This is a genomic window from Aquincola sp. J276 (assembly GCF_024700035.1).
GTDB classification, from domain to species: domain Bacteria; phylum Pseudomonadota; class Gammaproteobacteria; order Burkholderiales; family Burkholderiaceae_C; genus Aquincola; species Aquincola tertiaricarbonis.
Genome location: NZ_JAJONC010000002.1, coordinates 1,337,844 through 1,568,529, shown reverse-complemented (window position 1 = coordinate 1,568,529; position 230,686 = coordinate 1,337,844). Strand labels below are relative to the sequence as shown.

The window sequence follows — 230,686 nt, the reverse complement described above, 5'->3', positions numbered from 1 at the left end:
GTGCATGAACCTGCTGAGCCACACCGTCACCCGCGTGCGGCCCTTCGAGCCGATGGTGCCGCCGTTGGCCTGCCAGCCCGGCGCCAAGCCGGAAGGCTGCTGCTTGAGCGAGGACGAGCGCACGCTGTACGTCACCAACCGGCTGAGCGACACGCTGTGCGCCATCGATGCCGAGACCATGGCCGTGCAGCGCACCGTGCCCACCCGGCACGACGCCACGCGGCTGTACCGCCTGCCCGGCGGCCTGCTGCTGGCCACCAACTACGGCGACCGCAGCCTGTCGGTCTTCGACGCCGCGACGCTGCAGGAAGTGGCCCACCTGGCGCTGCAGGCGCGGCCCATCGCGGCCTCGCTGCATCCGGTGCGTGCGCAGGCGCAGGTGTCTCTGGACGACGACCGCGTGATCGTGCTCGACCTGAGCCGGCTGCAGGTCCTGCATGAGTTCAAGACCGGGCGCGAGCCCGACGTCAGCAAGGTGGTGCTGCTGTGAGTGCCGCTGGGAGTGCGGCCCAGCGCGGTGCGCCGCTGCTGCAGTTCCAGGCCGTCAGCAAGCGCTTCGGCGGCACGCAGGCGGTGGATGCGGTGAGTTTCGACGTGCATCCCGGCGAGATCGTGGCCCTGCTGGGCGAGAACGGCGCCGGCAAGTCCACGCTCATCAAGCTGCTGGCCGGCATCTACCCGATCGACAGCGGCGAGATGCGCTTCGACGGCCGGCCGGAATCCGAATGGCGCAGCACTGACCGCAGCCACCAGCCGGTGGCCTTCATCCACCAGGACCTGGGCCTGGTGGAGTGGATGACGGTGGCCGAGAACGTGGCGCTGGGCATGGGCTACCGCCGCCGCTTCGGCCTGATCGACTGGCGCGCCGCGGCCGATGCGGCGCGCCGCGTGATGGCGCGTGTGGGCTGCGACATCGACCCCGGCCGTCGTGTGTTCTCGCTCACCCGGGCCGAAAAATCGCTGCTGGCCATCGGCCGCGCGCTGGAGGTGCAGGCCCGGCTGCTGGTGCTGGACGAGCCCTCGGCCAGCCTGCCGATGGCCGACGTGGAGCGCCTGTTCGGCGTGCTGCGCGAGCTGCGCCGCAAGGGCATGGCGATGATGTACGTCTCGCACCGGCTGGACGAGGTGATGGCGCTGAGCGACCGCTGCGCCGTGATGCGCGACGGCAAGCTGGTGGACACGCGCGTGACGGCCAAGACCACCGAGGCCGAGCTGGTGCACCTGATCGTCGGCAAGGCCCTGGGCGCGGCAGTGCCCAAGGTTCGCCCGCCATCCGCAGCGGCCACCGTGCTCGAGCTGCAAGGCGCGGCCAGCGGCAATGCCGGCCCGCTGGACCTGTCGGTGCGCCGCGGCGAGGTGCTGGGCCTGGTGGGCCTGCGGGGCGCGGGGCATGAGGCCATCAGCCGCGCGATGTTCGGGCGAGAGCCGCTGTCTGCCGGTCGCCTGCTGTCGGGCGGCCGGCCGGTGGTGCTGCGCTGCCCGGCCGATGCCATTGCGGCCGGCATTGCCTACGTGGCCGGCGAGCGGCTGGAGGAGAACCTGGCTGGCGGCATGAGCGTGCAGGAGAACCTGTTTCCCAACCCGGTGCTGCAGGGCGATCGCGGCCTGTCGCCCGACCGCCGCCGGCGCGAGGCCGCCAGCGCGATGGCGCTGATTCGCCGCTTCGACGTCAACCCGCCGGCACCTGCCGCGCAGGTGCAGCAGCTGTCCGGCGGCAACCAGCAGAAGGTGGTGCTGGCGCGCTGGTTCCACCTGGACAAGCCGGTGACGGTGCTGGAAGAGCCCACCGCCGGCGTCGACGTGGGCGCCAAGCGGCAGATCTATGCCGTGCTGCGCGAGCGCGCCGAGGCGGGCATGGCCATCGTGGTCGTGTCCACCGACTTCGAGGAAGTGGCCACGGTGTGCACGCGGGTGCTGGTGTTCCGCCATGGCCTGATCGCCGCGGAGTTGAGCGGCGCCGACATCACGGTGGAACGCCTGCTGGCCCTGGCGGCCGGTGGTGCCGCCCACCGCCCACAAGAACTGGAGACCGCATGACCTCGTCCATCCGATCCACCGCGCTGGAGCCCGATGCCGCGCTCGACGGCGACGCACCCACGCTGGCCCAGCGCCTGGGCCGTGCCGTGCCCGTGTATGGCCTCGTGGGCCTCACCGTGGCGCTGGCGCTGCTGTTCGCCCTGCTGCTGCCCGACACCTTTCCCACGCTGTTCAACCTGCGGGCGATCCTGTCGGACAAGTCGGTGATCGCGCTGCTGGCGCTGGCCGCCACCATCCCGATGATCACCGGCAAGATCGACCTGACGGTGGGCTACGGCATCGTGCTGTGGCACATCCTGGCCATCAGCCTGCAGACGCGCTACGGCTTGCCGTGGCCCGCCGCCGTGCTGGTGGTGCTGGCGGGCGCGGCGGCCTTCGGCGTGCTGAACGGGCTGCTGGTCGAGCGGGTGCAGATCGATTCCTTCATCGCCACGCTGGGCACCGGCACCGTGCTGTATGCAGTGGCCATGTGGCACAGCGGCGGCCGCCAGGTGGTGGGCGAGCTGCCCGAGGCCTTCGTCGCGCTGGCCGGCGGCGAACTGCTGGGCCTGCCCATCGGCGCCTTCTACGTTCTGGCGGTGGCGCTGGCGCTGTGGCTGGTCACCGAGTTCACGCCCACCGGGCGTGCGCTGTATGTGATCGGCGCCAACCCGAAGGCGGCAGAGCTCAACGGCATCTCGGTGCGCAAACATGTGCTGGGCGCCTTCGTCGCCTCGGGCCTGCTGTCGGGCTTTGCGGGAGTGCTGCTGGCCTCGCGGCTGCAGATCGGCCAGGCCAGCGTGGGGCTTGAATTCCTGCTGCCGGCGCTGGTGGGGGCCTTCCTGGGCTCCACCACCATCCGCCCCGGCCGGGTGAACGTGTGGGGCACGCTGGTGGGCGTGGCCATCCTGGCCATCGGCATCTCGGGCATCCAGCAGTTCGGCGGTGCCTTCTATGTGGAGCCGCTGTTCAACGGGCTCACGCTGCTGGTGTCCATCGGCATCGCCGGCTGGGCGCAGCAGCGCCGCAACCTCTCGATCAAGCGCCGCATCGCGGCGCGGCAGCTGGCCGACGCCGGCCCGGCCGCCACCCCGGCGCACTAGCCGCCACCGCCGTAAGCATCCACCGAGGAGACAACATGAAGACGATGAACAAGCGCCTGCTGGCGGCGCTGGCTGCCGCATGCCTGCTGCCCGCCAGCCTGGCCCATGCCGATGACTTCCTGGAGCGCGCGCGGCAGAAGGTGGCCGCCGCCATCGCCCCCAAGACGCAGTGGGACGGACCCACCACCGGCCCGAAGGCCGTGGCAGGCAAGACGCTGGTGTTCGTCGCCGCCGACATGAAGAACGGCGGCATCCTGGGTGTGTCCCGCGGCGTTGAAGAGGCGGGCAAGGCCATCGGCTGGTCGGTCCGGGTGATCGATGGCCAGGGCTCGGTCAGCGGCCGCACCGCAGCGATGAACCAGGCGCTGGCGCTCAAGCCAGCCGGCATCGTGGTGGGTGGCTTCGACACCACCGAGCAGAAGGTGGCCTTCGACGCGGCAGCCAAGTCCAAGATTCCGTTGGTGGGCTGGCATTCGGGCGAGAAGCCCGGGCCCAATGCGGCGGCCGGCCTGTTCGCCAACGTCACCACCACGGCCGACGACGTTTCGGAGGCCGCAGCGCTGTGGGCGGTGACCGATTCCGGCGGCAAGGCTGGCGTGGTCATCTTTACCGACAGCCAGTACGCCATCGCCGTCTACAAGGCCAGGGCGATGGAGGCGGTGATCCGCCAATGCGGCGGCTGCACCGTGCTGGGCTACGAGGACAGCCCCATCAGCGAAAGCTCCACCCGCATGCCGCAGCTCACCACCGCGCTGCTGCAGCGCCACGGCGACAAATGGACCCACTCGCTGGCGATCAACGACCTGTACTTCGACTTCATGGGCCCTTCACTGCAGGCCGCGGGCAAGAAAGGTGACGGCGCGCCCAAGGCCGTGTCGGCCGGGGATGGTTCCGAAGCCGCCTACCAGCGCATCCGCGCCAGGCGCTACCAGGCCGGCACCGTGCCCGAGCCGCTGAACATGCAGGGCTGGCAGATCGTTGATGAAGTCAACCGTGCCCTGGCCGGCCAGCCGTGGTCGGGCTATGTGCCGCGGGTGCACCTGGTGGTGGCGGCCAACGTGGGCCAGGACGGCGGGCCGAAGAACCTGTTCGACCCCGACAACGGCTACCGCGACCGCTACAAGGCCATCTGGGGCCGCTGAGCCGCCGCGCCGGCCTCGCCGTCGCCGTGCAGCAGCGCCAGGAAGCGCTGCGCGGCCGGCGTCAGCGGCCGGCCGCGCAGCACCACCGAGCCGTAGGGGTCCAGCTGGTGCGACAGCTGCAGCGGCAGCACCCGCAGCAGCTTCATCGCCGCATAACGCGCCGCCAGCGAGGCCGGCACCACCGCCACCATGGGCGCTTCACCGATGAGGAACAGCGTGGTCAGGATCGAAGAGGTTTCCACCAGGTTGGGCGGCGTGTCCACGCCGTGCAGCCGGAATTCACGCTCCAGCACCTCGCGCATCGGGGATTCACGCGGCTGCAGGATCCACGGCTGCTCCACCAGGCGGGCGATGCTGAGCCTGCGTGCACGTGCCAGCGGATGCTGCGGCCCCACCACGATGCTCAACGCCTCGCTGTCCAGCACGCGGAACTGGTGCTCGGCATGCAGGTGCCCGTCGGCCATGCGGCCGATCACCAGGTCCAGCTTGCCTTCGCCCAGGAGGTCCAGCAGGCGGTCGCTGGTCTCGGTCAGCACGCTCAGGCGCAGCCGCGGCTGCTCCTGTTTGATGCGCGCCACCGTGCGTGTGAGCAGCGTGGGCGAGGGCGCCAGGATGCTGCCCACCGCCAGGCTGCCCGCGCCGCCGGCGCCCAGGTCGGCCAGTTCCCGTGCGAGCGCCTCCATGGAACCGCGCAGGCCGCTGAAATGCGCCATCACCGCCGCGCCGGCCGGCGTGGGCCGCAGGCCGCGGCCCTGGCGCTGGAACAGCTGCACACCCAGGGCCGCCTCCAGCTCGCGCAGCATCACGGTGGCGGCCGGCTGGGTCATGCCCAGTTGCGCCGCCGCGGCGCGCAGCGTGCCCAGCGCCTGCACTTCCAGCAGCAGGGCCACCTGGCGCAGCCGCACCCGGTTGAGCAGGGCCTGCACCGAAGGCGTGGCAGTGTTCATCGATAAAGCCCGTTTATCGGTAGATGATGGATTTTCAGTTTACCGGCAAGCATTGGCTGCCTAGCATGGACCCACATTCCAGAAGTACGGAGACTGCCATGCCATCCACCCGCGCCCGGTTCCGCGCCCTGTCCTGTGTGCTTGCCTGCGCCGCTTCCCTCGGCGCCGCGCAGGCTGAGGACTGGCCCACCCGCCCGCTGCGCATGCTGGTGGGTTCCTCACCCGGCGGCGGCACCGATGCGATGGCCCGCGCCGTGGCCGACAAGCTGGGCCCGGCGCTGTCCACCACCGTGGTGGTGGAGAACAAGCCCGGCGCCAGCAACACCCTGGCCGCCGACGCCACCGCCAAGTCCACCGACGGCCACACGATGGTGATGGGTGTGTCCACCGCGCATGCCATCGCGCCCTACCTGTACAAGCTGGCCTACGACAACGGCCGCGACCTGGTGCCGGTGGCCTACGTGGGTGCGGTGCCCAACGTGCTGGTGGTCAACAACGAACTGGGCGTCAAGACGGTGGCCGAGCTGGTGGCCCTGGCGCGCCAGCAGCCGGGCAAGCTCAACTTCGCCTCCAGCGGCGCAGGGAGCACGCAGCACATCGCGGCGGAGCTGTTCAAGGAGGCCAGCGGCACCTTCATCACCCACATTCCCTACCGCGGCAGCGGCCCCGCGCTGGTGGATCTGATGGCCGGCAACGTGCAGATGAGCTTTGACACCCTGGCCTCGGTGCTGCCGCACATCAGGAGCGGCAAGGTGCGCGCGCTGGCCGTCGCCTCCGCGCGCCGCAGCGCCGCGCTGCCGCAGGTGCCCACGCTGGCGGAGGCCGGCGTCAAGGGCGTGGAGATGAGCGCCTGGTATGGCATCTACATGCCGGCGGCCACGCCACGCAACGTGCAGGAACGGGTGCAGGCCGAGGTGGCCCGGCTGCTGGAGCTGCCCGATTCGCAGGCCCGCCTGGCCGCCATCGGCGCCGAGGTGGCACCGATGAGCCAGGCCCAGTTCGCGGCCTTCCACCAGGCCGAGAACGTCCGTTATGCCGAGCTGATCAAGAAGCGCGGCATCCGCATCGATTGAGCACATGACCTCCTCTTCCATGGACCACACCCCCGGCCCGTCCGAGCCCCCCGTCGTCGCGCTCACGCTGGGCGACCCTGCCGGCATCGGCCCCGAACTCATCGCCCGGCTGCTGGCCCGGCCCGACCTCACCTGCCTAGGCAAGCTGGTGCTGGTGGGCGACGCATGGCTCTGGGCCGAAGGCCAGCGCGTGGCCGGCCTGCAGGTGCGCACCGAGCCGGTGGCTTCGCTGGCCGAGGTGCGCGCGCGGCCGGCCGACGCACCGCCTGCCTTCCTGGCCGTCGACACCGTGCAGCCGGCGCAGGTGCGCGTGGGCCAGGCCGATGCGGCGGGCGGCGCCTCGGTGCTGAAGGTGCTGGACCGCTGCATGGACGCCGCCCTGGCGCGCCAGGTGGACGCCATCTGCTTCGCCCCGTTGAACAAGCATGCGATGAAGCAGGGCGGCCTGCGCCATGACGACGAGCTGCACCACTTCGCGCAGCACCTGGGCGTGACCGGCTACTTCTGCGAGTTCAACACCCTGGGCGGGCTGTGGACCGCGCGCATCTCCTCGCATGTGCCGCTGCGCGAGGTGGCCTCGCTGGTGACGGTGCCGCGCATCGTCGATGCCGCCACGCTGATCTACCGCTCGCTGCAGGCCAACGGCGTGGCCCGGCCGCGGGTGGCGGTGGCCGGCTTCAATCCGCACAACGGCGATGGCGGCACCTGCGGCCGCGAGGAGATCGACGTCATCGAGCCCGCGGTGCGCGAACTGGAGCGCCTGGGCATGCCGGTGCAGGGTCCTTATCCGGCCGACACCATCTTCCTGCGGGCGCGCGACGGCGAGCTGGATGCCATCGTCACCATGTACCACGACCAGGGCCAGATCGCGATCAAGCTGATGGGCTTCAGCCAGGGCGTGACGGTGCAGGGCGGCCTGCCCATCCCCATCACCACGCCCGCCCACGGCACCGCCTACGACATCGCTGGCCAGGGCCGCGCCAACGTCGATGCCACCGCCAATGCCCTGCGCATCGCCTGCCGCATGGGCCGCACCTACCGCGACGGCCGCTCGCTGTTCGGCCAGGCCGCGCACTGAACACCGCACCACCACCCGAGGAGACGACCCGATGAAGATCAAGTCCGTGCGCGCCCGCGTCTATGAATGGAAGGGCAGGACCGTGCCGCCGCAAGGCAACTTCTGCTCCAACGCGATGGACCTGGTGTACGACAACGGCGCCGGCCGCCGTGCCGGCGGCGGCAGCGACACCATGGACACCTTCCGCTTCCACGGCTGGACGGTGGTGGAGGTGGAAACCGACGACGGCATCGTCGGCCTGGGCAACGTGGCCCTGGCGCCGCGCATTGCCAAGCAGGTGATCGACCAGTACCTGACGCCGCTGCTCCTGGGCCAGGACCCGTGGGACTACGAGTACCTCAACCAGCGCATGTACCGTGCCACCCATGCCTGGGGCCGCAAGGGCGTGGGCATGGCGGCCATCTCGGCGGTGGACATCGCGATCTGGGACATCCTAGGCAAGAGCGTGGGCAGGCCGGTGTTCAAGCTGCTGGGCGGCCGCACCAAGGAGAAGATCCCCTGCTACTACAGCAAGCTGTACCGCACCGACCTGCGCGAGATGCAGGAAGAGGCGAAGAAGTACCTGGACCAGGGCTTCAAGGCCTTCAAGATGCGCTTCGGCTACGGGCCGGCGCATGGCCAGCAGGGCGTGACCGAGAACCTGAAAAGCGTGGCCGCGGTGCGCGAGGTGATCGGCTACGAGACCGACCTCATGCTCGAGTGCTACATGGGCTGGAACCTGGAATATGCCAAGCGCATGCTGCCCAAGCTGGAGCAGTACGAACCGCGCTGGCTGGAAGAGCCGGTGATCGCCGACGACATCGACGGCTATGCCGAGCTGAACCAGCTGACCAGCATCCCCATCTCGGGCGGCGAGCATGAGTTCAGCCTGTACGGCTTCAAGCAGCTGCTGGACCGCAAGGCGGTCAGCGTGGTGCAGTACGACACCAACCGCGTGGGCGGCATCACCATGGCGCACAAGATCAATGCGCTGTGCGAGGCCTACAGCGTGCCGGTGATCCCGCATGCCGGCCAGATGCACAACTACCACCTCACGATGAGCAGCCTCAACTGCCCGATGAGCGAGTACTTCCCGATGTTCGACGTGGAGGTGGGCAACGAGCTCTTCTACTACATCTTCGATGGCGAACCGGTGGCCGAGAACGGCTTCCTGCAGTTGCGCGACGACGTGCCGGGCCTGGGCCTGACGCTGAAGACCGACTACCTCGAGCAGTTCAACATCGTCGAGTGATGGGCGCGCGCACCCGCCTGCTGCCCGCGGCGCTGTTGACCCTTGCCGGTGCGGCCGCCCTGGCCGCCAACGACGTGTCGCCGCACCAGGTGGGCGATGCGCTGGACACGGCGGCCGCCCAGGCGCTGCTGGCCCGCTACGAAGCCCGGCCGCGTCAGCCCTGGCGCGAGCCGGACGAAGCGCGCATTCCCCCGGGGCCCGAAGGCGACCGCATCCGCGAAGGCATCGACCTGCTGCGCAACACCTCGCGCCGCGTGGGCCTGCTGGCGCCCGATGCGGGCAAGCGCATGAACTGGAACAGCCTGAACTGCGTCCATTGCCACCAGGCCGGGCCGTCGGGCCTGCCCGGCAGCAAGCCCTACGCGCTGCCGCTGGTGAATGCGGTCAACGACTATCCGAAGTTCGACATCAAGTCGGGCAAGGTGATATCGCTGGAGCAACGCACCATCGGCATGTTCGGTGCGGCCCCCGTGCCCATCAAGGCGGACACGCCGGAGCTGCAAGCCATCATGGCCTATCTGCGCTGGCTGGCTGCCGACACCCGACCGGGCCAGGCGATGGAAGGTGCGGGCCTGCTGACGCTGCCCGCCGTGGCGCAGGCGGCCGACCCGGTGCGTGGCGCCAAGCTGTATGCCGCCAAGTGCCAGCTGTGCCATGGCGCCGACGCACAAGGCCAGCGCCAGCCCGACTTTGCGCAGGGCGGTGGCTACGCCTTCCCGCCGCTGGCGGGCGACGACACCTACGACAACGCCGGCCACATGTTCGCGGTGCCGCTGATGGCACGTTACCTGGTGGCGTCGATGCCGCTGGGTGCCAGCTGGCAGCAGCCTCAGCTCACGCCGCAGCAGGCGCTGGACATTGCGGCCTACGTCAATGCCGACAGCACGCCACGCAGGCAGAACCCCAACCGCATGAAGCTCTACCCCGAAGCCGCGCTGCGGCCGCAGGGTTTTGCCATCCCCGAGCGCTTCGCAGGCCAGCCGCCGGAAGCCTACCTGCGGGCCAAGCATGGCCCGTTCCGCAACATCAACGAGCACTACTGATGACCAGCCCTGCCGTCCGTCGCCGCTTCCGGGGTGTGTTCCCCGTGGTGCCCACCACCTTCACCGACGGCGGCACGCTGGACCTGCCCAGCCAGCGGCGTTGCCTGGACTTCATGATCGATGCCGGCGCCGACGGCCTGTGCATCCTGGCCAACTTCTCCGAGCAGTTCTCGCTGTCGGACGAGGAGCGCGAACTGCTCACCCGCACCGCGCTGGAACACGTGGCCGGCCGGGTGCCGGTGATCGTCACCACCACGCACTTCGGCACCGCGGTGTGCATCGAGCGCAGCCTGCGCGCGCAGGCACAGGGCGCCGCCATGGTGATGGTGATGCCGCCCTACCACGGCGCCACCATCCGCGTGCCCGAGCAGCGCATCGTGGAGTTCTATGCCCGGCTGTCCGACGCCCTGCGCATTCCCATCATGATCCAGGACGCCCCGGTGGCCGGCACGCTGCTCAGCCCCGCGCTGCTGGCCGGCATGGCGCGGCAGATCGAGCAGGTGAAGTACTTCAAGATCGAGACGGCCGGCGCCGCCACCAAGCTGCGCGAGCTGATCCGCCTGGGCGGCGATGCCATCGAGGGCCCCTGGGACGGCGAGGAGGCCATCACGCTGCTGGCCGACCTGGACGCCGGCGCCACCGGCGCGATGACCGGCGGCGCCTACCCTGACGGCATCCGCCGCATCGTGGATGCGCATGCGGCCGGCGACCGCGAGACCGCCGTGGCCGAGTACGCCCGCTGGTTGCCGCTGATCAATGCCGAGAACCGCCAAGGTGGCATCCTGGCCGCCAAGGCGCTGATGAAGGCCGGCGGCATCATCGCCTGCGAGGCCTCGCGCCATCCGTTCCCCGAGATGACGCCCGAGGTGCGCGATGGCCTGCTGGACGCAGCCCGGCGGCTGGATCCGCTGGTGCTGCGCTGGGCACGTTGAGGCGCCTCAGCTGCTCTCGCGCTGCACCACGTGGAATGGCGCGGTGATGGTCTGCGCCGGCAGTCGGTTGCCTTCGCGCGCGGCGTCGATGGCCTGCAGCAGCAGTTCGCCTGCGCTGCGGCCGATGCCCTGGCAGTCCAGCGCCACGGTGGTCAGCCGTGGATGGCAGTGGCGGGCGATCTCGAAGTCGCCGAAGCCGGCGATCGCCAGCCGACCCGGCACCGCCCAGCCGCGGCGCTGGCATTCGGTCAGCGCGCCGAAGGCCAGCAGGTCGGACACGCAGATCACCGCGTCGGTGTCGGGCCACTGCTGCAGCAGCTGCAGCACCGCCTGGCCGCCGTGGCCGATGTGCAGTGGCGGCTCGCCGAAGGCCAGCACCCGCTGCGCGGGCAGGCCCAGCGCCTGCATCGCCTGCACCACGCCTTCGCGCCGCTGGCTGCCGCGGTGGTCGCGCTCGGAGCTGCCGCCGATGAAGCCGATGCGCCGGTAGCCCTGCGCATGCAGGTGACGCAGCAGTGCTGCGCCGGCTTGCGCGTTCGAGAAGCCCACCACGTGCTCGATCGGCTGCGCCGGCAGCTCCCAGGTCTCCACCACCGGAATGCCGGCCGCCTGCAGCATGGCGCGGGTGCCGGCGCTGTGGTGGCCACCGGTGAGGATCACGCCTTCCGGGCGGTGCATCAGCAGCGAGCGCAGCAGGCGTTCCTCGTCCTCCTCGCGGTATTCGTCGTAGGCCAGCAGCAGCTGCAGGCCGCGCGCCGCCAGCGCGCTGGTGATGCCTTGCGCCGTCTCGGAGAAGTTGGAGTTGTTCAGCGAGGGGATCACCGCCGCCACCACGCCCGAGCGCTTGCTGGCGAAGGTGCGGGCGGTCTGGTCGATCACGTAGCCCATCTCGGCGCAGGCGGCGAGGATGCGCTGGCGCAACTGCTCGCTCGGCGCGCGGTCGTTCTCCGTGGTGCGGGCCAGCGCCCGCGACACCGTCATCTTCGACACGCCCACGCGCTGGGCGATGTCGGCCATCGTCACCGGACGGCGCGGTGGGGCGGGCGGTGGACTGCTGGGCACGGCGGCGGAGGGGGGCGGATCAAGAAAAAGCCCGCCGGGGCGGGCGGGCTGGTGGCGGGGCCGGTGGCCGATCAGTTGTTGGTGGTCTCGGCCGCCTCGGCCTTGCGCTCGACCACGCTCTTGCTGACGATCACCGACTTGCCCTTGAGCTGGTTCAGTGCCTGCTCCAGCGGGAAGTCCTCGGCCGAACCGAACTCGGGCAGCGGCTTGGGCGCTTCCTTGCTCTTGGCCAGCTGCTCTTCCAGCTTCTTGCGGGCGTCCTCGCGGGCCTTCTCGCGGGCTTCGTCCTTCTTCTCTTCCGAGCCGCTGAGGTGCTTGTCGAGGTCGGCCTCGCGCATGCGCAGCGCAGCGAACACGTTGCCTTCGGCGGTTTCGTCCAGCCAGATGTCGGGCACGATGCCGCGTGCCTGGATCGACTTGCCGCTGGGCGTGTAGTAGCGCGCGGTGGTGATCTTCAGCGCGGTGTCCGCAGTGAGCGGGCGCACCGTCTGCACAGAGCCCTTGCCGAAGGTCTGCGCGCCCATCACGGTGGCGCGCTTGTGGTCCTGCAGTGCGCCCGCGACGATCTCGCTGGCCGAGGCCGAGCCTTCGTTCACCAGCACCACCAGCGGCACCTTCTTCACGGCCTCGGGCAGGCGGCGCAGCGGATCGGTGCCGCCGCGGCGCATGTAGAAGTCGGGCGAGGCCTTGAAGGTGCTCTTCGACTCAGGCAGCTGGCCATTGGTGCTCACCACCACCGCGTCGTTGGGCAGGAAGGCGGCCGACACCGCCACCGCGCCCTCCAGCAGGCCGCCGGGGTCGTTGCGCAGGTCAAGCACCAGGCCCTTGAGGTTGGGATCCTGCTTGTAGATGTCTTCCAGCTTCTTGGCGAAGTCCTCGACCGTGCGGTCCTGGAACTGGCTCACGCGCAGCCAGGCGTAGCCCGGCTCCACCATCTTGGAGCGCACGCTCTGCACGCGGATTTCCTCGCGCGTGATGCTGACCGGGAAGGTGCGGCCCTCGGCCTTGCGGAACACCGTCAACACCACCTTGGTGCTGGGCTCGCCGCGCATCTTCTTGACCGCCTGGTCCATCGTCAGGCCCTTGACGGCGGTGTCGTCGATCTTGGTGACCAGGTCGCCGGCCTTCAGGCCCGCGCGGAAGGCGGGCGAGCCCTCGATGGGCGACACCACCTTGACCAGGCCGTCTTCCATGCCGATCTCGATGCCGACGCCGACGAACTTGCCGCTGGTGCCTTCGCGGAATTCCTTGAAGGTCTTCTTGTCGAAGTACTGGCTGTGCGGATCGAGGCCCGACACCATGCCGGAGATGGCGTTGCCGATCAGCTTCTTCTCGTCCACCGGCTCGACGTAGTCGCTCTTGACCATGCCGAAGACGGCAGCCAGCTGCTGCAGCTCTTCGAGCGGAAGCGGTGTGTTGCGGGCAAACGCCTGCAACTGCATTGTGGTCAACGCCCCGGCGACGCGCCTACGGCGACCAGACCGGCAACTTTGAGTTTCGACCCCATGAACGGCACCCCGCAGCGAGAAAAAAGCCCCGAATCCAGTATACGGCTGGCCCTTTCGGGGGATTGCGTGAACTAGGGCAAAGTTGCCTGTTCACTCCGGGCATTGGATACAGGCACCGTGCCGGAGTTCGCACCGGGTGTGCGTTCGAATGTGACGATGTGGTCCACCTGCGCCCGGATGCCGATCCACTCGCCCACCGCATGGTCGTGGTGGCTGGGCACGTGGGCCAGCACCTGCTCGCCGGTGGGCAGCCGCAGCGTGTAGAGGAATTCCGAGCCGCGGAAGGCCTTGCGCTCGATGCAGGCCCGGGTGGGCGCATGGTCGTCGTGCACGATGTCGTCGGCCCGCAGCAGCACGTCGCATTCGCCGCCGGGATAGGCGTCGGGCAGCGGGCAGCCGCCGATGTCGGTCAGCTCGCCCAGCGGCGTGCGCACGAACGGCCCGCGCGGCGCCGGCACGATGCGCCCGGGCACGAACACGCCGTGGCCGATGAAATCGGCGACGAAGCGCGTGGCCGGGCGGTGATAGAGGGTGTACGCGTCGTCCCACTGCTCCAGCCGGCCGCCCTGCATCACGCCGATCACGTCGCCCAGCGCGAAGGCTTCCATCTGGTCGTGCGTGACGAACAGCGCGGTGGTGCGGGTGCGCTGCAGGATGGCGCGCACGTCCTGGGCCAGCCGGCCGCGCAGGTCCACGTCCAGGCTGGAAAAGGGTTCGTCCAGCAGCAGCAGCCGCGGATGCGGCGCCAGCGCCCGCGCCAGCGCGATGCGCTGCTGCTGCCCGCCGGAGAGCTGGTGCGGCGCGCGGTCGGCCACGTGGGACAGGCCCACCAGCTCCAGCATCTCCGCCACGCGGGCGTCGCGCTCGGCGCGCGGCAACTCGCGGATGCCGAAGGCCACGTTCCTGGCGATGCTCAGGTGCGGGAACAGCGCATAGTCCTGGAACACCATACCGATGCGGCGCCGCTCCGGCGCCACGTGGGTGCCGTCGCCGGTGGAGAGCAGGTCACGGTCCATCACGATGCGGCCGCCGGACAGCGGCTCCAGCCCGGCCACGGCCCGCAGCGCGGAGGTCTTGCCGCAGCCCGAAGGCCCGATGAGCACGCCGATCTGCCCCGGCCGCAGGCCCAGCGACACCCTGTCCACCGCCGGCCGCTGCGCAGCGGCGCCGGGATAGCGCACACTGATCTGGTCGAGTTGCAGAAACATGCACCTATGATATCGGCTTCATGAGAATGACAAGCGTTCGCAACGAGCGCGCTCGGGTAATGAAGAGGGTGGTGTGCTGATGCGTCGTGCGCTCGCGCTGCTGTGCGCGCTGCTGGCCTTGCCGGTGCTGGGCGTGCTGGGGTCGTGGTTCTCGTTCGACCCCGCCGCGCTGGCCATCCTGAAGCACCAGGCGCAGACGGTGCTGCCGGGTTACGCCGGCCAGTCGCTGGTGCTGGCGGCCAGCGTGGCGGCCGGCGTGGCGGTGGTGGGCGCGGCCACCGCGGCGGCCATCTGCCTGTTCGAGTTTCCCGGCCGGCGCTTCTTCGAATGGGCGCTGCTGCTGCCGCTGGCCATGCCGGCCTACGTGCTGGCCTATGCGTACACCGATTTTTTGCAGTTCAGCGGCCCGCTGCAGATGTTCCTGCGCGAGCTGACGGGCGCCGAGGGCGCGCTGTGGCCCGACGTGCGCAGCCTGTGGGGCGCGGTGATCCTGTTCGTGCTGTGCCTGTATCCCTACGTGTACCTGCTGGTGCGCACCGCGCTGGGCGAGCGCGGCGTGCACATGATGGAAGCGGCCCGGCTGCTGGGCGCGGGGCTGCGCCGGCGGGTGCTGGAAGTGGCCATCCCGCTGGCGCGCCCGGCCATCGCGGCCGGCGTGGCGCTGGCGGTGATGGAGGTGCTGGCGGACTTCGGCGTCGGCTCGTACTTCGGCCTCACCACCCTGTCCACCGGCATCTACAAGGCCTGGCTGGTGATGTTCGACCGCGTGGCCGCGGCGCAGCTGGCGTCCATCCTGCTGCTGCTGGTGGCGCTGCTGCTGTGGTTCGAACGCCGGGCGCAGCAGCGGCTGCGTTTTACCGCCTCGCGCGGCGGCGCGGTGCATGGCGCCGATGCGCGGCCGGTGCAGCTGCAGGGCCGCCGCGCCGCGCTGGCCATCGCGGTGTGCGCACTGCCGGTGCTGCTGGGCTTCGTGCTGCCGGTGGCGGTGCTGGTGGGGCTGCTGTGGCGCGAGGCCACCACCTCGGAGTTCGGCCTGCCCCTGGCGCGGTTTGCGCAATGGAGCTTCACCAGCTTCAAGCTGGCGACGATCGCGGCACTGTGCGCGGCCGCGCTGGCGCTGGCGCTGGGCTTCGTGCTGCGGCTGCATTCGGCCCGTGCGGCGCGTGGCCGGCGCGATGGCCTGGCCCTGGGTGCGCGGGTGGTGTCGCTGGGCTATGCGATGCCCGGCGCGGTGGTGGCGGTGGGCATCCTCCTGCCGGTGAGCTGGGCGCAGGCGCAGTGGCCGGGCTCGGGCATCGGCGCGCTGTTCACCGGCACCGCGCTGGGCCTCATCTATGCGTACCTGGTGCGCTTCTCGGCGGTGGCGCTGCAGTCGGTGGAAGCGGGTTATGCCCGCGTGCCGGTCTCCATCGACGACAGCGCGCGCATGCTGGGCGCCGGCCGCGGCCGGCTGTTCGCCGAGCTGCACCTGCCGCTGCTGCGGCGTTCCGCGCTGGCGGCGGCGCTGCTGGTGTTCGTGGACGTGATGAAGGAGCTGCCGGCCACGCTGGTGCTGCGGCCCTTCAACAGCGACACCCTGGCCGTGGTGGCCTACAACTTCGCGCGTGACGAAAGGCTGGCCGAAGCGGCGCTGCCCTCGCTGGCCATCGTGCTGGTGGGCCTGGTGCCGGTGGTGATGCTCTCGCACGCCCTGCGCCGGCGCTGACGCGCCAGCGCCTCGGCCAGCCCGTCGACGTCGGGCCGGTGAGGGGGTTGCAGCGCTTCGCTGGCGCGCTGCAGCAGCTTGTCGGCGGTGAGCGCATCCAGCGGATACACCGCCATGCCGATGCGCGCGCCCACCTGCACCCGCGGCGCGCCCGGCCCGCGGCCGCGGCCCAGCCGCAGCGGCTCGGCCAGCGCCTCGCGCACGCGGTCGCACACCGCCTGCGCGGCGGCGGCCGATTCCGGCGCCTCCAGCACCACCACGAAGCGGCCGGGCTCGCCCGGGCCGCCGGGCAGGTGGGCCACCACGTCCATCTCGCGCACATGGGCGTGGATGCGGTGCGCGCACACGCGCAGCAGCTCGTCGCCCGCCTCCGGGCCGTGTTCGGCGGCCACGGCGTCGGTGCCGTCCAGCGCCACCGCCAGCACCGCGATGGGCCGGCCGGCACGGTCGGCGGCGCGCAGCATGCGGGGCAGCGTGAAGTCCAGCGCCCGGCGGTTGAGCAACTGCGTCAGGGGGTCGCGCAGCAGCAGCCCGCGGGCCGCGGCCTCGGCCGCCAGGCCGGTGGCCAGCAGCACGCCGTGGCGGTGCCAGCCCAGCACGGCGCCGGCGGCCACCGCCAGCAGCAGGCTGCCCAGCAGCGCCTGCTGCAACGCCAGGTCGCTGCGCTGCACGGCCAGCCGGTGCAGCAGGCGGTCGAGCTGGGCGGCCGTCGCGGCGCTGCCCGCCACGGGCGGCCGCAGCGGCGGGCACAGCTCCATCGGTGCATCGCAGGGCAGGGCGCGCAGCGCCGCGGCGCGGTCCATCGCCAGCCAGTGGGCGGACAGCGTGGTGAGCGAGGCCGTCAGGCTGCCGTCGGCCTCGCGCTGGCGCTGCAGGCCGCCGGTGGATCGCCACAGCTCGGCCATGCCGGCCGCGGCCAGCAGCAGGCAGGCCGCAAGCACCCAGGGCGAGAGGCGGCGGTGGCGACGGGCGGCCAGCTCGAAGGGGCGGCCCGGAGCTTCGGTGAAGTCGGGGGCGGAGGGGAGACGATGCGACCGCATGGCCGCCAGTGTGGCGGGGCATGCGGTTTCATTTCGATCAAAAAGGCGGGTTTGCCCGGTTCACATGATCGTGTCCATGCCGTGCACCGCCACCCGGTTGCGGCCGGCGCGCTTGGCGTCGTAGCAGGCGGCGTCGGCCGCGGCCATCACCGTCTTCAGGTCGGGCAGGTCGCCGGTGAGCTTCACGATGCCGATGCTGGCGCCCACCTGCAGCCAGCGGTCCTGCCAGCGCAGCCGGTAGGCCTCGATGGCCGCGCGCATGTTCTCGGCGATGCGCAGCGCATCTGCGCGGCTGCAGGCCGACAGCAGCACGGCGAATTCGTCGCCGCCCAGGCGGGCCACGGTGTCGGTGGTGCGCACCTGTTCCTGCAGCCGTTGGGCGACGTCGGTGAGCACGCGGTCGCCGGCGGCGTGGCCGGCGGTGTCGTTCACCGTCTTGAAATGGTCCAGGTCGATGAACAGCGCGCACGAAGGCTCGGGCCCGGGCCGGGCCAGCCGTTCGGCCAGCCGCCGCTCGAACTCGCGCCGGTTCACCAGTTCGGTCAGCGCGTCGTGGGTGGACACCCAGGACAGCGCCTCGCGCTGGCCGCGGGCCACGCTCACGTCCTCCAGCGTCCACACGGTGCTGGAGTCGTTCTCGCCCCAGTGCACCGGCGCGCCGAACAGCCGGCCCCAGAACTGGCTGCCGTCGCGGCGCACCATCAGCACCTCCTCGTCGAAGGGCAGGCCGGCGCGGAAGCAGGTCACGATGCGCAGGCTCAGCGCCTCCGCGTCGGCCACCGACGGATACAGCACGGTGGCGCTGCGGCCCTGCAACTCGCCCGGGCCGTAGCCCAGCAGCCGCTCGAAGGCGCCGTTGACCACATCCAGCCGCCGCGCCTGCGAGAAGGCGATGCCCAGGGGTGCATGCGCCATCAGCGCAGTGAGCTTGGACAGCAGCTCCCGGTTGGCCGCCGCGGCGGTGGACCGTTCGCGCAGCGTCTGCCGCAGCACGCGGGAGAGCTGGCCGATCTCGCCCACCGCCCGCGGCCAGCCCTGGCCGTCGGCCAGGTCGCCGTCGCGCATGCGCAGCGCGCGCTGCTGCAGCCGGCGCAGCGGCGCCAGCAGGTAGTGGGTGACCAGCAGCAGCACCAGGCCGCCGCCCAGGGCCACCGCGCTGCCGATGACGAGCGCACGGCGCTGGCCGGCGCGCTGCCCGCCCAGCACCAGGTCGGCCGGCGCGCTGCGCACCACCATCCATTCGGCGTCGGGCACGCCGGCCATCGAGACGATGCGCCCGCCCGCCTGCAGGCTGAAGCCCGCCGGTTCCACCGGCCGGCCGGAACGCACCCAGTGCGCCATGCCGGGCGCCAGCGCGGGGTCCTCGGCGGCATCGCGCATCAGCCAGCGGCGGTCCTCGTGGGACAGCACGCGGCCCAGCGTGTCGGTGATCACCAGCACGCCGGCGTCGTCGGGGTCGGCCGCCGTCACGTCGGGCATCAGGCCGTTGGACCACAGCCGGATGGAGCCGCCCAGCAGCCCCACCACGCGGCCCTGCGCATCGCGCACCGGCATCGTCACCACCATGATGGGCTCGTCCGACATGCGGCCCTGCATCGGCTGCGACACCACCGGCCGGCCCTGCTCCAGCGTCTGGCGGAAGTAGTCGCGGTCGCGGATGTTCAGCTCCGGCGTGCGGGTGCCGCGGCTGTCACGCCAGGCCTGCACGCGGCCCTGGGCGTCGGTCACCATCAGCGTGTCCAGCATGCTGCCCATCACCGACTGGTGCTCCAGCCACTCCCGCATGTCCGCAGGCTCGCCGATGCGGTCGGCGGGCAGGGTGCCGGCGGCCGCACGCAGCGTGAGCTGCAGGCCCACCAGGCGCGAGCCGATCATCTTGGCCAGCTTGCGCGTCTGCGCCAGCGACAGGTCCAGCGCCACCTCCTCGGTGCGGCTGCCCACCTCCTGCAGCACCAGGTGCACGGTGGTGGCCACGCTGAGCGCGATCAGCAGCACGCCGGTGAGCGACAGGCGGAACTTGACCGAGCCGAAGCGGCGACACGCGTAGGAAAGCAGGGAACGGAAGGTGGGCACGGCGGGCCCGCAGACAAATGGGCGGGGCCTGAGTGGCATCGGCCTGCCAGGGGGGTGGCGCGAGTGCGCACTTCGTGAACTGAATCACGCGCCGCACGGGCGTCGCGCGGCACATGGTTTGCCGCCCCGGCAGCACCTCCATGAAAGGCGAGCCATGACCACCGACCCCAGCCAGCAGGCCCAAACCGATGCACAGCAGCCCGGCGCCAGCGACCAGCCGGCCGGCGCCGCGCCCGGCAGCAGCCCCTCCACCGCGCAGCGCCAGATGGCCCCGGGCGACGAAGCGCCCCCCGGCACCCCGGGCACCGGCGAGGACGTGTGCCCGCAGTGCGGCGGCACCGGTCAGGTGGCGGAGCAGGGCCGCTGCCCCAACTGCCAGGGCACCGGCAAGGTGACGGTGGGCATCGGCGGCGCCTGATGCGCGCCGCGGGTCCGCCAGGCCGTCAGGCCAGGCAGGGCTGCGGCGCGCGCGCGCAGAACCAGCGGGCCGCCTCGTCGGAGGGCATCGGCCGGGCGTAGAAGTAGCCCTGGCCCTTGTCGCACTGCAGGGCCTGCAGGATGCCGGCCTGGCCCGCGGTCTCGATGCCTTCGGCCACGGTGCGCATGCCCAGGCTGGCCGCCACCCGCAGCGTGGCCTCGATCAGCACCCGGTGGTGCCCGCTGCTCTCGGCCTGGCTGACGAAGGACCGGTCGATCTTCACCACGTCCACCGGCAGCTGGTGCAGGCTGGCCAGCGATGAATAGCCGGTGCCGAAGTCGTCCAGCGCCAGGCTCAGGCCCAGGGCCTTGAGCTCATGCAGCCGGGCCTGGATGCGGTCGTCCTGCGCGGCCAGGCTTTCGGTCACCTCCAGCTGCAGCTGGTCCGGCGGCAGGCCGCTGACCCGCAGCGCGGTGGCCACCTGCTCGGCGATGCCGCCTTCGAACAGCTGCGCCCGCGACAGGTTGACCGACAGCAGCAGCGGCGCGCACTCGCCCAGCTCGTCGGCCCAGGCCATGAACTGGCGGCACGACTCGCGCAGCACGAACTCGCCCAGGCGGCCGATGAGGCCGGTCTCCTCGGCGATCTCGATGAACTCGATCGGCGGCACGATGCCGCGTTCCGGATGGCGCCAGCGCACCAGCGCCTCGGCGCCCACCGGGCGGCCGCTGCGCAGGTCGACGATGGGCTGGTACACCACGAACAGCTGGCCTTCGGTGAGCGCGCGCCGCAGCTCGCCCTCGATGCTGCCGCGGCGCCAGGCCTGTTCCTTCATCAGCGGCTCGAAGACGCAGTAGCGCGCGCCATGGGCGCGCTTGGCCTCGCGCATGGCCAGGCTGGCGTCCTGCAGCACCGAATCGGCGCTGGCCGCGGTCTCCGGGCACACCACCACGCCCATGCTGGCGGTCAGGTGCACCGGACGGTCGCCCACGGTGTAGGGCTTGCACAGCACCTCGGTCAGGCGCTGGGCCACGATGCGGGCGTCGTCGGCGATGCGCAGGCCTTCCAGCACCACCACGAACTCGTCGCCGCCCAGCCGCGCTGCGGTCTGCACCGGGCCGGTGGCACGGGCCACCGCATCGCCCAGCCGCACCGTGCCGTTGATGCGCGCGGCCACCATGCGCAGCAGCTCGTCGCCGGCGGCGGTGCCCAGCGTGAGGTTGATGCGCTCGAAGCGGTCGCAGTTGATGAACAGCACCGCGAACTGGCGCTGCGCATCCGCGGCGGCCGCGGCCAGCGCACCCTGGATGCGTTCCAGCGCCACCATGCGGTTGGGCATGGCGGTCAGGCTGTCGATGCGGGTTACGTCGCGCAGCTGCTTGGCCAGCCGCTGCTGCTCCTGCAGCACCATGTAGGACACGTCGCTCAGGCTGGCCATCAGCGTGCCGGCGTCCAGCCGCAGCAGGCGCAGCGCCAGCGTCTGCGGCGCGCCCTGCTGCACCGCAGGCAGCGTCAGTCGCAGCGATTCGCAGATGACGCCGCCGGGCGGCACCTCGGGCGCGCCGCCGCCGGACCAGCCGCGCAGCTGCGGCGCCACCGCATGCAGCACGTCGAACAGGTTGCTCAGGTTGCCGTCAGGCACCAGCGGCATCAGCAGCTGCGCGGCCATCGGGTTGATCATCGTGATCTCGCCGTCCAGCGAGGTCTGCACCAGGCCGATGGGCACCTGGTACAGGAACTGGATGAGCGCCTCGTAGGCGGTGGGTGCTGCTTCGGACATGCCAGCGTGCGGGGCCGCGTCAGGCCTGTTGCGCGGCCGCGGCGCGGTGCTGGGCCAGCCCGGCATGCCAGCGCACCACGCGGTTGCGGCCGCTGTGTTTGGCGGCGTACATCGCCGCGTCGGCGCGCTTGACCAGCGCGTCCACGTCGTCCACGCCCGCATCCATCGTGGCCACCCCGGCGCTCACCGTGTAGCGGATGTCCACGCCTTCCACCTCCACCGTGCGCGCCGCGATGTCGCGGCACACGCGGCGCGCCAGGCCCTCGGCGGCCTCCACGCCGGCGCCGGGCAGCAGCACCACGAATTCCTCGCCGCCGAGCCGGGCCACCACGTCGATCTCCCGGAACGAGGCCGCCAGGCCGGCGGCCAGGTGGCGCAGCACCGCGTCGCCGGCGGCATGGCCGTGGGCATCGTTGATGCGCTTGAAGTGGTCGGCGTCGATCAGCACCAGCGACATGGCCCGCGGCGCACGCTTGCAGCGCTGCAGCTCGGCCTCGGCGGCATCGAAGAAGGCGCGGCGGTTGGCCACGCCGGTGAGGTGGTCGGTCAGCACCGAGCGGCGCAGCGCCTCGCTGGCCTCGCGCTGGTCGGACACGTCGCGGATGATGAGGCTGTAGGCGCGCTCGGCGCTGTCGGCCTCCTCCGGCGGGTGCAGCGGCGCCACCAGGCAGCTGCCCCAGAAGCGGCTGCCGTCGGCCCGCAGGCGCCAGCCTTCGTCCAGGCTCCAGCCGGTGCGCTCGGCATCGTCGATGCGGTCCTGCAGCCGCTGGGGCGGCATGGTGTCCGCCGGATAGAAGAGCGAATAGGGCTGGCCCACCGCCGACTCGCCATGGCCGGTCACGCGCTGAACGCTGGGGTTCCAGCAGCGCACCCGGCCCTGCGCGTCGAGCGACATCAGCGCATAGTCGGTCAGGCCGGTCACCAGGGTGTGGATCCAGGCCTGGTTCTGCCGCAGCTCGCGGTCGCGGCGCACCTGCTGGGTCACGTCGGCCAGCACGGCCATCAGCCGCTCGGCATCCAGCTTCAGCAGCGTGAGCGAGAGCACCGCCGCCGCCTGTCGGACGCCGTCGCGCGGCCGCACCTGCAGCTGCATCGCATCGCAGATCACGCCATGCGGCTGCTCGAAGCCACGGGCGCGGTGCGCCAGGTCGGGGGCCAGCTCGCCGAGAGCGGTGAACAGGTTGCACAGCTCGCCGTCGGGCGACAGCGGCATCAGCAGCTGTGCGCACAGCGGATTGACCATGAGGATCTCGCCGTCGAGCCGCGCCTGCACCAGCCCGATGGGGGCCATGTACAGGAACTGCGTCAACGCCTCGAACTCCTCCTCCAGCCCGGGGGCGGGTGCGGCTGCGGCGGCGGACATGTCAGCCGCGTTGCACCAGCACGTAGCGCATGGCGTGCGCGGGCGCGGCCAGCAGGCGCAGCTTGACCTTCACCGGGCGCATGCGCAGGGTGAGCACGTAGTCGATGCTGGCGTCCAGCGTGGTGGCCTCGGCGGCGGCATCCTCGAAGCGCTGGGCCACCATGAAGTTGTTCATGCAGGGCGCCACCACGGTGAACAGCGCGCTGCCCAGCACGCGCTGGGGCGACAGGCCGGCGGCCTTGGATTCGAAGGCGTTGTAGCGCCGGACGACGCCTTCGCCGTCGAAGCCGATGACGCCAAAGTCCAGGCCGTCGATCTCGTCCTGGCTGGACTGCTCCAGCAGGGCATGCAGGGCCGTCTGGTCGAACGGGACGGCGAGGGCGGTGGTGTTCATGGGTACTGCTTTCGGAACGGCATTCACTGCGTTGCGGTGGACTTCGGCGCAGGCCGCCGCAACTTGAGCGGGCCGCCCGCCGGGCATGGGGCTTGCCGGACGGCGGCTCCGGCCCCCGTGCCGCTTGCACCGCATGCACATGGCAACCAAGAAGACCGCAGCCAAGAAGGCGCCCTGGGACAAGGGCAATCCGAAGGCCAGGGATGGCCGGCCCACCCAGCACCTGACACCCGAGCAGAAGGCCGCCGCCAAGCGCAGCGCCAAGAAGGCCGGGCGACCCTATCCCAACCTGGTGGACAACATGCACGCCGCGGCCGACGGCAAGGCACCGGCCAAGAAGGCCGCCGCGAAGAAGGCCGCAGCCAAGAAGACGGCCGCCAAGAAGGCCCCGGCCAAGAAGGCAGTCGCCAGGAAGGCACCGGCCAAGAAGGCACCGGCGAAGAAGGCCACGGCCAGCAAGACCGCCGCCAAGAAGGCCCCTGCCAAGAAGACGCCTGCAAAGAAGACGCCTGCCAGGAAGACGGCCGCCAGGAAGGCACCGGCGAAGAAGGCCGCGGCCAAGAAGGCTGCGTCCAAGAAGCCCCCCGCCGGCCGGGCGCTCACGCGCGATCCCGCGGGCGGCCTCACTGCCGCCGGCCGGGCCGAGTTCGCGCGCACCCAGGGTGCGCACCTGCGACCCGGCGTGACCAAGCCGGAGAGCGAGATGTCGCCCGAGGACATGAAGCGCAAGGGCAGCTGGGCCGTGCGCTTCTACGGCCGCGACCCGCTGCCGCCACTGCTGGACAAGCAGGGCCGGCCCACGCGGCTGGCGCTGTCCGCCCATGCCTGGGGCGAGAACGTGCCGTCCACCGAGGCACAGGCGCGCCGCATCGCCGACAAGGGCCGCCGGCTGCTGGCGCGTTACAAGCGGCTGCAAGGCGGCTGAGCGATGGGCGCGCCGCTTGCCGCACCTGGCGTGGCGCCGGCGCTGGGCCGGCAAGCCCCTGAAGGAGACAGACATGAGCCGCAAGAACCTCTTCGCCGCCGCGCTGCTGCTGTGCGCCACCGGCCTGGCCAGCGCGCAGACGCCAGCCACCCCTGCCACGCCGGCCAAGCCCGCCGCCTCCGGCGCGATGGGCGACAAGGCCGCCAAGCCGCCGGTGGCCGACGAGGCCGCCAAGTCCGGCGTGGCCACCAAGAAGCCGGCCAAGGCCGGTGCGCAGTCGGGTCCGGCCTCCGGCCCCGCCGGCGGCACCGGCAGCAAGTGAGGCCCCGGGCCTGAAGCCTCAGGCCACGGCCAGCGTGCCGCGGAACACGTAGCCCACCCGGGACTGCGACTGCAGCGGCACCACCATCGGCGTGGCCCGCTCGATGCGGCGGCGCAGCCGATAGATGGTGGCGTGCAGCAGGTTGTCGGGATGGTCGGGCGAGTCGCGGCCCAGGCGCTGGCGCAGCGTCTCGCGGGTCACCGCCTCGCCGCCGGCTTCCAGGAAGCACTCCATCACCGCCAGGTCGGTGGCGCTGAGCGACACCTTGGCGCCATCGGGCGCGATCAGCTCGCTGCCGCGGCGGTCCAGGCGCCAGCTCTGCACCTGCTCGCGTGCGGCCACGGCGCGGCGCTGCACTGCGCGCACCGCCAGCGCCACCTGGTCGAAGCCCACCGGCTTGGCCAGGTACATGTCGGCCCCGGCGGTGATCACCGCCTCGAACACGTCCGGCGCCAGGCGCCCGGACACCACCAGCACACCCGCCGGCGTGCGCCGGCGCAGGATGCGGATGAGCTCGACGCCATCGACGCCGGGCAGGGATAGATCGAGCACGTAGAAGTCGAAGCGGAAGCCATCGGGGTCGGCCAGCAGGTCGCTGCTGTCGCCATACACCTTCACATCGATGCCCCGGCTGCGCATGTCCAGCGCCAGGAACTCCGAGAACTCCACATCGTCGTCAACCAGCGCCAGTGTTTGCGGGAGCATTGCGCGTCCTGGTCTAGAGGATGAAAACAGCGCAGAGGGTAACGCACCGCACCGGCTTCATGCACCCGACTCCTGCGCCACCACCAGGCGCATCGTCAGGCCGCGGCCGTCGCCGCCATGGTCCACCAGCGCCACATGGCCGCCGTGCAGTTCCATCACGCGGCGCACGATGTACAGGCCCAGGCCCAGCCCGGCCGGGCCGGCGGGATGCTCGCCGCGGCTGCCGCGCTCGAACAGCCGCTGCGCCAGCGCGGGCGGCACGCCGGGGCCCTGGTCGATGACGTCGATCAGCAGCGCCAGCGGCTCGTCCGAGTCGGACAGCCGCACCGTCACCGAGGCGCCGGCCGGGCTGTACTTCAGCGCGTTGGACAGCAGGTTGCGCAGTGCCAGCCGCATCAGGCTCATGTCCATCGATGCGGTGCGCGTGGTGGTCACGCGGTCCACCACGATGCGCGGGCGCTCGGCCGGCGGCATGTCGCCGATGCACACCGCCACCAGCGTGTCGATGTCGGTGTCCGAGCGCTCGATGGGCCCGGCGCGCGCCAGCAGCGACGCCACCGCCAGCGTGTTGTCGATGCTGGCCAGCACATGGCCCAGCACCGTCTGCGCGCGGGCCAGGCGCTGCGTGGCCACGGTGTCGCCGGCGGCGGCCAGCGCGGTGGCCGCGCCTTGCAGCGCGGCCGAGGCATTGTTCAGCGGCTGGCGCACCTCGTGGGCCATCACGTCCAGCATGCCGCTGCGCTCGCGCAGCAACGCATCCAGCTCGGCGGCACGGCGTTCCAGCTCCGCACGCAGCGCCTGTTCGCGGGCCAGCTCGGTGCGGCGCTGCTCGCTCTCGGTGATGTCCTGCAGCGCGCCCACCAGCCGCACGGTGCTGCCGCCTTCGGTCTCGGCCTCGCCCACCGCGCGCACCCAGGCCTTGCGGCCATCGGCGGTGGTCAGGCCCAGCTGCAGGTCCCAGGGCGTGCCTTCCTTCAGCGCGTTGTCGATGGCGGCCACGATGTGCGGGCGGTGCGCCGCATCGACGAAGTCCATCGCCTGCTGCAGCGTGGGCGTGCTGCCCGGCGGCACGCCGTGGATGCGGCAGGTCTCGTCGGTCCAGGTGAGCTGGCCGCTGCGCAGGTCCAGCTCCCAGCCACCCACGCGGGCCACGCGGCCGGTGCGGTCCAGCAGCGCGCGGCTGGCACGCAGCGCCCGTTCCGCCTGGCTGCGGGCGGTGACGTCGCGGGCCGCGCAGTACAGCAGGTCCTGGCCGTCGATGTGCACGCCCACGCCCGCCACCTCGGCATCGATCAGGCTGCCATCGCGCTTGCGGTGCTGCGTCACGACCTTGAAGCGCTCGCCGACGCGGAAGTGCCGCATCGTGCGCATCACGGCGCCCTGGCTGAAGCGCACATCCCAGGCGCTGACGTGCATGCCCTGCATCGCCTCGCGCGGATGGCCCAGCATCTGCGCGAAGGAGTCGCTCAGCTCCACCACGCACCCCTGGCGGTCCAGCACATGGATGCCGTCGCTGGCGGTGAGCATGAGCGCCCGCTGGCGGTGGGCCTCGCGCTGGGCGCGGCCGGCGCTTTCGGCCGCCCGCCGCCAGGCGCGCCACACGAAGAGCGAGGCGGTGCCCAGCGTCAGCACCACCAGCGAGGCCAGCAGCCCCACCAGGGCCACCTCGCGCTGCCAGCCGAGCAGGAAGTCGTCGGTGGCCACGCCCACGATCACCATCAGCGGATAGGGCGTCACCCGCCGGTAGGCATTGATGCGCTCGATGCGGTCCAGCGCGGTGGCGGCCACGTAGCTGCCGCCTTCGGGCGCGGCCTGCAGCGCCTCCAGCATCTCCGGCGACACGTTGCGCGAGCCGATGGCCGCGGGTGGCTGCGGCGAGCCGGTGCGCCGCGCCACCAGCGCCAGGCGGGCGGTGCGCAGCGTGACGGCATCGCGCGGGCCCAGCGCCACCGTGCCGAGGATGCGTTCGAAGTGGCGCATGTCCAGCCGCGCATGCACCATGCCGTCGAATCGGCCGTCGCCGCTGCGCAGCCGGCGCGCCACCACCACCGTCCAGCGGCCGTCGGGGCCCTGCTGCTCCGGCTCCGACACCACCACCTCGTCGCCGGTGGCATCGCGCACCTGCACGAAGTAGGGCCGCTCGGCCAGGCTGGCGGGCTCGGGCGCTTGCGGCCCGGGGCGCTGGCGCAGCAGGCCGTCGGCACCGGCCACCTGCAGGCTGTCCAGCTCGGGCACCAGGCGCTGCTGCTCCTCCAGCAGGCGGGCCATGGCCTCGTCGTCCAGCGGGCCCTGCGTGGTGGCCCGCGCATGGGCCAGCACGAAGGAGCGCAGCGCGGTGTCGACGCGGTCCAGGTCGGCGGCCAGCGCATGCTGCATGCCGCCGGCCAGGTTCTGCACCGCGTCCACCGCGCGGCTTTGGTAGGCATTGCGGCTGCTGCGCAGCGCCACCAGCGACAGCGTGGATACCAGCACGCTGGTCATCGCGATCACCAGCACCAGCCAGCGCCAGGCTGCGCGCCGCGGGGGCGGAGACCCGCTGGCCGCAACGGGGCCGCGGTCGGCAGGGGAAGGCAGGGCGGCGGACATCGGCCCGGATTGTGGCCCGCCGGGCCGCAGGCCGCCGGCAGAATGATGGACGACATCATCCAGTAAACTGGAAGCATGAGCGACATCGACATCCATGCCCTGATCGCCCGCCGCGTGCATGCGCTGCGCAGCGCCCGCGGCTACTCGCTGGAGGCGCTGGCCGAGCGCAGCGGCGTGGAGCCGCTCCAACATCTCGCTGATCGAGCGGGGCCAGAGCAGCCCCACCGCCGCCGTGCTGGACAAGCTGGCCACCGGCCTGGGCGTCACGCTGGCCTCGCTGTTCGAGCCGGATGCGGCCACTGCGGCGGCCGAGCCGCCTTCCCCGCTGGCCCGCGTGGCCGAGCAGCCGCTGTGGACCGATCCGGCCTCCGGCTACCTGCGGCGCCAGGTGTCGCCCGCGCTGCCCTCGCCGCTGCAGCTGGTGGATGTGGTGTTCCCGGCCGGCCAGCGCGTGGCCTACGAGACCGCAGAGCGCGAGCAGGAGGTGCACCAGCAGGTCTGGATGATCGACGGCCAGATGCAGCTGACGGTGGGCGGCGTGGCCTGGCGGCTGGACAGCGGCGACTGCCTGGCCATGCGGCTGAACCAGCCCATCGTCTACCACAACCCCACGCGCCGGCCGGCGCGCTACCTGGTGGCGCTGGCCACCCTGCCTTTCCACGTTCCAAGGAGAAGTTGATGGATGAACAGGTGACGGTGCGCCGCGTGCAGCCGGCGGACATCGCGGCCCGCGGCGCGGCGCTGGCCGCGCAGTTGGCCGAGGTGCTGATGGACTGCGTGGCCGGTGGCGCCTCGGTGAGCTTCATATCGCCGCTGCCGACCGAACGGGCCCTGGCCTTCTGGCACGGTGTGCTGGAAGGCGCGGCCAGCGGCCGGCGCGCGCTGCTGGTGGCCGAGCGCGCCGGTCGCATCGTGGGCACGGTGCAGCTGGTGCTGGACCTGCCCGACAACCAGCCGCACCGCGCCGATGTGGCGAAGATGCTGGTGCACCGCGGCGCGCGCCGCCAGGGCGTCGCGCAGCGCCTGATGGAAGCGCTGGAGCAGCAGGCGCTGGCCGAGGGCCGCGACGTGCTGGTGCTGGACACGGTGACCGGCGGCGATGCGGAGCGGCTGTACCGGCGCGCCGGCTGGCAGGCCGTGGGCAGCGTGCCGCGTTATGCGCTGATGCCCGACGGCACGCCCTGCGGCACCACCTTCTACTTCAAGCACCTGGCCGCGGCGCGCGGCTGAAGGCCGGCCCGCGCCGACGCGGCCCGGCCAGCCCGGGCGGCGGCACGAACTGCTGCTGGTCCGGCCCCATGCCGGTGGCCACGCCCAGTCGCGCGGCCAGGTGGGCGGCGTCGTAGGGCGCATGCACCTTCACGTCGTTGTCGAAGTAGCAGAACACGTCGCGCCGGGCGCGCCGCGCGGCGGCCCGGGGCGATGCGGTGCGTGCATCCGGCACCTGGGTGCCGTGCCGCCAGGCGTCGATGCGGCGGGCCCAGTCGTCCAGCGCGGCATCGCCGTAGCCGCTGGCATACAGCTCCTGGTCGCCGTGCAGCCGCACATAGACGAAGTCGGCCGTCAGGTCTTCCATCAGGGGCCAGCGGCCGGCGGTGTCGGCCACCACCAGCGCGATGCGGTGCTTGCGCAGCAGCGCCACGAACTCGGCGCAGGCGAAGCTCTCATGCCGGATCTCCACCGCATGGCGCAGCTGCCGGCGCACCGGTGCCTGCAGCAGGCTGCGGCCCTCCAGCCGCTCGTCGTGCTCCTGCGCCAGCAGCGCGGCCTCGTCGGTGCTGCGCGGCAGCAGCTCGAAGAAGGCCTCGAAGCGCTCGGGCTTGAAGATCATCTGCGGCGGAAACTGCCACAGCAACGGCCCCAGCTTGCGACCCAGCGCCAGCAAGCCCGAGGCGAAGAAGTTCGCCAGCGGCACCCGCACCTCCTTCAGCCGGCGCATGTGTGTGATGTAGCGCGGACCCTTGACCGAGAACACGAAGTCCTCCGGTGTCTCGTCATGCCATTCCTGGTACGACTCGGGATGCTGCAGCGAGTAGAACGAGCCGTTCAGCTCGATGGTGGGCAGCATGCGCGAGGCGAAGGCCAGCTCCTGCCGCTGCGGCAGCTTGGGCGGATAAAACAGGCCGCGCCAGGGCTCGTAGCGCCAGCCGGAGATGCCGATGAGTGCCTGGCCCGCGGGGGCGGTGGAGGTGGCCATGGTGACCGGTCGGCAATCGGGGTGCCGGCGCGTGCGCCAAAGAAAAAGCGGGCCAGTGGCCCGCTCCGCTGAAGGCGATACCTGCGCGCTCCTAGTGCTGGCGGCAGCGTGCCAACACGCCCACGGCGGCCAGGCCCGCCAGCGCCATGGCCCAGGTGCCGGGCTCGGGCACCGCGGCCACGGCCGACAGCTCACCCACGTAGGCCGTGCCGGCCACGGCGGAGGTGCCGGCCAGGAACAGGTGGTACGTGGTGCCGGCCGACAGCGCGGCATTGCTCAGCGTCCACTGCTCCGAGCCGGTGGCATCGGTGGAGGTCTGCACGAAGTTGTACAGGGTGGTGCTGCCGTTGGTGACGTAGATCGACGAGAAGTCGATGTCCCGGCTGCCGTTGAGGCTGGTGGTGAAGCTGCCGCTGAAGCCGGATTGCGCGAACGGCACCTCGAAGGTGTATTCGTCGACGAAGCTGCCGGCGGCGGGCTTGCTGAACAGCCAGGCCGTGTTGTCGGCGTCGAAGGCCAGTGCGGTGGGGGCCGCCAGGGCGGCGGCGCCGCTGAAGGCCAGCAGGGCCGCGATCAAGGTTTTTTTCATGAGGTTCCTCGAGATGGATGGGACATGCCGACAAGCCGGAACGGCGCCTGCGGCACGCGGCGGATTCTGGGCAGTGGCCGCCGCGACAGCGCCCCCCGACGAGGGGAGGGCACTGCCATGTGACCCATCTCACGAGGCAACCTGGGCGTGGCGGCGAATATTTGCCGTCAAGTCGGCATGCCCGCCACAGCCCCTCAGCCTGCGCGGCGGCGGCTCAGCCAGCCGATGGCGCCCAGGCCGGCCAGGGCCAGGGCCCAGGTACCGGGTTCCGGCACCGACGACACCACCGACAGCTCGCCGGTGTAGAGCGTGCCGCGCAGCGCGGAGCTGCCTTCCAGGAACAGGTGGTAGCCCACGCCCGAGGTCAGGGTGGCGTTGTTCAGCGTCCATTGCTCCGAGTGGGTGGCGTCGGTGGAGGTCTGCACGAAGTCGAACAGCTTGGCCGCGCCGTCGGTGATGTAGATGCGGCTGAAGTCGATGTCCTTGTTGCCCAGCAGGCTGGTGGTGAAGCTGCCGCTGAAGCCGGTGTGGGCGTAGGGCACTTCGAACACGTACTCGTCGACGAAGCTGCCGGCGGCAGGCTTGTTCCACAGCACGGCGGCGCCGTCGGAATCGAAGGCCAGCGAGATGGGCGCGGCGGTGGCGGCGAAGGTGGCGCCCAGGGCGAGGGCGGCGGCGATCAGGGTCTTCTTCATGGCGGCGTGACTTCCGTGGCGTGCCGCACGACCCGGACATCGGGGTTGGCGGCGAAGGCGCGATGGTGGGACCGCCTCCCTCTTTGGTGGGCCACCGGAAGAGGGGGTGGCCCCCGCCGCACGGCGCCGCGGTGTGACACCGGTCACGCCCGCGGCGCTTGCCTACGGAAAGTTGCGCACCGCGATTGGCGTGGCCGCAACAAAGGCCGGGTCGCTGCTCACCAGCACCGGCGTGGCTTCGCTGGCGCGCTCGGCGGTGTTGCCCGCGAAGGTGAACCACTCGCAGAACACCTGGGCCAGCGCGCGGCGCCCGCGCGGCCGCATGCGGAAGAAGTTGTTGCTGAACTGCGTGGCCGCCGCGCTCACCGAATGGCCCAGCCCGTCGCCGTGCGAGCCGAACCAGTTGCCTTCGATCACCGCATGGCTGAAGGCCTGCCGCTGCGCGCGCGGGTCGGCGCCGTAGTCGGGCACCAGGCACCACAGCCGTTCGATGGCGTTGCCACGGCACTGCAGCCGGCCACCGGTGCCGCCCGGTGCCAGGCTCTGCTTCTGGAACTGGGTGTCGGGATCGACGCCGGTGCGCTCGGGCGTGGCACCGCTGCCGGGCAGCGCCAGCCCGCCCAGCATCACCACGTCGCCCAGGATCTGGTTGTCGCCCAGCGTCACGTCGGTCTGCGTCGAGTGGACCGCCAGCGCGATGTCGGCGCGGATGCGCAGCAGCACGGGCAGCAGGCCCGCCTGCAGCGCCTCGGCCAGCGCGGCACGCGGTGGGGTGTCCTGCTGCTGCAGCAGCTCCTCGAGCGGCGGGCCGCCGCGGCCCAGCCGGGGCGTCGGCAGCTCCGCCACGCGGGCCGAAGATTGCAGGCCGGCCAGCGCGGGCGCGGCGTCTGCCGGCGCAGCGGTGGAAGGCGCGGCGGCGGCGGGCGCGGCGGTGGAGGGCGTTTCCGCCGGCTGCCGCCGGCGGCGCTCGGCCGGGCTGCGCGGGGGCGGCCGGTCCGCGTCGGCTTCGGCGGCCTTCAGCACCTGCTGCAGCCCGGATGCGGCCTGGCGGCGTTCTTCCACCTTCAAGGCCTGCAGCCGGTCCAGCAGCCGCTCCAGCTCCCGCGGGGCGTCGTCCGGCCCGCCCGGCTTGGCGGCCGCGGCCAGCCAGCCTTGCAGCTGGCGGCCCAGCGCGGCATCGCCCAGCAGTGCCGGATCGGCCAGCAGCTCGATGGCCGGCGAACGCTGCAGCCACCAGGCCTGCAAGGTGCTGCCGCTGCAAGCGAGCCGCGCCAGCGGCGCCTCGTCGGTGCCGGCCAGCAGCAGCGGCAGCGGCTGCGGCGCCTGCCCGCCGGTGCGGCCGACCTCGCAACCGCTGGCGCTGGCCTGGCCACCGGCCAGCTGCAGCTGGCCCGCGCCCAGCACCTGCACGCCGACGTCCTTTAGCACCAGCTCGTCGGCGGCCAGCAGCAGCACCACGTCGTCCAGCACCCAGCGGCTGCGCGACGGGCCGGCGCCGTGCAGTCGCAGGCTGCGCTTGCCTTTCAGGCCCAGCGGCTTGCGGAAGCGATGTTCACCCGGCAGCAGGCACAGCGCCAGGTCGGTCTCGGCCTCGTCGGCCGCGAAGCGTTCCAGCCGGTCGGGCAGCTCGCCGGGGCCGATGACTTCCTCGCAGCGCAGCCGGCACAGCAGGTCCAGCGCCTGCTGCACCGTGGTGGCGCCCAGCGCCTGCAGCGGGCTGCACTGCGAAGGCTCGTACGCCACCTCGGCCGCCACCGACAGCCCCGCGTTGAAGCGCACCGGCAGCTGCACCGGCTGGCTGGCCGCATCCAGCAGCCGCGCTTCCACCACCTGGGGCCCGGCCATGCCCGAGAGTGCCCAGCGGCACGAGGCCACGCCGTCCGCGCCGGTGGGCACCGTCACCGTGGGGCCGGTGCTGTCGAGCTGGCCGCCACCGGCGATGACGCTGAAGCGCACCCGCGCGCCGGCCACCGGCGTGGGCCCGCGCGCCACGCCCACCCGCAGCGGCTGCGGCAGCAGGGCCAGGCCGCCGGGCGAAGGCATCACCTCCTGCCCGTCGCCGCTGAGGTAGAAGAAGCTGGCCAGCGCGCACAGCGCATCCAGCGCTTCCTGCACGTTCTTCGCGCCGCTGAGGTGGTCGCAGCCGCCGGGCTCGTAGGCCACCGCGCGGGCGCGGCTGAGGCTGGCGCTGAAGGTCACCGGCAAATGCATGGGCTGGCCGCCGGCATCCAGCAGCGTGGCTGCCACCTGCTGGCTCTGCACCGGCGCGGCGGCGGCCCAGCCCAGCTCCCAGGGCAGGGTGGCGACGCCGGCGGCATCGGTGAGCACCGTCAGGCTGGCGGCGGCGCCATTGAGCCGGCCGCCGCCCGACAGCACCGAGAAGCGCACCGGCGCGCCCGCCACCGGCGTGCTGCCGTTGGCCACGCCCACCTTCAGCGGCTGCAGCAGCGGCACGAAGGCAGCGGCCTGCGCCGGGTCGGCCGGTGCGGCCTCCTGGCCGTCGCCGCTGAGGTAGTAGAAGCTGGTCAGCCGCGTGAGCGGCGGAAAGAGGCGCCGGCAATCGTCGATGCGCGTCCAGGCGGCGCCGTCGAAGTGCATCACCGCCAGCCGCGCATGGCGGTGTTCGATGCCCTGCGGCGGGCGCTCCTGCGGCACGCCGCCGGGGCGCGGCCAGTCGATGTCGGCGGTGGCGACGCGGGCCGGGATCAGCCAGTGGTCGCCGGTGCGGTAGCTGCCGGCGGTCAGGCGCACCTGCACGCCGTCCTCCAGGTCCAGCCACTGGTCGTCGGTGGGCAGCAGCATGCCGTTGCCGTCCCAGCGGCGCACACGCGGCCGGCTGCCGAAGGCCGCCAGCGTGGTGGGCTCGCCATTGGCGGTGGGCAGGTCCAGCGTGAGGCGCAGCCCGTCCACCGCGGCCAGGCGCACCAGCGTGCCGGGCTCGGCGCGCAGCTCGCGTGCATCGTCGATCAGCTCCACCCACTGGCCGGGCGCAAAGGCCAGCATGCGGTCACGGCCCTCGCTGGCCACCGTGATGTCCGGGCCGGCCTGGGCCACCCAGGCACTGGCCACCGCGCCGTTGTCGCGCGACCACTTGAAGGTGGCGGTGCCCCGGTTGCCGCTGCGGTGCACCTCCACCCGGTAGAGCTGGTTCTCCAGCCGGCGGTAGCCGGCATCGGCCGGCACCACGCAGGGGGAATCGGCGCTGGTGCCGGGCTCGGCGCGCGCGGCCAGCCGGCCGGAGGGCGGTGCGATGGCGGCGATCCAGGCGGCCGGCGTGCTGCTGCAGTCCATCGCCGCGCCGCTGTCGGCCACGCGCAGCAGCCGCAGCTGCCACACCGTGCGCAGGCGGGTGGTGGTGTCGGGCCCGCCCAGGGCCACTTCGCGCAGGGCCGGCGCCTCCAGCGCGGTGATGTGGCGCTGCCAGACGTCCAGCCAGGCGATGTAGATGCCGCCACTGGCGGGCAGCGGCGCGCCGGGCAGGTCGGGCTGGTCGGCGTAACGCACGATGCGTTCGTTCTCGGCCAGCCAGCCGCCCACGTAGCCGCGGCCGGCCGTGATGAGGAAATCACCTGCCGCGGCCAGGGCTGGCGGCGAGGCATTGCCGGGCCGGCCCGCCTCGGCCGCGGTGAGCGCGGCGGCCGCGGCCACCGGCCGGAAGCCGTCGTGGTCCATCGGCATGCCGGCCATGCCCACGGTGTCGATGCACTCGGTCTCGGTGCGGTAGGCCTGCAGGTCGGCCTGCTCGTTCCAGTCGGCATCCAGCTGCACGCGGCCCTGCTGCATGCGCACGCTGCTGTAGTGCTGGCGACGGTCGAAGGTCAAGCGGGTGAAGTCGCCCTTCATGGCATCAAGTCCTGGTTGTCAGCTGGCATGGGTGAGGCCGGCTTCCATGCCGAAGCGCAGGTACTGCCCGACCTGCCCCAGGGCATTGGCCGCGCGGTGCGCCTGCAGCAGGAAGTGCCAGGCCCCCATCTCGTTGCCGTCGTCGGCGCCGGTGGTGATCTCGGCCGCGCACTGCGCCGAGAGCTGCGCATGGGCGGCGTCGCCCCAGCGCAGCGTGGTGAAGGTGGGCCGCAGCCGGGCCTCGATGGCGGCCGGGTCGGCGGTGGGGTCGATGGCCACGGCGGCCTCGATGGCCAGCGCCGGCTGGCAGCGGTAGGGCCGCGGCACGCTGGAATCGCGGCTGACGAAGCTGTAGCGCACGCAGCCCTCCTGCAGCCGGGCGGTGTGCACGGTGGCGGTGAACAGGGTGTTCTCGGCGCACAACCGGTCCAGCATGCAGCGGCCGACGATGGTGCAGGCGCTGGCCTCCAGCGGCGCAGCGTCGACGCGGACGGCTTCGGGCTCCGCCTGCACGATGCTGTCGGCCAGCCCAACGCCATCGGCCGCGGCCGTCACCTCGATGCGGCCGAGCAGGCAGCGCTGGGCCTGCAGCCGCAGGTGGCGGTTGTCGCCGCCGGCCACCAGCGCGGTGCCGGCCGAGGGCATCACCGTGCAATGCGACAGCTGCAGCCGCGCCAGGTTGCCGTCGGCGACCGTGATGCTGCCTTCGATCAGCAGGCCGTCCAGCCACAGCTCGCCGGCCGCGGGCTCGTCGGCCGCGGCGGTGCCGGTGACGGTGAAGTGGCCGCGCAGCGCCGCCCGCCGCAGGCCGCCGTCGATGCGGCCGGGCCGGCGCTCCAGCTGCCCCGGCAGGCCACCGGCCACCGGCAGCGCCGGCCAGTCGGCCGCGGCGATGGTGAGCCGGCTGCCGGCGGGCAGGCGCGGTGCGTGCGCGGCACTCCAGTCCTCTTCCCAACGGGCGTTGTCCATCAGCGTGATCAGGCCCACGGTGCCGGCGGGCTGCAGGTTCCAGGCGTCGATGGCCTCGGCCAGCGTGGCCACCAGCTCGCCGCCGATGGCCGCCTGCTGGCGCGACACGCCGAGCTGCCAGCCGACCGGCCGGGCCAGCGCCTCGTCCAGCGTGCGGCGGCGGTCGTAGGGGCCGCCGCCCAGGTCGCCGGCAAAGCCGAAGTTCCAGTCCACCTGCACCGCGGCGCCGGCCCGCGCAGGCGCCAGCACCAGCCGGCCCAGCTGCGGATCGAAGGCCGCGGCAATGGGCCAGGCCACCGGCGTGACGGCGCCGCCCGGCCCGCTGCGCGGCACGTCCACGCTGTCGGGCGGCGCCTGCCAGCTGCCCAGGTGGCACACGCAGAGCTGGTCGGGCGGCACGGCCACGCCGTCCAGCCGCAGCACCAGGGGCGGCTGGCCGGTGGCCTCGTCGAACCAGGCCGGCTGCAGCGGCCGGCCGTTGACCAGCGCCAGCCGGCGCGCCTGCAGCTCGGCATGCAGCGCCAGGCGCGACAAGGGCATCGGCAGATCGGCCTCGGTGGTGGCGTGCTCCACCGCGGCCTCGGTGCGCGGCGGGTTGAACATCGGCAGGTCGCGGCCGGCGGCGTCCAGCCAGTAGCTGCCGGGCTGCGGGCCGGGCCGCGGCTCGGCGCGCAGCAGGCGGTAGCTGCGCAGCCGCCAGGCGAACAGCGCGACGTTGGGCAGGTTCCAGCGTCCGCGCTGCAGCGCGATGCGGCGCACGTCCACGCCGTGCGGCGCCGGGTCGAAGGCGCCGCCCAGGCCTTCCAGCCGCAGCGCGCTGCGCAGGTCCAGCGTGCCCGGCGCCTGCAGCCGCACATGGTTCAGGTGCTGCGTGGTGGCCAGCTGCAGGAAGGCTTCGGCGGCCTTGGCCGGCCAGCCGGCGCTGTCGAGCACCAGCTGCTCCAGCACCGGCACCGTGCCCTTGCGGCGGCGGTAGGCCAGCACGTTGGCCACCAGCGCGCGGCGGCTGTAAGGCAGCTCGCTGCCCAGCTCGCGCAGGCCGCGCACGCCCACCAGCTCGCCGATGTAGGGCACCACCCATTCGGCGCAGGTCTCGATGAAGTGGTCGTCATGCAGCTGCTCGATGTCGTCCTGCACCAGCGCGCCCTGCGCGGCCATCACCTCCAGCAGCGCCCGCAGCGCGCCGCCGCCACGCTCGTCGCGCAGGCGGTGGATGGCGGGCAGCAGCTGCCACAGGCTGTCGGTGTCCAGGGCCATCACCGCATCTCCGTCAGTTGCAAGGCTGCCTCGTCGATCAGCAGCAGCTGCGCCGGCAGCACCGCCGCGCCGGCGGCATTCCAGCGGGCGGGCAGGGCATCCAGGCGCGGCGCGGCCAGCGGATCGCGGCCGTCCAGCCGGCGCAGGGCCACGCCCACCACGCCGGGCACCGCATGCAGCAGCGCGACCAGCTCGGCCACATGGGTGCCCTGCGCGAAGGGCCGCTGCGCGAAGCCGAAGGCCGCCAACAGCGCGGCCCGGCAGGCGGCCAGCACGGTGGCGGCCAGGTGCTCGGGCGCCACCTGCACCGCCGCCTCCAGCGAGAAGCGGCGCAGCTCGTAGCCGCCCACGGCGATCTGCTGGTCGGCTGGCCGCGCGGCATCGATGGCGCTGCGCAGCGCCTGCGCAGTGGGACCGGCCGCATCCAGCGGCGTGCCGTCGGCGGCGGCCAGGCTGAGGTGGATCATGCGGCGCTGCCCGTTCCACAGCACCGCAGCGCGGGCCTTGCCGATGCCGGCATAGGTGCGGGCGAAGTCCTCCGCGTCCTGCATCGAGACCACGCGGTCCAGCGTCAGCACCGTCAGCGGCGCATTGGCACGGGCGCCGTCCAGCGTCTCGGGGTCCTGCGCGCCGGTGGCGGGCAGCGGATTGACGGCGGCCTTCAGGCCCAGGGGCCGGCTCATCAGCAGCGTGAGCTGGCCGGCGCGCACCTGGCCGGCCAGGCCGGTGCCCACGCGGTAGCCGGCGGTGACGTTGTCGCGCCCGGTGGGCAGGCGGGCGCCGTGCACGCCATCGCCGAACTGCACCACCGCCGTGCCGTCGTCGGCATGGCGCAGGCTGTACACCCGCGCATCGGGCGGCTGGCCGTACAGCGCGGGCACCGGCTGCCACAGCAGGCCGTCCACCCGCACCGCCACCGTGCTGCGGGCGCCGCCGGGTGCGGTGGGGTCGCTCACCTGCGTCACCGGCTTCTGCTGCAGCGCGAAGGCCTGCATCGGCACCGCGTGCTGCCCGCTGCCCAGCGGCTCCGCGCCGCCTGCACCCAGCGCCACGCTGCCCGGCACCACCACGGTGGCGCCATGGGTGGCGGGGACCACATTGGCCTGCACGACGAAGCTGCCGCGCTGGTACACACCCGCCATCGGCGCGTGCAGCACCAGCACGGTGGCGCCGTCGGGCGTGGTCTCGGTGCGCAGCAGCTCGGCGGCTTCGGCGGCCAGGGCCAGCGGGTCCGGCGGGCTGAAGCCTTCGGGCGGCGGATCTTCCAGCGGCAGCAGTTCGTCGGCGGCCACGTCCAGGCTGCCGGCAAAACCGTCGGCCTCATCCACCAGCGGCCAGCGGGCGCGGCCGTCGGGCAGCGGCTGCGGTGGGCCCGCCACGGCCAGCACCTGGCCCTCGACCAGCGTGCGGCGGGCGCCCGAGGCGGCCACCAGCACCAGCGGGCGCAGCGTCTGCAGGGTGCGGGTGCTGCCCGAGCGGCTGCTCCATTGCCGCGGCGCCACCTGCAGCTGGCGCAGCGGCCGGCCGCGCAGCAGCAGCTGGCGGCCGGGCATCAGGCCGTCCACCGGGGCTTGCAGCTCGATGCGGTCGCCCCACACCGCATCAGGCACCGGCGCCTCGGCGAGCGCCAGCGGCTGGCTGGCGGCATGCACCACGGTCTCGCGCAGGCCGAACCAGCCCAGGTGCTCGCGCGTGTCGACGAAGACCTGCGTGGTCTTGGCAGTGAGGGTGAAGTCGGTGCGGGCGCCGCTGCGCACGCGCACCACGCGGTACAGCTCCTCGTAGCTGGCCTTCTCGAGCCGCAGCCAGCTGCCTTCGAGGATGTCGGTGTAGGGCGCGTCGAGGTCGATGCGCTGCTCGGCCGTGGTGGTGATCTCGAAGCCTGGCCATTCGGTGGCAGCTTCAGGCACGCCGAAGCCGGCGCGTGTGGTCTCGGGCATGCCGCGCAGGTCGGGCGCGTTGTGGCCGAACAGCGCGGCGCGGCGGCGGAACACGAAGACCTCGGGCTGCGCCTCGGGATTCATTTCCGGCGCCGAATGGCCCAGCGCATCGGCCCACTGCACCTCGGTCACGCCCGCGGCGGCATGTTCGGTCACGGCCTGCAGGCGCCGCGCGTCCCAGCTTTCGCTGCCCGCGAAAGCCAGCCGCCGCGGGCCGACGAACAGCAGCACGTCGCCCGGCTGCAGGTGCAGCCCGGTGCCGGCCAGCCAGGCGCGGGTGCTGCGCCGGCTGAAGACCTGCGGCCGGCGGGTGCGGGCGGGCATGGCATTGAAGGCGATGCGGCCTTCCAGCGCCTCCACGGTCTCGAAGGTCTGCGGCAGCTCGCCGGGGCCGGGTGTGCTCTGCACCTTCAGGCCGGGTGCCAGCAGCACCGGCTCCTGCAGGCCGGGCGCGGCTTCCAGGGTGCAGGCCAGCAGCGTGCCGGCGGCCACGCCGGGCTGCAACTCGTAGCCGATGGCACGGGCCAGCTCCAGCACCGAGCGGCGCTCGTGCGCGGTGCCGAGGTAGGCCTCGTCGTTGATGCGCTCCTGGTAGAAGGTGATCACGTCCAGCGCGGCGGCCCAGGCGTCGATCAGCGCCACGGTGGCATCCGCATCGTCGCGCGCGGCCAGGGCGGCCAGCGCGGGTGTCTGGGCCAGCTGCTCCAGCATCGCCTGCTTGAAGCGGCCCTGGGTGCCGATGCGGCGCGAGAGCGCCTTCAGGCCCGGGCGGTTGTTGATGGGCCGGGGTGTGGGCTCGATGCGGATGCCGCACGGCGCGTCGTCATCGGTAAAGCAACTCATGTCGGCCCCTCGCCCGGCGAGTACGCCGGTCGATCCCCGAGGGGATGGCGGGCCGGCTTGGGGCGGCCCGGCGCTCGGCCCGCAGGCCCGGCGGCCCCTCGCCCGGCGGGTACGCCGGTCGATCCCCCGGGGGATGGCGGGCCGGCTTGGGGCGGCCCGGCGCTCGGCCCGCGCTGGTTGGAGTGGCTGTCGGTTCATGTCGCGGCCCTCATGCCGGGAACTCGAAGTCGATGCGGCCGTTCTCGGGCCGGTTGGCATCGCTGTCGCAGCGCAGGATCTCGCTGGCGGCCACGCGCAGCAGGCCGGCCTGCAGCTCGCCCGCGGGCTGGCGGCCCCAGCGCTGCAGCCGCAGCACGGCCACCGAGCGCACGCCCTGCACCGCCATCGCCGCGGCCTGCAACGCGCTCAGCCACAGCACCGCGCCGAAGCTGAAGGCATCGGGGTGGAAGAAGCCCGGCCGGCCGTCGGGCTGCAGGCCGGCGCTGAACACCTCGCGCAGCCGGCGGTGCACGTCGGCCGCGAAGTAACCCGGCTGCAGGCACACCTGCAGCTCGATGCGCAGCGGCACGTAGCGCGGGTCGCGCAGCGCCACGTCGCCACCCATGGTGCGCAGGCCGTCGAGCAGCGCGGCCAGTGCATCGCGAAAGACCGGATCGGCATTCACCGGCCCGCCGCCGCGGCGGTCGACGGTGACGACGGCGGTGGTCCAGCTGCCGGTCCAGCGGAAGTCGCAGCGGGCGCGCTGCACCTCGGGGTGGCGCATCGCGGCGGCGGCGTAGTCGGCCTCGGTGACGGCACGCTGCTGCACCCGGAACGCCTGCGGCGCATAACGCCGGATGGCCTCGGCCGATTCGGGCTCGGCGGCGCCGGTGGCGGGCAGTGGGTTGCGCACGTCCAGCACCTCGTCCAGCGGCGTGACCAGCTGGCGCAGCACGTCGGCACCCACCTGGCCGGCCATGCCGTTGCCGGTGCGCAGCCGCACGCCGAAGCGGGTGCCGGCGGCCGGCCGGCGGCCCTGCACGGCGTCGCCGAAACGCAGGCGGGCCGTGCGGTCGTGCGCCATCTCCACCACGAACTCGGGCGCCAGCCGGTCGCTGGCCAGCAGGTCGGGCCGCGGCTGCCAGAGGCTGTCGCCGTCGTCCAGCCACACCGCGGGGCGGGCGGCGCGCGGGTCTTGCCGGCCGGCGGTGCTGGCCGGCGCGGCGCGGGCCACGGCATCGTCATAGGGCTGGGCGAAGCTCAGGTCGCGGCGGCGCAGGCGCGGCCGGTAGCGGCCTTCTACAGGCACCGTGGGCGGCTGCAGCGCATCGGGCTCCACCCGCGTCTGGCCCTGGTCGGCCAGCAGCAGGTTGCCGCGGGCCACGGCGGTGCGGCGCAGCGCGGTGCTGCCGCCGGCCACCGGCACCATGGCTTCGAGCGGCAGCGCGAAGGGCAGTGCATCGGCCGCATGCCAGCGCACCTGCACCAGCGGCAGGCCGTCGAGCGGGTCGGCATGGCCGGTGTCGACCGACAGCAGCCGCACCACCCAGCGGCGGGCCGGATCCCGTTCGGCATCGCCGTTGACGGCGTCCAGCGTCTGCTCCAGCAGCAGCGCATCACCCGGCTGCAGGCCCAGCGGCTGCGGCGCCTGCAGCATGGCGGCGGTGCAGCCGCGCGGCAGGCAGGTGAGGGCATGGCTCCAGGTGTGCAGCGTGATCTCGTTCTGCGCTGCATGCAGCGCCTGCGCATGCAGGGTCTCGAACACGGTGGCGCCTTGCTGCACGGCCTCGGCCATGCCATCGGCATCCAGCCGGCGCGGCACGGCGCCGGTGAGCACCGGGGTGTGCGCCGGCAGCGGCGCCACGCCGTCCAGCATGCTGCCGGGCTGCACCGCCACGTGCAGCCAGGTGCGGGCGTTGTTGCCCTGGTGGATGCGGTAGTCCAGCAGCCGCGCATGCCGCTGCAGCGAGGCGCGGTGCCGGGCGGTGCCCAGGTAGGCCTCGGTGGCCACCGCGTCCTGCTGGTAGCTGAGCTGGTCGGCGGCGGCGGCCAGCAGCTCCACCAGCATCACCTGCTGGTCGACCGGGCTGCGCTCGGTCCAGCCGGGCGTGGTGGCGGCCAGGCGGTCGAGCATCAGGCCGCGCAGGCCGGCATAGTCGCGCGCCAGGTAGTCGATGGGCGCGTCGGCCGGCGCGGGCTCGGCGGGGCCGCCATCGGCCTTGCAGTCGAAGGGGTTGGGGCAGCCGACCTTGAAGCTGAAGTCGATGCCCGCCAGCGCGGGGTCGAAGCCGGCGGGTGGCGCCTCGCTGCTGGCCGAGGCCACCAGCCGCAGCCGGTAGGTGCTGAAGTCGCCGGCCGTGGCCACGGTGACCGTCAGGCGCGTACCCGCTGCCGACACCGCCAGCACGGCCGGCGACAGCACCCGCACGCCGCCGTCAATGCGCAGCTGCTCGGCGGTGAGCGGCGGGCCGGCGGGCAGGCCACCCGGTTGGCCGGGCAGCGGCGCCACGAACTCCACCGCCAGCGTGCGCTGGTCGGCCGACACCACCTCCAGCCAGGCGATGCCGTTCAAGCCGCCATGCGCGGCCACGGCCTTGATCCGCTCGTCGCGGCCTTGCAGCACCACTTCCGTCATGGGAGCACCCTCTCGAACGCCTCGACGCGGCTTTCACCGGTCAGCAGCAGCCGGTAGCGCACCTCCACCCGCAGCGTGGCTTCGTCGGCCACGGCGGTCACGTCGTCCACCGTCAGCCGGTCGCCCAGCCACTGCTGCAGCGCCGCCTGGGTGCTGGCGCGCAGCGTGGAGGCGAGTGCATCGCTGGCCGGCGCAAACACCATCTGCAGCAGGCCGCTGCCCAGCGTGGGCCGCATCACCCGCTCGCCGGGCGCGGTGAACAGCAGCTGCTCGATCAGGTCGCGCACATGGCGGGCGTCGTCGGCGGCGGCGGTGCGGCCGCGGGCGTCGAACTGCAGCGGATAGGCGATGTTCATGTGGCGATCACCCGGGCCTGGTTGACGGTGATGGTGGGCGCGCCCTGCGGTATCTGCTCGGCCGACAGGCACAGGCCGGTGCTGGTCTGCAGCAGCGCGGGCTGGCCGCCCACCAGCACCCGCGTGGCCGGCACCAGCCAGCGCACCGTCATGCAGGGCTGCGGCTTGGTGCCCGGGCCCACCGGGATCTGGAAGGGGCAGCCGGCGATGGTGCTCATGTCGCTGAGCACGGCCACCGGCTGGCCGCTGACCAGCACCCGTGCATTGGCCGACACGGTGCTGACCTGCCCGCCGTGCATGCAGATGCCGGTGGCGCCGACGTGGTACAGGGGGCCGGGCATGGCGGGCGGCCCTCAGGTGACGGCGAGCGCGCCGCCGTTGACTGTGACGGTGGGCCCCGTCATCACGATGGTGGCGCCCTGGCCGTTGCTGATGGTGATGCCGGTGGCGTTGATGCTGATCATCGCGCCGGTGGCCGTCTTCAGCAGGATGCCGCCGGTGGGGCCGGGCACGTCGCTGAGCATCAACGTTTGCTGGCCCTGCGTCTGCAGCAGCACGCTGGGCGAGGCCGGCAGGCCGGTGAGCGCCAGCGCCGGCACCTCCGACGCATTGCCGTACCAGCAGCCCGTCCAGATCGGGAAGTCGGGGTCGCCCTGCTCGAACTCCACCCACACGCCGGCGCCGATCTGCGGCAGCGCCCAGAAGCCCATCTGCCGGCCGGTGAAGGGCAGGCAGGGCAGGGCCCAGTTCAGGCTGTTGAGGCCCAGCACGTCGGGCACCTGCACCTGCAGCCGGCCCTGCTGCATCGGGTCGATGTTGTTGATCACCATGCCGCGGAACTTGCCGAGGTAGCGGCGGGTTTCGCCCTCGCTCATGGATGCCTCCTCATACCGGCAGCGCCTGCGTGAACGACTGCAGCGCATTGCGCGTGAGCCGGAAGTTCTGGGTGTAGTCGCCCGGCTTGATGCTGTGGGTCACGCTCTTGACGAAGTACAGGCCGTCATGCGTGAGGCCGGCACCGCGCACGCCCACCAGCTTGCGGGCGCGCAGCACGCGGCCATAGCGTGTGACGCGCAGGCTGCCCGAGCCGCTGATCACGTCGGCCTTCTGCGATGCCCGCGCCAGCCCGCGCATCGCGGCGGTGACGGCATCGAGCCGGGCGGTGGAATCGTCCTCGCCTTCGGGCGAGGCCATGTCCAGCTTGGTGTACGACAGCGGCACCGGCATGCGCGGGCCCAGCGGCGGGTTCAGCGGGCCGATGTCGGGCACCGGGATGGGGATGGGCACGCTGCTGTCGGGCTGCTGGATGAAGAACACGAACAGCGTCTTCTGGATGCCGTCGAAGCCCAGCGTCAGCGCATCGACGTTGCTGTGCTGGTCCATGTTGACGGTGAGCGCGGGCTGCACCTCGCCCACCTTGATCTCCGGCCCCCAGTACGCCAGCGACATGCCCACCTCGGGCCCCGGCGTGACGTGGAAGGTGTAGCCCACCTCCGAGGCCAGGCGCTTGATGTAGGCCAGGTCGGTGCCGCGCTGGCCGTTGATGCGCTCCAGCGGGTTGGGCACCGCCACCAGCACGCTGGGCACCACCAGCGGCACGATGCCGTACATCGCGTACTTGGCGATCATCAGCGCCACCCGGCCTTCCACCGTGAGTGCCGGCCACGGAAAGCCGCTGAAATCGATCAGGTCCATCATCTGGCTGACGTCCAGCCCGGTGACGGTGAGCTGGGTCTTGCCCGGCTCGTTGGAGGCGGTGAGCTCATGCCGCGTGATCACGCCGTCGATCAGGATCTGCCGCTCGCCGTTCAGCGTCACCGCCACGATCACCCGGCGCGGCGCATCGAAGAAGCCCGCCGGCAGCAGCTCGCGCATCAGCGCACCGGTGCCGGCGGCGGTGAACACCAGCTGGAAGCCGCTCTGGCTGCCGGTGGCCTCGGTCACCTGCACCGACACCAGCGCCTCGATCAGCGCCCGCGGCGCGGGTTCGGCGATCACCGCGCCCATGTAGAGCTGCAGCTGCAGGCCCTCAACCACGGTTGCCTCCAGGCAGGGCGATGGCGATGCGGCGGCCCACCTCTTCGACCAGCTCCTGCGGATGCATCACGCCGTTGGCATCGGCGATCTGCCAGCCGGCCTCCGGGTCGGCCAGGTAGCGCGCGGCCAGGGTGTCGGGCCGGTCGCCCTGCACCACGAAGTGCAGCGCCAGCGGCTGCGGCAGCTCGCGCGGCAGGAAGCGGCGGCGCAGGTAGGGCACGGGCGTGCCGTCTTCCCGCAAATGGATAGCCTGGGGCAGGCCGGCGTAGCGGCTGGCCATCACAAGCCCTGCAGCCCGAGGGCGCCAAGTGCGGCCGAACCGGCGCGGCCGGCCAGCGCCTCCAGCCGCCGCTGGTGGGCCAGGTAGAGGCTGCCGCCGCGCGAGCCGAACGGCAGGTCGTTGACGCTGAGCACCCGCAGCCCCAGCGACACCTTGGCCCGCATCGGGTTGAGCGCACTGTCGAAGGCTTCTTCGGTGATGGTGCATTCGGTGATGCGCACCGGCATTACCCGTGCGCCGCCCCACACGAAGAGCGTGAGCGGTGCGGCGGCCGGCAGGATCTCGATGCTGCCGCGGCCGGCCAGGGCATCGTTGGCCAGCAGTTGGTCCGCGGTGGGGTACAGCATCTGCTCCAGCGCGGCCAGCTGCGCGGCCAGGCCCACTTCCACCGCCAGCGGATGGCTGTCGGGAAACTCCAGCTGGTCGGTGGCGTCCAGCTCGGCTTCCAGCCGCAGGGTTTCCACCGGCGGGCCCTTCAGGCGCAGGGCTTCCAGCCGGTCGCCGCCTTCGCTGCCGCCCTGCAGCTGCAGCGACCGGGTCAGCGTGTCGGGGTTGTACTGCAGCGCGATCACCCGCAGCGCCTGGCCGCTGTCGGCATCCATCAGCACGATGCCGCCTTTGAGGGTGCGGGGCGAGCGGGTCAGGCCGGTCATGGTGCGGGTCTCCGGTTGAAGTTCACTTGAACTGCTCGAACAGCCAGCGCATCACCGCATCGTTGAACACCGGCACGATGGTGGGCTCGGTGCCCATGCGGCGGTCCATCAGCTCCTGCTCGGTGGGTGCTTCCAGCGACAGCTGCGTGCGCACGGCCGATTCAGTGCCCTTCTGCGCCAGCCACTGCGCCAGGTCGGGCGACAGGCCCGAGCGCAGGTAGATGCCGAACCACAGCTCGTAATGCGCACTGAAGCCGCGGGCATCGCGGTCGGTGTAGGGCAGGCCGCGGGCGGCGAAGCCGGGCGCCACGGCGCCGACGTCGAAGCCGCCACCCGACAGCGGCGGCAGCGTGGACGTGGGCAGCACGCCCGGCCCGGGCTGCAGGCCGCGCAGCGAGGGCAGCAGGTCCGGATCCAGCCGCAGGTCGGGCACCGGCGGGGTGGCGGGCGTGCCGGGCCCGGCGGCATCCAGCGTCAGCGTGCCCAGGCCGAAGCTGAAGCCGCGGCCGGCGCGGCGCGAGAGGTCGAACTCGGCGCCTTCCAGCACATCCACGCCCACGCGCCGGTTCTGCGCGCCGGCGCCGAAGCTGCGGGTCTCGCCGTAGGCATAGGCGGTGATGCGCGAATCCGCCGGCAGCACGCTTTCCAGATAGGCCTTGACGGCCACCGCGCGGTGGGCCGAGAGGTTCATGTTGTAGTCGTGGTCGCCTTCCGCGCTGGCGTAGCCGTGCACGTGCACGCGGGTGGCCTCGGTGCGGCCGGCCACCAGCTCGTCGAGCGCGGTGCGGCCGGCCGGCGTGAGCGTGGCCTCGTCGCGGCCGAACAGCAGGTGGGTGTCTTCCACCGCGGTGCCGCCGGCTTCGCCTGCGTCCATGCGGATGAAGTCGGCGGTAGGTGCGCTGCGGCCCAGGCCGCTGCCGGGCCGGGTATCGCGCTGGGTGGTGGCCTGCGCGCCGGGTTGCTGCTGCTGCGCGGCATGGGTGGCTTCGTGCGCGATCAGGGCCTGGCCCTCGGACCGGCCGGGCTGCCACTGGCCGGTGCCGAACACCATCGCGGCGCCGCTGGTGAAGGCGCGCGCGCCTTCTTCGTCGGCGGCCCGTGCGGCGGCGCCGTCGTGGTGCACCCGCACCTGCCGCAGGTCGGCGCCCAGCCGGGCCTGCAGTGCCAGGCGCAGGCCGGTGGGCAGCGGCTCGCCCAGGCCGGGCGCGGGGCGGGCCGGGGCGCTGGCTGCGGTGCTGCGGCCGGGCCGCAGGCTGCGGCCGGTGGCCACCTGGCGGGCCTCGGCTTCCAGCATGCCGTCGTGCAGCGTGCGTTCGCTGCGCAACGGGCGCGGCGGCGTTGTGCTGCTGCCGCCAACGCGGCTCCGAGGCGCGGCAGTTGAACGTGCGGTGGCGGTCATGGTGTCTCCGCCTCCACCGTGATGCCCGTCGCCCGTGCGGCGCCGATGCGGCCTTCCAGCGCGCCGGGCGTGAAGCCGCTGAAGTCCAGCGTGGTGTCGTGGATCTGCTCGATCACCAGCGACTCCACGCCGATGCGCTGGCCGGCCAGGCGCAGCGGCGCGGCCGGGTCGGTGGCGGCGTTGATGCGGTCCACCTCGATGGTCAGCTGCGAAGGCAGGTTGCCGCGCACGCGGATGCCGTCGACGGCATTGGGCCCGCCCCGCCCGCCCAGCAGCAGCCGGCCGCCGCCGGTGCCGGGCAGGGTGACGGCGGTGGGCAGCATCCGCAGGTCGGCGTGGATGTTCTGCAGCTGCACCCAGTCGGCCGGGTCGGTGGTGCTGGGCGTGGTGCTGGCCTCGCGCTTGCCGATCAGCGTGGACAGCCGGGCCTGGTCATCGTCGGCCAGCCGCAGCTCCTCGTCGCTGAGGTCGGTCCAGCGCTGGGCCCGGGCATTGAACTGCGGCACCAGCGCCGGCCAGGAGGGCACGACGTTGCCCCAGTCGATGTTGAGCACCAGGTGGCGGTCTTCCACGTCGAAATCGATCACCAGGTCGTTCCAGCCGGTCTGGTCTTCCAGCTCGTCGAGGTCGACCACGCCGTGGCGGATGTGCAGCGTCACTTCCTCCAGGTCGTCCCACCATTCGATGGCCACGACCATCGTGATCGTGCCGTCCAGCGCATCGAGGAAGCCGAGGTCGAAGGGTTCGGTGGACATGTCCGGCTCGGCCTCGCCGCTGCCCGCCAGCAGCGCACCCAGGTCGTCGAGCCGGAACCACGCATCGTCGATGGCCACCTCGGGCAGCGTGATCGGCGCGCCCCGGGCCATGTGGAAGCCGGCCGGCAGCCGCGCGCTGGCCAGCTCCACCGTCAGGCCCAGCTCGCTGTTGCGGTACACCAGGCCGGAGACGGACGCCGAGCGCAGCGATGCACTGCCGGTCGCGCTGTCGTAGTGCGCGCCTTCCAGCGCCAGGCCGGGCAGGGTGCCGGCGGGCAGGTGCGGCGGCACGCCGGTCAGCTCGATGTGGTGGGCGGCGGCGTCCAGCACCAGTTGCGAAAGGTCGACGTGCTCGATGTCGAGCTCGAGCCCGCCCGCGCTCAGCAGGCCCAGCCGCAGCGATTCCACCCGCGCGTCGGTGCGCGCCGTCAGCAGGTTCTGCACCTCGATGCCCAGCTGCGCCGCGTCGATGCCGCCGATGCCCAGGCCGCCTTCAGTGAGGAACTCGGTCTCGCCATCGGCCTTCACGCGCGGCGTGATGACGAAGCCTTCACCCCCGGCTCGCGCGCGCCCACCCGCAGGCCGCTGACCTGCGTGGCCAGCGTGGGCGGGATGGTCAGGGTCAGGTCGCGCGCGCTGCCCATCACGTCCAGGTGCTTGATGACGAAGGTCAGGCCGTTGGCATTGAGTTGCGGCACCTGCAGCTCATGGATGACCACGCGGCTCACGCTGGGTGTGCTGCCGGCCGGCGCGCGGTGGATGGTGACGCTGGCGGTGCTGCCCATCAGCGTGGCCTGGCCGCCGGCTTCGGGCAGGGCCAGCCGGTAGTCGGCGCTGTCGAAGGCCAGGGCTTCGATGTCGATCCACGGCAGGCTGAGCGCGGGCAGCTCCACCCGGTCGTCGTAGAGGCGGATGGGGCCGGTGGCGGCATCGCTCACGGTGACGTGGCCGCTGATGCCGGCCGCGAAAGTGCCGCTCAATTCGGCCGATACGGCTTCGGCCGACAGGTCGACGCCATCGCGCCGGAAGCCCACCTGCAGGCTGCCGGCGTCCAGCAGCGCTCCCAGGTCCAGGTCGGCCTGCAGCGCCTGCAGCGCCGCATGCACGTTGCGGGCGCTGATGCTGCCGCCCTCGATGCCGGCCACCCCGCCGCCCCTTTGCGACCACTGCAGGTCGCGCACCTCGATGTCGGCGGCTTCCACCGGCGGGCGGGCAAAGGCCTCGGCACCGGCGCGTGCGCCGGGCCAGGGCGCCAGCGTCTGCATCTCCACCGTCAGCGGCGGCTCCACGTAGCGGAAGTGCGCGGCCTCCAGCCGGTCCACATGCAGCCGGGTGATGCGCAGCTGCAGGTCGGCCGGCCGGGCGGTGTCCACCACCGCATCCACGCGGATGCCGTGCAGCGTGCCCGGCGCCTCCATCGTGAAGCTGCGGGCGCCGGCCTGCCAGGCCAGGCGCTGCACCGTCAGCGCCTGCAGCGTCACGCCCTGCAGCCGCCATTCGCTGCCCTGGTGTTCGATGCGGCCGGCCAGCTCGCGCGCGGCGATGCGCACATGGCCGTCGGCGGTGCGCACCTCGCCCTGGTCGAGCGACAGGCTGCCGATGTCGATGCGCTCGCCTTCGCTGCCCAGGAAGGTGACGCTCAGCGCGCTGCCGTTGAGCCGGCCGCGGCCGAACTGCAGCGCATCTTCCACGTAACCGGTGACGGCCAGGTCGGTCAGGGTGCCGATGCCGGCCGCGCCGTGCAGGCTCATCGCGCCTTCGGCCGGCAGGTCCACTTCCAGACCGCTGGCCCACACGCCGCCGATCACGCCCGACTCGACCTCGGCGATGGCCTGCAGGCTGGGGTGCCAGTAGCCCAGGTGGTCGCCCCGGATGGCATCGATGGACAGGCTGCCCAGCGACACATGGGCCAGCCGGTATTCGGTGCCGGCCGGCCCGCCCGGGCCCATCGGCTCGAACTGCAGGCTGCCGTCCACCTGCATACCTTCGATCACCGAGCTGCCATGCGACCACAGCTGGTGCCCCGCCGCCTGCACGAACAGGTCGGCCAGCGCCAGGCGTTGCAGCGCCACCGCCTGCAGCTGGATGCGGCGGTGGCTCCAGCTCACCCGGCCGCTGGCTTCGCCGGCATCGACCTGCGCGGCGCTGGCGGGGCCGAAGCGTGCATCGCTGACGTGCGCCGACGAGAACAGCCGGTCGGTTCGCTCGGTGGGCACGCCGTCCACCACCGGCATGCCCAGCGTGCTGCGGCCGGTGCCTTCGATGGTGATGCCGGCCTCCAGCGCGCGGTCGAGCGTGAAGCCGGGATCGGTGATGCGGCCCAGGCCCGCCACCCGCACCGACAGGTCATGCACCTCGGCCGAGCGCGCACCCAGGCTGCGCCGCCATTGCGCGAACAGCGCCATCTCGTCGTGCAGCGCGGCCTGCAGCCGCTCGCGTTCGCGGCCTTCGGCGGCGCCCGCCAGCTCGGCTTCGGTCTGCTCGATCAGCGCGACGAAGCCGAGGAAGGTGGCCAGCGTGGCCTCCACCTCGGCGATGTGGGCGCGCTCGCTGGCGCTGCGCCACTCCTCGGGTTTTTCCAGCAGGCCGGCCAGCTCGGCCCGCAGCGTGGCCTCGGTCATGTCGACCTGCAGGCCGTCGATGCGGGCGAGCACGGCTTGCGCATCGATGCGTCCGGCGCGCGGGTCCACCGCCAGGTCGAAGCCTTCCAGCTGCACGCCGGCCACGGTGGCTTCGCTGGCGCTGTCGCGCAGGCCGCTGGCCTGGAGCGTGGCACCCGACAGGCCGAAGCCGGCGAGCCGCTGCAGCAGCGGCTCGGGCGTGGCCTGCGGGTCGGTGGCTGCGGCCGGGGCCAGCAGGCCGCTGTCCAGCGTGATGCCGGCGCGCACGTCGGTGCCGTGCAGTTCGTCCACCGACAGCGTGCCGGCACGCAGCGCGACGCCGCCTTCGATCGGCCGGCCTGCGTCGTCGGTCGGCCGCAGCGCCGCCAGCCGCTCGGCCGCCAGGCCGATGCGGCGGCCGCCATCGGCCAGCGTCAGCGTGGCGCCTTCGGCATGCAGGTGGTGGGCGGACAGCGCCTCGTGCGCGGTCAGCGCCTGGTGCAGCGCCATCAGCTCGGCCCGCTCGCTCTCGTTCAGGTAGCTGATGCCGATGGCGGCCAGCCGGTGGTAGTTGATGGCATCAAGCAATCGCCGGCCGCTGTCCTCGAAGGCGATGCGGGCGGCGCGGTCCCAGCGGCGGGCGACCCAGCGGGCGCGGGCGTCTTCATGCGCGCGCTCCGCTTCTTCCACCGTGGGCACGCTGCCGGCCACGCGCAGGCCGTGCAGGTCCAGCGTGCCGAGGTCGAGCGACAGCTCGGCGGTGTCGGGCTCATCGTCCGCACGCCCGCCGCGCAGCACCGGCGGCCGGTAGGCCTCGCCGCGCAGCAGGCGCGGCAGGGTGTCCGACGAAGTGAGCGCGCCCAGCAGCGCGGTGGCGCTGCTGCCGCTGCCGTGCACGTTGCGCAGCTCGACGGCGTGCAGGCTCACCGCGCCCTGCAGGCCGCTCAAGTGCAGCCGGCCCAGGTCGAGCACCGTGCCGCCGTGGTCGAAGCGCCGCAGCAGTGCTTCGTCGGCCTGCAGTGCTTCCTGCTCGGCCGCCGGCAGGCGGCCGTCGGCGGCCTGGCGGCGGCGGGCCTCGGCCACGCGGGCTTCGGCGGCTTCGATCTGGTCGGCCAGCGCCTGCACCGCGGCGCGCTGGTGCTGCAGCCGGGTGACCTGCGCGGCCAGGGCTTGGCGTTGCTCGTCGGTGGCGTCGGCCGGCAGGGCCTGCAGCGCGGCCTGGGCTGCGGGCAGCCGTTCGTCGATCACCGCGGCGCTGCGGCGCAGCGCGGCCAGGTAGCCGGCGCGGTCACCGGCGATGTCCAGCGACAGGTTGTCCAGGCTCAGCCGCCCGGCATGCACACCGCCGCTGGTGGTCAAGCCCTCGATGGCGAAGCTGCCGATGGTGACCTGCAGCGCGGTGGCCGCGGTTGGCGTCAGCAGGCCGCGCGACATGTCGGTGCTGGCCGGGCCCACCAGCCGCAGCAGGTTGGGCAGCAGGATCACCGACCAGAAGTCGTAGCCCTCGCGCGGCGGCGCCTGCCGCTGGGCGATCGCGTCTTCGCCCAGGCGTGCGTCCAGCGTAGTGACGGTGGCCGTGTTGACGGCGACCATGCTGTCCTCGAACACCAGCATCACGTCCTGCAGCACCAGCGAGTCCATGTGCAGCGACAGCGATGCCGGCGGCCGGCCCGCGTCGGTCGGGTAGGCCATGTGCAGCCGCAGCCCGCCCACGCGGCCCGCGCCGGCCTGGAACAGCAGGCTGCCCACCGGGTAACGGATGGCGGCGATGGCCAGGTCGGTCGCGTTCATCTCCAGCACGCCCTGGGCGGTGTCCCACGCCACGTGGTCGATGAAGTTCACGCCCTGCTGCGCGGCCTGCGCGGCGCGGCCTTCCTCGCCCAGCGATTCGAAGTCCGCGAAGCGGATGCCCATGAAGCTGTGGCCGAAGATCTGCTGGAAGGCCACCGCATCCAGCCCCTCGCCGCCGATGGAGCGGCTGAGCACCGCCATGTCGCGGCTGGACGCCATAAAACCCGCGGCCTGCACCGCATAACGGTTGACGTAGTGGAACGGGCCTTCGTCGTACCAGGGCACGCCTTCCAGCAGCTCGGGGTCGTACTGCCGCCGGTGCTCGGGGTGGTAGAGGCGGAAGGGCTCGACGATGCGCTGCACGAAGTCGGGCGCCAGGTAGTCGGCCGGGCGCGCGGTGTGCTGCAGCTCGGATTGCTGGAATACGAATTCATGCTGCCGCGCCGCGATGGCCATGCGCACCAGGCCGGCCAGCCGGCCCATCTGCGCGGGCTGCCACAGCGCGGGGTCGAGCAGCTGCCGCTGGATGGAGGCCAGGTCGCTGCCGCCTGCGCCGCCGCCATAGAAGTTGGCGCGCGACGATTCGCGCTGGCTCACGCTCAGGTTGTCGTTGATGGCGGCACCAAGGTCGGCCAGCAGGCGTTCACGCATCGCGCCCGGCAGCACGCCGATGAGCTGCATCGCCAGCCAGGCTTCTTCGTCGTTCACGATGTCGAGGAACCAGCTTTGCGTGGCCAGCTCCCGCGCAAAGCTGGCGTTGCGCCAGGGGTCGCGGTGGCCCAGCAACCGCAGCAGCACCGCCAGCCGGTGTTCACCCGCGACCCGTTGCGCGCCGCCGCCGCCGTACAGCCGGGCGACCGGAAAGCCCTGCAGCCAAGGCTCGAACAGGTCCTGCGCACGCTCGCCGTCGTTCTGCAGGCGCTGGGCCACGGCGCGCAACTTTTCCGGCTCGCGCATCCAGGGTGCCAGCCGGTCGAGCAGCAGCAGGCGCTCGGTGTCGCTGGGGCCGCGGCGCAGGCTGTCGCGCACTTCGACATACGCCTCGCGCAGGGCTTCGTCGCCGTCGAAGGCCTGCGTGGCGGCCTCGGCTTCGGCGGCGTCGCGCTGCAGGCGCTCGTTGGCGCGGCGGATGGCGGCGGCTTCGTCGAACTGCGCCGGGCCCAGGGCTTCCAGGCGGTCCATTGCCTCGCGCCGGGCCGGTTCTTCGCGCAGCGCGGCCCAGGTGGCGGGGCTCAGCTGCTCGCGCACGCGCAACAGCGCGAAGTGCTCGTCCGGGCCCAGGTGGTGGAAGTCCATGCCGCCGAAGATGTCGGCGTCGGCCCGGGCCAGCAGGTCGGCGTCCAGCACGCTGTAGAAGGCCAGCACCTGCGGCCGGTAGCGGGCGCGGTGGCCGTCCGACAGCTCGGCCAGCAGCTTTTCGCGGTCGGCACGGGTGATGGCGGTGGCTTCGTCCTCGGCCGCGGGCTGGCCGGCCATCAGCGCCCGCACGGTGACGAATTCGAGCGACTGCAGGATGACGAGGATCTGCTCGACCATGCCATCGGTCACCCACAGGAAGCCCAGCCAGCCGCGCAGCAGCCGCTTGATGCGGGCCACCTCGCGGGTATGGCGCTGGCGCACCGCGGCATCGAAGCCGGTGTCGGCCGCGACCTGCGCATCGGGCAGCAGCAGGCGTGGCCGGGGCAGCTGGCGCAGCGCGGCGGCGGCCAGGCCGATGTCGTGGGCTTCCAGCTCGGCAGCGGCACGGCCGGCCACCACGCCGCCGGGCAGCAGCCGCAGGCCGCGGCGCTGCGCCACATGGGCCAGCTCATGCGCCAGCAGGTAGCGGCCCCGCGCGGTGCCGGCATCGAAGTCGCGCGGATGCAGCCACACGCGGCGGCCTTCGCTGAGGGCGGCGGCGCAGGGCAGCGCGGCAAAGCGGCGGGCATCGACCTGCACGGTGACGCCGGCCAGGCCGAGGTCGGCCTGCAGGCGGCGCAGCAGCGCGGGCGGCAAGGGCTCAGCCGCCGGTACGCCACCGCCACGCGCCGGCTGCAGCAGCGGCGTGCGGTGCGGGCTGGCCGGTGACGGCGCACGGCGGGTGCCGACAGCGGCCGCACGGTCGCGGTCACGACCAGCACGGGCCTGAGGCGCCGGCCGGGCGGGCTGCAGCAAGGCACTCATGACGCGTCCCCGCCGGCCAGCGACTGCAGCAGCGCCCGCGCCGCGTCGCGGCCGATGTCCGCCGGCGTGGCGCTGCGGCCGGGGCGGCCGGGCACGGTCAGCCGGCGCTGGTCGCTGGCGCTGCCGTCAACCGGCGCGCCGGCCTGCACGGCCTCGGCCTGCAGCGTGCGCACGAAGGCCGCGCGCACCTGCGCCGCATCGGCGGCGCTGAAGCCGGTGAGCACCAGCCGCTCGATGTGGATCTGCCGCATCACAGCCAGCCCTCGGTTTCCACGGCATTCAGCGGCCGTTCGAGCTTGGCGTATTCGGTGCGGGTGGCGGCCAGCAGGTGCTGCATGCCCAGCGGTTCGCCGGCATCGGCCGCCAGCACCGCGGCATTCAGCGCGATGCTGCGGATGTGGCCGCCGGCCACGTTCAGCCGGGCCAGGCGGTCGCAATCCACCCGGCCCAGCGGCATGCGCGGCGGCAGGCTGCGGCGCCAGATGCGCGCCCGCTCGGCCGCGGCCGGGAACGGAAACTCCACCACGAAGCGGATGCGCCGCAGGAAGGAGGCATCCAGCGCGCTGCGCAGGTTGGTGGTCAGGATGGCCAGGCCGCGGTAGGCCTCCATGCGCTGCAGCAGGTAGCCCACCTCGATGTTGGCGTAGCGGTCGTGGCTGTCGCGCACCTCGCTGCGCTTGCCGAAGAGGGCATCGGCCTCGTCGAACAGCAGCACCGCGCCGCCCTGCTCGGCGGCGTCGAACACGCTGCGCAGGTTCTTCTCGGTCTCGCCGATGTACTTGCTGACCACGGCCGACAGGTCGATGCGCACCAGGTCCAGCCCCTGTTCATGGGCCAGCACCTCGGCGGCCAGCGTCTTGCCGGTGCCGCTGGGGCCGCTGAAGAGTGCGGTCAGCCCCAGGCCCCGGCTGTGGCGGTCGGCGAAGCCCCATTCCTGGTACACCCGGTGGCGCTGGCGCAGGTGGGCGCCGATGGCCCGCAGCGCAGCGGCCTCGCGCGGGGGCAGCACCAGGTCGTTCCAGTCGACCTGCGGCGTGAGGGTGTGCACCAGCGCGCCCAGCCGCGGCCGCGCGGCGCCGCGGGCGGCCTGCCACAGCGCCTGGGCCGGCGGCAGGCCGCCTGCGGCCAGTTGCCGGGCCTGCTGGCCGGCCCGCTGCACCTGGGCGGCACCCAGGCGGAACTGCTGGCTGAGCTGGTCGTAGGTGGCATCCAGGCCGGTGGCCGCGGGCCAGGCGGTGGCGGCGCGCTGCCACATCCAGCGCTGCTCGGCGGCGGGCAGCGGCGCCAGCTCGACCTGCAGCCGCTCACGCGCGCCCAGCGCCGGCACCGGGCCATCGGCCAGCAGGAAGAGCGGGCCGCCGAGGTCGTCGGCCAGCGCGGCCAGCATCGCCGCTCGCGGGCCTTCGGCATCGGGGGCCACCACCGCCAGCGCACGCGGCGCCAGCAGGGCCTCGCGGCTCCACAGCCGAGCCAGGCTGCGGCGCTCGGCCACCGGCTCGGGCAGGTCGGCCAGCTGCAGGCGCAGCAGCTGCAGGCCGGCGGCGGCGGCGCTGGCGGCGGCCAGGGCCAGGCCGTCTTCCACGTCGTGGCCGCCGATCTGCACGCAGGGTGCGGTGTGCGCATCGGCCAGCAGCGGCGCCAGCCGGCCGGCCTGCGCGCGGCGCGAGGGCGGCAGCCAGACCGGCGCGGCCACGGGGCGCAGGTGGGGCTGCAGCCGTTCGTCCAGTGGGTCCAGCCCCATCAGGTGGTGCAGCAGGCGTTCGTCGATGGCCAGCCGGGCCTGCAGCAGCTCGCCACCTTCGGCCACCTCCACCAGCCGCCAGCGGCGCAGCGGTGCATCGGGCGCCAGCGCGCTCCAGTGCGGCTCGGCCAGCGCGGCCAGCGCCAGCGCGAAGCTGGGCAGCGCGGCGCCACCCGCCCGCTGGCGGCAGGCGGCCTGCAGCGCCGGGTCGATCTCCACCCCGGCGCACAGCAGCAGCACGTGGCGCTCGAAGGGCGAGAGGCCGAGGCGCCCGGCCAGCCGGCGCAGCCGTGGCGGCTCGTGCTGCAGCGTCGCCGCGCCGGTGGCGGCGGGTTCGGCCAGCCGCGCGGCCAGCGCGGCCGCGGCAGCAACAAGGGCGCGGCGGTCGTCGTCGGGCGAGGCGGGGCTGGCAGCGCCGCTCCGGCCGCCGGCGCTTGCAGCGCGGCTTTGGGCTCCAACGCTGTCCGCGCCGCCATGGCCGCCGGCGCCCGGCAGCGCATCGTCCGCCGCAGCGGCCCGTTCAGGCGGCTCGGGCTGCTCCTGCGACGCGGGGGCGGGGTGCGTTCGGTCATGGCGGCGGTGGCGGGGCGCGGCGGGTTTCAGATGTCGACCACCGGGCCGCTGAAGCGGCCGGTGCCGGCGTCGGTGACCAGCAGGCTGTCGGCGCCGTCCACCTGCGCCCGCAGCAGGTAGCGGCCGGTGGGCACCCGCCGCAGCGGCAGCTCGATCAGCAGCGCATCGGCCTGGCTGGCCGGCAGGCCGTTGCCGGCCGGGGCGCGCAGCCGCAGCGCCGCGCCGCCACCGGCCGGTGCGTCCAGCTCGTTCAGCAGCGCCTGCACCTGCTGGTGGCGCGCCACCGGGGTGGTGAACTGCAGCGCCAGCGTGCCGCTGTGCAGCGTGCGGCCGTCGACCAGCTCCACGTCGGTGATGGTGGCGGTGGCCGACACCCGCGGCCGCAGCAGCACCGGCAGCAGGTTGGATTCGGCCGCCGCATGCAGCACCGGCGGGTCGCCCAGCGGCCGGCGGTGGATCACGCGCGCGCCGCTGGGGCCGGGGTACAGGCCCGCGGGCAGCGGCTCGGGCAGCACCAGGCTCACCGCGTCGTCGGTGGTGGCTGTGACCAGCGCCGTCACGTCGATGCCGGCCAGCTCCACCTGCAGCGCATCGGCGGCCAGCCGCTGGCCCTGCAGCCGCAGCGTGCTGCCGGGCAGCAGCGGCGCGGCCGCATCGCCGTCGGCCTGCGCCTGCAGCAGCAGCGGCACGCTGGCCGGCAACGCCGCGCCGATGCGCCGGGCCACCGGCAGCGCACCGCGCGGCGTGCTGCGGCTGTCGATGATCACGGTGGTGACCAGGTAGGGCACGGTGGTGCGGTAGCGCGCCTGCATCGCCGACCACAGCCGCGAGACGTCTTCCGCCGAGATGCTGGAAGGCACGATGCGCAGCCGCTCGATCTGCTCGGCGATGCCCGATTGCGCCAGCGCCGCCGGAAAGCCGGTGGGCGGCGCGGCCGGCGACAGCGCCCGCTCGATGGCCGCGCGCGTGGGCACCGGCTCCTCATGGAAGGCCAGCATCGCCTCGCCCAGCAGGATCTCGCTGGCCAGCGGCGTGGCACCGAACACGGTGACCAGGTAGTGCAGGTCCAGCACCAGCGGCGGCGCCTCGGTGCGCCGGCCGCCGCCGTCGCGCGAGGGCAGTGCCGTATTGGCCCAGCCGGCATTGCGCGTGACCTGGTGCAGGAAGACGTTGACCTGGTTGGGATCGGCCGCACCGCTCAGGTCGATGCGGTCGGGCGGCAGCGCACTGACGTTGACCTGCCCCAGTGCCGAGGCCACCGGCTCGCCGGCGAAGCGCGCGGCCAGCATGTCGGTGAGCACGGCGGTGACGGCGCCGAGGGCCAGGCTGGTGCTCATGGCGTGTCCATGGGGGTGTCAACGCCGGCCGCGGCCGGCCAGGTAGTCGGCCAGGCCCAGCGGTACCACGGCGGGCGCGGCGACCGGCGCGCCTGCCGGTGGCAGCAGCTGCGGTGGCCGGGTGGCGGGCAGCGCGCGGATCTCCACGCTGCCGATGTGCACCTGCACCGCAGGTGCGGCGGGCGCCGCTGCGGCGGTACCGGGTCCGGCGGCCCTGCCTGGGGCCGGCCGGGGCAGTGCCGCGCCCGGCACCGCACGCGGCGGCGGCCGCACCCAGGGTGCGTCGGACGGCGCGCGCTGCGCCGCAGGCTGCGGTTGCACCCTGCGGCCCGCAGCGGGCTCGGGGGTGGCAGGTCCGCCGGCGTGGCCGGTGCCGGCCGGGCGGTGGGCAGCATCGAATGTGGCGCCGGGCCCGCCGAAGACCGATCGGCAGGCACCGGTGCGGCCGCATCCGGTGGATGGTCCGCTTGCCTGGACAAGTCCACGGCAGCCGTGGGTTGCGCCGAGGGCTTGCGCTGCGGCGCCGCCACGCCGTGCCCGGCCTCCCGCGCATCGGTGGCCCAGCTCTGGCGCGGCTGCGGCACGGCATCCGGCGCTTGCGGCGCTTGCGGCGCTGCCTGGCTGCGCCTCCCGGCATCGGCCAAGCTGGCCTGCCCGCGCTGCGCCGGTGCCTGCGGCGCAGGTGCCGGCCGGGCAGCCGCAGGGCGAAACGGCGGGTCGACCCCCGCTGGCTGGCGGTGCCCCGGGAAGCCTGGCGTCGCGGCCGTCGCCGCGGCTGCTGGCGGTGCGCCGAGGGGCGCCTGGCCCAGGGGCATGCCGGGCCCGGCGGCCTCTCCCGGCGGATCGGCCGGCGGCCCGGCTTCCTCCCGCTCGAAGCGATGGGCTGGCCGCCGGGTGACCACCGGCAGCCGTCCCGCGGCGCGCAGCAGCATGTGGGCCAGGATGTTCGCCATCGGCGTCTCAGGTTCTCAGCTCGCGCCGCCTCACAGGCAACCCAGGTAGAAGCGCCGGCGCGCCGCGGGCAGCGCCAGGATGTCGTGCTCCGACCAGTGGTAGGCCAGGGCCAGCGCATGCACCTCGTGCAGCAGCCGGAGGGCGGCGGCGTCGATGTCGGCCCGCAGGAAGCGGGCAATGTCCAGCGCCTCGTCCCACTGCATGCCGCAGGCCGGGCATTCCAGCGCCACCTGGGGGTCGGCCAGCGGTGCGGCCTCGGCCAGCGCCCGGCCGAAGGCATCCGCCAGCCGGCGCGGGTCGTGGTCCGGCTGCAGGCTGCCGGCCAGGCAGCGCAGCAGCAGTGCCTGCACGCCGGCATCGATGGCTTCGTCGGCCGAGGCGGCCGTGTCGGCCGAGGCCACGCGCAGGGCCTCGCCCACGTCCTGGCTGCTGGGGTGGCGCAGCCGGCAGGGCGGGCCGGGCAGCTCGCCAAAGGGCAGCTCCAGCGTGCGGCCGATGCCGGTCAGGGCGTCGTCATCGGCGTCTTCGTCGTCGGCGCCGGCGAGCAGCGCCTGCACGCTCAAGGTGTATTCGATGCGCTCGGCGCAGGCCGGGCAGCTGGAGGTGGCCTCCATGCGGTCGCCGAAGGTGGCGCGCCGCCAGCGCAGCAGCTGCGCATCGCGGCGGTCCACCGGCACCGCGGCCAGCTGGGCCCGGGTGTGGCCGGGATGCAGCGCGCCCAGCAGCTCCAGTGCCAGCTCGTTGGCATCGGCGGCCTGCAGCCGGTCGGCCAGGGCCACCAGGTCGGCATCGTCCATCGGCCGGATCGCAGTCATCGCCGCAGCCCCCTCACACCGGCTCGTCGAAGCTCTCTTCGGTGGGCTCGGTCACGCTGTAGTCGCGCTCCCAGCCTTCGTTCTCCAGCTTCAGCGTCTGGATGGCCACCGCATTGGCATTGGCGTCCAGGTCGGGCAGCGGCTGGTATTCCGAGGGCCAGCAGCGGAACACGTTGTAGGCCAGCACCACCTGGCCGGCCTCGTTGCACACCTCGATGGTGAGGTTCTTGCGGAAGTCCTTCAGCGCGGCCTCCGCGCCCAGGCCGGCGCCGAAGTTCCACACCTTGTTGGCCCAGCGCTCGAACTCCACGTCGTGCGTGACGCCGCGCTCCAGCGTGATGGCCTCGTACTCGGTGCGGCCCGGGCTCTTGCGGCTGGTGCTGGGGTCGCTGCCCTCGCGGTGCTTGACCACCTCGGTGGTGCGCTTGAGGCCGCTGACCTTGCTGATGCCGGCCACGTAGCGGCCGTCCCACTTGACCCTGAACTTGAAGTTCTTGTAGGGGTCGAAGCGCGTGGCATTGACGCTGAACTGTGCCATGGGGTGCTCCTTCCGGTCAGGCCTGGACCTGGCCGGCCAGCTGCTGCAGCTTGATGACCACGAACTCGGCCGGCTTCAGCGGCGCGAAGCCCACCACGATGTTCACGATGCCGCGGTTGATGTCGTCCTGCGTGGTGGTCTCGCGGTCGCACTTCACCAGGTAGGCGTCCGACGGCTTGCTGCCCTGGAAGGCGCCCTGGCGGAACAGGCCCTGCATGAAGGCGCCCAGGTTGAGCCGGATCTGCGACCACAGCGGCTCGTCGTTGGGCTCGAACACCACCCACTGCGTGCCGCGGTACAGGCTCTCCTCGATGAACAGGGCCAGCCGGCGCACCGGCAGGTACTTCCACTGCGAGGCCAGGCTGTCGGCGCCCTGGCGGGTGCGTGCGCCCCATACCAGCCGGCCGGCCGGCGGCATCGAGCGCAGGCAGTTGATGCCCAGCGGGTTGAGCTCGCCGTTCTCGGCATCGGTCAGCGGCACGGCCAGCTCGGGCACGCCCACCAGCGTGGCGTCCTGCCCCGCGGGCGCCTTCCACACGCCGCGCTGACCATCGGTGCGGGCGATCACGCCGGCCACCACGCCGCAGGGCGCGAAGGTCTCGATCTGGCCGTCGCGCTCGCTGTTGACCATGCGCACCCGCGGGAAGTACAGCGCCGCATTGGCGCTGGTGGTGCCCAGCGCGCCGATGCCGGCCAGCGCCTGGTCCTTGGTCAGCCAGCCGCTGGGCGGATCGACGATGAGCATCGCGCGCCGGCGCTCGCAGTAGGCGGCCGCGGCGCCCCACACGTCGGCCGGCACGTCGGTGGTGGGCGTCATCGGCGGAATGCACAGCAGGTTGAAGATGTCCGCATGGGCCAGCGCGTACAGGCCGGTCTTGTTCAGCTCGCTGCCCAGGTAGTCGGCGGAGGTCAGCGCCAGCCCGTCGGAGGCGGCGGTGCTCACGCCCGCGCTGGTGCCGGCGCCGAAGGGATCGGCCCCCGCCGCGGGCGCGGCACTGGCCGCCGGCCGCGCGCCGGGAATGCCGCCGAAGGTGCGCACCAGCCGCGACTCGTTGCGCAGCACGTTCAGCACGTAGCGCGGGTGGGCGCTGTCGACGCTGAGGTTGCGGTGCGTCTCGGTGTCGCCAGTGCCCATGTCGCGCACCGAGAGGTTGAACACGTCGGGGCCGGCGGTGGCGTGGTCGACGCGGGCGCGCAGCGCATTGCCCCAGGCGCCTTCGTAGGCCGCTTCCAGCCCCAGGCTGTCGACCGCCAGCCGCGCGCGGGTCACCGGCGCCACCGCGGCGGCCGCGGCGCTCACGGCGGCGGGCTTGGCGGCGCTGATGGCATCGGCCACGTCCTGCGGCGCGGCGGCCCCGGCCACGGCCTGCGCACCCGCCGCGGCCACCGCCGTGGCGGCCGCCAGCGCCGCCGCACCGGCTGCGCCGGCAGCGGCCACCGCGGCCTGGGCGGCATCGGCCACGTCCTGCGCGGCGGCGGCGCCGGCCACCGAGGCATCGGCCGCGGCTTCCACCGCGTCGGCCGCGGCCTGGGCCTGCGCTGTGGCCGCGGCCAGCGCGGCGGTGCGCGCGGCCTCGTCGGCGAAGCTGGGGCGGAACAGCCGCACCACCACCGCCTGGCCGCCGCCATTGAGGAAGAAGTCGCGCACCGCGAAGCCCATCGTGCTGTCGTTCCACAGCCGGCCGAAGCGGCGTTCGTAGTCGCCCTGGCTGTTGATCACCACCGGCGTGTTGGTCGGCCCGCGCCGCGCGCGCCCGACGAAGGCGGTGACCGAGGTGGCCACGCCCGACACGGTGCGCACGCCGCTGGGTACCTCCTCGATGTAGACACCCGGATAGGTCAGGGCGACGGGCATGGTTCACTCCTTCGAGCGCAAGGGGAAGAGGCGTCAGGCGGAGCGACCTTAGTCCGGCGATGGGTGGGCGCGTATCCCTAGCAGTTGCGGGTGTTAGGGATGGCAGATCGGGGTGTGGGGAGCCCTGCGGGCGGGGTGCCGCGGCTGCTCCAGGACCGCCAGGCGCCGCGGGCGCGGCATCGGCCAGGGCCCGAGCCCAAGCCTGAATTACCGCGGTTTGCACGCCCTGTTGCCTGCATCGCCCGCCGCCCCGCTCGGCACACTCGCCAGCGTCATGCCGCCCGGACAGGGCTGCGCATGCTGCCGTCCACTTCCGGGCCCCTGGCCGTATCCGATGTCCGCTTCCACCGCCGCTGCCGCCCTGCATCCGCCGCCTGCCGCCACGCAGCCGGCCGTACCGGCGGCACCTGCCGTGCTGGCGGCCTGCCAGGCGGCACTGCTGGGGCAGCCCACGCTGGCGCCGGCGGCGCGGGCGCTGGCCCGCACGCTGGCCGACGGGCTGGGCCTGGACCGGGTGGCGGTGGGCATCGTGCAGCGCTCGCTGGTGCGGGTGGTGGCGGTGTCCGATGGCGATGCGCCGCCGCCCTCGTCGCGCCGCGAAGGCGCGACCGAAGCCGCGATGGCCGAGGCCCTGGACCAGCAGGCGCTGGTGATCGAACCCGAACCTGCCGGCGCTGGCGGCACGCCGCGCATCACCCTGGCCCATCGGCGGCTGGCCGAGCGGCCGGGCGACCTGGCGGCCACCTTGCCGCTCTTCGTGCAAGGCCGGCCGGTGGCCGCGCTGTGCCTGCTGCGCCGCGCCGGCGCGGCCGGTCCGGCCCGCCTGTCGGCCGATGAACTGGCCCTGCTGCAGCAGGTGGGTGCGCTGGCCGGCCCGGTGCTGCAGCTGCTGCAGCTCAACGAGCGTGCCTTCCCTACCCGCTTGCTGGATGGCCTGCGGGCCTGGCTGCAACCGGCCGACCGCGGGCGCGCCGCGCTGCGCGGCACGGCCGCGGTGGCCGCGGTGGCGCTGGCCGTGCTGTCGTTGGTGCCGATGCCGGCCCGCGTCGGTGGCGCGGCCCGGGTGGAAGGCGCGGTGCAGCGGGTGCTGGTCGCGCCCACCGACGGTTTCCTCGAGAACGCCCATGCCCGGGCCGGCGACGAGGTGCGTGCCGGCCAGGTGCTGGCCGAGCTGGCGCAGCAGGACCTGCAGCTGGACCGCCAGCGCTGGGCCAGCCAGCTGGCGCAGCACCAGAACAGCCTGGCTGCCGCCAACGCACGGCGCGACCGCGCGCAGCTGGTCATCCAGCAGCAGCGCGCCGCCGAGGCCGAGGCCCAGCTGGCGCTGGCCGAGATGAAGCTGGAGCGCGCCCAGATCACCGCGCCGTTCGACGGCATGGTGATCCGCGGCGACCTCACCCAGCAGCTGGGCGCACCGGTGCAGCAGGGCACCGAGCTGCTGACCATCGCCCCGCGCGAGCGTTTCCGCGTGATGGTGCAGGTGGACGAGCGCGACATCGCCGCGGTGCAGCCCGGCCAGACGGGCACGCTGGCGCTGTCCGCGCTGCCGTGGGACACCACCGCGCTGAAGGTGCTGCGCATCACGCCCATGGCCACGGCGGTGGAAGGCGCCAACGTCTTCGAGGTGGAGGCCGCGCTGATCGACCCGCCCGCCGCGCTGCGCCCCGGCCTGCAGGGCCAGGCCCGCATCGGCGTGGGCCTGCAGCCGCCGCTGTGGTCCGCCGCCCGCCGTGCCGTGCAGGCCGCGCGCCTGGCCGCCTGGCGGTGGCTGGGATGAGCGCCGCCACCTCGCCGCCGGCCGCCCCTGCGGCCCTGGCCGCGCCCACCGCGCCGCTGCTGTCCGCCCGCTGGTACCGCTTCGCGGCGGTGCGCCCGTCGCTGGCCAGCCAGGTGCGGGCCCAGCGCATCGTCTACCGCGGCACGCCCTGGTGGGTGCTGGAGCATGGCGACAGCCTGCGCAGCTTCCGCCTGAACCGCGCCGCGCATGCCTTCGTCGGCCGCTTCAACGGCCAGCGCACGCTGCAGTCGCTGTGGGAGATGCTGCTGGCCGAGCAGGCCGACGACGTGCCCACGCAGGACGAACTGCTGCAGCTGCTGATGCAGCTGCAGGCCGCCGGCCTGGTGAGCCTGGACCGCCGCATCAGCTTCGGCGGCCTGGCCGATGGTGCGGCCGATGGCGCGGCCGACACCGCGCCCGAACTGCCGGCCGCCCGCCGCAACTCGCTGCTGTCCATGCGCATTCCGCTGGGCCGGCCCGAGCCCTTGCTGGACCGGCTGCTGCCTCGCCTGCGCTGGCTGTTCACGCCCGGCTTCCTGCTGCTGTGGCTGCTGGCCGTGGGCTGGGCCGCGCTGGCCGCGGTGCTGGAAGCCGGCCCGCTGGCCGCGCACTGGCAGCTGTGGTCGGGCACGCCGCGCATGCTGGCGCTGCTGTGGGTGGCCTACCCCAGCGTCAAGGCGCTGCACGAGCTGGGCCATGCGCTGGTGCTGCGCCACCTGGGCCTGCGCGTGCCCGAGTGGGGCGTGACGGTGATGCTGTTTACCCCGGTGCCCTACGTGGATGCCTCGGCCGCCGCGCTGCTGCCCTCGGCCCGCCAGCGCGCGCTGGTGGGGGCCGCCGGCATCATGGTGGAGCTGCTGCTGGCCGCCGCCGGCCTGGCCCTGGCGCTGCATGTGCAGCCCGGCCTGGTGCGCGACCTGGGCCTGGCGGTGTTCTTCATCGGCGCGGTGAGCACGCTGCTGGTCAACGGCAATCCGCTGATGCGCTTCGACGGCTACCACGTGCTGGCCGATGCGCTGCAGCTGCCCAACCTGGCGCCGCGCAGCGTGCGCTGGTGGCTGGACCGCCTGCAGGCCCGGCTGCTGCAGGCACCGCCGCTGCAGCCGCTGCAGCCCGCCGCCGGCGAGGCGCCGTGGCTGTGGCTGCATGCGCCGCTGGCGCTGGCCTGGCGCTGGTCCGTCAGCACGGCGTTGGTGCTGTGGGCGGCGCAGCTGTCCTTCCCCGTGGCCCTGGCGCTGGGGCTGCTGTTCGGCTGGATGCTGGCCGGCCGTCCGCTGCTGGGCCTGTGGCGCTGGCTGCAGGGCCCTTCGCTGGCCGATGCGCAGCGCGCGGCGGCCCGGCTGCGGCTGGGCCTGCTGGGCGGCCTGCTGCTGGCCGCGCTGGCGGTGCCGCTGCCCGATGCCACCGTGGTGCGCGGCGTGGTGTGGCTGCCCGACGATGCGATGGTGCGTGCCGGGGCCGACGGCTTCATCGAGCAGGTGGCGGTGCGCGACGGCCAGGCGGTGGCCGCCGGCACGCTGCTGTTCACGCTGGCCTCGCCCACGCTGGCCACCGAGCGCCAGGCCCTGGCCGCCCGCATCGAGGCGCTGGACGTGGAGTATTTCGAGGCCCTGGCCACCGACACGCCGCGTGCCGTCAACCTGGGCCATGAGCTGGACGCCGCGCGCGCCGAGCTGGCCCGCGCCGACCAGCGCCTGGCCGGCCTGGCGGTGCGCGCCGCCGTGAGCGGCACGGTGGCCATCGCCCACGCAGACGACCTGCCCGGCCGGCATGTGAAGCAGGGCGCGCTGCTGGCGCACCTGCTGCCGCAGGGCAAGCCCGCGCTGCAGGTGCGCGCGGCCATCGGCCAGGACGACGCGGCCCGACTGGGCGCCCGCCCCACCGACGTGAGCCTGCGCCTGGCCGACGCCCCCGATGCGCCGTCGCTGCCCGCGCGCTGGCTGCATGGCAGCGCCGCCGCGGTGGACAAGCTGCCCAGTGCCGCGCTGGCGCAGCGCAGCGGCGGGCCCATCGCCACCGATCCGCAGGACCGCGAGGCCCTGACGCCGGCGGCCGCCGTGGTGCTGGCCGACCTGCAGGCGCTGCAGCCGGCGGCCGCGGCCGGCGCGCACATCGGCGCCCGTGCCTGGGTGCGCTTCGGCCATGGCCATGCGCCGCTGGCCTGGCAGGCCGCCTGGCGGCTGCAGCAGCTGTTCCTGCGCCACTTCGACACCACACGATGACCCGCGGCATGCGCCTGCGCGGCGCACCGCCGCTGCCCGTGCCGGGCCTGGTGCACGGGTCTTATCCCCTGGCCGGCCTGCGGCCGGGCAACGTGCCGGCGCCCTTGCAGTGGATGGCCGCGCCGCTGCGGCGGCTGCAGGCCGCCTGGCCGCTGCACGGCGCGCCGGCCCGGCGGCTGCTGCAGGCGGTGCAGGCGGCGCAGGCCGGCTGGCAGGCCCAGGGCCTGCACGGGCACCTGCTGCGCCCGCTGCGGGCCCGCCTGGCACGCGAGGGCTGGCATCCCGACTTGCGGGCCAGCGCGCTGGGCTGCGCCGCCGCCGCGGCGCAGCAGGCCCTGGGCCTGCAGCCCTTCGGCATCCAGCTGCTGGCCGCCCATGCACTGCTGGACGACCGCCTGGTGCAGCTGCCCACCGGCGAGGGCAAGACCCTGGCCGCCGCCCTGGCCGCGGCGGTGGCGGCGCTGGCTGGCGTGCCGGTGCATGTGATGACCGCCAACGACTACCTGGCCGCACGGGACGCCCGGCGGCTGGCGCCGATGTTCGAGGCCCTGGGCCTGCGCGTGGCCTGCGTGGTGGCCGGCCTGCCGCCCGAGCAGCGCCGCGACGCCTATGCCGCAGACATCACCTACTGCACCGCGCGCGAAGCGGCCTTCGATGCCCTGCGCGACACCCGGCGCGGCGAGGCACCGCCGCTGCTGCGCGGCCAGTGCATGGCGCTGCTGGACGAGGCCGACAGCCTGCTGGTGGACGACGCCACCGTGCCGCTGGTGCTGAGCGCGCCGCAGCATGATCCGCAGCAGCGCGCCGCCTGCTTCCAGGCGCTGGCACTGGCGCGCCAGCTGCAGCCCGGCCTGCACTGGCAGCTCGATGCGCAGCCCGCCGTGGCCTGCACGCCGCTGGGCGAAGCCGAGCTGGAGCGGCTGTGCAGCGGGCTGGCCGGCGCCTGGCTCAACCGCCGCCACCGGCTCGACCTGGTGGCCAGCGCGCTGCAGGCGCTGCACCTGCTGCAGCCGGGGCGGGACTACCTGGTGCGCGAGGGCCGCGTGCAGTTGCTGGACGCGGTCACCGGCCGCGTGGCTGACGGCCGCAGCTGGTCGCGCGGGCTGCACACGCTGGTGGAACTCAAGGAGGGCCTGGCGCCCAGCCCCGCGCAGCACACCGTGGCGCAGACGAGCTTCCAGCGCTTCTTCGGCCGCTACCTGCGGCTGGCCGGCCTCAGCGGCACGCTGGCCGAATGCCGGGCCGAGCTGCAGCAGGTGTACGGCCGCCAGGTGGTGGTGCTGGCGCCGCGCCGGGCCACGCGGCGCCTGCAGCTGCCCAGCCGGCTGTATCCCGATGCGGCCAGCCGCCAGGCCGCCATCGTGCGGCGGGTGGCGGCGCTGCATGCGCAGGGCCGGCCGGTGCTGGTGGGCACCGACGGGCTGGATGCCTCGCAGGCGCTCAGTGCCGCGCTGGCCGCCGCCGGCCTGCCGCACCGGCGGCTGGATGCCCGGCACGATGCCGACGAGGCCGCGGTGGTGGCCGCGGCGGGCCAGCGCGGCGCCATCACCGTGGCCACCCGCATGGCCGGGCGCGGCACCGACATCCTGCTGGGCGAGGGCGTGGCCGAACTCGGCGGCCTGCACGTCATCGACGCGCAGGACAACCCCAGCGCCCGGCTCGACCGCCAGCTGGCCGGCCGCTGCGCCCGCCAGGGCGACCCGGGCAGCGCCGAAGCCTGGCGCCGCGCCGATGCCGAGGCCTGGCGGGCGGGCTGGCTTACATTGGCGCTCAGGCTGGCGCCCGGGCGGCCGAAATGTCCAAGCTGAAGGGTCGGAAGCCCGAATGCCGCCGGCGTGCATCGACGCCTGGACGGCATGGCGGCAACGGACCCACGAACAACATGCCGCCACGCGGCGCCAGCGGCTGCTGGAAGAGGAACGTTCATGGGACATGCAGTTGAAACACCCTGGAGCGAGGCGATGAACCGCCGCCGCCTCGGCAGCGCCCTCGTGCTGGCCGCTGCCTGCGCCGTCGGCGCCGCACCAGCCGGGGCCCAGGCCCCGGCGCCGGCCGCCACCGCCTCCGCGCCCTCTGCGCTGCCTGCGGCCAAGCCGGCCGCCGGCAGCAGCGCCCGTGCCGCGCGCAGCGGCATCAGCTGCCTGATGGGGCCCGAGCGCGTGGCCGACATCGGCACCCAGGTGGTCGGCGTGGTGTCCTTCATCAAGGTGGACAGCGGCGACGAGGTGCGGGCCGGCCAGCCGTTGGTGGGCCTGCGGGCCGAGGTGGAACAGGCCGGCGTGCTGGCCGCCGAGGTGCGCGCCCGCATCGACGCCGACGAGCGCGCCGCCGAGGCCAACCTGTCGCTGGCCCGCCAGCGGCTGGAGCGCTCGGTGCAGCTGGAAAAGCAGGGCTTTGTCTCCCACCAGGCCAGCGAGCAGGCGCGTGCGGAAGAAGCCGTGGCCGCGCAGAAGCTGGAGCAGGCCCGCGGCCAGAAGCTGGTGTCCCAGCGCGAGCTGGGCGTGGTGCGGGCGCAGCTGGCGCAGCGCACGCTGCACAGCCCGTTCGACGGCATCGTGGTGGAGCGCTTCGTCAACACCGGCGAGCGGGTGGAGGACAAGCCCCTGCTGCGCGTGGCCATGCTGGACCCGCTGCGGGTGGAGCTGGTGCTGCCCGCCAGCCGCTACGGCAGCCTGCGCGAGGGCGACAGCCTGGCGGTGCAGCCCGAGCTGCCCGGCGTGGCCGCGGTGCAGGCCCGCGTCACCCGCATCGACAAGATGATCGACGGCGCCAGCAACACCTTCCGCGCCCGCCTGAGCCTGCCCAATCCCGGCCACCGGTTGCCCGCCGGCGCCCGCTGCCGGGTGGAGATGCCTGGCGCCGCGGCCGCCGCGGCGGCCGCGCCCGCCCCGGCCCCGGCACCGCAGCAGCGCCCGGCCTGACGATGCGGGCCGCCGCCTCGCGTCCGGTGTTCGAGGAACTCGAACCCCGCATCCTCTATGCCGCCGACCTGGCGCCGCTGGCATTGGCCGGCGGTGGTGCGCCCGGCCAGCCGCAGCACTGGCAGGCCACGCTGCAGGCCGACCTGGCGCTGCAGCCGGTGGCGCCGCAGGCCGCGGCGCGCAGCGAGATCGTCTTCGTCGACCTCTCGGTGCCCGATGCCCAAGGCCTGCTGGCCGACCTGCAGGCCCAGCGCGAGGCCGGCCGTGCGCTGGAGGTGGTGCACATCGGCGCCCAGGACGACGGCGTGGCCGTGATCGGCCAGGCCCTGGCCGGGCGCAGCGACCTGCAGGCGGTGCACATCCTGTCGCACGGCAGTGCCGGTGCGCTGCAGCTGGGCGCGGCCACGCTGGATGCGCAGGCGCTGCTGCAGCGCGCCGGCGAGCTGGCGGGCTGGAGCCAGGCGCTCGCGCCCGGCGCCGACCTGCTGCTGTACGGCTGCGACTTCGCCGCCACCGACGCCGGCCGCGCCATGGTGCAGGGCCTGGCCGCGCTCACCGGCGCCGACGTGGCGGCCAGCACCAATGCCACCGGCAGCGCCACCGCGGGCGCCGACTGGCGGCTGGAATACCGCAGCGGCGCCATCGACACCGGCGTGGCCGCCAGCCTGGCCGCGCAGGCCCGCTGGCAGGGCACGCTGGCCACCTACACCGTCACCAGCACCGCCGATGCGCCTTCGGCGAATGCGCCGGCGGGCACGCTGCGCTGGGCCATCCAGCAAGCCAACGACAACCCGGGCGGCGACACCATCGTGTTCGCCATCGACGGCGTGTTCGCCATGGCCGCCGGTGCCAAGGGCGATGACTCCGCTTCCAACGGCGACCTGGACATCGCGGGCAACCTGACGCTGGTGGGCCGCGGCGTGCACAACACCGTGATCGAGGGCAACGGCGAGGATCGTGTCTTCGACGTGCGCTCCGGCACCGTGGTGATGCAGGACCTGACGGTGCGCGGCGGCGGCGGCAACGGCGACGGCGTGGGCCTGCGGGTGCGCCCGGCGGGCGACCTCACGCTGCAGCGCGTGGTGGTCAGCGACCATGCAGGCAAGGCCAACGGCGCCGGCATCTACAACGAAGGCGACCTCACCCTGCGCAACACCGAGCTGCGCGACAACACCGCCAGCGGCCACAAGGGCGGCGGCCTCTACAACCGCGGCACCGCCACCCTGGTGGCCAGCACCGTGGCGGGCAACGGTGCAACCGATGGCGGCGGCATCTACACCACCGGCGAACTCACCGCCACCAGCAGCACCTTCAGCGACAACAGCGCCAGCGGCAAGGGCGGCGCCCTCTACGCCACCGGCAACGTGCTGCTGGACCATGTGACCATCGCCTTCAACAGCGCCGGCGGCGCCGACCGCGGCGGCGGCGTGTACTTCGGCGGCGATGACGACGACGACGGCGTGCGCGTGGGCAACTCCATCGTCGTGCAGAACACCGGCGGCGACCTGCGCGGCGGCTTCAGCTCGCGTGGCTTCAACATGTTCAGCGACAGCCGGGCCGGCGGCATGTACCTGTCCGACCGCGCCAGCACCACGCCGGCCCAGGCCGGCCTGGCGCCGCTGGGCGACAACGGCGGCGGCACCCGCACCCATGCGCTGCTGTCCACCAGCCTGGCGCGCGACGCCGCCAGCACCGGCTCCACCGTGGCCACCGACCAGCGCGGCCTGGCCCGCGCCGGCCGCGCCGACATCGGCGCCTACGAATTCATCCCCTCCAACAGCGCGCCCACCATCGCGCCGGTGGCCGACAAGTCCACGCCCGAGGACGTGCCGCTGGCCTTCGCCTTCACCATCGGCGACGCCGAGACGGCGGCCGCGCTGCTCACCGTCACCGCCTCGTCCAGCAATGCGGCGCTGGTGCGCGCTTCCGACCTGGTGCTGGGTGGCAGCGGCGCCAACCGCACGCTGACCATCCGGCCGCAGGCCAACGCCAGCGGTACCGCCACCATCACGCTGGCGGTGTCCGACGGCAGCGGCAGCACGCTCACCACCTTCCTGCTCACGGTGGGGCCGGTGAACGACGCGCCGGTGGCGGTGGGCGACGTGGCCACCACCCCGGCCGGCCAGACGGTGCGGGTGGACGTGCTGGCCAACGACCGCGACGTGGAAGGCCATGCGCTCACGCTGGTGGCCGCCAGCGTGAACTCGGCGCACGGCGTCGCGTCGGTGGTGGGCAACCAGGTGGAGTTCACGCCGAATGCCGGCGTCACCGGCCTGGTGGAGGTGCGCTACACCCTGCGCGATGCGCTGGGGGCCGATGCGGCGGACGTGGGCATCCTGCAGGTGTCGGTGGGCGCCAATGCGCCGCCCGCCAGCACCGCGCCCGCCACCGTGGCGCTGCCGGAGGACGGCCAGGCGGTCATCACCCGCGACCACCTGAACTACGCCGATGCCGATGGCCATGCGCTGGCCGGCCTGCGCATCGACGCGCTGCCCGGCGCCGGCCGCCTGACGCTGGCCGGCGCCGAGGTGCGCGTGGGCATGCTGGTGTCGGCGGCGCAGCTGGACGCGGGAGAGCTGGTCTACGCCGCCGAAGCCGACGCCCACGGCACCGGCTACGCCAGCCTGCGCTTCAGCGTGCAGGACGCACTGGGCGCCTACGCCACCACGCCCAGCGAGATCCGCTTCGACGTGCTGGCGCAGAACGACGCGCCGGTGCTGGGCAGCCACGGCAGTGGCGCCGCGGGGCTGGACTTCATCGAGAACGCGGCGCCGCTGCCGGTGTTCGGCACGCTGGGGCTGCAGGACGTGGACAGCACCACCCTGGCCTCGGCCCAGGTGCGCATCGGCGATGGCTACCGCGCCGGCGAGGACGAGCTGCTGCTGGCCGCGGGCAGCACCGACATCGGCAACATCACCGCCCGCTTCGATGCCGCCACCGGCAGCCTGCAGCTGGAGTCGGCCGGCGGTACCGCCACGCTGGCGCAGTGGCAGGCCGCGCTGCGGGCGGTGGCCTACCGCAACGGCAGCGACACGCCCGACACCGGCACGCGCTCCATCAGCCTGCAGGTGAACGACGGCGGCGCCAGCGATGCGCAGAGCAACGTGCTGCGCACCCTGCTCACGCCGCAGGCCGTCAACGACGCGCCGGTGGTGGCCACCGTGCCGCTGGGCCCGCTGATGGCCGGCGGCACGCGGCTGATCACCGCCGTCGAGCTGCTGGCCGCGGCCAGCGATGCCGACCATGACCTGCTGAGCGCCGGCCAGCTGGTGCTGTCCAGCGGCTCGGGCACGCTGGTGCACCTGGGCGGCGGGCAGTGGCAGTTCACCGCCGATGCCGGCGCCCACGGCGCCTTGCGCTTCAGCTTCGAGGTGAGCGACGGGCAGGCCAGCGTGAGCGGCATGGCCGAGCTGACGGTGACCGCCGCGCCGCCGCCCCCGCCTCCGCCGCCTCCGCCCGCACCGCCACCGGCGCCCGTGCCGCCGCCGCCTGCGCCGGTGCCGCCTCCGCCTGCCCCGGCGCCGGAGCCTGCGCCGCCGCCGCCCGCACCCGTGCCGCCGCCGGAGCCGCCGCCCGCCCCGGCGCCCGTACCCGTGCCGCCGCCGCCGCCGCCGCCCGCGCCGGTGCCGCCACCGGCTCCGACTCCGACTCCGACTCCGACTCCGGCGCCTGCGCCCGAACCCGCGCCGCCGCCGGCACCCGTGCCCGCGCCGGTGCCCGCCCCTGCGCCGCCGCCCGTCATCAGCATCGACGCCCCGGCCCCCCGCACCCGCGCCCGCCCCGGCGCCGGCCGAAGCCCCGGCCCCCGCGCCGGCGCCGGCCGAAGCCGCCGAGCCGGCCGCCGCCGCGGCGCCGGGCGCGCCGGCCGAGGCTGGCGCCACCGTGTCCTCCGGCGGGCCGCAGGCCGAGGCCGAGCAGAGCCGCGCCGGCTTCACGCTGGACGCCGGCGGCGAGGGCGCCGCCGCCCGCCTGGCCGCACCCAGCTATGCGGTGAACGCGGATGCGCCACGCCTGGCCGGACAGCGGCTGGGCAACGATGCGCTGGTGCAGTTCGCCCTGCTGTCCGAGGCCGCCGCCAACGACGTGGCCAGCAACGTGATCCCCTACGACCTGGGCTCCGCGCTGCGCGACCGCAGCCTGGTGGCCGCGATGGACCGCGCCCGCGACGAGGCCGAGCGCCAGGGCGGCTTTGCGCAGGACACGGTGGCCACCGGCACCGCGGTGTCGGCCGGCCTGTCGGTGGGCTACGTGCTGTGGCTGGCCCGCGGCGGTGCGCTGATGGCCAGCCTGATGTCCACCCTGCCGGCCTGGGCCATGGTCGATCCGCTGCCCGTGCTGTCGCAGATGAAGCAGAAGCGCCGCGGCGAAGAAGGCGCGGCCGACGACGACGAACCCGGAAGCGACGACCTGCTCGCCGACGGCGAGGCGCCGCCGCCCGCCGCCTCCGACGACCCCATCGAACGGCTGTTCAGCCGCGCCCGCCGCTTTGCCCGCGGCGCACCGGCCCCCGCGTGGAACCCGAATGAAACGACTGTCCTCCCGCTTCCACCTGGCGCTGGGCCTGGCCTCCCTGGTGGTGAGCCTGCTGCTGGGCGCGCTGTGGCTGGGCCTGGTGCCCGACCGCGAGGCCGCGCTGCGCGCCGGCCGCGTCACGCTGGCCGAGACGCTGGCCATGGGCGTGACCACGCTGCTGTCGGAGCAGGCCGAGGATGCCGAGGCGGATCCCCGCGTCAGCCGCCTGCTGGGCTTCGCGCTGCGGCGCAATCCGGCGCTGCTGTCCATCGGCCTGCGCCGCGATGACGGCACGCTGGCCCTGGCCGTGGGCCCGCACGAGGCCTGGCAGCCGCTGGCCGCCGGCGCCGCCACCGACACCCAGATCGAGGTGCCGATCGCCGAAGGCGCCCGCGCCTGGGGCCGCGCGGAGCTGCGCTTCGAGCCGTTGCGCTCGCCGCTGCTGCGCCGCGCCGGCGTGCCGCCGGCCTTCGCGCTGATCGGCGCGGTGGCGCTGGCCAGCTTCGTGCTCTTCTACTTCTACCTGCAGCGCATGCTGCGCCATCTGGACCCTTCCAGCGTGGTGCCGGGCCGCGTGCGCACCGCCTTCGACACCCTGGCCGAAGGCGTGGTGGTGGTCGATGCGCAGGGCCGCATCGTGCTGGCCAACCGCGCCTTCGCGGAGGTGATCGGTGGCCAGGCCTCCCAGCTGGTGGGCCAGCCGGCGGCGCAGCTGCCCTGGACCAACCAGGCCCAGGCCCGCATCCATGCCGACGAGATGCCCTGGGCGGCCGCGCTGGCCGATGCCCGCGCCCGCCACAACGTGCTGATGTACCTGGTGGATGCCCGCGGCCGGCGGCTGGCCTTCATGGTCAATTGCTCGCCGGTGCCCGGCGCGGGCGGCAAGCCGGCCGGCGTGCTGGTGAGCTTCGACGACGTGACCGAGCTGGAGGAGAAGGAGATCGAGCTGCGCATCGCGCGCGACGAGGCCGATGCCGCCAACCGCGCCAAGAGCGACTTCCTGGCCAACATGAGCCACGAGATCCGCACGCCGATGAACGCCATCCTCGGCTACACCGAGCTGCTGCGCCGCGGCTGGCAGCAGGGCACCACCGATGCGCAGCGCTGGCTGGAGATCATCCATGGCAGCGGCAGGCACCTGCTGGAGCTGATCAACGACATCCTCGACCTGTCCAAGGTGGAGGCCGGCCGGCTGGACGTGGAGCGCATCCCCTGCGCGGTGCACGGCGTGGTGGGCGACGTGGTGCGTGCCATGCAGGTCAAGGCGCAAGAGAAGGGCGTGTGGCTGCAGGTGGCCTACCCCGAGCCGCTGCCCGCCAGCGTGCTCACCGACCCGGCGCGGCTGCGGCAGATCGTCACCAACCTGGTGGGCAACGGCCTGAAGTTCACCCAGCAGGGCGGCGTCACGCTCACGCTGCGGCTGCGGCGGGAGGCCGACCGCACGCTGGTGGCCATCGACATCGCCGACACCGGCATCGGCATCGCCACCGACAAGCTGGAATCCATCTTCGAGCCCTTCGTGCAGGCGGAGGCCTCCACCACGCGCAACTTCGGCGGCACCGGGCTGGGCCTGGCCATCAGCCGGCGCTTCGCGCGGGCGCTGGGCGGCGACGTGGTGGCCAGCAGCGTGCCGGGGCAGGGCAGCACCTTCCACGTCACGCTGGAAGCCGGCAGCGTGGAAGGCACGCCGATGCTCACGCCGGCGCAGCTGGAAGCCGCGCAGGCCCAGCCCGCGGTGGTGGAGGACGCGGCCTGGCGCTTCCAGCCGGCGCGGGTGCTGGTGGTGGACGACGGCCCCGAGAACCGGCAGCTGGTGCGCCTGGTGCTGGAGGCCGCCGGCCTGCAGGTGGTGGAAGCCGCCGACGGCCAGCAGGCGCTGGACGTGCTGGCCGCGCAGTCCATCGACCTGGTGCTGATGGACGTGCAGATGCCCGTGATGGACGGCTACACCGCCACCCGCACGCTGCGCCAGCGCGGCCTGCAGCTGCCGGTGCTGGCGCTCACGGCCAATGCGATGAAGGGCTTCGAGGCGCAGATCGCCGAGGCCGGCTTCACCGCCTACCTCACCAAGCCCGTGGACATCGACGGCATGCTGGCCGAGCTGGGCCGCCACCTGAAGGGCGAGCAGGTGCAGGCCGCGGCCCGGCCGGCCGGGCCGCTGGCAGTGGCGCAGCCGATGCCTGCCGCCGCCCCCGCCCTGCCGGCCGCAGCGCCCGCGGCACCGGCGGTGGCCGAGGAGCTGGCGCCCATCGAATCGCGGCTGGCCAACCATCCGCGGCTGCGTCGCGTGGTGCGCGGCTTCGCGCTGCAGCTGCCCGCCAAGCTGCAGCTAATGCGCAATGCGCTGAAGGCCGGCGACCTGCAGGAACTGGCGGCGCTGGCGCACTGGCTGAAGGGCGCGGGCGGCACCGTCGGCTTCGACGTGTTCTTCGAGCCCGCGCTGGCGCTGGAAGAGGCCGCGCGCGACGGCCGCGCCGCCGACCTGGCGGCGCAGCTCGACGGCATCGATGCCCTGGCGGCCCGGCTGGCCATCCCCGAGGACAACGCGGCCGTGACCGCCTGATGAAGGCCACCCCGATGAAACGACCCGACCCGCATGAGCTGATGCCGCTGGACGGCAGCATGTTCGGCGACCTGCCGCAGGCCGAAGCCGAGGGCCGCGAGCAGCAGGCCGCCGCCCACATGCTGGACGCCACCGTGATGATGGTGGACGACGATCCGATGATGACCGACGTCATCCAGACCTACCTGGAGGACGCGGGCTACCAGCACTTCGTCTCCATCAACGATCCGCTGCAGGCGCTGGACGCCGCGCGCAGCCACCTGCCCAGCCTGATCCTGCTCGACCTGATGATGCCCGGCATGTCGGGCTTCGAGGTGCTGGAGCAGTTGCGCAACGACGAGGCCCTGCGCTACATCCCGGTGATCGTGCTCACCGCGGCCAGCAATCCGGCCACCAAGCTCAAGGCGCTGGAGCTGGGCGCCACCGAGTTCCTGGCCAAGCCGGTGGACAGCAGCGAGCTGGTGCTGCGGGTGCGCAACAGCCTGGTGTTCAAGGTCTACCAGGACCGGCTGGCCAACGAGGACCCGCTGACCGGCCTGACCAACCGCCGCGTGTTCGTCGAGCGGCTGCAGCGCGCGCTCAAGCGGGCCCACGAAGGACCGGGCGAGGAGGGCCGTGCCGCGCCGCCGATGCTGGCGATGATGCAGGTCGGCCTGGACCGCTTCCGCCAGGTGAACGAGACGCTGGGCCACGGCGCCGGCGACCGCCTGCTGGCCGCGGTGGCGCGCCGCCTGCATGCCTGCAGCCGCCGCGAGGAAGCCGGCGGCGAGCCGCGCACGCTGCTGCCCATGCTCAGCCGGCTGGGCGGCGACGAGTTCGCGCTGCTGGTGCCCAGCATCGCCTCGCCCGCCGCGGCCGACCGCGTGGCGCGCCGGCTGCTCGGCGAGCTGGCCTTGCCCTTCGAGCTGGACGGCAAGGAGCTGTTCGTCACGGCCAGCATCGGCATCTCGGTGTTTCCGGAGGACGGGGACACGCACGAGCAGCTCATGGCCGCGGCCGGCAGCGCCTGCACCCATGCCAAGGACAGCGGGCGCAACAACTCGCAGTTCTATTCGGCGGCGCTGAACAACGTGTCGCTGGAGCGGCTGGCGCTGGAGACCGACCTGCACCGCGCCATCGGCCGCAACCAGCTGCTGCTGCATTACCAGCCCAAGGTGGACCTGCGCAGCGGCCGCGTCACCGGCGCCGAGGCGCTGCTGCGCTGGCAGCATCCGGTGCACGGCCTGGTGCCGCCCGACCGCTTCATCCCGCTGGCCGAGGAGATCGGCCTCATCGTGGAGATGGGCGAATGGGTGGCCTACCGCGCCTGCAGCCAGCTGGCCGAGTGGCGCGCCCGCGGGCTGGGCCACCTCAAGCTGGCCATCAACGTCTCGCGCCACGAGCTGGCCGCGGGCGGCCTGGTGAACACGCTGGCCACCGCCATGGCCTGCCACGGCGTGCAGCCCGGGCAGCTCACGGTGGAGCTGACCGAGAGCATGCTGATGGACCGCATGGAGGACACGCAGCGCCAGCTGAGGGCGCTGCGCGAGATGGGCGTGGAGCTGTCCATCGACGACTTCGGCACCGGCTATTCATCGTTCAACTACCTCAAGCGCTTCCCGGTGCATGAGCTGAAGATCGATCGCAGCTTCATCATGGGCATGCCCGAGGACACCACCGACAGCGCCATCGTCGGCGCCATCGTGGCCCTGGGCCACAGCCTGCGCATGCGGGTGGTGGCCGAAGGCGTGGAGACCGAGGGCCAGCGTGCGGTGCTGCAGGCCCTGGGCTGCGACAACTACCAGGGCTACCTGTGCGCCAAGCCGCTGCCGCCCGATGCCTTTGCGGCGAGGGTGGGGGGAGATCAACGGCGAGCGGCAGGGCTGAAGGGGCCGGCCAGATGCCCCCGTATCGCCTCGATGGTCAGCGCGGGATGGCTCAGCTGCGGGCAGTGCCCGTCGGCGTCCAGCTCCAGCAGGCGGCTGTCGGGCAGGCGCTGGTGCAGGTAGCTGGCCACCGCCCTGGGCACGATGCGGTCGCGCAGGCAATGCAGGACCAGGGCCGGCGTGTGCACCTGCGGCAGCAGCGCGCGATGGTCGCCATAGAACGCCAGGCGGGCGAAGCGGCCGGCGGATCGCGCATCCAGCGTGCGCAGGGCCACTTCGAATTCGCGCGCCAGCGCCTGCGGTCCCTGCTCGCCCACCACCATCGGCGCCAGCATGCGGGCCCAGCCGAAATGGTCGCTGTGCATCAGGTCGAACAAGGCCTGCAGGTCGGCCGGCTGGAAGCCGCCGCTGTAGGCCGGCGGGTCGTCCAGGAAGCGGGGTGAGGTGCTCACCAGCACCAGCCGGCTGAAGAGTGCCGGGCGCGCCAGGCTGGCCATCATCGCGATCACGCCACCCACCGAATGGCCCACCAGCATCACGCGCTGCAGGCCCAGGGCCTCCACCAGCGCGACGACGTCCTCGGCATAGGCTTCCAGCCGGTCGTGCCGCGGGCCGTAGGCCGTCATGTCCGACGAACCGCAGCCCAGGTGGTCGAACAGCACCACGCGGTGCGTGGCCTCGAAGGCCGGCGCGACGAAGCGCCACACCTTCTGGTCGGCCCCGAAGCCGTGGAGGAAGACGATCGCGTCGTCGCCGCGGCCGCCGATGTGCAGGTGGTGGCGCTGCGCCAGGGTGCGCAGCAGAGGAGGGTCGGTGAAGCTCGCGGATGTCACGTTGAACGGCGCGTGATCTGTGTGTGTGCGGTTTTATATCCGGCCCCCGGGCCGCCATCGGGCCACGGCGCAGCGCCTTGTGTGCAGCCTTGCGCAGCATCGGAGTGCGGGGCGCTGCGGGCTGGGCGGGCATGCTGGTTGCCGGGCCGGCCGCACACCTCCAAGGAGCATCCGATGGCCGACACCGCTTCCGCTGCCCTCCATGCCACGCGCCATGACGATGGCGGCAAGCTGCTGCTTCGGGTGGCAGTCGGGGTGCTGATGTTGCTGCACGGCCTGTTCAAGCTGGGCAACGGCATCGGCGGCATCACCGGCATGGTGCAGGGCGCGGGCCTGCCGCCGGTGCTGGCCTATGGCGTGTACGTGGGCGAGGTGCTGGCCCCGGTGCTGATGATCATCGGCCTGTGGACCCGGCCCGCCGCGCTGGTCGTGGCCATCAACATGGTGGTGGCCATCGCACTGGCGCACGGCAAGCAGCTGTTCTCGCTCACCCAGCAAGGCGGCTGGGCGCTGGAGCTGCAGGGGCTGTACCTGTTCGGCGCGCTGGCGGTGGCGCTGCTGGGCGCGGGCCGCTACAGCGTCGGCGGCCTGCACGGCCGTTTCAACTGACACCCTGCCGGCCCGCCCTGCGTCCCGCCGGCTGACAGCCATCTCGGCCGCCTCCTACAGGCCCCCGCGACCCGCGGGGCCCAGGATGCATGCCCGCCCTCAACGCCCTGCTGAAAGCTCCCCATGGACCTGCGCCCCTACGTTCCGACCCGACCTGCCGTGCGCCGTGCACTGCAGCCCCTGCAAAGGCGTGCCGGCGAAGTGCTGCGGCAGGCACCCCGGGTATCCAACCGCACGCTGGTAGCCAGCGCCATTGGCCTGGTGGCCGGCGCGCTGGCGGTGTGGGTGGCCAACAAGGCCCGACAGGCCGAGCGCGACCATCCGCCCACCGGCCGCTTCATCGAGCTGGAAGGCGTTCGCCTGCATTACGTGGAGCGCGGCGAAGGCCCGCCGGTGGTGCTGATCCACGGCAACACCGTGACCTCGGCCGACTTCGAGGCCAGCGCCCTCATCGACACCCTGGCGCGCGACCACCGCGTGATCGCCTTCGACCGGCCGGGCTACGGCCACAGCACCCGTCCGCGCAACCGGCTGTGGACACCGTCGGCCCAGGCTTACCTGCTGTTCCGCGCGATGCAGCAACTGGGGCTGGAACGGCCGGTGGTGCTGGGGCATTCGATGGGCACGATGGTGGCGCTGGCCCTGGCGCTGGACCATCCCAGCGCGGTCGGCCGGCTGGTGCTGCTGAGCGGCTACCACTACCCTGAGCTGCGCGCCGATGCGCTGCTCACCGCGCCGGTGGCATTGCCGGTGGTGGGCGACGTGCTGCGCTACACCGTCACCGCCGCGGGCAGCCGCCTGATGCTGCAGCCGATGATGAAGGCGATGTTCGCGCCCTGCGAGCTGCCGCCCGGCTTCGAGCCGACGATCGTGCGCGAGATCATGGTGCGCCCCGTGCAGCTGCGGGCCAATGCCGAGGACGCCGCCTTCATGATGCCGGCCGCCCGCAGCCTGAGCGAGCGCTACCACGAGCTGGCGCGGGACCCGGCGCTGCCGGTGGCCATCCTGGCCGGGGCGGAGGACAAGGTGGTCGATCCCACGCTGCACTCCGAGCGGCTGCACCGCGACCTGCCGAACAGCCGGTACACCGTGGTGCATGGCGTGGGCCACATGGTCCACCACAACGCGGCGGCCGAGGTGCTGGCCGCCATCCGCGGCGACTGACGCCGCGCGGCCGGGGGCCTTCAGGCCGCCGGCTTGTAGCGCCGCCAGCGACCGGCCGGCTGGGCCAGCCGGTCCGTCAGCACCTGCAGCACCTCGCGGTTCCAGGCCAGCCCCATGTGGCTGCCTTCCACCTCGATGTCCTCGGTGCGCGGGCTGCGCCGGGTGTGGCGGCAGGTCTGCCAGGCCACCACGCCGTCGCTGCGGCTGTAGATGGAGGTGGTGGGCACCGGCAGCGGCCGCCGCAGCCGGGCGGCCCAGGCCTTGTCCAGCGCCGGCGCGCCGCAGCCGAACAGGCGCAGCAGCAGCCCCGCGTTGCTGTGGTCTGCATCCGCATTGAAGGGCGTGCCGATGGTGATGACCTGGCGCACGCCGGCCGGATGCAGCCGGGCGATCTCCCGCGCATAGATGCCGCCCAGGCTCCAGCCGATGAGGGTGGCCGGCTGCGCATGCGGCTGCAGGCGCTGCGCCATCTCGTCGGCCAGGCAGCGCAGCCATTCATCGGGATCGCCGCTCACGCCCAGGTTGCAGCCGCGGCCCCAGTCCAGCGCCGGATGGCCCAGCTTGCGGCAGTGTTCGCGCAACGGCCCGACGGCCGAGCCGTCCGCCCCCAGGCCGGGAAAGATCAGCACCGGATGTCCATCGCCGGCCGCCAGCGGCGCCGACTCGACCGAAGTGGTGACGTGGTGGGAGAACAGTTCGAATGCGGCGCGCAGCCCTTCCAGGCCGAACAGGGACAACGAGGGACGCAGATCAAGGGAAGCTTCCATGTGCAGCAGGGGACCGTGAGATCCGAGGGGCATTCGACGGCCCCAGGTTCCGCCTGCCGGCGCATGCACGCCAGGAGGCAGATGCCCGTGCGTTTGTAGGAAGCGTCCTGATTGCGCAGGCGCATGTCGCAGCCCCTGGAGCGGTATGTGCCTTGCCGCGTGGGGTGTCCCGCAATCCTGACCTGAGGAGCTCACGATGACCCGCACCGTAGTTGGCGTATTCGATCGTTACGACAGCGTGGAGAGCGCCGAGCGCGCCCTGCATGCCGCCGGATTCGGCGACAGCCAGATCCACATCACCGAACAGCCGAATGGCCGTGACAACGCCTCCGGCACGCAGGACGAAGGCATGCTCAGCGGCGTGCGCAACTTCTTCTCCGACATCTTTGGCGACAACGACAGCGACCGTGACGCCGCCCAGTACGCCCAGGCCATGCGCATGGGCTGGACGGTGGTCAAGGTGGATGCCGACGAGGACCGCGTGAGCGCGGCCGCACTGGCCCTGGAACAGGCCGGCGCCGTCGACATCGACGCGAAGGCCGAGGAATGGCGCGCCGACGGCTGGAACGAAGGCCTGGCCACGCCGGGCGCCGTGCACAACGAGCGCACCGCCGCCGAAGGCACGGTGGAGTACCCGCCCTCGGGCAGCGCCGGCCTCACCGGACTGGCCAGCACGCCCGACACCACCGGCCGCGTGGCCACCACCGGCACCGAGCAGGTGATCCCCGTGGTGCGCGAGTCCATCGAGGTGGGCAAGCGCCAGGTGAGCACCGGCGGCGTGCGCGTGTATTCGCGCGTGGTGGAGACCCCGGTCAACGAGAGCGTGGAGCTGCGCTCCGAGCATGCCGAGGTGCACCGTCGGCCGGTCGACCGGCCGGTGACCTCGGCCGATGTGGACGCACTGGGCGACCGCACGATCGAGGTGCTGGAGACGGCCGAACGGGCCGTGGTGTCCAAGACCGCCCGCGTGGTGGAAGAGGTGAGCATCGGCAAGTCGGTGCAGAGCCATACCGAGCAGGTGCGCGACACCCTGCGCAGCACCGAGGTGGAGGTGGAGCACCTGCAGGGCGACGACACCGCCCTGGCCGGCGACGACCTGTACCGCCAGCACTTCCAGAGCCGCTACGGCGACACCGCGAGCTACGAGGACTATGCGCCGGCCTACCAGTACGGCGCCACGCTGCGCGACGACCCGCGTTATGCCGGCCGCGACTGGGAAAGCTTCGAGGCCGATGCCCGCACCGACTGGGAAGGCCGCCATCCCGGCAGTGGCTGGGAGCGCTTCAAGGAAGCCGTGCGCCACGCCTGGCAAGGCGCCAAGCGCTGAGCGTGCGACGGGCGCTGCCCGCCCGCGCTCAGCGGGCGCGGCGGCGCACCGTCGGCGGTGCCACGCGGCGGTAGTCGCGCCGCCACAGCCACGTCATCACCGCTGCCGCACCCAGCGCGGCAGCGCTCATCGCCGTCCAGGTGGACAGCCCCAGCACCAGCAGGCACAGCAGCGACGCCGCCGCATACAGCAGGGGCAGGCTTTCATACAACTTGCTGGGCAACCAGGGGCACATGACACGACTCGACAGGCGGGAACGGGCCGCGAGTGTGTGCGAATGTGTGCGACGCCCACACCCCGCACACCGGGTGGCGACAAGCCGGCCCGGTGCAGGCAGGACGTTTGCCGCTTGCCTAGACAAGTGCGCACGGCCGCCGGCCTGCCGCACTTACAGAAAAGGCGTCCCGCATGACCAAGGCCCAGTGGTTCCTGCTGCTAGGCAGCCTGCTGCTGCTGCGCGGGGTGAGCACCACCGCCCTGATGCGGCTGCCGGTCACCTCGGCCATCCTGTACCTGGGCGTCGGCCTGATGCTGGGCCCGGCCGGGCTGGGCCTGTTCAGCTTCGATCCGCTGGAGGAAGCGCCGCTGCTGGAAACCTTGACCGAGGTGGCGGTGCTGGTGTCGCTGTTTTCCGCCGGCGTCAAGATGCCGGTGCCCTGCACCCTGGCCCGCTGGCGGGCACCGCTGCTGCTGGCCACGGTGTCGATGGGGGTGAGCGTGGGCCTGGTGGCCGCGGTGGGCCACCTGCTGCTGGGGCTGCCGCTGGGCGCGGCGGTGCTGCTGGGCGCCATCATCGCGCCCACCGATCCGGTGCTGGCCACCGACGTGCAGCTGCGCCATCCCGGCGACACCGACAGCACCCGCTTCATGCTCACCTCCGAGGCCGGCATGAATGACGGCACCGCCTTCCCGTTCGTGATGCTGGGCATGGGCCTGCTGGGCCTGCACGAGCTGGGCGACCATGGCCTGCGCTGGGTGGCGGTGGACCTGTTGTGGGCCACCGCGGGCGGGGTGCTGATCGGCGTGCTGGGCGGCGCCGGCATGGCGCGGCTGGGCTGGTGGCTGCGGCGCGAGCCGCGTTCGCACGAGCTGCTGGACGACTTCCTCGGCCTGGGCCTGATCGCAGTGGTGTATGGCGTGAGCGTGATGCTGCATGCCTGGGGCTTCCTGGCGGTGTTCTTCGCGGCCGTGGCGCTGCGGCAGACCGAGCTGCGGCTGGCCAGCCGGATGGTCGGCGGCGCGGCCTGCAGCACCCCGGCGGACCGCCCTGCGCCCGACAGCCAGGAAGCGGACCGCCTGGCCTCGCAGGAGCCCGACCCCGACACCGCGCCCACGGTGAGCCATGGTGCGCTGATCTTCAAGGAACACCTGGAGCGGCTGTCCGAGCTGACGCTCATCCTGCTGCTGGGAGGCACGCTGGCTGCCAGCAACTGGACCTGGCCGGCGGTGGGCCTGGCGCTGTTCGTGTTCCTGGTGGCGCGGCCGGTGAGCGTGCTGGTGGGGCTGGCGGGCAGCGGCATGTCCTGGCGCTCGCGTTGGATGGCGGGCTGGTTCGGCGTGCGCGGCATCGGCTCGCTGTACTACCTGGTCTATGCCATCGTGCACGGACTGCCGCGACCGCTGGCCGAGCAGGTGATGCAGTACACGCTGGTGGTGGTGGTGCTGTCCATCCTGCTGCACGGCACCAGCGTGAAGCCGCTGATCAGCCGCTTCTGGCGCAGCGGCCGCTGAAGGATGGGCATGAAGAAGGATTGGGAAGGATCGACGATGGATCGACGGCAATGGCTTGTATGGACAACTTCCTCGGTGGCGGGCGCGCCCGCGCTGGCGATGCCCGCGCGGCCGCCGTCAGCGGCCACCGGGCTGCCGCGGCCGGGCTCGCTGATGGTGATCGGCGGTGCCGAGGACCGGCGCGGCGACCGGCTGGTGCTGCGCCGCTTCGTCGAGCTGTGCCGCCAGCCGCAGCCGCGGGTGGTGGTGCTGCCGTCGGCCAGCGCCTTCCCACAGATCGTGGCCGGCCGCTACGAGGCGGTGCTGAATGCGCTGGGCGTGCAGCGGGTGCTGGTGGTGCACCCGGAAACCCGCGAGGAGGCCGACGACCGGCTGCTGGCCGCGCAGGTGGCCACCGCCGACGGCATCCTGATGACCGGGGGCGACCAGGGCCGGCTGGCCGAGGCGGTGGGCGGCACTGCGCTGCAGCGCGCCATCCACCATGCCTATGAGCAGGGTGCCTGCGTGGCGGGCACAAGCGCCGGCGCGGCGGTGCTCTCGGGCCGCATGCTGCGCGCACGGGCGGTGGACGACGGCTTCGGCCTGCTGCCGCAGGTCATCATCGACCAGCACTTCACCGAGCGGCGCCGCCTGCCGCGCCTGCTGCGTGCGCTCAGCCAGCATCCCGACCACGTGGGCGTGGGCGTGGACGAGGACACCGCCCTGGTGCTGCGCCGCGGCCGCGGTGCCGAGGTGGTGGGCAGCGGCGGCGTGACGGTGGTGGACCCGCGGGCGGTGCAGGGCCCCATCGGCGAGCTGGCGCCCGAGGCGCTGATGCACCTGCCCGGGCTGCGGGTGTACCGGCTGCAGGCGGCCGCGCCGGTGGATCCGCAGGTGGCCTCGCTGCTGATGGGCTGAAGGCGCCCGCGCCGGGGCTGTCAGCCGCCGGCCTGCTGCCGGTGCTCGGCCGACACCGCATGCACCCGCTGGATGGGCGCGGCGGCCACCGCCTGCCGGGCGACGGCCTGCACCTCGGCCATCAGCGCGCGGGCGTCCCAGTCGGTGGGCCAGCCCTGCCACAGGCGCAGCCTGCCGGCCACCAGCACCGCCTCGATCTGGCCGCGGTGGGCCAGGCGCACCAGTTCCCAGCCCAGGTCCCAGGAGGGCATCAGCTCGGGCACCTGCGTGTCCAGCAGCAGGCAGTCGGCGGCCAGGCCGATGGCGATGCGGCCGGTGTGCCCGCCCAGGCCGCAGGCCTGCGCACCGCCGGCCGTGGCCATGCGCAGCCAGGTCCAGCCGGCGCCGCAGGACGAATCGCCGGTGGCCAGGCCGAAGGCCAGGCGCTGCGCGGTCTCGGCTGCGTCCATCAGCCGGAAGGCATCGCTGCGGGTGCCGTCGGTGCCCAGGCCCAGCGGGATGCCCAGCGCCTGCATCATCAGTGCCGGCGCCACCGCATTGCCCTTCCAGGCGCTGGCCACCGGGTTGTAGGCCACGGCGGTGCCGGTGTCGCGCAGCAGCAGCAGTTCGTCCGGCGTCACCAGCGTGGCATGGGCCACCAGGGTGTTCGGGCCCAGGGCGCCGGCCCGCCGCATGTGGCCCAGCGGCCGCAGGCCGCGCTCCACCAGGCTGCGTTCCACCGAGGCCAGGTGCTCGTTGGCATGCACCTGCAGCACCGCGCCGGCCTCGCGGCACAGGGCCGCGGCGCGGCCCATGGTGCCATCGGTGGCGGCCTCGGGCACCGACACCGCCAGCGAGCCATGCACCAGCGCATCGCCGGCCCAGCGGGCCAGGTGGGCCTCGGCCTCGTGCAGCGTGCCGCGGCGCTGGGCCTCGTCGGACCCCGCGTCGTTGCACACGCGGGCCAGCACGCAGCGCAGGCCCGCCTCGTGCACCGCGGTGGCGATGGCCTGCAGCCCTTCGCGTGAACGGGTGCCCGCATCGGCCACGGTGGTGAAGCCGCCGCGCAGCGCCTCCAGCGCGGCCAGCTTGGCCGACAGGTACAGCGCGCGGCCGTCCAGGTGCTGCTCCAGCGGCACCCAGATGCGGCGGAAGATCTCCGACGGCTCGCCGAAGGCCAGCGACTTGCCGAAGGACTGGGTCAGGTGGTGGTGCGTGTCGATGAAGCCGGGCATCAGCAGCCGACCGGGCAGCGCCAGCGCAGGCAGGCCCGGGTGGCGGGCCTGCACCTCGTCCAGCGGGCCGATGTCGGTGAAGCGGCCGCCGTCGATCACGATGCCCTGGCCGGACACCGCCTCGTCGTCCAGCCAGGCCAGCTCGGGGGCCAGCAGCAGGCGCGGGCCGTCCAAGGCTTCGCGCAGGGGGGCATGCTCAGGTGCTTGCATAGACAACTCCGGTGGCGATCAGGGCCAGTGCAGTGAGGCGGCGCAGCCGCCGGGCGTCCACCCGGCGGGCCAGGCGGCGGCCGGCCCAGGCGCCCAGCAGCAGGGCGGCGCCCACGGCGGCGCCCAGGGTCCAGTCCAGCCGGCCGGCCAGCGCATGGGTGCCGGTGGCGGCCAGCGCGATGGGCAGCTGCACCGCCTGCGCCGCCAGCACGCTGGGCAGCGTGGGCAGGCCCAGCAGCATCAGCACCGGCAGCAGCAGCACCGGCCCGCCGGTGCCCGACAACGCCGAGCCGCAGCCCACCGCCGCGCCCACCAGCAACAGCGCGGCGGTGCCGGGCAGTGCGCGCGGCGGCGGCTCGGCATGGCGCATGGCCCACAGCGTGTACAGGCCCGAGCCCACGGCCAGCACCGCCACCCACAGCCGCACCGCGGCGGGCGCCACCTGGTGCACCAGCAGCGCGCCCGACGCCGCGCCGGCCAGTGCCGCCACATGCAGCGGCCACCAGCGTGCCGCACCCTGGGCCAGTGCCGCGCCGCGCCAGCCCAGCAGGCCGGTGAGCAGGAAGCCGAAGCTGGAAGCCGCGATGGCCGCACCCACCGGCAGCCCGGCCACGCCGGTGAGCGCCGGCACCACCAGCACCCCGCCGATGGCGGTGGCGCCGATGGCGGCGCCGGCCAGCAGCACGAGCAGCGCGGTGGCCAGGGGTGCCAGCAACATCGTCATTCGGCCTTGATGCCGGCCTTGGCCACCACCGCGCCCAGCGATGTGCGCTCGGCCTTCAGCGTGGCCGCGAAGGCGGCGGGGCCCTGCACCAGCGGCTTGAGTCCGGCTTCCAGCATGCGGCGCTGCAGATCGGCATCGGCCATGGCGGCGGCCACCTCGCGGGCGATGCGCTCCACCAGCGCGGCATCGGTCTGCGCGGGCGCGAAGAGGCCGTACCAGGACTCCACGTCCACGTTCTTCAGCGCCGGCGACTCGGCCAGCGCCGGCACCTCCGGCAGCGAGCCCCAGCGTTGGCGCGAGGTGACGCCATAGGCCTTCACCTTGCCGTCCTTGATGAAGGGCTGGGCCAGCGTCACCGGCATCACCGCCAGGTCGATCAGGCCCGACGCCAGCTCGGTGAGCACCTGCGGCCCCGAGCGGTAGGGCACGTGCATCAGCTGCACGCCGGCCTGCTGCTCGATCAGCGAGGCGGTGACGTGCATCGAGGTGCCCACGCCGTCGGTGCCGTAGCTCAGCTTGCCGGGCTGCTGGCGCGCCAGCTCCAGCATCTGCGTGGTGCCGGTGGCCGCCACCTGCGGGCTGCCCACCAGCACGAAGGGCGAGGTGGCCACCTGCGCGATGGGCGCCAGGTCGCGCAGCGATTCGTACTTCACCAGCCCGGGCGAGACCAGCGGCGCCACGTTGATCGGGCTGGCCACCGCAAACAGCAGGGTGTAGCCATCGGCCGGTGACCTCACCGCGCGCAGCGTGCCGATGGTGCCGGCCGCGCCGGCCACGTTCTCGATGACCACCGGCTGCTTCAGCCGCTCCGACACCTTCTGCAGCACCATGCGCGCGGCCGCGTCCACGCTGCCGCCGGCGGCGAAGGGCACGATGACGGTGACCGGCCGGCTAGGATAGGCCGCACCCTGCGCCCAGGCGGCGGGCAGGGTGGCGGCGGCCAGCAGGCCGGCGGCAACGAAGAGGCGGCGGAACGGTGAAGCAGACATGGCGGACTCCATCAGGCAGGCACCGGGACAGTGCCTGTAGTTAACTTGATATAACAAGTAATGACAAGTCGAGCAAACCCTGTGCCATCCCTTGCCCGCCCGCCACGCACCGGCCTGAAGCGCGGGGCCTCCGCCGCGCCCCGTGCCAGTGCGGATGCGGCGCCCGCGCTGCCCGCGGGTGCCGATCCGCTGCACCTGCGGCTGCGCAACCACCTGCGCGACGAAATCCTGCAGGGCCGCCTGGCGCCGCTGGCGCAGCTGCCGTCGGAGGCGGAGCTGATCGCGCGCTTCGAGGTCAGCCGCATCACCGTGCGGCATGCGCTGGCCGCGCTGCATGCCGAAGGGCTCATCACCAAGGTGCAGGGCAAGGGCAGCTTCGTGGCGCCGCCGCGCCTGAGCCCGCCGCAGGACCGGCTGCGCGGCCTGTCCGAATCCCTGGGCGACGCCGGCCACGAGGTGCAGGCGCGCCTGGTGGGCGGCGGCGAGGCCGCGGCCACGCCGGCGCTGGCGCGCCGCCTGGGCATGGCGGCCGGCACGCCGGTGGCCGAGCTGCTGAGCCTGCGCTACGTGGACCGTCAGCCGCTGTCGCTGAACCGGCTGCTGATGGCCGCGCCGCTGGCCGCGCGGCTGCGCAAGGCCGACATCGGCCGCCGCGACGTGGTGGCCATCTACGAGACCGATTTCGGCTTGCACGTGGGCCATGCCGAGGTGGAGATCAGCGCCACCGCCGCCGGCCGCCTGCAGCGCAAGCACCTGGGCCTGCCCGAGCAGGCCCCGGTGCTGCAGGTGGAGCGCCTGGTGCATGACGCTGCTGGCACGCCGCTGCACCTCGAGACCAGCTGGTACCGGCCCGAGGGCTTCAGCTACAAGCTGCGGCTGGAGCGGTAGGTCCGCAGGCACAGCAACTGCCGCAGCTCCGGCGCCACCCGCTGCCGGCGGGTCGGCGACAGCTGAAAGGTGGGTGGGGGGCGTGAGCGGTGCAGGGATGACGGCGCACGGGCCGGCGGTGTGGCCGGGGGGTGGCGAGGGTGGCGCGCAGTTCGAGGCGCTGGCGCAGGCGCTGCCGCATCAGGTGTGGTCGGCGCTGCCCGATGGCGGACTGGACTGGTGCAACCAGCGGGTGTTCGACTATTGCGGTGCCAGCCTGGCCACGCTGCGGGCCCAGGGCTGGGCAGGCCTGGTGCATCCCGCCGACGTCGACGGTGCACGCGCCGGCTGGGACGCGGCGCTGGCCTCGGGCCAGGCCTACGAAGCCGAGTTCCGCGTGCGCCGCTTCGATGGCGAATACCGCTGGCACCTCAGCCGCGCCGCACCGCTGCACGGCGCCGATGGGCGCATCGCCCGCTGGATGGGCAGCAACACCGACATCCACGAGCGCCGCCTGGCGGAGGCCCGCAGCCTGCGCGACCGCGACCGCATCTGGACGCTGTCGCAGGAGCTGATGCTGGTGTGCGACTACGAAGGCGTGATCGCCGCCGTCAATCCCGCCGCCACCCGCATGCTGGGCTGGCAGGAAGCCGAGATGCGCGGCCGTGCGCTCGCCCATTTCCTGCACCCCGACGACCTGGAGCGCACCGCCGCCGAGGTGGGCAAGCTGGCCGGTGGCGCCACCACGCTGGCCTTCGAGAACCGCTACCGCGCGCGCGACGGCGGCTGGCGCCTGCTCAACTGGACGGCGGTGCCCGACGGCGGCTTCATCCATGCGGTGGCGCGCGACGTCACCCGCGAGCGGGCGGCCGAGGAGGCACTGCGCCAGTCGCAGAAGATGGAAGCGGTGGGCCAGCTCACCGGCGGCGTGGCGCACGACTTCAACAACCTGCTGACCATCATCCGCACCTCCATCGACCTGATGCAGCGGCGCAGCCTCGCGCCGGCCCAGCACCAGCGCTGCATGGCCTCCATCGGCAATGCGGTGACCCGTGCGGCACGCCTGACCGGCCAGCTGCTGGCCTTTGCGCGGCGCCAGGCGCTGCAGCCGGTGGGCTTCGATGCCGCGGGCAACGTGCGCGCCATCGGCGACATGATCCAGACGCTGGTGGGCCAGCGCATCCAGGTGGCGCTGGACCTGCCCGACACGCCGTGCCCCATCCATGCCGACCCCAGCCAGTTCGACACCGCGCTGGTGAACATGGCGGTGAACGCCCGCGACGCGATGGACGGCGAGGGCCGGCTCACGCTCGGCGTGCGGCGGGTGCGCGGCATCCCTTCGCTGCGGGCGCAGCCGGCGGTGCCCGGCGACTACGTGGCCGTGTGGCTGGCCGACACCGGCCAGGGCATCTCGCCCGAGCACCTGGACACCATCTTCGAGCCCTTCTTCACCACCAAGCCGGTGGGCCTGGGCACGGGGCTGGGGCTGTCGCAGGTGTTCGGCTTCGCCAAGCAGTCGCACGGCGAGATCCATGTGGACAGCCGCCCCGGCGAAGGCGCGCGCTTCACGCTGTACCTGCCGCAGCAGGCCGAGCCCGGCCGCGGCCTGCCGGTGGAAGAAGATACGGTGGAGCTGCCGCCCGAAGGCCCCGGCGGCTGCGTGCTGGTGGTGGAGGACAACGCCGAGGTGGCCGCCTCGGTGCAGCAGACGCTGGAGGCGCTGGGCTACTCCGCCGTGCTGGCGCGCAGCGCCCGCGCCGCGCTGGCCGAGCTGGCGCATGACGCCGGCCGCTTCACCGCGGTGTTCTCCGACGTGGTGATGGCCGGCATGGACGGCATCGAGCTGGGGCGCGAGATCCGCCGCCGCCATCCGGAGCTGCCCATCGTGCTGTCCAGCGGCTACAGCAAGGTGCTGGCCACCGACGCGTCGCACGGCTTCGAGTTGCTGCCCAAGCCCTATTCGGTGGACGCGCTGGCCCGGCTGCTGCATGCGGCCGCGGCCGAGCGCAGCCAGCGCCATGAACGCATACGCCAGGGCGAGCTGGATGCGCTGCGCATCCTGGACACCGGCGACGAGGTCGCCTACGACGAGCTGACCCGGCTGGCCGCCGGCTTCTTCGATGCGCCGGTGGCGCTCATCTCGCTGGTGGACCGCGACCGCCAGTGGTTCAAGAGCCGGGTGGGCCTGCAGGTGCGGCAGACGCCGCGCGAGGACGCCTTCTGCGCCCATGCCATCCGCCAGCCCGGCGAGGTGATGGTGGTGGCCGATGCACATGCCGACCCGCGCTTCCGCCACAACCGGCTGGTCACCGGCGACCCGCACATCCGCTTCTATGCCGGCGCGCCGCTGGTCACTGCCAGCGGCCATGCCGTGGGCACGCTGTGTGTCATCGACTACCAGGCCCGCACCGTCGACCCGGGCCAGCTGGAGAGGCTGCGCGAACTGGCCGCCCAGGTGATGCTGCGGCTGGAGCAGCGCCACGGCGAGGCCGAGGCGGACCCCGGCCCCGACGCCTGACCCGGCCTGCGGATTGCCGGCACACTGGGCTGCCCCGCCGTGCGGGGTCTTCCGCCGTCTTCGCCCCACCTGCCATGCCCCTCTTCCCGTTCGACAACAGCTACGCCCGCGACCTGCCCGGCTTCTACGTGCCCTGGAAGCCCGCCACCGTGCCGCAGCCGCGGCTGCTGTACCTCAACCTGCCGCTGGCCGACGAGCTGGGCCTGGACGGCGCGGCGCTGCAGGCCGAGGCCGCGGCGGTGTTCTCCGGCAACAGCGTGCCCGAGGGCGCGCAGCCCATCGCCCAGGCCTATGCCGGCCACCAGTTCGGCGGCTTCTCGCCGCAGCTGGGCGATGGCCGCGCGCTGCTGCTGGGCGAGGTGATCGACCGCCAGGGCCGGCGCCGCGACATCGCCTTCAAGGGCTCGGGCCGCACGCCGTTCTCCCGCGGCGGCGACGGCAAGGCCGCGGTGGGCCCAATGCTGCGCGAGGTGCTGGTGGGCGAGGCCATGCATGCGCTGGGCATCGCCACCACCCGCGCGCTGGCCGTGGCCGCCACCGGCGAGACGGTGATGCGCGAGCTGCCGCTGCCCGGCGCGGTGCTCACGCGGGTGGCGGCCAGCCACCTGCGGGTGGGCACCTTCCAGTTCTATGCCGCGCGGGGCGAGCTGGACCGGGTGCGGCAGCTGGTGGACTACGCCGTGCAGCGGCACGACCCCGCCTTGGCCGCCGCGCCCGACCGCGCGCTGGGGCTGCTGCGCGCGGTGGCCGCGCGCCAGGCCGGGCTGATCGCGCAATGGATGAACGTGGGCTTCATCCACGGGGTGATGAACACCGACAACATGACGCTGTCGGGCGAGACCATCGACTACGGCCCCTGCGCCTTCATGGAGGCCTACCACCCCGAGGCGGTGTTCAGCAGCATCGACCACGGCGGGCGTTATGCCTATGCCAACCAGCCGCACATCGCCCGCTGGAACCTGGCGTGGCTGGCGGAAACACTGCTGCCGCTGATGGCCGAGCTGCATGGCGAGGGCGATCCGGCGATGCAGCGCGCGGTCGACGAGGCGATGGCGGTGATCGACGGCTTTCCGGCGCTGTACGAGGCGCAGCTGCTGGCCGGCCAGCGGGCCAAGCTGGGCCTGGCCGCGGCGGGCAGCACGGACGACACCGCCGACGCCGCGCTGGCCGCCGACTGGCTGGCGCTGCTGCAGCAGCAGGCGGTGGACTTCACCCTGGGCTGGCGCCGGCTGGCCGACGCGGCGGCCGGCGACGACGCCGCGCTGCGGGCGCTGTTCGCCGAGCCGGCGGCGCTGCAGCCCTGGCTTGCGCGCTGGCGCGAGCGCTGCGCGCAGGACGCGGCCCGCGGCGGTCCGGACAGCGCAGGCCGCGCGCAGGCCATGCGGCGCGCCAGTCCGTGGCTGATACCGCGCAACCACCAGGTGGAGGCAGCGCTCACCGCCGCTTCCAACAACGACGACCCCGGGCCCTTCAACCGCTTGCTGCAGGCACTGCAGCGGCCCTTCGACGAGGACCCGGCGCTGGCCGACTACGCGCAGCCGGCGCCGGCCGAGGTGACCGCGGGCTACCAGACCTACTGCGGGACCTGAGGCGGCACGCCGGACGCCGCGGCCGCCGCCGGCAGCAGCGCCCCCAGGCTGCCGCGCAGGTCGTCCAGCAGCTGGGCCTTGGCCACCACCTCGGCCACGCCCGCGCGGCGCGCCTGCTGCAGCAGCGCCGCATCGACGCTGCCCGAGCAGATCACCACCGGCAGGCCGGGCCGGGTGCGCTGCAGGGCCTCGGCCAGCGCCATGCCGGACATGGCCGGCATGTCCAGGTCGGTGATCAGCAGGTCGATGGCCGCTGCGGCATCGCCCGCCAGCTGCAGCGCCTCGGCCGGGGAGCTGACGCAATGCGGCCGGCAGCCGGCGCGTGCCAGCAGCCGTCCCATCAGCATCAGCAGCACCTCGTCGTCGTCCACGTACACCACCAGCGGCCCCGCGGCTGGCTCGGCCGCGGGCGGCGGCACGGCCGCCGCCGGTGCGGCCGGCACCGCCTCCTCGCACAGCGGCAGCCGCAGCGTGAAGCAGGTGCCCTGGCCGGGCGTGCTGTCCACCTCGATGCGGCCGCCATGCGCACCCACGATGCCATGCACCACCGACAGGCCCAGCCCGGTGCCGCCGGCTGCGCCGCGGGTGGTGAAGAAGGGCTCGAACAGCCGCTGCTGCACCTGCGGGCTCATGCCCACGCCGTTGTCGGCCACGGAGAGCAGGGCGCAGCCGCTGGCCGCCTCGCTGTCCAGCCGCAGCGTGATGAGGCCGCCCGTGGCCGGCAGTGCCTGCCAGGCGTTGGTGCACAGGTTCATGAGCACCCGCTGCAGCTGCGACCGGTTGCCGCGCACGCACACCGGCTGGTCGCAAGCGTCCACGGCCAGGGTGGTGCCGGCGGGCAGGCTGGCGCGCACCAGGCGGGCCGTCTCCTCCACCAGCGGGCCCAGCAGCAACGGTGCCAGCGGCGCCGGCTCGTCGCGGCTGAAGGCCAGGATGTCCTGCGTCAGCGCCCGCGCCCGGCGTGCCGCCAGCGCGGCCTGCTCCAGCCCGGCCGCCGCGGGGAGCCGGCCGGCAGCTGCTCGCGCGCCAGGCTCAGGTGGCCCTGCATCGCCGCCACCAGGTTGCTGAAGTCGTGCGCGATGCCGGCGGCGAAGGTGCCCACGGCCTGCATCTTCTGCGCCTGCAGCAGCTGCGCCTCATGGGCGGCATGCTCGGCCTCCCGCTGGCGCTGGGCGGTGATGTCTTGCACCACGCCCGTCATGCGCATCGACTGCCCGCTGCCGTCGCGCTGCGGCCTGCCGCGGGCCTGCAGCCAGTGCAGCGTGCCGTCGGGCCAGCGCACGCGGAAGTCCACCCGGTAGTCCTCCCCGGTGGCCAGCGCGGTGGCGATGGCCTGCTGCACCCGCGGCGCGTCTTCCTCGTGCAGCAGGCCGATGAAGCGGGCGAAGTCCACCGGCGCCTCGGGCGCCAGGCCGAACATCTGGCGCGCGGTGGCCGACCACTCCAGGTCCTCGGTGTGGATGGACCAGTCCCAGGTGCCCAGCTGGCCAGCGGCCAGCGCCAGCGACAGCCGCTCGCCGTCGCGTTGCAGCGCCGCCTGCTCCGCGCGCTGCGGGGTCACGTCCCGCAGCAGGCCCAGCAGGCGCGGCGCGTCGCCGTCGGCGCCCAGCCAGTGCGCATGCTCCTCCACTTCGCGCGGGTGGCCGTCGCCGCCCAGCAGCCGCCAGGCCTGGTGCAGCGGCTGGCGGAGCGACAGCGCGGCCCGGCGGGCCGCCTCGCTGCGCCCGGCATCCTCCGGATGCACGCGGCCGGCCCAGGGCCAGGGGCCGGCCGATGCCGGCGGCACGGGCCCGCCCAGCCAGGCGGCCAGGTCGCCGCCGAAGCGCGGCCGGTCCGGCGCCGCGGGGTCGATCTCGTAGACCACCGCGCCAGGCGCCGGCAGGCGGGCGCTGGTGGCCGGCAGGCAGGCGCCGGTGGCGCTCCGGCCCAGGAAGGCGGCGTAGTCGTCGCCGGGTTGCTCAGTGGCTGGATCCACCATCGTGTGCCTTCGTTCTCGTGGCGCGGCTCGTTCAGCGGTTGCGTGGCAACCGGCGCGCCAGGGGCATGGTGGCGGTGGGCGGCCAGCGCCGGCTCAGGTGCCGCCGGCCAGCCGGGCGCGTGGTGCGGCCGCCGGCTGCATCCAGCGCTGCACCGCCAGCGCAGCCAGCAGGCTCAGGGGCCAGCAGGCCAGCACCGCCGCAACATGCGCGCCAGGGTGGTCGGTCACGGCCACGGTGGTCTCGCACACCAGCACCAGCAGCGGATAGTGCAGCAGGAAGAAGGCATAGCTGGCGCCCGACAGCCGGGGCAGCGCGGCCAGCATGCCGGCCGGCAGCCGCACCGGGCCGTGGCGCAGCGCGTCGTCCAGCCGGGCCAGCAGGCACAGCGCCACCGCGGTGGCGCCGGCCACCGCGATGCGGCTGCGCCAGTCCAGCAGCAGCGCCAGCCCGGCCAGCGCCGCCACCGCACAGGCTGCCGGTGCGGGCTGCCAGCCCAGGCCGCCCCGCAGCAGGCAAGCCAGCATGCCCAGGCCGTAGGCGCCCGCGAAGTACACGGCCCAGGCATCCAGCCCGGCATCGCGGTTCCAGTGCAGCAGCGAAGCCGCTGCCAGCCCGGCGGCCGCCAGGGTGAACGCCCGCAGCCGCGTGGCCGGTGCCAGCGGCAACGCCGCACAGCCCAGTGCCAGCAGCACCAGGCCGCCGTAGAGCTGCAGGTCGATGGCCACGTACCAGAAGCCGGCCGACAGGCCGTCGTGGCCCAGCAGGTCCTGCAGCAGCAGCAGGTTGGCCAGCGTGGCGGCGATGCCCGGGGTGGGCAGCGGCCGCTGCAGCGGGCCGGCGCTCAGCCAGGCCAGCACCGCCAGCATCGCCGCCGCGGCCAGCCAGTAGGTGGGCAGCAGCCGCCAGGCACGCTGGCGCACCAGGCGCCCGGCCTGCTGCGCCAACCCGCCCCGCGCGGCCGGCGCCGGCCCGCCCACGCGCGACAGCATCGACGCCGCGCCCAGGTAGCCGGCGATCACCAGGAACACCTGCACCGCCAGCCGGCCGTGCTCGGCCAGCCAGCCCAGCGGCCCGTCCAGCAACGGGCCCAGGTCGTCGGGCACCGGGCCGTACTGCACCAGGTGGTGGAACAGGATCAGGTGCGCGGCCAGCACCTTGGCCAGGTCGATGGCAGGGCTGGCAGGCGCATGCACGAGCGCGGCGGGCGGAAGGCGGGAGGACATGGAGCCAAGGGGTACGGGGGGCCGCGCAGTGTAGGTGGGGCCCGGTCCTGTGCCGGCTTGCCACTGCGATTTCTCGCATCTGGCAAGTCCATGAAAAGCTATTTCTGATACATCCATGGAATACCCTTCCCCTGCAAACAGGGGGCTGGTTTCACTGGTTTGCACTCGATTACCTACTCTCAGGCGGCTGGCAATTCGCCAGACATATTCCAAAGAGGGACACATGAGAAGTAATCGCGCCTCCCAGATATTCGCCCGCAGCGCCCTGGCCTCCGCCCTGGCGCTGCTTTCTGCCTTGCCCGTCACCGCGGCGGAATCCATCCTGTTCATCGGCAACAGCTTCACCTACGGTGACCGCGCGCCCAGCGTGCGGGGTTTCCGCACCGACACGGTGACCGACCTGCGCGGCACCAACATCGGCGGCGTGCCGGCGCTGTTCAAGTCCTTCACCCAGCAGGTCGGCCTGCAGTACGACGTGTTCCTGGAAACCCAGCCCGGCAGCGGCCTGGACTACCACTACAACAACCAGCTCAACCTCATCAACCGCGCCTGGGACAACGTGGTGATGCACGGCCAGAGCAACCTCAACTTCAATGCGCCCAACAATCCCGCGCTGATCAGCCAGTACACCGGCCTGCTGGGCAATGTGTTCCAGGCGCAGAACGCCAACGTGGACATCAGCCTGACGGCCACCTGGTCGCGCGCCGACCTGACCTACCAGACGTCCAGCCCGTGGCTGGGCGCGCCCATCACGCAAATGGGCATCGACGTGTACAAGGGCTATCAGGTGGCTGCCGCCAACAATCCCAGCATCGTCAGCCGCATCAATCCGGTGGGCCTGGCCTGGAATGCCGCCTTCGCCGCCGGCGTGGCCGACACCAATCCCTATGACGGCATCACCACCGGCCAGCTGAACCTGTGGGCGGACGACAGTTACCACGCCAGCGCCTACGGTTATTACCTGCATGCGCTGGTGGTATTCGGCATGGAAACCGGCTTCGATCCGCGCAAGCTGGGCGGGCGCGAAAGCGCGGCGGTGGAGCTGGGTTTCACCGCGAGCGAGGCCTTCGCCCTGCAGAGCCTGGCCTACAACACCATCAGCGCGGTGCCCGAGCCTGGCACCTGGGCCACCATGGGCCTGGGCCTGGGCCTGGGCGCCATCGGCTGGCTGGGTGCCCGCCGCCGCAAGGCTGCGGCAGCCGCCGCCTGACGCGTCTTCCGCCAAAAAAACGGGCCAGGGGCCCGTTTTGAAAGCACATGAACTGTGCCAGGAGGAGACAACACAAAGAACACTTGCGATGGGATGAACTGTAGAAGTGGTCGGCGTGCCGTGAAAGCGGCCGGCTTCCATGCGCGCTGTCCGGCTGGCGCCCGGGGGGTGTCGGCCACTTTCCTACTTCGCTTGCTGCAGGGCAGCATTTCCGCGCCGATCCGTCGTACGCTGTGGCCATGGGCACTGCAGGACGCTCGGCGCTGGAAATGGGCATGCAAACCGTGGAAGCGGCGCTGCGGTCCCACCTGCGCAGCGCCCGCGCCTGCGACCGCTCGCAGGAACTGGTGCTGGCCTGGATCGCCAGCCATGCCCCGACCCCCGGGCGGCACATCGGCGCCTTCAAGATCTGCGTGCGTTCAGCCGGCCACAGCGTGGTGGCGCTGCTCACGCGCGAGCAGCTCGAAGGCTGTGCCGACGGTGTGGTGCATCCGGACGTGATCGGCCTGATCCGCGAATGCATCATCGCCCTGCGCGGGCGCTGAAGCGGCGCAGCTTCAGCCGGCCAGGGCGTCCGCCGGCACCACCTGCACGCCGGGCGCGGGCTGCAGCGCCGACCGCAGCAACGCGCGGGCAATCGCCGGCGCCGGGCTGATGCGCCAGGCCCGGGGCAGCAGCGGCCCCAGCAGGCCCAGCACCTGCTGCGACAAGCGCTCGGCCGGCCGCGACTCGGTGCGCGCACCGCCGATCAGCCCCGGCCGCACCAGCGTCAGCGAGGCGAAGCCCAGCGCCTCCAAGTCGCGTTCCACCTCGCCCTTGACGCGGTTGTAGAACAGCCGCGAGCCGGCATCGGCCCCGGTGGCCGACGTGAGCACGAAGGCCGGCGTGCCATGGCGGCGGGCCAGCTGCGCGGCCTGCAGCACATGTCCGTGGTCCACCTGGCGGAAGGCTTCGCGGCTGCCCGCCGCCTTCAGCGTGGTGCCCAGGGTGCAGACCACCGCATCGGCGCGCCACCAGTCGGCGTCCTCGGGCAGGCGCTGGAAGTCCACCACCGGGCACAGCAGCCGTGGCGGCTGCGCCGGCAGCGCCCCGGCCCGGCGCACCGGCGCGGTAACCTGCCGAACCCGTGCATCGGCCAGCGCCTGTTCCAGCAGCAGCCGGCCGACCAGGCCGGTGGCGCCGAGCAGCAGCAGCTTCATCGGCGCCGCCCCTCAGCCCTGGCGGTCGTGCAGGATGGCATGCGACACCTGGTCGTCGGTGATGCCCCAGCGCAGCAGGGCATGGCGGTACACCCGGCGCTCGGTGGCGCAGATGGCGCCGTCGGCCGTCATCACCGCCGCGGCCAGCCGGCACACCAGCAGCCGCTGCTGCGGCGACGTCACCGCATCCACCACGCTGAACAGCTGGGCCAGCGCCTGCGGCTTCAGCCACGACCGGTCCACCTGCCCGTTGTCCAGCGCCTGCACGCATTGCGCAGCCAGGGCCAGGAAGTCGTCGCGGCCGATGCCCAGGCGCTGGAAGGCCGCCAGCCGGTCCAGCACCTCGATCTCCTTCGGATCGACACGGCCGTTGGCGGCCACCACCAGGGCCAGCACATGGGCCGCAGGCGGCGCGGGCGTTGCGGTGTGGACGGCAGCAAGCAGGGTCATGGCGTGGCCTGGAAGTGGAAGGGCGCCGGCCACTCTAGCGGCGAACCCGCCGGCCGCGGCCGGCTTCGGCCGATGCATCCCTCAGGCAAAACCGAAGGGTGGGCGCGCGGCGCGCGCCGGTCAGCAGCCGCAGGCGGGCGTAGGCTCCACCGCGCAGGCCTGGCCCTGGCAGCAGTTGTCGGTGAGGAAGCCCAGCACATCGTTCATGTGTTCGTACACCGCGCGGTAGACCAGGAAGCGGCTGGACCGCTCGGTGGCCACCAGGCCGGCGCCGGCCAGCTCCTTCAGGTGGAAGGACAGCGTGGTGGCCGGAATGCCCAGCGCCTCCTGCATCACCCCGGGCGTGAGGCCGCGTGCGCCGGCGATGACCAGCGCCCGAAACACCCGCAGCCGCACCGGATGCGCCAGCGCCGCCAGCGACTTGACCACCAGTTCTTCATCCATGCGGCGACGATACCAGGAGAGTGGAAATGTGCGCGGCAAGCCCGCCGCGAAAGCGATGGGCTGGTGCCCCCGGCAGGAATCGAACCTGCATCTGAGACTTAGGAGGTCCCCGTTCTATCCATTGAACTACGGCGGCGGCGCAAGGCAGCGGATTCTAGTGGCTCGGCCTGGTGTTCCCCGTCACGTCAGTTCCAGCGCCAGGTCCAGATGATGTCGACTGCCGTGTCGGCGCCGGCCTGCGCGCGCAGGGTGAAGCGCTGGGCGGCGCGGTAGATCAGCTGCCAGTTGCCGGCCGCGGTGCTCACGCCGTGCTCGTAGCCCAGGTACACCCGCTGCGAGACCTGCTTGCCCAGCGAGACGATGGTGTCCTTGGTGCTGCCGTTCTCCTCCTGCCGCACCGAGATGTCGTCCAGACCGATGCTCTTCATCAGGTCGCCGGTGCGAGAGGGGCCGTCGCCGGCGATCAGCGCCATGGCGGCGCGCTGCAGCAGCGCGGTGTCGTTGCGGGCCAGGCCGTCGGGCGCGCGGCCCAGCAGCAGCCAGGAGAGCTTGTCCATGTCGGCCATGTCGGGGTCGCTGAACAGCCGCACGCGCGGATTGAGCGCTGTGCCGCCGATCTGCACGCCCACCTGCACGTCCAGGTTCGGGCGGATGGCCACGATCTCCAGCCGCGGGTTTTCCACCGGGCCGTCGAAGCGCACGATGCCGCGCTCGATCTCCAGCTTCTGGCCGTAGGCCGCATAGGTGCCCGACTCGGTGCGCACCGCGCCGTCCACGGCCAGCTGGCCGCCCGGCGTGGTGACGGTCACGCGGCCCTTGAGCCGGGTGTCGATGCCGCGTCCCTTGAGCTTGAGCTGCTCGCCCATCGACACCTCCACCCGCACGTCGGCATTCATCGTGGGGGCGGCCGGCGCAGCCGCGGCGCGCTGGGCGGCGGCGGCCTGGTCGGGCGTGACCGGCGGGTCGCCGCGGCGGCGCACCACCACCACGTCGCCATCCAGCGCGGGCGCATCGCCGCGGGAGAAGTCGATCAGCCCTTCGTCGATGCCGAAGCGCCCGTCCACCTTCAGCCGGTCGCCCGCGAAGCCGATGTCGGCGGCGCCACTGGTGACGATGCGCCGGTCCAGCCGGCCCAGCGCGGTGAAGCGGTCCAGCTGCAGCCGCAGCTGCGCGGTGGGTTGCGCGCCCAGCGTGGCGCGGCCGCTGAGGCTGGCGGTGCCGTCGCCGCCCTGCAGGGTGAAGCGCTGCAGCGTGGCCTCGGTGCCGCGAAGTTGTATGGACAAGTTGCCGTTGCGGGCGTCGATGCCCTGAAGCAGGTTGCGCACCGCCAGCTCGCTGCCCACCAGTTCGCCGTTGATGCCGGGCTCGGCCAAGGTGCCGCTGAAGTAGGCGCTGGTGCGCAGCTTGCCGGCCAGCCGCCAGGCCGGCGGGATCCACGGCGCCCACACGGCCAGGTTGTCGACCCGCCATTCCAGCGTGCCTTCCAGCGGCGTCTGCGGCCCGGGCCAGGCCGTGCCCGCCGGCGTGCGCAGCACCTGCGAGCCGGCCAGCACGCCCAGGTTGGCACCGGCCACCGCCTGCGTGAAGTACCAGGTGCCGCCTTGCGCAGAGGCCGCCACCCGCAGGTCGGTCAGGCCCAGCGATTCGGTGCCCGCATCGTCGGTCAGGGGTGAGGTCGCCGCCGGCGCGTTCCACCACCACGTCGGCGGTGACACCCGCCGCGCCGTGCAGCGAGATGCGGCCCTGCAGCGCCAGGTCGCCGCCCCAGCGCATCTGCGGGCGGAAGCGGGCCAGCCAGGGCGCGACGCGCAGCGGATCGAGCTGCGCCTCCACGTCGATGCGCTGCGGCGGACCACCGGCCGCGGCCGCCTGCCAGCGGGCGGTCTGCCAGCGCAGGCCGGCGCCCAGGGCTTCCAGCCGCCCCGGCTGGGCGGCCACTTCGGTCAAGCCGCCGTCGGCATCGAAGCGCAAGGCGGCCTGCAGGTTCTGCGCGGCCAGCCAGGCAGGCTGCGGTTGCAACCGGTCGCGGGCCGACAGCTCGGCCACGCGCAGCTGCCACAGCCGCGTGGCGGGCTGCCATTGGCCATCGCCCCGCAACGCCAGCACGGTGCCGCCACCGGCGGCCGGGCGCGGGCCGGTGCGGGCTTCGGCGGCATCGGTCCAGGCCGGCGGGCGCACCGGGCTGTCGGCATTCAGGCTGAAGCGGTGGCTGGCCAGGCTGCCGTCCACCACTGCCTTCAGGTTGTCGATGCGCTGCACACCCTGCGCCAGGCCCTGGGCCTCGATGTCGAGCGACAGCGGCGCGGTGGCGTCGGCCGAGGCCCGCCACTGGGCCGCCAGGCGCTGCAGGCGCGCGTCGCCCGCCACCAGGCCGTTGACCTGCAGATCGCCTTCGGTCTGCAGCGCCGGCCAGCGGCCCTGCAGGTTGAAGCGGCCCTCGGCCGTGCCGGCCCGTGGCACCCAGGCCTGCAGGCCCGGGCTCAGCGCGCCCAGTGGCGCCAGGGCGGCCAGCGCAGGGGCGGCCAGCCGGCCCTGCCAGCGGTCGGCGGCCGGCGCGCCGCCGGTGCGGCCTTCCAGTTCCAGCCGGTTGCCGGCGGCTTCCACCTGGCCGCTGAGCTGGTGGGCGCCGTCGCCGGTCCAGGTGAGCTGGCCGGCCAGCGGCACGCCGGCCAGCAGGCTGTTGCGCAGGTCGACGGTGGCGGTGCCGCGCAGCGTCTGCAGCAGGCTGGCCGGGCCAGTGGCCGCGGCGGCGCGGGCGTCGGCCTGCCAGCGGCCGTCGAAGCGGTGCGGGCCCTTGCGCCAGGCGGAGCCGGGCGGGCCGGGGATCCCCGGCGTGGGGTCGAAGGCGGCGAATTCGCCACCGCTGCGCAGCGACCAGGCACCGGCGGGTTCCATCTCGAACCGGGCAGTGGCCTGTGCCCGGGCGCCGCCGGCGGTGGCGCGCAGCTGCTGCAGCTCGGCCAGCAGGCGGCCGTCGGGCTGGCGCTCGGCGCGGGCCTGCAGCTGCACGCGGGCGCGAGGCGTGCCGGGCTGGGCGAGGCGGCCGTCGAGCGTGCCGTCCAGCGTGGCCACCAGCGGCGCGCCGGCCGGTGCGCGGCTGCCGTCGGGCGAGGGCAGGCCGGCCACCGCGAGGTTGAGCGGTCCGCTGACCGTCATGGCCGCGGCGCGGGCATCCAGCTGGGAAGGTTGCACCGCGGCCAGCTGCAGCGCCAGCGTCAGGGCATCGGCCTGCCAGCGGCCACTGCCTTCGATGCGGCCCGCGCCAGGCAGATCGGCCTGCAACCGGGTGAACTCCAGCGTGCGGCGGTCCGAGGGCGTGCCGCGCAGCGTGAGGCCCAGGCGCTCGAGCGGCAGGCGCAGCTCGTCCCAGCGGCCGGGCAGCGCATTGCGCAGGTCCAGCTGCAGCAGCGCGGGCTGGTCGGCGCCCACGCTGTCCACGCGCACCTCGCCGTCCAGCCGCGTGCTCGGCAGCCCGGCAGCCAGCGGTGCCAGGTCCAGCGACTGCAGGCGGGCGCCCAGCGCGGCCAGCGGCCAGGCGGCGAACGGCGTCAGCGTGGCCTGTGCATCCAGCCGGCCGGGTTCGCTGGCGGCAGCGGTCACCGGCGTGGCGCGCAGCGCAGCCGTCAGCCCGAGGCGGTCGATGGGGCCGCTGGCCTGCAGGTCGGCTTCCAGCGGAAAGCGGCCGTCGGCCGCGGCCCGCAGGGCCGCCTGCGCCTGCAGCGTCATCGGGCCCTGGGTGTCGACGCGGCCGTCGGCGGTCAGGCGCAGGCCGTCGCGGGTGAGGCGGGCGCCCTGGAGCAGATGCACGCGGCCGTTGTCGGCGCCCAGGTGCAGGCTTGCGGCGACGTCGGTGATGGCGGGCTGGTCGTCGATCAGCAGGCTGCCCACCGCCAGGCCGGCCACCTGCAGCTCGATGGGCAGGCGCAGGCTGGAAGGCCGCTGCAGCGGCTCCTTCGGCGGTGGCGGCACCGGCTCGGGCGCGGTGCGCACGGTGATGCGCTCGGCCTGCGGCGACTGCAGCATCAGGCCCAGCAGCGAGCCTTCCTGCGGGCTGAAGCGCCAGCGCAGGTCCTGCCAGCGCAGGTTGTCCACCACCACGCGCAGGCCATTGGCGCCGGTGTATTCGATGCGGCTGGCCCCATACGGACCGCCGCTGAACACGCCTTGCGGCGTGCTGACCACCAGGCCGGGCACCTGCGCCAGCAGCCAGGCATTGCCTTGCTGGGTGCGCAGCAGCCAGGCGGCCCCGGCGGCCATCAGCGCGGCGATGACCAGCAGCAGCAGCAGGCTGGCCAGCGTCCAGCGCCAGGCGGTGCCGCGCAGGGTGCGCAGCCGGGCCGGCCGCGGTGGCGAGGGCCGCTGCACGGCAGCGGCGGTGTCGTCGTCGGGAGGAAGTTGTGCGGGAGGCGCCATGGATGCAGGAAGGCAGGGCGCTAGAACTGCACGCCCACGTTCAGGTGCAGCCGCACCGAACGGGTTTCACGGCCGTAGGCCAGGTCCACGCTGACCGGCCCCAGCGGGCTGCGGTAGCGCACCCCGGCGCCGATGCCCAGCGCCGGCTCCAGGTCGCCCCAGCGGTCGGCCGCGTTGCCGATGTCGACGAAGGTGGCCCACCACAGCCCGGGGATGCGCGGCGTGAGCGGGCGGGCGATCTCGGCGCTGGCCGTCATCAGCACGTTGCCGCTGCGGGTCACGCCGTTGTCCTCCGGCCCCAGCTCGCGGAAGCCGTAGCCGCGCACCGATTCGTCGCCGCCGGCTCGGAAGCGCTGGCTGTCCGGCACGCGCAGGCCGTCGCGCACGAAGACCTGGCCCAGCTCCAGCCGGGTGTGCGCATACCAGTCCTCGCCGATGGGCTTCCACCACTGCAGCTTGGCGTAGGCGCGGGCATAGGGGCCACTGCGGGTGCTGCCGTCGAAGTTGTCGCTGCGGGCCTGGCCCACGGCCGTCTGCACGCTCAGGCCGATGCCGTCGGTCGGCAGCAGGATGTTGTCCACGTCGCGCCAGGTGCCATGGGCATTCAGCGACAGGGCCTGCGCGGTCTCGGTGCCCAGGTCGTTGCGGGTGGTGGAGCGTTCCACCTCCACGAACAGCAGGCGGTCGATGCGCTCGCCGTCATAGGCGCGCCCGGTGCGCAGCCGCGCCGACTGCACCACGTCGTCGTCGGACTCCACCCGCTCCAGCGTGCCGCCCAGCAGGTTGCGCTTCAAGCCGGGCAGCGCATGGGAGGTGAGCTCGCCCTCCCAGGCCTGGCGCAGCTGGGCCAGCTCGAACTTGTTCCGCAGCGTGGCGCGCTGGCCGAAGATGCGGCGGTGGATGTGTTCCAGCGTGGCCCGCGGCCCTGTGTTGGCGCTGACGCCCAGGCCCACGATGGCCGTCTGCAGCGGCAGCTCGCCCAGCCGCACCGTCACAGGCGTGGCATCGGCCACCGCCGGGTCGGTGTCGATGTTGACGGTGGCGCGGTCGAAGAGGCCCGACTTCTGCAGCCGCTCCTGGTAGTCCAGCAGCAGCTGCTCGGTGGCCGGCGTGCCGGGGCGGAAGTCGGCCAGGTTGCGCACCGTCTTCTCGTCCTGCCGCTCCAGCCCGCGGATGCGCAGTTGCCCGGTGCGAAACAGCGGACCGGATTGCGCGGTGACCCACAGCACGGCGTTCTGGTCCACCGCGTCGATCTCGGCGCGGGTGCTTTCCCAGGTGGCGGCTGCGTAGCCGGAAGCGCGCAGCTGCGCCAGCGCGCCGCTCTTGGCATTGCCCCAGGCGGCATTGCGGAACGGCGTGCCGGGCGGCAGCGGCCAGTTGGTCTGCAGCGCGCTGCGCGCGGCCATGGCGCCGGCATCGCCCGCTTCCAGCTGCTGCTGCAGCGGGCCCTTCACGCCCCACACCACGTCGCGCACGATGGTGCGCGGGCCGGGCTGCACCGTCACGCGAACCCGCGGCGGGTTGTCGCTCACCCGCTCCACCTGCACCTGGGCATCGAAGTAGCCCTCGGTCTCCAGCAGCGCGCGCGCCTGCGCCGGCGTGGCGGCTTCCAGGCGGCGCAGCTCGGCCGCGGTGATGGGCTCGTCGGGCGCCAGCGCGCGCAGCCGGCCCAGGTCCAGGTAGTTCTCCAGCAGCGATTCCAGTTCGCCCGGCGCCTGCACCTCCAGCTGCACCGCCAGCGGCGCCAGCGTGCCTTCGGTGGCGCCCTGCGGCTCGGGCGGTGCGGGCGGCGGCTTGAGCAGCGCACAGCCGGGCAGGGCGGCGCAAGCGGCCAGCAGCACGCAGGTGCCTGCCCACCGCCTGGCAAGGAAGCGCCGGGCCGCCCCGGCCACGGGTGCACTCATTTCGTGAGCAACCGCATCGCTCCTTCGAGGCCGGCCAGCGTCAGCGGGAACATGCGCTGGTTCACCAGCTGCTGGATGATGGCGATGCTCTGCCGGTACTGCCACACGCCTTGCGGCTCGGGGTTGATCCATGCGAACTTGGGAAATGCGTGCGTGAGCCGCTGCAGCCATTCGGCGCCGGGCTCCTCGTTGTTGTATTCGACGCTGCCGCCGGGCTGCAGGATCTCGTAGGGGCTCATGGTCGCGTCGCCCACGAAGATCAGCTTGTAGTCCTTGTTGTACTTGCGGATCACGTCCCAGGTGGGGAACTTCTCGCTGTAACGGCGGCGGTTGTTCTTCCACATGAAGTCGTAGACGCAGTTGTGGAAGTAATAGAACTCGAGGTGCTTGAACTCGGTCTTGGCCGCGCTGAACAGCTCCTCCACCCGGTGGATGTGCTCGTCCATCGTGCCGCCGACGTCCATCAGCAGCAGCACCTTCACCTTGTTGTGCCGCTCCGGCACCATCTTGATGTCCAGCAGGCCGGCATTGGCGGCGGTGGAGTGGATGGTGTCGTCCAGGTCCAGTTCCTCCGCCGCGCCTTCACGGGCAAAGCGGCGCAGCCGCCGCAGCGCCACCTTGATGTTGCGGGTGCCCAGCTCCAGCGTGTCGTCGTAGTCCTTGAAGCTGCGCTGGTCCCACACCTTCACGGCGCTCTTGTTGCGGCCCTTGTCCTGCCCGATGCGGATGCCTTGCGGGTTGTAACCGTAGGCGCCGTAAGGGCTGGTGCCGCCGGTGCCGATCCACTTGTTGCCGCCTTCGTGCCGCTCCTTCTGCTCCTCGAAGCGCTTCTTCAGCGTCTCCATCAGCTCGTCCCACCCCATCTTCTCGATGGCGGCCTTCTGCTCGGGCGTGAGCTCCAGCTCCAGCGTCTTGCGCAGCCACTCCAGCGGCACATCCTTCGTGAAGTCGGTCAGAAGCTCCACGCCCTTGAAATACGCACCGAAGGCGCGGTCGAACTTGTCGAACTGGGTCTCGTCCTTCACCAGCGTGGTCCGGGCGAGGTAATAGAACTCGTCGACCGAGGGGCCGATGACCTCGGCCTTCAGCGCCTCCAGCAGCGTGAGGTACTCCTTGACGGACACCGGCAGCTTGGCCGCGCGCAGCGTGTAGAAGAAGTTGATCAGCATGGGACGGGTCCGGCGGAGGGCGTTCGGGGCAGTGTAGGCAATGCAGGTGCCAGCCCTGCCCGCGGCGGGGCTGGCGGCAGTGCGGGCGGCGGCGGCGCTAGCGGCGGCGCTTCTTCGCCGGCTGCTGCGCCGGGTCGTGCCGCTTGAGCCAGGCCAGGAACTCGGCATACCAGAGCCGGCTGTTGCGCGGCTTCAGCACCCAGTGGTTCTCGTCGGGGAACCACAGCAGCCGCGTGTCCACGCCGCGGGCCTTCAGCGTGTTGTAGTACGCCAGCCCCTGTGCATCGGGCACGCGGTAGTCCTTGGCGCCGTGGATCACCAGCGTGGGCGTGGCCATGTCGGCGGCATAGGTGGACGGGCTCTGCGCGGCCACCAGCTCGGGCTGGTCCCAGTACCAGCCCCCCAGCTCCTTGGCATGCCAGCTCCAGGCGTCGTCGGCGAACATGGCTTGCCAGTCGAAGCAGCCGGCGTGGCACACGTAGGCGGCATAACGCCCAGGGGCCACATGGCCGTTCATCCAGGCCACCATGAAGCCGCCGTAGCTGCCGCCGGTGGCGAACACACGGGCCGGATCGGCCCAGGACTGCTGCAGCAGCGCATCGGTCGCGGCCTCGATGTCCTGCAGCTCCAGCGCGCCCCAACGGTGGGTGATGCTGTCCAGGAAGGCATAGCCGAAGCTGGACGAGCCGTGGTAGTTCACCGCCGCCACCACGTAGCCCTGGGCCGCGAACAGCTCGGTGTTCCACCGGTAGTGCCACACGTCGCCGGCGGTGGTGTGCGGACCGCCGTGGATCAGATGCAGCAGCGGGTACTTCTTTTCCGGGTCGAAGCCGGGCGGGTAGGTGAGCCACACCTGCACCTTGTCGCCCTCGGCACCGGTGCACCACATCTCCTCGCTGCGGCCCCAGGCCAGCGGGCCCAGCAGCGCATCGTTGAAGCGCTCGATGCGGCGCGGCTTCTGGCCCGGCAGGCAGGCCATCACCTGGCCGGGATGCGTGGCCGAGTCGGTCAGCACCACCAGCGTGCCGGCCACCTTGTCGAAGCCGTGCACCCAGCCGCCCTCGACCAGTGCCTCGGCGCGGCGGTCGGGCAGGTCGAAGCGCCAGAGGTGGCAGCGGCCGCGCTGCTCGGCGGTGAACAGCACCGCCTGGCCGTCCTCCTCCCACAGCAGGGGTGCCTGCACCTCGTGGTCCCAGGCCTCGCTTTCCACCGACCAGCGGCCATTGCGGCTGCCGGGGCGGCTGCGTTCCCACACTGCCAGCTGCGCCGGCATGGTGTGCTTGCGGCCCTGGTGGCTGGCGGTGAAGGCCACGCGGTCGCCATCGGGGCTGTAGCGCGGCGCGGCAAAGTCGTATTCGGCATCGCGCGCGATCACGTCGATGCGGCCGGTGGCCAGCTGCAGCTCGGCCAGCGCGAAGCGGCCGTCGATGCGCTTGTCGGCCGCCGGATCAAAGGCGAAGACGATGCGTTCGCCGTCCGGCGAGATGTCGAAGTTCTCGGCGCTGGGGTCGGGCCGGCGCAGCTCGTAGGCAGTGCCTTCGAACAGGTCGCGCACCTTGCCCGTGTCCACGTCGATCAGGTGCAGGTGCGGCACCCGGCCCAGCGGCAGGTTGTCGTCCCAGAAGCGGTACAGCGACTCCGACGTGGCATAGCCGCTTTCCTTGCGCTCGGTGAATTCCTTGAAGGCCTTGGCCTGGGCCTTGCCGCCCTTCAACTCGGGCCACACCCAGGACACCGCGGCGATGCGCTTGCCGTCCGGCAGCCAGCGGTAGCCCTCGATGCCGGTGGCCACGGTGGTCACGCGCCGGGCCTCGCCACCATCGGCCGGAATGACGTAGAGCTGCGGCGAGGCGTCCTTGCGTCCCTCCTGCTCGCGCTTGCCGACGAAGGCGATGCGGTCGCCGCGCGGGCTCCACAGCGGCTGGCCGTCCTTGTCGCCGCCGTGGGTCATCGCGCGCGGCTTGCCACCCAGCGTGGACAGCAGCCACAGCACGGTGCGGCTGTTGTTGTCCTCCATGGAAGGCCGGGTGACCGGAACCACCGCCTGCGCGCCATCGGGCGACAGGCTGGGCGTGCCGATGCGCTCGATCTTCCAGAGGTCTTCGATGTCGAAATGCTTCTTGGCCATGGTGCGGTCTTCAGCGGGGTTTGGCGAGCTGCCAGTCGAGGTGGCTTCGCACGGTGGGCCATTCGGCGGCGGTGATGCTGTAGACGGCCGTGTCGCGCAGCGTACCGTCGGGCATGCGCTGGTGGCTGCGCAGCATGCCGTCGAGCTGCGCGCCCAGCCGCTCGATGGCCCTGCGGCTCTGGGTGTTCAGGCGGTGCGTGCGAAACTCCACCGCGATGCAGTCCAGCACCTCGAAGGCATGGGCCAGCAGCAGGCGCTTGCACTCGGTGTTCAGCGGCCCGCGCTGCACCCGCCTGGCCAGCCAGGTGCTGCCGATCTCCACCCGCCGGTGCGTTACATCCACATTCATGTACGTCGTCATGCCCACCGGCACGCCGTCGATATCCAGGATGGTGAAGGGCAGCATGCTGCCGGCCCTCTGCAGTCCCAGCCGACGCTCGATCTCCGCGGCCATGCGCCCGGGCGCGGGCACGGCGGTGTACCAGAGCTTCCAGAGTTCGCCGTCCTGCACCGCTTCGGCCAGCGGGGCGGCATGTTCCGGTGCAAGCGGCACCAGCGTGGCCCGGCGACCGGGCAGTTCAACGGGTTCGAGCCAGGGCATGACGGTGTAACGACCAGCGCTTAACTGGTGTTTTTCTTGCTGTTGACACCGGATGATGATCGCATCATCAACCTCATCCCCCTTCCGCACACCGCAGGCCTTTTGATGACAGTGCGCAACCGACCCTCCTCGCCGAAAGCATTGCTGGCCTGCCTGTTGGCCGGCGCCGCTGCGCTGCCGGCGGCCGTGCAGGCCGCGCCCTGGGCAGAGCCTGGCCCCGCGGTGGCGCCCACCGGCCTGCGCGTGCAGTGGATGCGCCCGGTGCCGCGCAAGCCGCTGCTGGGTCCGGCCGCCTTCGCCGCGCCGTCCACCTGCGCGCTCGATCCCTTCAGCGACGCCAATGGCGAGCAGCGCGAGCGGCAGCTGGCGCTGGCCGGCGCCACCGGCAGCATGGGCTACGGCTGCGGCGGCGAGCGCATGGCGCTGAACGTGGCGGCCCCGCCGCCGGCGGTCACCTCCAATGCCCGCATGCGGCGCCTCGATCTTTCGCTGGACCAATGGGTGAGCACCAGGCTGGCCGACCAGCTGGTGACCAGCGCCCGCCTGGGCGTCAAGGCCAGCGGCGACCCGACGGTGAAGAACCAGGCCGCCCGCGCGCTGGTGGCCGCGGGCAGCATGCTGCGCATCAACGACGACTGGGCGATGGAGCTGCAGTTCGGTCGCGACAAGGACACCACCGCGCTGCGCTCACGGGCCAAGTGGTCCACGCTGTGGCGCGTGGCCGGCGAGCACCTCATGTACATGCAGCTGGCCTCCGAGCCGGCCGGCACCGCGCAGACGGTGGGCATGCGCTGGTGGCTGGTGCCGCGGCGCGCCACGCTGGACCTTTCGGCCTACCGGCCGGTGAACACCGACCGCATCGAACCCCGCCTAGGGCTGTCGATGAGCCTGGGCCGCTGACACGGCCCGGCGGCCGGTGGCGTCAGCGGTTGTGCCGCTGCATGAACACCAGCTTCTCGAACAGCGTCACGTCCTGCTCGTTCTTCAGCAGCGCGCCCAGCAGCGGCGGCACGGCCACCTTGTCGTCCTTGCTCTGCAGCGCCTCGGCCGGGATGTCCTCGGCCACCAGCAGCTTCAGCCAGTCGATCAGCTCGCTGGTGCTGGGCTTCTTCTTCAGGCCGGGCAGGTTGCGCACGTCGTAGAAGTTCTTCAGCGCGGCGCCCAGCAGGTCCTTCTTGAGCCCGGGAAAGTGCACGTCGACGATGCGCTGCATCGTGTCCGCATCGGGGAACTTGATGTAGTGGAAGAAGCAGCGGCGCAGGAAGGCATCCGGCAGCTCCTTCTCGTTGTTGGAGGTGATGAACACCAGCGGCCGGTGCTTCGCCTTGACCAGCTCACGTGTCTCGTACACGTAGAACTCCATGCGGTCGATCTCGCGCAGCAGGTCGTTCGGGAATTCGATGTCGGCCTTGTCGATCTCGTCGATCAGCAGCACCACCGGCTGCTCCGACGTGAAGGCCTGCCACAGCGTGCCCTGCACGATGTAGTTGCGGATGTCGCGCACCTTCTCGGCACTCACCGGGTCCTGCAGCTGGCTGTCGCGCAGGCGGCTCACCGCGTCGTACTCGTACAGGCCCTGCTGCGCCTTGGTGGTGCTCTTGATGTGCCACTGCAGCAGCGGCATGTTGAGCGCGCTGGCCACTTCCTCGGCCAGCATCGTCTTGCCGGTGCCGGGCTCGCCCTTGATGAGCAGCGGGCGCTGCAAGGTGATGGCTGCATTGACGGCCAGCATCAGGTCCTGGGTGGCGACGTACTGGTCGGAGCCTTGGAACTTCATGTGGGTGCTTGGCCTGTGCAGCGGGACGTGATAAGGGTTCGGGCCAGTATAAGGGTCGCCCTATAATCGCCGGCTGAACTCAAGCCCCTAGCCACAGCTTCGCATTACCGATGAACAAAGCCCAATCCTCGCTGCTCGTGCTGGCCCTGTCCGGCATCGTTACGGCGGCCTCCGCCCAGGACATCAAGCCCGACGCGGCCGCCGGCGCGAAGAAGGTGGCGATGTGCATCGGCTGCCATGGCATCCCCGAGTACAAGGCCGCTTTCCCCGAGCAGCACCTGGTGCCGATGATCTCCGGCCAGGGTGCCAAGTACATCGTCGCCGCGTTGAACGGCTACAAGGCCGGTGACCGCAAGCACCCGACGATGCGCGGCATCGCCGCCACGCTGACCGACCAGGACATCGCCGACGTCGCCGCCTATTACGAAGGCCATGTCTCCGATCCGAAGCCGGTGGCGCCGGAGCAGCCGGCCGTCAAGCCGCGCCCCGAAGTGGCGGAGCTGCTGACCAAGGGCGCCTGCGTCTCCTGCCATGGCGCCAACTTCTCCAAGCCCATCGACGGCAGCTACCCGAAGATCGCGGGCCAGTTCTCCGACTACCTGTACGTGGCGCTCAAGGCCTACAAGACCACCAACAACTCGCTCATCGGCCGCAACAACGCCATCATGGCGGGCCAGGTGAAGCAGTTCAGCAATGCCGAGCTGAAGGCCATGGCCGACTACATCGGCTCGCTGCCCGGCGAGCTGCAGACCCGCCCGGAGTCGCGCTTCCGCTTCGCCTCCAAGGGCAACTGACCCGGTCCGTCGCCTGAATGAAAAAGCCGCCTCTTGCAGGCGGCTTTTTTATGTCCCGCGCGCGGGGTTGTCAGCCTTCCGGCACGCCGCGGGGTGCGCTGGCGCGTGCCGCGATCGCGTCGCGGTACAGCGCCAGGTACTGCTGCGCCGGGCCGTCCCACGAGAAGTTGCAGGCCATCGCGCGGCGGCGCATCTGCTGCCAGGTCACCGGCTCGACGAACACGTCGCAGGCGCGGTGGATGGCGCCTTCCAGCGCCGGGCCGCTGGCCGCATCGAACATGAAGCCGGTGGCGCGGTCCTCGGCCAGGGCCTCGGGCGTGGCATCCACCACCGTGTCGGCCAGGCCGCCCACGCGGCGCACCACCGGCAGCGCGCCGTAGCGCTGGGCGTACATCTGCGTCAGGCCGCAGGGCTCGAAGCGCGAGGGCACCAGCACCAGGTCGGCACCCGCCATCACGCGGTGGGCCAGCGCTTCGTCATAGGCCAGCTTGACGCCCACCTGGCCGGCATGCGCCTGCTGCGCCATGCGGAAGGCGGCTTCCAGCGCCGGGTCGCCATTGCCCTGCAGCACCAGCTGACCGCCACGCTGCAGCAGCGCGGGCAGGGCGGCCAGCACCAGGTCCAGGCCCTTCTGCGAGGTAAGCCGGCTGACCACGCCGCACAGCGGGCCGGCAGCCTTCGTGTCCAGCCCCATCTCCTGCTGCAGCGCGCGCTTGCAGGCGGCCTTGCCGGCGCTCACCGTCTCGGCATCGAAGCGGGTGGCCAGGCCGGGGTCTTCCACCGGATTCCACAAGGCCTCGTCGATGCCGTTGATGATCCCGTGCACGTCGCTGCCGCGGCCGCGGATCACGCCGTCCAGCCCGAAGCCGTGTTCCAGCGTGGCGATCTCGCGGGCATAACCGGGGCTCACGGTGGTCACCCGGTCGGCGAACTTCAGGCCGGCCTTCATGAACGACACCTGGCCATGGAACTCCAGCCCAGCGGGCGACATGAAGCGCGACGACAGGCCCAGCCAGGGAAAGTCCGCCGTGGGAAACAGCCCCTGGTAGGCCAGGTTGTGCACGGTGTAGACCGAGGCTGCCGCGGTGGGCGGATGGCCGGCCACGTAGGCGCAGGCCATGCCCGCATGCCAGTCATGCGCATGCATCACGTCAGGCGTCCAGGCCAGGTCCAGCTCGCCGGCGGCCAGGTGGGCGGCCACCCAGCCCAGCATCGCGAAGCGCTGCAGATTGTCCTGCCACTCCAGGCCGCGGCTGTCCTGGTAGGGGCCGCCGCCGCGGCGGTACAGGTAGGGCGCGTCGATGAAGTACACCGGCACGCCGGTGCCGGGCATGCGGCCCAGCATCAGGCTCACCCGCCCGGCGCCGAACAGCGCACCGAGATCGAGCACCCGCTGCGGCGACTCGATGGCCGCCACCATCTGCGGCAGGCCGGGCACCAGCAGCCGCACGTCGGCACCGGCGGCGATCAGGGCCGGCGGCAGGGCCGCCACCACGTCGGCGAGGCCACCGGTCTTGACCAGCGGAAACACCTCCGCCGCCACATGCAGCACTTTCAGCGGCGCCGCCTGCGCGGCCACCGCATCTTGCGGTCGGCTCATTGCAGGGCCGCCAGCATGTCCCGGGTGACCAGCACCACGCCTCCTTCACTGCGCAGGAACCTGCGCGCATCTTCTCCAGGGTTCTCGCCGATCACCATGCCGTCGGGGATGTGGCAGCCGCGGTCGATGATGACCTTGGTCAGGCGCGCGCCGCGGCCCACCTGCACGTCGGGCAGCAGCACCGACCAGTGCACCTTGGAATGCGAATGCACCCGCACGCCCGAATACAGCACCGTGCGCCGCACCTCGCCCGAGACAATGCAGCCGCCCGAGACCAGCGACTCGATGGCCACGCCGCGGCGGTCGCCCATGTCATGCACGAACTTGGCCGGCGGCAGCTGCGGCTGGTAGGTCCAGATCGGCCACTTGGTGTCGTACAGGTCGAGCTTGGGCACGGTGGCGGTGAGGTCGATGTTGGCGTCCCAGTAGGCGTCCAGCGTGCCCACGTCGCGCCAGTAGGCTTCCTCGCCATGCAGCGCGCCCACGCAGCTCATGTCGAACGGATGGGCCACCGCGTTGCCGTTGGCCACCGCGCGCGGAATGATGTCCTTGCCGAAGTCGTGCGAGGAATCGGGGTCGGCCATGTCGCGCTCCAGTTCCTTGAACAGGTAGCGCGCATTGAAGATGTAGATGCCCATGCTGGCCAGCGAGCGGTCCGGCTTGCCGGGCATGGCGGGCGGGTCGGCGGGCTTCTCGATGAAGTCGAGGATCTGGCGCTTGTCGTCGATGTGCATCACGCCGAAGGCCGAGGCTTCCTCGCGCGGCACCTCGATGCAGCCCACCGTGCAGTCCCGGCCCTGCTCCACATGGTCGGCCAGCATCAGCGCGTAGTTCATCTTGTAGACATGGTCGCCGGCCAGCACCACGATGTAGTCGGCCTTGTAGCTGGCGATGATGTCCTGGTTCTGGTAGACGGCGTCCGCCGTGCCGCGGTACCAGCTTTCCTCGTCCACCCGCTGCTGCGCGGGCAGCAGGTCCACGAACTCGTTGATCTCGGGCTTCAGGAAGGCCCAGCCGCGCTGCAGGTGTCGCATCAGGCTGTGGCTCTTGTACTGGGTGATGACGCCGATGCGGCGGATGCCGGAGTTCAGGCAGTTGGACAGCGCAAAGTCGATGATGCGGAACTTGCCGCCGAAGTACACGCCGGGCTTGGCGCGGCGGTCGGTCAGGTTCTTCAGGCGGCTGCCCCGGCCGCCGGCCAGGACCAGCGCCACGGCGCGCTTGGGGAGATCGAAGTTGCGTGCGACATCGTGCTGAGCCATTGGGAAGTCTCCCGTATCTGTGTTTTGGCGGAACCGTTGACTGCGATGTACTGCTAGTGGAACTGGGAACTGCTACTGAATGGATAAGATGAACGCAAGCGCACGGGGCGCCCGTTTGCAGGATAGCGCGGTGACAAACCGGTTGCATCTGCGACAAAGCGCACTGTTCACGTTGCGTCCCCGCCGCGCCTGCAAACCATTCCAGCATGAAACCCGGCCGGAATTTTGCAGGTGCTCCCAAAATCGCGGCCTCCTGAGGAGCTCAGACTGATGAAACCCACCACCCCCGAAACCGACCTGGCGGCGGCCACCGAACGGCACCTGCTGAACACGGTGGGCGTCGCGCCCGAGCAGGCCGGCGCGCCCGAAGTGCTCCAGGCCGTCTCCCAGGCCGTGCGCGAACAGCTCTCGCAACGCTGGGTGCGTACCCAGGCCGCCGACCGCGCCACCAAGGCCCGGCGCGTGTACTACCTGTCGATGGAATTCCTGATCGGCCGCACCTTCGGCAATGCGCTGCATTCGCTGGGGTTGCAGGGCGACGCCGCCGCGGCCGCCGAAAAGCACGCCAAGACGCTGGAAGACCTGGCCGCCGGCGAGCCCGATGCGGCACTGGGCAACGGCGGCCTGGGCCGCCTGGCCGCCTGCTTCCTCGATTCCATGGCCACGCTGGGCCTGCCCTCGTTCGGCTACGGCATCCGCTACGAATACGGCATGTTCGCCCAGTCGATCCAGGGCGGCCGGCAGGTGGAGCACCCCGACTCCTGGCTGGAGAACGGCACACCCTGGGAATTCCCGCGGGCCGGCGTGGCCTACCCGGTGCGCTTCGGCGGCTGGGTGGAGCAGCCGGCGCTGCCCGGCGGCAAGGCCCAGTGGCGCCCCGCGGCCGAGGTCAATGCCAAGGCCTACGACATGGTCATCCCCGGCCACGGCACCGACAAGGTGAGCACCCTGCGGCTGTGGAAGGCCGTGGCGCCTGCGCACATCGACCTGCATGCCTTCAACTCCGGCGACTACGCCCGCGCCGCGGAGGTGAAGAACGAGTTCGAGAACATCTCCTGGGTGCTGTACCCCAACGACAGCACGCCGGCCGGCCGCGAGCTGCGGCTGCGCCAGGAGTACTTCTTCACCTCCGCCTCCATCCAGGACATCCTGGGCCGCCACCTGGAAGAGCACCCGACGCTCGACAACCTGCACGAGAAGGTGGCCATCCACCTGAACGACACGCACCCGGCCATCGGCGTGGCCGAGCTGATGCGGCTGCTGGTGGACGAGCACGGCTTTGCCTGGGAAGCGGCCTGGAAGATCACCCAGCGCACCTTCTCGTACACCAACCACACGCTGATGCCCGAGGCGCTGGAGACCTGGGCGGTGGACCTGATGCACCACGTGCTGCCGCGGCACCTGGACATCATCTTCCGCATCAACCACGACTTCCTCGCCTTCGCGGCCAGCAAGAAGCCCGACGACGTGGAGTTCCTGCGCCGGCTGTCGCTGGTGTCCGAAGGCGGCGAGAAGCGCGTGCGCATGGCCAACCTGTCCATCGTGGGCAGCCACATGGTCAACGGCGTGTCGCAGCTGCACTCCGACCTGCTGGTGCAGACCATCTTCTCGGACTTCGCCTACCTGTGGCCCGAGCGCTTCTGCAACATGACCAACGGCGTCACCCCGCGCCGCTGGCTGGCGCAGGCCAACCCCAAGCTCAGCGGCCTGCTGGACCAGACGCTGGGCCAGGGCTGGCGCCTGGACCTGGACGAGCTGGCGAAGCTGAAGACGGTCGGCGACAGCAGCAGCTTCCGCATCGCCTTCGCCGAGGCCAAGCAGCACAACAAGTCACGCCTGGCCGCGCTGCTGGACAAGACCGTCGGCCTGCGGGTGGACCCCACCAGCCTGTTCGACGTGCAGGTCAAGCGCATCCACGAATACAAGCGCCAGCTGCTGAACCTGCTGCACGTCATCACGCGCTACCAGGAGATCCTGGACAACCCGAATGCCGACTGGCAGCCGCGCACGGTGATCTTCGCGGGCAAGGCGGCTTCGTCGTACCACATGGCCAAGCAAATCATCCGGCTGATTCACGACGTGGCCGCGGTGGTGAACAACGACCGCCGCGTGGGCGACCGGCTGAAGCTGGCCTTCATCCCGAACTACGGCGTGTCGGTGGCCGAGATCATCATGCCGGGCGCCGACCTGTCGGAGCAGATCTCCACCGCCGGCACCGAAGCCTCCGGCACCGGCAACATGAAGCTGGCCCTCAACGGCGCGCTGACCATCGGCACGCTGGACGGCGCCAACATCGAGATCGGCCAGGCCGTGGGCGACGACAACATCTTCATCTTCGGCCTGCGCACGCCCGAGGTGGAAGCTCAGCGGCGCGCCGGCTACCAGCCGATGCGCATCTACGAGGAGAACGCGCGGCTGAAGTCGGTGCTGGACAGCATCGCCTCCGGCGCCTTCTCGCCAGACGAGCCGGACCGCTACCGCGGCGTGGTGGATGCGCTGCTGTGGGGCGGCGACCACTACTTCCTGCTGGCCGACTACGACTCCTACGTGAAGACGCAGCTGCAGGTGGATGCGCGCTTCCGCGACCGCGATGCCTGGGCTCGCAGCGCCATCGCCAACGTGGCCGGCATGGGTCCGTTCTCGGCCGACCGCACCATCGGCCAATACGCCCAGGACATCTGGCAAGTGCAACCGCGCCGCTGATACACGACCATGCTCACAGACAACGATATCGAGCGGCTGCGCAGTGGCCGCCACGGAGACCCTTTTGCCGTGCTCGGCCGGCATGAGGACACCAGCGGCCCGCAACCGCGGGTGTGGATGCGGGCCTGGCTGCCTGGCGCGCAGGCGGTGGCGGTGCTGGACGCGGCCAGCGGCCAGTCGGTCGGCGTGCTGGCGCCGCGGCTGGCCGACGGCTTCTTCGAAGGCCAGTTCGCCAGCCTGCCCACCGACTACCGCTTCCAGGTGCAGTGGCATGGCGGCGTGCAGTCGGTCGTCGACGATCCGTACCGCTTCCCGCTGCTGCTGGGCGACACCGACGTCTGGCTGCTGGCCGAGGGCACGCACCTGCGGCCCTTCGAGGTGCTGGGCGCGCTGCCGCGCACGCTGCTGGGCGTGGAAGGCACGGCCTTCAGCGTGTGGGCGCCCAATGCCCAGCGCGTGAGCGTGGTGGGCGACTTCAACCACTGGAACGGCAGCGCCCACCCGATGCGCCTGCGCGCCGAGTGCGGCGTGTGGGAGCTGTTCCTGCCCGGGGTGCAGGCCGGCGCCCGCTACAAGTTCGAGCTGGTCGACCGCCATGGCCACCTGCTGCCGCAGAAGGCCGACCCCTATGCCCGCGCGGCCGAGTTGCGGCCGGCCACCGCCAGCGTGGTGGCGCCGATGCCGCCGGTGCAGCCACCCTCGGCCCAGCGCCAGCTGGCCAATGCGCTGGATGCGCCGGTGAGCATCTACGAGGTGCACCTGGGCTCGTGGAAGCGCCGGCCCGAGGAAGGCAACCGCTGGCTCACCTGGGACGAGCTGGCCGACCAGCTGCTGCCCTATGCGCAGGACATGGGCTTTACCCACCTGGAGCTGCTGCCGGTCAGCGAGCATCCGTTCGACGGCTCCTGGGGCTACCAGCCGGTGGGCCTGTATGCGCCCACCGCGCGCTTCGATGCGCCGGGCGAAGGTCCGGGCGGCTTCGACCGCTTCGTGGCCCGCGCCCATGGGCTGGGCCTGGGCGTCATCGTCGACTGGGTGCCCGCGCACTTCCCGAGCGATGCGCACGGCCTGGCGCAGTTCGATGGCACCCACCTCTACGAGCATGCCGATCCGCGCGAAGGCTTCCACCAGGACTGGAACACGCTGATCTACAACTTCGGCCGCGCCGAGGTGCGCAATTTCCTGGTGGGCAATGCGCTGTACTGGCTGGAGCGGCACAACGTCGACGGCCTGCGGGTGGATGCGGTGGCTTCCATGCTCTACCGCGACTACAGCCGCAAGCACGGCGAGTGGGTGCCCAACGAATTCGGCGGCCGCGAGAACCTCGAGGCCATCGGCTTCCTCAAGCGGCTGAACGAGGTGGTGGGCGTGGAGCGGCCGCAGGGCGTGACCATCGCCGAGGAATCGACCGCCTTCCCGGCGGTGTCGCGGCCGGTGTATGCCGGCGGCCTGGGCTTCCACTACAAGTGGAACATGGGCTGGATGCACGACACGCTGCACTACTTCGGCCGTGATCCGCTGTACCGCAAGTACCACCATGGCGAGGTGACCTTCAGCCTGGTGTATGCCTTCAACGAGAACTTCGTGCTGCCGCTCTCGCACGACGAGGTGGTGCACGGCAAGGGCTCCATCCTGGCGCGCATGCCGGGCGACCGCTGGCAGCAGTTCGCCAACCTGCGCTCGTACTACGGCTTCATGTTCGGCCACCCGGGCAAGAAGCTGCTGTTCATGGGCTGCGAGTTCGGCCAACAACGCGAGTGGAACCACGAGTCCAGCCTGGACTGGCACCTGCTGGACGACCCGATGCACCGCGGCGTGCAGAGCCTGGTGCGCGACCTGAACCGGCTGTACGCCACCACGCCCGCGCTGCACCAGCGCGACTTCACCGGCGACGGCTTCGAGTGGCTGGACCACCAGGACGCCCAGCATTCGGTGCTGAGTTTCGTGCGGCGCGACGCCGATGGCGGCTTCATCGTGGTGGTGTGCAACTTCACGCCCACCGTGCATGAAGGCTGGCGCCTGGGCGTGCCCCAGGCCGGCCATTACCGCGAGGTGCTCAACACCGACGCCGCGGCCTATGGCGGCAGCAACGTGGGCACGCCCTTCGGTGCGGCCGCGTCGGAGCCGGTGGCCTGGCATGGCCGCGAGCATTCGGTGCTGCTGACCCTGCCGCCGCTGGCCACCGTGTTCCTCACGCTGGCACCGTGATGGCCGCACCCACCGAGGGCCGGCTGCAGCCCGGCCGGCCCTGGCCGCTGGGCGCCACGGCCGAGGCCGGCGGCGTGAACTTCGCGGTGCCTTCGGCGCATGCGGAGGCGATGCTGCTGTGCCTGTTCGACGATGCCGGCCAGGTGGAGCTGCAGCGGCTGCCACTGCCGGCGCGCACCGGCGACGTGTGGCACGGCTTCCTGCCCGGCGCGGCGGCCGGCCTGGTGTACGGCTACCGTGCCCACGGGCCCTGGCAGCCGGCGGCCGGCCAGCGCTTCAACGACCTCAAGCTGCTGCTGGACCCCTGGGCGCGCGAGATCGTCGGCCGCCACCAGTGGCGCCAGGAGAACGTGGGCGCCGACCCACGCGACAACGCCACCTTCGCATTGAAGGCCCGCGTGCTGCCGGCCGACGACGGCTTCGACTGGCAGGGCGACCGCCGGCTGCTCACGCCGCTGGCCGACACCGTGCTGTACGAGCTGCATGTCAAGGGCTTCACCCGCCAGCATCCGGGCGTGCCTGCGGAACAGCGCGGCACCTATGCCGGCCTGGCCAGCGACGCGGCGGTGGCCCACCTCAAGCGCCTGGGCGTCAGCGCCGTGAGCCTGCTGCCGGTGCACCAGCACATCGACGAAGAGCGGCTGGTGGCGATGGGCCTGAGCAACTACTGGGGCTACAACACCATCGGCTTCTTCGCCCCCGAGCCCTCGTACGCGGCCACGCCCGACGCGCGCACCGAGTTCCGCCAGATGGTGCGCCGGCTGCATGCCGAAGGCATCGAGGTCATCCTGGACGTGGTGTTCAACCACAGCGCCGAGACCGACGAGCACGGCCCCACCATCAGCTTCCGCGGGCTGGACAACGCCGGCTGGTACCGGCTGCGCCACGAGAGCCGCGCGCTCTACGAGAACGACACCGGCTGCGGCAACACGCTGGACATCCGCCAGCCGCGTGTGCTGCAGCTGGTGATGGACAGCCTGCGCTGGTGGGTGGGCGAGATGCACGTCGACGGCTTCCGCTTCGACCTGGCGCCGGTGCTGGGCCGCGGAAACCACGGCTTCGACCGCGACGGCGCGTTTTTCATGGCCTTGCGGCAAGACCCGCTGCTGCAGGGCGTCAAGCTGATCGCCGAGCCCTGGGACATCGGCCTCGGCGGCTACCAGCTGGGCCAGTTCCCGGCCGGCTGGCTGGAGTGGAACGACAAGTTCCGCGACACCATGCGCGCCTTCTGGCTGGGCCATCCGGCGCACCGGGGCGATTTCGCGCGACGGCTGGCCGGCTCGGCCGACCTGTTCCACCAGCGTGGCCGCGCGCCGGGCGAGGGCGTGAACTACGTGGTCTCGCACGACGGCTTCACCCTGCGCGACCTGCTCACCTACGAGCAGCGCCGCAACCAGGCCAATGGCGAGGACAACCGCGACGGCCACGGCCACAACCTGGGCTGGAACTGCGGCCAGGAGGGCGAGACCGACGATGCCGCCGTGCAGGAACGCCGCGCCCGCCTGGCGCGGGCGCTGCTGGCCACGGTGCTGCTGGCCCAGGGCACGCCGATGATCGCCGCCGGCGACGAACTGGGCCACACCCAGGACGGGAACAACAATCCCTACTGCCAGGACAACGCCATCACCTGGATCGACTGGGCCGCCGCCGACGAAGCGCTGATCGACTTCACCGCCCGGCTGATCGGCCTGCGCCGCACGCTGCTGCCGCTGGGCGAGCGCTGGTACAGCGGCTTTCCCGATGCCGAGGGCCAGCCCGACCTGGCCTGGTTCGGTGCCGACGGCCGGCCGCTGGGTGCGGCCCAGTGGCACGACGGCGACGCCCGTGCGCTGGGCGCCTGGATCGGCCAGCCGGGCCGGGCGCAGGCACCGCTGCTGCTGCTGGTCAATGCCGATGCGGACGACACCGCCTTCGTGCTGCCCGAGGCGCCGGCGGGCTGGCAGCGGCTGCTGGACACGGCCGAGACGGCCACGGGCACGCAGCCTGCCCCTGCGCCGGCAGCGTCGCCGCTGCGCGTGCGCGGCCGCAGCCTGGTGCTGCTGGCCGCCACCCCCGCCCCCTAAACCCCGCTCAAGCTGCCCACGATGCGCCTTCCCCGACTTTCCGGCGTCCTGCTCCACCCCACCTCGCTGCCCGGCCCGCATGGCAGCGGCGACCTGGGCCCCGCCGCCCGCCACTTCGTCGACTGGCTGCACGGTGCCGGCCAGTCGCTGTGGCAGATCCTGCCGCTGGGCGGCATCGGTCCCGGCAACTCGCCCTACATGAGCAGCAGCGCCTTCGCCGGCAACCTGCTGCTGATCGACCTGGACGAGCTGCGCCAGCACGGCTGGCTGACCGAGGCCGACCTGGCGCCGGAGGCGGTGTTCGACGCCCGCCGCATCGACTTCGAGGCGCTGGTGCCCTACCGCATGGCGCGGCTGGCCCGTGCGGCGCGCCACTTCGCGGCCGCGCCCGGCGCCCATGCCGCGGCGTACCAGCAGTTCCGGGCCAGCCATGCCAGCTGGCTGGCCGACTATTCGCTGTTCATGACGCTGTGGGAGCACCACGGCTTCATCGACTGGACCGACTGGCCCGCGCCGCTGCGCCGCCGCGAGCCGGCGGCGCTGGAGCAAGCCCGCCGGCAGCATGCCGAGCGCATCGGCTTCTACGAGTTCTGCCAGTGGAGCTTCTTCCGCCAGTGGAAGGCGCTGCGGGCCTATGCCAACCAGCGCGGCGTGCAGATCATGGGCGACGCGCCCATCTTCATCGCCCACCAGAGCGCCGAGGTGTGGGCGCGGCAGGAGCTGTTCGAGCTGGACGACGGCGGCCGCCCCACCGCGGTGGCCGGCGTGCCGCCGGACTTCTTCAGCGAGACCGGGCAGCGCTGGGGCAACCCGCTGTACCGCTGGAGCGCGCATGCGGCCGAGGGCTATGCCTGGTGGACCGAGCGCATCCGCCGCATCTTCGAGATGACCGACCTGGTGCGCATCGACCATTTCCGCGGCTTCGCCGGCTACTGGGAGATCCCGGCCGACGAGCCCACCGCCATCAATGGCCAGTGGAAGCCGGGCCCGGGCGCCGCGCTGTTCGATGCGGTGGCCGCCGCGCTGGGGCCGCTGCCCATCGTGGCCGAGGACCTGGGCGTCATCACGCCGGACGTGGTGGAACTGCGCCAACGCTTCAAGTTCCCGGGCATGCTGATCCTGCAGTTCGCCTTCGGCGGCGGCAGCGACAACACCTACCTGCCGCACAACCACACGCCCGACAGCGTGGTGTACACCGGCACGCACGACAACAACACCACGCTGGGCTGGTGGCACGAGGCCGGCGAGGCCGAGCGCCACCATGCCCGCAGCTACCTGGCCACCGACAGCGCCCACATCCTGCCGGCCATGCTGCGCACCGCCGCCGCCTCGGTGGCCGACACCGCCATCTTCCCGATGCAGGACGTGCTGGGCCTGGGTGCCGAGGCCCGCATGAACGTGCCCGGCGTGGGCGACGGCGCCTGGGCCTGGCGCTTCGAATGGAGTCAGGTGCGGCCGGAGCACGGCCAGGCATTGCACGAACTTTGCAAGCAGTACGGCCGGCTGCGCAGTTCACCGCAGCCCAAGCGGTAGCACGTTCGGGGTCTGCAGCCAACGCATGAAGTTCCTCGCGGGCCGAGGATGCAGCCGCCCTAGACTGCCCCTCGCTCACAACCCACAGGAGCTACACGATGATGCCAATCCTCTCGCGTACTGGCCGCGGGCGCACGCCCGCGGCCCTCGCGGCAGCCGCCGGCCTTGCACTGGCGATGCTGCTGCCCCTGCAGCTGCAGGCGCAGACGCTGCGATGGTCCTCTGCCGGCGATCCGCTGACGCTGGACCCCTATGCGCAGAACGAGTCGCTGACCAACGCCATCAACGGGCAGGTGTATGAGTTCCTGGTGGCGCGCGACAAGCAGCTCAACATCGTGCCGCAGCTGGCCACCGAATGGCGCCAGGACGGCCCGCTGAAGTGGATCTTCAAGCTGCGGCCGGGCGTCAAGTTCCATGACGGCCGGCCCTTCACCGCCGACGACGTGGTGTTCTCGGTGGAGCGCGCCAAGCAGCCCACCTCGCAGATCGCGGTGTATGCCAATGCCATGGGCACGGTGCGCAAGATCGACGACCTGACGGTGGAGTTCACCACGCCGCAGTTCGAGCCCATCTTCCTGCAGAAGCTCAACACCATCTACATCATGAGCAAGGGCTGGGCGGAGCAGAACAACGCCACCGTCACGCAGAACTTCGCCGCCAAGGAAGAGGCCTTCGCCGCCCGCAACATGAACGGCACCGGCCCCTTCATGCTGGTGAGCCGCGCGCCGGGCGTGAAGACGGTCTACAAGCGCAACCCGAACTACTGGGGCCGCATCGAGGGCAACGTGCAGGAGGTGGTGTTCACGCCCATCGCCAGCGGCGCCACCCGCACCGCGGCGCTGATCTCCGGCGAGCTGGACTTCGTGCTCGACCCGCCCCCCACCGACGTGGAGCGCCTGCGCCGCACGCCGGGCGTCAAGATCGTCGACGGGCCGGAGAACCGCGTCATCTTCATCGGCATGGACCAGGGCCGCGACGAGCTGCTCTACAGCAGCGTCAAGGGCAAGAACCCGCTGAAGGACGTGCGGGTGCGCAAGGCGCTGTACCACGCCATCGACATCGAGACGATCAAGACCAAGCTGATGAACGGCCAGGCCGCGCCCACCGGCGCGCTGGTGCCTTCACCGCTGGCCACCTTCAACGATCCCGAGATCGAGCGCCGCCTGCCCTACGACGTGGAGCTGGCGAAGAAGCTGATGGCCGAGGCCGGCTATCCCGACGGCTTCGAGATCACCTTCGACACGCCGAACGACCGCTACGTGAACGACGAGCGCATCGCCGTGACGCTGGCCTTGCAGTGGGCCCGCATCGGCGTGAAGGTGCGGGTGAACGCGCAGACCAAGTCGCTGTTCTTCAACAAGGTGGAGAAGCTCGATACCTCGATGTACCTGTTCGGCTGGGGCGGCGCCATCACCGATGCCGAGACCACCTTCACCCCCATCTACCGCAACCGCGGCGCCAAGGGCGTGGGCGAGTACAACCGCGGCAACTACGTCGACGACGAGCTGGACGCGCTGGCGGCCGCTTCCAGCAAGGAGCAGGACCCGGCCAAGCGCAAGGCGCTGATCAAGCAGACCATCCTGCGCCACAACGAGCAGGTGCGCCACATTCCGCTGCACCGGCAGTTCATCCCGTGGGCCGCGAGGCCCAACGTGAACGTGGTGCACCGCGCCGACAACTGGCTGGAATGGCAGTGGGTGACGGTGGCCAAGCCCTGAGGCAGGTCAGGCGGCCGGCTTGCCGGCCGCCACCGCTGCGGCGATCTCGGCCAGCAGCGAATCCATCTCTTCCACCTCGAAGGGCTTGGGCAGCGAGCGCACGGTGTCGCCCAGCGTCTCCAGCCCGCGCGTGAGCGCATAGCCGGAGGACAGCACCACCCAGGTGCCCGGCGCCTTGGCCAGCACCGCGCGGGCCAGGTCCACGCCCGACATGGTGGGCAGGCTCACGTCGGTGATGACGACGTCGCAGGGCTGGCGCTCGAAGGCGGCCAGCGCCTCTTCCGCGGTGGCGAACGATTCGACGACACGGTCGTCGGCTTCGAGCAGCAGCCCGATCGTTTCGCGCAACTCGTCGTTGTCCTCGACGTAATAGATCTGCAGCGCAGGCATGGCAAGGGGCCCCGGAAGGGCAGGTGCGGCTAAGGGAAGGGGGGTTGTAGCACGGCGGCGACATTGTCGCCGCTGGGCGAGCTCCCCAGCCTTGCATGAAGCGCGCCTCAGCAGCGCGGCAGGCCGGGCAGTTCGGCGCCCTGGCCGCAGGCGCGGGCGCGGCCCGAGGGCGCCAGCCGCACCTCGGCGCTGCGGCTGCCCAGGGCCAGTTCGGCCACCAGGCCGGGCTCGGCGCGGCCCAGGCGGCCATCGAACACCGCCTCGTGGCTGCCGGTGAGCTGCACCTGCACATGGGCGCTGCCATCGATGCGGCGCAGCGCGCACGCCGGCGCCGGCGAGGCGGCGGCGCGGCAGTCGCAGCCGGGCTCATGGCTGACCGCGTAGCACCATTGCGGACCGCCCTGCACGTTGACGTACATCGCGCGGCCGGCCAGCACCGCATCGAAGCGGGCCTGCTGCAGCTCCAGCGCCAGCTGCTCGGTGGCGCCGGCCAGGCGCTGGCGGGCGCTGAAGTCGGTGTAGGAGGGCAGGCCCACGGCCATGAACACCGCCACGATGGCGGCCACCACCAGCAGCTCGATGAGCGTGAGGCCGTCCTGCCGCAGGCGGCGCAGGGCCGTGGGCATGGCCGTCAGTCCAGCGCCAGCAGGCGGCGGCGCTTCTGGGTCTGGTCGATGTAGCGTTGCAGCGCGCGCTGCGCCTCGCCGTCCAGCCCGGTGATCGAGCAGCCCAGGCGCAGCCCGCCGCTCTGCGGATTCAGCGAAGTGACGTGGTGCAGCTGCAGCGTGGCCTCGAAACGCGTGTGGGCATCCAGCTCGATGCGCGCGCCCTGCAGCCGCACGCCCGGGGGCAGCGGCGGCACGTCGTCGGGCAGGAAGATGGCGCAGCCGGTGAGGCTGACGTCCAGCACCCGCAGCGACAGCTGCATGTCCGGCAGGCTGGGGTGGCGCAGGTAGGCGGCCGGCGTGTTGCGGGCCACCGGCCGCACGCGGAAGCTGCTGCGGCGCTGGAAGCGGAACAGCTCCGCCGGGATCTGCGCCTGCAGCGCGCTGGCGCGGTGACCGTGCACCAGCAGCAGCTGCTGCAGGTCGAACTGCAGCTTGACGTTGTCCAGGTAGCCCACCACCGTGGCCTCGCCGGCATCCACCAGGGCCTGCAGCTGCGGGTCGGTGGCATCGGCGCTGAAGCTGATCTTGCGCTGCGCCGCATCCACCGTCCACACGGTGGTGTAGGCGCTGCCATCGGGCGCGCTCAGGTGCACGGTGGCGCCTTCGTCCAGCAGCTCGCGCAGCAGGGCGGCCACTTCCTCGGGCGAGCCGACGCGGAAGTTGTCGCGCTCGTCGCCGGACAGGGCATCGAGCGGTGCGGGCTGGGTGATCTCGGACATGGCGGTGGCGCGGCTGGCGGGCTCAGTGCAGGGTCTGCGACTGGCCGGACATCAGGTTGTCCAGGTCCTCGATCCACGGCTCGGCCAGCACGCGGATCTCGGCGTCGTTGACCAGGATGCGCTGCATGATGCGGGTCTTGAGCTGCATCGATTCGGGCGGCAGCTTCTCGCTGCGGGCCGCATGCTTGAGCTGCGAGATCAGCAGCACGCAGGCGCCTTCGAGCTTGAGCACCTGGTCCCAGTTGCCCGCCCGCGCAGCCTCGAGCATGTCGGCGCTGGCGCGCTCGATGGCTTCGTAGTAGGCGAGCAGCTTGTCATTCATGGTCATTCCGGCGTACGGCCGATCGCAGAAATTGGGAGTCATCGTCCAGACGTGGCCGCGTTGGAAGCCTGCGGTGCGATCGACGCCCAGGCGTCGCGCAGAGGTTCGATCAGGCGGCGGCATTCTTCGAGCGCCTGTTCATCGTTGCGCAGGTTCGCCTGCGTCAGCCGCAGCGTGACGTAGGCGTAGAGGTCGTTGAGGTCGGAGGCCAGCGCACCGCCGGCTTCCAGGTTGAGCGAGCCTTTCAGGCCTTCGTCCACGATGCGGGCGGCGCGGCTGATCTCGCGCCCCTTGCGCTCGATGTCGCCGCCCTGCATGGCACCGCGGGCCTGGTCCACGGCGTCCATGAAACCGTCGAACAGCATGGCCACGAGGCGATGCGGATCGGCCACCTCGACGCTCGTGTTCACGCCCACCTTGCGGTACATGTTGGCGACGGAATGCGAGTGGCCGAAGGGCGAAGCGGCGTGCGGTGCGTACATGATGGCTTGGACGTTGGCTGCTGCGATGCCCTGTTATCGGCGTTGCAAAGCGGTGACTTGAACCGTGGCCGGGGCGGAAATCACCTGCTCTTCGCACCTTGCAAGGGCTTCAGGCGTCCTTGTTCCAGGCCGCGATCTGCTGCGTGATGTAGTTGTTCAGCGAGGTCAGGCTGGCCATCTTGGTGTCCAGCGCGCTGTACTGCGCCCGCAGCCGGCGCTCGGTGTCTTCCAGGCGCGCCTCGGCCTTGTCCTGCTCGCTCTGGTTGCGGGCCAGGCTCTTGTTCAGGCCTTCGGTGCGGCTGGTCAATGCGCCTTCGATGCTGAGCACCGAGTCGCTGAACTTGCGCAGCTGCGTGGCGATGCCGCTGCGGCTGTTGTTGGCCAGGTCGGTGGTGGTGAACAGCTTGCGCACCTCGGGCAGGTTGGCGGCCAGGGCCTTGCTGAACTGGGTGTCGTCCACTGCCAGCGTGCCGTCGGACTGCAGCGAGATGCCCACCGACGACAGCGTCTGGTAGACCGAGGAGGCCGGCGAGGAGCCGCCCACCAGGTTGCGCAGCTGGCGCTGCAGCGTCACCGCCGTGCTGTCGCCCTGCAGGTTGCCGGCGGTCTTGGTGGCGTCGTCGTAGCGCGTCTCCGTGGACAGCAGCTTGCTCAGCTCGTTGTAGGCGGTGGTGAAGTCGGTCACCGCCTTCTTGATGCGCTCGGCATCGGCGCTCACGCTGATGCTCACCGGCGCGCTGGTCACCGCGCCCAGGGTCAGGCTCACGCCTTCCACCACGTTGGCCAGCGTGTTGCTGGCCGAGGTGACGGGCAGGCCGTTGATGGTGGCCTCGGCATTGGCGCCGCTCTGGCGCAGCGTGGTGGAGGTGGGCGCGTTGGGCGGATCGAAGGCCAGCGCCGACAGGCCGTTGGCATCGGTGTCGCTGCCGTCGTTGTCGGTGGTGGTGATGCGGAAGCCGTTGGGCTCGCCGGTCTCGCGCGAATTGATCACCAGCCGCGCGCCGCTGGCGTCGTTCAGGATGGAGGCATTGACGCCGCTGCCCAGCGCATTGATCTTGTCGCGCAGCGTGGTCAGGGTGTCGGCGCCGGTCACTTCCACGCTCAGCGACTTGGCGCCGGCGGTGGGGCTGAAGCTGGTGTTGCCGGTGTTCCAGCTGCCCAGCTCGATCTTCATGGTGCCGCCGCCCACGAAGGAGGTGGCGGCCGCGAAGGACTTGCTGCTCACCGACTGCGCAGTGGCCAGCTTCTGCACCGCCACCGCATAGTTGCCGGCGCTGGCGCCGGTGGTGGTCGTCACGCCCACGGTGCTGGCGCTGGTGGAGCTGCCGGACATCGCGTTCCAGGTGCCCAGGCCGGCCAGCGCCACCGAGGCGCTGCGGAAGGCCTCCATCTTGGAGGTGAGCGAGCCGAAGGCCGAGATCTTCGCGTCGATGCCTTCGGCGCGCGTCTCCAGAAGCTCCAGCGGCTTCTTCTCGATCTTCATCAGCCCGCTGATGATTTCTTCGACTTCCAGCCCGCTGCCGATGCCGATGGAGGTGACCGCCATGATGCCGTTCCCTTGTCAAATGCGTGCCCGCAAGGGCTGAGGGCCGGCGCCTTGGCCGGCCTTCTGCTCTTCGGTCATCCCCGCGCGGACTTGAAGCCGGGGATGTGACAGGGCGTCAGCCTTGCAGCAGCTGCATCACCTGCTGCGGCAGCTGGTTGGCCTGGGCCACCATCGCGGTGCCGGCCTGCTGCAGGATCTGCGACTTCGACAGGTTGGCCGTCTCGGCCGCGAAGTCCGCGTCCATGATGCGGCCGCGGGCGGCGGAGGTGTTCTCCGACTGCGTCTGGATGTTGGACACGGCGCTCTCGAAGCGGCTCTGCACCGCGCCCAGCGTGGCGCGCGCGCCGTTGATCTGCACCAGCGCGTCGTCGATCTGCTTCATCGCCAGCCAGGCGTCTTCCGGCGTCTCGATGGTCAGGTCGTCGATGCCGGCCGACGAGGTGCCGGCACCGGCGGTGATACTGCCGCCCGAAATGCCGGTGGTGGCGGCGCTGAAGCCGGTCAGGCTGATGGCCACCGCGCTGCCCGCGGTGTCCAGCTTGTCCGAGCGCAGCTCCACGTCGAAGATGCCGGCCGACGACTGCTTGAGGAAGGCGGTCAGGCCGGTGTCGGCCGTCAGGCGGTTGATGGCTTCCACCACCTGGCCCAGGCGTTCCTCGCCGGTGCGGGCGACGGCCAGGTCGTTGAGCGAGAAGTTCACGCCACTGACGGTGATGGCCAGCGAGCCGTCGGTCACGGCCGACAGCGTGGTGATGCCGCCGGCGGACACGCCCACCTGGCTGGTTTCGCCATACACCACCTTCGACAGGCCGGTGGCCGACGCATTGGTCAGCGCGGCCACGGTGATGACCTCGCCCGAATTGGCGCCCACCTGGAAGGTGGCGGCGGAGAAGCTGCCGTCCAGCAGCTTGGTGCCGTTAAAGCCGGTCTGCTTGGCCACGCGATCGATTTCATCGCGCAGCTGCGACACCTCGGCCTGCAGCGCGGTGCGGTCCTTCGTGCTGTTGGTCGCGTTGGACGACTGCACCGCCAGCTCACGCATGCGTTGCAGCATGTCGCCGATCTTGCCCAGCGCGCCTTCCGCGGTCTGCGCCAGCGAGATGCCGTCGTTCGCATTGCGGGCGGCCACGTTGAGGCCCCGCACCTGCGTGTTCATGCGCTCGGCGATGGCCAGTCCGGCGGCATCGTCCTTGGCGCTGTTGACCCGGATGCCCGACGACAGCCGTTGCATCGAGGTCATGAGGCTGCTTTGCGAAGCGTTGAGGTTTCGCTGTGCGTTCAGCGACGCGATGTTGGTGTTGATGGTCTGCGGCATCAGGCTCTCCAAGTAGGCCCAGGGATGGGATGCCGGCTTGACTGCCGCGATTCCCCGTGGGACGTGCCCATTGTTCAACCGCGGCCGGTGTGACAAACGGACGAAGAGCGCTGCAAACGGGGTTCAGTTTCCAAATGAGCAGCGCCCCGCGCGGCGAGGCCGGCGGGGCGCTGTGGGGGGCGTGGCGAGGCGGCGCGGCGGCCGCCTGCGGGCTTTGGATCAGCCCAGGAGCTGCAGCACCTGCTGCGGCAGCTGGTTGGCCTGGGCGACCATCGCGGTGCCGGCCTGCTGCAGGATCTGCGCCTTCGACAGGTTGGCGGTTTCCGAGGCGAAGTCGGCGTCCACGATGCGGCCGCGGGCAGCCGAGGTGTTCTCCGCCTGCGTCTGGATGTTGGACACGGCGTTCTCGAACCGGCTCTGCACCGCACCCAGCGAGGCACGGGTGCTGTTGACCTGCACCAGCGCGTCGTCGATCTGCTTCATCGCCAGCCAGGCGTCTTCGGCGGTCTCGATGGACAGCTCGTCGATGCCGGCGGCCGAGGTGCCGGCGCCCGAGGTGATGGTGCCGGTGGTCAGGCCGGTGCCCGTGGTGGTGAAGCCGGTCAGGGCCACCGACACGGCCGAGCCGTCCGACAGCGTCTGCTCCGAGCGCAGCTTGACCGCGAAGGTGCCGCCGGCTTCCTTCTCCAGGAAGGCGGTGACGCCGGTGTCCGAGGTCAGGCGGTTGATGGCTTCCACCACCTGGCCCAGGCGCTCTTCGCCGGTGCGGGCGGTCGACAGGTCGCCGATCGAGTAGTTCACGCCGCTCACGGTCACGGCCATCGTGCCGCCGGTGACTTCGGTCAGCGTGGTGATGGAGCCGGCCGAGATGCCGGTCTGGCTGGTGGCGCCGTACACCACCTTCGACAGGCCGTCGGCCGAGGCGTCGGTCATCGCGGCGATGGTGATCACTTCACCCGAATTGGCACCCACCTGGAAGGAGCCGGCGGCGAACGAGCCGTCCAGCAGCTTCTTGCCGTTGAAGCTGGTGTTCTTGGCGACGCGGTCGATTTCATCGCGCAGCTGCACCACTTCGGCCTGCAGCGCCTTGCGGTCGGTGCTGCTGTTGGTGGCGTTGGCCGACTGCACGGCCAGTTCACGCATGCGCTGCAGCATGTCGCCCACCTTGCCCAGCGCGCCTTCAGCGGTCTGTGCCAGGGAGATGCCGTCGTTGGCATTGCGGGCGGCGACGCTCAGGCCGCGGGTCTGGGCGCTCATGCGTTCGGCGATGGCCAGGCCGGCGGCATCGTCCTTGGCGGAATTCACCCGGACACCCGAGGACAGGCGCTGCATCGAGGTGGCAAGGCTGCCTTGCGATGCGTTCAGGTTGCGCTGAGCCGTCATCGAGGCGACGTTGGTATTGATGGTCATGGCCATGGGGACACACTCCTAATGATGATGAGATCCCGGCGCGGGCGCCGGATTTGCCTCGTCTGGCGGAGGAGACCTCCATCAGCCGTGCCGGCTGCCTGCCGATATCCAACAACCCTTTGCTGGACAGCGGCCGAAGGCCAGGCGGTGCCCGCCACACCCTCCCGATCGGCTGTTCCTTCTAGCCGGCCCGGGAGGGTCTTCCGGGGCTTCAACACCGTTGTGCAGCGTTGATGGAAGCCTTATCGGAAGCCGTTTCTCCCGACTTGAGCCCTGTTGCCACAAACATGTGTAAATGACCTGCAAGCGCGGGGCTGTTCGTGGTATTGCGGATTTGCCAGGCGCCTAGATTCCCGGCACCCGCTTTTCACAGGTGCCTTTTCATGCTGACCCGCCATCTCCGCAAGCCGCCCGCCGCCGAACCCGTACGCGGCACCGCGCGCACCTGGCAGGAGGCTGAATCGATGCTGGCCTCCATGGTCAAGCACCCGCGCTTCGGGCTGGACCAGTGGCTGGCGCTGGGCAGCGCCCGGCTGCAGCTGGGTGACTACGACGGCCTGGTGGAAGCCGCGCGCCAGGCCCAGGCCATCGAGCCCGACAACCTGCAGGCGGTGCACCTGCTCACCTCCGGCCTGATGAAGCAGTCGCGCTGGAAGGAAGCGCTGGCGCTGTTCGAGCAGCACGGCCAGGGCAAGGCCCGCGAGCACTACCAGTTCGTCAGCAACCATGCCACCACGCTGGCCGAGATGGGCCGCCATGCCGATGCGGTGCCCATCTACCTGGAAGCGATGGTGCTGTGCGTGCAGGACCCGGCCATCCACATGAAGCTGGGCCTGTCGCTCAAGGAAATGAAGATGTTCGAGGAGGCCGCCGAGAGCTTCCTCACCGCCGTGACGCTGCAGCCCGACCGCTTCGCCGCGCAGGTGATGGTGATCCACCTGCGGCAGTTCGCCTGCGCCTGGGGACAGCTGGAGGCCGACATGGCCAGCATGCGCAGCGCGCTGGAAGCCATGGAGATCGACCCCGCCAGCACCCGCGGCGAAGGTGCCGCCTGGGCGCTGGCCGCGCTGGACATCCCGCCCGCGCTGATGCTCAAGGCCACCCGCCAGGTGGCCGAGCGCTGCGCCCTGGGCGCCACGCCGCTGCCGCGCCGCCGCGTGGCCGCCGCCGGCAGCCGGCCGCTGCGCATCGGCTACGTGTCGGCCGACTTCCACAGCCATGCCACCTCGCTGCTGCTGGTGGAGGCGCTGGAGGCCCGCGACCGCTCGCGCTTCCATGTCACGCTGTATTCCCACGGCCGCAACGACGGCAGTGCCACCCAGCACCGGGTGCGCGCTGCCTGCGAGCGCTTCGTGGACATGCGCGAGATGACGCTGGCCGAGATGGCCCGCCGCATCCACCAGGACGAGATCGACGTGCTGGTGGACCTGAAGGGCCAGACCTACGAGAACCGCCTGGGCGTGTTCGCCTACCGGCCGTCGCCGATCCAGGTCTCCTTCCTCGGCTTTCCCGGCACCTCGGGCGCCAGCTACATCGACTATTTCATCGGCGACCGCCATGTGACGCCGCTGGAACATGCGCCGCACTATGCCGAGCACATCGCGCAGATGCCGGGCTGCTACCAGCCCAACGACAGCCAGCGCCCGCACCCGGCCCCGCACGAGCGGGTGCAGTGGGGCCTGCCGCGCGAAGGCATCGTGCTCGGCAACTTCAACCAGAGCTTCAAGCTGCTGCCCGAGACCTTCGACGCCTGGGTGCGCATCCTGCAGGCGGTGCCGGGCAGCATCCTGTGGCTGCTGGCGGACAACCAGCAGGCCATCCGCAACATCGAGCGCGAGGCCGCCGCCCGCGGGCTGGACCCGCAGCGCATCCGCTTCGCGCCGCGGGTGGGCATCGAGCACCACCTGGCGCGCCTGCCGGTGGTGGACTTCATGCTGGACAACTGGCCCTGCAGCGCGCACACCACTGCCAGCGATGCGCTGTGGATGGGCGTGCCGGTGCTCACGCTGATGGGCGAGGGCTTCGCCTCCCGCGTGGCCGGCAGCCTGCTGCACAGCGTGGGCCTGCCCGAGCTGGCCTGCACCAGCGTGCAGCAGTACGAGGACACCGCCGTCGCCCTGATGCGCGACCCGGCCCGGCTGCAGGCCATGCGCCGCCACCTGAGCGAAGGCCGCCAGGGCTTCGCGCTGTTCGACGGCGCCCGTTTCGCACGCGACCTGGAGTCGCTGTACGAACGCATGGCCGAGCGCGACCGCCAGGGCCTGCCGCCGGCCGCGCTGGCGGCCTGAGCGCCCCACGCGGTGCTGGCGTCGCAGGGACCTCACCTGCTACGCTTGCAAAATGAACGAAACGGTACATTCCGAGCGCCGGGCCACCCGCACCAACGACCCGGACCGCACGATGGCCGACATCATCGAGGTGGCCACGCACGAGTTCTCGGAGAAGGGGCTGGCGGGGGCGCGCATCGATGTGATCGCCGAGGCCATGCGCACCAGCAAGCGCATGATCTATTACTACTTCGGCAGCAAGGAAGGCCTGTACCTGGCCGTGCTGGAGGCGGCCTACAGCCGCATCCGCAGCATCGAGGCGGGGCTGCACCTGGAGGACATGGCGCCCGAGGCCGCGCTGCGCACGCTGGTGGCCTTCACCTTCGACTACCAGGCCGCCAATCCCGACTTCATCCGCCTGGTGATGAACGAGAACATGCACCGCGGCGAGTACCTGGCGCAGAGCAAGACCATCCAGCGGCTGAACGTGCCGGCCATCGACTCGGTGCGCGAGATCTACGAGCGCGGCGTGCGCGAGGGCGTCTTCCGCGCCGGCGTCGATCCGGTGTCGCTGCACATGGCCATCGCCGCGCCGTGCTTCTTCAACGTGGCCAACCGCCACACCTTCGGCCTGATCTTCAAGATCGACTTCGACGATCCCGCCGCCACCGCGACGCGGCGCGAATCCATCGTCGAGATGATCGTGCGCTTCGTGCGGCGTTGAACGCGCCGGCCGCTGCGGCCGGCCGCGCGTCTTGGGCACCGGGTAATCCCGGGTGTTTGAAAACTAACTAGTTCGTACATTCACGGCAGGCGTACGGCACTGCATCGGCGCCGCTGATGGAGACACCCGCATGGACGCCTGGATCGACCGGTTCTGCCAACTCATCGACGCCCTCATCGGCCTGGCCCTGGCGGTCATGGTGGTGCTGGTGTTCGGCAACGTGGTGCTGCGCTACGGCTTCAACTCCGGCATCACCGTGTCGGAGGAGCTGTCTCGCTGGCTCTTCGTGTGGATGACCTTCCTGGGCGCCATCGTCGCGCTCAAGGAGCACGGCCACCTGGGCACCGACATGGTGGTGGCCCGGCTGCCGCGGCTGGGCAAGCGCCTGTGCGCGGTGGTGGGCCTGGTGCTGATGCTGTTCGTCACCTGGCTGCTGTTCTCGGGCAGCCTGCAGCAGGCGCGCATCAATGCCGACGTGACCGCGCCCACCAGCGGGCTCTCGATGGGCATCTTCTACGGGGCGGGCGTGGTGTTCGCGGTGTGCAGCGGCGTGCTGTTGCTGCGTGAGCTGGCGCGCAGCGCCAGCGGCCGGGCCGGCGACGACGAGCTGGTGATGGTGCAGGAATCCGAAGACACCGTGCGGGGTGTGAAATGACGGTGTTCGTCTTCCTCGGCTCGCTGCTGGCCGCCATGGCCATCGGCATTCCCATCGCCTATTCGCTGCTGCTGTCCGGCGTGGCGCTGATGTGGCACCTGGACCTGTTCGATGCACAGATCCTGGCGCAGAACGTGATCAACGGCGCCGACAGCTTCCCGCTGCTGGCGGTGCCCTTCTTCATGCTGGCCGGCGAGATCATGAACGTCGGCGGCCTGTCGCGCCGCATCGTGACGCTGGCCCTCACGCTGGTGGGCCACCGCCGCGGCGGCCTGGGCTTCGTGGCCATCGTGGCGGCCTGCCTGATGGCGGCGCTGTCGGGCTCGGCGGTGGCCGACACCGCGGCGCTGGCCGCACTGCTGCTGCCGATGATGGTGCGCGCCGGCCACGACAAGGCCCGCGCCGGCGGCCTCATCGCCTCGGCCGGCATCATCGCGCCGGTGATCCCGCCGTCCATCGGCTTCGTCATCTTCGGCGTGGCGGCCAACGTGTCGATCAGCAAGCTGTTCCTGGCCGGCATCGTGCCGGGGCTGCTGATGGGCGTGGCCATCGCCATCACCTGGTGGTGGGTGGCCAAGCGCGAGGCGGTGGAGCCGCCGCCCAAGGCCACGCGGGCCGAGAAGCTGAAGGCGCTGCGCGAGTCGGCCTGGGCGATGTTCCTGCCGGTCATCGTGCTGGTGGGCCTGAAGATGGGCGTGTTCACGCCCACCGAGGCCGCGGTGGTCGCTGCCGTCTACGCGCTGGCCGTCAGCACGCTGGTGTACCGGGAGATGACCTTCCGCCAGACCTGCGAGGTGTTCGTGTCCGCCGCCAAGACCACCGCGGTGATCATGTTCCTGGTGGCCGCGGCCATGGTCTCGGCCTGGCTCATCACCGTGGCCGACATCCCCAGCAAGATGATCGGCCTGCTCGAGCCCTTCATGGACAACCCGACGGTGCTGTTGCTGATGATCATGCTGCTGGTCATCGCCGTGGGCACCGCGATGGACATGACCCCCACCATCCTCATCATGACCCCGGTGCTGATGCCGGTGGTCAAGGCCGCGGGCATCGACCCGGTGTACTTCGGCGTGCTGTTCATCATGAACAACGCCATCGGCCTCATCACCCCGCCGGTGGGCACGGTGCTCAACGTGGTGGCCGGCGTGGGCAAGATGAAGATGGACGAGGTCACGCGCGGCGTGCTGCCGTTCATGACGGCGCAGTTCGCGGTGATGTTCCTGCTGGTGTTCTTCCCTTCCATCGTCACCGTGCCTGCGCGGTGGTTCGCAGGCTGAGCCGCGCGCCCCGCCGTTTTCCGTCCGACCCAAGGAGACAAGACCATGAAGACCTTCGCCCGCTCGATCTGCATCGGCCTGGCCGCGCTGCTGCCGCTGGGCGCCGCCCTGGCGCAGGACATCAAGGAGCGCACCGTCAAGTTCGCGTTCCAGAACCAGACCGGCCATCCGCAGGCGCAGGGCGCCGCCAAGTTCGCAGAGCTGGTGGCGGCCAAGTCGAATAAGAAGATCACGGTCAAGCTGTTCCCGGGTGGCACGCTGGGCGGCGACCTGCAGACCGTCTCGGCGCTGCAGGGCGGCACGGTGGAGATGACGGTGCTCAACGCCGGCATCCTGACCGCGCAGGTGAAGGACTTCGCGGTGTTCGACTTCCCCTTCCTGTTCAACAACGCCCAGGAAGCCGACGCCGTGACCGACGGCGAGTTCGGCAAGGGCCTGCTGGCCAAGCTGGCCGAGAAGAACATCATCGGCCTGGGCTACTGGGACCTGGGCTTCCGCAACGTCACCAACAGCAAGCGGCCGATCGCCCGGCTGGAAGACTTCGCCGGCCTGAAGCTGCGCGTGATCCAGAGCCCGATCTACATCGACCTGTTCAACACGCTGGGCGCGAATGCCACGCCGATGCCCTTCCCGGAGCTGTACCCGGCGCTGGAACAGAAGGCGGTGGACGGCCAGGAGAACCCGAACACGGTGATCCTGAGCAGCAAGTTCAACGAGGTGCAGAAGTACCTCTCGGCCACGCGCCACATCTACAACCCGCAGGCGCTGATCGTCAGCAGGAAGCTGTGGGACAGCCTGTCGGCCGACGAGAAGAAGCTGTTCACCGAGGCCGCGGCCGAGGCCACCACCTTCCAGCGCCAGGCTTCGCGCAGCGCCGCCGACACCGCGCTGGCCGAGCTGAAGAAGTCCGGCATGCAGGTCAACGAGATCGCGCCGGCCGAGCTGCAGCGCATCCGCGAGAAGGTGCAGCCGGTGATCGACAAGCAGACCGCCAACGTGGGTGAGGCCACCGTCAAGGCGCTGTACGCCGAGATCGCCAAGGTGCGCAAGTAACCCGTATAGACAAGCTGCCAGCCTGCCGCCCGCCATGAGTTCCGTCGACATTCCCCGCAAGGCCCTGGTGGGCCTGATCGGCGCGGGCATCCAGCGCTCGCTCACGCCCGCCATGCATGAGCAGGAGGCGCAGTGCCAGGGCCTGCGGCTGCACTACCAGCTGATCGACCTGGACCGCGCCGGCGTGGGCGCCGAGGCGCTGCCCACGCTGATCGAGGCCGCCCGCATCATGGGCTTCGACGGGCTGAACATCACCTACCCGTGCAAGCAGGCGGTGATCCCGCTGCTGGACGAACTCTCCGACGAGGCGCGCACCATGGGGGCGGTGAACACCGTGGTGTGCCGCGGCGGGCGGCTGGTGGGCCACAACACCGATGGCTCCGGCTGGGTGGAGGCCTTCCGCCGCCGCCTGCCGGGCGCGGACCTGTCGCGCGTGCTGCTGCTGGGCGCGGGCGGGGCGGGCGCCGCCATCGCCCATGCGGCCCTGCGCATGGGCGTGCAGCACCTGGTGGTCAACGACCGGGAGCCGCAGCGGGCCGAGGCGCTGGTGCAGGCGCTGCAGCAGGCGCATGGCGCCGGTCGCGCCAGCGCGCAGGCCGAGGTGGCCGCGGCCATCCAGGGCGCGACGGGCCTGATCCACGCCACCCCCACCGGCATGGACAAGCTGCCCGGCCTGCCGCTGCCCGAGGACCTGCTGCACCCCGGCCTGTGGGTGGCCGACGTGGTGTATTTCCCGCTGGACACCGCGCTACTGAAGGCCGCGCGGGCCCGCGGCTGCGCCACCGTGGACGGCGGTGGCATGGCGGTGGGCCAGGCGCTGGGTGCCTTCCGGCTGTTCACCGGGCTGGAGCCCGATGCGCAGCGGGTGGATGCCCATTTCCGCCACCTGCTGGCACAGCGCGCCGACGCCTGAAGGAGCATGCCGAGATGACCGTGATGGCCGAGAGAGAAGTGCAGGCCGATGCCAGCAACCCGCTGGGGCTGGAGGGCATCGAGTTCGTGGAGTACGCCACCAGCCGGCCGCAGGCGCTGGGCCATGTGCTGGAGCAGATGGGCTTCCAGCCGGTGGCGCGCCACCGCTCGCGCGAGGTGCTGCTGTACCGCCAGGGCGGCATGAACATCGTGGTGAATGCGCATGGCGGCAAGGCCGGCGAGCTGCCGCCCGAGGCGCCGCAGATCAGCGCCATCGCGCTGCGGGTGCGCGATGCGGCCGCGGCGCGCCGCCGCGTGATCGAGCGCGGCGCCTGGGAGGTGCCGGTGCAGGTGGAGCCGATGGAGCTGAACATCCCGGCCATCCACGGCGTGGGCAGCAGCCGGCTGTACTTCGTCGACCGCCACCGCGAGTTCTCCATCTACGACGTCGACTTCATTCCCATCCCCGGCGTGGACCGGCAGCCGCAGGCGCTGGCCGGGCTGCAGTGGTTCGGCGTGGTGCAGTACATCGGCCGCGAGCGGCTGGACGACTGGTGCGCCTTCTACAGCGCGCTGTTCGGCTTCACGCTGCTGGCCGACGACCAGCGCTTCGGCATCCTGCCCAGCGGCCGGGTGCTGGCCAGTCCTTGCGGCACGTTCTACCTGCAGCTGGTGGAGCCGGAGGCTGGCGCGGCCGATGGAGACGAGGCGCTGCAGCGCGTGGCCTTCGGGGCGCCCGACGTGCTGGCCGCGGTGGCGGCGCTGCGCCGGCGCGGCGTCGGTTTCGTCGAGACGCCCAGCCTGCACACCGGCCAGCGCGGCGCGCTGACGCAGACCTGGTTCGACGGCAGCACGATGTTCGAGCTGGTGCATCGATGAGCGCCGCCGCCGTGAACATCGCCGACTTCGGCATGGACACCATCACCATGGCCGGCCCGCTGGAGGCCAAGCTGGCGGCCATGAAGGCGGCCGGCTTCGGCCAGGTGATGCTGATGGCCCGCGACCTCGTCGGCCATCCCGAGGGCGTCGACGCTGCGGTGCGGGCCGTCAAGGCCAGCGGCCTGCGGGTCACCGGCTTCCAGGTGCTGCGGGATTTCGAAGGCCTCTCGGGCCACCTGCACGAGTACAAGGTGGACATCGCCAAGAGCATGCTGGCGATGTGCGCCGCGCTCGGCTGCCGGGTGCTGCTGGCCTGCTCCAGCACCAGCCAGCATGCCAGCGCCGATCCCGACGTGATCGCCCGCGACCTGCGCAAGCTGGCGCTGCTGGCGCTGCCGCACCGCATCAACGTGGCCTACGAAGGGCTGAGCTGGGGCCGCCACATCAACGAGTTCACCCAGGCCTGGGACGTGGTGCGCCGGGCCGACCTGCCCAACCTGGGCATCGGCATCGATTCGTACCACATCTTCGCCACGCAGACGCCGCTGGACGGCCTGGCCGCGGTGGATGCCCGGAAGATCTTCCTGGTGCAGCTGTCCGACTTCATGTGGAACGAGGTGCGCACGCCCGAGGAACGCATGGCCACCGCCCGGACCTTCCGCGTGTTTCCCGGCGAGGGCGTGCACAACGAGCGGCTGGTGGGCCTGGTGCGCCAGCTCGACCGCATGGGCTACCGCGGCGACTACAGCTTCGAGGTGTTCAACGACGACTACCAGCAGCTGCCGCTGCCGGTGGTGGCCGAGCGCGCCCGCCGGGCGGCGGTGTGGCTGGGCGAGGACATACTGCGCCGCTCGACTCCGCTGCCCAACCGCATGCAGCTCAAGCCCCGCACCGCACCATGAAGATCCTGCTCATCAACGGCCCCAACCTGAACCTGCTCGGCACCCGCGAGCCGCAGATCTACGGCGCCACCACGCTGGCCGACGTGGAAGCTGCCGCCAAAGCACAGGCGCAGGCCGCCGGCGCCGAGCTGGCCGCCTTCCAGAGCAACCACGAAGGCGCGATCGTCGATGCCATCCATGCCGCGCGCACCGACGGCACCGGCTACATCGTCATCAACCCCGGCGCCTTCACCCACACCAGCGTGGCCATCCGCGATGCGCTGTCCGGCGTGGCCATCCCGTTCATCGAGGTGCACATCAGCAACGTGCACAAGCGCGAGCCGTTCCGCCACCACTCCTATCTGTCGGACGTGGCGGTAGGCACCATCGTGGGGCTGGGCACGATGGGCTATTCGCTGGCCTTGCAGTACGCGCTCGCGGCCCTGGCCACGGCCGGCGGCGGAAAGTTCCCTGCGGCCCCCTGATGCGGGGTGCGGGGTGCATCCAGGCGGGGTGGTTGCTGCGTATGCAGCTGCGCGCAGGCCGCAATCCGGCGGTCTCGCGCACTACAACCCGCCAGGAGTCCACCCCATGTCCCCGATCTTTTCCGTTCGCCGCATCGCCGCTGCCGCCTGTGTGCTGGCCGGCGCTGCCGCCGCTCCCGCCATGGCGCTGCCGGTCATCGGCCTGACGACGACGAACGCACTGGTCACCTTCGACAGCGCCACGCCCACGGCCGGCTCGTCGCTGATGAACATCACCGGCCTGCAAGCCGCCAACGAGCGCATCCTGTCGATCGACCTGCGCCCGACCACCGGCATGCTGTACGGCATCAGCAGCGCGTCCAACGTGTACAGCCTGTCGATGAGCGGCGCCGCCAGCTTCGTCGGCACGCTGTCGGCCCCGCTGAACGGCTCCGCCGTCGGCCTGGACTTCAACCCCGCGGCCGACCTGTCGGGCGCCGCCTCGCTGCGCGTGGTCAGCAGCAGCGGCCAGAACTACGCCTTCAACGTGAACACCGGCGCCACCACCGTGGCCACGCCGATCTCGGCCGGCCTGTCGTCGGTCGCCTATTCCAACAACGACACCGACGCCAGCACCGCCACGTCGCTGTACTACGTCGACACCGCCAGCGACACGCTGAAGGTGGCCACCACCGCCTTCAACAATCCCACCATCACCACCGTGGGCTCGCTGGGCATGGACGTGAACGGCGTGTCGGGCTTCGACATCGGCGCCGGCAACATGGCCTATGCGGCCTTCACCGATGCCGACACCGGCAAGAGCGGCCTGTACAGCATCAACCTGTCCACCGGCGCCAGCACCATGGTGGGCGCCTTCGGCATCGGCGGCAACACCGCCATCGCCCCGCCGCTGCTCGGCCTGGCCGTCTCGCCGGTGCCGGAACCCAGCACCTACGCGCTGATGTTCGGCGGCCTGCTGGCCGTGGGCGCCGTCGCCCGCAAGCGCGCCAAGCAGGCTCGCTGATCGACCCCGGGGCGCCGCGCTACCAGCGCGCCGCCTCGATGGCCTCTCGCACCGCAGCCAGCTGCCGGCGCGAGACGGCCAGCCACTCGCCGGTGGGCGCCACCTGGGCGGCCCAGCCTTCGCCGGGCTCCCCGGCGTCCTCCGGCTGCGCGCCGGGCTCCGGCGTGGCGCGGCGCTCCAGCGCCCGCACCGCATCCCGCGCCACCAGCGCATTGCGGTGGATGCGCAGGAAGCGCTCGCCCAGCCTGGGCGCCAGCTCGGTGAGCGATTCGTCCAGCACGTAGCTGCGCTGCGCGGTGCGCAGCGTCACGTACTTCAGCTCGGCCTTGAGGTACAGCACCTCGGCCAGCGGCACCCGCCACACCCGTCCGCGTTCGGTCACCACCAGGGCCGGCACCTCGGGCGGCAGCGCCTGGTAGCGCGCCAGCCGCTGGGCCACGCGCTGCAGCGCGGCCTGCAGCCGCTCGCGCCGCACCGGCTTGGTCAGGTAGTCCACCGCTTCCAGCTCGAAGGCCTGCAGCGCATGGTCGGCATGCGCGGTGACGAACACCACCGCCGGCACCCGCGGCAGCTGCTTCAGCTCGGCCGCCAGCTGCATGCCGCTGGCACCGGGCATCTGCACGTCCAGCAGCACCGCGTCGCATGGATGAAGCTTCAGCCAGGCCAGGGCCTGGGCGCCGTTGGCGGCTTCGGCGGCCACCTCGCAGCGCGGCTCGGCGCAGTCGCGCACCAGCGTGGCCAGCCGCAGCCGGGCCAGCGGTTCGTCGTCCACGATCAGCAGGCGCAGGGCGGGTGAGGTCGGGCGGTTCATCGCACCAGGGGTTCGTCGGGCAGGGTGATGCGCACGCGCCACCAGCCGTCCAGCCGGCGGGCATCGAAGCGGGCGCCCAGGTCGTGCATCAGCCGCAGCCGTTCCTGCACATTGGCCAGGGCGATGCCGTGGCCCGGCACGGCAGCGGCCGTGCCTGCCAGGGTGTTGTCGATGCTGATGGTGACCTCGCCGCGGCGGGTCTCGGTGCGCACCCGCACCACGCCGCCCTCGGCCGCGGGCTCCACGCCGTGGTGAACCGCGTTTTCCACCAGCGGCTGCAGCAGCAGCGGCGGCACGCGGGCGCGGCCGGCGGCCGCGTCCAGTTCCCACAGCACGCGCAGCCGCGGGCCGAAGCGCACCTGCTCGATGGCCAGGTAGCGCTCGGCCAGCGCAAGCTCTTCGGCCAGGGTGACCGAGGCCCGCTGCTCGGCGATGGCGGTGCGGAACAGCTCGGCCAGGTCCTCCAGCACCTGCTCGGCCTTGGCCGGGTCCACCTGCACCAGGGCCAGCGCGGTGTTCAGGGCATTGAAGAGGAAATGCGGCCGGATGCGGGACTGCAGCTCGGCCAGCCGGGCATCGGCATCCGCCGGCCGCAGCGAGCGGGCGCGCGCCTCGATCCACAGCGCCAGCGGCAGGGCCAGTGCCGCGCCGGCCAGCGGCAGCGACAGCAGCCGCGGGCCACTGGCCGCGGCCGCCTGCCACAGCAGCAGCGGCGCGGCGGCCGCGATGCCGGCCAGCGCACCCAGCGCCGTGAGCATGGCCAGCCGGCTGCGCGGCGCGAGCCGGCCCAGCGCACGGCGCAGGCCGCAGGCCGCCACCAGCCACAGCAGCGTGCCACCCATGCCGGCCAGGATGGCCGGGCCCAGCGCGGCCAGTGCCTGCGCCCAGCTGTCCGCCGCAAACAGCACACCCACCAGCGCCGCGGTCTGCACTGCCACCAGCGCGCGGAAGGCCAGCGCCGGCTGGCACAGGCGGTAGCCGTCGTCGGCCAGGCCGGCCGCAGGGGCGGGCTGGGGGGCCGGTAGCGGCAGGAGCCAGGGTGTCGGCGGGCCAGGTCATCGCAGGTGGGGTCGATAAACTCGCGGGTTCCGCGCCATTGTGTGCGTAGCGCTGCATCCGTCATGTCCAAGAACCAACTCGACAAAAAATCCCAGGCCTGGTCGGCCCTGTTCTCCGAGCCGATGAGCGAGCTGGTCAAGCGCTACACCGCCAGTGTCGACTTCGACAAGCGCCTGTGGCAGGCCGACATCGACGGCAGCCTGGCCCATGCGGCCATGCTGGCCGCGCAGGGCGTGATCGGCACCGACGACCTGGCCGCCATCGAGCGCGGCATGGCCCAGATCCGCGCCGACATCGAGGCCGGCACCTTCGAATGGAAGCTGGACCTGGAGGACGTGCACCTCAACATCGAGGCGCGGCTGACGCAGCTGGTGGGCGACGCCGGCAAGCGGCTGCACACCGGACGCTCGCGCAACGACCAGGTGGCCACCGACGTGCGGCTGTGGCTGCGCGGCGAGATCGATGCGCTGCTGCCGCTGCTGGCGCAGATGCAGCGCGCGCTGGTCAGCGTGGCCGAGAAGAACACCGAGACCATCCTGCCCGGCTTCACGCACATGCAGGTGGCCCAGCCGGTGAGCTTCGCCCACCACATGCTGGCCTACGTGGAGATGTTCGCCCGTGACGCCGAGCGCCTGGCCGACGTGCGCAAGCGGGTCAACCGCCTGCCGCTGGGCGCCGCCGCGCTGGCCGGCACCAGCTACCCGCTGGACCGCGAGCGCGTGGCCCGCACGCTGGGCTTCGACGGCGTGTGCCAGAACAGCCTGGACGCGGTGAGCGACCGCGACTTCGCGATCGAGTTCAGCGCCTTCGCCAGCATCACGATGATGCATGTGTCGCGCCTGGCGGAAGAACTGGTGCTGTGGATGAGCCAGAACTTCGCCTTCATCGACCTGGCCGACCGCTACTGCACCGGCTCGTCGATCATGCCGCAGAAGCGCAACCCGGACGTGGCCGAGCTGGCGCGCGGCAAGAGCGGCCGCGTGTTCGGCCACCTGATGGCGCTGCTGACGCTGATGAAGGGCCAGCCGCTCACCTACAACAAGGACAACCAGGAAGACAAGGAGCCGCTGTTCGACACCGTGGACACGGTGCGCGACACGCTGCGCATCATGGCCGAGATGGTGGAGGGCATCGTCGTCAAGCCCGAGGCGATGGAGCGTGCGGCCCTGCGCGGCTACGCCACCGCCACCGACCTGGCCGACTACCTGGCCAAGCGCGGCGTGCCCTTCCGCGATGCGCACGAGGTGGTGGCCCATGCGGTCAAGACCTGCCTGCAGCGCGGCATCGACCTGGCCGAGCTGCCGCTGGACGAGCTGAAGGCGCTGAACGCCGCCGTGGGCGACGACGTGCTGCAGGTGCTCACGCTGCGCGGCTCGCTGGAGGCGCGCAATGTGCTGGGCGGCACCGCGCCGGTGCAGGTGCGGGCGCAGATCGCGCGGCACCTGGAACGGCTGAAGTAGCCATCGCGCGGCAACCGCCGGCCCCACCGCCGATGACCGCAGCCGACGCCGCCGCGCGTGCCGGCGCGCCCAGCCCGGCGCGGCCCGATCCCATCGCCGACTGGCTCGCCGCCGCGCCGCGGCTGGTGCTGGACGGCGCGCTGGCCACCGAGCTGGAGCGCCGCGGCGCCGACCTGAACGATCCGCTGTGGTCGGCGCGGGTGCTGCTGGAGCAGCCCGGGCTGATCCGCCAGGTGCACCTGGACTATTTCCGCGCCGGTGCCGACGTGGCCACCACCGCCAGCTACCAAGCCAGCTTCGAGGGCTTCGCGCGCCGCGGCCTGTCGCACCAGGCGGCTGCCGACCTGATGCGCCGCGCCGTCACGCTGGCGGCCGAGGCCCGCGAGCAGTTCATGCAGGAGCCGGCCGCCGCAGGCCGCCGCCGCCCGCTGGTGGCGGCCTCCGTCGGGCCCTATGGCGCAATGCGCGCCGACGGCTCCGAATACCGCGGCGACTACGGCCTGGACGAGGGCGCGCTGATGGCCTTCCACCGCCCGCGGCTGCAGGTGCTGGCCACCGCGGGTGCCGACCTGCTGGCCTGCGAGACGATTCCCTGCCTGGCCGAAGCGCGTGCGCTGGCGCGGCTGATGGACGAACTGCCGGCCGGCAGCACCCGCAGCGGCTGGATCAGCTTCAGCTGCCGCGACGGCGCGCACACCAGCCAGGGCGAGCACTTCGGCGACTGCGTGGCCGCGCTCGACGGCTTCCCGGGCATCGCCGCCATCGGCGTCAACTGCACCGCGCCGCAGCACATCGCGCCGCTGGTGGCCGCCGCCCGGGCACGCACCGCCAAGCCGATCGTCGTCTATCCAAATGCCGGCGAGGCCTGGGACGCGGTGGCCAAGCGCTGGCTGCCGCATGCGCCCGGTGTGCATCCGCCCGCGTTCGCGGAGCAGGCCCGGGCCTGGGAGGCGGCCGGGGCGCGGCTCATCGGCGGCTGCTGCCGCACCGGGCCGGCGGACATCAGCGCGCTGCTGCGGCGCTGATCGACATCAGCGCACGGCTGCGGCGCTGATCGACATCAGCGCGCCGCAGCGGTGCCGAGGCGACTGGCGCGACCCCGGCTGTCGGCCACGGCGATGGCCCAGATCAGCAGGCCGGCCAGCGCCAGGCCGCTGCCCACGTAGCCGGTCGAGGTCCAGCCGAAGCCGGCGCTGATGGCCATGCCGCCCAGCCACGGCCCCAGCGCATTGGCGGTGTTGAAGGCCGAGTGGTTGAGCGCGGCGGCCAGCGTCTGCGCCTTGCCGGCCACGTCCATCAGCCGCGTCTGCAGCGGCATCGCCAGCCCGCCGCCGCAGCCGATCAGGAACACCACCGGCAGCAGCGTCCACAGGCTGCCGGCGGCCAGCGGATACAGCGCCAGCGCAATGGCGCTCCACACCAGCATGGCGCCAGCGGTGGGCATCAGCGCGCGGTCGGCGGCCCAGGCGCAGCCGATGGTGCCGGCCGTCATGCCCAGGCCGAACACGCCCAGCACCAGCGGCAGTGCGGTGGGCGCCACGCCGGTCACCTCGATCAGCGTGGAGGCCAGGTAGGTGTAGACGGCAAACATGCCACCGAAGCCGATGGCGCCAATGCCGAGCGTGAGCCACACCTGCCGTCGGCCCAGCGCGCCCAGTTCCTGCAGCGCACCGGCACCGGGCTGCACCCGGTCGCGCGGCGCATAGATCGCCACCATCACCGCGCAGGCCAGCGCCAGCAGCGCCACCACGCCGAAGCCCCAGCGCCAGCCCAGCCACTGGCCCAGGCCGTTGGCCATCGGCACGCCGACGATGGTGGCCACCGTCAGCCCCAGCATCATCCGGCTGATGGCCTGGGTGCGGCGCGAAGGCGGCACCAGCGAGGCCGCCACCAGCGCGCCCACGCCGAAGTACGCGCCGTGCGGCAGCCCGCTGAGGAAGCGGAACACCAGCATCCAGCCGTAGGTGGGCGCCAGCGCGCTCAGGCCGTTGGCCAGGCCGAACAGCAGCATCAGCCCGATCAGCAGCGTGCGCCGCGCCACCTTGGCCGCCAGCACCGCGATCACCGGCGCGCCCACCACCACGCCTAGCGCATAGGCGCTGATCACATGGCCGGCGGTCGGCTCGTCGATGCCCAGCGCGGGGGCGAAGAAGGGCAGCAGGCTCATCGAGGCGAACTCGGTGGTGCCGATGGCGAAGCCGCCGATGGCCAGCGCGAACAGCGCCAGCGCGGTGCGGCGGGCGTCCATCGGCACGGCGGCGGTGGTGGGCAGGTCGGAGGGGAGGGAGGCCGAAGACATGCTGCATTGCAACATGCCCGGGAAATCCCCGTCCCCGGCCCTGTCACGCGCGGTCCGCGTGCGGCGGCTATGCTCGCCCGCCTTCGTCAACCGCCCGCCGCCTCGCGCATGGATTCACTCTCACAGATCGCACTGGGTGCCGCCGTCTCGGTGGCCTGCATGGGCCGCCGCACGGCGGTGTGGAAGGCGGCGCTGGCGGGTGCGGTGGCCGGCACGCTGCCGGACCTGGATTCGTTCATCAACCATGGCGATCCGGTGCGCAACATGACCTTCCACCGCGCCGAGAGCCATGCGCTGTTCTGGCAGACGCTGGCCTCGCCGCTGCTGGCCTGGGCGGTGGCCTGGGTGTTCAAGGAGCGCGGACAGTGGCGGGCCTGGTGGCTGGCGATGTGGCTGGCGCTCATCACCCATCCCCTGCTGGACACGATGACCGTGTACGGCACCCAGCTCGGCCTGCCCTTCACCGACCATCCTTTTGGCGTGGGCAGCGTCTTCATCATCGACCCGCTGTACACCCTGCCGCTGCTCATCTGCACCGGCGTGGCGCTGGCCCGCAGCGGCCATGCCGGCCTGCGCTGGAACACCGCGGGGCTGGTGATCAGCACCTTGTACCTGGGCTGGAGCGTGCTGGCGCAGGCGCACGTGCGTGGCATTGCCGAGGCCTCGCTGGCGCAGGCCGGCCTGAAGCCGGAAAGGGTGCTGGTGACGCCGGCGCCGCTCACCACGCTGGTGTGGCGGGTGGTGGCCATCACGCCCGACGACGCGTACCACGAGGGCTTCCATGCCCTGGCCGACCGCCTGCACCAGCCGCAGCCGGTCATCCGCTTCCAGCGCCACGAACGGGGCATGGCCTTGCGCGAGGCCCTGCGCGGCGACTGGAACGTGGAGCGCATGGCCTGGTTCAGCCACGGTTTCTACCGCATGCGCGAGCAGGACGGCCAGGCCTGGATCACCGACCTGCGCATGGGGCAGGAGCCGTTCTATACCTTCGACTTCGCGGTGGCTCGGCGCGACGGCGCCACCTGGGCGGCGCAGACGCCGGTGCACGAGATGGCCCGCATTCCGCTGCGCGAGGGGCTGCAGTGGCTGGGGCGGCGGATGATGGGCGACACCGCGCCGCCGCCGCAGCCCTGAGCCTGGCGCGGCCGGCCACAATCGCCGCCGATGACCGCCGTACGCCGCTGGATCGCCCACCTCGACATGGATGCGTTCTACGCCTCCGTCGAGCTGCTGCGCTATCCGGAGCTGAAGGGCCTGCCGGTGGTGATCGGCGGCGGGCGGCGGCACCAGCCGGAGGTGCAGGCCGACGGCACCCGGCAGTTCGCCACGCTGCGGCATTACGCCGGGCGCGGCGTGGTCACCACCGCCACCTATGCCGCGCGCGACTACGGCGTGCATTCGGGCATGGGCCTGATGAAGGCCGCACAGCGCGCACCGGACGCCATCCTGCTGCCGACCGACTTCGAGGCCTACCGCCACTACTCGCGGCTGTTCAAGCAGGCCGTGGCCGAGGTGGCGCCGGTGATCGAGGACCGCGGCATCGACGAGATCTACATCGACCTGACCGAAGTGCCCGGCGCGCAGGAAGCCGTGGGCCACGACGCCTGGGGCGGCGTGCGCGCGGTGGCGCAGGAGATCCGCAACAACGTCAAGCGCACGACCGGCCTCACCTGCTCGATCGGCGTGACGCCGAACAAGCTGCTGTCCAAGATCGCCTCCGAATTGGACAAGCCCGACGGCCTGACGGTGCTCACCGCCGACGATATCCCGGCGCGCATCTGGCCGCTGAAGGTGCGCAGCATCAACGGCATCGGCCCCAAGGCCAATGCCAAGCTGAAGGCGCTGGGCATCGAGACCATCGGCCAGCTGGCCGAATGCGACGTGGCCTGGCTGGTGGAGCACTTTGGCCGCAGCTACGGCGCCTGGCTGTACCGTGCCTCGCACGGCATCGACGAGCGGCCGGTGGTGACTTACAGCGAACCGGTGTCGATGAGCCGCGAGACCACCTTCGAGCGCGACCTGCATGCGGTGCGCGACCGGGCCACGCTGTCGGCCATCTTCACCGACCTGGCCCACCGGGTGGCCGACGACCTGCAGCGCAAGCGCTGGGTGGGCCGCACCATCGGCATCAAGCTGCGCTTCGAGGACTTCAAGACGGTGACGCGCGACCTCACGCTGCCCGCGCCCACCGCCGATGCGCAGCTCATCCGCCAGGCCGCCGGCCAGTGCCTGAAGCGCGTGGACCTCAGCCGCCGCCTGCGCCTGCTGGGCGTGCGGGTGGGCAGCCTGTCCCGCCCCGGGGCGGGCGATGCGGTGTCGCTGGCCGGCGCAGCGGTCAAGGCCGGCGCGACGCCGGCCGCGGCGCCGTCGGCACGTCGCAGCCGGGCCCAGCTGGCGGCCGAACGGGCCGCGCTGGAGCCGGAGCTGCCGTTCGACGACCAGGCCACCGAGGCGGCACCGGCCGGTCAGCCCGCGCACGACGGCTCACGCGCCTGAATGCATGGCCAACGCCGCCGCGCGGGGCGGCCGGCTCTTCAGGCCGATGGAGGCGCAGGCGGGGGCGCCGACGCCGTGGCGGCACGTGCGCCGCGCGGCGCCGCATTGGGCAGCGACCACATCCAGGCGGCCACCGCCGCGCAGCACAGGCCCGGCGCGGCCGCCCAGGGCATGGGCAGCAGGAACAGGGCGCCCACGCTGCTGATGGACATCATGACCGTGGCCACCCACTTGGCACGCAGCGGCACCGCGCGGTGGGCGCGCCAGTCGCGCACCATCGGGCCGAAGTGGCGGTGCTCGCAGATCCAGCGGTCGCAGCGCTCGCTGCCCTTGGAAAAGCAGAAGGCCGCCAGCAGCACGAAGGGCACCGTGGGCATCAGCGGCAACAGCAGCCCCACCAGGCCCGAGCCCAGGCTCAGGCCGCCCGCGGCCAGCCACAGCACTCGCTGCCAGGACGGACGTTGATGGGGAGCGGGCGCAGCCATGGCGCGCATGGTATCGGGCGCGCCAGCGGGCTGCTTCTGGCGGCTCTTGAGCCTGTTATTACGGGTTTGGCCTGACATCCGGGACGCCTACGCTGTCGTTCATCCGCATGGCACGAAGCTCGCTTCTGCCAGGACCGGCCACCGTTGTGCCTGCTGTTCGTGGAACCCGATCATGAATGACCCCCGTCGCCAACTCCCTCCCGCCCCGCACGGCCGCGCGCCGAACTGGGTGATCGTCGCCATCGCAGGGGCGGTGGTCGCGGTATCGCTGGTGGCGCGGGCCGTGCTCGGCTGACCGCGCCACATCCGGTCACAGTTGCTGCAAGGCGCGGCCGAAGTCGCGCTTGAGGTCGTCGATGTGCTCCAGGCCGACGGCCAGGCGCACGAAGTTGGGCCCGATGCCGGTTCCGGCCGTCTGCGCCTCGCCCATCAGGCCGCGCCACATCGCCGCGGCATGCACGATCAGCGTTTCCACGCCGCCCAGGCTCACTGCATGGGTGGCCAGTTCCAGTGAGGCGACGAAGCGGCTGGTGGCCGCATAGTCGCCGCGCAACGCCATCGCCACCACCGGCCCGCCGCCCTGCGGCATCTGCCGCTGCGCCAATTCATGCTGCGGATGGCTGGGCAGCCCCGGGTACCACACCCGCTCCACCTGCGGCTGGGCTTCCAGCCACTGCGCCAGCGCCAGCGCATTGGCATTGATGCGCTCCATGCGCACGGCCAGCGTGCGCAGCCCGCGCAGCAGCAGCCAGGCATCCATCGGCGACAGCACCGAGCCCAGCGTGATGTGCATCGGCCAGATGCGCTCGGCCAGCGCCTGGCTGCAGCAGATCACGCCGGCCGTCAGGTCGTGGTGGCCGCCCAGGGCCTTGGTGGCGCTGTGCACCACCACGTCGATGCCCAGCGCATGCGGCTTCTGGTTGATGGGCGAGGCGAAGGTGTTGTCCGCCACGGTGAGGATGCCGCGCGGCCGCGCCAGCGCCGCCACCGCCGCCAGGTCGGTGAGCACCAGCGTGGGGTTGGCCGGGGTCTCCAGCATGATGAGCCGCGTCTCGGGCCGCAGCGCGGCCTCCAGCGCCGCCAGGTCGGTCTGCTCCACGATGGTCACCTGCACGCCGAAGCGCGGCAGCACCTCCTCGAACAGCTTGGCCGTGCTCAAGTAGTGCCGGCCCTGGGCGATGACATGGTCGCCTGCCTTCACCAGCGCCAGCACCGTGGTGCTGATGGCGCCCATGCCGGAGGCGGTGACCAGCGCCGTCTCGGTGCCCTCCAGCCCCGCCACGATGCCGGCCACCCGCTCGTGCGTCGGGTTGCCGTAGCGGGTGTAGTACGCCGCGTGGCGCGGCGTGCCGGCCATCTCGGCGAACTCGGTGGCGTCGCGCGCCCGGAAGGTGGCGCTGTAGTGGATGGGCGGTACCACGCCCACGTCGGTGGACAGCCCGGCGTCGCCATGCAGCAGCCGGGTGGGGTCGTGCCAGGGCGCGTCGCCCGCGGCGTCGTCGGCGCTCATCGTGCGGACCCCTGCGTCACTTGCCGGCGATGCCGAGCAGCTCCACCTCGAACTGCAGCGTGGCATTGGGCGGGATCACGCCGCCGGCGCCGCGCGCGCCATAGGCGATGCCTGGCGGGCAGGTGAGCTTGGCCTTGCCGCCCACCTGGATGCGCTGCACGCCTTCGGTCCAGCAGGGAATGACGCGGTTGAGCGGGAACTCGGCCGGCTGCCCGCGGGCGATGGAGCTGTCGAACTCCTTGCCGTCGGCCAGCACGCCGCGGTAGTGCACGCGCACGGTGTCGGTGGCGGCGGGCTTCGGGCCGCTGCCTTCCTTGATCGACTGGAACACCAGGCCGCTGGGCAGCACCGTGGCGCCCTTTTCCTTGGCGGCGGTGGCGGCCAGGTCGGGCGTGGCCTGCGCCTGCACCGCCAGCGGCGCGGTGGCCAGCAGGCAGGCGAGGGTGGCGGCGATTCGGGTTTGTATCGAGTTCATGCGATTGGTTTGTGGACAGCAGGGTACCGATCATCGCCGGTTGCGCGGCCTAGCATCGCAGCCATGTTTCTCGGGCTGGATTACGGAACCTCGGAGGTCAAGGCACTGCTGCTGGACGCCCACCACCGCGTGCTGGGCAGTGCCGGCGTGCCGCTGTCGCTGAGCCGGCCGCAGCCCGGCTGGAGCGAGCAGCGGCCCGACGACTGGTGGGCCGCCACGCTGGCGGTGTGTGCCGAGCTGCGCGCGGCCCATGCGCATGCCTGGCAGCAGGTGCAGGCCATCGGCCTGTCGGGCCAGATGCATGGCGCGGTGCTGCTGGACGCCGCCGACCACGTGCTGCGCCCCGCCATCCTCTGGAACGACACCCGCGCCGAGGCCGAGTGCGTGGCGATGATGGACGAGCTGCCTGCGCTGCCGATGCTGTCGGGTTGCCTGGCGATGCCCGGCTTCACCGCGCCCAAGCTGCGCTGGCTGGCCACGCACGAGCCGCGCACCTTCGAGCGCGTGGCCAAGGTGCTGCTGCCCAAGGACTTCATCCGCCTGCGCCTGACCGGCGAGCACGTGACCGATGCATCGGACGCCAGCGGCACCACCTGGCTGGACGTTGCCCGCCGCGACTGGAGCGACGAGCTGCTCGCGCTCACCGGCCTGGCCCGCACCCACATGCCGAGGCTGGTCGAAGGCAGCCAGCCCGGTGGCACGCTGCTGGCCAGCACCGCCACCACGCTGGGCCTGCGCGCCGGCATCGTGGTGGCCGGCGGCGCGGGCGACAACGCGGCCAGCGCCATCGGCATGGGCATCGTGCGGCCGGGCATGGGCTTCCTGTCGCTGGGCACCAGCGGCGTGATCTTCGTGGCCACCGACCGCTACCGGCCCAATCCGCGCAGCGCGGTGCATGCCTACTGCCATGCCCTGCCCGGCCAGTGGCACCAGATGAGCGTGATGCTGTCGGCCGCCAGCTGCCTGCGCTGGGCGCGCCAGCTGCTCGGCCGCGGCAGCGATGCCGAGGTGGAGGCCATGGCCGCCCCCACCACGCCGGCGCAGCGCGCGGCCGCGCCGCTGTTCCTGCCCTATCTGGGCGGCGAGCGCACGCCGCACAACAGCGCCACGCTGCGCGCCAGCCTGCACGGCCTGGGCCACGACACCGATGCAGCCGCCATCGCCTATGCGGTGATGGAGGGCGTGGCCTTCGGCCTGGCCGACGGCCATGCGGCGCTGCAGGCCGCAGGTACCACGGTGCAGCGGCTGTCGCTGGTGGGCGGTGGCGCCCGCAGCGCCTTGTGGGCGCAGATGCTGGCCGACGTGCTGGGCGTGGAGATCGCCACCCATGCCGATTCGGCGGCCGGCGGCGCGCTGGGCGCGGCGCGGCTGGGGTGGATGGCGGCGGGCGGCAACCTGCCCGCGGTGTGCACGGCACCGGTGGCGCAGGCGCTGTGTGCGCCCGATGCGCAGGCCGCCCGGCTGCTGGCGCAGCGGCTGCAGCGGTTCCGCGCGCTGTCTAGAACCTGAAGGCCAGCCGCAGCCCGCCCCAGTGGCGGCCGCGCACGGTGATGGGCGCGGCGGCTTCCTTCATCACCACGAACTTGCCACCGCCCATGTCGCGGCGGTAGGTCTGCAGCAGGAAGGGGCGCTGGTTCTGCGCGCTGGCCAGGCCGGTGCGGTCGTTGAAGATGCGGCGATAGCGGCTGTTGGCCGTGTCCCAGGCCAGGTCGCCGCGCTGCGGCTGGTTGTACTGCCTGTTGTGCGTGGCCACGTAGCCGTTGCGATCGGCGGCGATGCAGTACACCACCTTGTCGCTGAGCTTGAGCATGCGTTCCTGCACCGGCGGCAGCAGCCGGTCGGCCAGCGGGCAGAAGCGGGTGGTGTGCTGGGCGGGCTGGGTGCCGGCGATCGGCGCATAGCGCTCGTCGAACAGGTCGGCCAACTTGATGCTGCCCTGTTGCAGCGCGCCTTCCAGCAGCTGGCCCACCTCGGCCGCGGCCTGCTGCACGGCCTGGATGTAGGGCGTGTCCTCGGTCACCACGCCGCTGTCGGCGGCCATCTCGATGAGCTGCTCGCTCACCTTCAGCAGGCTTTCGCTGCGCTGGATCGCGGTGTCCAGCGCACGGCTGGTCTGGCGCATGTCCGTCTCGATCACGGCCATCTGCTGGTCGAGCTGGCCACAGGCGCCTCGGCTCTGCTCGGCGGCGGCGGCAATGCGGGTCACCTGCTCGGCCACCGCATCCAGCGCGGCATGCACGCCGCTCTGGTCGGCGGCCTTCGCGGCGCTGCCGGCAGGGCTGGAGGAGGGCGCCTGGATCTCGCGCGCCAGGCTGCCGATGCGTTCGTCCAGGTGGGCCATGGTGCCCATGATGTCCTTGGACGAGGCCTCCACCCGGGCGGCCAGGTCCTTCACCGCATCGGCCACCACGCCGAAGCCGCGGCCGGCCTCACCGGCTCGCTTGGCTTCCACGCTGGCATTGAAGGCCACCAGCCGCGTCTGCAGTGCAATCTGGGTGATGTCGGAGGCGGCCTCGGCCACCTTGCGCAGCGTCTCGACGATGCCGGTCACCTCGCTGCCCACCGCATGCACCGCCTCGCGGGCGCGGGCCACGGCGACCACCGAATGCTCGGTGTGGCTGCCGATGACCTGCTGCACCCGGGCCACGTCCTGCACCTGGCGGGCCAGCTCGCGCGCGGCCTCGGCCTGGGCGGTGGCCGTCTTGTGGGTGTCGTCGATCACGCCGCGCACCTCGGCGGCCTCGCGGCCCAGGCGGGAGGCATGCTGGGCCAGCCGGCCCACCACCGGCGTGGCTTCCTGCGGCGGCACGGCGGCGGCGACGGCAGCGGCCGCGGGCACGCCCTCGGCCAGCGAGGGGGCCATCTTCCACAACGACTTCAGCATGGCGACACCTCGGGTACTGCGGGTACTGCGACTACAAGGACTGGAGGGAAGCTGCGATCACCACTCGCGCAGCTTGACGCGCAGCCGGGCGATGCTCTGGCTGTGCAGCTGGCACACGCGGCTTTCGGTCACCTTGAGCACGGCCGCGATCTCCTTGAGATTCATGTCGTGCTCGTAGTACATGCTCATCACGTACTGCTCGCGCTCGGGCAGCAGCTTGATGGCATCGACCAGCGCGGTGCGCATGCGCATGTCCTGCAGCACCGCCATCGGGTTGGCTTCCTCGGTGCCGACGTGGCGCTCGAGGTAGTCGTCGTCGCCTTCGTCGCCGCTGAGGTCTTCCAGGTACACCAGCTGCGTGCCGCGCACCTTGCCCAGCAGCTCCTGGTATTCCACCAGCGTGATGCCCATCTCCACCGCGATCTCGGACTCATGCGGTGCGCGGCCGAGCTTCTGCTCCAGCTTGTGCACGGCGGCCTCGATGTTGCGCTGCTGGCGGCGGTTGCCGCGGCTCATCCAGTCGCTGCCGCGCAGCTCGTCGAGCATGGCGCCGCGGATGCGCTGGGTGGCGAAGGTCTCGAACTGCACGCCCTGCGCGGCATCGAAGCGGCCCAGCGCATCGTTCAGGCCGATCATGCCGACCTGGATCAGGTCGTCGATCTCCACGTTGGCGGGCAGCTTGGCGATCATCTGATGGGCGAGCCGGCGCACCAACGGGCTGTACTGCTTCAGCATCGCGTTGTTGTCGGTACGGCCTTTGGCGTTGTACATGCTCTTGGCTCCAGGAATTCAGTTGGCCATCAGCGAAGCCGAGGCTGGGACGTGCGGTTGCCAGGCGGCAGGCGGTGCGGCTTCCAGTGCGGCGGTGTCGTCGGCCAGCAGCTTGCGCACCATGCGCACCAGCGCGGCGTCGGGCGCCTCGGCCACGTTGCACGCCGGGTCCACCGCCACCCAGTCGTGCACCGCCGCGCCCAGGAAGCTGTCGGCGCAGTGGGCGATCTGGCGCGCCACATGCTCGCGGCGCGTGCGCTGCGGGCCCACGGCCAGCATGAGGTCGAAGGCCATCAGGCCGCTGCGGGCCGACAGGACCTTCATCGCCGCATAGGCATGGGTGACGCTGGGCGCATGATCGGCGGCCAGCAGCACCGGGCGCACCGCGCGGTGGCTGAACAGCCGGCTCAGTTCGCTGGCGCCGGCATGCACCAGCACCACGTCGGCCTGCGGGGCGGCGTCGGTCAGCTGGCGCAGCAGCCCGGCGCAGGAGCCGCGGGTGTCCACATGGCGCAGCGGCAGGCCGCGCGCGGCCAGGTAGCTGATCTGCGGCGACAGCTCCTCGATGCCGGCGGCCAGGTCCAGCTGCGTCAGCTCATGCGGCTCGGGTGCGGTGTCGGCGGCATCCACCAGCAGCAGCTTGCGGCCGGTGGCGGCGATGGCCGAGGTCAGTCGTTCGATCAGCACGGTGGCGAAGGCCACGTGCGGGTTGCTGGCCACCGCGATGTAGCGGGTGCGCGTGGGGCTGAACAGGCGGCGCAAGCCGTCGGCCTGGTCGAGCGGTGCGCTGCGGCTGGCGTAGAAGTCACGCATGTCGTCTCGGGTCCTCAGGCGTGGGCGGAGTGGCCGCGGGCGGCTTGCGAGCCCGCGAAGATCAGGTTCACGTCGTTGGCGTCCATGCGCCAGGAAGCGGCCGGCACGGCCTTGAAGGCCCGCTGCACCAGCGACTGGGCCGACAGCCGGTGCCAGTCCTCCGGCACGCGCTGGCCGTTGGCCACGCCCACCACGCGCAGCTTGTGGCGGATCAGCGCATCCAGCGCCGGGCCCAGCTTCACGGCCTCGTCGATCTTGGACAGCACCACGCCGCGGCAGGCCTTGGCCTGGTAGCTCAGCATCACGTCCTCGATGGTCTCGCCCTGCGCGCTGGCGTTGACCACCAGCAGCTTCTGGATGGCGCGGTGGCCCACCATGTCCAGCAGCTCGCGGGTGCGGCTGTCACGCTGCGCCATGCCGGCGGTGTCTATCACCACCATCTTCTTGCCGCTCAGCAGGTCCAGCAGGTCTTCCAGCGAAGCGCGGTCGTGGGCGGTGTGCACCGGCACGCCGAGGATGCGGCCATAGGTGCGCAGCTGCTCGTGCGCGCCCACGCGGTAGGCATCCAGGGTGATGAGGCCCAGGTGGCCGGCGCCGTGCTTGGTGGCGAACGCCGCGGCGATCTTCGCTGTGGTGGTGGTCTTGCCCACGCCGGTGGAGCCGATCATGGCGTACACGCCGCCGGCATCCTCCAGCGCCGGCTCATGGTCGGCGGCCAGCAGGTTGCGCTCCAGCACGCTGGCGGCCCAGCTGGTCTCGTCCAGTGCATCGGCGGGCAGGCCGTCGGCCAGCTTGCGGATCAGCGCGGGCGAGAAGCCGCAGTCCAGCAGCTTCTGCGTCAGGTTGGCCTGGCGCGGGTTGCGCTGCATGCGTTCCATGAAGGCCAGGGCGCCGAAGCGTTCCTCGATCAGGCCCTTCATCGAGCGCAGCTCGCTCATCATCTCGAACTGGCTGTCGCGGGCGGCGGCCTGCAGCTCGTCGTCCAGCGGGGCCTGGGCCTGGCGGATCTCGTCGCGCAGCACCGGCGGGCGGCGGCGCGGCGGCTCGGCGCGCAGCGGCTCCAGCGCGGGCAGCTCATGGCGCACGGTGCGCGGCGCGGGCTCGCGCTCACGCTCGGCTTCACGCTGGCGCGGTGCCGCGCGTGCGGCGGCGGCCGGTGCCTCGGGCGACAGCTCGGCCTTGCGGCGCTTGAGCATGCGCTCGCGCACGTAGTCCTGGAAGGTGAGGGTGCTCATGCCCAGGCGGCCGACGTCGCGCTCCACGTCCTCGGCCGGCTCGGCGGCTTCGATGCGGGGCTCGACGCGCTCGTCCATGCGCGGGTCGAAGCGGGAGTCGATGCGTGCATCCAGCCGGCTGTCGGCGCGGGCCTCGCGGCGGGCCTCGATCCGCTGCTCCAGCCGCGAAGGTTCGGCGCGCATGCCGTCGCGCAGGTCGCGGTGGCGGGCCGGGGCGGCCGGTGCCGGGGCCGGCTCGGCGCGCACGGTGCCGGCCTGGCTGGCGGCACGCTCGATCTGCTGCATGCCGTCCGGCGCCATCGCCAGCACCTCCACGCCTTCGGCGCAGGGCCGGGTGGACAGCACGACCGCGTCGTCGCCGAAGGCCTGGCGGACCAGGTTCAGTGCGTCGCGCGAGGTGCGCCCGGTGAAGCGCTTGACGTTCATGCCGTGCCTCCAATGATCGAACCGATCCGGATCGTGTGGGTGTCAGGAATCTCGCTGTGGGCCAGCACCTTCAGCCGCGGCGCCGCGCGGCGCAGCAGCCGCGCCATCGGGGCGCGGATCAGGTCGGGCACCAGCAGGCAGGCCGGCACGCCCAGCTCTTCCTGCTGGCGCGAGGTGTCGGCCGCGCCGCGGGTGATGCTTTCGGCCACGCCGGGGTCCAGCGCGGCGCCGTGCGGCGAGGTGAGGGCCTGGGTGACCAGGCGCTCCAGTTCGGGGTCGAGCGCGATCACGTCCAGCTCGCGGGTGCCGCCGTAGATCTGCTGCACGATGGCCGGGGCCAGGTGCACGCGGATGCGGCGGGCCAGCTCGGTGGGGTCGGTGACGACGGCGGCATGCTCGGCCATGCATTCGACGATGGAGCGCATGTCGCGGATGTGGACGCCTTCTTCGAGCAGCAGTTGCAGGACCTTTTGCACCGTAGCGATTCCGACCATCTTGGGGATCACGTCCTCGATCAGCTTGGGAGCGAGCTTGGTGACGTGTTCGACCAGGTTTTGAACTTCGACCCGGCCCAGCAACTTGGCGGCATGGACCTGCATCAAGTGTGAAAGATGGGTGGCCACGACGGTCGAGCAATCAACAACCGTAAATCCGGCCATTTGGGCCACCTCCCGCTGGCGCTCGTCGATCCAGGTCGCGGGCAGGCCGAAGGCGGGATCGGTGGTCTTGGTGCCGATGAGCTGCTGCGTGGCGCCGCCCGGGTTGATGGCCAGCAGCATCCCCGGGAAGGCCTCGGCCTCGCCCACCACGGCGCCGCGCAGCGACACGCGGTACATGCTGGGCTTGAGCTCCAGGTTGTCGCGGATGTGCACCGGCGGCGGCAGGAAGCCCACGTCCTGCGCGAACTTCTTGCGCACGCCCTTGATGCGGCCCAGCAGGTCGCCCTTGCGCTCCTTGTCCACCAGGGCGATGAGGCGGTAGCCCACCTCCAGGCTCAGCGTGTCCACCGGCACCAGGTCGTCCCAGCTGGCTTCCACGTTGGTGGGCGCGGCCTCGGCGCCGGGGCCGCCGGCGGCACCCGGCGCGCCGGGCGCGGGCGCCGGGGCGGCCTTGGCCTTCAGCTCGGCCTGGTGGGCCTTCCAGGCCAGCGCGCCGGTGCCGGCCGCGATCAGCAGGAACACCAGGTTGGGCATGCCGGGAATGACGCCGATCAGGCCGATGACGCCAGCCGTCAAACCCAGGGAGGTGGGCGAGCCGAACACCTGCTTGCGCACCTGGCTGCCGATGTCGGTGCCCTTGCCCACGCGCGAGACCACCATGGCCGCGGCCACCGACACCAGCAGCGCCGGGATCTGCGCCACCAGCGCATCGCCCACGGCCAGCAGCACGTAGCTGTTGGCGGCCTCGCTGGCCGTCAGCCCGTGCTGCACCACGCCGATGATGAAGCCGCCCACCAGGTTGATGAACAGGATCAGCAGGCCGGCGATGGCGTCGCCGCGCACGTACTTGCTGGCACCGTCCATGGAGCCGAAGAAGTCGGCTTCCTCGCTGACCTCGGCGCGGCGCTTCTTGGCCTCGTCCTCGTTGATCAGGCCGGCGTTGAGGTCGGCGTCGATGGCCATCTGCTTGCCGGGCATGGCGTCCAGCGCGAACCGGGCGCCCACCTCGGCGATGCGCTCGGCGCCCTTGGTCACCACGATGAAGTTGATGACCACCAGGATGGCGAAGACGATCAGGCCGACGGCGAAGTTGCCGCCGATCAGGAAGTGGCCGAAGGATTCGATCACCTTGCCCGCAGCGCCCGGGCCGGTGTGGCCCTCCATCAGCACCACGCGGGTGGAGGCCACGTTCAACGACAGCCGCAGCAGCGTGGTGACCAGCAGCACCGACGGGAAGGCCGAGAAGTCCAGCGGCCGCACCATGTTGGCCGCCACCATCATCACCATCAGCGCCATGGCGATGTTGAAGGTGAAGGCCACGTCGAGCACGAAGCCCGGCAGCGGCAGCACCATCATCGACAGCACGATCACCACGAACAGCGGACCCACCAGCGCCCGCACCATGGCGGCGTTGTCACCGAAGAGGTTCTGCAGGCGGGCAAGGCTCGGGTTCATGAGCCGGGATTGTTCCGGCGCCCCGCCGAACTTGAGCCGGAATAAGGGGAGGAAACCCGCCTCTTACTTCACCCCCCGGCGCCGGCCGCCGCTAGCGCTTGCCGCGAGGCTGGCGAGCCTGCGCGGCCGGATTGTGCGGGTCCAGCTCCGGCGGCACCGGCAGCTCGGGCAGCTCGCCGGGCTGCGGCGCCTCGCCGGCCATCGCCGCGCGCAGCTGGTACACGTAGGCCAGCACCTGGGCCACCGCGGAGAACAGTGCGCCGGGAATCTCCTTGTCCAGCTCGCCGTGCTGGTACAGCGCCCGCGCCAGCGGCGGCGCCTGCAGCACCGGGACCTTGGCCTCGCGGGCGATGTCGCGGATGCGCAGGGCCAGCAGGTCGGCGCCCAGGGCCACCACGCGGGGCGCGCCCATCTTCTTCTCGTCGTACTGCAGGGCCACCGCATAGTGGGTGGGGTTCATCACCACCAGGTCGGCGTTGGGCACGGCGGCCAGCATGCGCTTGCGGGCCATCTCGCGCATCTTCACCTTCATCTTCTGCTTGATTTCCTGGTTGCCCTCGACTTCCTTGTACTCGTCCTTCACGTCCTGGTGGCTCATCTTCAGGCTTTCGGAGAGCTTCCAGCGCTGGTAGGGCACGTCGATGGCGGCGAACAGCGCCAGCGTGATCACCACCTGGATCAGGCCGGTGAGCGAGGCGCTCATCGCATGCTGGATGGCCGCGGGCAGCGGCATCGTCAGCGTGGCCGAGAACTCCTCGATGCGCGACTGCAGGTACAGCGTGCCCACGGTGCCCAGCACCGCGGCCAGCAGCGTGCTCTTGAGCGCGCCGATGAGCTGGTCCTTGCCGAACAGCTTGGCGATGCCGGTCAGCGGATTGAACTTCTCGAACTTGGGCGCCAGCGCCTGGGTGCTGAAGTTCCAGCCGCCCGACAGGCAGGCGCTGGCCACGCCCACCAGCGCCATCACCACGCCCACCGGCACCACCACCATCAGCATCTGGGCCGCGAGCGTGGCCGCGCGCTCGCCCATCAGCTTGGGGTTCTGCAGCAGCGCATGATCGAAGCGCAGGCCCTGCATCAGGATCTGCTGCATCCACTGGCCGATGTCGGGCGCCCACTTCACCAGCAGCCAGCCGCCGATGGCGATGGCCAGGAAATGCCCGAAGTCGGGTGAACGCGCCACCTGGCCCTGTTCACGGGCCTTGCGGCGCTTGCGTTCACTGGCGGGTAGGGTCTTGTCCTGGGCGTCGGCCATGGCAGCTGCGGTTCAAGGCCCCGCATGGTGCCGGGCGCAGGCGTCCGGCATGGCCGGAAAAGGCCGGCATTCGCGGTGCAGCCGAAGTGCTTGGCGCAGCCTGGCGGTGCGGCTCAGTCTTCGCCGCCGGCAGCGGGACCGGCGCCGTGGCCGGGCAGGTGATGGGTCACCAGGTCCCACACCAGCTCGTCGTCCAGCCGGAAGCTGCACACCAGCGTGTTGCCCGAGGCGGTGCGCGCCATCTGCGAAGGGGTCATGCGCTCGATCACCTGGGCGGCTTCCTCGCCGATGCCCAGTTGCGCCAGCGCGGCGGCGCGGTCGGTGCGCAGCAGGGTCTGCGCCAGCATCAGGTAGGCGACGTTGGCTTCGCGGATCTCCGCAAGGATCTGGCTGCTGTTCATGAGGTGCGGCGCACGCCGCCGGCGTTCTTGGCCCACCACTGTAGGAGGGGCCTGGCCGGCGCCGCCAGCCACCGCGGCGCCATGCGCGCTGTCACGCTTGTTCGGCGGCTTGTGTCGGCCTGTTTCCTACAGCGCCGGCCGCCGCCGGTTCAGGCCGACAGGTCGACGCTGGCCCCGGGCGCTGCGGTGCCCGGGCCGGCATAGCGGGTGGCGGCCGCGGCGGCGCGGCTGCGTTCGTCGGTGGCGACGGCGCTGCTGCCGTAGGCCGGCGCGGCGGCGCGGCAGGCCGCACAGGTGCAGGCCGCGCCATGCTTGGAGCCGGCACCGAAGCCGATGCTGAAGGGGAGCTCGATGTCCGAAGGCGGCCGCGGCAGCGAAGCCTGCTGCTGATGCGCCGCCAGGGCGGCCGCCTGGGCCTGCGGTGCACCGGCCACGGCCTGTGCCGCGGCGGTGGGCGCTGCAGCGACGGCGCCCGCAGCGGCCATGGCCGTCGCGGGTGTTTCGCCGGCCGCCAGTGCAGCGGGCGCGGCGCGCCGCTCGGCGGCTGCGGAGGTCAGCAGTGCAGGGCTTGCGTGGGCACTGGGCGAAATGGCGTTCATGATCACCCCGGAAGAATGGCTCCTGGGTGTCTTACGGCATTTCCGGGCCGGGCTTGAGGCCGGCAGGGCGCAGCGGCTGCGCCCACATGTGTCAGAACCCCAGGCTGGCCAGGAGATCGTCGACTTCGCTCTGGTCCTGGACCACGTCGGTGCGGCCCTCGGGGTTGACCACCGGACCGTTGAGCAGCGTGGTTTCCACCTTGTGCGCCTGCTCGGGCGGCGCGGCCTGCACCAGCAGCTTGACCAGGCTGTCTTCCAGGTCGGTGGCCAGCGAGACCACCTTGGCCACCACCTGGCCGGTGAGGTCATGGAAGTCCTGCGCCAGCATGATGTCGGTCAGGTGCATGTCGATGCGGGCGGTGGCCTGCTCCACCTCGCCCACGAAGTTCATCACCGAGCCCGAAGCCACGGCACGTACCGGGTCGGCAACGATGGCCGCGGCAATGGCACGCGTCTGCTCGGTGATGGAGTGGTGTTCCAGCTTGGCGCTGTCCACCGAGTTCAGCACCTTGTCGGCCGCATCGGCCGTCTTCTTGGCGATGTAGCTCAGGCGGCTGCGGGCGTCGGGCAGGCCGTCGGCCGCGTCCTTCAGCTTGGGCATCACGCCCAGTTGCTGCAGCGTGTCGTGCAGCTGGCGGGTGATGGTGCCCAGCTGCTGGAAGATTTCCGGCGAAGCTTGCGCGGCCATCTGCGGCGCCAAGGCGGCGATGTCATCCATTTTCATCGGGTGCTCCTGGGTGCCTGCTTCAGGCGGTCGCGGCAAGTTTCTGCATGATCTTCTGGACCTTTTCTTCCAGCGTCGCCTTGGTGAAAGGCTTGACGATGTAGCCGGCGGCGCCCGACTGGGCGGCCAGCACGATGTCCTCCTTGCGGGCCTCGGCCGTCACCATCAGCACCGGCAGGTGCTTCAGCGAGTCGTCCGACTTGATGGCCTTCAGCAGGTCGAAGCCGTTCATGTTGGGCATGTTGATGTCGGAGACGACGAAGTCGAACTTCTGCGCCTTCAGCATCTGCAGCGCGATGGCGCCGTCCTCGGCTTCATCGGCGTTGTTGCAACCCATTTCCTTGAGCAGGCCCCGCACGATGCGGCGCATGGTCGAGAAGTCGTCGACGATGAGAAATTTCAGTTCGGTGGTGCTGCTCATGGGAGGGCTTCCTCTCGGGGAATGAGGCTTTATCGGAGGTTGACGAGGGGACTTGAGGCGGGCCGGATCGACGGCACGCCGGTGGCTTCCGCCACCTCGGGCGCGGTACGGAAAACGCGGTCCTCGGCATCACGGTTCATCACGATGATGCTGATGCGGCGGTTCTGTGCGTTGAGCGGTTCGTCATTGACGAACAGCGTGCTGGAGGCCAGGCCCTGCACCCGCAGGATGCGGTGGTCGGGCAGGCCGCCCAGGATGAGTTCGCGGCGCGAGGCATTGGCGCGGTCGGCCGACAGCTCCCAGTTGCTGTAGCCGCGTTCGCCGCCGGAGAACGGATGGGCGTCGGTATGGCCTTCCAGCGTGAGCCGGTTGGGCACCTCGCCCAGCACCGCGCCGATCTCGCGCAGCAGCTCGCGCATGTAGGGCTTCACCTCGGCGCTGCCGCTGTCGAACATGGGTCGGTTCTGCTCGTCGACGATCTGGATGCGCAGGCCGTCGCGGGTCATGTCCAGGCGGATCTGGCTGGCCAGCGGCGCCAGCTTGGCATTGGCGCCGATCTTCTGCTCGACCTTCTGCTTGAGTTCTTCCAGCCGCGCACGCTCGGCGCGCAGCTGCTCTTCCTTCAGCGCCTGCAGGTTCACCGTGGCCTTGGGCGCGGCGATGTCCCCGCGCTTGACCTGGCCGGTGGTGCGCGTCAGGTCCTGGCCGCCGCCCTTGAGCACGTGCGACGAATCGCCCGAGCCGGAACCGCCCGCCTGCAGCGCCACGCGCAGCGGCGACTGGAAGTAGTCGGCGATGCCTTTCTTGTCGCCTTCGGTGGTGCTGCCCAGCAGCCACATGAGCAGGAAGAAGGCCATCATCGCCGTCACGAAGTCGGCATAGGCGATCTTCCAGGCGCCGCCATGGTGACCATGGCCGCCCTTCTTGATCTTCTTGACGATGATCGGCTGCAGCTTCTTGCTGTCACCGGCCATGGTCGGCTCCGCATGCAGGGGTCAGTTCGCCGCCGGGCCGCCCCAAGGCGAACGCGCCCCAAGGGCCACGAGGGGGCCCGTGCCGGTCCCGGGGGCCGACGCTGTACTCGGCGTCTTGGGGGTCGACATCACTTCTTGCCCTTGACGTGGCCTTCCAGCTCCGCAAAGGTCGGGCGCTCCGTCGAGTACAAGACCTTGCGGCCGAACTCCACCGCCACCTGCGGCGCATAGCCCTGCATCGAGGCCAGCAGCGTGGTCTTGATGCACTGCAGCTCCTTGCTGCCTTCGTCCACCTTCTGCTCCAGCAGCCCGGCCAGCGGCTCGAAGATGCCGTAGGCCAGCAGGATGCCGAGGAAGGTGCCCACCAGGGCCGAGCCGATCATGCCGCCCAGCACCGCCGGCGGCTGGCCCACCGAGCCCATGGTGTTCACCACGCCCAGCACCGCAGCCACGATGCCGAAGGCCGGCAGCCCGCCGGCCAGGCGCTGGATGGCGCCCACGGCCGCATGGGCCTCGTGGTGGTGGGTGTCGATCTCGCTGTCCATCAGCGACTCGATCTCGTGCGCGTTCAGGTTGCCCGACACCATCATGCGCAGGTAGTCGGTGATGAACTCCATCACGTGGTGGTCGTTGCCGATCACCGCGTACTTGGAAAAGATGGCCGAGCTGTGCGGGTCCTCGACGTCCTTCTCGATGGACATCAGGCCTTCCTTGCGGGCCTTCTGCAGGATCTCGTACTGCAGCGCCATCAGCTCCATGTAGCGGGCCTTGGTGTACTTGCTGCCCTTGAAGCAGGCGCCAAAGCCCTTGAGCGTCGCCTTCATCACCTTGGGCTGGTTGTTGGCGATCATCGCGCCGATGGCGGCGCCCATGATGGTGATCATCTCGAACGGCAATGCCTTCATCACCACGCCGATGTTGCCGCCGTGGACGATGAACACGCCGAAGATGCAACCGAGCGCGACGAGCCAGCCGATGATGACGAACATGATGTGAACGAGTTCCTGGTTCCGCGGTTTATCGGTGCGGGATCCGTTCACTTGAGTTTGGCGCCGGGGGCCGCGGGCCACTCCAAGCAACAGGCGTGTTTTGCCGCGCCAATAAAAAACGCGGACCCGAGGGTCCGCGTGAAAGCACAGAGACTGTGCCAGGAGGAGACAAACAAGCGATCAGATCGCCCACTGCCCAGTTTTCGGCCCGGGCCGGGGCAACTTGAGTCCTTCGTTCAGTGCGCCGAGCTGCCCTGCATCGTCAGCGCGCCGGCGGCCTTGCCCTTGCCGGCACGCGCCGGGGGGTTGCACAGGCCGCAGGTGTAGTGGCGGGCGATTTCATGCGGGTGAGTGACGTAGTGGCCGCCGCAGCAATTGCACTTGGTCATGGTGAGCATGCCGTTGTCGACGAACTTCACCAGGCGCCAGGCGCGGGTCACGGACAGCAGCGGTTCCAGGTTCTGGGCTTGGGTCTGTTCGAGGTAGAGCTGGTAGGCCTTGATGACGACGTCGATCTCGTCCATCTCGGCGGCCTTGTTCAGGTATTCGTGGATGTTGAGGAAGAGGCTGGCATGGATGTTGGGTTGCCAGGTCATGAACCAGTCGGTGGAAAACGGCAACTGGCCCTTGCTGGGGCTCTTGCCCGACACTTCCTTGTACAGGCGCAGCAGCCGCTCATAGCTCAGGTCGGTTTCCGATTCCAGCACCTGCAGCCGCGCGCCGAGGTTGATCAGCGTGACTGCCCGTTCGATCTGCTTGGCTTCGGTGAGGATGCTCTTGTTGCGTGCCATGATCCTTGCTCCGTCCTGTGTCGTTGTGTTGTCTGTCGTGTAGCCGGTCGTAGCGCCGGCTCGTTCAGGCAGCTTCCTGGTGGCGGCCGGCCATCAGGATGGAGGCGTGCAGGCGGTTGACCGCGTCGTTGGCCGAGGCCTTGCCGTGGCTGGTGAGCAGGTTCCACACGAGCTCGTCGTCCATGCGGAAGCGGCACAGCAGGGTGTTGCCCGAGGCGATCTTCATGATCTGCGCGGCCGACAGCGTGCCGATCAGCGTGGCCGTGTCCTCGCTGATGCCCAGGCGGTACAGGGCCTGCTCGCGGTCGGCGCGGATCAGGCTCTGGGCCAGCATCAGGTAGCTGAGGTTGGCTTCACGGATTTCGGCGAGGATCTGGTCGGCGGTCATGTCGGGCTCCTGGAATCTGTCTGTTCGGTCTGCGGCACGGGGCGTGCTGCGATGGGATGAACTTTAGAAGCCGAAACAAAGGGGCAACAGTGGCCCATCTCCATGACTTGAGTCCCGTTTGTTCCGTGCCCCGTGTCAGACAGATTCCTACAGATTGACCCGTGTCAGCCGGTGTTGCGCAGCCCGGCCGCAATGCCGTTGATGGAGATGTGGATGCCGGTCTGCACCCGCTGCACCTGCGGGTCGCCCTCGCGGCGGGCGCGATAGCGGCGCATCAGCTCGGCCTGCAGGTGGTTCAACGGATCGAGGTAGGGGAAGCGGTGCTCGATGGACCGCGCCAGCGCGCCGTTGGAGGCCAGGCGCTGGGTGTCGCCGGTGATGAGCGACAGCACGTCGCCGGTGCGCTGCCATTCGGCCTGGATGGCGCCGAAGATGCGCTTGCCCAGCTTCTTGTCCTCCACCAGGTCCACGTAGCGGGCGGCGATGCGCAGGTCGGTCTTGGCCAGCACCATGTCCAGGTTGGACATCAGCGTGCGGAAGAAGGGCCACTGGCGGTACATCTTCTGCAGCAGCGCCAGCCGGTCCTTGCGCGGGCCCGGCTCGGTGCCCAGCCAGGCTTCCACCGCCGAGCCGAAGCCGGCCCACCCCGGCAGGGCCACGCGGCACTGGCCCCAGCTGAAGCCCCAGGGAATCGCGCGCAGGTCCTCGATGCGGCGGCTGGCCTTGCGCGAGGCCGGGCGCGAGCCGATGTTCAGCTCGGCGATCTCGCGGATGGGCGTGGCGGCGAAGAAGTAGTCGGTGAAGCCGGGCGTGTCGTACACCAGCTTGCGGTAGGCCTCGAAGCTGCCGGCGCTGAGCGCGGCCGCGGCTTCCAGGAAGGCCTTGGGCGGGCTCTTGGCCGGGGTGAGCAGCGTGGCCTCCAGCGTGGCGGCCACCAGCGTCTCCAGGTTGCGCAAGCCGATCTCCGGGTTGGCGTACTTCGACGAGATCACCTCGCCCTGTTCGGTGAGCCGGATCTGACCGTTCACCGTGCCGGGCGGCTGCGCGAGGATGGCCTGGTAGCTCGGACCGCCGCCGCGTCCCACCGTGCCGCCGCGGCCGTGGAACAGGCGCAGCGTCAGCCCGTGCTGCGCTTTCAGCGGCCCGAACAGGCCGACCAGCGCCAGCTCCGCGCGGTACAGCTCCCAGTTGCTGGTGAAGAAGCCGCCGTCCTTGTTGCTGTCGGAGTAGCCGAGCATGATGTCCTGCTCCGCGCCGCTGCGCACGATCATCGGCAGCACGCCGGGCAGGGCATAGAACTGCCGCATGATCGGCTCGGCATTGCGCAGGTCGCCGATGGTCTCGAACAGCGGCACCACGATCAGCTGCGAGGTGGCTTCCTCTTCCAGCACGCCGCGCAACAGGCCGCATTCCTTCAACAGCAGCAGCACTTCCAGCAGGTCGCTCACGTCCTCGGTGTGCGAGATGATGTAGTGCCGCAGCGCCTCGCGGCCGAAGCGTTCCAGCGCCTGCCGCGCGGCATCGAACACCGCCAGCTCGCCGGTGGCCAGCTCGGAATACACATGGCCCATCACCCGCAGCGGGCGGGCATCGTTCAACAGCTTCAGCAGCAGCGTGCGCCGCGCGGCTTCGTCCAGCGCGCTGTAGTCGGGCTCGATGCGGGCGGTGGCCAGCAGTTCGGCGATGACCAGCTCATGCTGGTCGGAGCTCTGCCGCAGGTCCACCGTGGCGAGGTGGAAGCCGAACACCTGCACCGCGCGCATCAGCGGCGCCAGCCGCGGCGAGATCAACGCATCGGCATGATGGCTGCGCAGCGACTCGGCAATCACCTTCAGGTCGGCCAGCAGCTCGTCGCTGCGCTGGTAGGGATTCTGCGGCGGCACCGCATGGCGCAGCGCCTCGGTGCCGGTGAGCTGCTGCAGCGTGGCCGCGGTGCGGGCGTACATGCCGATCAGCGCCTTGCGGTAGGGCTCGTCGTTGCGGTGCGGGCTGTGGTCCGGCGAGGCATCGGCCAGGGCCTGCATCTCGGGCGTCACCGGCGCCAGCGTGTTGGAGATGGACAGCTCCGCCCCCAGCGAATGCAGCTCCGTCAGGTAGAAGCGCAGCGCCACCTCGGCCTGCCGTGCCAGCGCCTGGCGCAAGGTGTGCGCGCCGACGTTCGGGTTGCCGTCGCGGTCGCCACCGATCCATTGGCCCATGCGGAAGAAGTTGGCCACCGGATGGCCGGGCAGCGCCTGCTCGATCTCCTGGTAGAGACGCGGGATCTGGCGCAGGAAGGTGGACTGGTAGTAGCTGAGCGCGTTCTCGATCTCGTCGGCCACCGTCAGCTTGGTGGTGCGCAGCATGCGCGTCTGCCACAGCTGGGTAACGCGGGCGCGAAGCAGCGCCTCGTTCTGCTGCAGGTCGCGCGCGGTGTGCAGGTCGTCGCGGTGCTGCACCAGCTCGGCGATGGCGCGCTCGGCGTCCAGGATGCTCTTGCGCTGCACCTCGGTGGGGTGGGCGGTGAGCACCGGCGCGATGTAGGCGCGGTCCAGCGTGTGGGCGATCTCGTCGGCGCGCACGTCGGCGGCGGCCAGGCGCTCGAAGCTCATCGCCAGCGACCCCTCCTGCAGGTGGCCCTGCGCCTCGTGATGCTCGCGGCGGCGCACGTGGTGGCGGTCTTCGGCGATGTTGGCCAGGTGGCTGAAGTAGCTGAACGCGCGGATCACGCTGACCATGTGGTCGCCCGACAGGTTCTTCAGCAGGCGGTCCAGCACGCGGCCGGCGGAGGCGTCCTTCTTCAGCCGGTAGGCCACCGACAGCTGGCGCACGCGCTCCACCAGCTCGAAGGCGTCCTTGCCTTCCTGTTCCCGGATCACATCACCCAGGATGCGGCCCAGCAGGCGGATGTCCTCCACCAGCGGGCGGTTCTTCTCGGCCGCCTCGGCGGTGGCGGCGCTGTTGGATCGGGCTTGACGTGCCATGTCTCTCGTCCCTCATGTGTAATCCGGTTACGGATTTGATGGTAACTATGAAGCGCCGCCGCGTGAACCTCCCGTGCGCCGTGGCAACGGTGGGCGCTAGCGATAATCGAGCCATGACCGCACCGCTCCTCATCGCCACCCGCGAAAGCCGTCTCGCCCTCTGGCAGGCCCATCACGTGCAGGCGCTGCTGGCCAGCCGGTTCGGCGTGCAGGTGGACCTGCTGGGCATGACCACCCGCGGCGACCAGATCCTGGACCGCAGCCTGTCCAAGGTGGGCGGCAAGGGCCTGTTCGTGAAGGAGCTGGAAACCGCGCTGGAAGAAGGCCGCGCGCACCTGGCGGTGCATTCGCTGAAGGACGTGCCGATGACGCTGCCCGAGGGCTTCGTGCTGGCTGCGGTGCTGGAGCGCGAGGATCCGCGCGACGCCTTCGTCTCCAACCGCTACGCCGACCTGGACGCGCTGCCGCACGGGGCGCGGGTGGGCACCTCCAGCCTGCGCCGCGTGGCACAGCTCTCGGCCCGGCGCCCCGACCTGGTGATCGAGCCGCTGCGTGGCAACCTGGACACCCGGCTGCGCAAGCTGGACGAAGGCCAGTTCGACGCCATCGTGCTGGCCGCCGCCGGCCTGATGCGGCTGGACCTGGAAAGCCGCATCCGCGCCCGCTTCGACACCCGCCACATGATTCCCTGCGCCGGCCAGGGCGCCTTGGGCATCGAGGTGCGTGAGGACGCCACCGCACTGCGCGCCCAGCTGGCGCAGCTGGTGCACCAGCCCACCTGGCTGGCGGTGCAGGCCGAGCGCGCCGTGTCGCGCGCCCTGGGTGGCAGCTGCAGCATGCCGCTGGCCGCCTATGCGCACTGGGCCGACGATGGCCAGCTGCAGCTCGACGTGGCGCTGGGCCATGCCGACGATCCGCGCCAGCCGCTGCTGCGTGCCAGCGTGCGCGCGGCGGTGGCCGACGACGAGGCCGCCTTGGCCCTGGGCGCCGGCGCCGCCGACGAAGTCGCCCGCCAGGCGCCCGCCGGCTACCTGCCGGCGTCCCACTGAGCACCGCCGCGCGCATGCGCCTGCTGGTTACCCGGCCGCAACCGCAGGCCGACGCCTGGGTGCGGCGCCTGGCCGAGGCCGGCTTCGAGGCCTGCGCCGTGCCGCTGCTGCATACCGAAGCCTGCGGCGACGTGGCCGGCGTCCCGGCGCAGCAGCGCATCACGCAGGCGGCGGGGCTGGTGTTCGTCAGCCCGGCCGCGGCCACGCATTTTTTCGAGCAGGTGCCGGAGGCCCCTGGCCGGCCGCTCGCTGGGCCGCAGCGCCCGGCCCGGGCACCGCCGAGCGCCTGGTGGCGCTGGGCGTGCCCGCCGGCTGCATCGTGCAACCCGCCGCCGACGCGGCGCAGTTCGATTCCGAAAGCCTCTGGCAGCAGCTGCAGCCGCGGGTGCAGGCCGGCATGCTGGTGGTGATCGTGCGCGGCGATGGCGGCCGCGACTGGCTGGCCGACACCCTGCGCGCCGCCGGTGCGCAAGTCGACTTCGTGCAGGCCTACCGCCGCACCTCGCCGCGCCTGCGGCCGGCGGAGCAGGCGGCCCTGCAGGCCGCGCTGGCCCAGCCGGCCGAGCACCTGTGGCTTTTCAGCAGCGCAGAGGCCATCGGTCATCTGCAATTCCTGGCGCCCGGGGCAGACTGGCAACCGGCGCAGGCGCTGGCCACGCATCCGCGCATCGAGGCGCGGGCGCGTGCGCTGGGATTCGGCCGGGTGCTGTTCTCCCGGCCCAGCTTCGACGCCGTGGCCCTCGCGGCCCGGGCCCTCCACGGCACCCATGAATAGATAATTCCCACGTGAACGACGACGCTGTTCTTCCAGCCGCTGGACCGGCTCCTTCCGCCACCCTCCCGCCTTCCGCGCCCCGCGCCATGCCCCGCTGGTGGGGTTTCCTGGCGCTGGCGCTCACCGTGCTGTGCATCGCCTCGGTCGCCCTGGCCTGGGAAACCCAGCGCCGCCTGCGCAGCCTGGAGCAGGAACTGGTCAAGCGCCAGCAGGACAGCCAGAGCCAGTCCACCGAGGCCCGCATGCTGGCGCGCCAGTCGCAGGACGCTTCGCGCGAGGCGGCCGCCAAGGTGGCGCTGCTGGAAGCGCGGGTGTCGGAAGTGGCGCTGCAGCGCTCGCAGGTCGAGGAGCTGATGCAGGCGATGTCGCGCTCGCGCGATGAGAACGTGGTGTCCGACATGGAAGCCGCGGTGCGCGTGGCCCTGCAGCAAAGCGCCATCACCGGCAGTGCCGAGCCGCTGGTGGCCACGCTGACGCAGATGGACGAACGCCTGGGCCGCCATGGCCAGCCGCGGCTGGAGCGGGTGCGCCGCGCCGTGGCTCGCGACCTGGAGCGGGTCAAGGCCATCGGCGTGGCCGACGTGGCTTCGCTCAGCATCCGCCTGGACGAAGCGGTGCGGCTGGTGGACGAACTGCCGCTGCTGGCCGTGGCCGAGCCGCGCCGCCAGCCGGCGGATGCCGCCCAGCGGCGCGCCGCGGCCCGTGCGGCATCGGCGGCCACCGCGGCCTCTGCCGCCAGCGCGGCCGAGGCCGGCTGGCGGGAACAGGCGCTCGACCTGTGGGACCGCAGCATCGCGGCAGTGTGGGGCGAGGTGCGTGCGCTGGTGCGCGTCACCCGCATCGAACACCCCGACGCCGCGCTGGCCGCGCCCGAGCAGGCCTTCTTCCTGCGCGAGAACCTCAAGCTGCGGCTGCTGAATGCCCGCCTGGCGCTGCTGTCACGCCAGTTCGACAGCGCCCAGGCCGACCTGCGCGACGCCCAGGCCATGCTCGACCGCTACTTCGACCGCAACGCCCGGCGTGTGCAGTCCACCAGCGAGCTGCTGCGCCAGGTGATGAACCAGGCCCGCCAGACCGGCGTGCCGCGCCCCGACGACACCCTTGCCGCGTTGGCCGCCGTCGCGGCCGGCCGCTGAGCGCGCCCGATCATGCGGTCCATCATCTGGCTGGTGCTGCTGTTCGTCGTGGCTGTCGTGGCCGCGTCCACCCTGGGCCGCAACGACGGCCTGGTGAGCTTCTACTGGAGCGGCTGGCGCCTCGACCTCTCGCTCAATCTCTTCATCGTCGGCCTGCTGCTGCTGTGCTTCGCGCTGGTCTCGGGCATCAGCGGTGTCAATTCGCTGATCGGCCTGCCGGCCCGTGCCCGCGAGTGGCGCATGGCACGGCGGGAACGCGCGGCGCAGTCGGCGCTGCGGGAGGCGCTGGCCGAGTTCCTGGGCGCCCGCTACGGCCGGGCGCAGAAGGCCGCGCAGCGTGCGCTCTCCATCCAGGACAGTTCGCCCGACATGCCGCCCGATCCCGAGCTGCGGGTGCTGGCCCACCTGCTGGCCGCTTCCAGCCTGCACCGGCTTCAGGACCGCGTGCGCCGCGACGAGCATCTGCAGCAGGCGCTGCGCCAGCCGCGGCGGCCGGGCCTGCCGCGGGTGGCCGACGAAGGCGCCCAGCTGCTGGCCGCCGAATGGGCGCTCGACGACCGCGATGGGCCGCGCGCCTTGCGCCTGCTGGCTGAACTGCCGCCCGGCGTGGCGCGCCGTACCCAGGCGCTGCGCCTGCGGCTGCAGGCCCAGCGCCAGCTGCGCATGCCGCTGGAAGCCCTGCGCAGTGCGCGGCTGCTGGCCAAGCACCAGGGCTTCTCTCCGGTGGCGGCCCAGGGCTTGCTGCGCTCGCTGGCCTTCGAGGCCATCGACGCCACCCATGACGCCGACCAGCTGCGCGCCGCCTGGCTGCAACTGGAGCCCGGCGACCGCCGCGACCCCTACGTCGCTTCACGCGCCGCGATGCGCGCGGCCCGCTTCGGCCAGGCGGAAGAGGCCCGGCAATGGTTGCGCCCTTTCTGGGAGCAGATGGCCGAGCTGGGTGCCGATGGCCGCGACCAGGTGGCACGTGCGCTCACGTCCTGCCTGGAAGGCATCGGCCCCGAATGGCTGCCCCGGCTGGAGTCGGCGCTGCTGGCCCACGTTCAGGAGCCCGTCGTGGTGCTGGCGGTGGGAGCCGCCTTTGCGGAACGCCAGCTGTGGGGCAAGGCCCGGCGTCCGCTGGAGCAGGCCGCCGCTCATGCCGCACTGGATGGTCCGTGCCGCCGCCTTGCGTGGCGCCTGCTGGCCAGGCTGGCCCGCGAGGAGGGCGACGAAGCCCGCGCGCTGCGCTGCGAGCAGTCCGCTGCCGGCGCCGAATAAGTTTTTTTCCAACACTGTTGACCACCCAGAAAAATCCTCGCTATACTGTGAGGCTTCAGCGGCTGTAGCTCAGTTGGATAGAGTACTTGGCTACGAACCAAGGGGTCGTGGGTTCGAATCCTGCCAGCCGCACCAGAACACTGTTCTGAATCAACGCCCTAGACGGTTGCCCGTCTGAGGCGTTTTTCTTTGTGGGGGACTTTTTGGGGGATTCAGGCTCCCCGCGGCTCCCCCCGTGCCTCAGCCATTGGCCACCTGGCGCTCACGCGCCTGCTGCTGCTCGAGCTTCAACGTCGCCAGCGACTTGTTCCACCGGCCCGAGTCGTCCCGGATCTTCTCCAACGCCGCGTGGATCTCGACGATCTGCGCCATGCTGTAGTGGTGGGTCATCGATCGGGTGCTGTGCCAGAGGATGTCGGCGATAGCAGATTCCGACACGCCGGCCTCCCGCAGGCGCATGCCGGCGGTGTGGCGCAGGTCGTGCACGTGCAGATCGCCCAAGCCCGCCTCCCGGCGGGCCCGCTGCCAGGCCGTGTTGTTCATGGTCTGGACGGGGCGGTACGGCATCACAGGCGCCTGGGCCACGTTCGTGACGCGCTCTCGCCGGTAGGCGAACACGTGCGTCGCATGCTGTCCGCGGACCAACTCGACCTGCGACTGGGCGACCGCGTTGCAGACCACCAAGCGGGTGCGCCGGCGACCCTTGACGTGCGCACGTGGCACCTCAAACACGCTGATGCCCAGTTCGGGCACCTTGATCTCCCACGCCCACTGCAGGCTGCACACCACGTCGTCCCGCACACCGGTGTTCAGCACAAACAGGGCCATGCGGGCGAGGTGTCGCGGGAGCTTTGACAGCAGCGACTGCTGCTGAGCCCAGCTGATGGGCGACGGCTCGCGCTGGTGACCGACCAGCGGCAGCATGGTAACCAGTGGCGCCCGGTCGAGCCAGGTCCTGCCGGTTGCATCCCGCCAGTGGGTCGCCGCCAGCCGCAGCACCCGACGGACCACGCCCAGCTCCAGGTTGACCGTCTTGTGCGCGCGGCCCTGCGCCAGGCGCCGGGCGACGTGCGGCGCGAGGCTGCCGTCGTGGATCTGGTCCAGCGGGAGATGGCCGATGGTGGGCATGACGCTTTGCAGGTGGTAGATGTCGGACTCGATGGAGGCTTTGTCCTCATGCAGCGTGAGGAAGTGGGCTGCCGCGTCGCTGAAGGTGCGGTGCGGTCGCTCACCGTGCAGCTGGACTTGCCGGAGCTCGTCCAGGCGCTTGATCAGCCACCTTTGCGCTTCTTCAAAAGTGAGGAAGCCACGCTTGCGAAGTCGGGTCTTGGCGTACCAGCGGTCGACCTGCCAGCCGCCGCTGCTCTTGTCGGGGAGGATGCCCCCGGTTGACTGGCCCATAAAAACACTCCTTTCGCGGTGATGGGCCGTCCGTTCCGAGGTGGATTCTGCGCCTCGTCGCTGCTGATTGCAGCGGGGAGGTCGTTGTGCAAGCTCTCCGCGTGAGCTGGTTGCTCATCCTGTTTGAACGTGTCGAAGAGGCGGTCCAGTTCCAGGCGGTCGAAGATCAGACTGGAGCCTTGCGACATGGTGGTCAAACGCGGCCGCCACCGGGCGTCAAACGTCTTGCGCTTGACGCCTACGTACACCATCGCCTCGGCATAGTTCAGGCCGCGTTTCAACATGGGACGGTCCTCAGTGGTTTCGTCGCCCTAGACGCCGACAACGCCGGCTTGACGAGAGCGCAGGAGCGAAGTTGTCGGCACCCTCAGAGGATAATGACGAGGAGGATCTCAGGACGCGCTGGAATTGCTGCCGTTCCAGCGGCACGGCGCTTAAGCCCTGGAGAGCAGTCTGTCTAGACATCATGGTCGCCGCCTCCAGCCCAGGCGGCCGGTCTCCAGATCCCTGCCTAGGCAAAGCCAGCTACAGGCAAGTGGCAAGGAGTGGCTGACGTGCAAACTGCGCTTCAGTCTTCGCAGCCCGAGACGTTCGTATGGACCGGCTTGTGCTGCGGTGGAATCTGGACCAGTACGGCAGCCAATCCAGCCCCCGGCGGTGGTGTGTAGAGGGTAGGCTTGCCGTGTCGACCCACGCTACCACGCCGTTCTCGCCGTCAAGGTCTGCGCGCTCGCGGGGCGAGCGCTTGCGGCCTGCGGCCGTCTGCGAACCCTGACGGCTGCGCTGCGCCGTGGTGCTCCAGTCTCGGGCAACCCCGCCCGACTGCGCGACTCAAAGACTGACTATGGAGGCGTCATACACGGTGAGCTGCGGCGGCTCTGTGGCTAGACTGGTCAGAGCCATGCCAAATGCCCGTGAGGCAGGCACTCGGAAGTGCTCCTGCAACGACGCCCTGTCCTGCCATTCTTCTACAAACACCAAGCGGTTTGGCTTTTCTCCGTCTAGGTGCACAGCGTGGCTCAAGCAACCGGGCTCCTCTCTTGAGCGAGCAACGTGCTCACGGCTCAATGTCAGAACTTCTGCCATCGCGCCTTCCTTGACCACCACGCTTCCGACCAGAAGGATCATGTACTTCTTTCGTTCGGCGAACCGTAAAAGCATACTACGTTAGCCAAGTTTCGACGCTGCCGATCGTCGCTGTAGCGCTCATATCGCCACCTGTCATGTCGCCGGTAAGAAGGGCGAAGGGCGTTTGCCCAGCTCGTCGGTTACAAAGTTGGCCCGGTCTGGTGTATGCGTGCCAGAATCTATGCATGGACGACCGCATCACCGATACCTTGCAACGAGGGATCCACCGATCGGTCGGTCAGCGCGCATATGTCACCGTGCTGTTTTCCGACGTCTCAGGGTCGTCGGAGCACGCCGAGCAGCTTGAGGCTGAAGAGTACGCACGCTTGCTCGAGCGCTTTCGCGAGTTTGCACGCGAGATCGTGCCGCGACATGGTGGCTCCATTGCGCGGCTGCAAGGTGACGGCGTGCTGGCGCTATTCGGACACACTCAACCACGTGAAGACGACGGTCGACGAGCCACCGAGGCGGCCTTGGAGCTGCACGCCGCGGTGGCTGGACTGCGCGCCGGCGCAGGTGCGCATGCCAAGCCGCTGCGGATGCACTCGGGCGTGCACGGCGGCCTGGTATTACTGTTGGCCGGCGACATCGAACGCGGCCGGTACGACGTGGTCGGCGAGGTGCCGAACACCGCCGCACGGCTTTGCGCCCTAGCAGAGCCTGGTGAGGTTGCGGTCAGCGACGAGTCCCTGGGACCGCGCGCGGCGCATTTCGTGGTGACGAAGCGCGGCGCGCTGAGGATTCGCGGGCGATGCGATCCGTTAACGGTGCTTCGCATATGTTCTTCGCAAGCCCCCTTGCAGGCGGGCACGGGCGCACGCCGGTTCGACGCGGCCATCGCCCGGGGTACCCTGCCATTCATAGGGCGCGAGGGCATCATTGAGGAACTGCTTGCGGGCGCCGCGCGCAGCGCCAATGGGCCCGCCGAAGCCGTCGTGCTGGTGGGCGAGCCGGGGATCGGCAAGACCCGAACCATGACCGAGTTTGCGGCCCGGCTTCGGGTGCCGGACGTCACCGTGCTGCAAGGCCATTGTGAGAGCTACCTCACGGCCCAGCCGCTCCAACCATTCCTGCAGTGTGTGCGCGCGCTGGCCGAGCGGGACGATGCACGCCCCGCGGTCGCGGACGCACTGCAGGGGCTGTCGCGCATGCGAATGGGCTCGATCACCGTTAGCGACGCCGCCGCGGCGCGCGCGGCCTTGCTCGAGCTGCTTTGCACGCAGGCGAGGTTGGGTCGGCTGGTGTTGCTGCTCGATGACTGGCAATGGGCCGACGACGCGAGCCGAGCTCTATTGCAGGCGCTATGGTCTTCAGCCGAGCGGATACTTGTTGTGCTGGCTGTGCGGCCGCTCTCGCCAGAAGAACTGGCTTTTCCCGAGGCGCATGTGCTGCACTTGGCGCCGCTGGACGCCACGCAGTGCGTCCGCGCAATCGCCAGCTGTCTGCCGGGGGCTGACCCCTTAGTCGTCGACGAGATCGTGGCACAGTCGGGCGGCACGCCCTTGTTCATCGAGGAACTTTGCCACGCGTCGGCGGCCGGGGCGGAAATCAGCCCGGCCAGACACGGCCGCGGCCTGTCCTGGCTTAACGCGCTGGTGGCGTCGCGCCTTTCAAGGTTGTCGACCAACCAAGTGGATGCGCTGCAGGTAGCCTCGGTACTAGGTCCTGTGGTCGACCTGGGGCTGCTCGAGCAATTGCAGGATAAGCGCGCGCCGAGCCTTGCGGCGTCGCTCGATGGGCTGGACTTCGTCATTCCTGCTGAGCAGGAGGGCGCGATCCGCTTTCGCCACCTTCTAACCCGTGATGCCATATACGCCACGGTCGACTTGGAGCTTCGGCGCGAGTTGCACCGACGCGTGGCCATGGCGCTGCTGCCGCACCTAAAGCGCGACGACGCACCGGGAGTCATTGAGGCGCTCGCGCATCACTTTGACGCCGGTGGCATGGCCGCAGAGGCGGCTTACTACGCCGAAGCCGCAGGCAACCGTTCGCTCGCTGCCATGGCGTTGGATCGCGCGCGGCAGCACTACCTTACCGCGCTGCGCAATTTGGATGCGCTGCCTGTTCTGTCGGACGCCACCCGGCTGCGCTGGTGCGAGATCGCACAGAAGCTCGGTCAAACCTGCGTCTTCGATGTACTCGACGTTGAACAATTGCTGGTGCTGTTCCAGCGTGCAGCGACGCTGGCGCGCGAGGTGGGCAATCAGAATACGCTCGCGCGCGCCGAGTATTGGCTTGGCTACGTGTACTACGGGCGGGGTCAACCGCGCCACGCCGTGCGGCACTGCGAAACGGCACTGCAGTTGGCGCAGGCGAGCCAGGACGGGCGCCTGGCAGCACAGGTGCAGGCCACGCTTGGCCAGTCGCTGGCGTCTGCGAGCTGCTATGAGCGCGCCATGCCGCTGCTGCTGGAAGCCGTGGAGTCGAAACGCAAGCACAGCCGCTCGGGTAGCGGCGCGGCCATCGGGTCTGCATACACCCTGGGGCGGATCGGCTACACGCTCGGCGACCTGGGCCGCTTCGATGAAGCGACGGCGGCGTTCGAGGAATCGTTGACATTGCTCGGCGATCCACTGCATGCGGTCGGCGCATCCATACGCGAGTTGCAATGCGCGGTTCACCTCTGGCAGGGGCGTTGGGCCGAAGCTAGCGAGGCCGGGCGCACGGGCGCGGCCATTGCACAGCGCTGCCGCAGCCGTTTCAATTCAGCGATGGGGCGTGCACTCGCCGCCTGCGGTGATTGGGCCGAGCACGGCGATGACGACGCGCTGCACGTGCTGCGCGAGGCCACCCACTGGATCGAGATGCGCGGCGGCGCGGTGTCAACATCGCTGAACTATGGTTGGCTGGTCGAAGCAACGCTGGCACGCGGCTTGGAGGACGAGGCGCGGGCTCACATGGCGCGGCTGCTTCTGCGGGCGCGCGCGCAGGACCACCACGGCGAGGCGCAGGGCTGGCGCGCGATGGCACTCGCCGCGGCACGGCGCGGCGACAAGCGGCGGGCGGCGCGCTGCTTGACGGCAGCGGCGCGCGCGGCGGGCTTGCGGGGCTCGCTGCGCGAGACGGCAGTTAACGCACTGGCGACCGCCGAGGTGGCGGCCATCGCCGGCGATCGTGCCGTGGCCCAGCGCCAGCTCGAAGTGGCCGCGTGCGGCTTCGAGGCGATGAAGATGCGCTGGCACCTGCAGCGCGCAGGCGCGCTCGCAGCCGGATTGCGCTGACCCCTCAGTTGACTAGGGGAATGCCTCAATCACGGCATCGATGGCCAGCGCATAGGCCTGGAAGGCCGAATTGTGCGGGTGCAAGTCGTCGCGCCAACCATCCGTCGGGTTGTTCCATAGGCTGGTGATCGTTCCCTGCAGCGGCACATGACGCACCAGGCGCCTGTACTGCGGCTCCTGGGCGAGATTGGCGAGCATCTTGTTAAGCGCCTCGATCAGGTCATGGCAGGCCTGGTCTTCCCTGACTTGGTCAACCGGGCGCTTGTACCCGGCGGTGTTCAACGGCTTGCGGAACCAGTTGGCATCCACCAGGCCTTGCGGGAAGAAGTGGTCATAGCCGTGCAGAATTACAGGGACGTCCACCTTAATCTGGGACAGCTCCTTCAGCAAGCGGTTCAATACATTCCGGTAACTCCTCTCGATATTTCCGACCAGTATGGCGAGCTTGCTCGGATCGAGGATCGGCATAGCTAAGTTCTGGTCGTTGGGAACCAGGAGCGTGGCGAATCTGCTCTTTGTCGAGTCATTGCCGCCGCCGGACAGGACGATGGCCTTCGGAATAAGACTGACGGGTGGCTTAAAGCGCCGACTAACGAAAGCGGCCATGTCCTCGCTCACGCGCTCAAGGTCGGTGATGAATCCGAATCTTCTATAGTCGCAGAAGTCCTCCGGCGCGTCGTAGCCGCACGCCTTGAACATGTCGCGGATATCCTTGCCGACGAGGGGGTACGGGTTGGACACCCAAGAATCGCCGAAGCACAGAACCTGACCCACCCGCGTTGGCAGTGGCGCCGGCGGATGGTCCGGCGGCGGTTCCAGCAGCGACGAGGACGTTGCGCCTGCCAGACTTTCGTCGAACATGGCGATGCGGCCTGTGTCGATCAGCCCTTCCATGGACAAACCGAGCGGCGTGCCGATTTGACGCATCTCCTCAGCCGGTGCGAGCAATGCGCACAGCGTGCCCAGCAGGGCCTCGAAGCCGGAAGCGCGGCCTGGGCACGCGTGGGTGGGGTTTTGGTCGGGCGTGGCCGTGCGCTTACCGCCGAACATCAGGCTGTTGTCTTCCACACCATCAGCCAGGCACTGCTGCGTGCCTGAGACTAACCCAAGCACAACGATGTCGCCGGCCTTAACGTCCACGGCGTGTGCCGAAGGGCCGAGCCGGTGTGGCACCAGCGCCGTGCGCCAGATGATCTGCGGCATGGGGCGCATGCGCGCAGCCTCGTAGGCCGCCCGGCCCAAAATCCGCTCCGCCGCGGCGAGGTCAGTCTGGGCGCCCGCTCGCACATCAGCCCGCAGCGCGTCGAAGCGGCGCTCGCGCTGCCACTCGCGCACGACGTTGAGCACAGCACCGATGATTGGCGCGACAAAACCCATCATCACGCCTACCATTGTTCGGGCGACCCACGCGTCATTGGCGCCGTGCGTCCGATGCCCAAACACCGCCTTGGCAATCGGAGCATCGCCGCCGCCAGGCTCCTTCGGCACATCATTGGGCCCATTGCGCCGGATGTCTGCCACGAACGCCGTCATGGCCCGGGTCAGTGCCTGGCCGTAGCGGCGGCCTAGCTCCGCCGGCACCGGCCCCGGGTGCGGCTGGAACATCCAGCGGGACAGCGCGGTGAAATGGCCGGGATAGATCGGCGGTTCTTCGTCGGGCCACTGCCAATCGGTGCTGCCGCGCTGGAAGTGCGGGCTGTCCTGGATGCCGAACCAGGCTTCGCACAGGTCGGCCAGCACTTCGTCGACAACCTCCCGTACGTCGAACGTAAGGTTCCAGTGCGATTCGCCGAAGCGCGCGGCGTGTTCAATAGCCTCATCGCGTATCGCATTGATCTTGCGCTCTGCGGCCGCGAACGAGATGCCGTACGCCACGCCCCGCGGCAACTGCATAATTGCGGCGTTCACGGGCCCAGACTCGTCGTCGTAGCGAGGGCCGGGGTCGAGGCCAAGGTAAATCTCGCCGACGCTTTGTCGCATAAGCTCGAACTGGCCCTTAAGCGAATAGCGGCCCTGGCGGTCCAGCAACACCTGCTCGACCAATTCCGGCGCGGCGACGATCACGCCGTAGTCGGAGCGAAGGACACCACCGTGATCGTCTCGGATGGCCGCCCACAGGTCAGCAGCCTCAAGCCTGTCGATGGCCTGTGCGTCCTCCAGCGCCACGCGCCAAGCGTCGGTGTTCGCCGCCCCCGCAGCATGCGGGCAGCGCAGTTCGGCCAGCTGGTGTCGGCCGCGCGCGGCACTCCACGCCGCCGAGGGTAGCGCCGGTATAACAGCGGCGGCGATGCGCGCAAAGCGCCCGAGCCGATCAAGCGCCGCGAACGAGGGTGCAAACAGGTACAGGCCCCACTCCAGACGGGTCAGCGCGTCTGGCTCTTCGAGTAGCGGCGTCGGCCCTTCAAGGGTGACGCTGAACTCCTGCGCGGGCTTGCCCGCTGCCTCATGCTCGAAGCGAAAGACCCGCGTCACGCCGTTGTCCGGAACACCGACGATCGGACAGCTGTGCCCTGACGAAGTGCCGCTGGAGTTGCCTCCATTCAGCCAGCGCTGCACCACCTCGAACTGTTCGCCGATGCTGGCGACGTAGGTCATGAACACCAAACCGCGGTCAGGCCCATCGTCACCGCTGCCCGGCACGTAGGTCGGCCCGTATGCCATGCTGCGCCGCATCATCCTTGGCGGGCGTGTCCCGGGGGGGTCGAGCGCGGATGCGCTAGCCGGATGTGCGCCCGCAGCGGGCAGACGCGGCCGTCGGAGTCGTTGCGGTAGTCGAAGCGGTTCAAGCGCGCCGGATCTACCACGGGGCTGCCGTTGCGCGTGCGGCCCATGAGTTTGCCGTAGATCACCTCGAGCCAGTCGGGGGGTACGCCACCAAAAGCAGCGCTCATCGCCTGCGCAGTGACGGCCGCGGCCTTCTCCAGACGACCGGGAAATTGGCGGTACTTGCGCACGACGAGGAAGCTGCCGTCGGCCAGCCACGCCTGCCGCGGGTCGGCCAGGTCGGCGAAGTCGGCGGCGTTGTCGTGACCGTTGACAATTTCGCCCAGGTGCACCCGATTTGCGTCGTCGTTCTCAAGCCCGGCCTCGGGTTCGGGCTGACCATTGCCGTCGGCCCAGCCGAAGTGTTCTTGGATGCGCTTCTCGGCGTTGTAGCGCCGGCTCAAGGTTTGCACGGCCAGCAGGACGACGCCCAGGTTCGCCGCCAATACCTTCTGCGCGGCGCTGTATAGCGGGTGTCCCGTACCCCACTCGACATCCGGCGACGCGCCATTGGTCGCCTTGCAGCGCAACTGCAGCACGACATGCGCGGTCTCCGGATCGATCTCGACCTTGCCGGTATTAGCGTCGAGCGGGCGCCGCCAGCGCCGTGGGTGGTTGTTGCGAACGTCACCCAGCAGGCCGGCGCGAGCGGCCATGCCGTGGCGAAACTCTTCGGGGAAAAGCTCGAGCTGGTCCTCGCCCAAGCCAAACGCACGAAGGCCTGCGAACGTGAGCGCCACATTGACGTGCGGGGAGTCCTGCGTGCCAGCCTCAGCACTATCGCCGTGCGTCACATGGCCCGCCATCCAATCGCACAACTTCGCAGCCACGGCCGCGTTGGCCACCGTCAGCAGCAGGAGCACGCCGTGCGTCAGCTCCCCGTAAGGCCGCACGATGCCACCCTGTATGCGTTTTAGCACCGCGTTGCTTATGACGGGGGCAGCGTGGCAGGGTCCACCGGCTTGGGGCGCCGATTCGTACTGGCTACTCCGTCGGGAAACAGCCAGTCAAGTGGCCGCGCGAAACGAGTGCCGCGGGCTTCCTGGATGTCATCGTCAATCTGCCCGCCTTCCCATAACTGGACGAACTCAAGCAGAAGGTCTATGGCGGCGTGGCGTAGCACCTCGCCATCGGGCGTGTTGGGGCGGTGCAGGTCGGCCAGACGGTACAACGCAAAGAGCCCCTGTAATCCCGTCTGCACCCGCTCCCGCGTAAGGGTGAGGTAGTTGGACGGATAGTTCACCGGCGCCTCGTCGGCCGGTGCCTGCAGTGGAGGGTCGAAGAAACGCTGCATAGCCTCCTCGGCCGTCGGCACCCGCGCGCGCAGCAGATTCAATGGCCGGCCACCCTCCCGAGTGTTCATGCGCTCGGCGCGGCGCAGGTAGATCAAGTCGCGCGCCGTCGACTCGCTTGGGCCGTAGAAGAAGCCGGTCTCCACCTGCACGCGGCGCGTCCACTCTTCCCACTCTTGAAACGTGTGGTCGAACGCTGTAACGTAGTCGATCGTGCCACAGAAGATCAAGTCGAGAAGCGTGCCCACCTTATCCCACAGCACACGAATGTACGCCTCGCGACTCGTGTCGAAACTGACCGCCAGCATCACCTGATCCTGCGGCTCCAGCACCGCCACGCGTACGGACTGAATGGCGCCGACTCGTTCGACCGAATCCGAAAGCAACCGGGCGGTGTGGTATTCGAACGCTCCCTGGCGAGCGCCGTGGAGGGCATCGAGGACGCGCTTGACGCGCGTTTTGTATGTCATCGTTTCGAGCGAGTCGATAAAGCCCGGACGGATGGGCGCCAATAGGGTCAAATCTGAACTGCCTCCCAAGGAGCGGCCTTTTACTACGATGTCGCGTTGCATAGGTATCCACCCTTATGTGACGTCGGCGAACAATACAGAATGTTCGCGCAGCAACATCCACAATTTGTAGGACGCCTAAGGACGCGCTGGTCAATGGGAACCTGAGCGGCCAGCATCTGCCTGAAGTCCGGCGCGCGCCGAACGGAGGCGAGGCTGGGCCCGTTGGCAACCCACAGACTCCCGTTTTCGCCTTCTTTTGGGCCGCTCCGTCCGATCATGTCTCTTCTCGGGCTTGGAGGTCCACCAGCGACCGCTTGGCGATCATCAGGTTGGCCAGCCCGAACAGCGAGTACAGCCACCACTGGTTCTTGGCCAGCCCTTGTAGCGGACCTTGCGGTGGCAAAACAGGTTCTTGACCACATGGAACGAGTGCTCGACCTTGGTCCGCACGCTGGCCTTTAGCTGTTCGGCCTTTGCCAGCAGCCGTGCCCATTCTTCGTCAGAATCAGCGCCCGGCGCTTGCCCGGCTGCATGGCGATGAACGGAGTCGGCCCCTGGGCTTCGGGTCGCTTGTCCGCGCCGCGGTAGCCCGCATCACCAAAGGCCGACGTCTCCTGCCCATGCAGCAGTGCGCCGGCCTGCGTCACGTCGTTGACGTTGGCCGCCGTGCCGTTGACCGTGTGCACCAGTCCGGACTCCGCAGCCACTCCCATGGGTGCCTTCATCCAAAGTGCCACTGCTTTTCTTCTTGGTCTGGTGCATATCCGGGTCACGCGCCCTTGGCGCTCTTGGTCGAACTCGGCACGGCGATGATCGTGGCGTCCACGATCGTGCCTGTGCACATCAACAACCGCTTTTCGGCCGAGTGCGCGTTGATCTCGTAAGACGGTGTCTTGGTCATGTCGTTGGCCAGCAGCAGGCGGCGGAACTTCAGCAGCGTCGTGGCGTCGGGTACCGGCTCGCGCGACAGGTCGAGCCCTCGAAGCTGCGCATCGACTGGCTGTCGTACAGCGTGTCTTCCAGCGCCTCATCGGCCAGGCCGTACCACTGCTGCAGGCAGTACATGCGCAGCATCTTCGACACGCCGATGGGCGGGCGGCCCACCCTGACGCTGCGCGGGAACACGGGGCAATGGCTGCTTCCAGGCGCGCCCACGGGACGATGCGCTCTCGGCGAGGAACGCCTCGAGCCGCGTGCACTTCTTCTTCAAGGCGTACACGGCGCGGGCAAAGCTGCGTTGTTCATGCGGTGATGGTGTCCGCCGCGGGCTAGGCGCACATCGCGATCAGCCCGGATTAATTTGCGTCTCCTTGAAGCACGCCTCGCAGATTGGTCAGGCGGGGCCAGAGAGGTCGCAAATGGCAACTACGCGTCGCTGACATACGGCGTCAGGATCGGGAAAGCGAGTCGCTTCACAAGGTCGAGTCGGTGCGTTGACCGTCCGCTTTGCCGTCAGCGATGTTTGCTTCCGAGAGCACGATCAGGCTGTCGTCACCGTGGAAGTTTGCGTTCACCGAAGGCTACAGCGAGCTGTCGTTCGGCGACAGTCCAATATTGGGCGCGCCGCCGACCGGCGGCGTTGCCTCCGTCTCTGCGAGCTGTCCGCGAAGCAGACGTTGAGGGCGCGCTTCACGCCAAGAGTGGTTGGCCCGACCAGAACCCCGAGGCTGTTTTTGGCTTAGCCACGTCCGCATTTGTCGCCGCGCAGAAGTGCGCCCTAGATTAAAGAGGCCAGTCAACCGCGATACCGTATATCCTTCGCTGCCGTGATGGCTTGCTCGTAGCCCTCGGAAAAAACAGAACGAGGCAGGTGCTCCTCGAGCCATCTAAGCGCCTCGTGTGCCACCTGGCGAGCCGCCCCAATCTCGACATCGCTGGGACCGAACGCGTGCTCGAAGCCCCAAAACAGCCACTCCTTAGAGGCAGGTTGTCGGCCACCGACCACGCAGGCGCATGCGAACAGCATCAGTTCAAAGTGTTTCGGGTTGGTGCTCAGCTGTGGTTGAGCCACCAGCGTGCACAGCAGGTGGTAGAGGCTCGCCCGGCCTTCCAAGTCCATCCCAACGAGATGCCACGCCCAGCGAGGCAACGGCAAGGCCCGCAAGTTGGTCATGGACAGGCCAGGGGGGGTGTCGCCACCATGCGACTGCGGCATCAGGAAGGCAGGGTGCAAATACTCTCCGTGCCACCAACGTTCCCAGTGTTCCAGAAGCCAGGGTGCTCCCTGGTCCAGATAGCGCATGCGCGCATCGCCGCCGACGAGTAAGGCCATTAGTAATGATGGAAACAGCCTGTCGTTGGGTCCTCGGAGCAGCCAAGGCTCATGCTGTTTGGCCCAAGCAAGGAGCAGCGCCCGAAATGCGCCACCCCTGGCATCTAGAAGAATTGACCGCAGCCCCAGGTTGCACACCAACCTCCACCACGATCTGAAGGCGCTAAGCCAGCGAAGGTAGGTGTGCCCCTCCTCGGTCCGGGGTCGTCGCATCAGCAACTCGCGCAGCATGTGGGTAGCACCAGCCCGCAAAGCAGGCAGGCCATCGGCCGTCTCGATGTCCCGCCAAACCACGTCGTGCGACGTGCCCGGCTCGACGCCTGGGATGACGCGCTGTAATTCGGTCGCCATTCTCAGAAGCACACGCGCTGCCGGCACCGTATTGCGCTGAGAATCAGCGAGAACATCGTCAACTTCACCTTCGGGCCCGTCTGGAAGGTCTGGGGGCTCCGGCAAGGGTGGGCTCGGGTCATCGTCGCCTTCGCCATCCCCTCCGTCGCCGCCGCCACTGGCTACGTAGGCGCGGCGCAGGAACTCGCCTGCGTCAGCCAGCGACTCAAACCACACTTCACGACCGTCGACAAACAACCCTGGCCGAAATGAACCTCGCGTGGCGCCCAAGGCCAATGCAACGTTGGCGACTGGTTCGGGGGTAAAGGACGGCGGTGCAAAGTAGACCGCTTGCACCTCCGTTGGCAATGGGTCGTCACCGAGGTCCGCCCGCCAAGCCGCGAACGCTAGCCCGGCCCGCAGGTCGACGGCGTCGAACCTCCAGTGCGAGGCCTTGCCTGAGTTCCTTTCAAAAGGTCCTGGCATGGGTCATCAGCCCTTGATCCGCCCGCTCGTCGTAACCACATTTACGGGCACGCCGCACGCTCTGAGCGCACGCTCAGCGTGCTCGCGCCGGTCGCGCCAAATCAGTGCCTCAAGTCGAGGCGCCGGACTTACGGGGAACCTGGCCGTGACCAGCGCGTCACGCGCTGCTTCGCTGGAAGCTATGCGGGCCTCCTGCAGATCGTCGGGGGAGAAGGAGCCGTGGCGAAGCACCTCAACGTAGTCTTCGTCGTCTCTGGCGGCTTCGCTGATTTGCCCGGTAGTCAGCCGCCGCTCAAGCGGTCCGTGGGTGCCTAAAGCCTTGATCGCCACAATGGCCCCAACGTCGCGTCGCAAAAGACCACTCCACGACCGAAGAATCGCGCTTCGTGCTCCGGTCTGTTGTGCCCGCGGGAGAAGCTCCACGCCGTCACTCACCGGCGCCCGCATTACATCGTACGAATTCCTGTCCAGCACGACTGTGTTCGGCGAGACTCGGTCCTCGCTTAGGACGAGACAAACATCGCCGTAGAAGCGGATGCCAGTACCGTTGAGTTCGATCGCACCGAAATACGTACTAGCTGGAGATTGACCTGGCGGTAGGGGTAGTGAGGAGTCAACCAACGCCCGTCGGACCGAGACTGGCTTGTGCTGACCCTTCGCGCGTTCAATCTGCTCGACGTCGTAGGCGTTCTTGTAAGGAATCGGGTCGCCACTCCCGTGCGCGGTGCAGAACGCGGGGACATGGGCAGAAGACAAATTGACGACCATCCGAGCGCCCGCACGCGGGCTGATGTCTGTGTTGTCGAGGCTCGCCCCTTGAACTGTCTGCTGAACAGCCCTGGCGTTCGCAATCAGGTAGTCAATCGCGCCCTTGTTGCCACGAGCAAGACGACTGACCAGTTGCTCGAGCTTGGCTCTCCATGATGCTGCGACACGTTGCTTCTTCTTCATCGACTGGCACTCGGGCTTGGGACAAGAACGGCGGAAGCATTTGATCCAGCTGCGGCGGCGCTTGCGGCACGAGTTGGTGCTGTCGCAGCAGGATCACACTGGCAGCAGCACTGCGCGGCAGCCGACGTCGATTCAACCTTAGCTGCCGCATTCTCAATGTTTGCACCTGCGAACAAGCCGACTCCTGCGACGCCGACAACAAACCCAGCAAACTGCGCAGACATACCGGCGCGTCGCCAGACGTCGATGGCGTCGCGAGCGTCATCGCCTGCCTGCCCCACGGCCTTCTGATCAGGCTCGTTTCGACGGCGCCAGTTGATGTCGAGGTAGCTCTTATAGAAGTGGTCCCATCCAAGCAAGTGCACGAGGCCGCCGACCATCGACACCGCCAAGCCAGACCATCCCATCCACATGGCCCATTTCCATGCGATAGGCTTCAGCGTGGGCCCAAACGTTACGGTAAAGGCAAACAACGCCGCAGCAATGGCCAGCAACCCCTTGATCAGTTCCATTCGGTAGCTGTTAGCAAGGCCGATATCACGATGAACAGCATCAATGGTCGGCGTCCCGGGTGTATGCGTGGCTGTTGGAGGAGGCATGGAACTCGTCCTGTCCGGTAGCGGCAACCAGTGGTCAGCAATGATCGCAGAACTTGGAGAACGATGCCTCCACGATTCGCACGATAAAGGCATTTGCTCCCGGTGCGACGACAGTCTTGGTCCAAGGCTTCCAGTTGTAGCGATTCTCCAACAAGGCTAGCACGCCAACGACAGGTCTCGATGTCTGCGAAGTACCGGAGAGGGTCGAGATGGTGCCTTGCATACCAGCTTCGCCGATACAACAGTGGCCGGTCAAGGAACGGGTAGGACTTTGGACAGTTTGCAAAGGTGCGCTGGACCCAGGCGATAGCGGCTGTCGAGCGCTGCCGGTGCGCCGCAGGTGCCGCGCTGCCAAAGGCTGTGCGGCTCGCAGAAGTACACGCGTAGGCCGGTGACTTGTGCCCGCTGACCGTTGCAAGTCGGCCTCTGCAGAGGTTGCTGAGGTGTCGCGCAGCACTCAGACGTAGGCACAGAGTCTACGAATAGTCATGCGTCAAATTGAGGATGCGTGGCCTCGTGCGCCCGATAAATTTCGCGCTCTACCATCTTCGTGAGGTCAACATGTCTGATGAAATCGAAGTCGACAGTTCGAAGCTCGCGGCAGAGCAACAGCAAATCCTTGAGGCGTTTGATGCTGGGCTAGGGCCTGCGATCCTTGATCCTGCCGAGCACAAAATACCTCGCTCTCAGCGTGTTCCACCTGTCAACGTCACGGCACCGCCTCTGGATTCGATCGGACTCATCGTCTGTCAGGGGTCGACGACTGCGTACGGCACAGCCTTCTACTGCGCGCCGAATGCCGTGGTGGCCGCAAAGCACACCTTCAACGTGGGCACGATCAAAGGTGCGTGGCTGTACATCGGGTTTGATGCCAAGAAGCATTCCGTTGCGCCCGCAAAGGTCACTGCGGTGCAATTGCATCCAAACCTCGATCTCGCTGTCCTGATCATCGAGGCCGCGCCTCGAACCGCGCTCCACTTGGGTGGTACAGCGCAGATCAACCAGAGAGTGCGGGTGATTGGCTATGGTTTTCCCTATAGCGACGGCTCTATGCAGATGACGATCGGTGACGGCCCTGTGAAGGACCGCACTTCAAATCTGTTGTCGTACGCCATCACAACATCCAACGGCGACAGCGGGGCGCCAGTCCTGTTGGGTGTCGGGGGAGGATTCACGGTTGTTGGCATCCACACATCGGGCGACACCGGCCTACCGTCGGGCGCAAACTTCGGAATTCCGATGACACCTGCGTACGTTGCAGAGGTCCAGAAGCTGCTGGCGCTTGCGAGCGCCGCCCGCCATTGATCCGTTCGTTGGAGCAGACCATGAACTTACCTCTTGGCTTTCGTTGCCGCGCCATGGTGGCGGCCTGTGCTCTACTTCTCGCCGCGTGCACCAGCGTTCCAGGTCTTCGGCCGCTGACGTATGCGAGCCCCGGAGAAGCGCGCGTCTTCGCCAGCGCGCAACAGTGCCCTCACGAACCGCTGGTTCAGCCCGAAGCAGCTCCTCTTATTGCGGCCATCCTGACGGGTGCCGCCTCGCAGTTGCTGTCGAACTTTGGTACGGCCCTCAGCGAGGGCGCCAAGGGCGGCAACCTGCCAAGTAGCGTCGCCACCTTGAACATGAGTCTGCAACCGGACGCGGTGCCCCGCTGTCTGTTGATCGTTCGAGGGTCCTTCGCGCCTAGTGCGGACAATCCGCGCGGGATGGACCTCGGGCCGAAGTTCAACCTGCCGCCTGGTAACGAGCAAGCCAAGACCACATTCAAGGAACGCCTGGTCGCATTCAATCTTCCGACGGTGTACCGCCTCGACCATATGGTCGAGTTGAGGATCGTGGTCGCACCCAACAACCGCGCGCTGGCCGTCGCTCCCTTGTTCGTGCGCATCGATCGGTCCCTGGACGAGTCTGAGAAAGGGCCACGCGACTTGTCCGTGAGCGTGAAGTTCCAGCGCATCGGCGCGACGGCCGAAGCTGGCGGCGTGGTGCTGATCCCGGATCAGACGATCGGGAGTCCCGCCCCGGCACTGGAGGAGAACCCTACAACGAAGCGCTATCCGCGTGAGTCGCCTTGGTTCGGGTCCTTCCATGCTGCGCCGGCCCCAGCGACCTCCAGTGGTCCTCCGGCGACGAAGGCGCTGGTCACGGTCTTCGATACCGATGCATCGGCTGTACCAGTCACGGTGACCACCACGGTGGTGGAGACACGCCCGACGCGCGAAGGCCTGGCTTTCATCGCCTCGGTTTTTGGGTCGGCCAAGCCCAGGATTGAGGAGGCGTTGAAGCCTATCCTCAACCCGGCCTTCAAGGCCGAGGAGGACATCAAGGAACAGACAGCGGAATTGAACGGCGACGCCGAACATGAAACCGCCGTCACGGCGGCCAAACTGGCTGTTCTGGCCTACTGTTCCAGCAAGGCAGGCGACGACGCGGCTGCGAAGCAGGATCGATTGACGAAATCCAGTGCGGCGCGTGTGGCACAACTTAAGGCCAATGCCAGCGCGGTCAAGTATGGCAAGGCCGACATGCCGTTCAAGGTATACGTCGCCGTGAGCGATGGGCCAGTCCCCACAACATGCCCTTGAAGGCGTCGCGATCGTCAGAATGAAGAGGCATGGAGCCGGGCAGCCCGTCCGAGATGCTCCCGCCTCGAATGGTGACGCCACGTCGCCAGAATGTGGGCGCGTGGAACGTCGACAACTGGAGTACGTATGATCAATCGACGAGAGATCGCCGAGCGCCAGGAAACCGTCCGCAAGGCAGCAGCCGCGAGGTGGCGCGCTCACGTGTCAGAGGTAGCGGAAACGACTGCCAGTGTCGCTCGACTGGGCGCGGTGGCGGCAGCTACGCCGGCGCGTCGCGCGCAATACCTGGAGCGCGAGGCTCGCAAGGTACCGTACCGCGCCATGGGGTTTGCGCTGGAGCGAATGATCGGCCCGACGCTAGATTTTGACGACCTGCCACCAACGCCTGCCGCGCTCGAGGCCGGCAAGCCGGTCGCGCGAATCGTGGAGCTGCTCGACCGCAAGCGCATCGGCGACGGATTCGCAACCGGGTTCATGCTGAGCGGTGGCCTGTTGTTGACGAACTGGCACGTCTTCAAACAACCGGGTGACGCGATAGGCTGCGGTGCACAATTCGGCTTTCAGCGGGCCAGCAATGGCCTGATCGAGGGCGGTGTCGTGTTCGAACTGGATCCAGAAAGCTTCTTCCTCAGCCACGAGCGACTGGACTTCGCTGTGGTGCGGGTCCATATAGCCCCGGTCATCGGTGCTGCAGCGCTGTCGGACTTCAACTTCGTCCGCTTGATCCCCAACACAGGCAAGATTCTAGCGGGGCAAGCGGTGAGCATTATCCAGCACCCTGACGGAGGCCACAAACGTTGGTCGGTGCGCGAGAACAAACTTGTGCGAGAGCCTGGGGAGCCAGACCTCTTCCTGCAGTACACCACGGACACCTTGCCGGGCTCGTCGGGCTCCCCCGCCTTCAATAAGGATTGGGAACTGGTCGCCGTGCACCACAGCGGTGTACCTCGCATGCAGGGCGAGAACATTCTGCTAAAGAACGGCAATGTCTGGCGGCCCGGGGTGCCCGATAGCGACATCGATTGGGTTGCCAATGAAGGTGTTCGAATCAGCAAGCTGCACGCACACTTGCTGGGACTCGCACACCAAGATCCGAGCACGCAGTCCCATCTTACATCTGTGCTGGCGACGTCGAGCGACGCAGCCTCGGCCGGAGAGATACTGGCAAACCCTGCTGCTACTAGTTTGTTCGCGCAGGCGAGCACTGGCATGAACAAAGGAACGCTAAGCGAGGCCGGTTCGAAGATGCAGCCAAACCATGGTTGGCCGTCGAACGTAGTCGTCAACGGGACGGCGAACTTCTACTTCTCTTCTGCTTCAACTTCCTTCCCTCGCAGCGACGAGATCTCGCCTGCGACACCGCAGGGCGTAAAGAACGAAGAGCCAGGACCACGGCTCGGTCTAGGTCCGGTGGTCACCGAGAAGAAATTGCGTTTCGATCCAGGGTACAGCGATAGAGCCGGCTACCAATCCTCATTCTTGGACGGGTTTGACGTTCCCGTGCCGATTGCTGCCGCGAACGAAGCCCTGATGCAAGATGGCAGTCAAATGGTACTCCGCTACCACCACTATTCGCTGGTGATGCACGAAAGCCGCCGTTTGTGCATCTGGGCCGCGTCCAATGTCAACTACGACGAGGCAACACGCCGACGAACCCGTCAAGAGTTTGGGGCCGACACCTGGAAGTTGGACCCGCGCATTACAGGCGCGCAGCAGATCGACGACGCGGAACTCTACGAGCCTGCGAAAAAATTCGATCGCGGGCACATCGTGCGCCGAGATGACGTGGCTTGGGGAGTGACCGAGGAGGAGGAAGAATTCGGAAACTCAGACAGCTTTCATTTTACGAACTGCACGCCCCAGCACGAACAGTTCAACCGCGCGATGTTCGAGTTTCATGGCCTGTGGGGCGAACTCGAGAATCACATTTCCAGGCAAGCCGGATTCGTTAAGAACAAGCTATGTGTCTTTGCGGGGCCGGTGTTGGCCGACAACGACCCGCGTCACGATTTCGGAATGGGCACGGATTTCCAGGTGCCGATTGAGTACTGGAAGGTGATTGTGGCTGTTGAGGCCACCGCGGGTGCGCACAAGCTCCGTGCCTATGGCTTCTTGCTCAGCCAACGAGACGCCATCGACCAATGGGGCTGGGAAGGCCGTTTTCGCGCGGGGAAATTCAAGGAGCAACAAGTCTCACTTGCACGGTTGACCGCGATCACGCGCGTGCAGTTTGCCGCCGTTGTGATGGCAGCAGATCCACTGTCGAATATTGCGGAAGAAGCCAGCAGCAGAGCCTTGCGCAGCTTGTCGGATGTTCGCTTGCGCTAGCAGGAGCCCCGCAGAACTGGCCTCCGACGTGTTTCACACGCTGCTCCGGAGGCTCGGACTTGGCCTGCCTCCGTTCGCGAAGAAGGCGCGTCGGGACGGATGGCTTGAAGAGATAGATCGAAAGGATGCTCACACCCGCGGGGCACACGAGGCGAACGAAGCCTGCAGTTCGAACTCCAAATCGGTCGGTTCCAACCTTTGCGGGTCGCTCGACGCTCCGGGACGCTCCGTTCACGGTTGGAGAATCACAAATGAGTGGGACGGCTGGACGGTCACAGGCCTTCCTGCGCCGCAAGCCGTCTCGCGCGCCTTCTCGACAGGCCGTGCTGCCACGCCCGCCTCGCATCGGAAATTTGGATGTATGTAAGGCGCCGAGCGTGATTTACGACCAAAGCGCGTTTCTGCCCCGCACAGCCTGGCGCTGACGATGCTCCTAGGGACCGGAAGAAACGCCCTAGGCCGGCGTTGCTGAGCCCGGGCGGCACGCACGCTTTGGTTCGAGGCTGTGTGAAGGCCCTCTTTTGGTGACAGTTACCGTTGCCCAGAGTTTGGTGCCATACCGAGCGCCGAAGCCGGTATGTCGCGATACGCCGAAGGTCAAGATCAACGCAGAGCGTTCTCTTCCCTGAGCGACTGGATGACTGGATCCACGAAGACAGCACAGTTCGCGTCATGGATGTCTTCGTTGAAGATCTCGACCTCAAGAAGCTGGGCTTTGATTGTGCGGAGCCGGCCGCGACGGGGCGCCCGTCTTACCGCCCGGCGACGCTGCTCAAGATCTACATCTGAACGATCGAGTTATGCATCCCGATCTTCAGGGGCAACCTCCCACTTCCGCCCTCAGCCTGGCGATTGCCGCCTGCTCGGCAGTGACCTTCGGCGCCGGCTTGCCTTCGGCGGTCAACCCCAGTTGTCCCTTGCCTTCGGCCCTCACCCAGTTCGACAAGCTGGCCTCGGGAAAACCTAAGGTCCTGGCCACCACTGCCGCAGCGCGGCCCGCCTTCACCTGCCGCACCGCTTCCCGCACGAACTCGAGTGTGTATTTGCTGCGATCATGATTCGTTCATCTCTTTGCTCCGTCCCGGCGTTGTCCGGGCTTGAGCTATGGACTCCGAAGGCCGTGGGCAACCTCAGACAAGATCACCAAGATCAAGCAACAGATTTAGGCTCTGAACGACATCGGTGAACAGTTCAAGGCTGCCGACGACGGACAGATCTCCCTGACCGATCGTGATGCGCGGTCGACGGCCACCGGCGGCCGCGGCACGGGCCTCGTTGGCTACAACTTGCAGACGGTGGTCGGCGCCAAGCACTACCTGGTCGTGGCTCACAAGGTCACCAACGTCGGTCACGATCGCAACCAACTGGCGCACATGGCCGAGCTTGCCAAGGAGGCAACCGCCGAAGACGGACTCATCGCGCTGGCAGATCGCGGGTACTACGAAGGCTACGAAATGCTGAAGTGCGAGCGAGCGGGTGTTGCTGCGGTGGTCCCCAAGCCCATGACGTCGAACAACGCTGCGCCGACATCTTCGACAAGCGCGACTTCGTCTACGACGCTGAGGCGGACGAGTACCGCTGCCCGGCGAGCAGCACTGCCATTTATCGCTTCACAGCCGACAAAGCCGCAAGATCCAGCACAAGTATTGGTCGTCGGACTGCCCCCAATGCCAGCTGAAGCCCTGAACCCGCATGCACGAAGGTATGGAAACGGCGCCTCCCACGGTGGGAGCATGAAGACATGCTGGAGGTCGTTCAAGGGCGGCTTGGAGGCGCGCCGGAGGCGATGAGGCTGCGCCGGCAGACCGTCGCGCATGTCTTTGGGAAGCTCAAATTCTGGATGGGGACGAATCACTTTCTGACCAAGACGCTTCCGCGGTTCGACACTGACATGAGCCTGCAGGTCTTGGTCTACCACTTGAAGCGGGTCGTCAAGATTCTCTGGACCGGGCACTAATCGAGGCGATGAGGGCGTAGGGCGAGAGTCCATTTTCTTGTCGAGCAATCGCCTTGCGTCTCCAGCCGGTGACGACGGCCGTGTCAGTCACGCCGGGGGGCCATCCTTCGCATCAACTGCGCGCGCACAGCCTCGTTCCAAACGGTGCGTTGGCCGTCCGCTTTGCGGGCACAGCCTTCGCTTGCAGAGGAGGGCAGCACTGCAGTCAGCTTGAAGGGATGCGTTCGACGGGGGCGATGACCCGATGCGGTGCAGCGATAGTCTGCTGCCAGGAGTGCCACGGATCGGCAGCGCCTCCTTACCCTCAGGCAGGCGTGCGCAAAGTTGACGTTGATGGCGCGCTCTCGGCCATCAACCGTCGTTCGCCAGCGCAGGCTTGCGGGAGTTCATCACTATGGAGTTGTGCGCGGCTCACAAGGAGTGTGCGGACCTCAGCGGTGTCCCCGGCCGACGCCATCACACGACGCATGCGTCAAATGAAACAGGTCTCGCACTGGCACCAGCAGCGCGCCCTGCATCTGCCAGAAGCGTCGGCCCAAGGTGCTGCCCAGGAACTCGCGGCGGCGGGCAATGCGTCCGTCGCCGAGCACGCTTTTGAGGACGATGAAGCGCACGTCGCCCATGGGCGAGAGGATGACGGTGCTGCCGCCGTGGTGCGTGAAGCCGGGTCCGTCCGGGCTGGGCATGACATGCATGGCCTGCGTTACCTCGGCGACCAGGTCAAACACCACCTGGCCATTCGGCCCCGCGCGGCGCACCGAGCGGATGGACTGCACGGTGGGCGGGTCCATGCGGTCGCCCTTGCGCAAGCGCGGGTCGTCCGGGGCCACGAGGCCGAACTCTTCCAGGTAGGCGGGCTGGGTGACAAAGGCTCCAAGGGCGCGGGCCTGGCGGCGGAGCTCCGAGCCGTCGGCGGCGCGTCCCGGGTCACCGCGGAACCTCAGGGTCGCGAAGTCCAGGCCTTCCACCGGCGGCAGCTCGATGCGTGGGGACCGCCACAGCAGCGCGTCCTGGGACAGATGGGGCACGGTGCGCGGGTAGATGCTGCGCCGCCAGAAGGCATCGACGAGGGCACCGCGGTAGTCCCACGGATCGTCGGGCACCAAGTCGCGATCGGCGGTGATCAGGGCGCGCAGGTAATCGCCGAACATGATGCCGGTGGGCGGACAGTAGTCGACGGCGCGGATGCAGATGGAGAGGAACTGGCTGGCGAGCTTGCTGGCCCGCGCAGCGAGCAGCTGCTGGAGGTCGTGGGGCAGCTCGCCCGGCGGCAGCTCGCCGGTGCCGCCGGTGGCCAGGCGCACGAGGGCCTGCGTCTTGCGGGCGAAGACCGTGGTGAAGGCTTCGAACACGGCGCTGACCAGCACACCACCCAGTTCGTGCGGCTCCAGCTCGGCGCGGTACTGGCGCGCCGCGCCGGGGTCCAGCGCGCTGCGTAGCGGGCCATTACGGCCGGTGGTGTGGCCGAACTGGCGCGCCACGTCACCAAGCAGGGCGGATTGGTCGAGGGCGCCGCGGCACTGGCGGATGGCCGTGCGCACCACCTCCGGGTAGCTGAAATGCTGGAACACCGCGACCATGTCGGCGAAGGCCTCGTGGAAGGCGATCACGTCGGGGTTGGTGGGCACCATGAAGTGGGCGCGCATGCCGTCCAGCAGGGCGTGTGTCATCTCGTGGACGACGACGTCGTGCGACAGGCAGGTGAACACGAAACCGCCGGGCATGGAGCCATCGGTGGGCTTGTCGTTCGCCGGGTAAAAGCCGAAGCGCAGCTCCCCGTGGTCGCCCACCCGTGTGTAGTAGGCGTTAGGTTCAAGCGCATGGTGCGGGCGAATCACCAGCCGGCTATCCCGGTCGCGGCCGAAGCCCCAGCTCGGCGTGCGGCCCAGCGCGGTGCGAAAGGCCGAGTAGACATTGCTGCAGACGGCATAGACCATCTGCTGGTGGAAGCGCGGGTCCGATGGGGAGGGCTCGTAGCCGTCGGCGATCAGCACGAAGGGGTCCTCAAGATCGGCCTTACGGTGGGGGCGGCCGGTGACGGCATCGATGTCCACCACTTCCAGTAAGGCGCCCACCGGGCCTTGCGCCAGCGGCTCGTAGGCGACGTTGACGGTGGCGACCGCGCCTTCCAGCCGTCGCTGGGACGGGTCCACCGTATAGATGCGCAGCGGCCGGTAGACGGGCTCCTGGGGCTGGCGCTCGTGTGGCTGGGCGCCGGCGCAGACGATGCTGTCGCCGAGCAAGAAGGCTCCGCCGGACGCGGCCGGCCCAGGCTCAGGGCCGCCGTTTGCGGAGAACTCGCCGCGGCTCGCCGCGTCGGCGGCCACGGCCTCCGTCGTGCTGAAGCCGGCGCCGCTCACCGCGACAGCTTCTTGCTGAGCGTCAGCACGCTTTCCGCCAAGGTTTGGACGGTGGGCACGAGGCCGCAGCAGCCGTCCACGCCCTGCGCCTCACCGGCCACGTCCGGCGCGCGCGCCGAGCGCCCGAGCGGCTGCAGGAGCGCCTGGCTGCGCCAACCCTGGGCGCAGTCCAGCAGCGGGTTCTGCTTTGGTGCACTGCCGAAGGCCGCGAGCACCGCCTTCAGGAAGGCTTCGTGGGTGAGGCCCTGGCGGCTGCGCGCCAGCAGGGGGCGGCCCGGCGGGTGAATTCGCCGTTGCCGCCGCTTTCCAGCGCGACCTCATCGTCCCGGCAGGCGGCGAACTTGATGTGGCGCATGAGCGCCTGCCCGCCCGGGCGGGTGGCACCGCGGCTGCCGCGAAAGCGCGCATGCGCGGCCTGCAACTCCGGCGTGGGCACGACGAAGCGCGCCTTGGCGCCCGGCGGCACGCTGGTGGCTCCCGGGGCCAGGCCCACGGCGAAGCGGGTGTTGGTGCCGGAGTGGCAGCAGTCCATGAAAAAGGTGAGGTTGACATCGTCGGGTAGGGGCGCGATGACCTCAGCGAGGTCATCGTCTAGGTACAGAGCGCCGCCGGCGAAATCGACCGGGCACAGCGCTTCGTCCTGGCCGTCGGTCTCGTCGCCGTCGAGGTCGTTGACGTGGGTGCCGTGGCCGGCGTACTGCACCACGATTACGTCTCCGGCGCGGCTGTCGCGCACGAGCTGACGCAGCGCGGCGTCCATGGCCGCTCGGGTTACCTGCCCGTCCAGCAGCAGGCGCACCTGGAAGCCCAGCACGGAAAGCGTGCTGGCCCACGTTCTGGCGTCGTTGACGCAGCCGGTGAGGCGGTGCTGCGGGTTCGGGTACGCGTCCACGCCCATGCACAGGGCGATCCGGCGGCCGCCGGATGCCGCCGGCGACCCGGGCGATGCGGCGGGCGGGGACGAGGACGTCTGCGGCCAAGCCGGCGGCGCGGACCACGGAGCCGAAGGCGAGGCCGGTGGCGGGCGATTCCAAAGGGACGGCAGATCGTCCGGCCAGTCGATCTCCTCGGTCCACGGGCGCGGCACGGCCCGGGAGCCGGCGGGGAAGTCCACGATCGGGTCAGCGTCCTTGAGGTCCAGGACGCGGCGGGCGATGCTGTTCATCGTCGGCGCGTCCTCGTCGAAGCCGCCGTGCGTGGTGGACTGGCTGGCCGACCTGCCGCTGTCTTCGTCAGTGACGGACCAGATCACCTCGCCCCGGCCCGTGCCGCCGGCCAGGCCGAAGAAGCGCCGGGTCTCGGCGTCCGCGCGCAGGCTGTCCTCTAGGCCAAGGATCGGCGTGCGGCGCTCGTTCTCCAGCGCGTGGTGGACCAGGTAGAGCAGGGACTTGCGGTAGATGCCCGCGCAATCGTCATCACGCTCGAAGTCGCGCTGCATCGTGAACACGCTCACGTGGGCCGCGATCTGGCCCTGGGTCAGGCCGGGCAGCAGCTTGTCCTTGAACGTGTCCATGCGGATGGCGGGGGCCAGGAAGTGCAGGGTCCTGAACACCGGTGCACCTTTGGCCTGCGTGACCGGCAGGAAGTGGGCGTGGAAGATTGAGCCGGCGCTGTGGCCGACCGCATGTAGGTCCACCCGGCCGGCATGCGCGTTGCAGAAGGCGGCTAGCTGTTCGGCCACGTAGGCCGACGCGCCCCCGGACTGAGCCGCGCGCTCGGCCGCCCATTTCATGCCGCCCCAGATGCGCGGGCCTTGCAGCACGCGGGCGGCAATCTCGATCAGCGGGTCGCTGGTGATATCGGCCAGGTCGCGCCCGCCGCGGGCGCCGCCGAAGGCGCGCTCCAGCAGTTGGCCAATGGTTTCGAAGAAGCCGGTTTCCCAGATGAAATAGATCGGGTAAATGCCGTTCTTGCGCCACCAGCCGATGTGCTGGTGGGCACTGCGCAGGGCGCTCGCTTCCGACACCAGGCCGCCATGCGCGAAGAACAGCAGCTGGAGCCGGCGACCGCCCGCATGCGCCTCCAGGGCACGGGGCAGGTGCTGCTCGAAGATGGCATCCACGTCGGCAGGAGACGAACTGAATTCGCCGTCAGTCGAGAACAGGCCCGAGCGCAGGTTGACCAGGTGCGGCCGCAGCGCGGCGAGCGTTGCCGCATCCAGGCTGGAGCCGCCGCGCGAGGCGGCCCCCACACCGGCGGCGGACGCGTGGGCATGCTCCTCGTCTTTGCTGTGGTCGTGCTCGACGTCCCCGCGCTCCCCGCTGTTGTCAGTGATGCGGGTGAGGGCGCGGACGGCCTGCTGCATCAACAGATCGTCTTCGTCTGGGAAGGCGGAGCACTCGCCGGAAGCGCGCTGGCCTCCACCCGCGGCGGCGGCTAGCGCCTGGTGTAGCTCGGCGACGGCGTCTACGGTCGCCGCGTAGTTGATCGAGGAGCCGGGGCAGCTCTTGGCGGACATCATGTTGTGGAAGCGCAGCGTGGCAGGCAGCAGACCAAAGCGTTGCTGGACCAGGGCCACCACGCGCAGCGCAGCCTCCCGTTGCGCGCCGTCGAAGAGGTCCTGCCCGGTGTCGAAGTCGCCGACCATCTCGAACATGAAGGGCCCCGCCACGCTGTTGCCGTTGTGGCCGGAGGCGCTGGCCGGCGGCAGGTTCCAGTTCCGGCCCAGCCAGATGCCTCCGTCCGGCGCGATGGTGATGTGCTGGGCAATGTCGCTCCAGCCGTTGGTCTGCGTGTGATAACGCCACATGCCTACGATGGTGGCGTGGCCGCGGAAGTCCGCACGCCGCGGCCGCCAAGTGTGATGCATGTGGACCGCATTGATCTTGCGGGTGAATGGAAAGCGCTGCAGGAGTGCTTCGAACTGGGCTAGGTCCAGGCGCTGGAAGGTCGGCGTCGTCGGCATCGTCTTCTCCCTGTGTTGTGGCTTGCCTTGCGCCGTGCAACATAGATCAAGCGGCGACCTGGCGCCTCATCAAGTCCGATGAGCCGCTGCCCCATACCGACGGGACCGCTCAAGGCTGCCCGAGAATGTCAGCATCCAAACGGAATCAGTGGCTTTTACCGTCTGAGTAGGCGTCGCAGCGTGACGTTCACCGCGTAGCGCACATCCGCTCCCTTCGACAGCTGCACTATCTGCTGCGCGGGGCGCAGTCGCCGCCTGTCCAGTTCAGGAATTGCCGCAGGGGCAATTCGGGCAGCACCCGCGGCGCCGCCTTGCGCTCCTGCGCCGAGGCAGCCGCAATGCCGGCCAGATGGTTGTCCGAGCGCACCGGGCCGGCGCGGGTCCGGAGCGGCGTCTGGCTTCGAAGTGGAAGACGTGGGAGGCAATGATGGTTCGGTAGACCCTGCCCGTGCTGAGTCGGCCGCAGACTTTTTAGTCGCAACCAGCTTTTTATAACGCTGCGAGGCGGTCGTGTCACGGCGCTCTGGGAACGCCTTCTCCCGCTCGCCTTGCGACGCATGCGGCGAGCTGTTCTGTCTTGCCCATCTCACGCCAGACAAAGCACGGCGTCAGGTTTGGGCGCTCGTCCATGGTCTGCAACTCCTGCACGCAGAATTCAGTTCCCAATCTTGCGCTGGAACCGAAACTAACAGCGTGGCTGTACGCAATCGCTGAACGACCGCTACCAAGCCCGGAATCATGTGGCCGCTAGGACAGCAGTGGGTCGTGGGGAGCCGGCCACGGGCGGCGATGCGCTGGACAAGCAACGTTCATGGGCCCGCTGACTGTTGGGGCCGCATCGCCGCCACTCCCAACGTTCAGCGGAAATCACGCGGTCGGGCATGCGCTGCCGGACATCTCGCGCGCCAAACTTCGGCTGCGGCGAGGGCCTGGACGACAGCATCCCGGCGCCCCGTTCGGATTTTTGGTTGGCGCGACTCGGCCATGTGCGATCCTTCAGGATCAGCTCGGAGTTCTTGGCCGGTCAAGTCTGCGAGCGGCAGCCTTGCGGCAACTGACCTGCGCGACTCGTTGGCTCGGCTCGGCCAAGCACTGCCGCTGGCCAGCGTCGGCTCCCTGCGCTTTCACGGGTCGGGCACGCAGATATTGCCCCGTTCACGACCAACATCAGCCTGCTTCGGCTCTGACTGCAACACAGTGGTGGAACTCGTGTGCACGCGCCGACCTAAATCCACCTGATGTTCTTCTGGCTCATCGGGATCCCGCTGTCCTGGGCGTTCGCGCTACTGCTGGACTGGCCGCACACCGGCGTCTTCTGGGGCTTGTTCACCTCCGAGATCGACGTTGGCGTGTTCACGCTGTGGCTGTTTAGCGAGGGGCTCTGGAAGACAGTGAGTCCGTGACACCCGCGTCGGCCGCCGGCCCTCCACCGCCTTGTGGAGGAGAACCCTTCGTGGTGCGCGGCGCAGCGTTGACAGGCGCCCGGCTGGCGCCGTAACGTGGCGAAGACACCTGCCGCGCCGCGCGCTGCGGCAGGCGGCGTGCGCGAGGAGCGTCCATGCAGGTATCGTCCGCGTCCACCCCCGGCGACTGGCTGGCGGAATTTGCGCCCGCTCGCTCGCTGGCGCTTGACCAAGAGGCGCTGCGGATCTACGAGCACGCCTACGCAATCGGCGCGGCGACGGAAGATCGGAGCGAGCCGCCCATCACCTTCTCCACGGTCGCGCTCGCCTTGCTCCACGGCGAGGACGAGACAAGCCGCTGGTTCGCGCGCGAATCGGCCAACCTCGGTCCCGACCTGGTCAAGGTGAAGGCGGAGAAGCACCTCGCGCCCGACTCGCCCGTGCCCAACGGAAACGCCGGCCGGCCGCAGACGATCCGCCTGTCGAGCGACAAGCAGTTGCTGACGACCTCAGCGCGGGCGGTGCTGGAAACGGCGGAGGCATGGGCCAACCGCGTCGGCGCCGCCGACATCGGCGTGCGCCACATTCTGGCCACCTACGTGGTCAACCCGCCGGCCGCGCACCGCCGCCAGTTGATCGACTGGGGCTTCAACGAGCACGGTTGGCGCCCGGCCTTCTTCGCCTGGATCGCGCCGCGCTACACGGCCGAGTCGTGGGAGGACGCGAGCCAGCGTGCCGCGCCGGCCAAGCCGGTCGGGTCATTCGAGCGCACCGAGGTGCGCGGCGAGGCGCTGGCCTTCCCCGGCGACGAGCCGACGATGGCGGTACTCGAGCGCGCGGCGCGCGACCACGCCCGCCGCCGCGAACCGTGGCTGCGTCTGCAAACCATTCTTTTCGCGCTGGCCGAGCAGGCCCGCACCGAGCCCGAGGTGCGCGCCGGGATCGCTCCGCTGTGGCAAGCGATCGAGGCGGTGCACGCCACGTTCTTCGCCGAGCGCGCGGCTTCGCTCGTGGCGCCCGAGCCGGCCGCGCCGGCACCTTTTGAGGCGCTGAACATCAGCCCTCGCGTCCTCAACGGGCTCGAGACCGCGCGCGAGCTGGCCCTGGCCGGCGGCACGGCCGCGCCGCGGGTCGGCGTGCTGCAGCTTGCGGCGGCGCTGGTCTCGCGCCGGGTCGACAACGATGCGGACCTGGCAAAGCTCGGGCTTGACGGCCCCGCGCTGCGCCGCACGCTGATCGGCGGCGCAGCTGCGACGGGCCAGAACGCCGATATCTGGCGCGACGCGCTGGGCGAGGAAGACGCCCCGCCGAGCAGTCGCCCGGTGGACTTGAACAGTGACGAGCCCGAGGCGGTCATCCGCACCGACGCACCCTGGAAGACCGACCCGCTAGGCATCCGGTCCGACGTGCACTCCTTCGCCGCGCTACTGGCCTCCCGCTCGCTAGAGCCGCCGCTGTCGATCGGCCTCTTCGGGCCGTGGGGCTCGGGCAAGACGACCTTCCTGAAGCGCCTGCGCCTGGTGGTCGACCAGCGCGCCGACGACGCCACTGCGCAGGCACGCGACGGCCTGGTCAGCCCGTGGGTTGCCAACGTCGTCCACGTCGAATTTAACGCCTGGCACTTCGCCGAAGACGCGCTCGTCTCCAGCCTGATCGACACCGTCGTGCGTGAGCTGCGCGCCTTCATCGGAGACGACCGGGCGCCGATCGGCCAGCAGTTGCTGGCGCTGCGGGCGAAGACGGTCGATGGTGCGCGCCGCGCGGTCGACGAGGCCCGCGCCCGGGAGATGGAAGCGCGCCAATCCGTCGATGCGACGGCAGCGGCGCTGTCGGCCAGCGAGGCGCAGGCACAGTCGCTCGAGCGCAACCTTCGCACGGCGCTGGCGAAGGCCTGGGCCGATACCGTCCAGGCCACAAAAGACTCGAAGGTCGTGCGGGATAGCGGCGTGCTCGACCAGATCGGCGGCACTGTGAGGGGCGTGCAAGACCTGCAGCAGCGCATTGCCGCGATCCGCACCCGCGCCGCGCCGATGCTAGGTTCGCTCGGCACGCCAAGCACGCTGGCCTTCGCCGCGCTGGTGCTGCTGCTGCCGCCGCTGACCGCCTGGGCGATGCAGCAGGTGGGCTTCGTCCTGTCCGGCATCGAGCAGGCTCTGTCGACCGTTGTCGCGGTGCTGTCGTCGATCGGGCTGTGGCTGCGGGCCGCCTCGGCGGCGGCGGGCAGGGTAGAGAAGGCCGTCGCCGAGGTGGCCCTGCGCTACGAGCAGCAGGTCGGGCAGGACAGCGGCGTCATGCGGGCAGAGGCCGCGCTGGAGACGGCGCGGGCGGGCGTCGCCCGCGCGGCCCATGCGCTCGCCGCCGCCGAGCGCGCGTTGCAAGCTGCACAGTCCGACGCCGCCACGGCATCGCTGCCTGCGCAAATGCTGACGCTGGCCGCCTCGCGCGTGGACGACGCCACCTACGCGAAGGAACTGACGACAATCTCCGCCGCCCGGGGCGACCTGCAGCTGCTCAGCCGCATCCTGCGCGACCAGTCCGCCGGTGCGGCGCCATCCCCCGCCGCCCCTAGCGCCGCACCGCTGCGACCGGTGGTCCGGGTGATTCTCTACATCGACGACCTGGACCGCTGCAGCTCCGCGCAGGTTGTGCGCGTGCTGCAGGTGGTTCACATGCTGTTGGCCTTCGAGCTGTTCGTCGTGGTCGTCGCGGTCGACGCCCGCTGGATCGAGGCCTCGCTGAAGGCGCACTACCGCTGGCTCGACCACGCCGACGAGGCGGATGCGGCGAACGACCGTGCCCCGGTGACGCCGCAGGACTACCTGGAGAAGATCTTCCAGATCTCGTTCTGGCTGGAGCCGATGACGGCCTCGCGGGCCGCCGCCTTCCTGAAATCAATGGCGCGGCCGGATCGCCCGGACGGCGAGGCTCCGATCCCGCGGGTGCGCACCGGCTCAGGGACCGGGCTTGAGGGACTGGGCCGCATCGACATCGAGACCCTCGAGCTCGACTACATGCGCGCCCTGGCCGCCTACGTCGGCCCTTCGCCGCGGCGCGTGAAGCGGCTTGTGAACGCATACCGGCTGCTAAAGGCACGCATGTCCGACGCACAGCTTGCGGGCTTCATCACCGACCGCAACACCGACGGCGGCGAGTCCCGCTCGGGGCCGTACCAGCTCGTGATCGGCCTGCTTGTTATCGGCACCGGCGCGCCGGCGATGGGCGCACGCATCCTGACGGACCTCGCCCGGCGCGATCCGCGCGACGGCTTCGAGCAGGTGATCGAGGCCTACCGTCAGCGCGGCCACGCCGATTGGACGATGGCCGCGCGCGTGCTGGAAACCCTGATGCGCACGCAGAAGGCCCGCGACATCTCGGAGCTGCGCGGCTGGGCCGGCAAGGTCGGACGCTTCCTGCTGCAGGGGCCGCGCGAGGTGGTAGGCCCGCCGGCGGCGACCTGAAGGCCTACGGCCCGAAGCGCAGCCGGGCCTGAATCCTTCCGTCGGCGACGCGATCCGGTTGATGCTGCCTGCCGCTGTGTTCTACGGCTGCAATGGGTCGAGTCGAGTCTGTCGGCCTAACGGGGACCGGTCGTTCGCCGCGGATCAACAGGGTGGCAGCGCAGATGGCCGCTGTCCATCGGTTTGCCGACATTGACGGCGTCGACCGCCGCTTGGCTGAAGGTCGGCTTGGCGGCGTCAACGTAAGGTCGCCTCTCCAGTGCGGCCGGCAGCAACCGTTTAGGTCTGTTCGACACCTGCCCGCGCGATATGCCGGTGGTGCGAACGACGCCGAATAGAGGGCAGGTGTTGAACAAACCTCGAGGGAGGAAACCGCGGCGCACGTGGCGGTGTCGCTCGAAGCTATGGCGATTGCAGGCGTGCGGCAGCGCCGCGATACCGACATTGATCGACGCACAGGCGCGTTGCGACGGGACGCGCGGCCGCGATGCCGCATGAGATGGTGCTCGACGAGCGTCGGCAAGGCCAAGAATCCGATGGCGTTGAGCGCCCGGCACAAAGTGGCCATGCCGAAGCACGTGGCGTCGACGAGTGGATGCCGTGAAGGGCGGAGAGGTTCATGGCGGCACGGCCTGTTCGGGTGGCGCGCGAATCGGCTCGCCGCGCAGGAAGGTCTGCACGACGATCATGACGTGACCACAGTGCGTGCAGACGAAGGCCGGTCGCGCATCGGCTGGGGAGGCGTCGGGCGGTGGTGCCTGCGGCGGAACATGCAGCAGTTGACGCACCAATGCCACGCTGGCGCTGCGACTGCAGTTGGCCAGCAGCCCGTAGTGCCGGATGCGATGGAAGCCGCAGGGCAGCACATGCAGCAGGAAGCGGCGCATGAACTCGTCCGCGTCGAGCGTCATGGTCTTCTAGCGGGTGCGCCCCTTGACGCGGTAGTCCTTCCAACGGAAGGTCACGCCGCGCTGGTCCAGCGAGACGAGCCGGCTGTTGGAGATGGCGACACGGTGCGTGTAGCGTGACAGGTAGGCCAGCACCGCCTCGGGACCGGCGAATGGACGCTTGGCGTAGACCACCCACTCGCATTGGCGCAGCGGCACGCGCCAGCGCGCGAAGGTCTCGGCATCGGCCAGCAATGCGTGTTCGCCGAAGAACTGCAGCCGGCCATCGTGGTGGGCCTGCTGCAACGCTTCGAGAAAGCGCCGCCGGAACAGGCGTGACAGCACCCGCACCGGCAGAAGGAACCCTCGTCGACACGCGATCCAGTGCTCGCCGTCAGGTGCCAGACCGCCGCCGGGCATGATGCCGTGCACGTGCGGGTGGTGGGTCAGCGCCGAGCCCCAGGTGTGCAGCACCAGCGTCACGCCCAGCCGCGCGCCCAGTTGCTTGGGGTCGCCACCGATGGTCAGCAGGGTCTTGGCCGCGATGTCGAACAGCAGGCCGTAGACGACCGCCTTGTTGGCATAGGCGATCTCGGCGATGGACGCCGGCAGGGTGAACACCACGTGGTAATACTCGACCGGCAGCAGATCGGCGCTACGGGCCTCGAGCCACCGTTGGGCTGCGCTGGCCTGGCACTTCGGGCAATGCCGGTTGCGGCAGGAGTTGTACCTGACCTGATCGGTGCCGCAGCCATCGCAGCGCGAGACGTGTCCACCCAGCGCTGCGCTGCGGCACTGTGCGATGGCCGACATGATCTTGAGCTGGCCCAGGCTCAGATGGCCGCGCTGAGCTTGGCGCCAGGTCAATCTATGGAGGCGGAAGATGTCGGCAACTTCAAGGGCGGCGTGCGCCACGGCAACCGCGCTATGGCGACGGCAGCGTCTCCAGTGGGCTGATCACGGCGCGCAGCACCTCGGTGGCGACATGGGTGTACAGCGCGGTAGTCTCCAGCCGCTTGTGGCCCAGCAACACCTGGATCACCCGGATGTCGACCTTCTGTTCCAGCAGGTGCGTCGCAAAGCTGTGCCGCAGCGTATGCATCGACACGCGCTTGTCGATGTGGGCGGCATCGGCGGCCAGGTGGATGGCTCGATTGAGTTGCCGGGTGGACAGCGGGTCCATGGGGTTGAGTCCCGGGAACAGCCAGCCGCCGGGCAGCATCTTGCCCTGCGCATGCCCCGCCCGCCACCACGCGCGCAGCCGCTCCAGCAGCACGGGCGAGAGCAGCGCATAGCGATCCTTGCGGCCCTTACTTGCTCCACGCGCAGCGTCATGCGCTCGCTGTCGATGTCGGAGACCTTCAGCGCGCAGACCTCGGCGGCACGCAGCCCGGCCCCATAGGCCACCGACAGCGCCGCCTGGTACTTCGAGTTCGGCGCCGCGGCGATCAGCCGGGCGACTTCGTCGCAGCTAAGCACCACTGGCAGCGGGCGAGGTTGATGCACAGGCTGCACCATCACCAACAGCTCGGCATGGCCCAGCGTCACATCGAAGAAGACTTTAGGCCGCTGAGCGTGGCGTTGATGGTCGGCGGGGCGGTGCCGGTGGCGACCATGTGGAGCTGGAAGGCCCGCAGCTCCTCGGCGGTGGCGGTGTCCGGCGAGCGCCTGAGGAAGGCAGCGAGCCTGCGCACGGCGCGGATGTAGTGGGTCTGCGTCTTGCCGTCAAACTTGCGCATGCGCATGTCGTCGATCATGCGTTGGCGAAGTGGGGAGACGTTGGTCGTCAATGAGCTCATGGTTCGGCTCCTGTCGAAGAGCGAGGCAGATCGCCTCGCCCTCCAACTTGGCAGAGCCAGAAACCCTACGAGCGACCATGGCGGTGCCGGAGCGGCTACCGCGCGAGCGCTCTAGACATGATGGCCGCTCAGTGAGAGCGTCAAGGGCTCGTCTCCAGATCCGTGGGTTACTCACCGAAGTGTGCCGAGCCACATACGGCTGGACGAGCCAGACGCAACTGAAGGAGACGAGCCATGGAAGAGCGTACCGAGTTTTTTGTCGGCCTGGACGTCCACAAGGACAGCATCAGTGTGGCGGCGTGCGAGGCGGGTCGAACCCCGGCGAGATTCGTCGGTGTTCTCGGACCGGACGTTCGGCAGTTAGCCAAGCTGCTGGCCCAGGCAGGCGACCCATCGCACATTCGCGTCGTCTACGAGGCCGGCCCGACCGGCTTCGGCTTGTATCGGGAGTTGTGCCGCCGGGGCTACCGGTGCGAGATCGTTGCGCCTTCGTTGATCCCCCAGCGTGCTGGCGACCGGATCAAGAACGACCGACGTGACTGCTGCCGACTGGCGGAGCTGTCGCGAGCTAGCGAACTCAAAGCGATCTGGGTTCCAGACGAGGCGCACGAGAGCATTCGGGATCTGTGCCGAGCTCGGGAAGACGCCGTACAGGCCAGGCTGCGGGCTCGCCAACAGCTCAAGTCGTTCATGCTGCGCCACGATCGGCGCTATCCCGGCAAGACATCGTGGACCAAGACCCATGAACGCTGGATCGCCGACCAGCGATTCGACCATGCTGGCGAAACACTGGCCATGGCGGAATACCTGCTGGCCGTGGAAGCGGCTCAGCAGCGGGTCGATCGCTTGACGACAGCACTGCTGCAAATCGTGCAGAGCTGGTGCTTCGCGCCGGTCGTCGCGGCGCTGCGCAGCTTGCGTGGTGTCGACAGCGTCACGGCGATCGGCCTGATCGCCGAGATCGGAGATTTCGAGCGCTTCGAGACCGCGCGTGACCTGATGGGCTATCTGGGCTTGGTGCCGTCGGAGCATTCAAGCGGCAACAGCGTGCGACGCGGCTCCATCACCAAGACCGGAAACGGCCACGCTCGGCGGCTGCTCGTGGAGGCAGCGTGGAACTACCGCTTTGCGGCTCGCATGAGCACGACGCTGCGCAATCGCAGCGCGGAGCTGCCAGCTGCGATTCGCGACCATGCCTGGAAGGCACAGATGAGGCTCAGCAGTCGGTTTGCCCAGTTGTCCTCGCGTGGCGTGCAGATAAATAAGGTCTGCGTTGCAGTCGCGCGCGAGCTGGCGGGATTCGTCTGGGCGATAGCGCGTCAGGCACAAGCCGCTGCGCCATTACGCAACGGCGCTTGATCGGTAGTGGCCCGAGGCGATGCGACACGGCATCCGACGGGAAGAACCCTCAGTCACACTACGACGGAAGGCCCTGGCAACCCGCGAAACTAGAGCGAGGCAGCTTCCACGGCGGATCCATGCACAGTGGTACCCAACCCACGGATATCAGTCTGATCCATCGTCGCAGCAGGCTTCGTGTCGCATCCCCTCGGGCCATTGCCATTCAAGCATCAACTAAACGCACAGGACTTGCGGAGAGCGGCCATATCAGATGTGAAGCTTCAATAGGTTGTATCCGGTGTTCATCCGGGTTGGGTTTGAGAGACTGGAAGTCGCCAAACACCCAATCCTCAAGGAAGCCAACCGGATGAACATCCATAAGCATGCCCGATTGACGTACGCACGTCGCCTGGAGATGGTTGAGCAGATGATCGAGCTGAGCTGGTCGGCCAGTGATGCGGCCGCTAAGCACGGGGTGACGCCTGTGACCGCACGCAAGTGGCTTGGGCGTTACCTGGCCGGGGGCGAGGCAGCGCTGGCCGACGCGTCGTCGCGGCCCGCCCACTCGCCTCGTGCCATCGATCCGTCCAAGGCGCTGCTGATCGTGGAGCTGCGCCGGCGCCGCATGACCCAGGCGCGCATCGCCCTAAGCGTGGGCGTCTCCGCCAGCACCGTTAGCCGCGTGCTGGCTCGCGCGGGGTTGTCCAAGCTCAGCGATCTGGATCCGGTCGAGCCGGTGGTGCGCTACGAGCACGACCAGCCAGGCGACCTGCTGCACATCGACACCAAGAAGCTCGGACGCATCGAGCGACCCAGCCACCGCGTTACGGGCAACCGCCGCGACTCGGTCGACGGGGCCGGCTGGGAGATGCTGTTCGTGGCCGTGGATGACCACGCGCGCATTGCCTTCACGGCCATGCACCCGGACGAGAGGACGCCGCAGGCAGTGCAGTTCCTGCGTGATGCGGTGGCCTACTACGCCAGCCTGGGCATCACGGTGCGCCGCTTGCTGACCGACAACGGCTCGGCGTTCCGGTCCAAGGACTTCGCCGCCGCCTGCACTGCTCTGGGCATCACGCAGAAGTTCACCCGCGCGTACCGGCCCCAGACCAACGGCAAAGCCGAGCGCTTCATCCAGTCGGCGCTGCGCGAGTGGGCCTATGGATGGACCTACCACAACTCCGACCAGCGCACGCAGGCGTTGGCCAGCTGGCAGCACCACTACAACTGGCACCGCCCTCACGCAGGTATCAGCGGCGCTTTTCCGATGTCCAAACTCACCAAATCAAGAAAGAACCTCTTGACGGTTCACATCTAGTCCACCGGCCAGAACCTGTCACTCGTGAACGTCGGGTCTTGGGCGGCACTGGTCCGGACCCGCAAGGCTTAACAATGCTGGTCGAACACGGTACCTCATCGGCTGCCAGCAGTCTGCGTCAAGCAGCTAACGACTGCGGGTGCAGATCGTGCCTCGCACCAACGCCGATTTCTACGGATCGCCGCAGACGGTCCTTCCTCTAAGATCTGGGCTATGAATCGTGATCAGCTGAAAAAACTGGAAACTGACCTCTGGACCGCCGCCGACAAGTTCCGAGCCAACTCCGACCTGAAAGCCAGCGAATACAGCACCCCGGTCCTGGGCCTCATCTTCCTCAAGTTCGCCGACAACAAGTACCGTCAGCACGAGGCGGCCATCGAGCAGGAGTTCAAGAAGCTCAAGGGCACCCGTCGGGAGCGCAGCGAACAGGACATCGCCATCGAGAAGTGCGGCTTCTACCTGAAGCCGCAGGCTCGCTATGACTACCTGCTGAACCTGCCCGAGAAGGAGAACATCGCCAAGGCCATACGCGCTGCGATGGCGAGCATCGAAAACACCAAGCCCGAGTTGCTGGGCGTGCTGCCGCAGGAGGAGTACGACCGCTTCACCCGCAGCACCAAGAACCAGCACATCCCCAAGGATTTGCTCAAGCTGTTCTCCGACATCCCGGTAGATGCCTCGGGCGACGTGTTCGGCCAGATCTACGAATACTTCCTGGCCAACTTCGCGCTCAGCGAGGGCCAGGGCGGCGGCGAGTTCTTCACGCCACGCTCCGTCGTCAAGCTGATGACCGAGATCATCGAGCCTCATGGCGGCAAGGTGTTCGACCCCGCCTGCGGCTCAGGCGGCATGTTCGTGCAGTCGGCCGACTTCATCCTCCAGCACCAGGCCGACAAGGCGGCGGACCTGGACGTGTTTGTCTGCGGCACCGAGAAGACGCTGGAGACCGTCAAGCTCGCCAAGATGAACCTTGCGGTGAACAACCTGCGCGGGGACGTCAAGCAGGCCAACACCTACTACGAAGACCCCTTCAACGCCTTTGGCGCCTTCGACTACGTGATGGCCAACCCGCCGTTCAACGTGGACGACGTGACGCTGGACGCCGTGGAGAAGGACCGCCGCTTCAACACCTACGGCGTGCCTCGCAATAAGACCAAGGCCAAGGCCACGGGCGGAAAGGACGGGAAGGAGAAAGCCGTCGAGACCGTGCCAAACGGCAACTACCTCTGGATCAACCTCTTCGCCACGTCTCTCAAGCCCGGCGGCCGCGCTGCGCTGGTGATGGCCAACTCGGCCAGCGATGCACGCCACTCCGAGGCCGACATCCGCCAGACGCTTATCGAACAGAACCTGATCTACGGCATGCTCACGCTGCCGTCCAACCTTTCTACACCGTCACCCTGCCGGCCACTCTGTGGTTCTTCGACAAGGGCAAGGCGGATGACAAGGTGTTGTTCATCGACGCCCGCAACATCTTCACCCAGGTAGACCGCGCCCATCGCGAGCTGAGCGACGAACAGATCCAGAACATCGCCCTTATCCCCCGCCTGCACAAGGGCCGCCGCCAGGAGTTTGTGGACCAGGTGGACCGCTACCTGCACCAAGGCATGGCCCAGCTCAAGGAGGCCGCCGAGCACCTGCCCGCTCTGAGCGAGCGCCTGCTGGCCGTGCTGGCCGAAGAGGCTGCCGACGCAGCGACCAGCCGGGCCGCCCGCGAAGCCATCGCCGCGCTGCAGGCCCAGTGGGGCCAGCTCGCCGCACTGGCACAGGCCCAGGACCAGCACGAACGCACGCGCGGCCAGAAGCACAGCGTGGACGACCGCAACACCGCCCAGCACGCGTTGCGCGCGCTGTTCACGCCCTTCTTCAGCGGCCTGCACGCGGCGGTGAAGGCGCTGGACAAGGCGATCCGCGAGATGGACAAGCGCAAGGCCGAGGCCGCCAAGGCAGACGGCAAGCGCGCCACAGCCAACCGCCAGACCAAGGGCGTGAAGGCGGCGGTGCAGGCGCTGCACGACGAGCTGAAGGCCGCCGAGCTGTACTACCAGCATGTGAACTGGCTGCAGGAGCGTTTCCCCAAGGCCGCCTACGAAGACGTCATCGGGCTGTGCAAGCTGGCCAGCCGCGAGGAGATGGTCGAGCAGGATTGGTCGCTGAACCCGGGGCGGTATGTGGGCGTTGTGATTGAGGAGGATGGGAAGACGGAGGAGGAGTTTTTAGCTGACCTCGCCACCGCGCGGGATCAACTTCACGAGCTGAGTGATGCCGCTGGCGTACTTCAGCGCACCATCGGAGCAAACGTCGCGACCGTGTTGGGCGAGGAACAGCAAACGTGATGCAGAAGCCCGTCCTCTTTTCAGACCTCATCGCGGAAACCAAGGATGGCGAATGGGGTGAAGGCCAAGAAGCACCAGGGCACGTGCTCTGCGACGTCATCCGCGGTACGGACTTCGCCGACCTGCACACCCCGGGCATTGAGCTACCGCAGCGCTGGATTCCCGAGCACCTGGTTGCGCGGAAGGCGCTGATAGCCAGTGACATCCTGATCGAAACAGCGGGCGGCACTGCGAAGCAATCGACGGGCAGGACTGCGCTCATGACCAAGGAGTTCCTGGATTCCCGAGGAGGCCGCCCTGTCTTGTGCTCTAGCTTTGCTCGACATCTGCGAGTTGACCGGGTCAAAGTTCATTCGGTCTATCTGTACTACGTGCTCCAGGCGCTCTATACGTCCGGGTACATGGGCGTCTTCAATCTGCAGCACACGGGCGTTGCCAGGTTCCAGTTCACCGCGTTCAGGACAAAGACTCGGCTCACGCTGCACGACAGCGCCGCCCAGCCCAAGATCGCTGCGACGCTAAGGAGCTACGACGATCTAATCGCCAACAACCAGCGCCGCATCGCCTTGCTAGAGTGCATGGCCGAAGAGAGCTACCGCGAGTGGTTTGTGCGGATGCGGTTTCCACAGCACGCTACTTTGAAGGGCGATGAGCTGACGCCGCCTGGTTGGTCGCGTCAGCCCATTGGTGATTTGGCGGCATTGATCAAACGTGGCATTTCTCCGGATTACGCCGAGCAGTCCGAGCACCAAGTCATCAACCAAAAATGCATCCGTGGTGGTCGGGTGAGCATGGCCGAAGCAAGGCCCCACGTGAGCGTCGTGCCGGACGATAAGTTGCTCCGCTTTGGTGACGTCCTGATCAACTCGACCGGCGTGGGCACGCTCGGGCGCGCCGCGGTGTTCGACATCGAAGCAGACGGAGTCACCTGCGATAGCCATGTAACTATTCTTCGCCCCACAGACGTTGCGCTCTCGGGCGAGTTTCTGGCCTACACGATTCAACTGCTCCAACCCTATTTCGAGTCCATGGCTTCCGGATCAACCGGACAGGCCGAATTGAGCCGAGAACTCATCAGCCGCACCAAAGTCCTCGTACCAACCTCGGACCTGATGAAGCGTTTCTCTGATGCGGCAGCACCCATTCGCAGGCAAAGGCGTCTGCTGCTGGATCAGAACGAGAAACTGTCAGCCATGAGGGATCGGCTTCTGCCCCGCCTGATCTCCGGCAAACTCCGCGTCGATGCGTTAGACATCCAGTTCCCGCCCAGCATGCAGGAGCCGCCCGCAGAGGCCGCGCAGCGTGGTGAGGCGATAGCCCGTTAGCAGGTCTTCTTCTCCACAATCGGCAACACCCGGGAGGTGCCGTGGCCGCCGCGAAGAATTTCATCAGCGAAGACGACATCGAGCAGGCGCTGCTGCAGCGGCTGCAGCACCTGTGCGGTTTCAATGCGCTGAACTGCCTCACGGCGCAGTCTGACGACCTGAACGACGGCTCTGGCCGCGCCGACAAGCGCGAGGTGATCCTGGCCGACCGGCTGCGCGCCGCGCTGGAGCGACTGAACCCGCGGGCCCCGGCTCACGCTGTGGACCAGGCACTGGCCCAGCTGGTGCAGCCGCGCACGGCGATGAGCCTGGTTGCGGCCAACCGGGAGATGGACGGGCTGATCCGCGATGGCGTGCCAGTGACCTACAAGCCCGAGACCGGACCGCAGGCGGGGCAGACGGTAACCGAGCGGCTCAAGGTCATCGACTTCGACGCGCCGGACCCGCGCGCTGGCCGCAACCACTACCTGGCGGTGAGCCAGTTGTGGGTGCGCGGCGAGCACGGCTACCGACGGCCCGACCTGCTGCTGTACGTGAATGGGCTGCCGCTGGTTTTCATCGAGCTGAAGAACAGCAACGTCAAGCTGCGCGCGGCCTTTGACGACAACGTCACCACCTACAAGGCCGAGATCCCGCAACTGTTCACCGCCAATGCGCTGTGTCTGCTGAGCAATGGCATCGAGACCCGGCTGGGCAGCATCACCGCGCAGTGGGAGCACTTCTTCACTTGGCTGCGAGTGGATGACGAGAAGGAAAAACTGGACCGGCCGGCCATTGCCGCCCAGGGCCTGAGCGTGGAGCGCGCCGTGCTGGGCCTGCTGACGCCGGAACGGTTACTGGACTACATGGAGAACTTCTGCGTGTTCTACCGAGAGACGCAGAAGGTCATCGCGCAGAACCACCAGTTCATCGGCGTAAACAACGCCTTTGAGCAGTTCAAGCGGCGGCGCGAGCTAGGCGGCAGGCTGGGCGTGTTCTGGCACACCCAGGGCTCGGGCAAGAGCTTCTCTATGGTGTTCTACACCCGCAAGATCCTCCGAAAGCTTACCGGCAACTTCACCTTCGTGGTGGTGACCGACCGGGATGACCTGGACGGGCAGATCTACCGCAACTTCCTGCACACCGGGGTGGTGGCGCCCAAGGACGATGTGCGGCCCAAGGGCAGCGCCCAACTGCGCGAGATGCTGGGCAAGAACAAGCGCGTGGTGTTCACGCTGATCCAGAAGTTCCGGTTCGAGAAGGACAAGGACTACCCGCTGCTTTCCGACCGCGATGACATCGTCGTCATCGTGGACGAGGCACACCGCACCCAGTACGCCGGGTTGGCCGAGAACATGCGCGCCGGCCTGCCGCGTGCCAACTTCTTGGCCTTCACCGGCACGCCACTGTTGGGACAGGAGCGCAAGACCAACGCCTGGTTCGGCAACTACGTGTCCGAGTACAACTTCCAGCAGAGCGTGGAGGACGGCGCCACGGTGCCGCTGTTCTACGAGAAGCGCGTGCCGGAAGTGCTGATCCAGAATGACGACCTGAGCGACGAGTTCGTCGAGATTCTGGAAGACGAGAACCTCGACGCTCAAGCGCAGGAGAAACTAGAGAAGCGCTTCGCGCAGGAGATGGAGGTCGTCAAGCGCGAGGACCGGCTGGACAAGATCGCGCGCGACATCGTCTACCACTTCCCCCGCCGCGGCTACCTTGGCAAGGGCATCGTCATCTCGGTGGACAAGTTCACCACAGTGACCATGTTCGAGAAAGTCCAGGCGCTGTGGAAGGCTGAGCTCAAGGCGCTAAACGGGCGCATCACCACCACGCAGAACGATGTGGAGCGCCAGCGCCTCAAGCAGCTCAAGGCCTGGATGGGGGGGGCGCACATGGCGGTGATCGTGAGCGAGGAAGCGGGCGAGGACGAGAAGTTCGCCAAGAAGAACCTCGACATCAAGCCGCACCGCCAGCGGATGAACGCGCTGGACGAGCACGGCCACGACATAGAGTTCAACTTCAAGGATCCCGAGCACCCGCTGCAGTTGGTGTTCGTGTGCGCGATGTGGCTGACGGGATTTGATGCGCCCACTGTTAGCACGCTGTACCTGGACAAACCCATGCAGGGCCATACGCTGATGCAGACCATCGCGCGGGCCAATCGGGTGAGCGGCCACCAGATCCTGGGCGTGGCCAAACGGCATGGCGAAATCGTGGACTACTACAACGTCTTCCGTCGCATGAAGAAGGCGCTGAAGGACTACGCCGCCGGCCCCGAGGATGACGAGCTGCCGGTACGGGACAAGAGCCATTTGTTCACGCTGCTAGATGAAGCCATCGAGCAAGGCCTGACCTACTGCCAGAGCGAGGGTGTCCCGCTGCACGAGGCGCTGGACCGCGGCGACGTTTTCACCAAGCTGGGCCAGTTCAATGGCTTTGCCGACACGCTGCTGGCCAGCGACGAGCAGCGGAAGTCCTTCAACGTCTACGAGAACACGATTTCCTCGCTGTACGAGGCCTGCAAGCCTGAGGTGCTGGATCGCAAGCTAGGCCGCGTAGTCTCGGCTTTCCAATACCTACGTGGCGTGATGGACAGCATCGTCGAACAGGCTGACATCGACAGCGCGGTGCAGCGCATCGAGGCGCTGCTGGACGCCAGCGTGGTTGTGGACAACGCCGAGGCCTTTTCGGCCAAGGAGTTCGAGGCCCAGTACAAGATCGTTCAGCGCGGCAAACTCTGGGATCTGAGCACGGTCAACGTCGAGAAGCTGCGCGAGGAGTTCAAACAGGCACCGCTCAAGAACATCCAGATCGCCGACCTGCAGGCCTTCTTGCAGCGTAAGCTGGCCGAGATGCTCGCGCAGAACAGCACACGGGTGGATTTCATTCAGCGGCTGCAGCAGGTCATCGACGCCTACAACTCCGGCGCCACGGCCACCGAGAACTATTACGACGAGCTGACAGCCTACGCTCAAGAACTCAAAGGGGAGGCCGAACGGCACATCCGCGAAGGCCTGACCGAGGACCAGTTGGAGTTGTTCGACCTGCTGAAGAAGGAGTCACTGACCCAGGACGAGACCCAGCGCGTCAAGCTCGCAGCCAAGCATCTGTTGAAGCGGCTGCTGGAAGAGCAGCCCAAGGTGCTGATCCAGAACTGGCACCAGAGCGCCCAGACGCAGAAACAGGTGCGGGCTGAGATCGAGCGCGTGCTGGACGCGGATCTGCCTGAGAGCTACGACCGCACGACGTTCAAGCAGAAGTGCGACAACGTCTATGACTTGGCGGTCGAATATGCGATCCGAGGCAGAAAGTGGGCAGCGTAGTCCGGAAGGTGTGCCGTAACGTCGGTGCGGCCGCTTGCCTCGAGTCTTGCGAATGGTCGCCTCGCGCGACTTAGAAGCGTAGAGCTCGAACGTCCGGTTCAGAGCAGGCGTTCAAATCGCCCGACTACCGCTTTGGGTCGAGGCTGTGTGAAAACCCTCTTTCGGCTGTAGCAACCGTTGCCTACAGTTTGGTGCCATATCGAGCACCGGAGCCGGTATGTCGCGATACGTCGAAGGTCAAGATCGAACGCAGAGCGTTCTCTGTGAGCGTCCAGGCCGACCATCTTGAAGGCCTGGTAGGCGCATAGGAGCCTCGTGTCCACTTCGACTTTTGGTGGACACGTGAACACTATCCCCGATCTACAAGGTGGCCCTCGCCGTCGGCGTCGTACGCACAGCGATGAATGCAAGGCCGGCGCGGTGGCCAGTTGCCTGCAACCGGGCATGTCGATGGCGGCGGTGGCGATGGCCCATGGCGTTAACGCCAACTTGCTGCGTCGGTGGGTGCGCGAGGCCGAGATGAAGCCCGCGGCCGGCGCCCTTCGCGGGATGACCCCTGGTGAAGTCCAGGCGCCTGAGCACAGGTCCTCGTTCGTTGCAGTACAACTGCCTGCGCCCAGCGAGCGGGCCGCGCTAACTGACATCCGCATCGAGCTGCAGCGCGGTGCGACCGCCGTCACGGTGACCTGGCCAGCCAGTGCGGCCAGCGAATGCGCGGCCTGGATGCGCGAGCTGCTTCGATGATCCGCATCGACGCGATGTGGCTGTCCGCCGAGCCCGTGGACATGCGGGCTGGACCCGAGCGGCTGTTGGCGCGCGTGGTGCAAGTGTTCGGCGTGGCGCACGCTCACCATGGCTATCTGTTCGCCAATGCCCGTGGCACCCGCGTCAAGCTGCTCATGCATGACGGCTTCGGGCTGTGGTGCGCGTCGCGTCGCTTGAACACCGGGCGGTTCGTGTGGCCCGTCGCTGGCACCGTGACGCCCTCGTGGACGCTGACGCAGGCGCAGTTCGATGCCCTGATGCTGGGCCTGCCGTGGCAGCGGCTTCATGACCTCAGCGCCATCACGCGGGCCTGAGTCGGGCGTGCGGTCAGCCATGATCGGTTGACAGTGCATGTGCCGATAGGCCGCGCTGACGGGCACTGGCACGATGCCACGCATGCTCGGCATGCGTGGTCTTCCCCCACTGATCCCGAGGGCCTCTCGCCCGAGGTCGCCGCGCTGATCGCCCAGCTGCAGCAGCAGGTGCAGGCCCAGGCGCAGCAACTGGGCGAGCGTGATCAAGCCCTCATGGAGTGCGATCACGCGCTCGCTGAGCAAGCGGCGGAGCTGGCGCAGCGCGATGCGCTGCTGCAGCGCAATGCGCTGCTGCAGCGCAAGGATCGCGAGATCGCGCTGCGCGAGGCCAAGATCGAGAAGATCAACTTCGAGCTCGCCCGGCTCAAGCGCTGGACCTACGGGGCCAAGTCAGAGGCCATGAACGCTGACCAGCGTCGCCTGTTCGAAGAGACGCTGGCCGAGGACGAAGCCGCGCTGCGTGCACAGCTCGAGCGTCTGCGCCGGGAAGCCGAGGCGGCCGCCGGCACCCAGCCCAAGGCGCCAGCACGTCAGCCCCGTCGCAGTGCACTGCCGGCGCACCTGCGTCGCGTCGAGCATCGCCATGAGCCCGACAGCACCGACTGCCAGGAGCAGGGTTGCGGACGTCCCATGAAGCGCATCGGTGAAGACGTCACCGAGCGGCTGGACATCGTGCCGGCCGAGTTCTTCGTGCACCGCCACATCTACGGCAAGTGGGCCTGCCGGCACTGCCAGGTGCTCAGGCAGGCGAGCAGCGTGCCGGAGATCGTGGAGGGCGGCATCGCCGCCAGCGGGCTGCTGGCACACACCGTGATCAGCCGCTTCGTCGATCACCTGCCGTACTACCGTCAAGAGAGCATCAACGCCCGCTCGGGCGTGCACCCCGCGCTCGACGTTGGCAGCCGGGACCGGTCAGGTGGGCGCGGCGCTGGAGCCGCTGTACGAGTTGCACAAGCGCTTCATCCTCGATTGCCGGGTCCTGCAAGCCGACGAGACGCCGGTGGCGTTGCTGGATCCCGGCGCTGGCAAGACGCGCCGGGCCTACATGTGGGCCTACGCGCGAAGCTGGCACGACGCCGTTCCGGGCGTCATCTACGAGTTCTGCCGAGGGCGCGGGGCGCAATACCCGGTGGCCTTCCTGGGCGGTGACGACAAGTTGGGCGAGCGACGATGGTGCGGAACGCTGCTCACGGACCGCTACGGTGCGTACGACACCGTGGTGGACCCACAGCACTACCCGGGTCGCATCAGCGCCGCATGCGCCGCGCATGCGCGCAGGAACTTCGAAGAGCTCGCGCACGAGGGCACGAGCCCCATCGGGGTTGATGCGCTGCGGCGGTTCGCCCGCATCTACGAAGTCGAGGGTGAGCTCAAGGGCCTGAGCGACGACGAGCGCCGAGCCCAGCGGCAGAGGCTTGCCAAGCCGCTATGGGAAGAGCTCCGGTAGTGGCTGGTCCTGGAGCGACGGCTGATCCCAGACGGCGGCGCGACGGCCAAGGCGATGGACTACACGCTGGGCCATTGGGCGGCGCTGACGCGGCACCTCGACGACGGCGCTGTGGCCATCGACAACAACCACCTGGAGCGTCAGATCAAGCCCTGGGCAATGGGACGCAGGGCATGGCAGTTCGTGGGCAGCGAGCTCGCCGGCCAACGCGCTGCCATCGTGATGAGCCTGGTGCAGTCGGCACGGATGAATGGGCACGAACCGTGGGCCTACCTGCGCGACGTGTTGCAGCGTCTGCCGACGCTGCTCAACACCCGGCTCGACGAACTGCTGCCGCATCGCTGGGCTGCAGCGAATGCCTGAACGCCTTCTCGCCGTCAAGGTGGGGCCGCTGGACGCTCACGGCGGTCGCGCCATCTAGCACGAACGACTGCAGCTTCATGCGTCGTCCTGCAACACCCGGTTGATTGCGAAGTGGACGGGGCGTGGTCGTAGGTGAGCCAGCGGTTAGCGGAAAACTGCGGACGAGGCGGGTACGGCCGGAACGGGCCCATTTATTTCTGGGTTGAACGCCAAGACTCGTTGCACCTGCTCATGGCGCAGTATTAGCACCTCACTTCCTAGCCAGAAGGCGCAGTGGGACGCGCCGCAGGCAAGCTGCTTCGCTCGGACCGGCACGATCAGTTGATCAGCTGACAGCATGACCTGCGTGCCGCGACGATTGGCGAAGCGCTCGCGCTCTTGCTCAGCTTGGAGTCGTCCCTCATTCAAGGAGAAAGCGGCTAGCAGCAACAGCGTCACGACCACCATAGCCACAGCCGCCACATATGTGCAAATATTCATCGCCTTTTCGGAAGGCAGCGCGACCGGCCGACCTTTGAATCGTGCGCCAACCCAGCGCCAAAGGGCAAACTGCCATCTGTGCGCGCCGTCAGCGGACGAGAAAATGGCAGCGGCTAAGGAGCCAACAGCGAGCAGCAGGACCGAGACCGTTGCGTAGAGAAGGGGATCAAGGCTGTGCACCACTGACAACAGGAACCCCTGAAGGACGGCGCGCTCCCACACAAGCGGAAACAGGGCGTCGTCAAGTGCGAAGGCGTTGAGATAGCCGACATGGTGCATTGTGCCCACGAGGTATAGGCCGGCCGTCATAAACGGGAGTACGGCGAGGGCTAGTTGAACCCGGTTTCCGTTCATCACATCCTATCAGCGCGCATTCAGAGTGCGAGTATGGCTAATGCCAAACCACTGGTGTGGCCATTACATGCCGGTAGCCAACCAGTCGACATCGAGCAGTTCTGGGTTTCGTGAGACTCTCGCTGAGGCCGTCCCGGGTACCGATCGATACTCACACTGACTTCCGGCGATGGCAGGGGGATTACCTCTACCCATTGCGCTGTCAGAATCCAAGGCTCATGTCAGTGAACACCTCTTCGCCTGTGTCTCTGTCGAGAGGCCAACGTTCGCGTGTCGCCGATGGATACTTTGAAGCCAAGAAATAGGCCAGAAGTATCGAGCTGTCGCGAAACGGTTGGCGATACGGCCGCCTTTCACGAATTTTCTCAGAGATGAAGGGACGCTTCTCAAGCAGCTTGTGGATCTCTACGTCTATGGGCTGGGGAAGTTTGTCAGAGAACTCATCAAGCAGTCGTTCGCCCGTGCTGCCATTGACCGGCGCGCTGCCAACCCTGTCTGTATAAAGCCGATCTAGAGTGCGCCAGGCAATCTTCAGCGGCGCTACCGCCTCTTCCAGCTCAGTTACTACGCGCTCAAAACAATCGTCGGTGGCCTCAATTAAGGCCATGCTTTTGGCGACAGTGCGATGTACTTGAGCGGACGCTAATGTCTTCGGCTTGTAAACCGTGTCGTGCGTCAACTCACAATGAGCGTGCTGAAGCAGCGTGCGGATCTGGATTTCGCACGGCACCCCAGCAGGTATTGTCGTGCCTTGCCACTCGCATTCCTTCGCCGAAAAGACGACATAGTGAACGGATTGATAGGCGAATTCCAGGGGGTTCAGTAGCCGTTCAGATTCATAGTCGCGATCCTTCCGCGCAGTCCATAGGTCCGCGTCTGTAAGCCCTCTTTCCACCAGACGGATGTCGCGACCTAGAAGCACGACGAACCGGATGCCAACCTTGTCAGTGATTTGGTGGTAAGGATCAGAATATGGCTTACTCCTGTAAAACGCCTTCTCAACCAGTGAAGCTTCGTCCTTTGCTCTTGGGCCTTGTACTATCTTGAAAAATTCTGCAGCATGACCTGAATCGATGAGGCTTAGAACTCGCTCCTCCACGGTGGCGCGCACAAGTAGCCCCCAGGCCGCGTAAATCGGCCTGTCTGCTTGCCAGCGAACTCTAAAATCGGATTCAGTCACTGCTCTTTGATGTGATCTTTGACTAGAATTTCCGTCCAAATGGGCATAGGACCGTCGCCTTGAGGTTCCCCACGAAACTCTCGGATGGTGACTTTCTCTCTGAATTGTTCCGGCGTTGCAGTCAGCCGAATATCGCTTGAGAATACAACTTTCCTGACGCGTAAGCTAGCCCCTATTTCGGAGGTGTCCTTGTGTATCGCTGCATCGGAAAAGCCGTTCTGTTCAACCATGTGGTCACGATAAGCATCCTGCGCATCGGGGCTCGGCAAATACCCTGATGCGAAGTCCCCTACGCTTATGACAGAACGCTGGTCTGTCTTAAGATAGGTAATCAAAGCGTTATGCAATTCTACTTTTTCGTCTTCCGGGACATTCATCAACTTGATGAAGTTCTTAGTCAGTTCGTAAAAGCTTTTCGTATTGCGCGCAGCACTTTCGGGAAATGCCAAGCCGAGAAACTTCTCGTAGAAGTACTGCGCTGCACCCATACGATTTCTCAGCGTCATTTGATCGTCGTATATGAACGCTCTTATCGGGGATTGTGCTTCGGCATCATCCAACATAAATGCGCCGATCTTGTACATCTTGGTATGTGGTGTAAGCATTAGCCCCTTAAGGAACGACATTTCCAGATTGCCGTCGGCATCGCTTCTCCGCAGAAATCCGCTATGTACTTCGGCCTTAATGATGCATACCAAGCGGCGCGGCGGATACCCGGAGCTGCATTCCACCACCACGACGATCCCCCGGGAATCTGTCGACTGCTTTGCGCCTCCGCCAGCTTGTATGCAATGTCTTTGGAAGTCGCCAAGAAACCCGCATCTTCTTGATCGGCAGCAGTCATCGCTAGTAAGGCAGTGCTTCCGGGCTGGTGCTTCACGAGTTGCATCTCCAAGCCGTGGCTCGAATTTGACATGGCAATCGAAATTCGCTGCTTCAGCGTCTCCTTGCCATCAGCATCGAGGTTGACCAATCGCTCACCGAACAGCGGCTGCTTGATCTGACGGTCTGACTCCCGCTGGAAGACTTCATGGATGGCAATGCGGCCGATTCGGAGGTTCTGGAAAGGCATGGGGCGGTCGAAGCAGTTGACGCGCAATCAATGTAAGTGGTTGTTGCTCGTCTGCGAGCTGGGCGAAGTGCAAATTTTCACCCGCTATGCCACTGGCCAGTGGCGGCCATCTCCGCGGCCGCTTCGTCCCCTGTGCGCGACTGATGGTCGGCCAGCGGGCCTGAAGTCGTGCGGAACACCGGATGGTCCACTCGGCGTCAGAGGGTGGTGTGCCGATCCACATGCTACAGCTTCAGGGCACGAGGTCGCCTACGCCTGCTGGCACTGGCCAGCGCAGCTGCGGCATGCGCCTCGGCATACCCTTCGAACAGCCCGGCGTGGTGGCGAGCGAGTGCGCGGCCTGAGCCGAGCTACAGTGCTCTTTCAGTCGCATGACGCCCCCTCATTGGTCGCTGGTAGCCCTATAGTACTGTATGCGTATACAGTACCTTTAGCCGCCGGCGGTACTCTTCAACAGGTCTAAACGCATGACGCGTGCCGCTGCTGAAGTCATCTGCCTGATCGTCGGCATCGCGGATGGTGACACCGTGATCCTGCAATGACCAGACCGTGAAGGCGCGGCTGGCCAAGATCGACGCGCCCGAGGAGCGTCAGCCGTGGGGTTTGCACAGCCGCCACGCGCTGTCACGCTCGGCGCGATCACTTCCTTCGCGCTTCGAACCAATCCATCACTTCCCCAGCCGGCCAACGCGGTTTCGCCTTCGCTCCGAACTTGATGCGCTCGGAAACTTCGGCAGGCACACGATGGAACCCCACGTCCATAATGAATGAGCATCGGCTTAGGGTCGAAACGGTGCGTTGACCGTCCGCTTTGCGGACACGGCTACCGCACCGTCGAGGGAAGGGCAGGCTGTCGTCACCTTGGAAGGGTGCGTTCGACGCAGGCGGTCGCCGTCCGTCCGGCAGCGACGGTCCGCTGTCAGGAGTGACACAGATCGGTGACGCCGCCTTGCTTTCAGGAGACGTCCGTGAAGCGGACGTTGATGGCGCGCTTTCGGCCACAAGGGTGCGTCCGTGGCGGTGGGCCGAACGTCGGCTGAAGACGGAGGCTATGTGCAGACAGCCGTGGTGCGACAGACTGAGTGTTTGCGCTGGACGCAGCAGGTTGTCTGCTCCAGGCTTCATTCGGCGTGAGCGCAACGTGCGCCTGCGCGCGGGCTCGTCGGCGGCCTTGCCGACGAGCGGCTGGCTGTGGCGCTTTGGCGGATTCACGAGCAGGCGACCGCAGCGTGGACCGTCGCCAAGCTCGCGCGGGAGGCCGCGATGTCTTGATCGGCGTTCTTCGCCCGTTTCTAGCCGCCTCGTCGGCGCGACGCCGATGGACTACCTGCTCGTGGCGTATTGCGCTCGCGAAGCGCCTGCTCAGCGACGGCGCGACGGTCGCCGACGTCGCAGCGCGTGTCCGATACGGCTCGGTCAGCGCGTTCAGCGTCGTGTTCACGCGCAATGTCGGGTAGCCTCCTGCGCACTTCGCGCGCCGCGAGCGATCAGAGGCGCTTTGGAGGCCGGCAACCGGTGGTACGCAAGACTACTTACCAGGGCCGGCCGCAGGCCATTCCATGTCTTTTGACATTTCGGGCCGCCGAGGCGCCCGGGTAAGGTCGCGCCCGGCGTGCCAGAGCTCCCCACGTCGTCATGTCCGAGTTCGCACCCACCCGCCATGCGCCTGCGCCGGCTGTTCCATCTGTCCTTGCTCGTGGCGGCCGCCTATGCGCTTGTCGGCGCGGCGACGGTCTTCCTGTCGCTGCGGTTTGCGATCCCGTCGCCCATCTTCCCCGCGGCGGGCGTCGCCGCGGCGGCCGTGCTGCGCTGGGGCATGCCGATCCTGCCCGCCGTCTTCGCCGGCCGGCTGGCCCTCGCGGCGCTGACCGACGGCACCTTCGCCTCCACCGGCATCGACTACTTCTTCGAGGCCGGCCTGGCCGCCGCCGTGACGGCGCAGGCCGCAGCGGGCGGCGGCCTGGCGAGGCGCTTCATCGGAGCCGACGACCCGCTGGTCACCGGCACGCGGTCGCTGGGGCTGGTGGCGCTGGTGGGCCCGCTGACCTGCTGGATCGCCCCCGCGCTGGGCCTGCCGTGGTTGCAGCTGCACCAGCGGGTGCTGGAGGGCGACCTGTCGTTCGTGCTGCTGAAGTGGTGGGCGGGGGACAGCATCGGCGCGATGTGGGTCGTGCCGCTGCTGCATCCGCTGCTGGCGCCGCAGGCGTCGGCCTGGCGCGGCCGGGTGCGCGGCCTGGTGGGCCCGCTGCTGGCGGGCTTGCTGCTGCTGAGCGTGACCCTGGCCTACGTGACGGACCGCGAGCGGGCACAGCTCGCCCAGCGCTTCGAGGCCGACGCGGACGACCTGGCCAGCGCCGCGCAGGCGACGCTCGACCGGCTGCAATCCGTGGCGGACGCCGCTGCGCAGCCGCAGGGCCCGGCACCAGCCCTGCCACCCGGCCTGCCGGAAGGCGCCGCATGGGCGGCGCCGCCCGAAGGTTTGCCGCCGTCGGCCGGCGCCCACGTGGTCGGCGACGTGCTCGTCGTGCGCCTGGGCACACAGGCGCCTGGCGCGTGGCTGCAGTTGCCGCTGCGCTCGCTGGTGCCGCCCGATCCAGCACGCCTGTTCAAGCTTTGCTATGCCACCGCAGCGCAGGGCACCGCATGTGCATCTCCCCGGCGCATCCTGCAGCACCGGCGTGACATCGAGGTGGGTGGGCGGGTGCTCCAGCTGCATGTCTCGGCCCAGCCCGCCTATGCGGCACGCCACCGGCTGTTCGGCTCCTGGACGGTGGATGCGCTGGCGATGGTGGGCAGCGCCTTCTTCATCGGCTTCCTGTTGCTGGTGACGGGCCGCCAGTCGCAGATCCAGCGGCTGGTGGCCGACCGCACGCGGGCGCTGGCCAGCAGCGAGGCCCGGCTGGCCAGCATCTACCAGGCTGCCGGCGTGGGCATCGTCCACGTCAAGCCCGACGGCACGGTGGAATCGTGCAACCCGGAGGCCACCCGCCAGTTCGGCGGCCCTGGCCACGAGGTGCACGGCTGCCGCTTTGCGGAGCTGTTCAAGGTGGCCGACCGGGCCTCGGTGGCCGGCATGATCGATGCGGCGCGCGCGGCGCCCGGCTCCTACGAGTCGTGCGAGCTGACGCTGGCCTGCACCGCCGGCCAGGACCTGCGGGTAATGTGCAGGCTGACGGCGCCGGCGCATGCGCGGGGCGTTGCGCCGCATTTCGTCGCGGTGCTGGACGACCTCACGGATGTCGATCGGCTGCGCTCGGCGGAAGCGGCGCGGCAGCACGCCGAGCGGGAGAGCCGTGCCAAGGGCGACTTCCTGTCGAGCATGAGCCACGAGTTGCGCACGCCGCTCAATGCCATCCTCGGCTTCACGCAGTTCCTGCGCAGCGGCGGCCAGTCGGGGCCCGAGGAAAGAGAGCAGAGCCTCGCGCGCATCGAAGCGGCGGGCTGGCACCTGCTGGAGATGATCGACGGCGTGCTGACCCTGGCGCGGCTGGAAGCCGGCCGGGCGGACGTCCGGTCGGTGGACGTGCCGCTGCAGGCATTGATCGAGGACAGCCTGTCGCTGGTGGACTCGCTGGCGCGCGAAGCCGGCATCCGGATCGACTGGACACCGCGCGGTAGCCTGGGCGCCGTCCGGGGCGACCCGACGCAGATCCGGCAGGCGCTGCTCAACCTGCTGACCAATGCGGTCAAGTACAACCGGCCGGGCGGGGTCGTGCGTGTGCGTGTGATCGAAGGCGAGGGCCAGTGGGGCGTCGCGGTCGAGGACGAGGGGCGCGGCCTGACCGGCGAGCAGCTGGCAGGCCTGTTCGTTCCCTTCGACCGGCTGGGCCAGGAGCGGCGCGGCATCAAGGGAACAGGCATCGGCCTGGCAATCTCGAAGCGGCTCGTCGACAACATGGGCGGCAGCATCGCCGTGCGCAGCGAGCCGGGGCAGGGCGCCTGCTTCACGATCTGGCTGCCCTGTGCAGCCGGTCGCGCCGCGGCCGGTCCCGCTTGTCTGGACAACTTGCTGGCAACCGCGGCCGGGCATGCCACGGTGCTGTACGTCGAGGACGACGAAGTCAATGTCGAGGTGATGAAGACGGTGTTGCGGCGCCTTTCCAGCGAGCCCTGCGTGGTGGCGCGCACCGGCGGTGAAGCCTTGAGCCGGCTGGCCACCGGCGACATCGACCTCGTGCTGCTGGACCTCGGCCTGCCGGATCTTGACGGCCTCGCGGTGCTCGAGACCATCGTCGCCACACGCGGCGGACGCCACCCGCCCGTCGTTGTGGTGAGTGCCGATGGCGAGCCGGCCACACGGTCGGCCGCACTGGCCGCCGGGGCTGCTGCGTTCTTTGACAAGCCCTACAACGTTGACGCGCTGCTCGCGGGCCTACGCGCGATCCTGGGCGCGGCTCACCGCCCCGACTAGCTGTCGTTTCCCAAGAGGTTGTTCACCCCAAGTAGTCAGGGAAGTTGGAGGTTCTTAAGCCAAACCATCAACCCCAAGCAACCCGGATGAACAACGCACGGGGGGAGTGCGCGAGGCGGACGCTGATGGAGCCCTTTCGATCAAGCCCAAACACCTGAGCGATGGCAAGACGCACAAGGCCTACATCTGTTCGTACTGCAGCAAGCCCTTCGACGCGACGAAGGCGGTGGTGTTCCAGTTCACCGAAGGCCGCAGCGGCGAGAACGTCCAGCAGTTCTTCAAGCTCGACACCCTGCAAGCTTGGCAGGACACGCTGGTTACCGACGGCTTCAGCATCTACACCGCCACGACGACCGAGGGCGTGA

Annotated in this window: 172 protein-coding genes, 2 tRNA genes and 9 pseudogenes (2 of these 183 only partly in view); 80 read left to right on the top strand and 103 right to left on the bottom strand. The window is 70.3% G+C overall.

Features of this window, described 5'->3' with window-relative positions; all coding sequences use genetic code 11:
• The 4 genes in view from LRS14_RS25045 to LRS14_RS25030 are tightly spaced (at most 35 nt apart) and all read left to right on the top strand, a layout consistent with a single transcriptional unit that may run on beyond the window.
• Positions 1 to 490: the 3' portion of a YncE family protein gene (locus LRS14_RS25045; RefSeq protein ID WP_257801542.1), read on the top strand. It extends 440 nt beyond the left edge of the window; only the last 490 of its 930 coding nucleotides appear in the window; its start codon lies beyond the left edge, outside the window; it ends in the stop codon at positions 488 to 490.
• Entirely contained in the window at positions 487 to 2,037 is a 1,551-nt protein-coding gene (locus LRS14_RS25040; protein ID WP_257801541.1) for a sugar ABC transporter ATP-binding protein, read from the top strand. The genes LRS14_RS25045 and LRS14_RS25040 overlap by 4 nt, the downstream gene beginning before the upstream one ends.
• The gene (locus tag LRS14_RS25035; RefSeq protein ID WP_257801540.1) at positions 2,034 to 3,119 is read left to right on the top strand and encodes an ABC transporter permease; all 1,086 of its coding nucleotides are present in this window, start codon (positions 2,034 to 2,036) and stop codon (positions 3,117 to 3,119) included. The genes LRS14_RS25040 and LRS14_RS25035 overlap by 4 nt, the downstream gene beginning before the upstream one ends.
• Positions 3,120 to 3,154: 35 nt before the next feature.
• Positions 3,155 to 4,261: a substrate-binding domain-containing protein gene (locus tag LRS14_RS25030; RefSeq protein ID WP_257801539.1), complete on the top strand. Its 1,107-nt coding sequence runs from the start codon at positions 3,155 to 3,157 to the stop codon at positions 4,259 to 4,261.
• Here LRS14_RS25030 and LRS14_RS25025 read toward each other — a convergent pair.
• A complete protein-coding gene (locus LRS14_RS25025; protein ID WP_257801538.1) occupies positions 4,237 to 5,208 on the bottom strand; it encodes a LysR family transcriptional regulator in 972 nt (323 codons plus the stop codon). The genes LRS14_RS25030 and LRS14_RS25025 overlap by 25 nt on opposite strands.
• 98 nt (positions 5,209 to 5,306) lie before the next feature.
• On the opposite strand from LRS14_RS25025, the gene LRS14_RS25020 reads away from it, so the two are divergent.
• From LRS14_RS25020 to LRS14_RS25000, 5 genes are read left to right on the top strand one after another with little or no spacing between them, the layout of a single operon-like run.
• On the top strand, positions 5,307 to 6,281 hold the full coding sequence (locus LRS14_RS25020; RefSeq protein WP_257801537.1) for a tripartite tricarboxylate transporter substrate binding protein: 975 nt from the start codon (positions 5,307 to 5,309) through the stop codon (positions 6,279 to 6,281).
• 4 nt (positions 6,282 to 6,285) lie between these two features.
• Positions 6,286 to 7,359, top strand: a complete 1,074-nt coding sequence (locus tag LRS14_RS25015) for a 4-hydroxythreonine-4-phosphate dehydrogenase PdxA (protein ID WP_257801536.1) — start codon at positions 6,286 to 6,288, stop codon at positions 7,357 to 7,359.
• A gap of 31 nt (positions 7,360 to 7,390) precedes the next feature.
• A complete protein-coding gene (locus LRS14_RS25010) occupies positions 7,391 to 8,590 on the top strand; it encodes an L-rhamnonate dehydratase (RefSeq protein WP_257801535.1) in 1,200 nt (399 codons plus the stop codon).
• Positions 8,590 to 9,633: a c-type cytochrome gene (locus tag LRS14_RS25005; RefSeq protein WP_257801534.1), complete on the top strand. Its 1,044-nt coding sequence runs from the start codon at positions 8,590 to 8,592 to the stop codon at positions 9,631 to 9,633. Before LRS14_RS25010 ends, LRS14_RS25005 begins: the two co-directional genes overlap by 1 nt.
• On the top strand, positions 9,633 to 10,565 hold the full coding sequence (locus tag LRS14_RS25000; RefSeq protein ID WP_257801533.1) for a dihydrodipicolinate synthase family protein: 933 nt from the start codon (positions 9,633 to 9,635) through the stop codon (positions 10,563 to 10,565). Before LRS14_RS25005 ends, LRS14_RS25000 begins: the two co-directional genes overlap by 1 nt.
• Positions 10,566 to 10,571: 6 nt before the next feature.
• On the opposite strand, the gene LRS14_RS24995 is transcribed toward LRS14_RS25000, so the two are convergent.
• The 3 genes and pseudogenes from LRS14_RS24995 to LRS14_RS24985 form a co-directional block, all read right to left on the bottom strand.
• Positions 10,572 to 11,582, bottom strand: coding sequence for a LacI family DNA-binding transcriptional regulator (locus tag LRS14_RS24995; RefSeq protein ID WP_257801532.1), 1,011 nt, complete (start codon positions 11,580 to 11,582; stop codon positions 10,572 to 10,574).
• Between the two features lie 116 nt (positions 11,583 to 11,698).
• Positions 11,699 to 13,134, bottom strand: a pseudogene (locus LRS14_RS24990) (S41 family peptidase).
• A gap of 72 nt (positions 13,135 to 13,206) precedes the next feature.
• Positions 13,207 to 14,343 carry an ABC transporter ATP-binding protein gene (locus tag LRS14_RS24985; RefSeq protein WP_046113779.1) on the bottom strand — a complete coding sequence of 379 codons (1,137 nt, stop codon included), beginning with the start codon at positions 14,341 to 14,343 and terminating at the stop codon, positions 13,207 to 13,209.
• 79 nt (positions 14,344 to 14,422) lie between these two features.
• Between LRS14_RS24985 and LRS14_RS24980 the strand changes: the two genes are divergently transcribed.
• Positions 14,423 to 16,048, top strand: coding sequence for an iron ABC transporter permease (locus tag LRS14_RS24980; RefSeq protein WP_046113837.1), 1,626 nt, complete (start codon positions 14,423 to 14,425; stop codon positions 16,046 to 16,048).
• Here the strand turns inward: LRS14_RS24980 and LRS14_RS24975 are convergent.
• Together LRS14_RS24975 and LRS14_RS24970 are read right to left on the bottom strand one after the other, a co-directional pair.
• A complete protein-coding gene (locus tag LRS14_RS24975; protein ID WP_257801531.1) occupies positions 15,934 to 17,088 on the bottom strand; it encodes a diguanylate cyclase in 1,155 nt (384 codons plus the stop codon). The two genes, LRS14_RS24980 and LRS14_RS24975, sit on opposite strands and share 115 nt — an antisense overlap.
• Before the next feature lie 60 nt (positions 17,089 to 17,148).
• The gene (locus LRS14_RS24970; protein ID WP_257801530.1) at positions 17,149 to 19,161 is read right to left on the bottom strand and encodes a diguanylate cyclase; all 2,013 of its coding nucleotides are present in this window, start codon (positions 19,159 to 19,161) and stop codon (positions 17,149 to 17,151) included.
• 154 nt (positions 19,162 to 19,315) lie between these two features.
• Here LRS14_RS24970 and LRS14_RS24965 point away from each other — a divergent pair, with 154 nt between their 5' ends.
• Positions 19,316 to 19,579 carry a hypothetical protein gene (locus LRS14_RS24965; protein WP_046113781.1) on the top strand — a complete coding sequence of 88 codons (264 nt, stop codon included), beginning with the start codon at positions 19,316 to 19,318 and terminating at the stop codon, positions 19,577 to 19,579.
• 25 nt (positions 19,580 to 19,604) lie between these two features.
• Here the strand turns inward: LRS14_RS24965 and LRS14_RS24960 are convergent, their stop codons facing one another.
• From LRS14_RS24960 to LRS14_RS24950, 3 genes are read right to left on the bottom strand one after another with little or no spacing between them, the layout of a single operon-like run.
• Positions 19,605 to 21,359 carry a bifunctional diguanylate cyclase/phosphodiesterase gene (locus tag LRS14_RS24960; RefSeq protein WP_257801529.1) on the bottom strand — a complete coding sequence of 585 codons (1,755 nt, stop codon included), beginning with the start codon at positions 21,357 to 21,359 and terminating at the stop codon, positions 19,605 to 19,607.
• 19 nt (positions 21,360 to 21,378) lie between these two features.
• A complete protein-coding gene (locus tag LRS14_RS24955) occupies positions 21,379 to 22,722 on the bottom strand; it encodes a sensor domain-containing diguanylate cyclase (RefSeq protein WP_257801528.1) in 1,344 nt (447 codons plus the stop codon).
• A gap of 1 nt (position 22,723) precedes the next feature.
• Positions 22,724 to 23,116, bottom strand: coding sequence for a PAS domain-containing protein (locus tag LRS14_RS24950; RefSeq protein ID WP_046113783.1), 393 nt, complete (start codon positions 23,114 to 23,116; stop codon positions 22,724 to 22,726).
• A gap of 139 nt (positions 23,117 to 23,255) precedes the next feature.
• Between LRS14_RS24950 and LRS14_RS24945 the strand changes: the two genes are divergently transcribed.
• The gene (locus LRS14_RS24945; RefSeq protein ID WP_257801527.1) at positions 23,256 to 24,041 is read left to right on the top strand and encodes a DUF6321 domain-containing protein; all 786 of its coding nucleotides are present in this window, start codon (positions 23,256 to 23,258) and stop codon (positions 24,039 to 24,041) included.
• A 73-nt stretch (positions 24,042 to 24,114) separates the two neighbouring features.
• The gene (locus LRS14_RS24940; RefSeq protein ID WP_157039583.1) at positions 24,115 to 24,363 is read left to right on the top strand and encodes a hypothetical protein; all 249 of its coding nucleotides are present in this window, start codon (positions 24,115 to 24,117) and stop codon (positions 24,361 to 24,363) included.
• An 18-nt stretch (positions 24,364 to 24,381) separates the two neighbouring features.
• Here LRS14_RS24940 and LRS14_RS24935 read toward each other — a convergent pair whose 3' ends face one another.
• Together LRS14_RS24935 and LRS14_RS24930 are read right to left on the bottom strand one after the other, a co-directional pair.
• Entirely contained in the window at positions 24,382 to 25,068 is a 687-nt protein-coding gene (locus LRS14_RS24935) for a response regulator transcription factor (RefSeq protein ID WP_046113785.1), read from the bottom strand.
• Positions 25,069 to 25,125: 57 nt separating this feature from the next.
• Positions 25,126 to 27,654 (bottom strand): ATP-binding protein, encoded by a 2,529-nt coding sequence (locus tag LRS14_RS24930; protein ID WP_257801526.1) that lies wholly within the window; start codon positions 27,652 to 27,654, stop codon positions 25,126 to 25,128.
• Positions 27,655 to 27,729: 75 nt separating this feature from the next.
• Between LRS14_RS24930 and LRS14_RS24925 the strand changes: the two are divergent.
• Together LRS14_RS24925 and LRS14_RS24920 are read left to right on the top strand one after the other, a co-directional pair.
• Positions 27,730 to 28,333 (top strand): annotated as a pseudogene (locus tag LRS14_RS24925) (helix-turn-helix domain-containing protein).
• Positions 28,333 to 28,884 (top strand): GNAT family N-acetyltransferase, encoded by a 552-nt coding sequence (locus tag LRS14_RS24920; RefSeq protein WP_257801525.1) that lies wholly within the window; start codon positions 28,333 to 28,335, stop codon positions 28,882 to 28,884. The pseudogene LRS14_RS24925 and the gene LRS14_RS24920 overlap by 1 nt, the downstream one beginning before the upstream one ends.
• On the opposite strand, the gene LRS14_RS24915 is transcribed toward LRS14_RS24920, so the two are convergent.
• From LRS14_RS24915 to LRS14_RS24805, 23 genes are all read right to left on the bottom strand, one after another.
• The gene (locus LRS14_RS24915) at positions 28,856 to 29,851 is read right to left on the bottom strand and encodes a DUF72 domain-containing protein (RefSeq protein WP_257801524.1); all 996 of its coding nucleotides are present in this window, start codon (positions 29,849 to 29,851) and stop codon (positions 28,856 to 28,858) included. The genes LRS14_RS24920 and LRS14_RS24915 overlap by 29 nt on opposite strands.
• Before the next feature lie 91 nt (positions 29,852 to 29,942).
• The gene (locus tag LRS14_RS24910) at positions 29,943 to 30,440 is read right to left on the bottom strand and encodes an FxDxF family PEP-CTERM protein (RefSeq protein ID WP_257801523.1); all 498 of its coding nucleotides are present in this window, start codon (positions 30,438 to 30,440) and stop codon (positions 29,943 to 29,945) included.
• Between the two features lie 194 nt (positions 30,441 to 30,634).
• Positions 30,635 to 31,135: an FxDxF family PEP-CTERM protein gene (locus LRS14_RS24905; RefSeq protein ID WP_257801522.1), complete on the bottom strand. Its 501-nt coding sequence runs from the start codon at positions 31,133 to 31,135 to the stop codon at positions 30,635 to 30,637.
• 162 nt (positions 31,136 to 31,297) lie between these two features.
• On the bottom strand, positions 31,298 to 34,978 hold the full coding sequence (locus LRS14_RS24900) for an Ig-like domain-containing protein (RefSeq protein WP_257801521.1): 3,681 nt from the start codon (positions 34,976 to 34,978) through the stop codon (positions 31,298 to 31,300).
• A gap of 18 nt (positions 34,979 to 34,996) precedes the next feature.
• Complete coding sequence (locus tag LRS14_RS24895) at positions 34,997 to 37,204, bottom strand: hypothetical protein (RefSeq protein WP_257801520.1); 2,208 nt, start codon at positions 37,202 to 37,204, stop codon at positions 34,997 to 34,999.
• Positions 37,204 to 39,987: a putative baseplate assembly protein gene (locus LRS14_RS24890; RefSeq protein WP_257801519.1), complete on the bottom strand. Its 2,784-nt coding sequence runs from the start codon at positions 39,985 to 39,987 to the stop codon at positions 37,204 to 37,206. Before LRS14_RS24890 ends, LRS14_RS24895 begins: the two co-directional genes overlap by 1 nt.
• A gap of 208 nt (positions 39,988 to 40,195) precedes the next feature.
• Positions 40,196 to 42,601 (bottom strand): putative baseplate assembly protein, encoded by a 2,406-nt coding sequence (locus tag LRS14_RS24885; protein ID WP_257801518.1) that lies wholly within the window; start codon positions 42,599 to 42,601, stop codon positions 40,196 to 40,198.
• A complete protein-coding gene (locus tag LRS14_RS24880) occupies positions 42,598 to 42,957 on the bottom strand; it encodes a GPW/gp25 family protein (protein ID WP_257801517.1) in 360 nt (119 codons plus the stop codon). Before LRS14_RS24880 ends, LRS14_RS24885 begins: the two co-directional genes overlap by 4 nt.
• On the bottom strand, positions 42,954 to 43,298 hold the full coding sequence (locus LRS14_RS24875) for a PAAR-like protein (RefSeq protein ID WP_046113791.1): 345 nt from the start codon (positions 43,296 to 43,298) through the stop codon (positions 42,954 to 42,956). The genes LRS14_RS24880 and LRS14_RS24875 overlap by 4 nt, the downstream gene beginning before the upstream one ends.
• Positions 43,299 to 43,310: 12 nt before the next feature.
• A complete protein-coding gene (locus LRS14_RS24870; protein ID WP_046113792.1) occupies positions 43,311 to 43,832 on the bottom strand; it encodes a phage baseplate assembly protein V in 522 nt (173 codons plus the stop codon).
• A 10-nt stretch (positions 43,833 to 43,842) separates the two neighbouring features.
• Positions 43,843 to 44,994 (bottom strand): hypothetical protein, encoded by a 1,152-nt coding sequence (locus tag LRS14_RS24865; RefSeq protein WP_257801516.1) that lies wholly within the window; start codon positions 44,992 to 44,994, stop codon positions 43,843 to 43,845.
• Entirely contained in the window at positions 44,987 to 45,274 is a 288-nt protein-coding gene (locus LRS14_RS24860; protein WP_257801515.1) for a LysM domain-containing protein, read from the bottom strand. The genes LRS14_RS24865 and LRS14_RS24860 overlap by 8 nt, the downstream gene beginning before the upstream one ends.
• Complete coding sequence (locus tag LRS14_RS24855) at positions 45,274 to 45,927, bottom strand: hypothetical protein (RefSeq protein ID WP_257801514.1); 654 nt, start codon at positions 45,925 to 45,927, stop codon at positions 45,274 to 45,276. The genes LRS14_RS24860 and LRS14_RS24855 overlap by 1 nt, the downstream gene beginning before the upstream one ends.
• Positions 45,928 to 45,949: 22 nt before the next feature.
• Complete coding sequence (locus LRS14_RS24850; protein WP_257801513.1) at positions 45,950 to 47,251, bottom strand: DUF4157 domain-containing protein; 1,302 nt, start codon at positions 47,249 to 47,251, stop codon at positions 45,950 to 45,952.
• A 71-nt stretch (positions 47,252 to 47,322) separates the two neighbouring features.
• Positions 47,323 to 48,609, bottom strand: a complete 1,287-nt coding sequence (locus tag LRS14_RS24845) for a hypothetical protein (protein ID WP_257801512.1) — start codon at positions 48,607 to 48,609, stop codon at positions 47,323 to 47,325.
• Complete coding sequence (locus tag LRS14_RS24840; protein ID WP_257801511.1) at positions 48,606 to 54,635, bottom strand: DUF4157 domain-containing protein; 6,030 nt, start codon at positions 54,633 to 54,635, stop codon at positions 48,606 to 48,608. Before LRS14_RS24840 ends, LRS14_RS24845 begins: the two co-directional genes overlap by 4 nt.
• The gene (locus tag LRS14_RS24835; RefSeq protein ID WP_257801510.1) at positions 54,632 to 54,886 is read right to left on the bottom strand and encodes a hypothetical protein; all 255 of its coding nucleotides are present in this window, start codon (positions 54,884 to 54,886) and stop codon (positions 54,632 to 54,634) included. The genes LRS14_RS24840 and LRS14_RS24835 overlap by 4 nt, the downstream gene beginning before the upstream one ends.
• On the bottom strand, positions 54,886 to 56,871 hold the full coding sequence (locus LRS14_RS24830) for an ATP-binding protein (protein ID WP_404977624.1): 1,986 nt from the start codon (positions 56,869 to 56,871) through the stop codon (positions 54,886 to 54,888). The genes LRS14_RS24835 and LRS14_RS24830 overlap by 1 nt, the downstream gene beginning before the upstream one ends.
• 104 nt (positions 56,872 to 56,975) lie before the next feature.
• Complete coding sequence (locus LRS14_RS24825) at positions 56,976 to 58,286, bottom strand: DUF4255 domain-containing protein (protein WP_257801508.1); 1,311 nt, start codon at positions 58,284 to 58,286, stop codon at positions 56,976 to 56,978.
• A gap of 18 nt (positions 58,287 to 58,304) precedes the next feature.
• The gene (locus LRS14_RS24820) at positions 58,305 to 58,454 is read right to left on the bottom strand and encodes a hypothetical protein (protein WP_257801507.1); all 150 of its coding nucleotides are present in this window, start codon (positions 58,452 to 58,454) and stop codon (positions 58,305 to 58,307) included.
• A gap of 815 nt (positions 58,455 to 59,269) precedes the next feature.
• Positions 59,270 to 60,055 carry a hypothetical protein gene (locus LRS14_RS24815; protein ID WP_257801506.1) on the bottom strand — a complete coding sequence of 262 codons (786 nt, stop codon included), beginning with the start codon at positions 60,053 to 60,055 and terminating at the stop codon, positions 59,270 to 59,272.
• 13 nt (positions 60,056 to 60,068) lie between these two features.
• Positions 60,069 to 60,593 carry a phage tail protein gene (locus LRS14_RS24810; RefSeq protein WP_046113799.1) on the bottom strand — a complete coding sequence of 175 codons (525 nt, stop codon included), beginning with the start codon at positions 60,591 to 60,593 and terminating at the stop codon, positions 60,069 to 60,071.
• Between the two features lie 16 nt (positions 60,594 to 60,609).
• Positions 60,610 to 62,448, bottom strand: coding sequence for a phage tail sheath C-terminal domain-containing protein (locus tag LRS14_RS24805; protein ID WP_257801505.1), 1,839 nt, complete (start codon positions 62,446 to 62,448; stop codon positions 60,610 to 60,612).
• 334 nt (positions 62,449 to 62,782) lie between these two features.
• Between LRS14_RS24805 and LRS14_RS24800 the strand changes: the two genes are divergently transcribed.
• From LRS14_RS24800 to LRS14_RS24770, 7 genes and pseudogenes are all read left to right on the top strand, one after another.
• A complete protein-coding gene (locus LRS14_RS24800) occupies positions 62,783 to 64,225 on the top strand; it encodes an HlyD family efflux transporter periplasmic adaptor subunit (RefSeq protein ID WP_257801504.1) in 1,443 nt (480 codons plus the stop codon).
• Positions 64,222 to 66,447, top strand: coding sequence for an efflux RND transporter periplasmic adaptor subunit (locus tag LRS14_RS24795; RefSeq protein WP_257801503.1), 2,226 nt, complete (start codon positions 64,222 to 64,224; stop codon positions 66,445 to 66,447). Before LRS14_RS24800 ends, LRS14_RS24795 begins: the two co-directional genes overlap by 4 nt.
• Entirely contained in the window at positions 66,444 to 68,255 is a 1,812-nt protein-coding gene (locus tag LRS14_RS24790) for a DEAD/DEAH box helicase (RefSeq protein WP_257801502.1), read from the top strand. Before LRS14_RS24795 ends, LRS14_RS24790 begins: the two co-directional genes overlap by 4 nt.
• 117 nt (positions 68,256 to 68,372) lie before the next feature.
• Positions 68,373 to 69,368, top strand: a complete 996-nt coding sequence (locus LRS14_RS24785; RefSeq protein ID WP_257801501.1) for an efflux RND transporter periplasmic adaptor subunit — start codon at positions 68,373 to 68,375, stop codon at positions 69,366 to 69,368.
• A gap of 2 nt (positions 69,369 to 69,370) precedes the next feature.
• Positions 69,371 to 73,894 (top strand): DUF4347 domain-containing protein, encoded by a 4,524-nt coding sequence (locus tag LRS14_RS24780; protein ID WP_257801500.1) that lies wholly within the window; start codon positions 69,371 to 69,373, stop codon positions 73,892 to 73,894.
• Entirely contained in the window at positions 73,891 to 76,443 is a 2,553-nt protein-coding gene (locus LRS14_RS24775; protein ID WP_257801499.1) for a PAS domain-containing hybrid sensor histidine kinase/response regulator, read from the top strand. The genes LRS14_RS24780 and LRS14_RS24775 overlap by 4 nt, the downstream gene beginning before the upstream one ends.
• Positions 76,443 to 78,236: pseudogene (locus LRS14_RS24770) on the top strand (putative bifunctional diguanylate cyclase/phosphodiesterase); the annotation flags it as partial. The gene LRS14_RS24775 and the pseudogene LRS14_RS24770, both read left to right, overlap by 1 nt.
• Before the next feature lie 50 nt (positions 78,237 to 78,286).
• On the opposite strand, the gene LRS14_RS24765 reads toward LRS14_RS24770, so the two are convergent.
• Entirely contained in the window at positions 78,287 to 79,141 is an 855-nt protein-coding gene (locus LRS14_RS24765; RefSeq protein ID WP_257801498.1) for an alpha/beta fold hydrolase, read from the bottom strand.
• Positions 79,142 to 79,315: 174 nt separating this feature from the next.
• Between LRS14_RS24765 and LRS14_RS24760 the strand changes: the two genes are divergently transcribed.
• The gene (locus LRS14_RS24760; RefSeq protein ID WP_046115024.1) at positions 79,316 to 79,750 is read left to right on the top strand and encodes a DoxX family protein; all 435 of its coding nucleotides are present in this window, start codon (positions 79,316 to 79,318) and stop codon (positions 79,748 to 79,750) included.
• Between the two features lie 123 nt (positions 79,751 to 79,873).
• Positions 79,874 to 80,914 (top strand): alpha/beta fold hydrolase, encoded by a 1,041-nt coding sequence (locus tag LRS14_RS24755; protein ID WP_257801497.1) that lies wholly within the window; start codon positions 79,874 to 79,876, stop codon positions 80,912 to 80,914.
• 20 nt (positions 80,915 to 80,934) lie between these two features.
• Here LRS14_RS24755 and LRS14_RS24750 read toward each other — a convergent pair whose 3' ends face one another.
• On the bottom strand, positions 80,935 to 81,681 hold the full coding sequence (locus tag LRS14_RS24750; protein WP_257801496.1) for a triacylglycerol lipase: 747 nt from the start codon (positions 81,679 to 81,681) through the stop codon (positions 80,935 to 80,937).
• A 196-nt stretch (positions 81,682 to 81,877) separates the two neighbouring features.
• On the opposite strand from LRS14_RS24750, the gene LRS14_RS24745 reads away from it, so the two are divergent.
• Complete coding sequence (locus LRS14_RS24745; protein WP_046115026.1) at positions 81,878 to 83,008, top strand: YsnF/AvaK domain-containing protein; 1,131 nt, start codon at positions 81,878 to 81,880, stop codon at positions 83,006 to 83,008.
• Between the two features lie 28 nt (positions 83,009 to 83,036).
• Here the strand turns inward: LRS14_RS24745 and LRS14_RS24740 are convergent, their stop codons facing one another.
• Complete coding sequence (locus LRS14_RS24740) at positions 83,037 to 83,231, bottom strand: hypothetical protein (protein WP_157039695.1); 195 nt, start codon at positions 83,229 to 83,231, stop codon at positions 83,037 to 83,039.
• Between the two features lie 185 nt (positions 83,232 to 83,416).
• On the opposite strand from LRS14_RS24740, the gene LRS14_RS24735 reads away from it, so the two are divergent.
• Positions 83,417 to 84,739, top strand: a complete 1,323-nt coding sequence (locus tag LRS14_RS24735) for a sodium:proton antiporter (protein WP_046115028.1) — start codon at positions 83,417 to 83,419, stop codon at positions 84,737 to 84,739.
• A 9-nt stretch (positions 84,740 to 84,748) separates the two neighbouring features.
• A complete protein-coding gene (locus LRS14_RS24730) occupies positions 84,749 to 85,636 on the top strand; it encodes a cyanophycinase (protein ID WP_257801495.1) in 888 nt (295 codons plus the stop codon).
• A 20-nt stretch (positions 85,637 to 85,656) separates the two neighbouring features.
• On the opposite strand, the gene LRS14_RS24725 is transcribed toward LRS14_RS24730, so the two are convergent.
• Genes LRS14_RS24725 through LRS14_RS24715 form a run of 3 tightly spaced genes read right to left on the bottom strand, consistent with a single transcriptional unit; the run spans position 85,657 to position 88,773 of the window.
• Complete coding sequence (locus LRS14_RS24725) at positions 85,657 to 87,060, bottom strand: amidohydrolase family protein (RefSeq protein ID WP_257801494.1); 1,404 nt, start codon at positions 87,058 to 87,060, stop codon at positions 85,657 to 85,659.
• Positions 87,047 to 87,778 carry a sulfite exporter TauE/SafE family protein gene (locus LRS14_RS24720; protein WP_052736537.1) on the bottom strand — a complete coding sequence of 244 codons (732 nt, stop codon included), beginning with the start codon at positions 87,776 to 87,778 and terminating at the stop codon, positions 87,047 to 87,049. The genes LRS14_RS24725 and LRS14_RS24720 overlap by 14 nt, the downstream gene beginning before the upstream one ends.
• A gap of 2 nt (positions 87,779 to 87,780) precedes the next feature.
• Positions 87,781 to 88,773, bottom strand: a complete 993-nt coding sequence (locus LRS14_RS24715; RefSeq protein ID WP_257801493.1) for a tripartite tricarboxylate transporter substrate binding protein — start codon at positions 88,771 to 88,773, stop codon at positions 87,781 to 87,783.
• Positions 88,774 to 88,854: 81 nt separating this feature from the next.
• Between LRS14_RS24715 and LRS14_RS24710 the strand changes: the two genes are divergently transcribed.
• The 3 genes from LRS14_RS24710 (at position 88,855) to LRS14_RS24700 (ending at position 93,747) form a co-directional block, all read left to right on the top strand.
• Positions 88,855 to 89,661 (top strand): GntR family transcriptional regulator, encoded by an 807-nt coding sequence (locus tag LRS14_RS24710; RefSeq protein ID WP_257801492.1) that lies wholly within the window; start codon positions 88,855 to 88,857, stop codon positions 89,659 to 89,661.
• 82 nt (positions 89,662 to 89,743) lie between these two features.
• Entirely contained in the window at positions 89,744 to 92,158 is a 2,415-nt protein-coding gene (locus tag LRS14_RS24705; RefSeq protein ID WP_257801491.1) for a PAS domain-containing protein, read from the top strand.
• A gap of 74 nt (positions 92,159 to 92,232) precedes the next feature.
• Positions 92,233 to 93,747, top strand: coding sequence for a YdiU family protein (locus LRS14_RS24700; protein ID WP_257801489.1), 1,515 nt, complete (start codon positions 92,233 to 92,235; stop codon positions 93,745 to 93,747).
• On the opposite strand, the gene LRS14_RS24695 is transcribed toward LRS14_RS24700, so the two are convergent.
• The 3 genes from LRS14_RS24695 to LRS14_RS24685 all read right to left on the bottom strand — a co-directional run bounded on the left by LRS14_RS24695 (position 93,732) and on the right by LRS14_RS24685 (position 96,949).
• Positions 93,732 to 94,640, bottom strand: coding sequence for an ATP-binding protein (locus LRS14_RS24695; RefSeq protein ID WP_257801488.1), 909 nt, complete (start codon positions 94,638 to 94,640; stop codon positions 93,732 to 93,734). The two genes, LRS14_RS24700 and LRS14_RS24695, sit on opposite strands and share 16 nt — an antisense overlap.
• A gap of 50 nt (positions 94,641 to 94,690) precedes the next feature.
• Entirely contained in the window at positions 94,691 to 95,722 is a 1,032-nt protein-coding gene (locus LRS14_RS24690; protein ID WP_257801487.1) for a PAS domain-containing protein, read from the bottom strand.
• Positions 95,723 to 95,818: 96 nt separating this feature from the next.
• The gene (locus LRS14_RS24685) at positions 95,819 to 96,949 is read right to left on the bottom strand and encodes an acyltransferase (RefSeq protein WP_257801486.1); all 1,131 of its coding nucleotides are present in this window, start codon (positions 96,947 to 96,949) and stop codon (positions 95,819 to 95,821) included.
• A 223-nt stretch (positions 96,950 to 97,172) separates the two neighbouring features.
• Here LRS14_RS24685 and LRS14_RS24680 point away from each other — a divergent pair, with 223 nt between their 5' ends.
• Both LRS14_RS24680 and LRS14_RS24675 read left to right on the top strand, forming a co-directional pair.
• Complete coding sequence (locus LRS14_RS24680) at positions 97,173 to 98,159, top strand: PEP-CTERM sorting domain-containing protein (protein ID WP_257801485.1); 987 nt, start codon at positions 97,173 to 97,175, stop codon at positions 98,157 to 98,159.
• A gap of 275 nt (positions 98,160 to 98,434) precedes the next feature.
• On the top strand, positions 98,435 to 98,704 hold the full coding sequence (locus LRS14_RS24675) for a hypothetical protein (protein WP_157039696.1): 270 nt from the start codon (positions 98,435 to 98,437) through the stop codon (positions 98,702 to 98,704).
• 12 nt (positions 98,705 to 98,716) lie between these two features.
• Here the strand turns inward: LRS14_RS24675 and LRS14_RS24670 are convergent, their stop codons facing one another.
• The 5 genes from LRS14_RS24670 to LRS14_RS24650 all read right to left on the bottom strand — a co-directional run bounded on the left by LRS14_RS24670 (position 98,717) and on the right by LRS14_RS24650 (position 101,967).
• Positions 98,717 to 99,358 carry an NAD(P)H-binding protein gene (locus tag LRS14_RS24670; RefSeq protein ID WP_257801484.1) on the bottom strand — a complete coding sequence of 214 codons (642 nt, stop codon included), beginning with the start codon at positions 99,356 to 99,358 and terminating at the stop codon, positions 98,717 to 98,719.
• 12 nt (positions 99,359 to 99,370) lie between these two features.
• Positions 99,371 to 99,808 carry a TerB family tellurite resistance protein gene (locus LRS14_RS24665; RefSeq protein ID WP_052736542.1) on the bottom strand — a complete coding sequence of 146 codons (438 nt, stop codon included), beginning with the start codon at positions 99,806 to 99,808 and terminating at the stop codon, positions 99,371 to 99,373.
• 120 nt (positions 99,809 to 99,928) lie between these two features.
• Entirely contained in the window at positions 99,929 to 100,252 is a 324-nt protein-coding gene (locus tag LRS14_RS24660) for a helix-turn-helix transcriptional regulator (RefSeq protein ID WP_046115036.1), read from the bottom strand.
• Between the two features lie 61 nt (positions 100,253 to 100,313).
• Positions 100,314 to 100,388 (bottom strand) — tRNA-Arg (locus LRS14_RS24655).
• A gap of 49 nt (positions 100,389 to 100,437) precedes the next feature.
• Positions 100,438 to 101,967 carry a translocation/assembly module TamB domain-containing protein gene (locus LRS14_RS24650; RefSeq protein ID WP_257801483.1) on the bottom strand — a complete coding sequence of 510 codons (1,530 nt, stop codon included), beginning with the start codon at positions 101,965 to 101,967 and terminating at the stop codon, positions 100,438 to 100,440.
• Between the two features lie 10 nt (positions 101,968 to 101,977).
• On the opposite strand from LRS14_RS24650, the gene LRS14_RS24645 reads away from it, so the two are divergent.
• Positions 101,978 to 104,689 (top strand): hypothetical protein, encoded by a 2,712-nt coding sequence (locus LRS14_RS24645; RefSeq protein WP_257801482.1) that lies wholly within the window; start codon positions 101,978 to 101,980, stop codon positions 104,687 to 104,689.
• On the opposite strand, the gene LRS14_RS24640 is transcribed toward LRS14_RS24645, so the two are convergent.
• The 4 genes from LRS14_RS24640 to LRS14_RS24625 all read right to left on the bottom strand — a co-directional run bounded on the left by LRS14_RS24640 (position 104,686) and on the right by LRS14_RS24625 (position 110,467).
• A complete protein-coding gene (locus tag LRS14_RS24640) occupies positions 104,686 to 106,506 on the bottom strand; it encodes a BamA/TamA family outer membrane protein (protein ID WP_257801481.1) in 1,821 nt (606 codons plus the stop codon). The two genes, LRS14_RS24645 and LRS14_RS24640, sit on opposite strands and share 4 nt — an antisense overlap.
• Positions 106,507 to 106,565: 59 nt before the next feature.
• Positions 106,566 to 107,738, bottom strand: a complete 1,173-nt coding sequence (locus LRS14_RS24635; protein WP_046115038.1) for a VWA domain-containing protein — start codon at positions 107,736 to 107,738, stop codon at positions 106,566 to 106,568.
• Between the two features lie 97 nt (positions 107,739 to 107,835).
• Positions 107,836 to 109,866 (bottom strand): S9 family peptidase, encoded by a 2,031-nt coding sequence (locus LRS14_RS24630; RefSeq protein WP_257801480.1) that lies wholly within the window; start codon positions 109,864 to 109,866, stop codon positions 107,836 to 107,838.
• 10 nt (positions 109,867 to 109,876) lie between these two features.
• Positions 109,877 to 110,467 carry a GNAT family N-acetyltransferase gene (locus LRS14_RS24625; RefSeq protein ID WP_257801479.1) on the bottom strand — a complete coding sequence of 197 codons (591 nt, stop codon included), beginning with the start codon at positions 110,465 to 110,467 and terminating at the stop codon, positions 109,877 to 109,879.
• Between the two features lie 105 nt (positions 110,468 to 110,572).
• Between LRS14_RS24625 and LRS14_RS24620 the strand changes: the two genes are divergently transcribed.
• Positions 110,573 to 111,367 carry a hypothetical protein gene (locus LRS14_RS24620; protein WP_157039697.1) on the top strand — a complete coding sequence of 265 codons (795 nt, stop codon included), beginning with the start codon at positions 110,573 to 110,575 and terminating at the stop codon, positions 111,365 to 111,367.
• 22 nt (positions 111,368 to 111,389) lie between these two features.
• On the opposite strand, the gene LRS14_RS24615 is transcribed toward LRS14_RS24620, so the two are convergent.
• A complete protein-coding gene (locus tag LRS14_RS24615; RefSeq protein WP_046115042.1) occupies positions 111,390 to 112,244 on the bottom strand; it encodes a MoxR family ATPase in 855 nt (284 codons plus the stop codon).
• A gap of 110 nt (positions 112,245 to 112,354) precedes the next feature.
• On the opposite strand from LRS14_RS24615, the gene LRS14_RS24610 reads away from it, so the two are divergent.
• Positions 112,355 to 113,038 (top strand): cytochrome c, encoded by a 684-nt coding sequence (locus tag LRS14_RS24610; RefSeq protein ID WP_046115043.1) that lies wholly within the window; start codon positions 112,355 to 112,357, stop codon positions 113,036 to 113,038.
• A 70-nt stretch (positions 113,039 to 113,108) separates the two neighbouring features.
• On the opposite strand, the gene glgA is transcribed toward LRS14_RS24610, so the two are convergent.
• Positions 113,109 to 114,638 carry a glycogen synthase GlgA gene (gene glgA, locus LRS14_RS24605; RefSeq protein ID WP_257801478.1) on the bottom strand — a complete coding sequence of 510 codons (1,530 nt, stop codon included), beginning with the start codon at positions 114,636 to 114,638 and terminating at the stop codon, positions 113,109 to 113,111.
• A complete protein-coding gene (glgC, locus tag LRS14_RS24600; protein ID WP_257801477.1) occupies positions 114,635 to 115,900 on the bottom strand; it encodes a glucose-1-phosphate adenylyltransferase in 1,266 nt (421 codons plus the stop codon). Before glgC ends, glgA begins: the two co-directional genes overlap by 4 nt.
• 270 nt (positions 115,901 to 116,170) lie before the next feature.
• Here glgC and LRS14_RS24595 point away from each other — a divergent pair, with 270 nt between their 5' ends.
• From LRS14_RS24595 to LRS14_RS24575, 5 genes are all read left to right on the top strand, one after another.
• Positions 116,171 to 118,603 carry a glycogen/starch/alpha-glucan phosphorylase gene (locus LRS14_RS24595; RefSeq protein ID WP_046115046.1) on the top strand — a complete coding sequence of 811 codons (2,433 nt, stop codon included), beginning with the start codon at positions 116,171 to 116,173 and terminating at the stop codon, positions 118,601 to 118,603.
• A 9-nt stretch (positions 118,604 to 118,612) separates the two neighbouring features.
• Positions 118,613 to 120,811: a 1,4-alpha-glucan branching protein GlgB gene (glgB, locus tag LRS14_RS24590; protein WP_257801476.1), complete on the top strand. Its 2,199-nt coding sequence runs from the start codon at positions 118,613 to 118,615 to the stop codon at positions 120,809 to 120,811.
• Positions 120,811 to 122,874, top strand: a complete 2,064-nt coding sequence (gene glgX, locus LRS14_RS24585; RefSeq protein WP_257801475.1) for a glycogen debranching protein GlgX — start codon at positions 120,811 to 120,813, stop codon at positions 122,872 to 122,874. The genes glgB and glgX overlap by 1 nt, the downstream gene beginning before the upstream one ends.
• A gap of 21 nt (positions 122,875 to 122,895) precedes the next feature.
• Entirely contained in the window at positions 122,896 to 124,407 is a 1,512-nt protein-coding gene (malQ, locus tag LRS14_RS24580; RefSeq protein WP_257801474.1) for a 4-alpha-glucanotransferase, read from the top strand.
• Positions 124,408 to 124,505: 98 nt separating this feature from the next.
• A complete protein-coding gene (locus LRS14_RS24575; protein WP_404977612.1) occupies positions 124,506 to 126,125 on the top strand; it encodes an ABC transporter substrate-binding protein in 1,620 nt (539 codons plus the stop codon).
• 6 nt (positions 126,126 to 126,131) lie between these two features.
• On the opposite strand, the gene LRS14_RS24570 is transcribed toward LRS14_RS24575, so the two are convergent.
• The 8 genes from LRS14_RS24570 to LRS14_RS24535 form a co-directional block, all read right to left on the bottom strand.
• Entirely contained in the window at positions 126,132 to 126,515 is a 384-nt protein-coding gene (locus LRS14_RS24570; RefSeq protein WP_310733668.1) for a response regulator, read from the bottom strand.
• 107 nt (positions 126,516 to 126,622) lie between these two features.
• Complete coding sequence (locus LRS14_RS24565) at positions 126,623 to 127,141, bottom strand: GspH/FimT family pseudopilin (RefSeq protein ID WP_046115050.1); 519 nt, start codon at positions 127,139 to 127,141, stop codon at positions 126,623 to 126,625.
• Between the two features lie 5 nt (positions 127,142 to 127,146).
• On the bottom strand, positions 127,147 to 127,902 hold the full coding sequence (locus tag LRS14_RS24560) for a flagellar brake protein (RefSeq protein WP_257801473.1): 756 nt from the start codon (positions 127,900 to 127,902) through the stop codon (positions 127,147 to 127,149).
• A 22-nt stretch (positions 127,903 to 127,924) separates the two neighbouring features.
• On the bottom strand, positions 127,925 to 128,224 hold the full coding sequence (locus tag LRS14_RS24555; RefSeq protein WP_046115099.1) for a flagellar protein FliT: 300 nt from the start codon (positions 128,222 to 128,224) through the stop codon (positions 127,925 to 127,927).
• Positions 128,225 to 128,262: 38 nt separating this feature from the next.
• A complete protein-coding gene (gene fliS, locus LRS14_RS24550) occupies positions 128,263 to 128,706 on the bottom strand; it encodes a flagellar export chaperone FliS (RefSeq protein ID WP_046115052.1) in 444 nt (147 codons plus the stop codon).
• A gap of 109 nt (positions 128,707 to 128,815) precedes the next feature.
• Positions 128,816 to 130,252 carry a flagellar filament capping protein FliD gene (gene fliD / locus LRS14_RS24545; protein ID WP_046115053.1) on the bottom strand — a complete coding sequence of 479 codons (1,437 nt, stop codon included), beginning with the start codon at positions 130,250 to 130,252 and terminating at the stop codon, positions 128,816 to 128,818.
• Positions 130,253 to 130,367: 115 nt separating this feature from the next.
• A complete protein-coding gene (locus tag LRS14_RS24540) occupies positions 130,368 to 131,567 on the bottom strand; it encodes a flagellin (RefSeq protein WP_046115054.1) in 1,200 nt (399 codons plus the stop codon).
• 219 nt (positions 131,568 to 131,786) lie between these two features.
• Positions 131,787 to 132,983, bottom strand: a complete 1,197-nt coding sequence (locus LRS14_RS24535) for a flagellin (protein WP_046115055.1) — start codon at positions 132,981 to 132,983, stop codon at positions 131,787 to 131,789.
• Positions 132,984 to 133,360: 377 nt separating this feature from the next.
• Between LRS14_RS24535 and LRS14_RS24530 the strand changes: the two genes are divergently transcribed.
• The 10 genes from LRS14_RS24530 (at position 133,361) to LRS14_RS24485 (ending at position 143,113) form a co-directional block, all read left to right on the top strand.
• Positions 133,361 to 135,265 (top strand): hypothetical protein, encoded by a 1,905-nt coding sequence (locus tag LRS14_RS24530; RefSeq protein ID WP_257801472.1) that lies wholly within the window; start codon positions 133,361 to 133,363, stop codon positions 135,263 to 135,265.
• Positions 135,266 to 135,317: 52 nt separating this feature from the next.
• Positions 135,318 to 135,968 (top strand): TetR/AcrR family transcriptional regulator, encoded by a 651-nt coding sequence (locus LRS14_RS24525; RefSeq protein ID WP_257801471.1) that lies wholly within the window; start codon positions 135,318 to 135,320, stop codon positions 135,966 to 135,968.
• Positions 135,969 to 136,098: 130 nt separating this feature from the next.
• Complete coding sequence (locus LRS14_RS24520) at positions 136,099 to 136,623, top strand: TRAP transporter small permease (protein WP_046115057.1); 525 nt, start codon at positions 136,099 to 136,101, stop codon at positions 136,621 to 136,623.
• Entirely contained in the window at positions 136,620 to 137,900 is a 1,281-nt protein-coding gene (locus LRS14_RS24515; protein WP_046115058.1) for a TRAP transporter large permease subunit, read from the top strand. Before LRS14_RS24520 ends, LRS14_RS24515 begins: the two co-directional genes overlap by 4 nt.
• A 45-nt stretch (positions 137,901 to 137,945) precedes the next feature.
• Entirely contained in the window at positions 137,946 to 138,953 is a 1,008-nt protein-coding gene (locus LRS14_RS24510; RefSeq protein ID WP_046115059.1) for a TRAP transporter substrate-binding protein, read from the top strand.
• A gap of 34 nt (positions 138,954 to 138,987) precedes the next feature.
• Positions 138,988 to 139,866 carry a shikimate dehydrogenase gene (locus LRS14_RS24505; RefSeq protein WP_046115060.1) on the top strand — a complete coding sequence of 293 codons (879 nt, stop codon included), beginning with the start codon at positions 138,988 to 138,990 and terminating at the stop codon, positions 139,864 to 139,866.
• A 23-nt stretch (positions 139,867 to 139,889) separates the two neighbouring features.
• Positions 139,890 to 140,744, top strand: coding sequence for a VOC family protein (locus LRS14_RS24500; RefSeq protein WP_257801470.1), 855 nt, complete (start codon positions 139,890 to 139,892; stop codon positions 140,742 to 140,744).
• On the top strand, positions 140,741 to 141,646 hold the full coding sequence (locus LRS14_RS24495) for a sugar phosphate isomerase/epimerase (RefSeq protein WP_046115062.1): 906 nt from the start codon (positions 140,741 to 140,743) through the stop codon (positions 141,644 to 141,646). The genes LRS14_RS24500 and LRS14_RS24495 overlap by 4 nt, the downstream gene beginning before the upstream one ends.
• Positions 141,643 to 142,110 carry a type II 3-dehydroquinate dehydratase gene (gene aroQ, locus LRS14_RS24490; RefSeq protein WP_046115063.1) on the top strand — a complete coding sequence of 156 codons (468 nt, stop codon included), beginning with the start codon at positions 141,643 to 141,645 and terminating at the stop codon, positions 142,108 to 142,110. Before LRS14_RS24495 ends, aroQ begins: the two co-directional genes overlap by 4 nt.
• 106 nt (positions 142,111 to 142,216) lie before the next feature.
• Complete coding sequence (locus LRS14_RS24485) at positions 142,217 to 143,113, top strand: DUF4394 domain-containing protein (RefSeq protein WP_046115064.1); 897 nt, start codon at positions 142,217 to 142,219, stop codon at positions 143,111 to 143,113.
• 19 nt (positions 143,114 to 143,132) lie between these two features.
• On the opposite strand, the gene LRS14_RS24480 is transcribed toward LRS14_RS24485, so the two are convergent.
• Together LRS14_RS24480 and LRS14_RS24475 are read right to left on the bottom strand one after the other, a co-directional pair.
• Positions 143,133 to 143,924 (bottom strand): LytTR family DNA-binding domain-containing protein, encoded by a 792-nt coding sequence (locus LRS14_RS24480; RefSeq protein WP_257801469.1) that lies wholly within the window; start codon positions 143,922 to 143,924, stop codon positions 143,133 to 143,135.
• Positions 143,921 to 144,862 carry a sensor histidine kinase gene (locus LRS14_RS24475; protein WP_257801468.1) on the bottom strand — a complete coding sequence of 314 codons (942 nt, stop codon included), beginning with the start codon at positions 144,860 to 144,862 and terminating at the stop codon, positions 143,921 to 143,923. Before LRS14_RS24475 ends, LRS14_RS24480 begins: the two co-directional genes overlap by 4 nt.
• A gap of 183 nt (positions 144,863 to 145,045) precedes the next feature.
• Here LRS14_RS24475 and argH point away from each other — a divergent pair, with 183 nt between their 5' ends.
• Positions 145,046 to 146,443 (top strand): argininosuccinate lyase, encoded by a 1,398-nt coding sequence (argH, locus tag LRS14_RS24470; RefSeq protein WP_257801467.1) that lies wholly within the window; start codon positions 145,046 to 145,048, stop codon positions 146,441 to 146,443.
• Positions 146,444 to 146,475: 32 nt separating this feature from the next.
• Entirely contained in the window at positions 146,476 to 147,468 is a 993-nt protein-coding gene (mmuM, locus tag LRS14_RS24465) for a homocysteine S-methyltransferase (protein ID WP_257801466.1), read from the top strand.
• 35 nt (positions 147,469 to 147,503) lie between these two features.
• On the opposite strand, the gene LRS14_RS24460 is transcribed toward mmuM, so the two are convergent.
• Positions 147,504 to 148,742: an MFS transporter gene (locus LRS14_RS24460; RefSeq protein WP_404977611.1), complete on the bottom strand. Its 1,239-nt coding sequence runs from the start codon at positions 148,740 to 148,742 to the stop codon at positions 147,504 to 147,506.
• A gap of 108 nt (positions 148,743 to 148,850) precedes the next feature.
• On the opposite strand from LRS14_RS24460, the gene LRS14_RS24455 reads away from it, so the two are divergent.
• Positions 148,851 to 149,876: a metal-dependent hydrolase gene (locus tag LRS14_RS24455; protein WP_257801465.1), complete on the top strand. Its 1,026-nt coding sequence runs from the start codon at positions 148,851 to 148,853 to the stop codon at positions 149,874 to 149,876.
• Between the two features lie 30 nt (positions 149,877 to 149,906).
• Positions 149,907 to 151,238, top strand: a complete 1,332-nt coding sequence (dinB, locus tag LRS14_RS24450; protein ID WP_257801464.1) for a DNA polymerase IV — start codon at positions 149,907 to 149,909, stop codon at positions 151,236 to 151,238.
• Between the two features lie 38 nt (positions 151,239 to 151,276).
• On the opposite strand, the gene LRS14_RS24445 is transcribed toward dinB, so the two are convergent.
• Positions 151,277 to 151,723 carry a YbaN family protein gene (locus LRS14_RS24445; protein WP_046115102.1) on the bottom strand — a complete coding sequence of 149 codons (447 nt, stop codon included), beginning with the start codon at positions 151,721 to 151,723 and terminating at the stop codon, positions 151,277 to 151,279.
• Between the two features lie 172 nt (positions 151,724 to 151,895).
• Here LRS14_RS24445 and LRS14_RS24440 point away from each other — a divergent pair, with 172 nt between their 5' ends.
• On the top strand, positions 151,896 to 152,018 hold the full coding sequence (locus tag LRS14_RS24440; RefSeq protein ID WP_257801463.1) for a hypothetical protein: 123 nt from the start codon (positions 151,896 to 151,898) through the stop codon (positions 152,016 to 152,018).
• 15 nt (positions 152,019 to 152,033) lie between these two features.
• On the opposite strand, the gene LRS14_RS24435 is transcribed toward LRS14_RS24440, so the two are convergent.
• On the bottom strand, positions 152,034 to 153,233 hold the full coding sequence (locus LRS14_RS24435; RefSeq protein WP_046115072.1) for a PLP-dependent aspartate aminotransferase family protein: 1,200 nt from the start codon (positions 153,231 to 153,233) through the stop codon (positions 152,034 to 152,036).
• 16 nt (positions 153,234 to 153,249) lie between these two features.
• On the bottom strand, positions 153,250 to 153,708 hold the full coding sequence (locus LRS14_RS24430) for an FKBP-type peptidyl-prolyl cis-trans isomerase (protein ID WP_046115073.1): 459 nt from the start codon (positions 153,706 to 153,708) through the stop codon (positions 153,250 to 153,252).
• Positions 153,709 to 153,771: 63 nt separating this feature from the next.
• On the opposite strand from LRS14_RS24430, the gene xylB reads away from it, so the two are divergent.
• Positions 153,772 to 155,217: a xylulokinase gene (gene xylB, locus LRS14_RS24425; RefSeq protein ID WP_257801462.1), complete on the top strand. Its 1,446-nt coding sequence runs from the start codon at positions 153,772 to 153,774 to the stop codon at positions 155,215 to 155,217.
• Here xylB and LRS14_RS24420 read toward each other — a convergent pair.
• The 15 genes from LRS14_RS24420 to ppc form a co-directional block, all read right to left on the bottom strand.
• Positions 155,207 to 156,592, bottom strand: a complete 1,386-nt coding sequence (locus tag LRS14_RS24420) for a methyl-accepting chemotaxis protein (protein WP_257801461.1) — start codon at positions 156,590 to 156,592, stop codon at positions 155,207 to 155,209. The genes xylB and LRS14_RS24420 overlap by 11 nt on opposite strands.
• Positions 156,593 to 156,649: 57 nt before the next feature.
• Positions 156,650 to 157,363 (bottom strand): RNA polymerase sigma factor FliA, encoded by a 714-nt coding sequence (locus tag LRS14_RS24415; RefSeq protein WP_046115075.1) that lies wholly within the window; start codon positions 157,361 to 157,363, stop codon positions 156,650 to 156,652.
• Positions 157,364 to 157,381: 18 nt separating this feature from the next.
• Positions 157,382 to 158,176 carry a hypothetical protein gene (locus tag LRS14_RS24410; RefSeq protein ID WP_046115076.1) on the bottom strand — a complete coding sequence of 265 codons (795 nt, stop codon included), beginning with the start codon at positions 158,174 to 158,176 and terminating at the stop codon, positions 157,382 to 157,384.
• A 14-nt stretch (positions 158,177 to 158,190) separates the two neighbouring features.
• A complete protein-coding gene (flhF, locus tag LRS14_RS24405) occupies positions 158,191 to 159,837 on the bottom strand; it encodes a flagellar biosynthesis protein FlhF (RefSeq protein ID WP_257801460.1) in 1,647 nt (548 codons plus the stop codon).
• Entirely contained in the window at positions 159,834 to 161,951 is a 2,118-nt protein-coding gene (gene flhA / locus LRS14_RS24400; protein ID WP_046115078.1) for a flagellar biosynthesis protein FlhA, read from the bottom strand. The genes flhF and flhA overlap by 4 nt, the downstream gene beginning before the upstream one ends.
• Before the next feature lie 91 nt (positions 161,952 to 162,042).
• On the bottom strand, positions 162,043 to 163,206 hold the full coding sequence (flhB, locus tag LRS14_RS24395) for a flagellar biosynthesis protein FlhB (RefSeq protein ID WP_257801459.1): 1,164 nt from the start codon (positions 163,204 to 163,206) through the stop codon (positions 162,043 to 162,045).
• A gap of 113 nt (positions 163,207 to 163,319) precedes the next feature.
• Complete coding sequence (locus LRS14_RS24390) at positions 163,320 to 163,607, bottom strand: flagellar transcriptional regulator FlhD (protein WP_046115104.1); 288 nt, start codon at positions 163,605 to 163,607, stop codon at positions 163,320 to 163,322.
• A 149-nt stretch (positions 163,608 to 163,756) separates the two neighbouring features.
• Complete coding sequence (locus LRS14_RS24385; RefSeq protein ID WP_257801458.1) at positions 163,757 to 164,206, bottom strand: hypothetical protein; 450 nt, start codon at positions 164,204 to 164,206, stop codon at positions 163,757 to 163,759.
• Between the two features lie 91 nt (positions 164,207 to 164,297).
• Complete coding sequence (locus LRS14_RS24380) at positions 164,298 to 164,930, bottom strand: protein phosphatase CheZ (RefSeq protein ID WP_046115081.1); 633 nt, start codon at positions 164,928 to 164,930, stop codon at positions 164,298 to 164,300.
• A 22-nt stretch (positions 164,931 to 164,952) separates the two neighbouring features.
• Positions 164,953 to 165,351, bottom strand: a complete 399-nt coding sequence (cheY, locus tag LRS14_RS24375) for a chemotaxis response regulator CheY (RefSeq protein WP_046115082.1) — start codon at positions 165,349 to 165,351, stop codon at positions 164,953 to 164,955.
• Between the two features lie 29 nt (positions 165,352 to 165,380).
• The gene (motB, locus tag LRS14_RS24370) at positions 165,381 to 166,325 is read right to left on the bottom strand and encodes a flagellar motor protein MotB (RefSeq protein ID WP_046115083.1); all 945 of its coding nucleotides are present in this window, start codon (positions 166,323 to 166,325) and stop codon (positions 165,381 to 165,383) included.
• Between the two features lie 128 nt (positions 166,326 to 166,453).
• Entirely contained in the window at positions 166,454 to 167,314 is an 861-nt protein-coding gene (motA, locus tag LRS14_RS24365) for a flagellar motor stator protein MotA (protein WP_046115084.1), read from the bottom strand.
• 236 nt (positions 167,315 to 167,550) lie between these two features.
• A complete protein-coding gene (gene flhC / locus LRS14_RS24360; RefSeq protein ID WP_257801457.1) occupies positions 167,551 to 168,105 on the bottom strand; it encodes a flagellar transcriptional regulator FlhC in 555 nt (184 codons plus the stop codon).
• A gap of 64 nt (positions 168,106 to 168,169) precedes the next feature.
• Positions 168,170 to 168,493: a flagellar transcriptional regulator FlhD gene (gene flhD / locus LRS14_RS24355; RefSeq protein ID WP_250194931.1), complete on the bottom strand. Its 324-nt coding sequence runs from the start codon at positions 168,491 to 168,493 to the stop codon at positions 168,170 to 168,172.
• 164 nt (positions 168,494 to 168,657) lie between these two features.
• A complete protein-coding gene (gene ppc, locus LRS14_RS24350) occupies positions 168,658 to 171,456 on the bottom strand; it encodes a phosphoenolpyruvate carboxylase (protein ID WP_257801456.1) in 2,799 nt (932 codons plus the stop codon).
• 113 nt (positions 171,457 to 171,569) lie between these two features.
• Here ppc and hemC point away from each other — a divergent pair, with 113 nt between their 5' ends.
• The 5 genes from hemC (at position 171,570) to LRS14_RS24325 (ending at position 175,811) form a co-directional block, all read left to right on the top strand.
• Positions 171,570 to 172,505 (top strand): hydroxymethylbilane synthase, encoded by a 936-nt coding sequence (gene hemC / locus LRS14_RS24345; protein WP_257801455.1) that lies wholly within the window; start codon positions 171,570 to 171,572, stop codon positions 172,503 to 172,505.
• Between the two features lie 289 nt (positions 172,506 to 172,794).
• On the top strand, positions 172,795 to 173,280 hold the full coding sequence (locus LRS14_RS24340) for a uroporphyrinogen-III synthase (protein WP_257801454.1): 486 nt from the start codon (positions 172,795 to 172,797) through the stop codon (positions 173,278 to 173,280).
• A gap of 86 nt (positions 173,281 to 173,366) precedes the next feature.
• Positions 173,367 to 174,416 (top strand): uroporphyrinogen-III C-methyltransferase, encoded by a 1,050-nt coding sequence (locus tag LRS14_RS24335; protein ID WP_257801453.1) that lies wholly within the window; start codon positions 173,367 to 173,369, stop codon positions 174,414 to 174,416.
• Positions 174,417 to 174,428: 12 nt separating this feature from the next.
• On the top strand, positions 174,429 to 175,676 hold the full coding sequence (locus LRS14_RS24330) for a heme biosynthesis HemY N-terminal domain-containing protein (RefSeq protein ID WP_046116027.1): 1,248 nt from the start codon (positions 174,429 to 174,431) through the stop codon (positions 175,674 to 175,676).
• A gap of 58 nt (positions 175,677 to 175,734) precedes the next feature.
• Positions 175,735 to 175,811 (top strand) — tRNA-Arg (locus LRS14_RS24325).
• Between the two features lie 105 nt (positions 175,812 to 175,916).
• On the opposite strand, the gene LRS14_RS24320 is transcribed toward LRS14_RS24325, so the two are convergent.
• On the bottom strand, positions 175,917 to 177,077 hold the full coding sequence (locus LRS14_RS24320; RefSeq protein ID WP_257801452.1) for a tyrosine-type recombinase/integrase: 1,161 nt from the start codon (positions 177,075 to 177,077) through the stop codon (positions 175,917 to 175,919).
• 831 nt (positions 177,078 to 177,908) lie between these two features.
• On the bottom strand, positions 177,909 to 178,205 hold the full coding sequence (locus LRS14_RS24315; protein WP_257801451.1) for a putative quinol monooxygenase: 297 nt from the start codon (positions 178,203 to 178,205) through the stop codon (positions 177,909 to 177,911).
• 185 nt (positions 178,206 to 178,390) lie between these two features.
• Here LRS14_RS24315 and LRS14_RS24310 point away from each other — a divergent pair, with 185 nt between their 5' ends.
• On the top strand, positions 178,391 to 181,426 hold the full coding sequence (locus tag LRS14_RS24310) for an AAA family ATPase (protein WP_257801450.1): 3,036 nt from the start codon (positions 178,391 to 178,393) through the stop codon (positions 181,424 to 181,426).
• 12 nt (positions 181,427 to 181,438) lie between these two features.
• Here LRS14_RS24310 and LRS14_RS24305 read toward each other — a convergent pair whose 3' ends face one another.
• From LRS14_RS24305 to LRS14_RS24275, 7 genes and pseudogenes are all read right to left on the bottom strand, one after another.
• Entirely contained in the window at positions 181,439 to 184,021 is a 2,583-nt protein-coding gene (locus tag LRS14_RS24305; protein ID WP_257801449.1) for a cytochrome P450, read from the bottom strand.
• A 77-nt stretch (positions 184,022 to 184,098) separates the two neighbouring features.
• On the bottom strand, positions 184,099 to 185,052 hold the full coding sequence (locus LRS14_RS24300) for a hypothetical protein (protein WP_257801448.1): 954 nt from the start codon (positions 185,050 to 185,052) through the stop codon (positions 184,099 to 184,101).
• Between the two features lie 65 nt (positions 185,053 to 185,117).
• Positions 185,118 to 186,053, bottom strand: coding sequence for a hypothetical protein (locus tag LRS14_RS24295; protein WP_257801447.1), 936 nt, complete (start codon positions 186,051 to 186,053; stop codon positions 185,118 to 185,120).
• Positions 186,054 to 186,267: 214 nt separating this feature from the next.
• A pseudogene (locus tag LRS14_RS24290) lies at positions 186,268 to 187,212 on the bottom strand (IS5 family transposase).
• Between the two features lie 516 nt (positions 187,213 to 187,728).
• Positions 187,729 to 188,952 carry a hypothetical protein gene (locus LRS14_RS24285; RefSeq protein ID WP_257801446.1) on the bottom strand — a complete coding sequence of 408 codons (1,224 nt, stop codon included), beginning with the start codon at positions 188,950 to 188,952 and terminating at the stop codon, positions 187,729 to 187,731.
• Positions 188,953 to 189,087: 135 nt separating this feature from the next.
• Positions 189,088 to 190,032, bottom strand: coding sequence for a hypothetical protein (locus LRS14_RS24280; RefSeq protein ID WP_257801445.1), 945 nt, complete (start codon positions 190,030 to 190,032; stop codon positions 189,088 to 189,090).
• Positions 190,029 to 190,544: a hypothetical protein gene (locus LRS14_RS24275; protein WP_257801444.1), complete on the bottom strand. Its 516-nt coding sequence runs from the start codon at positions 190,542 to 190,544 to the stop codon at positions 190,029 to 190,031. The genes LRS14_RS24280 and LRS14_RS24275 overlap by 4 nt, the downstream gene beginning before the upstream one ends.
• Before the next feature lie 648 nt (positions 190,545 to 191,192).
• On the opposite strand from LRS14_RS24275, the gene LRS14_RS24270 reads away from it, so the two are divergent.
• From LRS14_RS24270 to LRS14_RS24260, 3 genes are all read left to right on the top strand, one after another.
• A complete protein-coding gene (locus LRS14_RS24270; protein ID WP_257801443.1) occupies positions 191,193 to 191,936 on the top strand; it encodes a serine protease in 744 nt (247 codons plus the stop codon).
• 20 nt (positions 191,937 to 191,956) lie between these two features.
• Entirely contained in the window at positions 191,957 to 193,216 is a 1,260-nt protein-coding gene (locus LRS14_RS24265) for a hypothetical protein (RefSeq protein WP_257801442.1), read from the top strand.
• 126 nt (positions 193,217 to 193,342) lie between these two features.
• Positions 193,343 to 195,544 carry a DNA/RNA non-specific endonuclease gene (locus tag LRS14_RS24260; RefSeq protein ID WP_257801441.1) on the top strand — a complete coding sequence of 734 codons (2,202 nt, stop codon included), beginning with the start codon at positions 193,343 to 193,345 and terminating at the stop codon, positions 195,542 to 195,544.
• Between the two features lie 814 nt (positions 195,545 to 196,358).
• Here LRS14_RS24260 and LRS14_RS30800 read toward each other — a convergent pair.
• Entirely contained in the window at positions 196,359 to 196,550 is a 192-nt protein-coding gene (locus tag LRS14_RS30800; protein ID WP_404977623.1) for a transposase, read from the bottom strand.
• 124 nt (positions 196,551 to 196,674) lie between these two features.
• Positions 196,675 to 196,917, bottom strand: a complete 243-nt coding sequence (locus LRS14_RS24250; RefSeq protein ID WP_257801440.1) for a hypothetical protein — start codon at positions 196,915 to 196,917, stop codon at positions 196,675 to 196,677.
• Between the two features lie 368 nt (positions 196,918 to 197,285).
• Here LRS14_RS24250 and LRS14_RS24245 point away from each other — a divergent pair, with 368 nt between their 5' ends.
• Entirely contained in the window at positions 197,286 to 197,501 is a 216-nt protein-coding gene (locus LRS14_RS24245; RefSeq protein ID WP_257801439.1) for a hypothetical protein, read from the top strand.
• A 431-nt stretch (positions 197,502 to 197,932) separates the two neighbouring features.
• Here LRS14_RS24245 and LRS14_RS24240 read toward each other — a convergent pair whose 3' ends face one another.
• The 3 genes from LRS14_RS24240 to LRS14_RS24230 are packed head-to-tail and all read right to left on the bottom strand — an operon-like array spanning position 197,933 to position 202,766.
• A complete protein-coding gene (locus LRS14_RS24240) occupies positions 197,933 to 199,861 on the bottom strand; it encodes a hypothetical protein (RefSeq protein ID WP_257801438.1) in 1,929 nt (642 codons plus the stop codon).
• Entirely contained in the window at positions 199,858 to 200,076 is a 219-nt protein-coding gene (locus LRS14_RS24235) for a hypothetical protein (protein ID WP_257801437.1), read from the bottom strand. The genes LRS14_RS24240 and LRS14_RS24235 overlap by 4 nt, the downstream gene beginning before the upstream one ends.
• A 5-nt stretch (positions 200,077 to 200,081) precedes the next feature.
• A complete protein-coding gene (locus LRS14_RS24230) occupies positions 200,082 to 202,766 on the bottom strand; it encodes a caspase family protein (RefSeq protein WP_257801436.1) in 2,685 nt (894 codons plus the stop codon).
• A 1,238-nt stretch (positions 202,767 to 204,004) separates the two neighbouring features.
• Between LRS14_RS24230 and LRS14_RS24225 the strand changes: the two genes are divergently transcribed.
• Together LRS14_RS24225 and LRS14_RS24220 are read left to right on the top strand one after the other, a co-directional pair.
• A complete protein-coding gene (locus tag LRS14_RS24225; RefSeq protein WP_257801435.1) occupies positions 204,005 to 204,169 on the top strand; it encodes a hypothetical protein in 165 nt (54 codons plus the stop codon).
• A 155-nt stretch (positions 204,170 to 204,324) separates the two neighbouring features.
• Positions 204,325 to 207,627: a KAP family NTPase gene (locus tag LRS14_RS24220; protein WP_257801434.1), complete on the top strand. Its 3,303-nt coding sequence runs from the start codon at positions 204,325 to 204,327 to the stop codon at positions 207,625 to 207,627.
• 617 nt (positions 207,628 to 208,244) lie between these two features.
• Here LRS14_RS24220 and LRS14_RS24215 read toward each other — a convergent pair.
• Positions 208,245 to 209,429, bottom strand: a pseudogene (locus LRS14_RS24215) (IS91 family transposase).
• Between the two features lie 10 nt (positions 209,430 to 209,439).
• Positions 209,440 to 210,313: pseudogene (locus LRS14_RS24210) on the bottom strand (tyrosine-type recombinase/integrase).
• Between the two features lie 234 nt (positions 210,314 to 210,547).
• Here LRS14_RS24210 and LRS14_RS24205 point away from each other — a divergent pair.
• From LRS14_RS24205 to LRS14_RS30435, 10 genes and pseudogenes are all read left to right on the top strand, one after another.
• Positions 210,548 to 211,672, top strand: coding sequence for an IS110 family transposase (locus LRS14_RS24205; protein WP_257801413.1), 1,125 nt, complete (start codon positions 210,548 to 210,550; stop codon positions 211,670 to 211,672).
• 349 nt (positions 211,673 to 212,021) lie between these two features.
• Positions 212,022 to 212,972 (top strand): IS481 family transposase, encoded by a 951-nt coding sequence (locus LRS14_RS24200; RefSeq protein WP_257802219.1) that lies wholly within the window; start codon positions 212,022 to 212,024, stop codon positions 212,970 to 212,972.
• Positions 212,973 to 213,185: 213 nt separating this feature from the next.
• Positions 213,186 to 215,308 (top strand): annotated as a pseudogene (locus tag LRS14_RS30795) (N-6 DNA methylase).
• A complete protein-coding gene (locus tag LRS14_RS24185; RefSeq protein ID WP_257801432.1) occupies positions 215,308 to 216,633 on the top strand; it encodes a hypothetical protein in 1,326 nt (441 codons plus the stop codon). The pseudogene LRS14_RS30795 and the gene LRS14_RS24185 overlap by 1 nt, the downstream one beginning before the upstream one ends.
• A 41-nt stretch (positions 216,634 to 216,674) precedes the next feature.
• Positions 216,675 to 219,935 carry a type I restriction endonuclease subunit R gene (locus LRS14_RS30445; protein WP_257801431.1) on the top strand — a complete coding sequence of 1,087 codons (3,261 nt, stop codon included), beginning with the start codon at positions 216,675 to 216,677 and terminating at the stop codon, positions 219,933 to 219,935.
• A 342-nt stretch (positions 219,936 to 220,277) separates the two neighbouring features.
• A complete protein-coding gene (gene tnpA, locus LRS14_RS24175; protein WP_257801430.1) occupies positions 220,278 to 220,679 on the top strand; it encodes an IS66-like element accessory protein TnpA in 402 nt (133 codons plus the stop codon).
• The gene (gene tnpB / locus LRS14_RS24170; protein WP_257801429.1) at positions 220,676 to 221,014 is read left to right on the top strand and encodes an IS66 family insertion sequence element accessory protein TnpB; all 339 of its coding nucleotides are present in this window, start codon (positions 220,676 to 220,678) and stop codon (positions 221,012 to 221,014) included. Before tnpA ends, tnpB begins: the two co-directional genes overlap by 4 nt.
• A 213-nt stretch (positions 221,015 to 221,227) precedes the next feature.
• A pseudogene (locus LRS14_RS30440) lies at positions 221,228 to 221,692 on the top strand (IS66 family transposase); the annotation flags it as partial.
• A 238-nt stretch (positions 221,693 to 221,930) separates the two neighbouring features.
• Positions 221,931 to 222,608 (top strand): annotated as a pseudogene (locus LRS14_RS24160) (IS66 family transposase); the annotation flags it as partial.
• 12 nt (positions 222,609 to 222,620) lie between these two features.
• On the top strand, positions 222,621 to 222,824 hold the full coding sequence (locus tag LRS14_RS30435) for a transposase domain-containing protein (protein ID WP_310740905.1): 204 nt from the start codon (positions 222,621 to 222,623) through the stop codon (positions 222,822 to 222,824).
• 144 nt (positions 222,825 to 222,968) lie between these two features.
• Here the strand turns inward: LRS14_RS30435 and LRS14_RS24150 are convergent, their stop codons facing one another.
• The 3 genes from LRS14_RS24150 to LRS14_RS24140 all read right to left on the bottom strand — a co-directional run bounded on the left by LRS14_RS24150 (position 222,969) and on the right by LRS14_RS24140 (position 225,569).
• A complete protein-coding gene (locus LRS14_RS24150; RefSeq protein WP_257801428.1) occupies positions 222,969 to 223,583 on the bottom strand; it encodes a hypothetical protein in 615 nt (204 codons plus the stop codon).
• Between the two features lie 277 nt (positions 223,584 to 223,860).
• Positions 223,861 to 224,838 (bottom strand): GTP pyrophosphokinase family protein, encoded by a 978-nt coding sequence (locus LRS14_RS24145; protein WP_257801427.1) that lies wholly within the window; start codon positions 224,836 to 224,838, stop codon positions 223,861 to 223,863.
• Positions 224,835 to 225,569, bottom strand: coding sequence for a nucleoid-associated protein (locus LRS14_RS24140; RefSeq protein ID WP_257802216.1), 735 nt, complete (start codon positions 225,567 to 225,569; stop codon positions 224,835 to 224,837). Before LRS14_RS24140 ends, LRS14_RS24145 begins: the two co-directional genes overlap by 4 nt.
• A 2,001-nt stretch (positions 225,570 to 227,570) precedes the next feature.
• Here LRS14_RS24140 and LRS14_RS24135 point away from each other — a divergent pair.
• Together LRS14_RS24135 and LRS14_RS24130 are read left to right on the top strand one after the other, a co-directional pair.
• Positions 227,571 to 230,321 (top strand): ATP-binding protein, encoded by a 2,751-nt coding sequence (locus LRS14_RS24135; protein WP_257801426.1) that lies wholly within the window; start codon positions 227,571 to 227,573, stop codon positions 230,319 to 230,321.
• A gap of 106 nt (positions 230,322 to 230,427) precedes the next feature.
• Positions 230,428 to 230,686: the 5' portion of an IS66 family transposase gene (locus LRS14_RS24130; RefSeq protein ID WP_257801425.1), read on the top strand. 239 nt of this gene lie beyond the right edge of the window; 259 of the gene's 498 nt are visible here — the first part of the coding sequence; the start codon lies at positions 230,428 to 230,430; its stop codon lies beyond the right edge, outside the window.

Bases quoted from the DNA above. Each gene is read 5' to 3' on its own strand.
- LRS14_RS25035 (WP_257801540.1), top strand. From the start codon at position 2,034: ATGACCTCGTCCATCCGATCCACCGCGCTGGAGCCCGATGCCGCGCTC.
- LRS14_RS25030 (WP_257801539.1), top strand. From the start codon at position 3,155: ATGAAGACGATGAACAAGCGCCTGCTGGCGGCGCTGGCTGCCGCATGC.
- LRS14_RS25025 (WP_257801538.1), bottom strand. From the start codon at position 5,208: ATGAACACTGCCACGCCTTCGGTGCAGGCCCTGCTCAACCGGGTGCGG.
- LRS14_RS25020 (WP_257801537.1), top strand. From the start codon at position 5,307: ATGCCATCCACCCGCGCCCGGTTCCGCGCCCTGTCCTGTGTGCTTGCC.
- LRS14_RS25015 (WP_257801536.1), top strand. From the start codon at position 6,286: ATGACCTCCTCTTCCATGGACCACACCCCCGGCCCGTCCGAGCCCCCC.
- LRS14_RS25010 (WP_257801535.1), top strand. From the start codon at position 7,391: ATGAAGATCAAGTCCGTGCGCGCCCGCGTCTATGAATGGAAGGGCAGG.
- LRS14_RS25005 (WP_257801534.1), top strand. From the start codon at position 8,590: ATGGGCGCGCGCACCCGCCTGCTGCCCGCGGCGCTGTTGACCCTTGCC.
- LRS14_RS25000 (WP_257801533.1), top strand. From the start codon at position 9,633: ATGACCAGCCCTGCCGTCCGTCGCCGCTTCCGGGGTGTGTTCCCCGTG.
- LRS14_RS24995 (WP_257801532.1), bottom strand. From the start codon at position 11,582: ATGGCCGACATCGCCCAGCGCGTGGGCGTGTCGAAGATGACGGTGTCG.
- LRS14_RS24985 (WP_046113779.1), bottom strand. From the start codon at position 14,343: ATGTTTCTGCAACTCGACCAGATCAGTGTGCGCTATCCCGGCGCCGCT.
- LRS14_RS24980 (WP_046113837.1), top strand. From the start codon at position 14,423: ATGCGTCGTGCGCTCGCGCTGCTGTGCGCGCTGCTGGCCTTGCCGGTG.
- LRS14_RS24975 (WP_257801531.1), bottom strand. From the start codon at position 17,088: ATGCGGTCGCATCGTCTCCCCTCCGCCCCCGACTTCACCGAAGCTCCG.
- LRS14_RS24965 (WP_046113781.1), top strand. From the start codon at position 19,316: ATGACCACCGACCCCAGCCAGCAGGCCCAAACCGATGCACAGCAGCCC.
- LRS14_RS24960 (WP_257801529.1), bottom strand. From the start codon at position 21,359: ATGTCCGAAGCAGCACCCACCGCCTACGAGGCGCTCATCCAGTTCCTG.
- LRS14_RS24955 (WP_257801528.1), bottom strand. From the start codon at position 22,722: ATGTCCGCCGCCGCAGCCGCACCCGCCCCCGGGCTGGAGGAGGAGTTC.
- LRS14_RS24950 (WP_046113783.1), bottom strand. From the start codon at position 23,116: ATGAACACCACCGCCCTCGCCGTCCCGTTCGACCAGACGGCCCTGCAT.
- LRS14_RS24945 (WP_257801527.1), top strand. From the start codon at position 23,256: ATGGCAACCAAGAAGACCGCAGCCAAGAAGGCGCCCTGGGACAAGGGC.
- LRS14_RS24940 (WP_157039583.1), top strand. From the start codon at position 24,115: ATGAGCCGCAAGAACCTCTTCGCCGCCGCGCTGCTGCTGTGCGCCACC.
- LRS14_RS24935 (WP_046113785.1), bottom strand. From the start codon at position 25,068: ATGCTCCCGCAAACACTGGCGCTGGTTGACGACGATGTGGAGTTCTCG.
- LRS14_RS24930 (WP_257801526.1), bottom strand. From the start codon at position 27,654: ATGTCCGCCGCCCTGCCTTCCCCTGCCGACCGCGGCCCCGTTGCGGCC.
- LRS14_RS24920 (WP_257801525.1), top strand. From the start codon at position 28,333: ATGGATGAACAGGTGACGGTGCGCCGCGTGCAGCCGGCGGACATCGCG.
- LRS14_RS24915 (WP_257801524.1), bottom strand. From the start codon at position 29,851: ATGGCCACCTCCACCGCCCCCGCGGGCCAGGCACTCATCGGCATCTCC.
- LRS14_RS24910 (WP_257801523.1), bottom strand. From the start codon at position 30,440: ATGAAAAAAACCTTGATCGCGGCCCTGCTGGCCTTCAGCGGCGCCGCC.
- LRS14_RS24905 (WP_257801522.1), bottom strand. From the start codon at position 31,135: ATGAAGAAGACCCTGATCGCCGCCGCCCTCGCCCTGGGCGCCACCTTC.
- LRS14_RS24900 (WP_257801521.1), bottom strand. From the start codon at position 34,978: ATGAAGGGCGACTTCACCCGCTTGACCTTCGACCGTCGCCAGCACTAC.
- LRS14_RS24895 (WP_257801520.1), bottom strand. From the start codon at position 37,204: ATGGCCCTGGACACCGACAGCCTGTGGCAGCTGCTGCCCGCCATCCAC.
- LRS14_RS24890 (WP_257801519.1), bottom strand. From the start codon at position 39,987: ATGAGTTGCTTTACCGATGACGACGCGCCGTGCGGCATCCGCATCGAG.
- LRS14_RS24885 (WP_257801518.1), bottom strand. From the start codon at position 42,601: ATGACGGAAGTGGTGCTGCAAGGCCGCGACGAGCGGATCAAGGCCGTG.
- LRS14_RS24880 (WP_257801517.1), bottom strand. From the start codon at position 42,957: ATGAACATCGCCTATCCGCTGCAGTTCGACGCCCGCGGCCGCACCGCC.
- LRS14_RS24875 (WP_046113791.1), bottom strand. From the start codon at position 43,298: ATGCCCGGCCCCCTGTACCACGTCGGCGCCACCGGCATCTGCATGCAC.
- LRS14_RS24870 (WP_046113792.1), bottom strand. From the start codon at position 43,832: ATGAGCGAGGGCGAAACCCGCCGCTACCTCGGCAAGTTCCGCGGCATG.
- LRS14_RS24860 (WP_257801515.1), bottom strand. From the start codon at position 45,274: ATGGCCAGCCGCTACGCCGGCCTGCCCCAGGCTATCCATTTGCGGGAA.
- LRS14_RS24855 (WP_257801514.1), bottom strand. From the start codon at position 45,927: ATGACCGGCCTGACCCGCTCGCCCCGCACCCTCAAAGGCGGCATCGTG.
- LRS14_RS24840 (WP_257801511.1), bottom strand. From the start codon at position 54,635: ATGAGTGCCTTGCTGCAGCCCGCCCGGCCGGCGCCTCAGGCCCGTGCT.
- LRS14_RS24835 (WP_257801510.1), bottom strand. From the start codon at position 54,886: ATGCGGCAGATCCACATCGAGCGGCTGGTGCTCACCGGCTTCAGCGCC.
- LRS14_RS24825 (WP_257801508.1), bottom strand. From the start codon at position 58,286: ATGAGCACCAGCCTGGCCCTCGGCGCCGTCACCGCCGTGCTCACCGAC.
- LRS14_RS24815 (WP_257801506.1), bottom strand. From the start codon at position 60,055: ATGACTGCGATCCGGCCGATGGACGATGCCGACCTGGTGGCCCTGGCC.
- LRS14_RS24810 (WP_046113799.1), bottom strand. From the start codon at position 60,593: ATGGCACAGTTCAGCGTCAATGCCACGCGCTTCGACCCCTACAAGAAC.
- LRS14_RS24805 (WP_257801505.1), bottom strand. From the start codon at position 62,448: ATGCCCGTCGCCCTGACCTATCCGGGTGTCTACATCGAGGAGGTACCC.
- LRS14_RS24800 (WP_257801504.1), top strand. From the start codon at position 62,783: ATGTCCGCTTCCACCGCCGCTGCCGCCCTGCATCCGCCGCCTGCCGCC.
- LRS14_RS24795 (WP_257801503.1), top strand. From the start codon at position 64,222: ATGAGCGCCGCCACCTCGCCGCCGGCCGCCCCTGCGGCCCTGGCCGCG.
- LRS14_RS24790 (WP_257801502.1), top strand. From the start codon at position 66,444: ATGACCCGCGGCATGCGCCTGCGCGGCGCACCGCCGCTGCCCGTGCCG.
- LRS14_RS24785 (WP_257801501.1), top strand. From the start codon at position 68,373: ATGGGACATGCAGTTGAAACACCCTGGAGCGAGGCGATGAACCGCCGC.
- LRS14_RS24780 (WP_257801500.1), top strand. From the start codon at position 69,371: ATGCGGGCCGCCGCCTCGCGTCCGGTGTTCGAGGAACTCGAACCCCGC.
- LRS14_RS24775 (WP_257801499.1), top strand. From the start codon at position 73,891: ATGAAACGACTGTCCTCCCGCTTCCACCTGGCGCTGGGCCTGGCCTCC.
- LRS14_RS24760 (WP_046115024.1), top strand. From the start codon at position 79,316: ATGGCCGACACCGCTTCCGCTGCCCTCCATGCCACGCGCCATGACGAT.
- LRS14_RS24755 (WP_257801497.1), top strand. From the start codon at position 79,874: ATGGACCTGCGCCCCTACGTTCCGACCCGACCTGCCGTGCGCCGTGCA.
- LRS14_RS24750 (WP_257801496.1), bottom strand. From the start codon at position 81,681: ATGGAAGCTTCCCTTGATCTGCGTCCCTCGTTGTCCCTGTTCGGCCTG.
- LRS14_RS24745 (WP_046115026.1), top strand. From the start codon at position 81,878: ATGACCCGCACCGTAGTTGGCGTATTCGATCGTTACGACAGCGTGGAG.
- LRS14_RS24735 (WP_046115028.1), top strand. From the start codon at position 83,417: ATGACCAAGGCCCAGTGGTTCCTGCTGCTAGGCAGCCTGCTGCTGCTG.
- LRS14_RS24730 (WP_257801495.1), top strand. From the start codon at position 84,749: ATGAAGAAGGATTGGGAAGGATCGACGATGGATCGACGGCAATGGCTT.
- LRS14_RS24725 (WP_257801494.1), bottom strand. From the start codon at position 87,060: ATGCAAGCACCTGAGCATGCCCCCCTGCGCGAAGCCTTGGACGGCCCG.
- LRS14_RS24720 (WP_052736537.1), bottom strand. From the start codon at position 87,778: ATGTTGCTGGCACCCCTGGCCACCGCGCTGCTCGTGCTGCTGGCCGGC.
- LRS14_RS24715 (WP_257801493.1), bottom strand. From the start codon at position 88,773: ATGTCTGCTTCACCGTTCCGCCGCCTCTTCGTTGCCGCCGGCCTGCTG.
- LRS14_RS24700 (WP_257801489.1), top strand. From the start codon at position 92,233: ATGCCCCTCTTCCCGTTCGACAACAGCTACGCCCGCGACCTGCCCGGC.
- LRS14_RS24685 (WP_257801486.1), bottom strand. From the start codon at position 96,949: ATGTCCTCCCGCCTTCCGCCCGCCGCGCTCGTGCATGCGCCTGCCAGC.
- LRS14_RS24680 (WP_257801485.1), top strand. From the start codon at position 97,173: ATGAGAAGTAATCGCGCCTCCCAGATATTCGCCCGCAGCGCCCTGGCC.
- LRS14_RS24675 (WP_157039696.1), top strand. From the start codon at position 98,435: ATGCAAACCGTGGAAGCGGCGCTGCGGTCCCACCTGCGCAGCGCCCGC.
- LRS14_RS24670 (WP_257801484.1), bottom strand. From the start codon at position 99,358: ATGAAGCTGCTGCTGCTCGGCGCCACCGGCCTGGTCGGCCGGCTGCTG.
- LRS14_RS24665 (WP_052736542.1), bottom strand. From the start codon at position 99,808: ATGACCCTGCTTGCTGCCGTCCACACCGCAACGCCCGCGCCGCCTGCG.
- LRS14_RS24660 (WP_046115036.1), bottom strand. From the start codon at position 100,252: ATGGATGAAGAACTGGTGGTCAAGTCGCTGGCGGCGCTGGCGCATCCG.
- LRS14_RS24635 (WP_046115038.1), bottom strand. From the start codon at position 107,738: ATGCTGATCAACTTCTTCTACACGCTGCGCGCGGCCAAGCTGCCGGTG.
- LRS14_RS24630 (WP_257801480.1), bottom strand. From the start codon at position 109,866: ATGGCCAAGAAGCATTTCGACATCGAAGACCTCTGGAAGATCGAGCGC.
- LRS14_RS24625 (WP_257801479.1), bottom strand. From the start codon at position 110,467: ATGCCCTGGCTCGAACCCGTTGAACTGCCCGGTCGCCGGGCCACGCTG.
- LRS14_RS24620 (WP_157039697.1), top strand. From the start codon at position 110,573: ATGACAGTGCGCAACCGACCCTCCTCGCCGAAAGCATTGCTGGCCTGC.
- LRS14_RS24615 (WP_046115042.1), bottom strand. From the start codon at position 112,244: ATGAAGTTCCAAGGCTCCGACCAGTACGTCGCCACCCAGGACCTGATG.
- LRS14_RS24610 (WP_046115043.1), top strand. From the start codon at position 112,355: ATGAACAAAGCCCAATCCTCGCTGCTCGTGCTGGCCCTGTCCGGCATC.
- glgA (WP_257801478.1), bottom strand. From the start codon at position 114,638: ATGAGCCGACCGCAAGATGCGGTGGCCGCGCAGGCGGCGCCGCTGAAA.
- glgC (WP_257801477.1), bottom strand. From the start codon at position 115,900: ATGGCTCAGCACGATGTCGCACGCAACTTCGATCTCCCCAAGCGCGCC.
- LRS14_RS24595 (WP_046115046.1), top strand. From the start codon at position 116,171: ATGAAACCCACCACCCCCGAAACCGACCTGGCGGCGGCCACCGAACGG.
- glgB (WP_257801476.1), top strand. From the start codon at position 118,613: ATGCTCACAGACAACGATATCGAGCGGCTGCGCAGTGGCCGCCACGGA.
- glgX (WP_257801475.1), top strand. From the start codon at position 120,811: ATGGCCGCACCCACCGAGGGCCGGCTGCAGCCCGGCCGGCCCTGGCCG.
- malQ (WP_257801474.1), top strand. From the start codon at position 122,896: ATGCGCCTTCCCCGACTTTCCGGCGTCCTGCTCCACCCCACCTCGCTG.
- LRS14_RS24575 (WP_404977612.1), top strand. From the start codon at position 124,506: ATGATGCCAATCCTCTCGCGTACTGGCCGCGGGCGCACGCCCGCGGCC.
- LRS14_RS24570 (WP_310733668.1), bottom strand. From the start codon at position 126,515: ATGCCTGCGCTGCAGATCTATTACGTCGAGGACAACGACGAGTTGCGC.
- LRS14_RS24565 (WP_046115050.1), bottom strand. From the start codon at position 127,141: ATGCCCACGGCCCTGCGCCGCCTGCGGCAGGACGGCCTCACGCTCATC.
- LRS14_RS24560 (WP_257801473.1), bottom strand. From the start codon at position 127,902: ATGTCCGAGATCACCCAGCCCGCACCGCTCGATGCCCTGTCCGGCGAC.
- LRS14_RS24555 (WP_046115099.1), bottom strand. From the start codon at position 128,224: ATGAATGACAAGCTGCTCGCCTACTACGAAGCCATCGAGCGCGCCAGC.
- fliS (WP_046115052.1), bottom strand. From the start codon at position 128,706: ATGTACGCACCGCACGCCGCTTCGCCCTTCGGCCACTCGCATTCCGTC.
- fliD (WP_046115053.1), bottom strand. From the start codon at position 130,252: ATGGCGGTCACCTCCATCGGCATCGGCAGCGGGCTGGAAGTCGAAGAA.
- LRS14_RS24540 (WP_046115054.1), bottom strand. From the start codon at position 131,567: ATGCCGCAGACCATCAACACCAACATCGCGTCGCTGAACGCACAGCGA.
- LRS14_RS24535 (WP_046115055.1), bottom strand. From the start codon at position 132,983: ATGGCCATGACCATCAATACCAACGTCGCCTCGATGACGGCTCAGCGC.
- LRS14_RS24530 (WP_257801472.1), top strand. From the start codon at position 133,361: ATGCTGACCCGCCATCTCCGCAAGCCGCCCGCCGCCGAACCCGTACGC.
- LRS14_RS24525 (WP_257801471.1), top strand. From the start codon at position 135,318: ATGAACGAAACGGTACATTCCGAGCGCCGGGCCACCCGCACCAACGAC.
- LRS14_RS24520 (WP_046115057.1), top strand. From the start codon at position 136,099: ATGGACGCCTGGATCGACCGGTTCTGCCAACTCATCGACGCCCTCATC.
- LRS14_RS24515 (WP_046115058.1), top strand. From the start codon at position 136,620: ATGACGGTGTTCGTCTTCCTCGGCTCGCTGCTGGCCGCCATGGCCATC.
- LRS14_RS24510 (WP_046115059.1), top strand. From the start codon at position 137,946: ATGAAGACCTTCGCCCGCTCGATCTGCATCGGCCTGGCCGCGCTGCTG.
- LRS14_RS24505 (WP_046115060.1), top strand. From the start codon at position 138,988: ATGAGTTCCGTCGACATTCCCCGCAAGGCCCTGGTGGGCCTGATCGGC.
- LRS14_RS24500 (WP_257801470.1), top strand. From the start codon at position 139,890: ATGGCCGAGAGAGAAGTGCAGGCCGATGCCAGCAACCCGCTGGGGCTG.
- LRS14_RS24495 (WP_046115062.1), top strand. From the start codon at position 140,741: ATGAGCGCCGCCGCCGTGAACATCGCCGACTTCGGCATGGACACCATC.
- aroQ (WP_046115063.1), top strand. From the start codon at position 141,643: ATGAAGATCCTGCTCATCAACGGCCCCAACCTGAACCTGCTCGGCACC.
- LRS14_RS24485 (WP_046115064.1), top strand. From the start codon at position 142,217: ATGTCCCCGATCTTTTCCGTTCGCCGCATCGCCGCTGCCGCCTGTGTG.
- LRS14_RS24480 (WP_257801469.1), bottom strand. From the start codon at position 143,924: ATGAACCGCCCGACCTCACCCGCCCTGCGCCTGCTGATCGTGGACGAC.
- argH (WP_257801467.1), top strand. From the start codon at position 145,046: ATGTCCAAGAACCAACTCGACAAAAAATCCCAGGCCTGGTCGGCCCTG.
- mmuM (WP_257801466.1), top strand. From the start codon at position 146,476: ATGACCGCAGCCGACGCCGCCGCGCGTGCCGGCGCGCCCAGCCCGGCG.
- LRS14_RS24460 (WP_404977611.1), bottom strand. From the start codon at position 148,742: ATGTCTTCGGCCTCCCTCCCCTCCGACCTGCCCACCACCGCCGCCGTG.
- LRS14_RS24455 (WP_257801465.1), top strand. From the start codon at position 148,851: ATGGATTCACTCTCACAGATCGCACTGGGTGCCGCCGTCTCGGTGGCC.
- dinB (WP_257801464.1), top strand. From the start codon at position 149,907: ATGACCGCCGTACGCCGCTGGATCGCCCACCTCGACATGGATGCGTTC.
- LRS14_RS24445 (WP_046115102.1), bottom strand. From the start codon at position 151,723: ATGGCTGCGCCCGCTCCCCATCAACGTCCGTCCTGGCAGCGAGTGCTG.
- LRS14_RS24440 (WP_257801463.1), top strand. From the start codon at position 151,896: ATGAATGACCCCCGTCGCCAACTCCCTCCCGCCCCGCACGGCCGCGCG.
- LRS14_RS24435 (WP_046115072.1), bottom strand. From the start codon at position 153,233: ATGAGCGCCGACGACGCCGCGGGCGACGCGCCCTGGCACGACCCCACC.
- LRS14_RS24430 (WP_046115073.1), bottom strand. From the start codon at position 153,708: ATGAACTCGATACAAACCCGAATCGCCGCCACCCTCGCCTGCCTGCTG.
- xylB (WP_257801462.1), top strand. From the start codon at position 153,772: ATGTTTCTCGGGCTGGATTACGGAACCTCGGAGGTCAAGGCACTGCTG.
- LRS14_RS24420 (WP_257801461.1), bottom strand. From the start codon at position 156,592: ATGCTGAAGTCGTTGTGGAAGATGGCCCCCTCGCTGGCCGAGGGCGTG.
- LRS14_RS24415 (WP_046115075.1), bottom strand. From the start codon at position 157,363: ATGTACAACGCCAAAGGCCGTACCGACAACAACGCGATGCTGAAGCAG.
- LRS14_RS24410 (WP_046115076.1), bottom strand. From the start codon at position 158,176: ATGCGTGACTTCTACGCCAGCCGCAGCGCACCGCTCGACCAGGCCGAC.
- flhF (WP_257801460.1), bottom strand. From the start codon at position 159,837: ATGAACGTCAAGCGCTTCACCGGGCGCACCTCGCGCGACGCACTGAAC.
- flhA (WP_046115078.1), bottom strand. From the start codon at position 161,951: ATGAACCCGAGCCTTGCCCGCCTGCAGAACCTCTTCGGTGACAACGCC.
- flhB (WP_257801459.1), bottom strand. From the start codon at position 163,206: ATGGCCGACGCCCAGGACAAGACCCTACCCGCCAGTGAACGCAAGCGC.
- LRS14_RS24390 (WP_046115104.1), bottom strand. From the start codon at position 163,607: ATGAACAGCAGCCAGATCCTTGCGGAGATCCGCGAAGCCAACGTCGCC.
- LRS14_RS24385 (WP_257801458.1), bottom strand. From the start codon at position 164,206: ATGAACGCCATTTCGCCCAGTGCCCACGCAAGCCCTGCACTGCTGACC.
- LRS14_RS24380 (WP_046115081.1), bottom strand. From the start codon at position 164,930: ATGAAAATGGATGACATCGCCGCCTTGGCGCCGCAGATGGCCGCGCAA.
- cheY (WP_046115082.1), bottom strand. From the start codon at position 165,351: ATGAGCAGCACCACCGAACTGAAATTTCTCATCGTCGACGACTTCTCG.
- motB (WP_046115083.1), bottom strand. From the start codon at position 166,325: ATGGCCGGTGACAGCAAGAAGCTGCAGCCGATCATCGTCAAGAAGATC.
- motA (WP_046115084.1), bottom strand. From the start codon at position 167,314: ATGTTCGTCATCATCGGCTGGCTCGTCGCGCTCGGTTGCATCTTCGGC.
- flhC (WP_257801457.1), bottom strand. From the start codon at position 168,105: ATGGCACGCAACAAGAGCATCCTCACCGAAGCCAAGCAGATCGAACGG.
- flhD (WP_250194931.1), bottom strand. From the start codon at position 168,493: ATGACCGCCGACCAGATCCTCGCCGAAATCCGTGAAGCCAACCTCAGC.
- ppc (WP_257801456.1), bottom strand. From the start codon at position 171,456: ATGGCACGTCAAGCCCGATCCAACAGCGCCGCCACCGCCGAGGCGGCC.
- hemC (WP_257801455.1), top strand. From the start codon at position 171,570: ATGACCGCACCGCTCCTCATCGCCACCCGCGAAAGCCGTCTCGCCCTC.
- LRS14_RS24335 (WP_257801453.1), top strand. From the start codon at position 173,367: ATGCCCCGCTGGTGGGGTTTCCTGGCGCTGGCGCTCACCGTGCTGTGC.
- LRS14_RS24330 (WP_046116027.1), top strand. From the start codon at position 174,429: ATGCGGTCCATCATCTGGCTGGTGCTGCTGTTCGTCGTGGCTGTCGTG.
- LRS14_RS24320 (WP_257801452.1), bottom strand. From the start codon at position 177,077: ATGGGCCAGTCAACCGGGGGCATCCTCCCCGACAAGAGCAGCGGCGGC.
- LRS14_RS24315 (WP_257801451.1), bottom strand. From the start codon at position 178,205: ATGATCCTTCTGGTCGGAAGCGTGGTGGTCAAGGAAGGCGCGATGGCA.
- LRS14_RS24310 (WP_257801450.1), top strand. From the start codon at position 178,391: ATGGACGACCGCATCACCGATACCTTGCAACGAGGGATCCACCGATCG.
- LRS14_RS24305 (WP_257801449.1), bottom strand. From the start codon at position 184,021: ATGACCTACGTCGCCAGCATCGGCGAACAGTTCGAGGTGGTGCAGCGC.
- LRS14_RS24295 (WP_257801447.1), bottom strand. From the start codon at position 186,053: ATGCAACGCGACATCGTAGTAAAAGGCCGCTCCTTGGGAGGCAGTTCA.
- LRS14_RS24280 (WP_257801445.1), bottom strand. From the start codon at position 190,032: ATGAAGAAGAAGCAACGTGTCGCAGCATCATGGAGAGCCAAGCTCGAG.
- LRS14_RS24275 (WP_257801444.1), bottom strand. From the start codon at position 190,544: ATGGAACTGATCAAGGGGTTGCTGGCCATTGCTGCGGCGTTGTTTGCC.
- LRS14_RS24270 (WP_257801443.1), top strand. From the start codon at position 191,193: ATGTCTGATGAAATCGAAGTCGACAGTTCGAAGCTCGCGGCAGAGCAA.
- LRS14_RS24265 (WP_257801442.1), top strand. From the start codon at position 191,957: ATGAACTTACCTCTTGGCTTTCGTTGCCGCGCCATGGTGGCGGCCTGT.
- LRS14_RS24260 (WP_257801441.1), top strand. From the start codon at position 193,343: ATGATCAATCGACGAGAGATCGCCGAGCGCCAGGAAACCGTCCGCAAG.
- LRS14_RS24245 (WP_257801439.1), top strand. From the start codon at position 197,286: ATGCTGGAGGTCGTTCAAGGGCGGCTTGGAGGCGCGCCGGAGGCGATG.
- LRS14_RS24230 (WP_257801436.1), bottom strand. From the start codon at position 202,766: ATGCCGACGACGCCGACCTTCCAGCGCCTGGACCTAGCCCAGTTCGAA.
- LRS14_RS24225 (WP_257801435.1), top strand. From the start codon at position 204,005: ATGTTCTTCTGGCTCATCGGGATCCCGCTGTCCTGGGCGTTCGCGCTA.
- LRS14_RS24220 (WP_257801434.1), top strand. From the start codon at position 204,325: ATGCAGGTATCGTCCGCGTCCACCCCCGGCGACTGGCTGGCGGAATTT.
- LRS14_RS24205 (WP_257801413.1), top strand. From the start codon at position 210,548: ATGGAAGAGCGTACCGAGTTTTTTGTCGGCCTGGACGTCCACAAGGAC.
- LRS14_RS24200 (WP_257802219.1), top strand. From the start codon at position 212,022: ATGAACATCCATAAGCATGCCCGATTGACGTACGCACGTCGCCTGGAG.
- LRS14_RS24185 (WP_257801432.1), top strand. From the start codon at position 215,308: ATGCAGAAGCCCGTCCTCTTTTCAGACCTCATCGCGGAAACCAAGGAT.
- tnpB (WP_257801429.1), top strand. From the start codon at position 220,676: ATGATCCGCATCGACGCGATGTGGCTGTCCGCCGAGCCCGTGGACATG.
- LRS14_RS30435 (WP_310740905.1), top strand. From the start codon at position 222,621: ATGGGACGCAGGGCATGGCAGTTCGTGGGCAGCGAGCTCGCCGGCCAA.
- LRS14_RS24150 (WP_257801428.1), bottom strand. From the start codon at position 223,583: ATGCACCATGTCGGCTATCTCAACGCCTTCGCACTTGACGACGCCCTG.
- LRS14_RS24135 (WP_257801426.1), top strand. From the start codon at position 227,571: ATGCGCCTGCGCCGGCTGTTCCATCTGTCCTTGCTCGTGGCGGCCGCC.